General features: G+C 72.4%; 206 protein-coding genes, 2 pseudogenes and 1 riboswitch (2 of these 209 cut by a window edge). Of the genes and pseudogenes, 113 read left to right on the top strand and 95 right to left on the bottom strand.

What is annotated here, in order from left to right:
* On the bottom strand, positions 1-653 hold the 5' portion of the coding sequence (gmd, locus tag OG242_RS01850) for a GDP-mannose 4,6-dehydratase (RefSeq protein ID WP_405896449.1). 361 nt of this gene lie to the left of the window's left edge; only the first 653 of its 1014 coding nucleotides appear in the window; it begins with the start codon at positions 651-653; the stop codon falls past the left edge of the window.
* 112 nt (positions 654-765) lie between these two features.
* Here gmd and OG242_RS01845 point away from each other — a divergent pair, with 112 nt between their 5' ends.
* Entirely contained in the window at positions 766-1743 is a 978-nt protein-coding gene (locus tag OG242_RS01845) for a GDP-L-fucose synthase family protein (protein ID WP_405896448.1), read from the top strand.
* A 93-nt stretch (positions 1744-1836) separates the two neighbouring features.
* Here OG242_RS01845 and OG242_RS01840 read toward each other — a convergent pair whose 3' ends face one another.
* The gene (locus tag OG242_RS01840; RefSeq protein WP_405896447.1) at positions 1837-3333 is read right to left on the bottom strand and encodes a sugar transferase; all 1497 of its coding nucleotides are present in this window, start codon (positions 3331-3333) and stop codon (positions 1837-1839) included.
* Positions 3334-3756: 423 nt separating this feature from the next.
* On the opposite strand from OG242_RS01840, the gene OG242_RS01835 reads away from it, so the two are divergent.
* A complete protein-coding gene (locus OG242_RS01835) occupies positions 3757-5016 on the top strand; it encodes a D-arabinono-1,4-lactone oxidase (RefSeq protein ID WP_405896446.1) in 1260 nt (419 codons plus the stop codon).
* Positions 5017-5045: 29 nt separating this feature from the next.
* Here the strand turns inward: OG242_RS01835 and OG242_RS01830 are convergent, their stop codons facing one another.
* Together OG242_RS01830 and OG242_RS01825 are read right to left on the bottom strand one after the other, a co-directional pair.
* The gene (locus OG242_RS01830; RefSeq protein ID WP_405896445.1) at positions 5046-6041 is read right to left on the bottom strand and encodes an MASE1 domain-containing protein; all 996 of its coding nucleotides are present in this window, start codon (positions 6039-6041) and stop codon (positions 5046-5048) included.
* Positions 6042-6107: 66 nt separating this feature from the next.
* A complete protein-coding gene (locus OG242_RS01825; RefSeq protein WP_405896444.1) occupies positions 6108-6941 on the bottom strand; it encodes a PP2C family protein-serine/threonine phosphatase in 834 nt (277 codons plus the stop codon).
* Between the two features lie 229 nt (positions 6942-7170).
* Between OG242_RS01825 and OG242_RS01820 the strand changes: the two genes are divergently transcribed.
* From OG242_RS01820 to OG242_RS01810, 3 genes are all read left to right on the top strand, one after another.
* A complete protein-coding gene (locus OG242_RS01820) occupies positions 7171-7470 on the top strand; it encodes a DUF1876 domain-containing protein (protein WP_405896443.1) in 300 nt (99 codons plus the stop codon).
* A 31-nt stretch (positions 7471-7501) separates the two neighbouring features.
* Positions 7502-8158, top strand: a complete 657-nt coding sequence (locus OG242_RS01815) for a DUF6629 family protein (protein WP_405896442.1) — start codon at positions 7502-7504, stop codon at positions 8156-8158.
* Positions 8159-8500: 342 nt separating this feature from the next.
* A complete protein-coding gene (locus OG242_RS01810; protein ID WP_405896441.1) occupies positions 8501-8974 on the top strand; it encodes a lamin tail domain-containing protein in 474 nt (157 codons plus the stop codon).
* Positions 8975-9088: 114 nt separating this feature from the next.
* On the opposite strand, the gene OG242_RS01805 is transcribed toward OG242_RS01810, so the two are convergent.
* Positions 9089-11161 (bottom strand): SpoIIE family protein phosphatase, encoded by a 2073-nt coding sequence (locus OG242_RS01805; protein WP_405896440.1) that lies wholly within the window; start codon positions 11159-11161, stop codon positions 9089-9091.
* A gap of 195 nt (positions 11162-11356) precedes the next feature.
* Between OG242_RS01805 and OG242_RS01800 the strand changes: the two genes are divergently transcribed.
* Positions 11357-13246 (top strand): rhamnogalacturonan lyase, encoded by a 1890-nt coding sequence (locus OG242_RS01800; protein WP_405896439.1) that lies wholly within the window; start codon positions 11357-11359, stop codon positions 13244-13246.
* 52 nt (positions 13247-13298) lie between these two features.
* On the opposite strand, the gene pgm is transcribed toward OG242_RS01800, so the two are convergent.
* Entirely contained in the window at positions 13299-14939 is a 1641-nt protein-coding gene (gene pgm / locus OG242_RS01795) for a phosphoglucomutase (alpha-D-glucose-1,6-bisphosphate-dependent) (protein WP_405896438.1), read from the bottom strand.
* 46 nt (positions 14940-14985) lie between these two features.
* Positions 14986-15720 carry a 4'-phosphopantetheinyl transferase family protein gene (locus OG242_RS01790; protein WP_405896437.1) on the bottom strand — a complete coding sequence of 245 codons (735 nt, stop codon included), beginning with the start codon at positions 15718-15720 and terminating at the stop codon, positions 14986-14988.
* Positions 15721-15872: 152 nt separating this feature from the next.
* Here OG242_RS01790 and OG242_RS01785 point away from each other — a divergent pair, with 152 nt between their 5' ends.
* From OG242_RS01785 to OG242_RS01700, 18 genes are all read left to right on the top strand, one after another.
* A complete protein-coding gene (locus OG242_RS01785; RefSeq protein ID WP_405896436.1) occupies positions 15873-16352 on the top strand; it encodes a GNAT family N-acetyltransferase in 480 nt (159 codons plus the stop codon).
* 398 nt (positions 16353-16750) lie between these two features.
* On the top strand, positions 16751-21031 hold the full coding sequence (locus OG242_RS01780) for a discoidin domain-containing protein (protein WP_405896435.1): 4281 nt from the start codon (positions 16751-16753) through the stop codon (positions 21029-21031).
* A gap of 214 nt (positions 21032-21245) precedes the next feature.
* Positions 21246-22670: an extracellular solute-binding protein gene (locus tag OG242_RS01775; RefSeq protein ID WP_405896434.1), complete on the top strand. Its 1425-nt coding sequence runs from the start codon at positions 21246-21248 to the stop codon at positions 22668-22670.
* Between the two features lie 90 nt (positions 22671-22760).
* Complete coding sequence (locus OG242_RS01770; protein WP_405896433.1) at positions 22761-23720, top strand: carbohydrate ABC transporter permease; 960 nt, start codon at positions 22761-22763, stop codon at positions 23718-23720.
* Positions 23721-23736: 16 nt separating this feature from the next.
* On the top strand, positions 23737-24696 hold the full coding sequence (locus OG242_RS01765; protein ID WP_405896432.1) for a carbohydrate ABC transporter permease: 960 nt from the start codon (positions 23737-23739) through the stop codon (positions 24694-24696).
* A gap of 109 nt (positions 24697-24805) precedes the next feature.
* Positions 24806-26431, top strand: a complete 1626-nt coding sequence (locus OG242_RS01760; RefSeq protein ID WP_405896431.1) for a glycoside hydrolase family 13 protein — start codon at positions 24806-24808, stop codon at positions 26429-26431.
* Between the two features lie 108 nt (positions 26432-26539).
* Entirely contained in the window at positions 26540-26866 is a 327-nt protein-coding gene (locus tag OG242_RS01755) for a cupin (protein WP_020207421.1), read from the top strand.
* A gap of 41 nt (positions 26867-26907) precedes the next feature.
* On the top strand, positions 26908-27534 hold the full coding sequence (locus OG242_RS01750; RefSeq protein WP_405896430.1) for a GNAT family N-acetyltransferase: 627 nt from the start codon (positions 26908-26910) through the stop codon (positions 27532-27534).
* Positions 27535-27653: 119 nt separating this feature from the next.
* Positions 27654-28526 (top strand): ABC transporter substrate-binding protein, encoded by an 873-nt coding sequence (locus OG242_RS01745; protein ID WP_405896429.1) that lies wholly within the window; start codon positions 27654-27656, stop codon positions 28524-28526.
* Between the two features lie 131 nt (positions 28527-28657).
* Positions 28658-29590 (top strand): carbohydrate kinase, encoded by a 933-nt coding sequence (locus tag OG242_RS01740; RefSeq protein ID WP_405896428.1) that lies wholly within the window; start codon positions 28658-28660, stop codon positions 29588-29590.
* Positions 29591-29669: 79 nt separating this feature from the next.
* Positions 29670-30917: a beta-ketoacyl-[acyl-carrier-protein] synthase family protein gene (locus tag OG242_RS01735; RefSeq protein WP_405896427.1), complete on the top strand. Its 1248-nt coding sequence runs from the start codon at positions 29670-29672 to the stop codon at positions 30915-30917.
* Positions 30918-30968: 51 nt separating this feature from the next.
* Positions 30969-32834 carry an acyl-CoA dehydrogenase gene (locus tag OG242_RS01730; RefSeq protein ID WP_405896426.1) on the top strand — a complete coding sequence of 622 codons (1866 nt, stop codon included), beginning with the start codon at positions 30969-30971 and terminating at the stop codon, positions 32832-32834.
* A complete protein-coding gene (locus OG242_RS01725) occupies positions 32831-32986 on the top strand; it encodes a hypothetical protein (protein ID WP_405896425.1) in 156 nt (51 codons plus the stop codon). The genes OG242_RS01730 and OG242_RS01725 overlap by 4 nt, the downstream gene beginning before the upstream one ends.
* A gap of 90 nt (positions 32987-33076) precedes the next feature.
* Positions 33077-33319 carry an acyl carrier protein gene (locus tag OG242_RS01720; protein WP_405896424.1) on the top strand — a complete coding sequence of 81 codons (243 nt, stop codon included), beginning with the start codon at positions 33077-33079 and terminating at the stop codon, positions 33317-33319.
* The gene (locus tag OG242_RS01715) at positions 33316-34539 is read left to right on the top strand and encodes a beta-ketoacyl-[acyl-carrier-protein] synthase family protein (protein WP_405896423.1); all 1224 of its coding nucleotides are present in this window, start codon (positions 33316-33318) and stop codon (positions 34537-34539) included. The genes OG242_RS01720 and OG242_RS01715 overlap by 4 nt, the downstream gene beginning before the upstream one ends.
* Before the next feature lie 49 nt (positions 34540-34588).
* Positions 34589-34775: riboswitch (cobalamin riboswitch) on the top strand.
* A gap of 63 nt (positions 34776-34838) precedes the next feature.
* Complete coding sequence (locus tag OG242_RS01710; RefSeq protein ID WP_405896422.1) at positions 34839-35867, top strand: ABC transporter substrate-binding protein; 1029 nt, start codon at positions 34839-34841, stop codon at positions 35865-35867.
* On the top strand, positions 35864-36949 hold the full coding sequence (locus OG242_RS01705) for a FecCD family ABC transporter permease (protein WP_405896421.1): 1086 nt from the start codon (positions 35864-35866) through the stop codon (positions 36947-36949). The genes OG242_RS01710 and OG242_RS01705 overlap by 4 nt, the downstream gene beginning before the upstream one ends.
* On the top strand, positions 36946-37725 hold the full coding sequence (locus OG242_RS01700; RefSeq protein WP_405896420.1) for an ABC transporter ATP-binding protein: 780 nt from the start codon (positions 36946-36948) through the stop codon (positions 37723-37725). The genes OG242_RS01705 and OG242_RS01700 overlap by 4 nt, the downstream gene beginning before the upstream one ends.
* Positions 37726-37821: 96 nt before the next feature.
* Here the strand turns inward: OG242_RS01700 and OG242_RS01695 are convergent, their stop codons facing one another.
* The gene (locus tag OG242_RS01695; protein ID WP_405896419.1) at positions 37822-38817 is read right to left on the bottom strand and encodes a PRC and DUF2382 domain-containing protein; all 996 of its coding nucleotides are present in this window, start codon (positions 38815-38817) and stop codon (positions 37822-37824) included.
* 269 nt (positions 38818-39086) lie between these two features.
* On the opposite strand from OG242_RS01695, the gene OG242_RS01690 reads away from it, so the two are divergent.
* The 8 genes and pseudogenes from OG242_RS01690 (at position 39087) to OG242_RS01655 (ending at position 46684) form a co-directional block, all read left to right on the top strand.
* Positions 39087-39812, top strand: a complete 726-nt coding sequence (locus OG242_RS01690) for an adenosylcobinamide amidohydrolase (RefSeq protein WP_405896418.1) — start codon at positions 39087-39089, stop codon at positions 39810-39812.
* 54 nt (positions 39813-39866) lie between these two features.
* Positions 39867-40772, top strand: a complete 906-nt coding sequence (locus OG242_RS01685) for an NAD(P)-dependent oxidoreductase (protein ID WP_405896417.1) — start codon at positions 39867-39869, stop codon at positions 40770-40772.
* A 238-nt stretch (positions 40773-41010) separates the two neighbouring features.
* Positions 41011-41928, top strand: coding sequence for an NADP-dependent oxidoreductase (locus OG242_RS01680; protein ID WP_405896416.1), 918 nt, complete (start codon positions 41011-41013; stop codon positions 41926-41928).
* Positions 41925-42665, top strand: a complete 741-nt coding sequence (locus tag OG242_RS01675) for a GNAT family N-acetyltransferase (RefSeq protein WP_405896415.1) — start codon at positions 41925-41927, stop codon at positions 42663-42665. The genes OG242_RS01680 and OG242_RS01675 overlap by 4 nt, the downstream gene beginning before the upstream one ends.
* A 158-nt stretch (positions 42666-42823) precedes the next feature.
* Complete coding sequence (locus OG242_RS01670) at positions 42824-44035, top strand: PP2C family protein-serine/threonine phosphatase (RefSeq protein WP_405896414.1); 1212 nt, start codon at positions 42824-42826, stop codon at positions 44033-44035.
* 78 nt (positions 44036-44113) lie between these two features.
* Entirely contained in the window at positions 44114-44791 is a 678-nt protein-coding gene (locus OG242_RS01665) for a TetR family transcriptional regulator (protein WP_405896413.1), read from the top strand.
* Complete coding sequence (locus OG242_RS01660) at positions 44788-45558, top strand: SDR family NAD(P)-dependent oxidoreductase (RefSeq protein WP_405896412.1); 771 nt, start codon at positions 44788-44790, stop codon at positions 45556-45558. The genes OG242_RS01665 and OG242_RS01660 overlap by 4 nt, the downstream gene beginning before the upstream one ends.
* An 86-nt stretch (positions 45559-45644) precedes the next feature.
* Positions 45645-46684, top strand: a pseudogene (locus OG242_RS01655) (NAD(P)-dependent alcohol dehydrogenase).
* Positions 46685-46697: 13 nt separating this feature from the next.
* On the opposite strand, the gene OG242_RS01650 reads toward OG242_RS01655, so the two are convergent.
* From OG242_RS01650 to dhaK, 4 genes are read right to left on the bottom strand one after another with little or no spacing between them, the layout of a single operon-like run.
* Positions 46698-47216: an NUDIX domain-containing protein gene (locus tag OG242_RS01650; protein ID WP_405896411.1), complete on the bottom strand. Its 519-nt coding sequence runs from the start codon at positions 47214-47216 to the stop codon at positions 46698-46700.
* Between the two features lie 28 nt (positions 47217-47244).
* Positions 47245-47655 (bottom strand): PTS-dependent dihydroxyacetone kinase phosphotransferase subunit DhaM, encoded by a 411-nt coding sequence (locus tag OG242_RS01645; RefSeq protein ID WP_405896410.1) that lies wholly within the window; start codon positions 47653-47655, stop codon positions 47245-47247.
* Positions 47652-48266, bottom strand: coding sequence for a dihydroxyacetone kinase subunit DhaL (dhaL, locus tag OG242_RS01640; protein WP_405896409.1), 615 nt, complete (start codon positions 48264-48266; stop codon positions 47652-47654). Before dhaL (OG242_RS01640) ends, OG242_RS01645 begins: the two co-directional genes overlap by 4 nt.
* Before the next feature lie 32 nt (positions 48267-48298).
* Complete coding sequence (gene dhaK / locus OG242_RS01635; RefSeq protein ID WP_405896408.1) at positions 48299-49285, bottom strand: dihydroxyacetone kinase subunit DhaK; 987 nt, start codon at positions 49283-49285, stop codon at positions 48299-48301.
* 153 nt (positions 49286-49438) lie between these two features.
* On the opposite strand from dhaK, the gene OG242_RS01630 reads away from it, so the two are divergent.
* A complete protein-coding gene (locus OG242_RS01630) occupies positions 49439-49984 on the top strand; it encodes a DUF1697 domain-containing protein (RefSeq protein WP_405896407.1) in 546 nt (181 codons plus the stop codon).
* A 4-nt stretch (positions 49985-49988) separates the two neighbouring features.
* Here the strand turns inward: OG242_RS01630 and OG242_RS01625 are convergent, their stop codons facing one another.
* Entirely contained in the window at positions 49989-50384 is a 396-nt protein-coding gene (locus OG242_RS01625) for a molybdopterin-binding protein (RefSeq protein ID WP_143620207.1), read from the bottom strand.
* A 98-nt stretch (positions 50385-50482) separates the two neighbouring features.
* Between OG242_RS01625 and OG242_RS01620 the strand changes: the two genes are divergently transcribed.
* The 6 genes from OG242_RS01620 (at position 50483) to OG242_RS01595 (ending at position 59110) form a co-directional block, all read left to right on the top strand.
* Entirely contained in the window at positions 50483-51988 is a 1506-nt protein-coding gene (locus OG242_RS01620) for an MFS transporter (protein WP_405896406.1), read from the top strand.
* A 10-nt stretch (positions 51989-51998) separates the two neighbouring features.
* Entirely contained in the window at positions 51999-53024 is a 1026-nt protein-coding gene (locus OG242_RS01615) for a glutathione S-transferase family protein (protein WP_405896405.1), read from the top strand.
* 100 nt (positions 53025-53124) lie between these two features.
* Entirely contained in the window at positions 53125-55344 is a 2220-nt protein-coding gene (locus OG242_RS01610; protein WP_405896404.1) for an NADP-dependent isocitrate dehydrogenase, read from the top strand.
* Between the two features lie 175 nt (positions 55345-55519).
* Positions 55520-57250: a cytochrome c oxidase subunit I gene (gene ctaD, locus OG242_RS01605; RefSeq protein WP_405896403.1), complete on the top strand. Its 1731-nt coding sequence runs from the start codon at positions 55520-55522 to the stop codon at positions 57248-57250.
* Positions 57247-57615, top strand: coding sequence for a hypothetical protein (locus OG242_RS01600; protein WP_405896402.1), 369 nt, complete (start codon positions 57247-57249; stop codon positions 57613-57615). The genes ctaD and OG242_RS01600 overlap by 4 nt, the downstream gene beginning before the upstream one ends.
* Before the next feature lie 133 nt (positions 57616-57748).
* Positions 57749-59110, top strand: a complete 1362-nt coding sequence (locus tag OG242_RS01595; protein ID WP_405896401.1) for an NAD(P)/FAD-dependent oxidoreductase — start codon at positions 57749-57751, stop codon at positions 59108-59110.
* A gap of 19 nt (positions 59111-59129) precedes the next feature.
* On the opposite strand, the gene meaB is transcribed toward OG242_RS01595, so the two are convergent.
* From meaB to mutA, 3 genes are read right to left on the bottom strand one after another with little or no spacing between them, the layout of a single operon-like run.
* On the bottom strand, positions 59130-60143 hold the full coding sequence (meaB, locus tag OG242_RS01590) for a methylmalonyl Co-A mutase-associated GTPase MeaB (protein ID WP_405896400.1): 1014 nt from the start codon (positions 60141-60143) through the stop codon (positions 59130-59132).
* An 11-nt stretch (positions 60144-60154) separates the two neighbouring features.
* Positions 60155-62356, bottom strand: coding sequence for a methylmalonyl-CoA mutase (gene scpA, locus OG242_RS01585; RefSeq protein WP_405896399.1), 2202 nt, complete (start codon positions 62354-62356; stop codon positions 60155-60157).
* Entirely contained in the window at positions 62356-64212 is a 1857-nt protein-coding gene (gene mutA, locus OG242_RS01580; RefSeq protein ID WP_405896398.1) for a methylmalonyl-CoA mutase small subunit, read from the bottom strand. The genes scpA and mutA overlap by 1 nt, the downstream gene beginning before the upstream one ends.
* 194 nt (positions 64213-64406) lie before the next feature.
* Here mutA and OG242_RS01575 point away from each other — a divergent pair, with 194 nt between their 5' ends.
* The 3 genes from OG242_RS01575 to OG242_RS01565 all read left to right on the top strand — a co-directional run bounded on the left by OG242_RS01575 (position 64407) and on the right by OG242_RS01565 (position 66175).
* The gene (locus OG242_RS01575; RefSeq protein WP_256332913.1) at positions 64407-64835 is read left to right on the top strand and encodes a DUF1269 domain-containing protein; all 429 of its coding nucleotides are present in this window, start codon (positions 64407-64409) and stop codon (positions 64833-64835) included.
* A gap of 50 nt (positions 64836-64885) precedes the next feature.
* Positions 64886-65164, top strand: coding sequence for an SHOCT domain-containing protein (locus tag OG242_RS01570; RefSeq protein WP_405896397.1), 279 nt, complete (start codon positions 64886-64888; stop codon positions 65162-65164).
* A 207-nt stretch (positions 65165-65371) separates the two neighbouring features.
* Positions 65372-66175 carry a tyrosine-protein phosphatase gene (locus OG242_RS01565; RefSeq protein ID WP_405896396.1) on the top strand — a complete coding sequence of 268 codons (804 nt, stop codon included), beginning with the start codon at positions 65372-65374 and terminating at the stop codon, positions 66173-66175.
* A 96-nt stretch (positions 66176-66271) separates the two neighbouring features.
* On the opposite strand, the gene OG242_RS01560 is transcribed toward OG242_RS01565, so the two are convergent.
* Together OG242_RS01560 and OG242_RS01555 are read right to left on the bottom strand one after the other, a co-directional pair.
* Positions 66272-66919, bottom strand: a complete 648-nt coding sequence (locus OG242_RS01560) for a hypothetical protein (protein WP_405896395.1) — start codon at positions 66917-66919, stop codon at positions 66272-66274.
* Positions 66916-67500, bottom strand: a complete 585-nt coding sequence (locus OG242_RS01555; protein WP_405896394.1) for a hypothetical protein — start codon at positions 67498-67500, stop codon at positions 66916-66918. Before OG242_RS01555 ends, OG242_RS01560 begins: the two co-directional genes overlap by 4 nt.
* A gap of 216 nt (positions 67501-67716) precedes the next feature.
* On the opposite strand from OG242_RS01555, the gene OG242_RS01550 reads away from it, so the two are divergent.
* Both OG242_RS01550 and OG242_RS01545 read left to right on the top strand, forming a co-directional pair.
* Complete coding sequence (locus OG242_RS01550) at positions 67717-68121, top strand: DUF1992 domain-containing protein (protein ID WP_405896393.1); 405 nt, start codon at positions 67717-67719, stop codon at positions 68119-68121.
* Positions 68122-68166: 45 nt separating this feature from the next.
* Complete coding sequence (locus OG242_RS01545; protein ID WP_405896392.1) at positions 68167-68658, top strand: GNAT family N-acetyltransferase; 492 nt, start codon at positions 68167-68169, stop codon at positions 68656-68658.
* Positions 68659-68667: 9 nt separating this feature from the next.
* On the opposite strand, the gene OG242_RS01540 is transcribed toward OG242_RS01545, so the two are convergent.
* Positions 68668-69495, bottom strand: a complete 828-nt coding sequence (locus OG242_RS01540; protein WP_405896391.1) for a VOC family protein — start codon at positions 69493-69495, stop codon at positions 68668-68670.
* A 172-nt stretch (positions 69496-69667) separates the two neighbouring features.
* Positions 69668-70000 carry a DUF6479 family protein gene (locus tag OG242_RS01535; RefSeq protein WP_405896390.1) on the bottom strand — a complete coding sequence of 111 codons (333 nt, stop codon included), beginning with the start codon at positions 69998-70000 and terminating at the stop codon, positions 69668-69670.
* Between the two features lie 208 nt (positions 70001-70208).
* Between OG242_RS01535 and OG242_RS01530 the strand changes: the two genes are divergently transcribed.
* From OG242_RS01530 to OG242_RS01500, 7 genes are all read left to right on the top strand, one after another.
* Positions 70209-70601 carry a hypothetical protein gene (locus tag OG242_RS01530; protein ID WP_405896389.1) on the top strand — a complete coding sequence of 131 codons (393 nt, stop codon included), beginning with the start codon at positions 70209-70211 and terminating at the stop codon, positions 70599-70601.
* 94 nt (positions 70602-70695) lie between these two features.
* Positions 70696-71268, top strand: a complete 573-nt coding sequence (locus OG242_RS01525) for a 2Fe-2S iron-sulfur cluster-binding protein (protein WP_405896388.1) — start codon at positions 70696-70698, stop codon at positions 71266-71268.
* A complete protein-coding gene (locus tag OG242_RS01520; RefSeq protein WP_405896387.1) occupies positions 71265-72251 on the top strand; it encodes an FAD binding domain-containing protein in 987 nt (328 codons plus the stop codon). Before OG242_RS01525 ends, OG242_RS01520 begins: the two co-directional genes overlap by 4 nt.
* A 19-nt stretch (positions 72252-72270) precedes the next feature.
* Positions 72271-74370 carry a xanthine dehydrogenase family protein molybdopterin-binding subunit gene (locus tag OG242_RS01515; RefSeq protein WP_405896386.1) on the top strand — a complete coding sequence of 700 codons (2100 nt, stop codon included), beginning with the start codon at positions 72271-72273 and terminating at the stop codon, positions 74368-74370.
* A gap of 192 nt (positions 74371-74562) precedes the next feature.
* Positions 74563-75114, top strand: coding sequence for an ATP-binding protein (locus tag OG242_RS01510; protein WP_405896385.1), 552 nt, complete (start codon positions 74563-74565; stop codon positions 75112-75114).
* Positions 75115-75311: 197 nt separating this feature from the next.
* Positions 75312-76724 carry an NADP-dependent succinic semialdehyde dehydrogenase gene (locus OG242_RS01505; RefSeq protein ID WP_405896384.1) on the top strand — a complete coding sequence of 471 codons (1413 nt, stop codon included), beginning with the start codon at positions 75312-75314 and terminating at the stop codon, positions 76722-76724.
* A gap of 43 nt (positions 76725-76767) precedes the next feature.
* A complete protein-coding gene (locus OG242_RS01500) occupies positions 76768-79152 on the top strand; it encodes a phosphoketolase (protein ID WP_405896383.1) in 2385 nt (794 codons plus the stop codon).
* A 67-nt stretch (positions 79153-79219) separates the two neighbouring features.
* On the opposite strand, the gene OG242_RS01495 is transcribed toward OG242_RS01500, so the two are convergent.
* The gene (locus OG242_RS01495) at positions 79220-80335 is read right to left on the bottom strand and encodes a chemotaxis protein (RefSeq protein WP_405896382.1); all 1116 of its coding nucleotides are present in this window, start codon (positions 80333-80335) and stop codon (positions 79220-79222) included.
* A gap of 191 nt (positions 80336-80526) precedes the next feature.
* Here OG242_RS01495 and OG242_RS01490 point away from each other — a divergent pair, with 191 nt between their 5' ends.
* Positions 80527-81051 (top strand): hypothetical protein, encoded by a 525-nt coding sequence (locus OG242_RS01490; protein WP_405896381.1) that lies wholly within the window; start codon positions 80527-80529, stop codon positions 81049-81051.
* A 36-nt stretch (positions 81052-81087) separates the two neighbouring features.
* On the opposite strand, the gene OG242_RS01485 is transcribed toward OG242_RS01490, so the two are convergent.
* A complete protein-coding gene (locus OG242_RS01485; protein ID WP_405896380.1) occupies positions 81088-81909 on the bottom strand; it encodes an endonuclease I family protein in 822 nt (273 codons plus the stop codon).
* 247 nt (positions 81910-82156) lie between these two features.
* Between OG242_RS01485 and OG242_RS01480 the strand changes: the two genes are divergently transcribed.
* Complete coding sequence (locus tag OG242_RS01480; protein ID WP_093710215.1) at positions 82157-82357, top strand: hypothetical protein; 201 nt, start codon at positions 82157-82159, stop codon at positions 82355-82357.
* A gap of 84 nt (positions 82358-82441) precedes the next feature.
* Entirely contained in the window at positions 82442-83587 is a 1146-nt protein-coding gene (locus OG242_RS01475) for a methyltransferase (protein WP_405896379.1), read from the top strand.
* Between the two features lie 31 nt (positions 83588-83618).
* On the opposite strand, the gene OG242_RS01470 is transcribed toward OG242_RS01475, so the two are convergent.
* The 3 genes from OG242_RS01470 to OG242_RS01460 are packed head-to-tail and all read right to left on the bottom strand — an operon-like array spanning position 83619 to position 87275.
* Positions 83619-84545 (bottom strand): ADP-ribosylglycohydrolase family protein, encoded by a 927-nt coding sequence (locus OG242_RS01470; RefSeq protein WP_405896378.1) that lies wholly within the window; start codon positions 84543-84545, stop codon positions 83619-83621.
* 37 nt (positions 84546-84582) lie between these two features.
* Complete coding sequence (locus OG242_RS01465) at positions 84583-86034, bottom strand: MFS transporter (protein WP_405896377.1); 1452 nt, start codon at positions 86032-86034, stop codon at positions 84583-84585.
* Positions 86031-87275 carry a M20 family metallopeptidase gene (locus tag OG242_RS01460; protein ID WP_405896376.1) on the bottom strand — a complete coding sequence of 415 codons (1245 nt, stop codon included), beginning with the start codon at positions 87273-87275 and terminating at the stop codon, positions 86031-86033. Before OG242_RS01460 ends, OG242_RS01465 begins: the two co-directional genes overlap by 4 nt.
* 124 nt (positions 87276-87399) lie before the next feature.
* Here OG242_RS01460 and OG242_RS01455 point away from each other — a divergent pair, with 124 nt between their 5' ends.
* The 3 genes from OG242_RS01455 (at position 87400) to OG242_RS01445 (ending at position 91572) form a co-directional block, all read left to right on the top strand.
* Positions 87400-88464, top strand: a complete 1065-nt coding sequence (locus OG242_RS01455) for an Lrp/AsnC family transcriptional regulator (protein ID WP_405896375.1) — start codon at positions 87400-87402, stop codon at positions 88462-88464.
* A gap of 100 nt (positions 88465-88564) precedes the next feature.
* Entirely contained in the window at positions 88565-89452 is an 888-nt protein-coding gene (locus OG242_RS01450) for an oxygenase MpaB family protein (protein WP_405896374.1), read from the top strand.
* A gap of 29 nt (positions 89453-89481) precedes the next feature.
* The gene (locus tag OG242_RS01445) at positions 89482-91572 is read left to right on the top strand and encodes a protein kinase domain-containing protein (protein ID WP_405896373.1); all 2091 of its coding nucleotides are present in this window, start codon (positions 89482-89484) and stop codon (positions 91570-91572) included.
* Between the two features lie 4 nt (positions 91573-91576).
* On the opposite strand, the gene OG242_RS01440 is transcribed toward OG242_RS01445, so the two are convergent.
* A complete protein-coding gene (locus OG242_RS01440; protein WP_405896372.1) occupies positions 91577-93403 on the bottom strand; it encodes a serine hydrolase in 1827 nt (608 codons plus the stop codon).
* Between the two features lie 176 nt (positions 93404-93579).
* Here OG242_RS01440 and OG242_RS01435 point away from each other — a divergent pair, with 176 nt between their 5' ends.
* Positions 93580-95079 (top strand): acyl-CoA synthetase, encoded by a 1500-nt coding sequence (locus OG242_RS01435; protein ID WP_405896371.1) that lies wholly within the window; start codon positions 93580-93582, stop codon positions 95077-95079.
* A gap of 18 nt (positions 95080-95097) precedes the next feature.
* On the opposite strand, the gene OG242_RS01430 is transcribed toward OG242_RS01435, so the two are convergent.
* Positions 95098-95886, bottom strand: a complete 789-nt coding sequence (locus tag OG242_RS01430) for an SAM-dependent methyltransferase (protein WP_405896370.1) — start codon at positions 95884-95886, stop codon at positions 95098-95100.
* Between the two features lie 92 nt (positions 95887-95978).
* Entirely contained in the window at positions 95979-97262 is a 1284-nt protein-coding gene (gene paaK / locus OG242_RS01425; protein WP_405896369.1) for a phenylacetate--CoA ligase PaaK, read from the bottom strand.
* A gap of 182 nt (positions 97263-97444) precedes the next feature.
* Here paaK and OG242_RS01420 point away from each other — a divergent pair, with 182 nt between their 5' ends.
* Positions 97445-98965 carry an alpha/beta fold hydrolase gene (locus tag OG242_RS01420; protein WP_405896368.1) on the top strand — a complete coding sequence of 507 codons (1521 nt, stop codon included), beginning with the start codon at positions 97445-97447 and terminating at the stop codon, positions 98963-98965.
* 19 nt (positions 98966-98984) lie between these two features.
* On the opposite strand, the gene OG242_RS01415 is transcribed toward OG242_RS01420, so the two are convergent.
* Positions 98985-100613, bottom strand: coding sequence for an FAD-dependent oxidoreductase (locus OG242_RS01415; protein ID WP_405896367.1), 1629 nt, complete (start codon positions 100611-100613; stop codon positions 98985-98987).
* A gap of 196 nt (positions 100614-100809) precedes the next feature.
* Here OG242_RS01415 and OG242_RS01410 point away from each other — a divergent pair, with 196 nt between their 5' ends.
* The 7 genes from OG242_RS01410 (at position 100810) to OG242_RS01380 (ending at position 106114) form a co-directional block, all read left to right on the top strand.
* Positions 100810-101931 carry a SchA/CurD-like domain-containing protein gene (locus OG242_RS01410; RefSeq protein ID WP_405896366.1) on the top strand — a complete coding sequence of 374 codons (1122 nt, stop codon included), beginning with the start codon at positions 100810-100812 and terminating at the stop codon, positions 101929-101931.
* A 75-nt stretch (positions 101932-102006) separates the two neighbouring features.
* Positions 102007-102441: a cupin domain-containing protein gene (locus OG242_RS01405; RefSeq protein ID WP_405896365.1), complete on the top strand. Its 435-nt coding sequence runs from the start codon at positions 102007-102009 to the stop codon at positions 102439-102441.
* Positions 102438-103697, top strand: coding sequence for a beta-ketoacyl-[acyl-carrier-protein] synthase family protein (locus tag OG242_RS01400; RefSeq protein ID WP_405896364.1), 1260 nt, complete (start codon positions 102438-102440; stop codon positions 103695-103697). Before OG242_RS01405 ends, OG242_RS01400 begins: the two co-directional genes overlap by 4 nt.
* Positions 103697-104935 carry a beta-ketoacyl synthase N-terminal-like domain-containing protein gene (locus tag OG242_RS01395; protein WP_405896363.1) on the top strand — a complete coding sequence of 413 codons (1239 nt, stop codon included), beginning with the start codon at positions 103697-103699 and terminating at the stop codon, positions 104933-104935. Before OG242_RS01400 ends, OG242_RS01395 begins: the two co-directional genes overlap by 1 nt.
* A gap of 35 nt (positions 104936-104970) precedes the next feature.
* Entirely contained in the window at positions 104971-105228 is a 258-nt protein-coding gene (locus tag OG242_RS01390; RefSeq protein WP_018524505.1) for an acyl carrier protein, read from the top strand.
* Position 105229: 1 nt separating this feature from the next.
* A complete protein-coding gene (locus OG242_RS01385) occupies positions 105230-105709 on the top strand; it encodes an SRPBCC family protein (protein ID WP_405896362.1) in 480 nt (159 codons plus the stop codon).
* 72 nt (positions 105710-105781) lie between these two features.
* On the top strand, positions 105782-106114 hold the full coding sequence (locus OG242_RS01380; protein WP_405896361.1) for a TcmI family type II polyketide cyclase: 333 nt from the start codon (positions 105782-105784) through the stop codon (positions 106112-106114).
* A gap of 75 nt (positions 106115-106189) precedes the next feature.
* Here OG242_RS01380 and OG242_RS01375 read toward each other — a convergent pair whose 3' ends face one another.
* The gene (locus OG242_RS01375) at positions 106190-107251 is read right to left on the bottom strand and encodes a methyltransferase (RefSeq protein WP_405896360.1); all 1062 of its coding nucleotides are present in this window, start codon (positions 107249-107251) and stop codon (positions 106190-106192) included.
* A gap of 35 nt (positions 107252-107286) precedes the next feature.
* A complete protein-coding gene (locus OG242_RS01370; RefSeq protein ID WP_405896359.1) occupies positions 107287-108360 on the bottom strand; it encodes a nitrous oxide reductase family maturation protein NosD in 1074 nt (357 codons plus the stop codon).
* 117 nt (positions 108361-108477) lie between these two features.
* Between OG242_RS01370 and OG242_RS01365 the strand changes: the two genes are divergently transcribed.
* The gene (locus tag OG242_RS01365; protein ID WP_405896358.1) at positions 108478-108885 is read left to right on the top strand and encodes an ACT domain-containing protein; all 408 of its coding nucleotides are present in this window, start codon (positions 108478-108480) and stop codon (positions 108883-108885) included.
* A 111-nt stretch (positions 108886-108996) separates the two neighbouring features.
* Positions 108997-109497, top strand: coding sequence for a hypothetical protein (locus OG242_RS01360; protein WP_018524499.1), 501 nt, complete (start codon positions 108997-108999; stop codon positions 109495-109497).
* Positions 109498-109562: 65 nt separating this feature from the next.
* On the opposite strand, the gene OG242_RS01355 is transcribed toward OG242_RS01360, so the two are convergent.
* Positions 109563-111776, bottom strand: coding sequence for a germacradienol/geosmin synthase (locus tag OG242_RS01355; protein WP_405896357.1), 2214 nt, complete (start codon positions 111774-111776; stop codon positions 109563-109565).
* A gap of 347 nt (positions 111777-112123) precedes the next feature.
* Between OG242_RS01355 and OG242_RS01350 the strand changes: the two genes are divergently transcribed.
* The gene (locus OG242_RS01350) at positions 112124-113455 is read left to right on the top strand and encodes an N-acetylmuramoyl-L-alanine amidase (protein ID WP_405896356.1); all 1332 of its coding nucleotides are present in this window, start codon (positions 112124-112126) and stop codon (positions 113453-113455) included.
* Between the two features lie 85 nt (positions 113456-113540).
* Here the strand turns inward: OG242_RS01350 and OG242_RS01345 are convergent, their stop codons facing one another.
* Positions 113541-114677: an aminoglycoside phosphotransferase family protein gene (locus tag OG242_RS01345; protein WP_405896355.1), complete on the bottom strand. Its 1137-nt coding sequence runs from the start codon at positions 114675-114677 to the stop codon at positions 113541-113543.
* A 231-nt stretch (positions 114678-114908) separates the two neighbouring features.
* Between OG242_RS01345 and OG242_RS01340 the strand changes: the two genes are divergently transcribed.
* A complete protein-coding gene (locus OG242_RS01340; RefSeq protein ID WP_405896354.1) occupies positions 114909-116405 on the top strand; it encodes a hypothetical protein in 1497 nt (498 codons plus the stop codon).
* Positions 116406-116483: 78 nt separating this feature from the next.
* On the opposite strand, the gene OG242_RS01335 is transcribed toward OG242_RS01340, so the two are convergent.
* Positions 116484-117920: a PP2C family protein-serine/threonine phosphatase gene (locus tag OG242_RS01335; RefSeq protein WP_405896353.1), complete on the bottom strand. Its 1437-nt coding sequence runs from the start codon at positions 117918-117920 to the stop codon at positions 116484-116486.
* A gap of 310 nt (positions 117921-118230) precedes the next feature.
* Here OG242_RS01335 and rpmG point away from each other — a divergent pair, with 310 nt between their 5' ends.
* Both rpmG and OG242_RS01325 read left to right on the top strand, forming a co-directional pair.
* Complete coding sequence (gene rpmG, locus OG242_RS01330) at positions 118231-118395, top strand: 50S ribosomal protein L33 (protein WP_329022273.1); 165 nt, start codon at positions 118231-118233, stop codon at positions 118393-118395.
* A 41-nt stretch (positions 118396-118436) separates the two neighbouring features.
* Positions 118437-118700 (top strand): type B 50S ribosomal protein L31, encoded by a 264-nt coding sequence (locus tag OG242_RS01325; RefSeq protein WP_405896352.1) that lies wholly within the window; start codon positions 118437-118439, stop codon positions 118698-118700.
* A gap of 122 nt (positions 118701-118822) precedes the next feature.
* On the opposite strand, the gene OG242_RS01320 is transcribed toward OG242_RS01325, so the two are convergent.
* The 3 genes from OG242_RS01320 to OG242_RS01310 form a co-directional block, all read right to left on the bottom strand.
* Positions 118823-119482 carry a YoaK family protein gene (locus OG242_RS01320; RefSeq protein ID WP_405901480.1) on the bottom strand — a complete coding sequence of 220 codons (660 nt, stop codon included), beginning with the start codon at positions 119480-119482 and terminating at the stop codon, positions 118823-118825.
* 23 nt (positions 119483-119505) lie between these two features.
* Positions 119506-120879 carry a cryptochrome/photolyase family protein gene (locus OG242_RS01315; RefSeq protein ID WP_405896351.1) on the bottom strand — a complete coding sequence of 458 codons (1374 nt, stop codon included), beginning with the start codon at positions 120877-120879 and terminating at the stop codon, positions 119506-119508.
* A gap of 66 nt (positions 120880-120945) precedes the next feature.
* Complete coding sequence (locus tag OG242_RS01310) at positions 120946-122475, bottom strand: SDR family oxidoreductase (protein WP_405896350.1); 1530 nt, start codon at positions 122473-122475, stop codon at positions 120946-120948.
* Positions 122476-122604: 129 nt separating this feature from the next.
* Between OG242_RS01310 and OG242_RS01305 the strand changes: the two genes are divergently transcribed.
* The 6 genes from OG242_RS01305 to OG242_RS01280 all read left to right on the top strand — a co-directional run bounded on the left by OG242_RS01305 (position 122605) and on the right by OG242_RS01280 (position 126572).
* Complete coding sequence (locus tag OG242_RS01305) at positions 122605-123249, top strand: VanZ family protein (RefSeq protein ID WP_405896349.1); 645 nt, start codon at positions 122605-122607, stop codon at positions 123247-123249.
* A 154-nt stretch (positions 123250-123403) separates the two neighbouring features.
* Positions 123404-124186, top strand: a complete 783-nt coding sequence (locus tag OG242_RS01300; RefSeq protein WP_405896348.1) for a DUF4389 domain-containing protein — start codon at positions 123404-123406, stop codon at positions 124184-124186.
* A gap of 41 nt (positions 124187-124227) precedes the next feature.
* Positions 124228-124743: a DinB family protein gene (locus OG242_RS01295; protein WP_405896347.1), complete on the top strand. Its 516-nt coding sequence runs from the start codon at positions 124228-124230 to the stop codon at positions 124741-124743.
* 80 nt (positions 124744-124823) lie between these two features.
* On the top strand, positions 124824-125537 hold the full coding sequence (locus OG242_RS01290) for a DUF4230 domain-containing protein (protein WP_405896346.1): 714 nt from the start codon (positions 124824-124826) through the stop codon (positions 125535-125537).
* Positions 125538-125652: 115 nt separating this feature from the next.
* The gene (locus OG242_RS01285; RefSeq protein ID WP_405896345.1) at positions 125653-126099 is read left to right on the top strand and encodes a nitroreductase family deazaflavin-dependent oxidoreductase; all 447 of its coding nucleotides are present in this window, start codon (positions 125653-125655) and stop codon (positions 126097-126099) included.
* Positions 126100-126167: 68 nt separating this feature from the next.
* Positions 126168-126572 carry a DUF6221 family protein gene (locus OG242_RS01280; protein WP_405896344.1) on the top strand — a complete coding sequence of 135 codons (405 nt, stop codon included), beginning with the start codon at positions 126168-126170 and terminating at the stop codon, positions 126570-126572.
* 28 nt (positions 126573-126600) lie between these two features.
* On the opposite strand, the gene OG242_RS01275 is transcribed toward OG242_RS01280, so the two are convergent.
* On the bottom strand, positions 126601-126789 hold the full coding sequence (locus OG242_RS01275; protein WP_405896343.1) for a DUF6381 family protein: 189 nt from the start codon (positions 126787-126789) through the stop codon (positions 126601-126603).
* Between the two features lie 198 nt (positions 126790-126987).
* Between OG242_RS01275 and OG242_RS01270 the strand changes: the two genes are divergently transcribed.
* Together OG242_RS01270 and OG242_RS01265 are read left to right on the top strand one after the other, a co-directional pair.
* Positions 126988-127536: an isochorismatase family protein gene (locus tag OG242_RS01270; RefSeq protein ID WP_405896342.1), complete on the top strand. Its 549-nt coding sequence runs from the start codon at positions 126988-126990 to the stop codon at positions 127534-127536.
* Between the two features lie 214 nt (positions 127537-127750).
* The gene (locus OG242_RS01265) at positions 127751-128929 is read left to right on the top strand and encodes an acyltransferase family protein (protein ID WP_405896341.1); all 1179 of its coding nucleotides are present in this window, start codon (positions 127751-127753) and stop codon (positions 128927-128929) included.
* Between the two features lie 140 nt (positions 128930-129069).
* Here OG242_RS01265 and OG242_RS01260 read toward each other — a convergent pair whose 3' ends face one another.
* The 3 genes from OG242_RS01260 to OG242_RS01250 form a co-directional block, all read right to left on the bottom strand.
* Positions 129070-131241, bottom strand: a complete 2172-nt coding sequence (locus OG242_RS01260) for a hypothetical protein (protein WP_405896340.1) — start codon at positions 131239-131241, stop codon at positions 129070-129072.
* Between the two features lie 70 nt (positions 131242-131311).
* A complete protein-coding gene (locus OG242_RS01255; RefSeq protein WP_405896339.1) occupies positions 131312-132283 on the bottom strand; it encodes an aldo/keto reductase in 972 nt (323 codons plus the stop codon).
* A gap of 331 nt (positions 132284-132614) precedes the next feature.
* Entirely contained in the window at positions 132615-133340 is a 726-nt protein-coding gene (locus OG242_RS01250; RefSeq protein WP_405896338.1) for a DUF4232 domain-containing protein, read from the bottom strand.
* A 353-nt stretch (positions 133341-133693) separates the two neighbouring features.
* On the opposite strand from OG242_RS01250, the gene OG242_RS01245 reads away from it, so the two are divergent.
* Positions 133694-134467: a VOC family protein gene (locus tag OG242_RS01245; protein WP_405896337.1), complete on the top strand. Its 774-nt coding sequence runs from the start codon at positions 133694-133696 to the stop codon at positions 134465-134467.
* 18 nt (positions 134468-134485) lie between these two features.
* Here the strand turns inward: OG242_RS01245 and OG242_RS01240 are convergent, their stop codons facing one another.
* Positions 134486-135256, bottom strand: a complete 771-nt coding sequence (locus OG242_RS01240; RefSeq protein WP_405896336.1) for a uracil-DNA glycosylase — start codon at positions 135254-135256, stop codon at positions 134486-134488.
* Positions 135257-135403: 147 nt separating this feature from the next.
* On the opposite strand from OG242_RS01240, the gene OG242_RS01235 reads away from it, so the two are divergent.
* A complete protein-coding gene (locus tag OG242_RS01235) occupies positions 135404-135610 on the top strand; it encodes a DUF2945 domain-containing protein (RefSeq protein ID WP_405896335.1) in 207 nt (68 codons plus the stop codon).
* A 13-nt stretch (positions 135611-135623) separates the two neighbouring features.
* Positions 135624-136148, top strand: coding sequence for a DUF488 family protein (locus tag OG242_RS01230; RefSeq protein ID WP_405896334.1), 525 nt, complete (start codon positions 135624-135626; stop codon positions 136146-136148).
* On the opposite strand, the gene sigJ is transcribed toward OG242_RS01230, so the two are convergent.
* Positions 136130-137098, bottom strand: a complete 969-nt coding sequence (sigJ, locus tag OG242_RS01225; RefSeq protein WP_405896333.1) for an RNA polymerase sigma factor SigJ — start codon at positions 137096-137098, stop codon at positions 136130-136132. The genes OG242_RS01230 and sigJ overlap by 19 nt on opposite strands.
* Before the next feature lie 169 nt (positions 137099-137267).
* On the opposite strand from sigJ, the gene OG242_RS01220 reads away from it, so the two are divergent.
* Positions 137268-138581, top strand: a complete 1314-nt coding sequence (locus OG242_RS01220) for an acetyl-CoA carboxylase biotin carboxylase subunit family protein (RefSeq protein ID WP_405896332.1) — start codon at positions 137268-137270, stop codon at positions 138579-138581.
* A 35-nt stretch (positions 138582-138616) separates the two neighbouring features.
* Positions 138617-140650 (top strand): CocE/NonD family hydrolase, encoded by a 2034-nt coding sequence (locus tag OG242_RS01215; protein WP_405896331.1) that lies wholly within the window; start codon positions 138617-138619, stop codon positions 140648-140650.
* An 18-nt stretch (positions 140651-140668) separates the two neighbouring features.
* Here OG242_RS01215 and OG242_RS01210 read toward each other — a convergent pair whose 3' ends face one another.
* The 3 genes from OG242_RS01210 to OG242_RS01200 all read right to left on the bottom strand — a co-directional run bounded on the left by OG242_RS01210 (position 140669) and on the right by OG242_RS01200 (position 142620).
* Positions 140669-141862 carry a PP2C family protein-serine/threonine phosphatase gene (locus OG242_RS01210; protein ID WP_405896330.1) on the bottom strand — a complete coding sequence of 398 codons (1194 nt, stop codon included), beginning with the start codon at positions 141860-141862 and terminating at the stop codon, positions 140669-140671.
* Between the two features lie 186 nt (positions 141863-142048).
* The gene (locus tag OG242_RS01205) at positions 142049-142402 is read right to left on the bottom strand and encodes a PRC-barrel domain-containing protein (RefSeq protein WP_405896329.1); all 354 of its coding nucleotides are present in this window, start codon (positions 142400-142402) and stop codon (positions 142049-142051) included.
* 47 nt (positions 142403-142449) lie between these two features.
* Positions 142450-142620: a hypothetical protein gene (locus tag OG242_RS01200; protein WP_018550762.1), complete on the bottom strand. Its 171-nt coding sequence runs from the start codon at positions 142618-142620 to the stop codon at positions 142450-142452.
* A gap of 219 nt (positions 142621-142839) precedes the next feature.
* Between OG242_RS01200 and OG242_RS01195 the strand changes: the two genes are divergently transcribed.
* Together OG242_RS01195 and OG242_RS01190 are read left to right on the top strand one after the other, a co-directional pair.
* Complete coding sequence (locus OG242_RS01195) at positions 142840-143442, top strand: flavodoxin family protein (RefSeq protein ID WP_405896328.1); 603 nt, start codon at positions 142840-142842, stop codon at positions 143440-143442.
* A 144-nt stretch (positions 143443-143586) separates the two neighbouring features.
* Positions 143587-144468 (top strand): RNA polymerase sigma factor SigF, encoded by an 882-nt coding sequence (locus OG242_RS01190; RefSeq protein ID WP_405896327.1) that lies wholly within the window; start codon positions 143587-143589, stop codon positions 144466-144468.
* A 16-nt stretch (positions 144469-144484) separates the two neighbouring features.
* Here OG242_RS01190 and OG242_RS01185 read toward each other — a convergent pair whose 3' ends face one another.
* The 11 genes from OG242_RS01185 to OG242_RS01135 form a co-directional block, all read right to left on the bottom strand.
* Positions 144485-144937, bottom strand: a complete 453-nt coding sequence (locus tag OG242_RS01185; protein ID WP_405896326.1) for an Asp23/Gls24 family envelope stress response protein — start codon at positions 144935-144937, stop codon at positions 144485-144487.
* Positions 144938-145080: 143 nt separating this feature from the next.
* The gene (locus OG242_RS01180; protein ID WP_018524464.1) at positions 145081-145359 is read right to left on the bottom strand and encodes a gas vesicle protein K; all 279 of its coding nucleotides are present in this window, start codon (positions 145357-145359) and stop codon (positions 145081-145083) included.
* Positions 145356-145583 carry a gas vesicle protein gene (locus OG242_RS01175; protein WP_405896325.1) on the bottom strand — a complete coding sequence of 76 codons (228 nt, stop codon included), beginning with the start codon at positions 145581-145583 and terminating at the stop codon, positions 145356-145358. The genes OG242_RS01180 and OG242_RS01175 overlap by 4 nt, the downstream gene beginning before the upstream one ends.
* A gap of 2 nt (positions 145584-145585) precedes the next feature.
* Entirely contained in the window at positions 145586-146383 is a 798-nt protein-coding gene (locus OG242_RS01170; protein ID WP_405896324.1) for a GvpL/GvpF family gas vesicle protein, read from the bottom strand.
* Positions 146384-146402: 19 nt separating this feature from the next.
* Entirely contained in the window at positions 146403-146768 is a 366-nt protein-coding gene (locus OG242_RS01165) for a gas vesicle protein (RefSeq protein ID WP_405896323.1), read from the bottom strand.
* Positions 146761-147861: an SRPBCC family protein gene (locus OG242_RS01160; RefSeq protein ID WP_405896322.1), complete on the bottom strand. Its 1101-nt coding sequence runs from the start codon at positions 147859-147861 to the stop codon at positions 146761-146763. The genes OG242_RS01165 and OG242_RS01160 overlap by 8 nt, the downstream gene beginning before the upstream one ends.
* Positions 147862-147867: 6 nt before the next feature.
* Positions 147868-148743 carry a histone protein gene (locus OG242_RS01155; RefSeq protein WP_405896321.1) on the bottom strand — a complete coding sequence of 292 codons (876 nt, stop codon included), beginning with the start codon at positions 148741-148743 and terminating at the stop codon, positions 147868-147870.
* A gap of 7 nt (positions 148744-148750) precedes the next feature.
* Positions 148751-149005, bottom strand: coding sequence for a gas vesicle protein GvpG (locus tag OG242_RS01150; protein ID WP_405901479.1), 255 nt, complete (start codon positions 149003-149005; stop codon positions 148751-148753).
* A gap of 1 nt (position 149006) precedes the next feature.
* Positions 149007-149756 carry a GvpL/GvpF family gas vesicle protein gene (locus OG242_RS01145; protein WP_405896320.1) on the bottom strand — a complete coding sequence of 250 codons (750 nt, stop codon included), beginning with the start codon at positions 149754-149756 and terminating at the stop codon, positions 149007-149009.
* Between the two features lie 3 nt (positions 149757-149759).
* On the bottom strand, positions 149760-150197 hold the full coding sequence (locus OG242_RS01140) for a gas vesicle structural protein GvpA (protein ID WP_405896319.1): 438 nt from the start codon (positions 150195-150197) through the stop codon (positions 149760-149762).
* A 33-nt stretch (positions 150198-150230) separates the two neighbouring features.
* The gene (locus OG242_RS01135) at positions 150231-150551 is read right to left on the bottom strand and encodes a gas vesicle protein (RefSeq protein WP_405896318.1); all 321 of its coding nucleotides are present in this window, start codon (positions 150549-150551) and stop codon (positions 150231-150233) included.
* Between the two features lie 125 nt (positions 150552-150676).
* On the opposite strand from OG242_RS01135, the gene OG242_RS01130 reads away from it, so the two are divergent.
* From OG242_RS01130 to OG242_RS01120, 3 genes are all read left to right on the top strand, one after another.
* Entirely contained in the window at positions 150677-151354 is a 678-nt protein-coding gene (locus tag OG242_RS01130) for a TetR/AcrR family transcriptional regulator (RefSeq protein WP_405896317.1), read from the top strand.
* Complete coding sequence (locus OG242_RS01125; protein WP_405896316.1) at positions 151351-152721, top strand: MFS transporter; 1371 nt, start codon at positions 151351-151353, stop codon at positions 152719-152721. Before OG242_RS01130 ends, OG242_RS01125 begins: the two co-directional genes overlap by 4 nt.
* A gap of 105 nt (positions 152722-152826) precedes the next feature.
* Positions 152827-153948, top strand: a complete 1122-nt coding sequence (locus OG242_RS01120) for a lipid II:glycine glycyltransferase FemX (RefSeq protein ID WP_405896315.1) — start codon at positions 152827-152829, stop codon at positions 153946-153948.
* A 15-nt stretch (positions 153949-153963) separates the two neighbouring features.
* Here the strand turns inward: OG242_RS01120 and OG242_RS01115 are convergent, their stop codons facing one another.
* On the bottom strand, positions 153964-155511 hold the full coding sequence (locus OG242_RS01115) for an FAD-dependent oxidoreductase (RefSeq protein ID WP_405896314.1): 1548 nt from the start codon (positions 155509-155511) through the stop codon (positions 153964-153966).
* A gap of 172 nt (positions 155512-155683) precedes the next feature.
* Between OG242_RS01115 and OG242_RS01110 the strand changes: the two genes are divergently transcribed.
* Entirely contained in the window at positions 155684-156211 is a 528-nt protein-coding gene (locus OG242_RS01110; RefSeq protein ID WP_405896313.1) for a hypothetical protein, read from the top strand.
* Positions 156212-156233: 22 nt separating this feature from the next.
* Here OG242_RS01110 and OG242_RS01105 read toward each other — a convergent pair whose 3' ends face one another.
* Entirely contained in the window at positions 156234-156794 is a 561-nt protein-coding gene (locus tag OG242_RS01105) for a hemerythrin domain-containing protein (RefSeq protein ID WP_405896312.1), read from the bottom strand.
* Between the two features lie 186 nt (positions 156795-156980).
* Between OG242_RS01105 and OG242_RS01100 the strand changes: the two genes are divergently transcribed.
* Positions 156981-157781: an SDR family NAD(P)-dependent oxidoreductase gene (locus OG242_RS01100; protein WP_405896311.1), complete on the top strand. Its 801-nt coding sequence runs from the start codon at positions 156981-156983 to the stop codon at positions 157779-157781.
* On the opposite strand, the gene thpR is transcribed toward OG242_RS01100, so the two are convergent.
* The gene (thpR, locus tag OG242_RS01095) at positions 157778-158392 is read right to left on the bottom strand and encodes an RNA 2',3'-cyclic phosphodiesterase (RefSeq protein WP_405896310.1); all 615 of its coding nucleotides are present in this window, start codon (positions 158390-158392) and stop codon (positions 157778-157780) included. The two genes, OG242_RS01100 and thpR, sit on opposite strands and share 4 nt — an antisense overlap.
* Positions 158393-158950: 558 nt before the next feature.
* Between thpR and OG242_RS01090 the strand changes: the two genes are divergently transcribed.
* The 4 genes from OG242_RS01090 (at position 158951) to OG242_RS01075 (ending at position 182017) form a co-directional block, all read left to right on the top strand.
* The gene (locus OG242_RS01090) at positions 158951-159169 is read left to right on the top strand and encodes an MbtH family protein (protein WP_405896309.1); all 219 of its coding nucleotides are present in this window, start codon (positions 158951-158953) and stop codon (positions 159167-159169) included.
* 401 nt (positions 159170-159570) lie between these two features.
* Positions 159571-173934, top strand: coding sequence for an amino acid adenylation domain-containing protein (locus tag OG242_RS01085; RefSeq protein WP_405896308.1), 14364 nt, complete (start codon positions 159571-159573; stop codon positions 173932-173934).
* A complete protein-coding gene (locus OG242_RS01080; RefSeq protein ID WP_405896307.1) occupies positions 173931-181460 on the top strand; it encodes an amino acid adenylation domain-containing protein in 7530 nt (2509 codons plus the stop codon). Before OG242_RS01085 ends, OG242_RS01080 begins: the two co-directional genes overlap by 4 nt.
* Before the next feature lie 107 nt (positions 181461-181567).
* Complete coding sequence (locus OG242_RS01075; protein WP_405896306.1) at positions 181568-182017, top strand: spore-associated protein; 450 nt, start codon at positions 181568-181570, stop codon at positions 182015-182017.
* 85 nt (positions 182018-182102) lie between these two features.
* Here OG242_RS01075 and OG242_RS01070 read toward each other — a convergent pair whose 3' ends face one another.
* Positions 182103-185300, bottom strand: a complete 3198-nt coding sequence (locus tag OG242_RS01070) for a TIM-barrel domain-containing protein (protein ID WP_405901478.1) — start codon at positions 185298-185300, stop codon at positions 182103-182105.
* Positions 185301-185602: 302 nt separating this feature from the next.
* Between OG242_RS01070 and OG242_RS01065 the strand changes: the two genes are divergently transcribed.
* Positions 185603-186331 (top strand): esterase/lipase family protein, encoded by a 729-nt coding sequence (locus tag OG242_RS01065; RefSeq protein ID WP_405896305.1) that lies wholly within the window; start codon positions 185603-185605, stop codon positions 186329-186331.
* Between the two features lie 56 nt (positions 186332-186387).
* On the opposite strand, the gene OG242_RS01060 is transcribed toward OG242_RS01065, so the two are convergent.
* On the bottom strand, positions 186388-187263 hold the full coding sequence (locus OG242_RS01060) for an MFS transporter (RefSeq protein ID WP_405896304.1): 876 nt from the start codon (positions 187261-187263) through the stop codon (positions 186388-186390).
* A gap of 40 nt (positions 187264-187303) precedes the next feature.
* The gene (locus tag OG242_RS01055; RefSeq protein WP_405896303.1) at positions 187304-188104 is read right to left on the bottom strand and encodes a GNAT family N-acetyltransferase; all 801 of its coding nucleotides are present in this window, start codon (positions 188102-188104) and stop codon (positions 187304-187306) included.
* Between the two features lie 187 nt (positions 188105-188291).
* On the opposite strand from OG242_RS01055, the gene OG242_RS01050 reads away from it, so the two are divergent.
* Complete coding sequence (locus OG242_RS01050) at positions 188292-189230, top strand: aldo/keto reductase (RefSeq protein WP_405896302.1); 939 nt, start codon at positions 188292-188294, stop codon at positions 189228-189230.
* On the opposite strand, the gene OG242_RS01045 is transcribed toward OG242_RS01050, so the two are convergent.
* Positions 189227-190099 carry a helix-turn-helix transcriptional regulator gene (locus OG242_RS01045; protein ID WP_405896301.1) on the bottom strand — a complete coding sequence of 291 codons (873 nt, stop codon included), beginning with the start codon at positions 190097-190099 and terminating at the stop codon, positions 189227-189229. The two genes, OG242_RS01050 and OG242_RS01045, sit on opposite strands and share 4 nt — an antisense overlap.
* A 139-nt stretch (positions 190100-190238) precedes the next feature.
* On the opposite strand from OG242_RS01045, the gene OG242_RS01040 reads away from it, so the two are divergent.
* From OG242_RS01040 to OG242_RS01020, 5 genes are all read left to right on the top strand, one after another.
* Positions 190239-191018: an NAD(P)H-dependent oxidoreductase gene (locus OG242_RS01040; protein WP_405896300.1), complete on the top strand. Its 780-nt coding sequence runs from the start codon at positions 190239-190241 to the stop codon at positions 191016-191018.
* A gap of 23 nt (positions 191019-191041) precedes the next feature.
* Complete coding sequence (locus OG242_RS01035; protein ID WP_405896299.1) at positions 191042-191554, top strand: NUDIX hydrolase; 513 nt, start codon at positions 191042-191044, stop codon at positions 191552-191554.
* A 151-nt stretch (positions 191555-191705) separates the two neighbouring features.
* Positions 191706-192500, top strand: coding sequence for an SDR family NAD(P)-dependent oxidoreductase (locus OG242_RS01030; RefSeq protein ID WP_405896298.1), 795 nt, complete (start codon positions 191706-191708; stop codon positions 192498-192500).
* 332 nt (positions 192501-192832) lie between these two features.
* The gene (locus OG242_RS01025) at positions 192833-193090 is read left to right on the top strand and encodes a hypothetical protein (protein WP_405896297.1); all 258 of its coding nucleotides are present in this window, start codon (positions 192833-192835) and stop codon (positions 193088-193090) included.
* A 93-nt stretch (positions 193091-193183) separates the two neighbouring features.
* Positions 193184-193690: a GNAT family N-acetyltransferase gene (locus tag OG242_RS01020; RefSeq protein ID WP_405896296.1), complete on the top strand. Its 507-nt coding sequence runs from the start codon at positions 193184-193186 to the stop codon at positions 193688-193690.
* A 3-nt stretch (positions 193691-193693) separates the two neighbouring features.
* Here OG242_RS01020 and OG242_RS01015 read toward each other — a convergent pair whose 3' ends face one another.
* The 4 genes from OG242_RS01015 to OG242_RS01000 are packed head-to-tail and all read right to left on the bottom strand — an operon-like array spanning position 193694 to position 197893.
* Positions 193694-194611, bottom strand: coding sequence for a class I SAM-dependent methyltransferase (locus OG242_RS01015; RefSeq protein ID WP_405896295.1), 918 nt, complete (start codon positions 194609-194611; stop codon positions 193694-193696).
* Positions 194608-195720: an NAD(P)-dependent alcohol dehydrogenase gene (locus OG242_RS01010; protein WP_405896294.1), complete on the bottom strand. Its 1113-nt coding sequence runs from the start codon at positions 195718-195720 to the stop codon at positions 194608-194610. Before OG242_RS01010 ends, OG242_RS01015 begins: the two co-directional genes overlap by 4 nt.
* Positions 195717-197129, bottom strand: coding sequence for an aldehyde dehydrogenase family protein (locus tag OG242_RS01005; RefSeq protein WP_405896293.1), 1413 nt, complete (start codon positions 197127-197129; stop codon positions 195717-195719). Before OG242_RS01005 ends, OG242_RS01010 begins: the two co-directional genes overlap by 4 nt.
* Positions 197130-197137: 8 nt before the next feature.
* Positions 197138-197893 (bottom strand): (5-formylfuran-3-yl)methyl phosphate synthase, encoded by a 756-nt coding sequence (locus OG242_RS01000; protein ID WP_405901477.1) that lies wholly within the window; start codon positions 197891-197893, stop codon positions 197138-197140.
* A gap of 173 nt (positions 197894-198066) precedes the next feature.
* Here OG242_RS01000 and OG242_RS00995 point away from each other — a divergent pair, with 173 nt between their 5' ends.
* Positions 198067-198354: a hypothetical protein gene (locus OG242_RS00995; RefSeq protein WP_405896292.1), complete on the top strand. Its 288-nt coding sequence runs from the start codon at positions 198067-198069 to the stop codon at positions 198352-198354.
* 96 nt (positions 198355-198450) lie between these two features.
* Here the strand turns inward: OG242_RS00995 and OG242_RS00990 are convergent, their stop codons facing one another.
* Entirely contained in the window at positions 198451-200352 is a 1902-nt protein-coding gene (locus tag OG242_RS00990; RefSeq protein ID WP_405896291.1) for an RICIN domain-containing protein, read from the bottom strand.
* Positions 200353-200580: 228 nt separating this feature from the next.
* Here OG242_RS00990 and OG242_RS00985 point away from each other — a divergent pair, with 228 nt between their 5' ends.
* Positions 200581-201234 (top strand): TetR/AcrR family transcriptional regulator, encoded by a 654-nt coding sequence (locus tag OG242_RS00985; RefSeq protein ID WP_405896290.1) that lies wholly within the window; start codon positions 200581-200583, stop codon positions 201232-201234.
* A 13-nt stretch (positions 201235-201247) separates the two neighbouring features.
* On the opposite strand, the gene OG242_RS00980 is transcribed toward OG242_RS00985, so the two are convergent.
* A complete protein-coding gene (locus tag OG242_RS00980) occupies positions 201248-201697 on the bottom strand; it encodes a GNAT family N-acetyltransferase (RefSeq protein WP_405896289.1) in 450 nt (149 codons plus the stop codon).
* A gap of 147 nt (positions 201698-201844) precedes the next feature.
* Between OG242_RS00980 and OG242_RS00975 the strand changes: the two genes are divergently transcribed.
* Positions 201845-202351 (top strand): hypothetical protein, encoded by a 507-nt coding sequence (locus OG242_RS00975; RefSeq protein WP_405896288.1) that lies wholly within the window; start codon positions 201845-201847, stop codon positions 202349-202351.
* 59 nt (positions 202352-202410) lie between these two features.
* Here the strand turns inward: OG242_RS00975 and OG242_RS00970 are convergent, their stop codons facing one another.
* The 10 genes from OG242_RS00970 to OG242_RS00925 form a co-directional block, all read right to left on the bottom strand.
* Positions 202411-202806 (bottom strand): hypothetical protein, encoded by a 396-nt coding sequence (locus OG242_RS00970; protein ID WP_405896287.1) that lies wholly within the window; start codon positions 202804-202806, stop codon positions 202411-202413.
* 27 nt (positions 202807-202833) lie between these two features.
* Positions 202834-204225 (bottom strand): phosphomannomutase/phosphoglucomutase, encoded by a 1392-nt coding sequence (locus OG242_RS00965; RefSeq protein WP_405896286.1) that lies wholly within the window; start codon positions 204223-204225, stop codon positions 202834-202836.
* A complete protein-coding gene (locus tag OG242_RS00960; protein WP_405896285.1) occupies positions 204206-205813 on the bottom strand; it encodes a glycoside hydrolase family 13 protein in 1608 nt (535 codons plus the stop codon). The genes OG242_RS00965 and OG242_RS00960 overlap by 20 nt, the downstream gene beginning before the upstream one ends.
* The gene (locus OG242_RS00955; protein ID WP_405896284.1) at positions 205810-207051 is read right to left on the bottom strand and encodes a Gfo/Idh/MocA family protein; all 1242 of its coding nucleotides are present in this window, start codon (positions 207049-207051) and stop codon (positions 205810-205812) included. Before OG242_RS00955 ends, OG242_RS00960 begins: the two co-directional genes overlap by 4 nt.
* Entirely contained in the window at positions 207048-208127 is a 1080-nt protein-coding gene (locus OG242_RS00950; RefSeq protein WP_405896283.1) for a glycosidase, read from the bottom strand. The genes OG242_RS00955 and OG242_RS00950 overlap by 4 nt, the downstream gene beginning before the upstream one ends.
* 4 nt (positions 208128-208131) lie before the next feature.
* Positions 208132-208989 carry a carbohydrate ABC transporter permease gene (locus OG242_RS00945; RefSeq protein WP_405896282.1) on the bottom strand — a complete coding sequence of 286 codons (858 nt, stop codon included), beginning with the start codon at positions 208987-208989 and terminating at the stop codon, positions 208132-208134.
* Between the two features lies 1 nt (position 208990).
* Positions 208991-209929 (bottom strand): carbohydrate ABC transporter permease, encoded by a 939-nt coding sequence (locus OG242_RS00940; protein WP_405896281.1) that lies wholly within the window; start codon positions 209927-209929, stop codon positions 208991-208993.
* A complete protein-coding gene (locus OG242_RS00935) occupies positions 209926-211218 on the bottom strand; it encodes an extracellular solute-binding protein (protein ID WP_405901476.1) in 1293 nt (430 codons plus the stop codon). The genes OG242_RS00940 and OG242_RS00935 overlap by 4 nt, the downstream gene beginning before the upstream one ends.
* 90 nt (positions 211219-211308) lie before the next feature.
* Positions 211309-212328, bottom strand: a complete 1020-nt coding sequence (locus tag OG242_RS00930) for a LacI family DNA-binding transcriptional regulator (protein WP_405896280.1) — start codon at positions 212326-212328, stop codon at positions 211309-211311.
* A 125-nt stretch (positions 212329-212453) separates the two neighbouring features.
* On the bottom strand, positions 212454-213173 hold the full coding sequence (locus tag OG242_RS00925) for a ScbR family autoregulator-binding transcription factor (protein WP_405896279.1): 720 nt from the start codon (positions 213171-213173) through the stop codon (positions 212454-212456).
* A 376-nt stretch (positions 213174-213549) separates the two neighbouring features.
* On the opposite strand from OG242_RS00925, the gene OG242_RS00920 reads away from it, so the two are divergent.
* The gene (locus OG242_RS00920; RefSeq protein ID WP_405896278.1) at positions 213550-214230 is read left to right on the top strand and encodes an HAD family hydrolase; all 681 of its coding nucleotides are present in this window, start codon (positions 213550-213552) and stop codon (positions 214228-214230) included.
* Between the two features lie 20 nt (positions 214231-214250).
* On the opposite strand, the gene dhaL (OG242_RS00915) is transcribed toward OG242_RS00920, so the two are convergent.
* Together dhaL (OG242_RS00915) and OG242_RS00910 are read right to left on the bottom strand one after the other, a co-directional pair.
* On the bottom strand, positions 214251-214913 hold the full coding sequence (dhaL, locus tag OG242_RS00915; RefSeq protein WP_405896277.1) for a dihydroxyacetone kinase subunit DhaL: 663 nt from the start codon (positions 214911-214913) through the stop codon (positions 214251-214253).
* Positions 214914-214951: 38 nt separating this feature from the next.
* Positions 214952-215950, bottom strand: a complete 999-nt coding sequence (locus OG242_RS00910; RefSeq protein WP_405896276.1) for a dihydroxyacetone kinase subunit DhaK — start codon at positions 215948-215950, stop codon at positions 214952-214954.
* 209 nt (positions 215951-216159) lie between these two features.
* Between OG242_RS00910 and OG242_RS00905 the strand changes: the two genes are divergently transcribed.
* From OG242_RS00905 to OG242_RS00895, 3 genes are read left to right on the top strand one after another with little or no spacing between them, the layout of a single operon-like run.
* Complete coding sequence (locus OG242_RS00905) at positions 216160-216663, top strand: ArsR/SmtB family transcription factor (protein WP_405896275.1); 504 nt, start codon at positions 216160-216162, stop codon at positions 216661-216663.
* Between the two features lie 29 nt (positions 216664-216692).
* A complete protein-coding gene (locus OG242_RS00900) occupies positions 216693-217547 on the top strand; it encodes a M23 family metallopeptidase (RefSeq protein WP_405896274.1) in 855 nt (284 codons plus the stop codon).
* 19 nt (positions 217548-217566) lie between these two features.
* On the top strand, positions 217567-218109 hold the full coding sequence (locus OG242_RS00895) for a hypothetical protein (RefSeq protein WP_405896273.1): 543 nt from the start codon (positions 217567-217569) through the stop codon (positions 218107-218109).
* Here the strand turns inward: OG242_RS00895 and OG242_RS00890 are convergent.
* Positions 218040-218600, bottom strand: coding sequence for a hypothetical protein (locus OG242_RS00890; RefSeq protein ID WP_405896272.1), 561 nt, complete (start codon positions 218598-218600; stop codon positions 218040-218042). The two genes, OG242_RS00895 and OG242_RS00890, sit on opposite strands and share 70 nt — an antisense overlap.
* A 193-nt stretch (positions 218601-218793) precedes the next feature.
* Here OG242_RS00890 and OG242_RS00885 point away from each other — a divergent pair, with 193 nt between their 5' ends.
* A complete protein-coding gene (locus tag OG242_RS00885) occupies positions 218794-219342 on the top strand; it encodes a YciI family protein (RefSeq protein WP_405901475.1) in 549 nt (182 codons plus the stop codon).
* A 122-nt stretch (positions 219343-219464) separates the two neighbouring features.
* Here OG242_RS00885 and OG242_RS00880 read toward each other — a convergent pair whose 3' ends face one another.
* On the bottom strand, positions 219465-220934 hold the full coding sequence (locus OG242_RS00880) for an MFS transporter (RefSeq protein ID WP_405896271.1): 1470 nt from the start codon (positions 220932-220934) through the stop codon (positions 219465-219467).
* Positions 220935-221091: 157 nt separating this feature from the next.
* Between OG242_RS00880 and OG242_RS00875 the strand changes: the two genes are divergently transcribed.
* Positions 221092-221739 (top strand): TetR/AcrR family transcriptional regulator, encoded by a 648-nt coding sequence (locus tag OG242_RS00875; protein ID WP_405901474.1) that lies wholly within the window; start codon positions 221092-221094, stop codon positions 221737-221739.
* Positions 221740-221758: 19 nt separating this feature from the next.
* Here OG242_RS00875 and OG242_RS00870 read toward each other — a convergent pair whose 3' ends face one another.
* From OG242_RS00870 to OG242_RS00850, 5 genes and pseudogenes are all read right to left on the bottom strand, one after another.
* Positions 221759-222013: a DUF6332 family protein gene (locus OG242_RS00870; protein WP_405896270.1), complete on the bottom strand. Its 255-nt coding sequence runs from the start codon at positions 222011-222013 to the stop codon at positions 221759-221761.
* Positions 222014-222093: 80 nt separating this feature from the next.
* Positions 222094-222555 carry an iron chaperone gene (locus OG242_RS00865; RefSeq protein ID WP_405896269.1) on the bottom strand — a complete coding sequence of 154 codons (462 nt, stop codon included), beginning with the start codon at positions 222553-222555 and terminating at the stop codon, positions 222094-222096.
* Between the two features lie 53 nt (positions 222556-222608).
* Positions 222609-223277 (bottom strand): glyoxalase, encoded by a 669-nt coding sequence (locus OG242_RS00860; protein WP_405901473.1) that lies wholly within the window; start codon positions 223275-223277, stop codon positions 222609-222611.
* Positions 223277-223765 carry a helix-turn-helix transcriptional regulator gene (locus OG242_RS00855; protein WP_405896268.1) on the bottom strand — a complete coding sequence of 163 codons (489 nt, stop codon included), beginning with the start codon at positions 223763-223765 and terminating at the stop codon, positions 223277-223279. Before OG242_RS00855 ends, OG242_RS00860 begins: the two co-directional genes overlap by 1 nt.
* Before the next feature lie 76 nt (positions 223766-223841).
* Positions 223842-224395, bottom strand: a pseudogene (locus OG242_RS00850) (CGNR zinc finger domain-containing protein).
* Positions 224396-224397: 2 nt separating this feature from the next.
* Between OG242_RS00850 and OG242_RS00845 the strand changes: the two are divergent.
* Positions 224398-224520: a hypothetical protein gene (locus OG242_RS00845; RefSeq protein WP_405896267.1), complete on the top strand. Its 123-nt coding sequence runs from the start codon at positions 224398-224400 to the stop codon at positions 224518-224520.
* Positions 224521-224595: 75 nt separating this feature from the next.
* Here OG242_RS00845 and OG242_RS00840 read toward each other — a convergent pair whose 3' ends face one another.
* From OG242_RS00840 to OG242_RS00815, 6 genes are all read right to left on the bottom strand, one after another.
* Positions 224596-225429, bottom strand: coding sequence for a hypothetical protein (locus tag OG242_RS00840; protein WP_405896266.1), 834 nt, complete (start codon positions 225427-225429; stop codon positions 224596-224598).
* Complete coding sequence (locus OG242_RS00835; RefSeq protein ID WP_405896265.1) at positions 225426-226679, bottom strand: glycosyltransferase family 4 protein; 1254 nt, start codon at positions 226677-226679, stop codon at positions 225426-225428. The genes OG242_RS00840 and OG242_RS00835 overlap by 4 nt, the downstream gene beginning before the upstream one ends.
* Positions 226680-226870: 191 nt before the next feature.
* Positions 226871-227938 (bottom strand): glycoside hydrolase family 43 protein, encoded by a 1068-nt coding sequence (locus OG242_RS00830; RefSeq protein WP_405896264.1) that lies wholly within the window; start codon positions 227936-227938, stop codon positions 226871-226873.
* A 119-nt stretch (positions 227939-228057) separates the two neighbouring features.
* Positions 228058-228888 carry an ABC transporter ATP-binding protein gene (locus OG242_RS00825; RefSeq protein ID WP_405896263.1) on the bottom strand — a complete coding sequence of 277 codons (831 nt, stop codon included), beginning with the start codon at positions 228886-228888 and terminating at the stop codon, positions 228058-228060.
* The gene (locus tag OG242_RS00820) at positions 228885-229964 is read right to left on the bottom strand and encodes a FecCD family ABC transporter permease (protein WP_405896262.1); all 1080 of its coding nucleotides are present in this window, start codon (positions 229962-229964) and stop codon (positions 228885-228887) included. Before OG242_RS00820 ends, OG242_RS00825 begins: the two co-directional genes overlap by 4 nt.
* Positions 229961-230686 carry the 3' portion of a FecCD family ABC transporter permease gene (locus tag OG242_RS00815; protein WP_405896261.1) on the bottom strand. 285 nt of this gene lie beyond the right edge of the window, so only the last 726 of its 1011 coding nucleotides appear in the window; its start codon lies off the right edge, out of view; the stop codon is at positions 229961-229963. Before OG242_RS00815 ends, OG242_RS00820 begins: the two co-directional genes overlap by 4 nt.

Here is a 230686-nt window from a genome sequence, read left to right as displayed (position 1 = left end):
AGGTTGCCCAGGTGCAGCCGGGTCTGCAGCCCGGCCTTGATCCGGGCCACACCACGGGTGATCTTCCGGGTCACGAAGGTCTCCCCGCGCCGGGGCGACTCATGGTTGAACAGGATGCCGTTCACCGCGAACATGCCGTACGCCTCGCGGTAGTTGACCGTCGCCCAGTACGAGTAGACCTTGGCCACGCTGTACGGGCTGCGCGGGTGGAAGGGGGTCAGCTCGTTCTGCGGGGGCGGGCTGGCGCCGAACATCTCCGACGATGACGCCTGGTAGATCCGGGCGTCGATGCCGCTGGCCCGTACCGCTTCGAGCAGCCGGATCGTGCCGAGCCCCGTGACGTCACCCGTGTACAGCGGCGCGTCGAAGGAGACCCGTACATGCGACTGGGCGCCCAGGTTGTACACCTCGTCGGGCCGGATGTCCCGCAGCAGGTTCACCAGCGCGACCCCGTCGGCCAGGTCGGCGTGGTGTAACACGAACGACCGGTTCTCCTGCTCCGGGCCCTGGTAGATGTGGTCGATCCGCTCGGTGTTGAAGCTCGACGAACGGCGGATCAGACCGTGGACCCTGTATCCCTTCTGGAGCAGGAGCTCGGACAGATACGAACCGTCCTGTCCGGTCACCCCGGTGATGAGCGCGGTCTTCGCCACGTTTCCCCCTTCTGCGGTCGCCCGTGAGGCAGTTGGTCATGGAATCTCAAGGTCTGAGCGATCCGTGGCAAAACATCACCGTTTCACCCGGCTGCTGGCACAATCCGTCAGCATGACGACTGATCTCCCCGGCTCCTCCCGGGAACGAGTCCCGTCCCTGTTGCGCCCCGGCGCCCGCGTGTTCGTGGCAGGCCACCGGGGCCTGGTCGGGTCGGCGGTGGCACGCCGCCTCACCGCCGACGGCCACGAGGTGATCACGCGCGGCCGTGACCGCCTCGATCTGCGGGACGCCGGGGGGACCGCCGCCTTTCTGCGCGACATACGACCGGACGCCGTGGTGCTGGCGGCCGCCCGGGTCGGCGGGATCATGGCCAACAGCACGTACCCCGTGCAGTTCATCGAGGACAACCTGCGCATCCAGCTGAGCGTGATCGCCGGCGCGCACGCGGCGGGGACCGAGCGGCTGCTCTTCCTCGGCTCCTCGTGCATCTACCCGAAGCGCGCCCCGCAGCCGATCCCGGAGAGCGCCCTGCTCACCGGCACCCTGGAGCCCACCAACGAGGCGTACGCGCTGGCGAAGATCGCCGGCATCGTGCAGACGCAGTCCTACCGGCGCCAGTACGGCGCCTCCTACATCAGCGCCATGCCGACCAACCTGTACGGACCCGGCGACAGCTTCGACCTGGAGACCTCGCACGTCCTGCCCGCCCTGATCCGCCGCTTCCACGAGGCCAGGGAGTCCGGGGCACCGGCGGTCACGCTCTGGGGGTCCGGGAACCCCCGGCGTGAGTTCCTGCACGTCGACGACCTCGCCGCCGCCTGCGTGCTCCTGCTGGAGCTCTACGACGACGACGCGCCCGTCAACGTCGGCTGCGGCGAGGACCTCACCATCCGTGAACTCGCCGCGACCGTCGCCGAGGTGACGTCGTATCAGGGAGAGACCGTCTGGGACACCGGCAAACCCGACGGCACCCCGCGCAAGCTCCTGGACGTGTCCCGGCTGACCTCCCTCGGCTTCGCACCGCGCACCCCGCTCAAGGAGGGCATCGCGGAGACGTACACCTGGTGGCTCCGGCAGCAAGCCGCGTAGCCGCGGCCGCCCGGCCGGGTGGCCCGCTCCCGTCCACGACGGGCGGACGACCCGGCCCCGGCCCCTGCCCCTGGCGCGCATCCGCCCCCGCTCTCAGTACGCCCCGCGGCCGTCGGTGACGGCGCGCAGTGTACGGGCCATGAGCCCCATGTCCGTGGCCACCGACCAGTTGTCGACGTACCAGAGGTCGAGCGAGACCGCCTCCTGCCACGAGAGGTCGGACCGGCCGCTGACCTGCCACAGGCCGGTCAGCCCGGGTTTCACCGCCAGTCGCCGCAGCTCGTGCTCGTCGTAGCGGGACACCTCGTCCGGCAGCGGCGGACGTGGGCCTACCAGGGACATGTCACCCTTCAACACGTTGATGAGCTGGGGGAGTTCGTCCAGCGACGAGCGGCGCAGCAGACGGCCCAGCCGGGTGACCCGTGGGTCCCGGCGCATCTTGAACGTCGGGCCGTCGTTCTCGTTCGCCGCCGTGAGCCGGGCCCTGAGCCGCTCGGCGTCCACCACCATCGTGCGGAACTTCCACATGACGAACGGGTGGTTGTGCCGGCCCTGCCGGATCTGCCGGTGGAATACCGGCCCCTTGGAGGTGAGCCGGACCGCCGCGGCGACCAGCAGCAGCACCGGGGACAGTGCGATCAGCCCGCACGCGGCACCCGCCCGGTCCACCGCCGCCTTCAGGGCCGGCTGGAGCCCCCGGCGCAGCGGCGGCACGATGTGCAGCAGGGTGAGCCCGGCCGCCGACGAGGGGCGGATCCGGTCCGCCGCGGTCTCCGAGAGGTGCGAGACCACGGACAGTTCGAGGCCGCCGTCGTGCAGCCCCCAGGACAACCGCCGCAATCGCTCCTCGGTGAACCCCTGGCCCGGGACCACCAGCGCCAGGTCCGCGTCGTGGGCGAAGGCCGCCCCCAGCACCGTCGACGCGTCGTCGTCGGCGGGCGCCGGAGCCAGCCGCCCCGGCACCGCGACCTCGACGCTCAGCGCGGCCGGGCCGACGGGCAGGGCCGCCACGACGCGATAGCCGTGGTCCTCCCGCGACGTCAGCAGCCGCACCGCCCGGTCCACCCCAGTGGCCTCACCGACCACCAGCACCCGGCGCGCCGTCCGGCGCCGCCCGGACCGCGACAGCCGCCGCGCCCACGAGGTGCCCGCCGCCGTGAGGAGGCCGGGGATCAGCGCCACCACGGCCGCCGCCGGGTCGACGGGCGGTTCGACGACGGTCCACAGCACCGCCAGCACACCGATGAGCAGTAACCAGTCCGCGGGTGTGGTCAGCGCCCCCGGCGGGCGGTCCGGCACGCGTAACTCGTACCGCCCCCGCGTGGCCCGGACCCCGCACCACACCAGGGTGGCCGCGAGCGCACCGGCCAGCGCCTCGGGCTGACCGTCGGCGCGCAGCACGAGCCAGCCGGGCAACCCGAGGCCGGCGGATTCCACGCACACCACCAGGGGCAGCAGGCCGGGACCATTGCGCGGCGCGCCTGCACGGCGTTCGCGCCGTACGGTCGGGGCCTGCCGCGGGTGGCCGAAGTCCTGGCCCCGCGGAAGGCCGGACGAGGTCCGTGGTCGTGGCGCCCCCGCCAGTCCCACATGCCCCGGTATATCGGATTCGGGTAGCTCGACATGCCCCATGAACCCCCCAGTCACAGTTGCATCGCCACAAACGGGGCACATCCGCCGATCCCGTGGACTGACGGATGGGCCTTCGCCCGGTGCACGATATCCACACACATGGCATTTCGCTGGAGTTCCGGTGAAGTTCAGACAGTCTCGGTGATCCGTGACTCGTCCCGATCCGTACCGGATCTCAGGTTCTGTGCGCACCTGTCGGTATGTGGGACGCGCCCCAATCGGTTGGTGTGCGGATATGTACCTCGGTCGGTCAACTACGGTACGTGCTCACACGGTTGCGGGGGAGGTATTCGGACCGATCGCCTCCGGGACCTGCCGGGCGGTCTGGGAGAATGCGGCGTCGGGAGCACGTGCCCGGCCACGAGTGGAAGAGGACGTACGGTGACCCCCGCGGAGAAGAACTGGGCAGGCAACATCACTTTCGGCGCGAGGCGGCTGTGCGTGCCGCGATCGGTCCGCGAACTGCGGGACGCGGTGGCCGCCTCCGACGCGGTACGCCCGCTGGGCACCCGGCACTCCTTCAACACCGTCGCGGACACCACAGGCGACCACGTATCGCTCGCGGGGCTGCCGCGCGTCGTCGACATCGACGCCTCGGGGAAGGCGGTCGCCCTGACCGCGGGACTCCGCTTCGGGGAGTTCGCCGCCGAACTGCACGAGCACGGGTTCGCCCTGGCCAACCTGGGGTCGCTGCCGCACATCTCGGTCGCCGGCGCCGTCGCGACCGGCACACACGGCTCCGGGGTGGGCAACCGCTCACTGGCGGGCTCCGTGCGCGCACTCTCCCTGGTGACGGCCGACGGCGGGACGCGGACCCTGGCGCGCGCGGACGAGGACTTCGCCGGCGCGGTGGTGTCCCTGGGCGCGCTCGGCGTGGTGACCTCGCTGGAGCTGGACCTGGTACCCGCCTTCGACGTACAGCAGTGGGTGTACGAGGACCTCCCCGAGGCCACGCTGACCGCGCGCTTCGACGAGGTGATGTCCGCCGCGTACAGCGTCAGCGTCTTCACCGACTGGAGCCCCGGACCCGTCGGGCAGGTGTGGCTGAAGCAGCGGGTGGACGGCGAGGGGCCGGCCGGCATGCCCGCCGAGTGGCTGGGTGCCCGGCGCGCCGACGGCCCCCGGCACCCGATCCCCGGTGTGCCCGCGGTGAACTGCACGCAGCAGCAGGGCGTGCCCGGGCCCTGGTACCAGCGGCTGCCGCACTTCCGGATGGAGTTCACCCCGAGCAACGGCGACGAGCTCCAGTCGGAGTACTTCGTGGCCCGCGCGGACGCCGTGGCGGCGTACGAGGCCCTGGCCCGGCTGCGGGAACGGATCGCCCCGGTGCTCCAGATCTCCGAGATCCGCACCGTCGCGGCGGACGACCTGTGGCTGAGCCCCGCCCACGGCCGCGACTCGGTGGCCTTCCACTTCACCTGGGTGCCCGACGCGGCGGCCGTCGCGCCGGTGGCCGAGGCGATCGAGGAGGCCCTGGCCCCGTTCGGCGCCCGCCCGCACTGGGGCAAGGTCTTCTCGACGGACCCGGAGGTGCTGCGCACGCTGTACCCGCGGTACGCGGACTTCGAGGCACTGGTGTCCGGCTACGACCCGCAGGGCGTCTTCCGCAACCCGTTCCTGGACCGGTACTTCCGGCGCTGAGCCGGCCTGACCCAACGAAAGGCCCCAGGTCAGCGGCTGCCGCGCTCGTCGCGTGCCCGGGACGGCCAGGCGGCCGCCGACCTGCCCGGGGCGAGCTGGTCGACGACCTCGGCCAGCTCCTCGCAGGCGTGCTCGATGCGGTGCCGGATGTTCTGCTGCTCGGCGACGACGGCGGCGAGCAGCAGAGCGGTGAGCGCCACGGCGCCGTTCAGGACCGTGAGGTTGATCATCACCTCCACGATGGTGTGCCCCGCGAACGGGCCGGCCCCGTCCGTCCCCGCCACGATCGCCAGAACGGACACCAGCAGGGCGCAGGGCGCGCTGCCCGCCAGCTGGAAGCGCAGGGCGGCCCAGACGAGGATCGGGAACACCAGGTAGATCATCGACAGCGAGCTCTGGGTCGCCACCACCGTGCCGACGACCGCGACCACCAGCAGTGCCCCCGCCTCCGCCCACCGGTCCGTGAGCCGGGGCGTCCGCACCCGGCGCAGCACCAGCAGAACGGGGGTGACCATGAGCACCCCCATGACGTCACCGGCCCACCAGGCCGCCCAGACGGGCCAGAAGCCGGAGGCGGGCAGCTTGCCGTCCACCACGAGCATCCCGGTTCCCGCGGTCGCGCTGATCACCATGGCGGCCATCGCCCCGAGGAACACCAGGACGACGCCGTCACGCAGCCGGTCCAGTTCCCTGCGGAAGCCGGTCCGCCGCAGCAGCCCATACGCGCACAGGGGCGCGAGCGTGTTGCCTGCCGCGACGGCGAGCGTGGACAGCGTCACCGTACCGCCCAGCATGCCCACGACGACCAGCGAGCCGACCGCGATCCCGGGCCATACGCCCACCCCTAGATACAGCAGGCAGCCCAGCGCGATCCCGGTCGGCGGCCACAGCGGCGACACCACCGCGCCATGGACGGTCACCTCCCGCAGCAGTCCCAGGCGGGCCGCCCCGTAGTAGACGGCGGCGACGGCCACGACACGCAGGGCCGCCACCAGGTACCGGCGGGTCTTCTCGCTGCGGATCACGGTTCCCATCAGACACCGGCCCGCGGTGGACGGCGGTGTGACACGCACGGGCGGCCGGCGCCCGGCTCATCCCCCGTCGGCCGCGACGGCCCCGTGGCGCAGGACGAGCACCGCCGCGTCGTCCTCGTGCCCGGTGTGCTCGGTGGAGCCCAGGATCGCGTCGGCCAGCACCTCCGCGTCCTCGCCCGCCCGGGAGCGCGCCAGCCGCACCACCGCGTCGAGCCCGTCGTCCAGGGAGTACGAGGGGCCCTCGACGACCCCGTCGGTCAGCAGCACGAACACGCCCTCGCCGCTGAGCCGGCGGGTGGTGACCGGGTACGCCTCGCCGGACTGCACACCGAGCGGCAGCCCGCCCTCGTCGTCCGTGGTGCCCGCCCGTCCGTCGGTGGAGGCCCAGACCGCGGCCACATGACCGGCCCGGGCGCTTTGCAGCTCCCGGGTGGCGGGGTCGAGGCGGACGAAGGTGCAGGTGGCGAGCAGGTTGGAGTCCGCGGCGAGCAGCAGGTCGTTGGTGCGGCTCATGACCTCGCCCGGGTCTGCCGCCGCCACCGCGACCGCGCGCATCGCGATGCGGATCTGGCCCATGAACGCGGCCGCCTCGACGTCGTGGCCCTGTACGTCGCCGATGGCGAACGCCAGCGAGCCGTCGGGGAGCGCGAACCCGTCGAACCAGTCGCCGCCGATGTCCAGGCCGCCGCGCGCCGGGGTGTACCGGGCGGCAGGCTGCAGACCGGGCAGCGAGGGCAGGGTGGTGGGCAGCATCTCCCGCTGCAGCGCCTCGGCGAGCTCCACCCTCGCCTGATGCAGCTCCACCTCGCGCCGGGCCCGGGAAGTGAGGTCGTGGAGGGTGCTGAGCAGCTCGTCGGAGCTGGCCGACCGGGGAGGACGACGCCGGTTCATGGGCCGCTCCGCAGTGCAGGGGGTGCCGCTCCGGACACCCTTGGCCGGTCGGTCCGGCGGCCGTAGCCACACGGCTGCCGCGGTCGTCGCTGTGCCAGCATCCTATTTCGGCCGGGGAGCGCACGCAGCCGGGGCGGTGGACGGGCGGGTGCGGCCGGTCGGGTGGATGCTGGAAGCGGACCCGTGCGGCGGCCCGCGCCCGCCGGCCGGCGCGGGCGGGAGGTATGCGATGAACCGCACGCTGGAATGGACGGTGCGCGTCGAACTGTCGGAGGACGACGGGACGACCAAGGCGGAGGCCGTGCTGGACACGGGCACCGCGAAACTCACCGGCCAGGGAGTCGCCCGGTGCAGCCCCCAGGACCCCGACGTACCCACCATCGGCGACGAGGTCGCGGCGAGCCGCGCGATGCACGACGTCGCCGGGCAGCTGATGAGCGTGGCCGACCGTGCCATCGTGGAGTCGGGCGCGGCCCGGCCCGACAGTGCGGCTCGGCCGCCGTACGCCTGGTCGGACTCCACGGCCTGAGAACACGCCCGGCGGCCCGTAGCGTGGCCCCATGTGCTGGAGCCCGAGCGCCGACCTGGTCGCAGGCAGTGCGGTGGCGGCGATCGGCGTCGCCTGCGTCGTACGCACCCGACGTGCGAGGGACCTGCCGCTGGCGGCGCTGCCCCTGCTGCTCGGGGCCCACCAGATCATCGAGGCCGCGGTCTGGCGGGCGGACGGGGGCGGCGGCCCCGCCACGCTCGCCTGGGCGGTGATCGCCCTGCCGCTGCTGCCGTTGTGGGTTCCGCTGGGCGTGCTCTGCGCCGCGCCGGAACGAGCGCGGCGCCGTCTCGCCCTGCCGCTGGCGGCCGGTCTCGTGACGGGTGGCGTCCTCGCGTACTGCCTGGCGACCCGGCCGGTGACCGCGCACGTGCGCGGTCACACCCTCGGCTACGCGGTGGACCTTCCGTATCCGCTGCTGCTGGTCGCGGGCTACCTGGTGGCGACCATCGGCTCGCTCCTCCTGTCCGGCGACCGCCGGCTGGTGTGGCTCGGGGTGCTCGTCGCGGGCGGGGCGGCGGTATGCGCCGCGCTGTGGCGGTACGAGTTCATCTCCACGTGGTGCGCGTTCGCCGCCGTGTGCTCGGTGGTCCTGCTCGGCTGGGCCGGCCGGCCCGACGCGCCCGCAGAGGGAAAGCCGGGAACACCCGTGCGCCCGTTCCGTCGGTAACGGAACAGACGTTCAACAGGCATTGTGGTCTGTTTGTTACGACCCCCCGGCCCCGCGCGCCGGGTCCACGAACGGGGTACCGGCGGCCGTCGCCCGCGCGACGGACCCCGTCAATCCGGCGCCGTACGGCTGGTTGCTGCGGACGGGGATTGACAGGTACCCGCGGGTTTCCCTACATGCCGCCTACAGCCGTGTGTGACGGAAATGTCCGCACTTCGTAACACGCCCCGATGCGGTTCCCACGGGGCCGCCGCCGGGGCCAAGGTGTGGCTCCCGACATCACGCCGGGAACGAACAACCGCCCGGACCCCACCGGTCCGGGCCTGCACCTGAGGGGTCTTCATGTCCCGTAACGCACGGCGGATCACCGCCGCCGTCCTCGCTTCCGGCGCACTGGTCGCCGCCGCCGCCCTGCCGGCGGTCGCCGACGGCCACGGCCGAGGTCACCACGACCCGCGCCCGACCGTCGTCCTGGGCAAGATCCAGTACGACAGCCCCGGTCGCGACAACGGCTCCAACCGGAGCCTGAACGGTGAATGGGTCACCGTCACCAACACCGGCCGGCACACGGTGAACCTCCGCAACTGGACGCTCAGCGACGCGAGCCACCGCACCTACAAGTTCGACCTGCGCCTGCCCGGCCGCTCCTCGGTGCGCGTCCACACCGGCGTCGGCCGCGACACCCGCCACGACGTCTACCAGGACCGGCACAACTACGTCTGGGACAACAGCGACACGGCCACCCTGCGCGACGCGCGCGGCCACAAGGTCGACTCCAAGTCCTGGGGCCGCCACCACCACGGCCACCGGCGCTGACCCACCGGCGGCGGCCCGCTGAACCCGGGCCGCCGCCGATGGCCTCTCCCCGCGGCGCGTCCCGGCCCACCGGCCGGGGTGCGCCGCACCCGTATGCGCCGGAACGCAGGGACGTCAGAAGTCCTCGTCCGGGATCTCCTGCTCCGTCCACAGGGCCTTGCCCTCGGTGCTGTACCGGGTGCCCCAGTGGCTGGCGAGCTGCGAGACGATGAACAGGCCGCGCCCGCCCTCGTCGACCGTGCGTGCGTGGCGAAGGTGCGGGGCGACCGGGCTGGTGTCGTGGACCTCGCAGGTGAGCGTACGGTCCAGCAGCACCCGCAACTGGAGGGGCGGGGTGCCGTAGCGGACGGCGTTGGTGATCAGCTCGCTGACGATCAGTTCGGTCGCCTCGATGGTGTCCTCGTCGAGGTTCCAGCCCTCCAGCCGGTCCCGGACCAGGGTGCGCGCCACCGCCGGCGTCGTCCGCTCGTGGGCCAGTTCCCAGGTCGCCACCCGCTCCGGCGGCACCACCCCGGTCCGGGCGAGCAGCAGGGCCGCCCCGTCCGGATCAGCCTCATCCGGCAGGTTGTACACGATGGCGTCGCACAGATCCCGCAGCGGCCGCTCCGGATGGGCCAGGGCCTCCCGCACCCGCTCCACCGAGTGCTCCTCGGGCAGCAGCGACCCGGTCAGGAACGCCAGCACACTGCCCTCGTCCAGCTGGACCGAGCCGGTCGCGAAGGGCGCGTTGTCCTCCGAGAAGAGCGCGGGTCCCTCCGGCACGTCCAGGGCGAGCGGCCGGCCGTCCGGCCCGATGGCCACCGGTGCGGGATGCCCGGCCCGCGCCACCGTGCACACCTGGGTGAACGGGTCGTAGACCGCGTACAGGCAGGTCGCGGTCAGCGGCTGACGGTGCAGGGCGTCACCGGGCGGCAGCGATCTGCGCTCCTGCGACAGCCGGTCGGCCGTGTCGTTGAGCCGGGCCAGCACCTCGTCGGGCTCCAGGTCGAGCCCCGCCAGGGCGTGGATGACGGTGCGCAGCTGCCCCATCGTGATGGCGGTCTGCAGTCCGTGCCCGGCCACATTGCCGATGATCAGTGCGGTCCGGGCGCCGGAGAGCCCGATGGTGTCGAACCAGCAGCCGCTGTTGCGGCCGGGGAGCAGGACGTGCGCGGTCTCGATCGCCACCCGGGCGCCCTCGTGCTGGGGGAGCAGCCGGCGCTGGACGGTCGAGGCGATCACGTGCTCGCGGGCGTAGCGCAGCGCGTTCTCGATGCTCAGCGCCGTGTGGGCGGCAGCGGTCAGCGCGAGGGGGAGGTCGCGCTCGTTGTACGGATCGCCCCGGTGCCGGTACAGACTCACCAGGCCGAGGACGGAGCCGTGCAGCTTCAGCGGGGCCACGAGCAGGGAGTGGGCCCCGGTCGCCTCGATCATCCGCCGCGTCGCCGGGTCGGCGTCCAGCCAGGGCGTGTCCGGGCCCAGCTGGACGAGCCGGGGCCGCAGATCCGTGACCGCCAGGGCGTACGGGGTCGCCTCGGGCAGCCGGCGCAGCTCACCGACGAGGTTGTCCGACGCCGTCTCCGTCCCCCGTACCGCCGCCCGGCGCAACGGGACGTCCCGGGCCAGCGGGCCCAACGGCGGATCGGCGCCACGCAGCACCTCGTCCACCACCTCGACCACGGCCAGGTCGGCGAACTCGGGGACCAGCGCCGACACGAGGCCCTCGCAGGTCGCCGCCACGTCGAGGGAGTGGCCGGTCCCTCTGCGCACCGCCGTGAGCACGTCCGCCCGGACGTGCGCCTTCTCGCGTTCGTTGACGTCCACCACGGCCGCCAGCAGGCCGAGCGGGCGGCCTTCGCCGGCGTCCAGCCGGTGCAGGGTGACCGTCAGGCTGCGCGAAGGGCCCGGGGCGAGCGCGACGCGCCCCCGGGCCGGCTGGTTCAGCACCGGCGCACCGGTCTTCAGGACCTTGCGCAGCAGGCGCTCCGCCTCGTCGGGGTCGTCGAGCAGATACGCCTCGGTGAAGTGCAGACCGATGAGCTCCGCCGGGTCGACCTCCTCGGTGAGGGCGTTGACGCGTACCACCCGCAGATCCGTGTCCAGGACGTGCAGGCCCACCGCGGACTGGCTGAACAGGGTCTCGAGCAGGGCCCCGGCCATGTCGTCGCCCGTGTTCGCGCCAGGGGCCGTAGTACCGGTGTCCGACACGTCGCACCCCCAACGGGTCCCGCCACCCCTGTCGGTCGGCAGCTCTCCGGACAGCCTGCGCGCGCCGGGACCGGGCCCGCCACCGCGCGGCGCCGAACGGGTGAGCACCGGGAAATCGCGCGGGGCGGCAACCTTTCCGCGCGCGGCGGCCACTGAGGAGTGCCCCAACCACCCCCACTCCGGAAGGCACGTACCGTGGCTCTTGCGCATACCCGCACATCCCGCAGACGCCGTACCACCCGGACCCGCACCCTGATCGGCGCCGTCACCGCCGGAATCCTCGCCGCCGCCGGACTGGTCGTCACCGGCCAGACCTCGCACGCCGCGACCGCGCGCCAGGCCGAGGCGCTGGACCGGGGCGTCGTCAGCGTCCACACGGACGCCGGCAACCTCGTCAGCTGGCGCTGGCTCGCCACCGACGCCGACTCCGTGGCCTTCAACGTGTACCGCGCCGGTACGAAGGTGAACGCCTCGCCCGTCACCGGCTCGACCAACTACTTCCACGCCGGCGCCCCCAACTCGGCCGACTACACCGTGCGCGCCGTCGTCGACGGCGTCGAGCAGGGCGACTCCGTGCACGCGATCCAGTTCCGCGCCGGATACAAGGACGTGCCCATCAGCCCGCCCCCGGGCGGCACCACCCCCGACGGCGTCGCCTACACCTACGAGGCCAACGACGCCTCCGTCGGCGACCTCGACGGGGACGGCGCACTCGACTTCGTACTCAAGTGGCAGCCCACCAACGCCAAGGACAACTCCCAGTCCGGTTACACCGGCAACACCATCGTGGACGGCGTCAAGCTCGACGGCACCCGGCTGTGGCGGATCGACCTCGGCCGCAACATCCGCTCCGGCGCGCACTACACCCAGTTCCAGGTGTACGACTACGACGGCGACGGCCGGGCCGAGGTGGCGATGAAGACCGCCGACGGCAGCGTCGACGGCCGGGGCACCGTCATCGGCAGCGCGTCGGCCGACCACCGCAACTCCTCCGGCTACGTCCTGTCAGGCCCCGAGTACCTCACCATGTTCAACGGCCTGACGGGCGCCGCCATGGGCACCGTCGACTACGTCCCCGCGCGCGGCACCGTCTCCTCCTGGGGCGACAGCTACGGCAACCGCGTCGACCGCTTCCTCGCCGGCACCGCCTACCTGGACGGCGGCAGGCCCTCACTGATCATGGCGCGCGGCTACTACACGCGTACGGTGATCGCCGCCTGGGACTGGCGCGGCGGGGCCTTCACCCGGCGCTGGACCTTCGACACCAACAGCTCGACCAACACCGGCCGCGGCTACGACGGCCAGGGCAACCACCAGCTGTCGGTGGCCGATGTCGACGGCGACGGCAAGGACGAGATCGTCTACGGGTCCATGGCCGTCGACGACAACGGCAGGTCCCTGTGGACCACGAAGAACGGCCACGGCGACGCCATGCACGTCGGCGACCTGGACCCGTCGCGGCCGGGCCTGGAGGAGTTCAAGGTCGACGAGGACGGCTCGAAGCCCTCGTCCTGGATGGCCGACGCGAAGACCGGCCACATCATCTGGTCGACGCCTGCCGGAGGCGACAACGGACGCGGTGTCAGCGACGACATCTGGGCGGGCAGCGCGGGCGCCGAGTCCTGGTCGTCCGCGGCCTCCGGGATACGCGACCCGCACGGCACGGTGGTCGCGAGCCGCAAGCCCTCCAGCACCAACTTCCTTGCCTGGTGGGACGGTGACACCACCCGGGAACTGCTGGACGGCACCCACATCGACAAGTACGGGACCTCCGGCGACACCCGGCTGCTGACCGGCGCCTCGGTCCACTCCGACAACGGCACCAAGGCCACCCCGGTCATCTCCGGCGACCTGTTCGGCGACTGGCGCGAGGAGGTGGTCTGGGCGACCACGAACAACACCGCGCTACGCATCTACTCCACGCCGTACGAGACCACCACGAGGATCACCACGCTGCTCCACGACACCACCTACCGCACCGCGCTGGCCTGGCAGAACACCGCCTACAACCAGCCGCCGCACCCCGGCTTCTTCATCGGCGGCGGCATGGCGACCGCCCCGAGGCCCACGGTCCGGACCCCCTGAGCGGGGGCCCGGCCCTCCCCGCACCCGTGCGAGGAGGGCCGGGCCCGCCGGGTCAGGCCTTCAGCGCGTCCGAGACCACGGCCTTGGCCTCCTCCTGGACCTGGGTCAGGTGCTCGGCGCCCCGGAACGACTCCGCGTAGATCTTGTAGACGTCCTCCGTGCCGGAGGGGCGGGCCGCGAACCAGGCGTTCTCCGTGGTCACCTTGATCCCGCCGATCGCGGCGCCGTTGCCCGGCGCCGAGGTGAGCACGGCGGTCACCGGTTCGCCCGCGAGGGTGTCCGCGCCGACCTGCTCGGGGGAGAGGCGCGCCAGCACCGCCTTCTGCTCACGGTCCGCCGGCGCGTCGATCCGCGCGTACGCGGGCTCACCGAAGCGGGCGGTCAGCGCGGCGTAGTGCCGGGACGGCGACTCGCCGGTGACCGCCTGGATCTCGGAGGCGAGCAGGGCGAGCAGGATGCCGTCCTTGTCGGTCGTCCACACCGAGCCGTCGCGGCGCAGGAACGACGCCCCGGCCGACTCCTCGCCGCCGAAGCCCAGCGAGCCGTCGGCCAGCCCGTCCACGAACCACTTGAAGCCGACCGGCACCTCGACGAGCTCCCGGCCGAGGCCGGCGGCGACGCGGTCGATCATGCCGGAGGACACCAGGGTCTTGCCGACGCCTGCCCCGGACGGCCAGTTCTCCCGGTGCGCGTACAGGTAGTCGATGGCCACGGCGAGGTAGTGGTTCGGGTTCATCAGCCCGGCGTCCGGGGTGACGATCCCGTGCCGGTCGGCGTCGGCGTCGTTGCCGGTGGCGATCTGGTAGCGGTCGCGCTGCCCGATCAGCGAGGCCATCGCGTGCGGCGACGAGCAGTCCATCCGGATCTTCCCGTCCCAGTCCAGCGTCATGAACCGCCAGGTGGGGTCGGCCAGCGGGTTGACCACGGTCAGGTCGAGCCGGTGCTGCTCGGCGATCCGCCCCCAGTACGCGACCGACGCCCCGCCCAGCGGATCGGCGCCGATCCGTACGCCCGCCTCGCGCACCGCGTCCAGGTCCAGGACGGAGGGCAGGTCCGCCACGTAGGTGCCGAGGAAGTCGTACCTGCCGGTCGTCGGGGCGGCCAGCGCCCGGGTGTACGGCACCCGGCGGACCTCCTTGAGCCCGCCCGTGATGATCTCGTTGGCCCGGTCCTGGATCCAGCCGGTCGCGTCCGACCCGGCCGGACCACCGCTCGGCGGGTTGTACTTGAAGCCGCCGTCGCCCGGCGGGTTGTGCGACGGGGTGACCACGACCCCGTCCGCGAGGCCCGAGGTGCGCCCGCGGTTGTACGTGAGGATGGCGTGCGAGACCGCGGGCGTCGGGGTGTACCCGTCCTCGGTGTCGATGAGGACGCGCACGTCGTTGGCGGCGAACACCTCCAGGGCGGTGACCCGGGCCGGCTCCGACAGGGCGTGGGTGTCCGCCCCCAGGAACAGCGGCCCGTCCGTGCCCTGCTGGGCCCGGTACTCGCTGATGGCCTGGCTCGTCGCCGCGATGTGGTCCTCGTTGAACGCGGTGGCGGTCGACGAACCGCGGTGCCCGGAGGTGCCGAAGGCCACCCGCTGGCCGGGCTCCGCCGGATCGGGGTGCAGCGCGTAGTACGCCGTCACCAGCCGTGCCACATCGGTCAGGTCCTCGGGGCGCGCCTGCTGTCCGGCTCGTGCGTGCGGCATCTGCCACTCCTCCGTATCGGTCGGTCGGTGCGATGTGCCCGTGCGGTCATTTTCGCCGGTCGTGGCCCTCGGCGAGTGCCCGCCCCGCCGTTTCGACGGCCACCGCCGCCGCGTACCCGGCGGGGACGGCGACATCGGTGACGGTCCAGCCCGGCGGGCCGAGCGGGCGCGGGCCGGTGCCGACGTGCTCCCGGTTCAGACCGCCCGCGAGGCCGGTGCCCTCACCCTTCAGGTACGCCTCCTTGCGGGTCCACACCCGGGCGAAGGCGGCGGGCCGTTCCTCCTGCGGCAGCGCGGCCAGCTCGGCCGCCTCCGCCGGGTGCAGCTGTCCCGCGATCTCGGTCACGACCCGTGGCTCGGGGACGCGTTCCACGTCCACTCCCACGGGTACGTCCGCGAACGCCAGCAGCGCGACGCCCCGGGTGTGCGAGAGCGAGAAGTGCACCCCTCCACCGGTCGCCGGCCGCCCGTGCGGGCCGTCGCAGGACGGGCAGCGCTCCCGGGTCAGCCGTACGGCGTCCGGGGCGACGCCCTGGCGGACGCCGAGCAGCAGCCGCAGGGCCACGTGGGCGGCGGTGTAGCAGTCGCGGTCGGCCCGAAAGGCCAGCTTCTCCACGCGGGCGAGCTCCGAGACGTCGAGGATGCGGGGCGCCAGCGACCGGACGGTCCCGGCGACCTGCTCCGTATCCACCAGCCACACGGAGGGCGCACCGGCGGGCCAGGAGGGTGCGGGCCCCCGGTATCCGTCCGCGGTCAGTGTGAACACGTGGGGCTGGTACACCGTTACGTCGTTTCCTCGGCGGGACGGGTGCCACGGGCGGGCACCGGTGGGGCAGGGCGCTCTTATCCTATGGAGATCCGGACCGCGCCCGACGTATGTTCGATCATCGTGTGCCCCGCGCCCGGCGGCGGCCCCTCGGACAGGAGCGAACCTTGCCGTCGGACAGCACCCCCGCAGTGCTCCGTGAAGCCCGTGCGGACGACGCCGGTCCCCTCACCAGGCTCTTCCTCGACTCCCGCGCCGCCGCCATGCCGTACCTGGCCCGGGTGCACAGCGACGAGGCGACCCTCGCCTGGCTGACCCATGTGGTGCTCCCCGGCACCGATGTCCGGGTGGCCGAGACGAGCGAGGGCGGGGAAACGCGGATCGCCGGCTTCGTCTCGCTGGACGGTACCGAGCTGGAGCACCTCTACATCGCCGCCGGGCTGCGCCGCCGGGGCATCGGTTCGCTCCTGCTGGAGGCGGCCAAGGAGGCCGGCCCCGAGGGGCTCGCCCTGTACACCTTCCAGCGCAACACGGGGGCGCGGGCCTTCTACGAGCGTCATGGGTTCACCGCGGTCGCGTTCGACGACGGCAGCCGCAACGAGGAGAAGGAGCCGGACGTCCGGTACCGGTGGAGCCCCGCCGGGTGAGCCTTTCCGGCTGAGCAACGAAGAGAACGAAGGGCGGGTCCGCGGAGGCGGACCCGCCCTTCGCCGTGTCCGTGGCACTCCGGGGGCCACCCCTCTCAACTGGCAGCTTTCAGCGGCTTGCGTAGAGGCGCAAATTCCTTGCGCCACCGGGCGACTCCGGGTGGTCCCGTCGGTGCGGCATCAATCGCCCTTAATGTCACGCTAGTTGGCTCATGCGTGCCCGGCCTGCGGAGTTGCCGACTTCTGCCGGAACGGTGGACTCCATGTCAATTTTCTGCAACTCTCTGACCGCAAAACGCAAAAGGTCATCCTGTCGGTGCAGGAATTCATGTACGGGCAGGTTTCGCAGACTGAGCCGCGCCTCGGCCACCCGCGCCGAGGCAGCAGATCGGGGACAGATGAGAACGCGACGCTGGAGATGGCGGATCCTTTCCGCGACCGTCTCCACCAGCCTGATGATGGTCGCCTGGCCGGCGCTGAACGCCTCGGCCGCCGGCGGCCCGAACATCGCCGCCGGCCACCGCACGGCCGCGAGCAGCGGCAAGTCCGCCGGGAACATCGCCGACGGGCAGCAGTCGACGTACTGGGAGGGGTCGGGCAAGTCCCTGCCCCAGTGGGTGCAGAGCGACCTGGGCAAGGTCACCCGCATCGACCAGGTCACGCTGAAGCTCCCCGCCGACTGGTCGGCCCGCCGCCAGACGCTCTCCCTCCAGGGCAGCGTCGACGGCACCAGCTTCTCCACGCTGAAGACCTCGGCCTCCTACTCCTTCGCACCGGGCAGCTCCAACAAGGTCACCATCAGCTTCCCGGCCACCCAAGCCCGCTTCGTCCGGGCCGACATCACCGCGAACACCGCCTCCGCCAACGGCCAGCTCGCCGAGATGGAGGTCCGGGCCGCGGCGGAGTCCTCGGTCAACCTCGCCGCCGGGCGCCCCCTCACCGCCAGCAGCTACACCCAGACGTACATCGCGGCCAACGCCAACGACGGCAACCGCGCCAGCTACTGGGAGAGCCGCAACAACGAACTGCCGCAGTGGATCCAGGCCGACCTGGGCTCGTCCGTGCGGGTCGACCGCGTGGTGCTGCGGCTGCCCGACGGCTGGGAGACCCGCAGCCAGACCCTGAAGATCCAGGGCAGCGCCAACGGCTCGGACTTCAGCGACCTCACCCAGTCCAAGGCGTACACCTTCAGCCCCGGATCGGGCGAGACGGCGACGATCACCTTCGACGCCACCACCACCCGCTACCTCCGTGTCCTGGTCAGCGCCAACACCGTCCAGCCCGGCGCCCAGGTCTCCGAGCTGGAGATCTACGGCCCCGAGTCCGGTGACACGCAGGCCCCGAGCGTGCCGGCGCAACTGGCGTACACCGAACCGGCCACCGGGCAGATCAAGCTGACCTGGAAGCCGTCGACGGACGACACCGCCGTCACCGGCTACGACATCTACGCCGACAACACCCTGCTGACCAGCGTGGCCGGCGATGTCACCACGTACACCGACACCCGCCCGGCCGGCACCACCGTCGCGTACTACGTCCGGGCCAAGGACGCCGCGGGCAACGTCTCGGGCAACAGCAACACCGTCACCCGCAAGGGGGACTCCGGCGACACCCAGGCGCCCACCGCACCGGCGAACCTGAGCTTCACCGAGCCCGCCTCCGGACAGATCAAGCTGGCCTGGACGGCGTCCAGCGACAACAAGGGCGTCACCGGTTACGACATCTACGCCAACAACGTGCTGCGCGAGAGCGTGGCCGGCGATGTCACCACGTACACCGACACCCAGCCCGCCGGCACCACCGTCTCGTACTTCGTGCGGGCCAAGGACGCGGCGGGCAACGCCTCGGGCGACAGCAACACCGTCACCCGCAACGGCTCCACAGGCGCCGCCTCCAACCTGGCCGTCGGCAAGCCCGTCACCGCCTCCTCCGTGGTGCATACCTTCGTCGCGGAGAACGCCAACGACAACCAGCTCTCCACCTACTGGGAGGGCGCGGGCGGCAGCTACCCCAACACCCTCACGGTGAAGCTGGGCGCCAACGCCGACACCCGGAGCGTCGTCGTGAAGCTCAACCCGGACAGCAGCTGGGGAGCCAGGACCCAGAACATCCAGGTCCTCGGCCGTGAGCAGAGCGCCTCGTCCTACACGAGCCTGGTCGCCGCCAAGGACTACGCGTTCAGCCCGGGCAGCGGCAACACGGTGACCATCCCGGTCGACGCGCGGGTCGCCGACGTCCAGCTGAAGTTCACCTCCAACACGGGCGCGCCCGCCGGGCAGGTCGCGGAGTTCCAGGTCCTGGGCGCCCCGGCTCCCAACCCGAACCTCCAGGTCAGCGCGGTGACGGCGAGCCCGGCCGCACCCGTCGAGTCGGACCCGGTCACGCTCACCGCGACGGTGCGCAACACCGGCGCCGTCGCCGCTCCGGCCGGCAAGCTCGAATTCCGGCTCGGCGGCACCAAGGTCGCGACCGCGTCCGTGGGCGCCCTCGCCGCCGGGGCCTCCACGCAGGTCAGCGCGGACATCGGGGCGCGGGACGCGGGCACGTACACGCTGAGCGCGGTGGCTGACCCGGACAACCAGATCATCGAGCAGAACGAGACCGACAACACGTACACCAGCACCTCGGGCCTGGTCGTCAAGCCGGTCGCCAGCTCCGACCTGGTGCCCACCGCGGTCACCACCTCGCCGTCCGCCCCGGCCCAGGGCGACAACGTCACCTTCTCCGTCGCCATCAGGAACCAGGGCACGGTCGCCTCCGCCTCGGGCGGCCACGCCGTCACCGTGACCCTGCTGGACGCCAAGGGCGCCACGGTGAAGACCCTCACCGGCAGCTACAACGGCTCGATCGCCGCGGGTGCCACCAGCGCCCCGGTGAACCTGGGCTCCTGGACGGCGGCCAACGGCTCGTACACCGTGAAGACGGTGGTCGCGGACGACGCCGAGGAGCTGCCGGTCAAGCGTGAGAACAACACCGTCAGCAGTTCCTTCTTCGTCGGGCGCGGCGCCAACATGCCGTACGACACCTACGAGGCGGAGGACGGCGTCACCGGCGGCGGCGCGAAGGTCGTCGGGCCGAACAGGACCGTCGGCGACGTCGCGGGCGAGGCGTCGGGCCGCAAGGCGGTCACGCTGAACAACACCGGCAACTACGTCGAGTTCACCACCCGGGCCAGCACCAACACCCTGGTGACCCGCTACTCCATCCCGGACTCCGCGGGCGGCGGCGGCATCGACTCCAAGCTCAACATCTACGTGGACGGCACCTTCCTCAAGGCGATCGACCTCACCTCGAAGTACGCCTGGCTGTACGGCGCCGAAACCGGCCCCGGCAACTCCCCGGGCTCCGGTTCACCCCGGCACATCTACGACGAGGCCAACGTGATGCTGGGCAAGACCGTGCCGGCGGGCAGCAAGATCCGGCTCCAGAAGGACGCGGCCAACACCAGCACCTACGCGATCGACTTCATCAGCCTGGAACAGGCCACCCAGACCGCCAACCCGGACCCGGCCGCCTACGCTGTCCCGACCGGCTTCACCCACCAGGACGTCCAGAACGCCCTGGACAGGGTGCGGATGGACACCACGGGCAAGCTGGTGGGCGTCTACCTGCCGGCCGGTGACTACGCGACCGCCAGCAAGTTCCAGGTCTACGGCAAGGCCGTCAAGGTGATCGGTGCGGGGCCCTGGTACACCAGGTTCCACGCGCCCTCGACGCAGGAGAACACCGACATCGGCTTCCGGGCCGAGGCGAGCGCCAAGGGCTCGACGTTCGCGAACTTCGCGTACTTCGGGAACTACACCTCGCGCATCGACGGACCGGGCAAGGTGTTCGACTTCTCCAACGTCTCGGACATGGTGATCGACAACATCTGGAACGAGCACACGGTGTGCCTCTACTGGGGCGCCAACACCGACAGCATCACCATCAAGAACTCCCGCATCCGCGACACGTTCGCCGACGGCATCAACATGACCAACGGCTCGACCGACAACCACGTCGTCAACAACGAGTCGCGGGCCACCGGTGACGACAGCTTCGCGCTGTTCTCGGCGATCGACTCCGGCGGCGCGGACATGAAGAACAACGTCTACGAGAACCTCACCTCGCTCCTGACCTGGCGCGCGGCCGGTGTGGCCGTCTACGGCGGCTACGACAACACCTTCCGCAACATCCGCATCGCGGACACCCTGGTCTACTCCGGGATCACGGTCAGCTCGCTGGACTTCGGCTACCCGATGAACGGATTCGGGACCGGTCCGACGACCATCGAGAACGTCTCCGTGGTCCGCTCCGGCGGTCATTTCTGGGGCACGCAGACCTTCCCCGGCATCTGGCTGTTCTCCGCCTCCAAAGTCTTCCAGGGCATCCGGATCAACCACGTCGACATCGTCGACCCGACGTACAGCGGCATCATGTTCCAGACCAACTACGTGGGAGGCCAACCGCAGTTCCCGATCAAGGACACCATCCTGACCGACATCTCCATCTCCGGCGCCCGCAAGAGCGGGGACGCCTTCGACGCCAAGTCCGGCTTCGGGCTGTGGGCCAACGAGATGCCGGAGGCCGGCCAGGGGCCCGCCGTCGGTGAGGTCACCTTCAACGGGCTCAGGTTCAGCGACAACGCCCAGGACGTGAAGAACACGACGTCCACCATGAAGATCAACATCAACCCGTAGCAACTCCCGTACGCAGGGGCGCCGTCCGGTCCGCCGGGCGGCGCCCCGTGCTGTCCGCGCGCCGGATTCCGCATGCGGCGTACCTGAGGCTGTCAAACTTTTACGAAAACTGCGCGAGATATTGCGTTCACATGTCGACGCTGGTTGAGTGTGCCTCGCCCCGGCAGTCAGTCGGCCGAGGGCCATCCACGCTCATGCCCGAAGGGGACCATCGATGAGAAGTGCTGGGTTGCGCCGCACACGCCGTATCAGCCGTGCCTCCGCGGCTGCCCTTGTCACCGCACTTGCCCTGACCTCGCTCGCCTCCTGCGGCACGAGCAGCAGCAAGGACGACGACTCGAGCAGTTCGTCCAAGGGTTCGTCCGACCCTTCGGCTCCGCTGGACCCGAAGACCAAGGTGACGATCTCGATCGACTGCATGCCGCCGGCGGCCAAGGCGGCCGAGCTGCGGGAGTGGAAGGAGGACATCAAGACGTTCAACGAGAAGTACCCGAACGTCACGATCAACGGGAAGTCCACCCCGGGCCAGTGCAACGAGCCGCCCCGCTTCACCGCCATGCTGAAGGGGAAGTCGCAGCCCGACGTCTTCTACGCCTACTTCAGCGACCTCCAGCAGGTCCTGGACAACGACGGGGCCGAGGACATCTCCGCGTACGTCACCGACAAGACGGTCCCCGCCCTGAAGGACATCCAGCCCCAGGTCGTCGACGTGGCCCGCAAGGACGGCAAGCTCTACGGCCTGCCGACCAGTAACTACACCATGGGCCTGATGATCAACCGGAAGCTGTTCAAGCAGGCCGGCCTCGACCCGAACACCCCGCCGGCCACCTGGGACGAGGTCCGCGCCGCCGCCAAGAAGATCGCCGGCCTCGGCAAGGGCATCTCCGGCTACGGCGAGTACAGCGCCGGCAACAACGGCGGCTGGCACTTCGCCGCCACCCAGTACGGCCTCGGCGGTGAGGTGGTCGACGCCTCCGGCAAGAAGGCCGCCTTCAACAACGAGACCGGCAAGCAGGTCCTCCAGCAGCTGCACGACATGCGCTGGGAGGACGACAGCATGGGCAAGACCCAGCTGCTCAAGTGGGGCGACCTCCAGAAGCAGATAGCCAGCGACAAGCTCGGCATGTTCCTCGCCGCCCCCGACGACATCGCCTACATGGTGCAGCAGCTCGGCGCCTCGTACGAGACCTTCGGCCTGGGCCCGATCCCCGGCGCCAAGGGCACCCTCTTCGGCGGCAACAACTACCTGATCAAGAAGGGCAGCTCGCCCGACCAGATCAAGGCCGCCATCGCCTGGCTCAACTTCAAGAACCTCACCCCCGGCAAGGGCCAGTTCGACTGGGCCCGCACCAAGGCCGACAAGCTCCCCGTCGGCCTGCCGCAGCCGAACTTCTTCCTCGGCGAGAGCAAGACCAAGGACGACGCCGCGCGCGCCGCGAACGCGACGATGCCCGTCGAGAACTTCAAGGCCTTCATGGACAACCCCGTCCCCGGCAAGGCCGAGCCGCCGAAGGCCCAGGAGATCTACAAGATCCTCGACAACGCCATGTCGGGCGTCCTGACCAACGAGAACGCCGACGTCGACAAGCTGCTCTCCACCGCCGAGCAGCAGGTCAACCAGGTCCTGGCGAACCAGTAACGGACGCGCGGGGCCGGGTCCGCGGACCCGGCCCCGCATCCGCCCCCGTCCGCTGCCGCGCTCGCAGCACACCGGCACCGAGGAGACACCATGTCGGCCCCAACCCTGTCCCCCCGCAAGGCGACCAGGCCTCGCCCAGGACACCCAGGCCCCGCCCGCCGGGACTCCGCCCGCGAGGAGTTCCTGCGCGCCCTGCGCCGCAACATCTCAGCGCACGGCTTCCTGATCGGAGCGGTGCTCTGCTTCTCGCTCTTCTCCTGGTATCCGATGGTCCGGGAATTCGTCCTGGCCTTCCAGAAGAACGAGGACGGCACCACCACCTGGGCCGGCTGGTCCAACCTCACGTACGTCTTCAACGACCCGGCCTTCTGGCAGGCCTGGCGCAACACCCTCCTGTTCACCGTCCTCGCCCTGCTCCTCGGCTTCGTCGTCCCGTTCGCCATCGCCGTCGTGCTCAACGAGTTCCGGCACGGACAGGGCTACCTGAGGCTGCTCGTCTACCTCCCCGTGATGCTGCCGCCGGTCGCCTCCGTACTGCTCTTCAAGTACTTCTACGACCCCGGCTACGGCCTCTTCAACCGCATCCTGGGCATCTTCCACCTGCCTGAACAGCAATGGCTCCAGGACACCAGCACCTCCATGCTCTCCGTCGTCATCGCGGCGACCTGGATGAACATGGGCGGCGCCACCCTCATCTACCTCGCCGCGCTCCAGGGCATCCCCGGCGAGCTGTACGAGGCGGCCGAACTCGACGGCGCGGGACTGCTGCGCAAGATCTGGCACGTCACCATCCCGCAGACCCGCCTCATCCTTTCGCTCCTGCTGCTCATGCAGATCATCGCGACGATGCAGGTCTTCACCGAGCCGTTCCTGCTCACCAACGGCGCCGGGCCCGAGGGCTCCACCACCACCGTCGTCTACCTCATCTACCAGTACGCCTTCAACTTCAACAACTACGGCAGCGCGGCGGCACTCGGCCTCGTCCTGCTCGTCGTCCTCGCGGGATTCTCCGCGGTGTACGTACGACTGAGCCGCAGCAGCGAAGACTAGGACGGGAGCCAGGACCATGGCATCGAACACGCTTGTCTCCCGGCGCGGGAGCACCCCACGCAAGTCCGCACGGCGCAGGTCCGAGGGTGGCGCCGAACGCGCCCGCCAGCGCACCCTGATCTCGCCGGCCCAGCTCGGCAGGCCCCGCGGCAAGGCCGTCTACTGGATCGTCTTCGGCCTGGTGATGGTCCTGTTCACGGCGGTCTTCCTCGGCCCCCTGTACTGGATGGTCACCGGCGGCCTGAAGACCACCCAGGAAGTGGTGCAGAGCCCGCCCACGGCCTTCCCCAGCTCCATCCACACCGAGAACTACAGCCAGGCCTGGACCGTCATGGACCTGTCCAAGCTGCTGTTCAACACCCTGTACTACGCCTTCGGCGCGCTCGCCTTCCAGCTGGTCTTCGACGTCGCCGCCGCCTACTCGCTGTCCAAGCTGCGGCCGGTCTTCGGCAAGGTCATCCTCGGCATGATGCTGGCCACCCTGATGATCCCGGCCACCGTGCTCGTCGTCCCGCAGTACCTCACGGTGCTGGACGTGCCCCTGGTCCAGCGCAACCTCGTCAACTCGCCCTGGGCGATCTGGCTGCCGTCGGTCACCAACGCCTTCAACATCTTCCTGCTGAAGCGGTTCTTCGACTCCATCCCCGGCGAACTCCTCGACGCCGCGGCCATGGACGGCGCCTCGCCCCTGCGCACCCTGCGCTCGATCGTCCTGCCCATCTCCCGGCCGATCCTCGGAGTCGTCTCCATCTTCGCCGTCGTCGGCGTGTGGAAGGACTTCCTCTGGCCGATGCTCACCCTGCCCGACCCCGACAAGCAGACGCTCAACGTGGGCATCTACTCCCTGGCCAGCGGTGTCCCCGAGAACGTCCTCATCGCCGCACTCACCATCGCGTCGATCCCGACGCTGCTGATCTTCCTGCTCTTCCAGCGCAACATCATGAGCGGTCTCACCGCGGGCGGCCTCAAGGGCTGACACCCGCCCTCCCCAGCCGCCATCCCCTCAGCACTCCGCCGCCGGCTCACCCATCCTGCCCCGCCGGCCGGGCCGGCGGCGGAGTCCCACCTGCCCGAAAGGAACGTCAGTGGCAGCCAACCGTCCGTCCGAGGCCACCGCACACTGGTGGCGCGACGCCGCCATCTACCAGATCTACGTACGCAGCTTCGCCGATGGCGACGGCGACGGCACCGGCGACCTGGCAGGGGTACGGGCCAGGCTGCCCTACCTCGTCGAACTGGGTGTGGACGCCCTGTGGTTCACCCCCTGGTACCTCTCGCCGCTGGCCGACGGCGGCTACGACGTGGCCGACTACCGCGCCATCGACCCCGCCTTCGGCACCCTCGCCGAGGCCGAGAAACTCATCGCCGAAGCCCGCGAACTGGGCATCCGCACCATCGTCGACATCGTGCCCAACCACGTCTCCGATCAGCACGCCTGGTTCCGCGCCGCCCTCGAAGCCGGCTCCGGCAGCCCCGAGCGCGACCTCTTCCACTTCCGCAAGGGCCGCGGCGCCGACGGCGAGATCCCGCCCAACGACTGGGTCTCCGAATTCGGCGGCACCCCCTGGACCCGGCTGGACGACGGAGAGTGGTACCTCCACCTCTTCGCCACCCAGCAGCCCGACCTCAACTGGGCCCACCCCGCGGTCCGCCGCGAACACGAGGACGTACTGCGCTTCTGGTTCGAACGCGGCGTCGCCGGCGTACGCATCGACTCCGCCGCCCTCCTCGCCAAGGACCCCGCGCTGCCCGACTTCGCCCTCGGCAGCGACCCGCACCCCTTCGTCGACCGCGACGAACTCCACGACGTCTACCGCTCCTGGCGCGCCATCGCCGACGAGTACGGCGGCGTCTTCGTCGGCGAGGTGTGGCTCCCCGACACCGAGCGCTTCGCCCGCTACCTGCGCCCCGACGAGCTGCACACCGCCTTCAACTTCAACTTCCTCGCCTGCCCCTGGGAGGCGGAGAAGCTGCGCGGCGCCATCGACGACACCCTCGCCGAACACGCCTCCGTCGGCGCCCCCGCCACCTGGGTGCTCTGCAACCACGACGTGACCAGGACCGTCACCCGGTACGGGCGTGAGGAGACCGGCTTCGACTTCGCGGCCAAGGCCTTCGGCACCCCCACCGACCTGGCCCTCGGCACCCGCCGGGCCCGCGCCGCCGCCCTGCTCTCGCTGGCCCTGCCCGGCGCCGCCTACCTCTACCAGGGCGAGGAACTCGGGCTGCCCGAGGCCGACATCCCGCTGGACCGCATCCAGGACCCGATGCACTTCCGCAAGAACGGCACCGACCCGGGCCGGGACGGCTGCCGGGTGCCCATGCCCTGGGCGGCGGGCGAGCCGTACGCCGGATTCGGGGCCACCGCGGAGCCGTGGCTCCCGCAGCCGGAGGGCTGGCCGGGGTACGCCGCCGACATCCAGAACGGCGACCCGGAATCCATGCTCGGCCTCTACCGCGAGGCCCTGCGGCTGCGGCGCACCGAGCCGGGCTTCGGCACCGGGGGAGAACCCGGCATCCGGCGCCTGACCTGGCTGGACGCCGCGCCCGGGGTACTCGCATTCGCCAGGACCGACGGACTCCTCTGCCTCGTCAACCTGGCCGCCGAGGCCGCGGAGCTGCCCCCGCACAGCGCGGTGCTGCTCACCAGCGGACCCCTGGACGAAGCGGGCCGCCTCCCGCAGGACACGGCGGTGTGGCTGCGCGCCTGACGACGCCATGGCCGCACGCCGGCCGTACGGGGCCGGGGCCGCGTGGGAGCGCGTCCAGACCCGTACGGCAGGTTCGCGGGCGGGCCGGGGCTGCGGCACAGTGGGCATATGGACGCTCCGAACGATCTGAATGCCCTCGCCGCCGAGCACCTGGCCGCCGCCCGCGACGCGCCGCACGGCCGCAGCGCCCACCTCCTGCTCCACCAGGACCCGCTGCGGCAGACCGTCATCGCCCTGACGTCCGGTTCAGCGCTCGACGAGCACAACGCCCCGCCCGCCGCCTCGCTCCAGGTCCTGCGCGGCTCCGTCCGGCTCACCGCCGCCTCCGGCGACGTGGAACTGACACCCGGACGGCTGCACCCCATCCCGCAGGAGCGGCACGGGCTGCTCGCCCTGGAGGACGCCGTCGTCCTCCTCACCGCAGTCAACCCCTGACTCCCTTGTGGGAGCGCTCTCCGAGTCGGCAGGATGAGCCCGTGACGATCCTTCCCGGCCCACGGGCCTACCGACCCGATGACAGCGCCGCCCTCTCGGACATCTGCATACGCACCGCCGCCGGCGGCAGCGACGCCCGGGACATCTACCCGGACCACGGGCTGGTGCCGGCCATCTTCGCCACGCCCTACGCCCACCTCGAACCCGAGCTGACCTTCGTCCTCGACGACGGCACCGGCCGCCCGGTCGGCTACATCCTCGGCACCGCCGACACCCCGCGCTTCGTCAAGGAGTTCCGCGAGCGCTGGCTGCCGCAGGTCGCCGACCGCTACCCCCTCCCCGAGGGCCCGCCGCAGAGCCCCGGCGACGAGATGACCGCGCTGCTGCACAACCCGGAGCGCATGGTCCTGCCCGAACTCGCGGACCACCCCGCCCACCTGCACATCGACCTCCTGCCCGACTGGCAGCGCAAGGGGTACGGGAGGGTGCTGATGAACACCTTCCTCGCGGCCCTGAACGCCCGCGGGGTGCAGGGCGTCCACCTCTCCATGCTCACCTCCAACACCCCCGCCAGGGCCTTCTACGACCGGCTCGGCTTTACCGAGATCCACGTCCCGGACCCCGGCCCCGTCACCTATCTCGTACGCGGGACGCGGCCGGATCTCTAGCCCGCCTCCGGTCCGCCTCCAGCCGGTTTCCGCCCCGGCGGGTGCCGCGCGCATTTGCTGGGCAGGTACTCGTCGACCGCCGTCACCCCGGCGGCGGGTCCCGGTGGGAGGCGTGTGACGTGAGCGAGCAGACCGTGTGGCAATTCACCGACGACCGGGGGCAGTTGTCGGCAACCGGGGAGCGCCCGCAGCGGGTGCTCGCCTACATCCAGGCCGGGGCGAGCCTGTGGGACCACGGCATATGTCCGGCCGGGCTCTTCGGCTCCGGCCACGACGACCCGGCCGCCCCGGACCCCGCGAAGACCGGGTCCCTGCCCCTGGACGGCATCGCGTACGCCGGTGCCGGCACCACCCTGGACGTGGACGCCTTACTGAGCGGCGCGCCCGACCTCGTCGTCGCCGTCAGCTACGGCGGCGGCCAGGTCTACGGCCTCGACCCGGAGACGGCCAAGCACCTGGAGGGCCACGTCCCGGTTGTCGTCATCGACGTGGGCCAGGCGCGCACCCTCGCCGAGGTCGGCGACCGGTTCGCGGAGCTGGCCCGCTCGCTCGGCGCGCAGGAGCCCGCGGCGGCGACCGCGGAGCTGGACGCGGCGAGGGCACGGCTGCGGGCGCTCACCGCGGGCCCGGACCGTGCGAGGGTCCTCGCCCTGTCACCGGCCGGTCAGGAGCAGGCGCACCTCGCCCGCCCCCGCATGTGGCCCGAGCTGCGGGTCCTCGCCGACCTGGGCGTCGGCCTCCTCGAGCCCGCCGAAGGCCCCGGCGCCAACTGGTCCACGACCGGCTGGGCCGACGCCGCCGCACTGCGCCCCGACGTCGTCCTCGCCGACATCCGGTCCAACGCCACCCCGCTCGGCGAACTGCGCGACAACCCCGAGTGGGCGGCCGTCGCCGGAGCGGCCCGTGTGGTCCCCTGGAACCCGGAGCCGGTGTGCAGCGCGCACGCCCACGCGCGGTTCCTGGAGCAGGTGGCGGACGCGTTGGAGGGGTAGCCCGTGCAACGGGGCGCCCGCACGCGCGGACGTGGCCCGTCGCATGCGAGGGTGCCCGGGGGCCCGGGACGTCGTAGCGGCGGCCGGACGCCCCGTCATCCCGTCACCGCATCCAGGGAGATCACGCCCCCATGCCCGACCACCCCGACTTCCTGGTCATCGGCGAATGCGTCGCCGACATCGTCCGGCTCCCGGGTGCCCCGGACCGGGTCCACCCCGGGGGCAGTCCGGCCAACGTGGCCCACGGTCTGGCCAGGCTCGGGCACGACGCGACCCTGCTCACCCAGCTGGGCCCGGACGACAACGGGCGGCTGATCCGCGCGCACCTGGCCGGGGGAGGGGTGGAGGTGCGCACGGACGGCGCCCCGGGCCCCACCCCGTCGGCCGTCGTCACCCTGGACGGCGAGGGCCGCGCCTCGTACGCGTTCGACATCGCCTGGACGCTCGGCCGAACCGCCCTCGACCGGCGCCCCCGGCACGTGCACACCGGGTCGATCGCCGCGGTGACCGAGCCCGGGGCGGCCACGGTGCTCGCCGCCGTCGAGTCGTTGCGGGACGCCGCCACGGTCAGCTACGACCCCAATGTGCGGCCCGCGCTGATGGGGGACCGCGAGGACGCCGTGCGCCGGGTCGAGCGGTGCGTGGGCCTCAGCGACGTGGTCAAGGCCAGCGACGAGGACCTGGACTGGCTGTACCCGGGCCGGGACGCGACGGAGGCCGCCGAGCGGTGGCTCGACGCCGGACCGGCCCTGGTCCTCGTCACCCGGGGCGGTGACGGGGCCACGGCGCTGCTGCCCGGCGGGTGGGTGTACATCGGCGCGCCGCCCGTCGACGTCGTCGACACCGTGGGCGCGGGGGACGCGTTCATGTCCGGCACGCTGCACGCCCTCGCCGCCCACGGCCTGCTCGGGGAAGCGGGCCGGGAACGGCTGCGCACGGCGGACCGGGACACCGTCCGCGACGTGCTGCGCCACGCGGCGGCGTCGGCGGCCGTCACCGTCGCCCGGGCCGGGGCGAACCCGCCCGACGAGATGGAACTGCGCGGGGCGCTCGGTCCGGGGTGACGGGAACCCGCCCGCACCCTTGACGGCCCTTCACGCGTTGCCCCTCAGAGGGCCGGACGACACAGGGGAGGGCCACAGCATGGAGCGGGCCGCGAGGACGACGACCGTGGTGACGGGCCTGGGCCTGGTCACCCCCGTGGGCGACGACGAGCACGCCTTCTGGTCCGGGCTGTGCGCGGGCCGTTCGGCGGCCCGGCGCTGCGAGGAACTGGCCGGACTGCCCGCCGACTTCGCCTGCCGGGCCGACGGCACCGACCTGGACGAGGCCGTGGGCGGGCGGGCCGGCTGGCGGATGGCGCGGTTCGTGAAGATGGCCCTGGTCGCCGCGCGCCGGGCCGTCACCGACGCCGGACTGCGCCCGGAGAGCTGGGACGGCGGCCGGGTGGGCGTCGTGCTCGGCGTCGGCGTGGGCGGGGTGCCGGTCCTCGTGGAAAACGTCCGCCGGCTCGACGCGGACGGGCCGCAGGCCGTCTCACCGCTCCTCGCGCCGATGATGATGCCCAACGCGGCCGCCGGCGAGATCGCCATCGACCTGCGGGCGCACGGCCCCAGCCTCGCCCCGGCCACCGCCTGCGCCTCGGGCGCCACAGCCCTCGCCACCGCCCACGACCTCCTCGCCTCCGGCCGGTGCGACGTCGTCGTCGCGGGCGGCGCGGAATCCGTCCTGACGCCCCTCGTGGTCGCCGCCTTCGCCCAGCTGGGCGCGCTGTCGACGCGCACCGGCTACCCGGCCGGCGCCTCCCGCCCCTTCGCGCCCGACCGCGACGGCTTCGTCCTGGGCGAGGGCGCCGCCGTGCTGGTCCTGGAGCGCGCCGGGCACGCGGCGGCCCGGGGAGCCAGGGCGCGGGCCGTGCTCGCCGGGTCCGGTTCCGCCACCGACGCCCACCACCCCACCGCCCCCGACCCCGCGGGCCGGGGCGCCCGCCGCGCTGCCGAGGCCGCCCTGGAATCGGCGGGCTGGGACGCTCACCAGGTCGACCACGTCAACGCCCACGGCACCGCGACCCCGCTCAACGACGCGATGGAGGCCGCGCTGATCGCCGGCCTCTTCCCGCACCGCCCCTCGGTCACCGCCCCGAAGGGCGTCCTCGGACACACGCTCGCCGCCGGCGGCGCGATCGAGGCCGCCGCCACCGTGCTGACCCTGGAACACGGGCTGGTCCCGCCGGTCGCGAACCTGGACGCCCCGCCCGCCGAGTGGGACATCGACTGCGTGACCGAGCAGCCGCGCCGCCAGGAGGTCCGGCGGGCGGTCAGCCACTCCTTCGGCTTCGGCGGGCACAACGTCGTCCTCGCCTTCGAACGCGCCCGGCACGCCGGCAGGTGAACAACTGCGCGACCCCGGTGTCCTGACCGTGCGCCGGTCGTTCAGCTTTGTATGACCACCACGCTCGCCGGCGCCGGCGCCACGCGGACCGGCGCCGAGCCCTACGAAAGCCCCCTCACCTCCGTACTCCTGGGCGAGGACGCCCGCCGCGAGCACGGCTTCTGGCGGCGGCTCGTCGCCACCGAACCGTTCCGCCTGCCCCCCGGGCCGGACACCGGCGGCACCCCCGAGGAACGGCTCGCACGCGCGTACGCCCGGCTGCGCACCCTCAACGACGCCCTCGACAGCGCCGCCCGCCCGGCCTCCGACCCCCGGGCGCTGGCGGCGCTGCACGAATGGCTCGCCCCCGTCGACCCGGCCCTCGCGACCATCGCGGGCATCCACTACAACCTGTTCCTCGGCAGCCTCCTCGACCACGGGGCCGACAGCCCCCGCGACCTGTCCGACTTCCTCGGCCTCCGGCGCACCGGGACCTTCCTGTGTACGGAAGTAGCGCACGGGAACGACGCGGCCGCCGTCGAGACGACCGCCACCCACGATCCCGCGCGCGACGGGTTCGTGCTGCACACCCCGCACTGCGGCGCGCAGAAGTTCATGCCCAACACCGGCCTCGCCGGCGGCCCCAAGTCGGGGCTCGTCGCCGCCCGCCTGCTCGCCGACGGCACCGACCACGGGGTGTTCCTGCTGCTGGTGCCCCTCACCGATGCCACCGGGCCGCTGCCCGGCGTACGGGTGCGCAGGCTCCCGGCGCGCATGGGCAGCCCCGTCGACCACAGCCTGACCTCCTTCGACCACGTCTTCGTGGGCCGCGACGCACTGCTGACGGGCCCGCAGGGCCGGATCGACGACGACGGGGTGTTCCGCAGCGCCGTCGAGGGCCGCAGGCGCCGCTTCCTCGCCTCCATCGCCCGGGTCGTCACCGGCAGGATCTGCATGAGCGCCAGCGCCGTCGGCTCCGCGCGCGCCACACTGGCCGTCGCGGTGCGCTACGGCGGCCACCGCCACGTCTCCGCCGGGCGCGGGGCACGGCTGCCGGTGCTCGCGTACCGCACCCATCACGGGCCGCTCGCCGAGGCCATGGCCACCGTCTTCGCCATGAGCCTGCTGCACCGCCGCGTCCTGGCCCGTTGGGAGGCGGCGGGGGCGGGGCCCGAGCCGGAGCGCGAGGCCGCCGAACGGCTGGTCGACATCGCCAAGGGCTGGATCACCTGGCAGGCCCGTGCCGTGATCGTGGAGTCCCGGGAACGCTGCGGCGCCCAGGGGCTGCTGGAGAACAACGGCATGTCCGTGCTCGTCACCGGCGTCGAGGGCGCCATCACCGCCGAGGGCGACAACCTCGCCGTCCACGCCAGGGCCGCCGCCGCCCTGCTCGCGGCCGGCCCCGCGCACGAGCCGCCCGCCCCGGCCACCGGCGACCTCACCGATCCGCGGTTCCTGGCCGGACTCCTGGCACGGGCGGAGGAGCTGTGGTTCGCGCGCGCCGGCGCCCGCATGGCACCGGTCGCACACGGCAACCCCCTGGAGCGGTGGAACGCGGCATCGGGCCCCGCGCTGCGCGGGGTCGACGCGCACGCCTGCCGGGAGGCGGCCGAGGCGTACGCCGACGCGGTCGAGGCGCTGCCGGCGGGGGCCGACCGGGACCGGCTGGACGAGCTGGCCCGGTTGTTCGCCCTCGGCCGGGTCGCCCGTGTCAGCGGGGACCTCCTCGCGGCCGGCCACCTGAGCACCGGTCAGGTCGAGGCGCTGACGGACCACACCGAACAGCTCGTCGCCGCGGTGGCGACCCATCTCGCCGAGCTCGCCGACTCCTTCGCCTTCCCCGACGAGGTGCTCGCCGACTGGCCGATCACGGGCGCCCGCTACGCCGACGCCTACGACGATCCCGACGCCCACTGGCACAAGGAGGCACGGCGATGAGGGGCGCCCGGGCGCGCCGCGCCGCGGGGGCCGTACAGGGACTCGGGGCCGGGGCCGTGCTCCTCGCGTACTGGACCACCGTCGCCCTGCTCGCATGGTGGACCGGAGGCCCGCGGACGAGCGGTGGCGAATCGGTTCGCCGCAAGGCGTAACCGGATCGACGCTGCTCAGTTGTTCCGGCGGCGGGCCGTGCGCACCGGCGTCGGGCACCCGCACCGAATGGCCATGAGGAAAGGAAGACCATGAGCTCGATCGACCCCCGGATCACCGACGTACTCAGCCGTACCTTCAAGGTTCCGGTGGCCGAGATCGTCCCGGAATCCACCATGGACAGCTTGGACATGGACTCCCTGGCCGCCGCGGAGTTCGCCGTCGTCCTCCGGGAGGCCTCCGGGGTCGAGCTCGATACCGGCGTCCTGACCCGGGGGACCACCCTCGCCGAGCTCACGGCGCACCTCCACGCGGCGGCGGGCGTCGCCCGATGAGGACACCGGCCATCGCCATCACCGGGCTGGGCATGATCACCCCGGTCGGCAACGACACCGAGTCCACCTGGGACGGGGTGTGCGGCGCGGTGAGCCCGGCCCGCACCGTCCCCGCGCTCGAAGGGTGCGCGATCGACTTCGCCTGCGTCGTCGACGGCATCGATCTGGACGCCGCGATCGGCCGCCGTACGGCCTTCCGCATGGGCAGGTACGTCAAGTTCGCGGTCCTGGCCGCCCGGGAGGCCGTCGCCGACGCCGGGCTCGACCCGGCGGGCTGGGACGGCAGCCGGGTCGCGGTCGTCGTGGGCACCAGCAGCGGCGGCTCCGCGCACCTCACGGACCAGGCGCTGGTCCTGGAACGGCGGGGTCCTGAGGCCACCTCGCCGGCCGGTGTCCTGCTGACCATCCCCAACATGCCGGCCGCCGAGATCGCGATCGAGATGCGGGCCACCGGACCCAGCATGGCCCCCTGCACGGCCTGCTCGTCCGGTGTCACCGCGCTGTCCGTCGCCCGGGACCTGCTGGCCACCGGGCAGTGCGACGTGGCCATCGCGGGGGCCACCGAGTCGACGGTCTTCCCGATCGCCATGACCGGGTTCGCCCGGTCCGGGGCCGCCGCCCGCGCGGACGGCGACCTGTCCCGGCTCAGCCGGCCCTTCGCCGCGGACCGGGCCGGACTCGTCATGGGTGAGGGCGCGGCCGTCATGGTGCTGGAACGCGCCGCCGAAGCCGAGGCCAGGGGCGCCGAACCCCGGGCCCTGCTCGCCGGCACCGGCGCCACCACGGACGCCCACCACCCCACCAGCCCGCACCCCGACGGCCGGATCGCCCGGGCCGCCGTCGAGGCCGCCCTGCGCGACGCGGGCTGGCGGGCCGACGAGGTCGAGCACGTCAACGCGCACGGCACCGCGACCGTACGCAACGACGCCGCCGAGGCCGCGCTGATCAGCCGCGTGTACCCGCACCGGCCACCCGTCACCGCCCCCAAGGGCGTGCTCGGCCACTGCATGGGCGCGGCCGGGGCGATCGAGGCGGGGCTGACGATCCTCACCCTCCAGCGCGGGGTCGTCCCACCCGTCGCGAACCTGGACGCCCCCGCGCCGGGGTTCGACATCGACTGCGTCACCAAGCAGCCGCTGGTGCGGCCCGTCCGCCGCGCGGTCAGCCACTCCTTCGGCTTCGGCGGGCACAACGCGGTGGTGGCCCTCCAGCGTCCGTGAGCGGCCGCCCGTGACGACCACGGGCGCCGCTGAACTGGCCGGACGCCCGTGGTAGCGTGCCAAGGCCAGTCGAACTCCACGTGGGAGTCAGGGAATCCGGTGCGAATCCGGAACTGACGCGCAGCGGTGAGGGGGACGGGCGGGGCCACGGCCACTGGGAGACCATCGTCCCCCGGGAAGGCGTCCCGTCCGCGTGAACCCGAGTCCGAAGACCTGCTGGCGACCGCCGCCCGGGACCGGGCGGCGGGTTCCGTACAGCGGGCCCCGCGCATGGGCCCAGAGACGCCGAGGTATGTCCCGTGCCGCCCATACGTTCCGCCGCCCTGCTCGCCGCCGCCCTCCTGCTCCTGACGGCCTGCGGCGGGTCCCCCGCCGAGAAGGCCGACGCACCGGGCAAGGCGGACGGCTATCCGGTCACCCTCAACAACTGCGGGCGCACCGTCACCGTGGACGCCCCGCCCCGGCGCGCCGTCTCCGTCGACCAGGGCACGACGGAGATCCTGCTCTCGCTCGGCCTGCAGGACCGGATCGCCGCCACCGCCACCTGGACCGACCCGGTGATGAAGGGCCTGGAGAAGGCCAACGCGGGCGTGAAGCGGATCGCCGACAACCGGCCCTCGTCCGAGAAGGTCCTCGACCAGGAGCCCGACTTCGTCACCGCCGACTTCGAGTCGACCCTCGCCAAGGGCGGAGTCGCACCCCGCGAGCAGTTCGAGAAGCTGGGCGTCCCCACCTACGTCTCGCCCGCCGACTGCACGGCGAAGGACAACACCAAGGACGGCGACGGCGTCCGGACCGGCGCCCTGACCATGGACAGCGTCTACGGCGAAGTGCGCGACCTCGCCCGGGTCTTCGGCGTCCCCGAGCGCGGCGAGAAGCTCGTCGAGCGGCTCCGCACCCGTATCCGCAAGGCCACCGACGGCATCGACGCCTCCGGCACCTCCGTCATGTACTGGTTCGCCAACTCCGAGTCCCCTTACCTGGCGGGCTGCTGCGGGGCGCCGGGCATCATCACCCGGGAGCTCGGCGTGACGAACGTCTTCGACGACACCCACGACGAGTGGCCGCAGATCAACTGGGAGACCGTCGCCGACCGCAACCCGGACGTCCTGGTCATCGGCGACCTCACCCGCAAGTCACAGACCGCGGAGAGCGCATCCGGGAAGATCGCCTTCCTGGAGTCGAACCCCGTCACGAAGAAGATGGACGCCGTACGCCACGAGCGCTACGTCCTCCTCAGCGGTCAGGCCATGAACCCGACCATCCGCACCGTCGAGGGCCTGGAACAACTGGCCGCCGCACTCCGCGAGTTCGGGCTCGCGGGGTGACCGGCACCCAACGGACCGCGGCGCCGCGCGAACACCCGGCGCCGACGGCCGTCGCACGCCCCCGCCTGCGGGCCCTGAGCGGCGGGCTCCTGTGGACCGGCGGCGCCCTGCTGCTCGCCCTGTCCATCGCGGTCGCCGTCACCATCGGCCCGGCCCGGATCTCCGTCGGGGACGTCTGGTCCGCCGTCGCCGCCCACCTCGGCATAGGCGAACCACGGCTCAGCCCCATCCGCGACGGCATCGTCTGGAACCTGCGCATGCCGCGTACCCTGCTCGCCGCCGTCTGCGGTGCCGGGCTCGCGGTCTGCGGGACCGTCATGCAGTCCCTGCTGCGCAACCCGCTGGCCGACCCGTTCGTCCTCGGCGTCTCCTCCGGGGCGTCCACCGGCGCGGTCCTGGTCGTCGTGCTCGGCGTGGGCGGGGGAGCGGTGACGTTGCCGGCCGGGGCGTTCATCGGGGCGCTCTGCTCCTTCGCGCTGGTGATGCTGCTCAGCCACACCCTCGGCGGCTCCACCGACCGGGTCGTGCTCTCCGGAGTCGCCGCCATGCAGCTGTTCTCCGCGCTCACCTCCTTCGTCGTCATGACGGCCGCCGACGCCGAGCAGACGCGCGGTGTGCTGTTCTGGCTGCTCGGTTCGCTCGGCGGCGTCGGCTGGACCGATGTGTGGATCTGCGCCGCCGTCCTCGCCGTGAGCCTGCTGATCTGCCTCGGCCACGCCCGGACGCTCGACGCGTTCGCCTTCGGCCAGGACGCTGCCGCCGCCCTCGGCGTGAACGTCGCACGCACCCGTACCGTCCTGCTCTGCACGACCGCGCTGCTGACCGCCGCGCTCGTCAGCTCGGCCGGCGCCATCGGCTTCGTCGGCCTGGTCCTGCCGCACGCGGCCCGTGCGCTCACCGGCTCCGGACACCGCAGGCTGCTGCCGGTCACCGCACTGGCCGGGGCCGTCTTCCTGGTCTGGGTCGACACGCTCGCCCGGACCGTCCTCGATCCCCAGGAGGTCCCGGTGGGCGTCGTCACCGCCCTGATCGGCGTGCCCGCCTTCGTCCTCGTCCTCTACCGCACCAGGCGGGCCGCATGACCGGAACAGCGGCCGAGGGCCTGAGCGCCGCCCGCGTCAGCCGGGAAGCCGGCGGCCGGCTCCTCCTGGACGGCGTGACGCTCGCCCCCGAGCCGGGCACCACCGTGGGACTCATCGGCCCCAACGGCTCCGGCAAGTCGACTCTGCTGCGCATCCTGGCCGGCGTCCTCGCCCCGCACGCGGGCGTCGTCACCCTGGACGGCGAACCCCTGGCCGCCGTCGGCCGGCGCGCGGTGGCCCGGCGGGTCGCCGTCGTCGACCAGCACGCCGTCACCCAGGACGAACTGAGCGTCCTGGACGTCGTACGCCTGGGCCGCATCCCGCACCGCCGCGCCTGGGCCGCGCCCACGGGCGGGGACGCGGCGGCGGTGGACGAGGCGCTGGAGCGTACCGGCCTCACCGCCCGGCGCGACCAGTCCTGGCACACGCTCTCCGGCGGGGAGCGCCAGCGCGTCCAGATCGCCCGCGCACTGGCCCAGCGGCCGCGCGAACTCCTGCTGGACGAGCCGACCAACCACCTGGACATCCAGCACCAGCTGGAACTGCTCTCCCTGGTGGCCTCGCTGCCGCTGACCGCCGTCATCGCCCTGCACGACCTCAATCTGGCCGCCATGTTCTGCGACCGGATCGTGGTCCTGAGCGGGGGGCGGGCGGTCGCGGGCGGAACGCCCGGGCAGGTGATCACCGAGGAGCTGATCGAGGACGTCTACCGGGTGCGGGCCGTCGTGACAGCGGACGGGCCGCAGGACAGGCCCTCCGTACGCTTCCTGCCCTGACCGCCCCGGCACCGCCCGGGCACACGAGAGGGCGGACCCGTCGGCGGGCCCGCCCCTCGCTTGTGGTGCGGTGCGGCAGTCATGCCGGTGCGGGGGTCAGCGGTGGCGTCCTCGGCCCATGTCGCCGCCGGTGTCCTTGCCACCCATGTCCTTGCCGCCCTTGGTGGTGCCGTCCGCGTAGTCGATCTGCTCCTTGCGCAGTTCGGCGGAGACCTCCTTCTGCTCCGTCACCTTCTGGGTCTCCATCCGGACGCGTTCGACCGGGATGGTCTCCTTGCGCGTTGTGGCGCGTTCCGCGTGCAGGGTGACCTCCACGTCCTGCTCCGTCAGGTCGCCCGCGCGCGCGGCCGTCTTGTCGCCGGGCTGCAGGGGCTCACGGACCACGCGTACCTCTTCGTGCGAGACCGGCACGCTGCGCGTGACGTTCTCGGTGACGACGTACTTGTGCAGACGGGCCCTGCCGCTCTCGTACTCCTCGGTGCCGATGTGCAGCTGCTCCTCGGAGCGGATCATCTCCTCCTTGCCGCCCAGGTCGGCGCCCGACCGCTGGGCGCCGGCTCCGGCCAGCGGACGGCCCGCAGCCGTGCCCGCGGTGTCGGTGTCCCGGTGCCGGCCGGTGCCGGCCGCCTGGGTCCGGTCCGTGCCTGCCGCACCCATGGCCCCGGCCCCGGCCCCGGCTGCAGCGCCGGCGCCCGCCGCACCCATGGTCCCGGTGCCCGTGGTCGTCGGTGCGCCGGTCCCGGAACGGTCGCCGAGGTTGCTCTTGGTGTTCCGGGTCAGGCCGTAGTGGCGGTACAGCTCCTCCTCCTCGGACACGGACAGATGTGCGTCCGCGTCCACCCTCGGAGCTTCCTTGACCTGGTCCTTGCCGTGGGAGATGTGCAGGTCGGAGCCCACTCGACGGGCTCCGGCGAGAGGCACGAAACTCTCCTTCATGCCGAACAGGCCGGTCTTCACCGTGATCCAGTCCGGGCGGCCGGTGCTGTCGTCGACATACACGCGGCCCACGTTGCCGATCTTCTCGCCCTCGGTGTCGTACACCGTCAGGCCGTCGAGCTCTCCGGAATCCGTGAAACCGTCAGCGGCTCCCATATCCGATTCCTCCTCGCCCGGGCGCGTCCTGTGGGTGGGTCCAGCAGAGAAGGCGCGTCCGGATTCCATCGCGCCTCACCCGGATGGACGCTGCAACCGCCCGGCCACCGGGGCCGGGGCGCGGCATCCGCATCGGACCGGCGCAGCCCCCGTGTGACGCGGGTGCGGGGCTCTTGCGCCCGTTACGCCAATCGGGTGAACGGGCCGGGTGCCGGGCACCGGAGGCGGGGGAACGGGGGCGGCTCCCGGCAGCCCCGGACCCGGCACATATGATCAGCGGGTCCACGCCGACGTCCCGCCGTGCCACCCGGGGGTGCTCCATCCGTTCCGTACGCATCCGGCTCCCCGGGCAACGCGGGGAGCTGCTCGCCCGGCACGAGGACGGCGTGGACCTGCACCATCTCGTATGGCGGCTGGGGCCGGGCTGGCGGGTGTGCAGCAGCGCGGTCCTGGGCGGCGGCATCGGCCCGCGCGACTGGCTCCTCAACGCCCAGGTGCCCGGCGGCTATCCCCGCATGGACCCGGACCGCCACCTCGCCGAGATCGCCGCCGCCGCGCACCTCACCGGCCCCGGCGCCGGCCTGATGACCGCCGCCGACGTCAGCGCGTACACCACCGCCGCCGACGAGGGCGTGCACGCGACCGCCACCTGCGGCCTGGGCGTACGCGGCTGGGCCGCCGTCCCCGGCGAGGGCACCGGCGGACCGCCGCCTCCCGGCACCGTCAACATCGTGGTGACGTTCCCGGTGCCGCTGTCCGACGCCGCCCTGGTCAACGCCGTCGCCACCGCCACGGAGGCCAAGGTGCAGGCGCTCCTGGACGCCGGGCTCGACTGCTCCGGCACCCCCACCGACGCCGTCTGCGTCGCCGCGCCCGCGGCCTCGCCGGACACCGGCGCCGCCGAACCGTTCGCCGGGCCGCGCTCCCGCTGGGGCGCGCGGCTGGCCAGAGCCGTACACGCCGCCGTACTGGAGGGCGCGCTGCGGCAGTCCTGAGAAGCCGAATGCGCCGCGCACCCGGCCCGGTGCGCGGCCGACGAAGGGAACCCCATGACCTCAGCAGTCCCCGCAGCACCGCAGCGCCCGGTCGTCGCTGTACTCGGCACCGGGATCATGGGCGCGGCGATGGCCCGCAGCCTGCTCCGCGCCGGCCTTGAGGTCCGGGCCTGGAACCGCACGCAGGCCAAGGCCGCCCCGCTCGCCGCCGACGGCGCCACCGTCACGGAGACGGCGGAGGAGGCCGTGCGCGGCGCCCACGTCGTGCTCACCGCGCTCACCGACACGACCGCCGTCGCCGCCGCACTCACCGCCGCCTCCGAGGGGCTGCACCGGGGCCAGGTGCTGCTCCAGACCTCGACGGTGGGCCCGGACGGCGCCGTCGAACTGGCCCAGCGCGCGGCCGACCTCGGGCTGATCCACCTCGACGCTCCGGTCGCCGGCACCCGGCAGCCCGCCGAGCAGGGCATGCTCACCGTCCTCGTCTCCGGCCCCGCCGCCGCCCGCGCGGTGGTCGATCCGGTGCTGGACGCGATCGGGCAGCGCACGGTCTGGGCCGGTGAGGAGCCGGGAACGGCGTCCCGGCTGAAGCTCGTGATCAACGCCTGGGTCGTCAACATGGTCAGCGGCGTCGCGGAGTGCCTGAACCTCGCCGAAGGGCTCGGCGTCGACCCGCGTACGTTCCTCGACGTCGTGAAGGGCGGACCGCTCGACTCGGGCTACCTCCGGGTCAAGTCCGCCGCCGTCCTGGACGGTGACCTCACCCCGAGCTTCGCCCTCTCCACGGCCCTCAAGGACACCCGGCTCATCCTCGACGCGGCCGCACAGGCCGGCGTCCGGCTGGACCTGGCCGCGGCGTCGGCCGCCCGCTTCGAGCGCGCGGAGGCGGACGGACACGGCGACGAGGACATGATCGCCACCTACTACGCGGGCCGGGCCCCCGGGCGCGACGCCGGCTGACCGGCCCGGGGCAGCCACCGCCGTGCGGCGAGGACCGCCCCACCGGTACGGGGGAGCCCGGTGGGACGGCCGCGTCCAGCGTGCCACAGGACAGCGCACCGGAGGGCCGACCGGCTCATATGCGGCTGTAGTTGAGTCGAAATCGACGGTACGGGAATAGCCGCGCGCCACGCGTCCTTGCCGCAGCTGTGGCGCGGTGCGGCCGGGCGCCGAAGCACGGAACAGGGAGAAGGAGCTCATGCCGAAGGCGTACGTGTTCACCCGCAACGGCGGACCGGAGGTGGAGGAGACCACCGACCTGGAACGGCCGGAACCCGGCCCCGGCGAACTGCTCGTCGCCGTCCGCGCCGCGGGCGTCAACCCGGTGGACTGGAAACTGCGCACCGGCTACACCAGGCCCGGCAGCGAGCCGGAACCGTTCCCGACCGTCTTCGGCAGCGAAGCCGCGGGAGTCGTCGTCGCGACCGGCTCCGGCGTCGAGGGCTTCGCGCCCGGCGACGAGGTCTTCGGCAATCCCCTCACCGGCGGGTACGCCGAGTACACGCTGATGCCCGTCGCGGTCACCGCCCCCAAGCCGGCCGGCCTGTCGTTCACCGACGCGGCGGTCCTGCCCGTCGCCGCCGCCACCGCCTACGACGGGGTGCGCCAGCTCGACCCCGCCCCCGGGAGCACGCTCCTGGTCACCGGGGCCGGCGGTGGCGTCGGCAGCGCCGCCGTCCAGCTCGCGCGCCACGCGGGCGTCCGGGTCCTGGGGGTCGCGAGCGACGCCAAGAAGGACTTCGTCGAGTCCCTGGGCGCGGAGCACATCCCGTCCGGCCCCGGCCTCGCCGACCGGGTGCGGGCCGCCGCGCCCGAGGGGGTGGACGCCGTCTTCGACCTGGTCGGCGGCGACACCCTGCGCGAGGCGGCCGCCCTCGTCGACCCCGCCGCGCTCATCAGCGCCGGCGGCAAGTCCCTGGTGGCCGAACTGGGCGGCGAACCCGTCCGGAGGGCCCGCACCGCGGCGGTCCTCGACGAGGTGGCACGGCTGGTCGTCGAAGGGGTCCTGCGCACCCAGGTGACCCGGACCGTCCCGCTCGACCGGGCGGGCGAGGCGCTGCGCGCGGTGGAGGACGGCCACGCGCTCGGCAAGACCGTGATCGAGGTGACCGCGTGACCGCGCCCCTGGACCCCGGCCACCCGCTGGACGACCCGGTGGGCACCGCGCTGCGCGGCCCGCACGCCCACTTCGCCGAGCGCCGCGGCCGCGTGCTGCGCTATCCGGCGGAGGTCGCCCCCTGGGTGGCGCTCCCGCCGGACCCGGGCCCCGCCGACTGGGACGACGTGGCCGCGCTCAGCGGACCGGGCGGATCCGTCACCATCACCGCGTTCCGGGAGCCCCCGCCGGCGGACTGGGAGGTCACCTTCCACGCCGAGGGCGTCCAGCTCGTGGACGACGGCGTGGACGCGGCCCCGCTCCCGGAGGCCGTCCGGCTCGGCCCCGCCGACGTGCCCGAGATGCTCGACCTGGTCGCCCGCACCCGGCCGGGCCCCTTCGAGCCCCGGACCGTCGAGCTCGGCACCTACCTGGGGGTGCGCCGGGACGGCGTGCTCGTCGCCATGGCCGGTGAGCGCTTGCGCCCTTCGGGCTGGAGCGAGATCAGCGCCGTCTGCACCGACGAGTCGGTACGCGGCCAGGGCCTCGGCAGCGGGCTCGTGCGCGCCGTCGCCCACGAGATCCGGCAGCGCGGCGAGACGCCGTTCCTGCACGCGGCCGCCGCCAACACCGGGGCCGTCCGGCTCTACGCATCGCTCGGATTCGCGCTCCGCCGCCGGACCGCCTTCCTCGCCGCCCTCGTACCGGCGGCCGTGCCCGGCCGCCACCGCGCCGGTACGACGACGGCCGCGCGCTGAACAGGGCGGCGCCTCCCGGCCGGGAGGCACCGCCCCGGCGCGGCTCGGGACCTTCGGCCGGGCCCGCGAGGCCGTAAGCCTCGTGTGTTCCACCCCTTGGCCGGGTCGAATGGAAGGGAGCGCCGGCATCCGGCCGGCACATCCGGAAGGAGAGGGCCGTGACCTTCGGACTCCTGAGCCGGCCGACGCCACGTCTGGCGCCCCCCGGCACCGAAGGTGGAAAGACTGCCGAGCTCGCCCCCCGCATCGGGAACAGGACACTGTCCGGCGGACTGGCCCTGCTGACCGCAGTGATCGTCGGCCTCGACGTCCTCGCCGGCGACGACCTGCGGCTGGTCCCACTGCTCGTGGTCGCCCCCGCACTCGTCTCGGTCTTCGGAACGGTCGCCCAGACAGCGGTCGCCGGGGCGTGGGTGACCGGAGCCGCCGTCGTCACGCGCGCGGCAACCGGCGGAACCGCGTGGGACGTCGTCACCAGCATCGTCTTCACCACGTTCGCCTGCCTCCTCGGCATCGGCGCCTGCGCCCTGCGCGTCCGGCACGCCACCGAGGTCGCCAGGCTCCGTTCCGCCGCCGTCGCCCTCCAGCGCCAGATCCTGCGCCCGCTGCCGATTCCCACGGACCAGATCACCGCCCACGGCACCTATACGCCGATCACGGAGGACCACCTGGTCGGCGGGGACATCTACGAGGTCGTCCAGTCGCCCTACGGCACCCGCGTGATCATCGGTGACGTCCAGGGCAAGGGGCTCCCCGCCATCGGTGTGGGATTCGCCGTCCTCGGCGCGTTCCGCGAGGCGGCCATCCGTGAACCGTCCCTCGTCGGCGTCGTCGACCGCCTGGAGGACGCCGTCACCCGGCAGAACGCCTTCTCCGCCCAGACCGGCGAAACGGAACGCTTCGTCACCGCGCTCGTGCTCGGCTTCGACGGCGACGGCCGGGTGCGGGCCGTCAACTGCGGGCACCTGCCGCCCCGCCTGATGCACGACGGGACGGCCGTCCCCGTCCCGCTGCGCCGGACGTCGGTACCGTTGGGTATGGCGGAACTCAGCAACGAGGGCCGCACCGCGGAACGGCTCGACTTCCCGCCCGGCGCGACGCTTCTGATGTTCACCGACGGGGTGACCGAGGCCCGCGACGCCGACGGGCGCTTCTATCCGCTCGACGCCCGGCTGCGCCGCTGGGCGCACCGGGACCCGCAGGACCTGCTCGACGCGCTCGAACACGACCTGGAGGAGTTCTCCGGCGGTGTGCGCCGCGACGACATCGCCGTACTGGCCCTGCGCCGGGTCTCCGCTCCCGCCGCCGCCCCCTTCGAGCCGACGGGACACGAGATGAACCGGGCCGTCGAGGCGTTCAGCGGGCGATAACCGACGCACACCGCCGCATTTCATGTCCCGGCGAGACTTCTGTCGCGTCGGGACATTTGCGGGTGTACGGTGAAGGACATGAAAGCGGAACGGAAGCTTCCGGACAGGCGGAGCCGCAAGGCACGCCGGACCCGGGACGCACTGGCCGGGGCCGCGTTCGAGCTCGTGCTCGACCGGGGGCTCCGGGAGGTCACGGTCGAGGAGATCGCGGAACGCGCCGACGTCGACCGCCGCACCTTCAGCCGGTACTTCGCGAGCAAGGAGGACGCCGTCCTGGACTCGGTCCGGGGCGACGGCGACCGGATCAACGACGCCCTGCGCGCCCGGCCGGCCGACGAACCCCCGCTCACCGCCTACCGCCGGGCCGTCATGGACTGGCTCGCCGACCCCGGCGCGCCGGCCTGGCACCGCCGCCCGAGGATCTACGAGCTGCTCGTCCTCGCCGAACGGGAGCCGAGCCTCTACGCCGCGTTCCACCACATCCGGGTGGACGCCCAGGCGGATTCGGTCGCCATCGTCGCGGACCGGCTCGGCACCGACCCCCTCAGCGACCTGCGGCCCGCCGTCACGGTCGCCGCGGGAGCCGGCGCCCTCCTCGCCGCCCAGGCCGCCTGGGTCCGCGGCAACCGCCCCGACGAGCTGCCCCGGCTCGTCGAAAGCGCCTTCGACGCCCTGACCGGAGAGCTGCTCACCCGGCCCCCGGCCCCGGCGCCGCACAGCACCACCAGCACCACGGAAGGAAACGGCACACCATGAGCACCACCACACCCACCGACCAGGAGTTCGCCGGCCGCACCGCCCTCGTCACCGGAGGGGCCTCCGGCATCGGACTGGCCCTCGCCCACCGGCTCGCCGGCGCGGGCGCCTCGGTCGTCGTCGCCGACTACAACGAGGCGAGCGCCCGTGAGGCGGCCGCAGCGCTGGAGAGCGCCGGTGGCCGGGCCGCCGCCGTCGCCATGGACGTCACCGACCCCGCGTCCGTCGAGGCGGGCGTGCGGTTCGCCGTCGACACCTTCGGCGCCCTCCACCTCGCGGTGAACAACGCGGGCATCGGCGGCCCCAGCAACCCGACCGGCGACTACGCCGTCGAGGACTGGGACCGCGTCGTCGCCACCAACCTCAGCGGTGTCTTCTACTCGATGCGCTACGAACTGCCCGCCATCCTCGCCGCGGGCGGCGGCGCGATCGTCAACATGTCCTCGATCCTGGGCACCAACGGCTTCGCCGGTTCGCCGGCCTACGTCGCCGCCAAGCACGGCGTCGTCGGCCTCACCAAGACCGCCGCCCTGGAGTACGCCGCCCAGAACGTCCGGATCAACGCGGTGGGCCCCGGCTTCATCGACACCCCGCTGCTGCGCGACACGGAGGGCCCGGCCCGCGACCACCTGATCTCGCTGCACCCGGCGGGCCGCCTCGGCACGTCCGAGGAGGTGGCGGAGCTCGCCGCGTTCCTGCTCTCCGACCGCGCCTCGTTCATCCACGGCAGCTACCACCTGGTCGACGGCGGCTACTCCGCCTCCTGAATCCGGAGCAGCACGGGGGACGGGGGGCACGGGGACAACGGGGGGTTTCGGGGTCAGCAAGAGCCACAGAGGTCAAGGAGGACCCCATGAAGGCAGCCCAGTACCGCGAGATCGGCGCCGCACCCGAGGTCGTCACCGTCCCGACCCGGAACCGAACCCCGGACAGGTGCTGCTGAAGGTCACGGCGGCGGGCGTCTGCCACTCCGACATCGCCGTGATGAGCTGGCCCGCGGACCAGTTCCCGTACGCGCTGCCGCTCACCCTCGGCCACGAGGGCGTCGGCACCGTCGCCGCGCTCGGTGACGGCGTCAGCGGCCTGGAGACCGGGCAGTCCGTCGCCGTCTACGGCCCCTGGGGCTGCGGCACCTGCGTCAAGTGCGCCGAGGGCAAGGAGAACTACTGCCTGCGCGCCGCGGAGCTGGGCATCAACCCGCCCGGCCTCGGTTCGCCCGGCGCCATGGCCGAGTACATGATCGTCGACGACCCGCGCCACCTGGTGCCCATCGGCGGCCTCGACCCGGTACGGACCGTGCCGCTCACCGACGCCGGCCTCACCCCGTACCACGCCATCAAGCGCTCCCTGCCGAAGCTGGTGCCCGGGACCACCGTCGTCGTCATCGGCACCGGCGGCCTCGGCCACGTGGCCATCCAACTGCTGCGCGCCCTGACGTCCGCCCGCGTCATCGCCCTCGACGTCACCGAGGACAAGCTCGCCCTCGCCCGCACGGTCGGCGCACACGAGGCCGTCCTGTCGGACGAGCACGCGGCGGACCGCAACCGCGAACTGACGGGCGGCGTCGGCGCCCAGGTCGTCCTGGACTTCGCCGGGGCCCCGCCGACCGTCGCCACGGCGGGCGCGGCGGCCGCCATCGACTCGGACGTCACCATCGTCGGCGTCGGCGGGGGAGTGCTGCCCGTCGGCTTCGGCGTCCTGCCGTTCAACACGACGGTCACCGCCCCGTACTGGGGATCGGGCTCCGAACTGGCCGAGGTGCTCGACCTCGCCCACGCCGGCGCGGTGGACGTCCACGTCGAGACGTACACGCTGGACGAGGCACCGCTCGCCTACGAGCGCCTGCACGCCGGCAAGATCAACGGCCGGGCGGCCATCCTCCCGCAGAGCTGACCCGACGGCCGCCTCACGGCGAGGAGGGCGGGCGCCGGCCTCCGGCCCCGCCCTCCGCCAGGTGCTCGCGCAGCCGGTCCAGGAAGACCCGCTGTCCCTTGACCAGCCGCTCGGCCGCCGCTTCCGGTGTGCACCACGCGAACCGGTCCATCTCCGGGAACTCCCGCAGCGTCCCGGACTTGCGCGGCCACTCCATCGTGAACGTGCCGGGCACCGCGCCCGCCGGGTCGATATCGCCCTCCAGCGCCCACACGGTCACCGTCTTCCCACTGGGCTGCCGGGCCTCCCCTAGCTCCACCCACGCACCGTCCGGCGCCGGGTGCCCGAACTCCTCCTCGAACTCCCGGCGCGCCGCCGCCCCCGCCTCCTCGCCGGACTCGTACTCGCCCTTGGGCACCGACCACGCGGCCTCCTCGCGGCCCGTCCAGAACGGGCCGCCCATATGGCCGATGAGCACTTCCAGCCCGCCCCCGTCGCCCGTGCGGAACAGCAGGAGGCCGGCGCTGCGGCGGGCGTTCTTCTTGGCGGTCATACCGTCAAGTGTGCGCGGCGCCCGCCCCCTACGCCTTGCGGTAGTCGTACGCCTCCGAAGCCGCCGCCTCCACCGCGTCGAGGTCGCCGCCCGCGGACGCCGTGACCACCGCGGCCACCGCGCCCTCGACGAACGGGGCGTCCACCAGCCGCGTCCCGGCGGGGAGTTCGTCGCCCTCGGCGAGCATCGCCTTGACCGTGAGCACCGCGGAGCCGAGGTCGACGAGCACGGCCACCCCCGCCCCGGCGTCCACCCTTCCGGCGGCCTCGGCGATCAGCTCCGTACTCGTCCCGAGCCCGCCCGCCCGGCTGCCGCCCGCCGCGGCCACCGGCGCCGTCGCACCGCCCGCCGCCAGCCCCCGGGCCAGCTCCGCCACGGACTCGGCCACCGGCCCGCTGTGCGAGACCAGCACGATGCCCACCTGCGCGTCCCTGCTCATGCCTCGCCCCCGGCCGTCTCAGCGGTGTCCGCCAGCGCGGCGATCAGGAGCGCGGCCGACGTGGCCCCCGGGTCCTGGTGCCCGATGCTCCGCTCGCCCAGATAGCTCGCCCGGCCCTTGCGCGCCTGGAGCGGCACGGTCGCCTCCGCCCCGCCCCGCGCCGCGTCCCGGCCCGCCACGAAGGAGGTCCCGAGCGCGTCGACGGCGGGCAGCAGCGCGTCGAGCATCGTCTTGTCACCGGCCTGCGCCCCGCCCAGCTGCGCCACCGCCGCGACGCCCTCTCCGAGCGCCCGCGCCAGGTCGGCGGGGGTCACGGCGGGGGCATCGCCCAGCGCCTTGCCCGTACGCCGCAGCAGCGTCCCGTACAACGGTCCCGAGGCCCCGCCCACGGTCGAGATCAGCTGCCGTCCGGCCAGTGCCAGCACGGCCCCCGGGGTCCGCGGCGGCTCCTTCGTTAGGGCCACCGTGACCGCGGCGAACCCGCGCTGGAGGTTGCTGCCGTGATCGGCGTCCCCGATCGCGGAGTCCAGCTCGGTCAGGTGCGCCGCGTCACGGTCGACGAGACCGGCGGCCGCGGTCATCCAGCGGTGGAAGAAATCGGCGTCGAGCACATGATCTCCTTGGTCCGTCGCGTGCGTGCGGATCAGCGGCCCCAGCGCAGCGCCGGCGTCTCGACCGGTGCGTCCCAGAGCCGTACCAGCTCCTCGTCCACCTGGCACAGCGTCACCGAGCAGCCCGCCATGTCGAGCGAGGTCACATAATTGCCGACGAGCGTACGGGCGACCACCACACCCCGCTCACGCAGCACCCGGTGCACCTCGCCGCCGAACCCGTACAGCTCCAGCAGCGGGGTCGCCCCCATGCCGTTGACCAGGGCGAGCACCGGGCCGTCGGGCCGCAGGTCCTCCAGGACCGCGTTCACGGCGAAGTCCGCGATCTCCCCGGAGGTCATCATCGCCCGCCGCTCCCGGCCCGGTTCGCCGTGGATGCCGATGCCCAGTTCGAGCTCGCCGGCGGGCAGGTCGAAGGTGGGGGAGCCCTTCGCGGGCGTCGTGACGGAGCTGAGGGCCACCCCGAAGCTGCGCGAGGACTCGTTCACCCGGCGGGCGATCGCGGCCACCCGGTCCAGCGGGGCGCCCTCGTCGGCCGCCGCGCCCGCTATCTTCTCGACGAACAGCGTGGCACCGGTGCCCCGGCGCCCGGCGGTGTAGAGGCTGTCGGCCACCGCGACGTCGTCGTCGACGAGGACCTGGGCGATCCGCACCCCCTCCTCGTCGGCGAGCTCGGCGGCCATCTCGAAGTTGAGGACGTCACCGGTGTAGTTCTTGACGACGAACAGCACGCCCTCGCCGCTGTCCACGGCAGCCGCCGCCCGCACCATCTGGTCCGGCACCGGTGAGGTGAAGACCTCGCCCGGACACGCCGCCGACAGCATCCCGGGCCCGACGAACCCCGCGTGCAGCGGCTCGTGGCCGGACCCGCCGCCGGAGACCAGGGCCACCTTCCCGGCCACCGGCGCGTCCCGGCGTACGACGACCCGGTTCTCCACGTCCACGCTCAGCTCGGGATGGGACGCGGCCATCCCGCGCAACGCGTCGGCCACCACGGTTTCGGGGACGTTGATCAGCATGCGCAACGGAATCTCCCAGGAGAGCTGTCGGACCCGGACGGCGTGAACCGTTCCCACCGTAGGCCGTGATCGCGCCGCTGCGAAGACGGCGGGGCTACGCTGTCGCCGTCCGCCGCGCCCCGCGCTCGCTCCCGTATGAACAGGTGATCGGATTTGCTGTACATCGCGCTTCTCCGGGGGCTGAACGTGCCGGGGCGCTCCGTGAAGATGGAGCGGCTGCGCGCACTCTTCACGGAGCTGGGTCTCGCCTCGGTGCGCAGCTACATCCAGAGCGGCAACGTCTTCTTCGAGTCCGACGAGACCGACCGGACCGCGCTGGCCGCCCGCATCGGCGACCACCTCGCGCAGGCGCTGGGCTACGACGTCGCGGTGTGCCTGCGCACGGTTCCGGAACTGGAGGCGCTGATCGCGCTCGACCCGTTCAAGGACGTCACGGTCACCGACGACGTCCGCTGCTGCGTCGTGTTCACGACCGAGCGCATCGCCCCGGACCTGGCCCTGCCGATGCTCTCCCCGAAGAAGGACATGGAGATCATCGGCCACACCGATGACGACGCCTTCGTCGTGTGGCATCTGATCAACGGCAGGCCACCGGCCGCCAAGGGCTTCCAGGAAGGCGTCCTGGGCCGTGACGCGACCACCCGCTTCTTCCACACCGTCGTGAAGATCCTTGCCGCCGCCCGGAAGGGTGTGGGCTGACCGGTCAGGCGCGGTCGATGTGCACGCTGGTCGACTTCACGCGGGCGGTGGCCTGCACGCCGACCTCCAGGCCCAGTTCCTCGACGGCCTCCCGGGTCAGCAGGGAGACCAGCCGGTGCGGGCCGGCCTGGATCTCGACCTGCGCGGCCACATCACCCAGCTTCACGGCGGTGACGATGCCCGCGAACGCGTTGCGCGCGGAGGTGTACGACACCTCGTCGTCGCCCGCGCCGTTCTGCGCGACCTCCACGGAGAACGCCGCCAGGTCGCGGCCGTCGATGAGGCGGCGGCCGCCCTCGTCGCGGTGGGTCGCGACCCGTCCGGCGTCGGCCCAGCGCCGGGCGGTGTCGGGGCTGACACCCAGGAGACGGGCCGCCTGCCCGATCGTGTAGGACTGCATGCGCCGTACCCTAACCGGCCCCGCGCCGGCCCCGTCCCGCACGGCCGGGTGGACCAGCCGGGATGAGGAATCACAGCGCGCGTCCTAGGGTGCCAACCATGGCAGACAGCGCGGCGGACCGGGGCTCTGCGGGGCAGGACGCGAACCCGGGGTCCGGGCACGGCACGCCCGATCCGCGACGGTGGCAGGCGCTCGCCGTCTGCCTGGTCGCGGGCTTCATGACCCTCCTCGACGTCTCGATCGTCAACGTCGCACTGCCCTCCATCAAGGAGGGGCTGCACACCCCGGAATCCGACCTGCAATGGGTCCTGTCCGGCTACGCCCTGGCCTTCGGCCTCTTCCTCATCCCGGCCGGACGGCTCGGCGACGCGCGCGGCCGGCGCGCCGTGTTCATGGCGGGACTCACCCTCTTCACCCTGTCGTCCGCCGCCTGCGGAGCCGCCCAGTCCAGCCTCTGGCTGGTGATTGCCCGACTGGTCCAGGGGCTGGCCGGCGGCATGGTCTCCCCGCAGATCTCCGCCCTCATCCAGCAGATGTTCCAGGGCCGGGAACGCGGCCGGGCCTTCGGCATGTTCGGCACCGTGGTCGGCATCTCCACCGCCGTCGGCCCGCTGCTCGGCGGCCTGCTGATCCAGGCCGCCGGGGCGGACGAGGGCTGGCGCTGGGTCTTCTACGTCAATCTGCCGCTCGGTCTCGTCTGCCTCCTGCTGGCCCGCCGCCTGCTCCCCGACACCCCGTCGGCCGGCCCGGTCAGGCTGCGGGACCTCGACCCGCTGGGCGTGCTGCTGCTGGGCACCGGGGTCCTGACCCTGCTGCTGCCGTTCGTCCAGTCCCGCCAGTGGCCCGGCAACGACAAGTGGCTGCTGCTGATCCTGGCCGTGGCGCTGCTCGTCGCCTTCGCCGGCTGGGAGGCGCGCTGCGGCCGGCGCGGCCCCCAGCCCGTCGTCGACCTTCGGCTCTTCAAGGTGCGCTCGTACTGGCTGGGCTGCCTGCTGATCCTGCTGTACTTCGCGGGCTTCACCTCGATCTTCTTCATCACCACGCTCTACCTCCAGAGCGGCCTCCACTACACGGCCCTCCAGGCGGGCCTGGCGATCACGCCGTTCGCCCTGGGCTCCGCCGTCGCCGCCGGCCCCGGCGGCCGGCTCGTCGGCCGCTTCGGCCGCCCCCTCGTCGTCGTCGGACTGGCCGCCGTGGCCGTGGGCCTCGGAGCCACCGCGCTCGCCGTCCACCTCGTGCCGGGCCGGGGCGCCGGCTGGGCGATGGCGGCCCCGCTGCTGTTCGCGGGACTCGGCAGCGGCCTGGTCATCGCGCCCAACCAGACCCTGACCCTCTCCGAGGTGCCGGTGGCCACCGCGGGCAGCGCAGGCGGCACCCTGCAGACCGGACAGCGCGTCGGCTCCGCCATCGGGATCGCCGCCGTCGGTGCGGTGTTCTTCGCCCAGGTCGGCGGCGAGGACTGGTCCGACGCGTACGACCACGGGCTCGTCGTGTCCGTCGCCTTCGTCGTCGGCGCCCTGCTCGTCGCACTCGCCGACGTGGGCGGCGGCCGACGGGGCAGACGCCGTACACAGCACTCCTCACCTCCCGCAGCCGCCTCGTAAGGAGAACGCGATGAACGACTCCGCCGGCACCGACGGCAACAGCTCGTACGGGCACAAGCCCTTCAAGCGCTCCCGCAGCCACTTCGCGGACCGCGTCACCGCCGACGGCCGCGACGGCTGGCCCGTGGAGGCGGACCGCTACCGGCTCGTCGTCAGCCGCGCCTGCCCCTGGGCCAGCCGCGCCCTGGTCTCCCGCAGGCTGCTCGGCCTGGAGGACGCGCTCTCGCTCGCCGTCGCCGACCCGCTGCAGGACGACCGCAGCTGGCGCTTCACGCTCGACCCGGACGGCCGCGACCCGGTGCTCGGCATCCGCTACCTGAGCGAGGCGTACGACGCCAGGGAACACGGCTACCCGGGCGGTGTCAGCGTCCCGGCGATCGTCGACGTACCCAGCGGCAAACTGGTCACCAACGACTACCAGCGGATCACCCTGGACCTCGCCACCGAGTGGACCGCCCTGCACCGCCCCGGGGCCCCCGACCTCTACCCCGAGCCGCTGCGCGCGGAGATCGACGAGGTCACGGAGGGCATCTACCGGGACGTCAACAACGGCGTCTACCGGGCCGGATTCGCGGACGGCCAGGACACCTACGAGGAGGCGTACGGGACGCTCTTCCGCCGCCTGGAGCAGATGTCCGAGCGGCTCGCCGACCGGCGCTACCTCGTCGGGGACACGATCACCGAGGCCGACATCCGGTTCTTCACCACCCTGGTGCGCTTCGACGTCGTCTACCACGGCCACTTCAAGTGCAACCGCCGGAAGCTGTCCGAGGACCCGGTGCTGTGGGCGTACGTCAGGGACCTCTACCAGACCCCCGGATTCGGGGACACGGTCGACTTCCACCACATCAAGCAGCACTACTACCGGGTGCACACCGGCATCAACCCCACCGGCATCGTGCCCGCCGGCCCGGACCTGTCCGGCTGGCTGACCCCGCATCACCGCGAACAGCTCGGCGGCCGCCCCTTCGGCGACGGCACCCCGCCCGGACCGGTGCCGGCAGGGGAGGAGATCCCGCCGGAGGGCCGCCCGTAGGACGGGTTCCGGCCGGTGTGGGCAGGGCCCTGTCGAGACGGCGCCGCTCACGAGATATCTTGATGTCAAGCAATGTTGCAGACGTGGAGCGGAGCACAGGGTGACTGACTCGACCATCATCTATACACACACCGACGAGGCCCCGGCCCTGGCGACGTATTCGTTCCTGCCTGTGGTCGAGGCGTACGCCTCCAAGGCCGGGGTCACCGTCGAGAGCCGGGACATCTCCCTGGCGGGCCGGATCATCGCCGGCTTCCCCGAGCGCCTCCGGGAGGACCAGCGCATCGACGACGCTCTCGCCGAGCTCGGTGAGCTGGCCACCACTCCGGGCGCCAACATCATCAAGCTTCCGAACATCTCGGCCTCGATCCCGCAGCTGAAGGCCGCGATCGCCGAGCTCCAGGCCCAGGGCTACGCCCTCCCGGACTACCCGGACGACCCGAAGACCGACGAGGACAAGGACGTCCGCGCCCGTTACGACAAGGTCAAGGGCAGCGCCGTCAACCCGGTCCTGCGCGAGGGCAACTCCGACCGCCGCGCCCCCGCGTCGGTCAAGAACTACGCCAAGACCCACCCGCACCGCATGGGTGCCTGGACCGGCGACTCGAAGACCAACGTCGCCACCATGGGCGTCGACGACTTCCGGTCCACCGAGAAGTCCGCGGTCATCGCCGAGGCCGGCAGCCTGCGCATCGAGCTCGCCGGGGACGACGGCACCACCACCGTCCTGCGCGAGTCCGTACCCGTCCTCGCGGGCGAGGTCGTCGACGCCTCCGTCATGCGCGTTGCCGCCCTGCGCGAGTTCATCACCGCGCAGATCGCCCGTGCCAAGGCCGAGGGCGTGCTCTTCTCCGTGCACCTCAAGGCCACGATGATGAAGGTCTCCGACCCGATCATCTTCGGCCACGTCGTGCGCGCCTTCTTCCCGAAGACCTTCGCCGAGTACGGTGAGGCGCTCGCCGCCGCCGGGCTGACCCCGAACGACGGTCTCGGCGGCATCCTCAAGGGCCTGGAGGCCCTGCCCGAGGGTGCGAAGATCAAGGAGTCCTTCGAGGCCGAGCTCGCCGAGGGCCCCGCCCTCGCCATGGTCGACTCCGACAAGGGCATCACCAACCTGCACGTCCCGAGCGACGTCATCGTCGACGCCTCCATGCCGGCCATGATCCGCACCTCCGGCCACATGTGGGGCCCGGACGGCAACGAGGCCGACACCATCGCCGTCCTCCCGGACAGCAGCTACGCCGGTGTCTACCAGGTCGTCATCGACGACTGCCGCGCCAACGGCGCCTTCGACCCGGCCACGATGGGCTCGGTGCCCAACGTCGGCCTCATGGCGCAGAAGGCCGAGGAGTACGGCAGCCACGACAAGACCTTCGAGATCCCGTCCACCGGCACCGTCCGCGTCGTCGACGCCGCCGGCAACGCCGTGCTGGAGCAGGCCGTCGGCGCCGGTGACATCTTCCGGATGTGCCAGACCAAGGACCTGCCGATCCAGGACTGGGTCAAGCTCGCCGTCACCCGCGCCCGCGCGACCGGCAACCCGGCCGTCTTCTGGCTCGACGAGGACCGCGCGCACGACGCGAAGCTCATCGAGAAGGTCAAGACGTACCTCGCCGAGCACGACACAGCGGGTCTGCAGATCGAGATCATGACCCCCGAGAAGGCCACCGCCTTCTCCCTGGAGCGCATCCGCCGCGGCGAGGACACCATCTCCGTCACCGGCAACGTGCTCCGCGACTATCTGACGGACCTCTTCCCGATCCTGGAGCTCGGCACCAGCGCGAAGATGCTCTCCGTCGTCCCGCTGATGAACGGCGGCGGCCTCTTCGAGACGGGCGCCGGCGGCTCCGCGCCCAAGCACGTGCAGCAGCTCGTCAAGGAGGACTACCTGCGCTGGGACAGCCTGGGTGAGTTCCTCGCCCTCGCCGTCAGCTTCGAGCACCTCGCGCAGACCACGGGCAACGCCCGCGCCCAGGTCCTCGCCGACACGCTGGACCGCGCCACGGCCACGTTCCTCAACGAGGACAAGTCGCCCAGCCGCCGCCTCGGTGGCATCGACAACCGCGGCAGCCACTTCTACCTGTCCCTGTACTGGGCCCAGGAGCTGGCGCAGCAGACCGCCGACGCCGACCTCGCCGCCGCGTTCGCCCCGCTCGCCAAGACGCTGGCCGAGCAGGAGCAGACCATCGTCGAAGAGCTGATCGCGGTCCAGGGCAAGCCGGCCGACATCGGCGGCTACTACCAGCCCGACCCGGCCAAGGCCGCGGCCGTCATGCGTCCGTCCGCGACGTTCAACCAGGCGATCGCGAGCCTCGTCTGACCCGACGCGCACCCGACGCCCCGGCCGGCCTCCGCCGCGCCCGGGGCGTCGGCGTGTCCATAACCCCCCTGACGGGTGAATGTCGCGCCCCGGCGGGTGCCGGGCCGCGCCCCGGGACCGCTTCGCTGGTTTGCTGCATCCGGTAACACGGATGCACAAGCGAAGGAGCGGCCCCGTGACGACGACGGGCACAGCAGGTACGGCGGAGGACGAGGAGTCGTACTCCAACGAACTACCGGTGCGCAGAAGGGAGCCCGGCAACGTCGTCATCAAGTGGGCGACCACCACCGATCACAAGACGATCGGCACGCTCTACCTGGTCACCTCGTTCGCGTTCTTCCTCGGCGGTGGTCTGCTGGCGCTCTTCATGCGCGCCGAACTGGCCAGGCCCGGCATGCAGATCATGTCGAACGAGCAGTTCAACCAGGCGTTCACGATGCACGGCACGATCATGCTGCTGATGTTCGCGACGCCGCTGTTCGCCGGATTCACCAACTGGATCATGCCGCTGCAGATCGGCGCGCCCGACGTGGCCTTCCCCCGGCTGAACATGTTCGCGTACTGGCTGTACCTCTTCGGCTCACTCATCGCGGTGGCCGGCTTCCTCACCCCGAACGGTGCCGCCGACTTCGGCTGGTTCGCCTACTCCCCGCTGACCGACGTGGTCCGCTCGCCCGGAGTCGGCGGTGACCTGTGGATCATGGGCCTGGCCTTCTCCGGCTTCGGCACGATTCTCGGTTCGGTCAACTTCGTCACCACGATCATCTGCATGCGCGCCCCCGGCATGACGATGTTCCGCATGCCGATCTTCGTCTGGAACGTCCTGCTGACCGCTGTGCTGGTGCTGCTGGCGTTCCCGGTGCTCGCCGGGGCACTCCTGGCGCTGGAGGCGGACCGCAAGTTCGGCGCCCACGTCTTCGACGCGGCCAACGGCGGCGCGTTGCTCTGGCAGCACCTCTTCTGGTTCTTCGGGCATCCAGAGGTGTACATCATCGCCCTGCCGTTCTTCGGCATCGTCTCCGAGATCATCCCGGTCTTCAGCCGCAAGCCGATCTTCGGCTACATCGGCCTGGTGGCCGCGACGACCGCCATCGCCGGACTCTCGATCACGGTGTGGGCCCACCACATGTACGTCACCGGCGGGGTGCTGCTGCCGTTCTTCTCGTTCATGACGTTCCTCATCGCGGTGCCCACCGGGGTGAAGTTCTTCAACTGGATCGGCACGATGTGGAAGGGCTCGCTCTCCTTCGAGACCCCGATGCTCTGGTCCGTCGGCTTCCTCGTCACCTTCCTCTTCGGCGGTCTGACCGGGGTGATCCTGGCTTCCCCGCCGCTCGACTTCCACGTCTCCGACTCGTACTTCGTGGTCGCGCACTTCCACTACGTCGTCTTCGGCACGGTGGTGTTCGCGATGTTCGCCGGGTTCCACTTCTGGTGGCCGAAGTTCACCGGGAAGATGCTGGACGAGCGGCTCGGCAAGATGACCTTCTGGACGCTGTTCACGGGCTTCCACGGCACGTTCCTGGTACAGCACTGGCTGGGCGCCGAGGGCATGCCGCGCAGGTACGCGGACTACCTCGCGTCGGACGGCTTCACCGCGCTGAACACCATCTCGTCGATCTCCTCGTTCCTGCTGGGCCTGTCGATGCTGCCCTTCCTGTACAACGTGTGGAAGACCGCCAAGTACGGCAAGCAGATCGAGGTCGACGACCCGTGGGGCTACGGCCGTTCGCTGGAGTGGGCGACCTCCTGCCCGCCGCCCCGGCACAACTTCGTCACCCTGCCCCGTATCCGTTCCGAATCCCCGGCGTTCGACCTCCACCACCCCGCCGTGCGTGAGCTGGAGGAGTCCGCCACCCGGCCCGACACCTCGGTCACCGTGGCGCCCGGGGACAAGCAGGCGTGAGCGGCGAGGAGAGGCGGGCGCCGGCCGACCCGGACGCCGAGAGCGCCCGGGGGCTGGCCCAGATGGAGGGCTACCTGCTGTGGAACGCCGAGGTCGAGCAGGCACGCGGGCTCGCCCGCCGCTTCACCGACCAGCTGCCCTGGCTCACGACCGCCCAGCGCGAGGACGTGGAACGCGTCTACACCGCGGAGCGGACCGCCGAATCACGGGTGGTGCTGGCGCGGATCTCCGCCCGCGCCCTGCAGTTGCGCGGCGAGTACACCGCGCACTACCGCAGGCTCCGCGTCCGCTGCGTCGCCACCGCCCTGCTCTGCGCGGGAGCGGCGGGCGGCGCCTGCGGCGTGGTCGGCTACCTGGCCCGATGAGCCGGTCCGGTCGTCCGTTCTGCCGTCCCAGCAGGCGCACTCGCCGCCCGGTCGTGAAGATGAGAGGTGACGGGCGCGTGTGACGGGGCAGGCGAACGGACGACCGTGCAGACCCCCAGAAGGGACGATCACTGTGGCACGACCCAGGATTCTCGTAGTCGGAGCCGGTTTCGCCGGGGTCGAGTGCGTACGCCGTCTGGAGCGGGGGCTGCGGCCCGGTGAAGCGGACATCGCGCTCGTCGCCCCGTTCTCGTACCAGCTCTACCTGCCCCTGCTGCCCCAGGTGGCCTCCGGGGTGCTCACCCCGCAGTCCGTCGCCGTGTCACTGCGCCGGAGCAGCCGCCACCGCACCCGCATCATCCCCGGCGGGGCCATCGGCGTGGACCCCAAGGCTAAGGTGTGCGTGGTCCGCAAGATCACCGACGAGATCGTCGACGAACCGTACGACCACCTCGTCCTCAGCCCCGGCAGCGTCACCCGCACCTTCGACATCCCCGGGCTCCTCGACCACGCCCGCGGTATGAAGACGCTGGCCGAGGCCGCCTACGTACGCGACCACGTGATCGCGCAGCTCGACCTCGCGGACGCCAGCCACGACGAGGAGGAGCGCGCCTCGCGGCTCCAGTTCGTCGTGGTCGGCGGCGGCTACGCCGGCACCGAGACCGCGGCCTGTCTCCAGCGCCTGACCACCAACGCGCTGCGGCACTACCCCCGCCTCGACCCGAAGCTCATCAAGTGGCACCTGATCGACATCGCCCCGAAGCTCATGCCCGAGCTCGGCGACAAGCTCGGTGCCAGCGCCCTCAAGGTGCTGCGCGACCGGGGGATCGAGGTCTCGCTCGGCGTGTCGATCGCCGAGGCGGGGCCCGACACCGTGAAGTTCACCGACGGCCGGGTGCTGCCCTGCCGGACGCTGATCTGGACCGCCGGGGTCGCCGCCAGCCCCCTGGTCGGCACCTTCGACGCGGAGACCGTCAAGGGCCGGCTCGCCGTCACGCCCGAGATGACGCTGCCCGGCCACGAGGGCATCTTCGCGCTCGGCGACGTGGCCGCCGTGCCCGACCTGGCCAAGGGCGACGGCGCGGTCTGCCCGCCCACCGCCCAGCACGCGCTGCGCCAGGGCCGCAAGCTCGCCGACAACCTCCTGGCGAAGCTCCGCAACCAGCCGTTGCAGCCCTACGTCCACAAGGACCTCGGGCTCGTAGTGGACCTCGGCGGCAAGGACGCCGTGTCCAAGCCCCTGGGCATCGAGATGCACGGCATCGGCGCCCAGGCCGTGGCCCGCGGCTACCACTGGACGGCGCTGCGCACCAACGTGGCCAAGGCCCGCGTCATGGCGAACTGGCTCATCAACGCCACGGCGGGCGACGACTTCGTGCGCACCGGCTTCCAGATGCGCAAGCCGGCGACGTTGCGGGACTTCGAGTACACCGACAGCTATATGACCCCGGAACAGGTCCACAAGCACACCGAAGCCCTGCACGCCCGGATGTGACCCGGGCGCGGGGCCCGGGTCACCGCCCGGCGGCTCGGTCCGCCGGGCCGGGGCCCCGGAACGCGGCGAGGATCTCCTCGGCGGCGAGCGTCGCCGGCAGCGTCCCCTCGCGTACGCGCCGCTCCAGGTCCGGCGCCAGCGCACGCACCCCGGCATGGGCGCGCAGGCTCTCCAACAGCTCGTCGCGCACCATCGTCCAGGTCCAGTCGACCTGCTGCCCGGCGCGCTTGGCGGCGAGCCTGCCCGTCGACTCCAGGAGCGCCCGGTGCTGTTCCAGCCGCTCCCACAGCGTGTCGAGACCGGTCGACTCACGTGCGCTGCACGTCAGCACCGGCGGGGTCCACGCCGCGTCCACCGGGTGCATCAGCCGCAGCGCGCCCGCCAGTTCACGGGCGGCGGCGCGCGCGTCGCGTTCGTGCGGGCCGTCCGCCTTGTTGACGGCGATGGCGTCCGCGAGCTCCAGGACGCCCTTCTTGATGCCCTGCAACTGGTCACCGGTGCGTGCCAGGGTCAGCAGCAGGAACGTGTCGACCATGTTGGCGACCGCGGTCTCCGACTGGCCGACACCGACGGTCTCCACCAGCACCACGTCGTAGCCCGCCGCCTCCATCACCACGACGGACTCGCGGGTCGCCTTCGCCACCCCGCCCAGCGTGCCGGCGGTGGGGGAGGGGCGCACGAAGGCCGCCGGGTCCACCGCGAGGCGCTCCATCCGGGTCTTGTCGCCCAGGATGGAACCGCCCGTACGGCTGGACGACGGGTCGACCGCCAGCACGGCGACCCGGTGCCCGAGCCCGGTGAGCATGGTGCCGAGCGCGTCGATGAACGTCGACTTGCCGACCCCCGGCACCCCGCTGATGCCGACGCGCCGGGCGTGGCCCGAGTGCGGCAGCAGCCGGCGCAGCAGCTCCTGCGCCAGCGCACGGTGATCGGGGCGGGTCGACTCGACGAGGGTGATGGCGCGCGCGATGTGCGCGCGCCTCCCGTCGAGGACGCCCTTCACATAACTGTCGAGATCGATCCTCGGGGCCATGGTTCAGCGGCTCACAGCTCGTGGCCGAGAGCGGAACCGAGCCGCGTCACCAGGTCGTGGGCCGCCTCCGGGATCACCGTCCCGGGCGGGAACACGGCCGCGGCACCCGCCTCCAGGAGCGCGTCGACGTCCTGGGGCGGAATCACCCCGCCCACCACGATCATGATGTCCTCGCGCCCCTCGGCGGCCAGCTCCTCGCGGAGCGCCGGGACGAGCGTGAGGTGACCGGCGGCCAGCGACGAGACGCCCACGATGTGCACGTCCGCCTCGACCGCCTGCCGGGCGACCTCGCCCGGGGTCTGGAAGAGCGGGCCGACGTCCACGTCGAAGCCCAGGTCGGCGAAGGCGGTCGCGATCACCTTCTGGCCCCGGTCGTGCCCGTCCTGGCCCATCTTGGCGACCAGGATGCGCGGACGCCGCCCCTCCGCCTCCTCGAACGCGTCGACCAGTGCGCGGGTGCGGTCCACGGACGGCGACTCCCCTGCCTCGTTGCGGTACACACCGGAGATCGTACGGATCTGGCCCGCGTGCCGGCCGTAGACCTTCTCCAGGGCGTCCGAGATCTCGCCCACGGTCGCCATCGCGCGGGCCGCGTCCACGGCCAGCGCCAGCAGATTGCCCTCCAGGCCGGGGCCGGGGTCCCGCTCGGCGGCCGCGGTCAGCGCACGCAGCGCTTCCTGGCACGCCTGCTCGTCGCGCTCCTCGCGCAGCCGGCGCAGCTTCTCGATCTGCTGGGCGCGCACCGAGGAGTTGTCGACCTTGAGCACGTCGATCTGCTCGTCGGTCTCGACCCGGTACTTGTTGACCCCGATCACCGGCTGGCGGCCGGAGTCGATGCGGGCCTGGGTGCGGGCGGCGGCCTCCTCGATGCGCAGCTTCGGGATGCCCGCGTCGATGGCCTTCGCCATGCCGCCGGCCGCCTCGACCTCCTCGATGTGTTTCCAGGCCCGCCGCGCCAGGTCGTACGTCAGCTTCTCCACGTACGCGCTGCCGCCCCACGGGTCGATGACCCGGCCGGTGCCGGACTCCTGCTGGAGCAGCAGCTGGGTGTTGCGGGCGATGCGCGCGGAGAAGTCCGTGGGCAGGGCCAGCGCCTCGTCGAGGGCGTTGGTGTGCAGCGACTGGGTGTGGCCCTGGGTGGCGGCCATCGCCTCCACGCAGGTGCGGGTGACGTTGTTGAACACGTCCTGCGCGGTCAGCGACCAGCCGGAGGTCTGCGAGTGCGTGCGCAGCGACAGCGATTTGGCGTTCTTCGGCTCGAACTGCTGCACGAGCTTGGCCCAGAGGAGCCGGGCGGCGCGCAGCTTCGCGATCTCCATGAAGAAGTTCATGCCGATCGCCCAGAAGAATGACAGCCGCGGCGCGAACGCGTCGACGTCGAGCCCGGCGTCCTGTCCGGCGCGCAGGTACTCCACCCCGTCGGCCAGGGTGTACGCGAGCTCCAGATCGGCCGTCGCCCCGGCCTCCTGGATGTGGTAGCCGGAGATGGAGATCGAGTTGTAGCGCGGCATCTTCCTTGAGGTGTAGGAGAAGATGTCGGAGATGATCCGCATCGAGGGCTTCGGCGGATAGATGTAGGTGTTGCGGACCATGAACTCCTTCAAAATGTCGTTCTGAATGGTCCCGGCCAGCTTTTCCGGCGGTACGCCCTGCTCCTCGGCGGCCACGATGTACAGCGCGAGGACCGGCAGCACCGCGCCGTTCATCGTCATCGACACCGACATCCGGTCCAGCGGGATGCCGTCGAAGAGCTGACGCATGTCGTAGATCGAGTCGATCGCCACACCCGCCATGCCGACGTCACCGGTCACCCGGGGGTGGTCGCTGTCGTAGCCCCGGTGCGTCGGCAGGTCGAAGGCGACCGACAGGCCCTTCTGCCCGGCCGCCAGATTGCGCCGGTAGAAGGCGTTGGACTCCTCGGCGGTGGAGAAACCCGCGTACTGCCGGATCGTCCAGGGCTGGTTGACGTACATCGTCGGGTACGGACCGCGCAGATACGGCGCGATGCCGGGGTACGTCCCGAGGAAGTCGAGGCCCTCCAGATCCCGGCCGGTGTACAGCGGCTTGACCGTGATGCCCTCGGGGGTCTCCCACAGCAGGTCGCCGTCGGAGCTGCCGGAGGACTCCTTGACCGCGGCGCGCCACTGGTCCTCGGTGACCTCGGGGGAGCCGTCCGGCCCGAGCCCGATGTCGGAGAAGTCGGGGATACGCATTACGCCACACCCATCCGGTCGAGAAGGGAAGAGAGCACGTCCACCGCGTCGCAGCCGGCGAAGACGTATGCGTCGACACCGTCGTACGCGGCGGGCCGCCCCGCCAGGTACACGCGCCGCGCGCCCGCCGCTGCCAGCGCCTCGGCGACCTCCGCCGCCTGTTCGGCGTAGAGCGCGTCGTTGGAGCACAGGCACGCCACGTCCGTCCCCGAGGCGGCGAACGCCTCGGCCACCGTCGACGCGTCCACCAGCGTCGGCTCGTGCACGGCCTCGATCCCGCCCGCCCGGAACAGGTTCGCGGCGAAGGAGGCCCGCGCGGTGTGGGCCGCTGCCGGGCCGAGCGCGGCGATGAACACCTTCGGCCGGGCGCCGGTCGCCGCCAGATGGGCGTCCGAGCGGACCCGCAGCGCCTCGAACGCCTCGTCGCGCCGCACGACCGGAAGCCCGCCGCCCACGGGGGCCGACGGCAGCGGCTCACGCTCCACCGGACGCTCGTCCAGCAGCGGGAACTCGCTCACCCCGGTCACCGGCTCCTTGCGTCGCGCCAGGTCCTTCTTGCGCGCCTCCCAGGTCGCCGCGATCCGCTCCGCGACCAGGCCCGAGTCCAGCGCGGCGGCCTGGCCGCCCGCCCGCTCGATCTCCTGGAAGAACGACCAGGCCGCCTCCGCGAGTTCGTCGGTGAGCCGCTCCACGTACCAGGAACCGCCCGCCGGGTCGATGACCCGGGCCAGGTGCGACTCCTCGAGAAGGATCGTGGAGGTGTTACGGGCGATGCGCCGGGCGAACGCGTCGGGCAGGCCCAGCGAGTGATCGAACGGCAGCACCGTCACCGCGTCCGCCCCGCCGACGCCCGCGCCCAGACTCGCCAGCGTCGTCCGCAGCATGTTCACCCACGGATCGCGCCGCGTCATCATCACCGGCGAGGTCACCGCGTGCTGCCGCTGCGCCCCGGCACCTGGAGCCCCGCAGACCTCGGCGACCCGCGCCCACAGCCGGCGCGCCGCCCGCGTCCTGGCGATCGTCAGGAACTGGTCGGCGGTCGCCGCGTACCGGAACTCCAGCTGCCCGCACGCCTCTTCGACGCCGAGCCCGGCATCCGTCAGCGCCCGCAGGTAGGCGACGCCCGTGGCCAGCGAGGCGCCCAGCTCCTGGGCCGCCGAACCGCCGGCCTCGTGGTAGGGCATCGCGTCCACGACGATCGCCCGCAGCCCCGGGAACTCCTCGGCGCACCGCCGCGCCCAGCGCACGGCCTGCGTCAGGTCCGGCTCGCCGCCCTCGCGCGCGGCCCGTCCCAGCGGATCGGCGCCGAGGCTGCCCCGTACCTCTCCGGCCGGGACACCGCGCTCCGCGCACAGTCGCAGCAACTCCGTGGCCGCCGCGTCCAGTTCCGCGCCCGCGTCCAGGACGATCGGCGCCAGGTCGAGCAGGACGCCGTCGAGTGCCCGATCCAGACCGGACACCGGTACGCCGGAGGCGCCACCGACGGCCAGCCACAACGAGGTGACGCCGTTCTCCAGGTCCGCGAGCACGGCCTCGTTGAACCGGGCCGGGTCGGTGAACGCGTGCCGCTGCCTTACGCCCCAGCCGCTCGCCGTACCACCCTCCGGCCTGCTGCCGCGGGTGAAGGGGGCGAAGCCCGGGAGACCGGCATCGGGCGCGTCGTCGCGCGAGGTGTAGAGGGGGCGGGTGATGAGCCCGTCCTCCACCGTGGTGGACAGTGCTTTCTCGGCGGCCGGTCCCGACACGTCCTTGCCCGATTTGCGCAGCACGCCCTCGACGAGGGTCTGCCACTGCTCATGGGCGGGGTCGGGGAATCCGGCGGCCAGCGAAAGCCCGTCAGCAGGCTGGACCGTCATGGCCCAGATGCTAGGACAGCTCCCGGGGGAGCAGCAGTGCGTCGGCCTGTGACCTTGCCCTCCCCCAGCGCACTTGATCCTTTACTTACTGTCGCGTAGCCACAACTGCCGTTATGTGATGATTCGCCACAGTGCGCCCATGAATGCCCAAAGTTATGCTGCTGGCAATCCATTCATGCGGAGAGGACGCGCCCGTGACCGTGGGACCAGTGGAGTACCTCGTCGTCGCCTTTCCCGGCAGCCGGTTCACCGGCGCCATCGCGCCGGCCCTGGCCGACGCGGTCGCCTCGAAGGCGGTGCGCATCCTGGACCTGACCTTCGTGCAACGGGCCGAGGACGGCACCATCCAGGCCGTCGAGCTGGACGATCTCGACCCCGACGACCTCGTCTCCTTCGAGCCGGTCGAGGGTGAGGTCAGCGGCATGCTCAGCAGCGAGGACATCCGGATGCTCGGCGAGCGCGTGCCGCCGGGGAGTTCCGCCGCGCTGATCGTGTGGGAGGACCTGTGGGCTGTCCCGCTGGCCGAGGCCGTCCGCGCGTCGGGCGGTCAGGTCATCGCCCACGAACGGATTCCCGCCGAGGTCGCGGAGGCCGCCGCCTCCGCCGCCGGCCACGAGAGCTGACGCCCGCACCGGAAGGGGAACACACCATGCCGATCTTCCGAGGACCCGGAATGAACCGCCGCGGACCCGGCCTCATCGGGGCAGCGGCGCGCACCGCCGTCGTCGCGGGCACCGCGTCCGCGGTCTCCGGGCGCGTCCAGCAGCGCCAGCAGGCCAGGTTCGCCGAGCAGGAGGCCGACCGGCAGCCGATGCCGCCCGCCTCGCAGCCCGCCGCCTCGCCGGGCGAGGACATCATCGGGCAGCTGGAGCGGCTGGCCGCGCTGAAGGAGCAGGGCGTCCTGACCGAAGCCGAATTCGACGCCCAGAAGGCACGGCTGCTGGCAGGGTGAGACCGGGGCCGCCCCGCAGCCCTTTGCGCCTCTCCGAACCCCCGCGACCGCCCGGCCGACGGCCCGCTGTTGCGAGGCCACGGCCCGCCCGCGCCCGATCGGTGATCCCCGGCGTTTTACTTTGTCGATGTGACGACATCATGCGACTTTTGATCCGGCCAGGCCGAAACGAATTCGGACGCGTGCCGGGAAAAGAGGAAATCCATCGTGCAAACCGTCAGGGCCGTCCCGACCGTTTCCGCCCTCAATCTGCGCGATCTGGGAGGCATCACCCTGGGCCCCGGCCGACAGGTCCGGCAGGGTGTGGTGCTGCGCTCCGGCCGGCTCGGCGGCCTGGACCCGGTGGACGCCGCGGCCGTGGCCGCGCTCGGCATCCGTACGGTCGTCGACCTGCGGACCGCCGACGAGCGCGCCTCGGCGCCCGACGCCCTGCCGCCCGGCTCCCGGCTCTTCGTGGCCGACGTGCTCGGGGACAACCCCGGCATCACCCCCGCCCGCTTCCGCGCGCTGCTCGCCGACCCGGTCGAGGCGGAACGCCTCCTGGGCAACGGCAAGGCCGAGGAAGCGGTCGCGCAGTCGTACCGCCAGATGGTGCTGTCACCGGGGGCCGCGGCTGCGTACCGAGCCTTCATCGACACGGCCGCCGACCCCGCCGCGCGGCCGGTGCTCTTCCACTGCGCGACCGGCAAGGACCGCGCCGGCTGGGCCGCGGCCCTGTTGCTCCTCGTCCTCGGTGCCTCGCGGGACGTCGTGCGGCGGGAGTTCCTGGCGGTCAACCCGGTGCTCCGGATCGTCGGCCGGCCGTACGTGCAGGGCTTCCTCGACGCGGGCGGCGACCCGGAGACCGCCTCCGCGATCATCGAGGTCCGCCCCCGCTACCTCGACACGGCCCTGGCCGCCATGGACGAACGCTGGGGCGGTCTGGACGGATACGTGCGCGACGGCCTGCGCGTCCCCGGTCCGACGCTGCGGAGGCTGCGGAGCGAACTGGTCGTCTACGCCGGCGCGTAGCGGCTGCCGTCACGCCCACAGCCCTCTGCCCCCGGCCGCACGCGCGCCGGGGGCAGAGGGCGAAGGGGACGAGCCGGGTCTCCGGCCAGGGACCACTCAGACCTTCAGCAGCCGTTCGGTGAGGTCGCGGTAGTGCTGGAGCGTGATCCGCAGCTCCTCGGTCCGCGTTCCCGGGTCGCCGCCGTCGCGGTCGTCGACGTGCAGGGTGTTGCGGCGCTCCTTGAGCGCGTCCGTGAGACCGGCGACGACCGCGTCGAACGTGGACTCCGCCTCCTCCACCGCGCGGTGCGGGCTCTCGACGAAGTCGGCCACCGCCTGGTGGAGACGGTGGGCCAGCTTGTCCTGGTCGCCCGTCGGCAGGAGGGCTTCGGCGCCGTCGTGCGCGGCGTGCGTCCGGCTGTCGCGGTCCGGCTCGTGCTTGGCCACCGGCGTACGGAAGGTGCGGGTGTCGGTGTCGGTTCCGCCGGTGTCCGTGTGACGGGGCGGGGTGTCCGGCGCGGTGCGCCCGGTGTCGGTGCGCTCGGTGTCCGTGCGGCCTGTGTCCGTGCGCCCGGCGTTCTTCTCGGCCAGGGGCACCGGGGCGGCGGCCGGGGGAGTGGAGGGCGCCGTGCGCGGGGAGCGGGTCCGGTTGTCGTCCGAGGAGTACGGGGACGGGGACCCGGTGCCGGCGGACCGGTCATCCGCGGCCGGCCGGCCCATGGGCGCGGCCGGGGACTGCGGTGTGCGATCGGTGTCCTTGTTCATGCCGTGCCACTTCCTTCCGCGTGGTGCTCGTCCCGGCGGACCGGTCGGTCCGTGCCGTTGGATACGAGGACGTCGAAGAGACCCCGGGCCTCCACGAGAGCCGTCCGCAGCTGTTCCGTGCCGCCCTCGCCGTGCTTGGCGTCGTGCACCCGGCGGTAGCCGTGGACGTGCTCGGCGTGGTGGACGGAGAGCGCGTCGGTCTGCTCGCCGAAGTCCTTGCCGTCGGGGAAGCCCAGGTCACGGGCCAGCTCCGCGAGGAGCGCGTCGGCCTCGGCCACCGCCTGCTGCGGCGAGTCGACGAACCGGTCCTGGACCCGCGCCCAGCGGGCCAGGTACTCCTCCCGTGCCTCCGGCGTCAGCGGGCGCTCGTCCAGCGAGCCGTGCCGCTTCAGCCGTTCGTTCAGTTCCTGTTCGGCGGCCTTGGTGTCGCCCTTGTGCCGCGCCACGGTACGTTCGTACTCGGGTCCGAAACGCCGCCGCAGCCCGTGGCCGCCGTTCTTCCGGCCGAAGACGAGGAACGCTCCGGCGGCCACCACCACGACGACCGCGAGGATGATCACGAGGGTCGTCATCGTCACCACCCCCGGCGGTAGTCGGTCCGCAGGTCGCTGAGTTCCACTCCCACCATCCCTTTCGGTTCGTTGCCCGGCTCCGTTCCGACCGGGCGTGACGCTCATGTACCCCCGCGAACGCGTTCGAGACGCGGCGCGTACACGTCTGCCCCCAACAGGCGTCCCGGGGCGCGTCGGTAGGGTGGGAAGGACCGCAGCAGGAGTACTCCGAGAGGGCGGATCACGGTGACCGAGCGCAAACCCGCGGGCGTCAGCTTCGAATCATGGGTGGACCAGCAGATCCGGGAGTCCGAACAGCGGGGTGACGTCTCCCGGCTGCCAGGGTTCGGCAAGCCGATCGAGGCGCTGAGCGCCCCGTACGACGAGACGTGGTGGATCAAGTCGAAGATGCAGCGCGAAGGGGTCTCGGTGCTGCCGCCGGCGCTGGCGTTGCGCAAGGAGGCGGAGGACGTCGTCGCCGGCCTGCCGGAGATCCGGACGGAGGCCGAGGTGCGCCGGGTGCTGGCCGAGGTCAACGACAAGATCCGGGAGGCCGTCCGCCGTCCGCCGCCGGGACCGCTGCTCAATCTGCGGCCGTTCGACGTGGACGCCCTGGTCGAGAAGTGGCGCGAGGCCCGCGCCGCCTCCTGAGGAGCCCGGGGCCGGTCACCGGCTCGTATGCGTAATACTCACTTCATGAGATCAAGCGTTACGACGACGGGTCGCCGGGCATCCGGCGGCCCGGTCCGCGTCAGGCGGGCGACCGCGCGGGACGCCAAGCGCCTCACCCGTCTGGTCCGGTCCTCGCGCGCGTACGAAGGCCCCTACGCGCCGATGGTCGCCGGATACCGGGTGGGGCCGGACTACATCGAGGCCCACGAGGTCTTCGCCGCCGTGCAGGAGGCGACGGACCGGGTGCTCGGCTTCTATGCGCTGATCCTGGACCCGCCCGAGCTGGACCTGCTCTTCGTCGCCGACGACGCGCAGGGCACCGGCACCGGGCGGCTGCTCATCGGCCACCTGCGCGGGGAGGCGGAGGCCCGGGGGCTGCCCGGCGTACGCGTCGTCTCGCACCCTCCGGCCGAGGGGTTCTACCTGAGCATGGGCGCGGAGCGGACCGGCACCGTACGGGCCGCGCCTCCCGCGGTGATGTGGGACCGGCCCGAACTCGTCCTGCCGGTCGCCTGAGGCACGCCCTCAGGACGGTTCGCCCTCCGAGGCGCGGTGGACGTCCGTGACGGTGAAGAGTCCGCCGTCCGGGTCGAGCAGAGTCGCCTCCCGGCCCCCCGGGTGGGTCAGCTCCTCCACGAGCGAGCCCCCGTGCTCGCGCGCCCGCTCGACGGCGAGCCTCACGTCGTCCACGGGGAAGTTGACCTGCCAGTGCGGGCGGACCAGCGGGTCGGGGGCGGCCTCGACCGCGCCGGAGCTGATCCGGGCCAGCTGGCGGCCCCCGCACTGGACGATCACCTCGTCCTTCGCGTACGACACCTCGCAGGCGCCGGGCAGCCCGCTCGCCCAGTCCAGCACCTCGCCGTAGAAGATCGCGGCGTCGAAGGCGCTCCGGGTCCGCAGCCTCAGCCAGGCGTGCGCATGGCCGTCCGGCGCGGGCGGTGACGTCGCCGGCTCGGTCCGTTCCCAGATACCGAAGCCGGCCCCGTCCCGGTCGGCGGCCAGCGCGCCGCGCCCCTTGCCGAGCGTCAGCGGCCCCACCGCCACCGTGCCGCTGCGCTCCCGGATGCGGGAGGCGGCCACATCCGCGTCCTTGACGGCGAAGTAGGGCGTCCAGGCGACCGCGACCCGGAAGGCGGTGGCCACGGCGCCGATGCCGGCGACCGGCACATCGCCGCGGCGGGCCACCGAGAAGTCCTGCCCGAGCCGGCCCGGGCGGAAGGTCCAGCCCATCACCGGGCCGTAGAACTCCTGGGCGGACTCCAGGTCCAGGGTCATCAGATTGACCCAGCAAGGAGCCGCGGACCCGGTCAGGGCCGCGCGCGCGGGCGCCGTGCCGGAGGTGCTTGGGGTCATGGTGCAACTGCCTTCATCGGGGGTGCGGCGCGGATGCCGGCGGCCATCGGGGCCGTCACCAGCCTCACCGGGGGCTGCCGCTCCCGCAACACGCGGAGCGCCCGCCCGCCGCGACCGGAGAGGGCCCGGACGGGCATGCCGTCCGGGCCCCGGGCCCGGAGCGGGGGAGTGGTCAGTCGCGCTTGTCGTCGTCCTCGTGGCGGATCGGCTCGTTGCCGTGCTCGCCGAGCTCGTACGGCGACAGGGCGTGGCCGTCCGCAGGGAAGTGGTCGTCGCCGTGGACGTCCCGCTTCTCCTCGTGACTGCGGTGGCCGGGGCCGGCCGGCTGCTCGTCCGGCCGGGGCGGGGGCAGCTCCTGGTCCTGCCGTCGCTTGCCCAGCACGAAAGCACCGATCAGCAAGAGCACCAGGAGCACGCCGATCACGCCCATCACGACTCCCGTCGCGCCGCGTCCGTCCGCGAGAGTGACCGCCAGGGAATTCAGGGCTCCATCCGAAACGTCCATGCTTGCCGGATACCCCGGGACAGGCCCGTCACTCGGGGTGGCGATCGAATTCATGTTTTAAGTGGATATAGGTGTAAAAAATGTTTCGATCCGTGTGAACCCCGGCCTCCCCGGGCACGCGAGGAATTCCGGGCCGCTCCTGTCGCAGCCGACTGCCGGTGGGGTCAGCCTGGAGATGACGGCATTGCCCCCTTCGTAAGGAGCAGCGGTGAACAGCGCACAGGACAAGCGGCAGGCCACGGAGGACCACCACGACCAGGAGGTGTCGGTCGTCCTCGGCGGCTGCCCCGAGGAGGACGCGCGCACGGTCTTCGACGTGCTGCGGGCCGCCTTCACCACCGACCGCTCATCGGCCGACGTACCCCATGAGGCCGAGGGCAAGCGTCCCACCGCCTGGGCCGCGACCGTCGACGTGTCCGAGGCCCGGGTGATCTCGGGATCCGTGACGCTCGGCGCCCCCGTCACGGTCGATGTGCAGGGCGGCTACCGGGCGGTCGACCGGCTCCGGGAGGGCCTGGCGGACGCCTTCGCCGTCCGGGTTGTCGGCACGGTTTCGGGGGACCAGGAGGAGGAAGTGCGACTGCGGCTCGAGAACAAGTAGGCCGAACGCCCGGGCAGGGTCCCCGACGGGACACGGGACGACAGTCGCATCTGGTAGAAATCGGACAAAGTGACTTCGTCGAAAGGTGCCGTACGTGGACCCGACCAGTTCGTGGGAGGGCGGCGCCGGAGAACCGCAGGCGCCCGGCGACCTTCCCTCCGCCACCCTGACCCTGCACATCAACGGCACCGAGCACACCCTCACCCTCGACCACCGCACCACCCTCCTGGACGCCCTGCGCCACCACCTGGACCTGACCGGGGCGAAGAAGGGCTGCGACCACGGCCAGTGCGGCGCCTGCACCGTCCTGGTGGACGGCCGCCGCGCCAACAGCTGCCTCCTGCTGGCCGTCGCCCACGACGGCTCCCGCATCACCACGGTCGAGGGCCTGGCGGACGGGGACCGGCTGCACCCGCTCCAGGAGGCGTTCCTGGAGCGGGACGCGTTCCAGTGCGGCTACTGCACGCCGGGACAGCTCTGCTCCGCCGCCGGCGTCCTCGCGGAGGCCGACTACGGCCACCCCTCGCACGTCACCCCGCACGACGCTCCCGTGGGCGTCCCGGCCCGGCTCGGCCCCGAGGAGATCCGCGAGCGGATGAGCGGCAACCTCTGCCGCTGCGGCGCCTACCCCCGGATCGTCGAGGCTATCGAGGACGTGGCGTCGTGAAGCCCTTCGCCTACCTGCGCGCCGAGACCGTCACCGACGCGGTCCGCGCCTGCGCCGCCCACCCGGACGCCAAGTTCCTCGGCGGCGGCACCAATCTGGTCGACCTGATGAAGCTCGGCGTGGAGACCCCCGGCATGCTGGTCGACGTCAGCCGGCTGCCGCTGGACCAGGTCACGGACACCGCCGACGGCGGCCTGCGCGTCGGCGCCACCGTACGCAACAGCGACCTGGCCGCCCACCCCGCCGTACGCACCCGCTACCCCGCCCTCTCGCAGGCCCTGCTGGCCGGCGCGTCCGGGCAGCTCCGCAACATCGCGACCACCGGCGGCAACCTCCTCCAGCGCACCCGCTGCCCCTACTTCCAGGACACCTCCAAGCCCTGCAACAAGCGCGAACCCGGCACCGGCTGCCCCGCCATCGAGGGCAACCACCGCGACCTCGCCGTCATCGGGCACTCCGAGGAGTGCGTCGCCACCCACCCCTCCGACATGGCCGTCGCGCTCGCCGCGCTCGACGCGGACGTCGTCCTGCACGGGCCGGAGGGCGAACGGACCGTCGCGGTGACCGACTTCCACCGGCTGCCCGGGGACAACCCCGACGCCGACACGGTCGTCCGGCCCGGCGAACTCGTCACCGAGGTGCTGCTGCCCCCGCTGCCCGACGGCACCGTCTGCCTCTACCGCAAGGCCCGCGACCGCGCCTCGTACGCCTTCGCACTGGCCTCCGTGGCCGCCGTGCTGCGCGTACGCGACGGGCGGATCGAGCACGCCGCGCTGGCGTTCGGCGGCCTCGCCCACCGGCCCTGGCGGGCCCGTGCCGCCGAGGAGATCCTGCACGGCGCGCCCGCCACCGACGCCACCTTCCTCCGGGCGGCCGACGCCGAGCTCGCCGCGGCCCGCCCGCTGCGCGACAACGCGTTCAAGGTCCGCCTCGCCCGGCACCTGGCCGTCGACGCCCTCGCCGAACTCACCGCCCGCACCTGAAGAGCCGAGGACTCCCGCCATGAGCCACGCCCCCCAGTCCCTGGGCGCGCCCGCCGTCCGCCGCGAGGGCCGAGCCAAGGTGACCGGCGCCGCGCGCTACGCCGCCGAGCGCGGCCTGCCCGGCTGCCTGTACGCCTGGGCCGTGCCCGCAACCGTGCCGGCCGGCCGGGTCACCGCCGTCCGCACTGTCGACGCCCTGGCCCACCCCGGCGTCCACAGCGTCCTCACCCACGACAACGCGCCGCGGCTCCACGAGCCGGACGACCCGATCCTCGCCGTGCTCCAGGACGACCGGGTGCCCCACCGCGGCTGGCCGGTCGCACTCGTCGTCGCCGACAGCCTGGCGAGCGCCCGGGCCGGGGCCGACGCCCTGCACATCACGTACGAGACGGCCCCGCACGACGTCGTACTGACCGAGGACCACGCCGGCCTCTACACCCCTGAGCAGGCCAACGGCGGTTACCCGGCCGTCCGCGAACGCGGCGACTTCGACCGGGCCTTCGAGGAGTCGCCCGTACGCGTCGACGTGACGTACACCCTGGAGCCGCTGCACAACCACCCGATGGAGCCGCACGCCTCCACCGCCCACTGGTCGCCCGAGGGGCACCTCACCGTGTGGGACTCCAGCCAGGGCGCCACCAAGGTGCGCGACAGCCTCGCCACCGCCTTCGGTATCGGGACCGGCCAGGTCACCGCCGTCTCCGAACACGTCGGTGGCGGCTTCGGCTCCAAGGGCACCCCGCGCCCGCAGGCCGTGCTCGCGGCGATGGCCGCGCTGCACACCGGCCACCCGGTCGAACTCGCCCTGGCGCGGCGCCAGATGCCGGCACTCGTCGGGCACCGGGCGCCCACCGTGCAGCGCGTCAGGCTCGGCGCGGAGTCCGACGGCACGCTCACCTCGGTCGCCCAGGAGGTCATCACCCACACCTCCAAGGTCAAGGAGTTCGTGGAGCAGGCCGCCGTGCCCGCCCGCGTTATGTACGGCTCCCCGCACAGCCGGACCAGCCACCGGGTCGCCGCCCTGAACGTGCCGAGCCCCTCGTGGATGCGCGCCCCGGGCGAGGCCCCCGGGATGTACGCCCTCGAATCCGCCATGGACGAACTCGCGGCGGAACTCTCCCTCGACCCCGTCGAGCTGCGGCTGCGCAACGACCCGGCGGACGAACCCGACTCCGGCAAACCCTTCAGCAGCCGCGGCCTGGCCGCCTGCCTGCGCGAGGGCGCCGAACGCTTCGGCTGGCAGGAACGCGATCCCGCCCCAGGTCTCCGCCGCGAGGGCGCCCTGCTGCTCGGCACGGGCGTCGCCTCGGCCACGTACCCGGTCTACGCCAGCGCGAGCCACGCCTCCGCGCACGCCGCCCCCGACGGCACGTACCGGATCGCCGTCAACGCGACGGACATCGGGACCGGGGCCCGCACCGTCCTCGCGCAGATCGCCGCGGAGGTGCTGGGCACACCGCTGGACGACGTGACCATCGACATCGGGGACAGCGACCTGCCGGACGCCCCGCTGGCCGGCGGCTCCTCCGGGACCGCCTCCTGGGGCTGGGCCGTGCACAAGGCCGCCTCCGGTCTCGCGGAACGGCTCGCCGCGCGCACCGGGCCGCTGCCCGACGAGGGAGTGACCGTCACCGCGGACACCGGCGAGGAGACCGCCGAGGAATCCCCGTACGCCCGCCACGCCTTCGGGGCGCACTTCGCCGAGGTCGCCGTCGACACCCGTACGGGCGAGGTCGGGGTGCGCCGTATGCTCGGCGTCTTCGCGGCCGGCCGCATCCTCAACTCCCGCACCGCGCGCTCCCAGTTCATCGGCGGCATGACCATGGGCATCGGCATGGCCCTCATGGAGGGCAGCACCCTGGACCCGGTCTTCGGCGACTTCACCGAGTCCGACCTCGCCTCGTACCACGTCCCCGTCTGCGCCGACGTGGCCGCCATCGACGCACACTGGATCGACGAGGACGATCCCCACCTCAACCCCATGGGCAGCAAGGGCATCGGTGAGATCGGCATCGTCGGCGCCGCCGCGGCCGTCGGGAACGCCTTCCGGCACGCCACCGGCGTACGGCTGCGCACCCTGCCCCTCACACCCGACCGGGTGCTCACCCACCTGGCGTGACCTCCGGGCCGCGCACCCCGATCGGGCGAAACCGCCGATCACCGGGGTGCGCGGTCCGATATGTTGCGCGACCGGCCCAGCCGGGTCACCCTGTGGAGTGACCCAGAAGAGACATCTGCTCACTCTTCGTATTCGGGGGTCGTTGGTTCAACGGGGCGAAGAACGTGGGCCTCGATGTGAGGAGCCTCGACGATGACCGTTCCACTCGACCGGCACTATCTGGTCGAACTCCAGGTTTCCGCAGACCGTGTGGACCAGCTGCGACGGATAGTCGCCGCACATCTGCGCCACTGGAGTCTCGAACTCCACGTGCGGCCCGTGTGCCGCGCCGTGGAGGAGCTGCTGACCAATGTCCACCGGCACGTCGGTGACGACAACCGCTGCGTCGTCGAACTCCGCTGGTCCGGACGGCACCTCACGGTCTCCGTCGCCGACAACGGCTCCGAGATGCCGCGGCTGCTCCACGAGGGCGGCGGCCTGAGCCGGGTCATGGCCCTCAGTGACAGCTGGGGCACCTGCCGGACCGCCGAGGGCAAGGTCGTCTGGTTCACCCGGTACGCCCAGGAGCCGCAGCACATCGAGCTGGTGCCGCTGCCGCCGCTGCCCGGCGTCCGCGAGTTCCGCCGCCCGCCGGCCGTGGTCGCGGAGATCCCCGACCCCGTCCCGGCCGGAGCCGACGAGACCGTGCCCGTCGCGGCCGGCATCGAGGAGACCGTCCCCGACGCCGCTCCCGCCCTCGTCTGAGGCGTACGGCCCACGGCGACAAGGCAACAACCGCCCCCGCCACCGCACCGCCCGTCGGCGCGGATCGCATGCTCCAGGCATGCATGATCCGCGCCGGCCGGGTATCCGGTGGCGGGGGCCGGCCGTGCCCCGGCCCGCGTTGCGGCCGGGCCCGGCGCGCGGCACGGTCGAGGTACCGAGGCAAGGAGGCCACAGGCATGCCCATCGCGACGGTCAACCCCGCGAACGGCGAGACGCTCAGGACGTTCGACGCGCTGGAGGACGACGAGATCGAGAAGCGGATCGCCGCGGCCGACGCCGCCTTCCGCGACTACCGCACCACCTCGTTCGGCGAACGGGCCCGGCTGCTCAACCGCGCCGCCGACCTCCTGGACGAGGACCAGCAGGACATCGCGCGCACCATGGTCCTGGAGATGGGCAAACCGATCACGGCCGCCCGCGCCGAGGCCGCGAAGTGCGCCAAGGCGATGCGCTGGTACGCCGCCCGCGCCGAGGAACTGCTCGCCGACGAGCACCCCCCACCCGACGACGTCGAAGACTCCGGCGCCGTACGCGCGTACGTCCGCTACCGGCCGCTCGGCCCCGTGCTCGCCGTGATGCCGTGGAACTTCCCGCTCTGGCAGGTCGTGCGCTTCGCCGCCCCCGCCCTGATGGCCGGCAACACCGGGCTGCTGAAGCACGCATCGAACGTGCCGCAGACCGCGCTGTACTTGGGAGACCTCTTCCACCGCGCCGGTTTCCCGGCCGGCTGCTTCCAGACCCTGCTCGTCGGATCCAAGGCCGTCGAGGGCATCCTGCGCGACCGCAGGGTCGTCGCGGCCACCCTGACCGGCAGCGAACCGGCCGGACGCTCCGTCGCCGCGATCGCCGGTGACGAGATCAAGCACACCGTCCTGGAACTCGGCGGCAGCGACCCCTACCTCGTCCTGCCCTCCGCGGACGTCGCCAAGGCCGCCCGTACCGCCGTCACCGCCCGCGCCCAGAACAACGGCCAGTCGTGCATCGCCGCCAAGCGGTTCATCGTGCACACCCAGGTCTACGAGGAGTTCGCCGAGCGCTTCACCGTCGGCATGCGCGAGCTGACCGTCGGGGACCCGCTGGAGGAGTCCACCGACGTCGGACCGCTCTCCAGCGAACAGGGCCGCGCCGACCTGGAGGAGCTCGTCGACGACGCGGTGGACCGGGGCGCCGAGGCCCTGTGCGGCGGCGGCCGGCCCGACGGCCTGGGCGGCGGCCTGCAGAACGGCTGGTTCTACGCCCCCACCGTCCTCGCCGGCATCACGCCGGAGATGCGAATCCACCGCGAGGAGACCTTCGGCCCCGTCGCCACCCTCTACCGCGTGGACAGCCTCGACGAGGCCGTGGCGACCGCCAACGACACCTCCTTCGGACTCAGCTCCAACGTGTGGACCCGCGACGCCGGCGACGCCGAGCGCTGCGTCCGGGACATCCAGGCCGGCGGCGTGTTCTTCAACGGCATGACGGCCTCCCACCCCGCGCTGCCCTTCGGCGGGGTCAAACGCTCGGGTTACGGGCGTGAGCTCGCCGGACACGGCATCCGCGAGTTCTGCAACGCCACCACCGTCTGGTACGGCTCCGAGCCCCGGTGACCGTACGCGCGACGACCCCGAACCCGCCCGCAGAGAGGTCACCATGAGCGACGCCCCACCGCCCGCGCCGGCCGGCCCTTCCGACGAGGAGCTCGACGCGCTGGACGCGCACTGGCGGGCCGCCAACTACCTGGCCGTCGGGCAGATCTACCTGATGGACAACCCGCTGCTGACCCGGCCGCTCGCACCCGAGCACATCAAGCCCCGGCTGCTCGGCCACTGGGGCACCTCACCGGGGCTCAACCTCGTGTACACCCACCTCAACCGCCTCATCGGGGCGCGCGGCACCCACGCGCTGTGCATCTGGGGCCCGGGCCACGGCGGCCCCGCCGTCCTCGCCGGTTCCTGGCTGGAGGGCAGCTACTCCGAGACGTACCCGGACATCGGCCGGGACGCGGAGGGCATGGGGCTGCTGTTCAAGCAGTTCTCCTTCCCCGGCGGCGTCCCCAGCCACGTCGCGCCCGAAACCCCGGGCTCCATCCACGAGGGCGGCGAACTCGGCTACTCCCTCGCCCATGCCTACGGCGCCGCCCTCGACCACCCGGAGCTGCTGGTCACCTGCGTCATCGGCGACGGCGAGGCGGAGACCGGACCGCTCGCCGGGTCCTGGCACGCCAACAAGTTCCTCGACCCGGTCCACGACGGGGCCGTCCTGCCCGTGCTCCACCTCAACGGCTACAAGATCGCCAACCCGACGGTGCTCGCCCGCCTCCCGCACACCGAACTCGACGCCCTGCTGCGCGGCTACGGACACGACCCCCTCTACGTGGAGGGCGACGACCCGCGCTCCGTGCACCGGGCGATGGCCCTCGCGATGGACCGCGCCGTCGACCGCATCGAGGAGATCCAGACCGCCGCCCGCACCGGCGGTGACACGGAGCGGCCGCGCTGGCCGGTGATCGTGCTGCGCACCCCCAAGGGCTGGACCGGCCCCGCCGAGGTCGACGGACTCCCCGTCGAAGGCACCTGGCGCGCCCACCAGGTCCCGCTGCCCGGCGTCCGCGACAACCCCGACCACCTGCGCCAGCTGGAGGCGTGGATGCGGTCCTACCGGCCGGACGAACTCTTCGACGCCGAGGGCCGCCCCACCGCACAGGTCCTGGCCTGCGTCCCCGAGGGCGCCGCCCGCCTCGGCGCCTCCCCGTACGCCAACGGCGGCCTGCTCCTGCGCGACCTGCCCATCCCGGAGCTGGACGCGTTCGCCGCCCCCGTGGACCGGCCCGGCACCACGCTTCGGGAGCCGACCCGGGTGCTCGGCGGGCTGCTGGAAGCCGTCATGGCGGCGACGGCCGACCGCAGGGACTTCCGTCTCGTGGGCCCCGACGAGACCGCCTCCAACCGGCTCGACGCGGTCTACGAGGCCAGCGGCAAGGCGTGGCAGGCCCGCACGCTGCCGACGGACGAGCACCTCGCGCGCGACGGCCGGGTCATGGAGGTGCTGTCCGAGCACCTGTGCCAGGGCTGGCTGGAGGGCTATCTGCTGACCGGCCGGCACGGGCTGTTCTCCTGCTACGAGGCCTTCGCGCACATCGTGGACTCGATGGTCAACCAGCACATCAAGTGGCTGCGCACCTCGCGCCGCCTCGCCTGGCGCCGCCCCATCGCCTCCCTCAACTACCTGCTCACCTCGCACGTCTGGCGCCAGGACCACAACGGCTTCTCGCACCAGGACCCGGGCTTCGTCGACCACATCCTCAACAAGAGCCCGGAAGTCGTACGCGTCTACCTGCCGCCGGACGCCAACACCCTGCTCTCCGTGGCGGACCACGCCCTGCGCAGCCGGGACTACGTCAACGTCGTCGTGGCCGGGAAGCAGCCGAGCTTCGACTGGCTCACCCTCGACCAGGCCCGGGTGCACTGCGCGCGCGGCGCCGGGGTCTGGGACTGGGCCGGAACGGAGGACGGCAGCCGCGAGCCCGACGTCGTCCTCGCCTGCGCCGGGGACGTACCCACGCTGGAGACCCTGGCGGCCGCCCAGCTGCTGCGGCGCCACCTGCCGGAGCTGGCCGTGCGGGTGGTCAACGTCGTCGACATGGCCCGGCTCATGCCGCACTCGGAGCACCCGCACGGCATGCCGGACTCCGAGTACGACGCCCTGTTCACCCGGGGCAGGCCGGTCATCTTCGCGTACCACGGCTACCCCTGGCTGATCCACCGGCTGGCCTACCGCCGCGCCGGCCACAGCGACCTGCACGTGCGGGGCTACAAGGAGGAGGGCACGACCACCACGCCCTTCGACATGGTCGTCCGCAACGACCTGGACCGCTACCGACTGGTCATGGACGTCATCGACCGGGTGCCCGGCCTCGGCGTCCGGGCCGTGGCGGTGCGTCAGGAGATGGCGGACACCCGCACCCGCCACCACGCCTGGACCCGCGAGCACGGCACCGACCTGCCCGAGGTGGCCAACTGGTCCTGGGAGGGCTGAGCCCCGGCACGCGGCGAGGGCCCGGACGGGGATGTCCGTCCGGGCCCCCGCCGTACAACGGGCAGGTTCAGAAACGCAGTTCGGCCGCGATCCGCCCGTGACCCTTGAGCAAGTCGTCCGCGACGAAGTAGACCTCCGCGCCGCCGTCCAGCGCCGCCTCGACCAGCTCGTCGACGATGTCCTCGCGGGCGCTCTCGTCGGCCGGGTCCACCACGTCGCCGGCCACGGGCTTCAGGTGTTCCTGGTCGACCCGGACCGTCTGCTGGTAGTGCTCCTCCACCGCCAACAGGCCCACCCGGCCCTCACGCGCCGCCGCCCACACCTCGTCGAGCCCGCCGGCGAACGCCTTCCGGCTGCGCGCCGCGTCGAGCCGGCCGTCGATCTCCTTCGCGAAGTGCGCGCGCCGTGCCTCCAGGGCCGGGCGCAGCTCGGTGAGCAGGTCGCGGGGCGCGTTGTCGGCCGGCGCGCCCTTGGTGACCCGGCCCACCGCGTCCTTCGCGCACTGGCCTGCCTCGTCGAACAGGGCGAGCGCCGGGGCGATGCCCACCAGGTACAGCGGACGCGGGTCGGTGGCCAGGACGGCGCGCAGCTTCTCGTCCACCGTGCGCAGGAAGAGCTTGGTGTCCTCGTTGGCGAAGTTGCTCGGGGTGTCGCCGGTCCGCTCCATGCGCTGCGGGTTGAACTCCTCGCGCGGGGCCGTCAGCGGGAAGCCGCCGACGTGTGCCTCCTGCGCGGATTCGGTCGTCCCGCTGAAGAGGGCGGCGTGGTCGGCGGCCACGGTCAGCGCCCAGAAGGGCCGGGCCTGAGCCTTCGCGGCGACCAGGTTGCGGGTGAGGTAGCTGTCGCTCAGCACCACCCGTTCGGGTGCGGTACGCGGCAGTCGCCAGATCTGGAACTCGTCGGCCGTCGCGAGCAGCACCAGCGAGTCCAGCGCCCGGCGCGCATCGAGCTCGTCGACCGCGCGTTCGAGCTGCCGTTTGATCGCGGCGCAGGTGTCGCGGCTGACCGCCGGATCGGCCTCCAGCCTGTTGTGCGCCTCGGACAGCAGGTTGCGCAGCCGTACGGCGTCCTGGGCGTTGTCCGGGGCGTGCCGGTGGGTCGGCATGGTCAGGGACAGGGCCGGATAGGGCTTGGCCGCGCGCAGCTCCTGCAGCAGGCCGGCGGTCAGGGCGTCCGTGTCCATCAGTTCCCTCCCGGGGAATCGCGCACTGCGTGCGGAGCGGGTGATTCAACGAGTCAATTCATACCTTTTGATCCTAATATGGGCGAGTTGGTCATTCCGGGTGCGAGAAGCCCTGCTTCCCCGTGCCCGCTTCAGTGGACGGAGCGTTTGTGAACCGGACCTGCCCCGTGCGGCGCCCCCTCCGAGGCCGCGTGCCCCGCGGCCTGGCCCCCGCCGCACTCGTCGCGGTGCTCGTCGCCGGCGCGGCCGCCTGCGGTGGCTCCGACACCTCGTCCGCAGGTACGGCCCGCAGCACCCGTACGGTGTCCGCCGCACCGACGGCGAGCCCGAGCCCGACCAGCAGCGGGCGTACCCAGGACGAGTTCGCGGCCTCGGTCTCCGCCGACGCCGAGCGCAACCGGCAGAAGGCGGTGTCGACCCTCAAGGGTGTCGACGGCAAGGGCGACGCGGTCGACGACGTCTCCGTCAGCAGCGTCGCGGTCCGGCCCGGGGAGCAGTTCCGCAGCGCCCTGGTGCGGGTGACCAACGGGGGCGACAAGCCGGCGTTCTTCGCCGTGCGCGTGGAGTTCGTGGACGCGTCGGGCAAGGTGCTGGACTCCGTGGTGCTCGGCTTCCCGGACGTGCCGACCGACCGGACCGTCAGCCAGCACGCCAACAGCCGCAAGGCCGCCGGCGTCAAGTCGGTCCCCCGGATCGCCCAGGCGCAACGGAGCTGACGGGCTGCGGCCTCGCGGTGGTTCGGCGCGGGGCCGTCACCAGATGGCCTCCACCCACTCGGGGTGGTCCACGAACGGGTTCCGGTTGTGCTGGTAGTCCTCGTATATGACGTCGTTGCGCCGTTTCTCGAAGGTGTCCGGCGGGTCCTGCTCGCTCCACGCCTTCAGTACGGAGAGCCGGCCGATGTGCGGTGAGGAGCCGTTCGACACGCTGTCGTTGGGCTCCAGGTCGGGGAACGCGTCGTCGCCCTCGTAGCGCACCGCCATGTAGAGGATCATCCGGGCCACGTCGCCCTTGACGGCGTCGCGCGGTTCGAAGGAGTCGCCGTCGGTGTAGTTGCCGGGCGCGGCGCTCAGCTCCGTACCGCCGTTGTCGAAGTCCTTGTTGCCCCGGGTGGAGTTGACCTGGACGTCGGACGGGCGCAGGTGGTGGATGTCGGTGCCGGGGCCGGTGGCCGTGCCGAAGTCGCCGTGGGACTTGGCCCAGACGTGCTCCCGGTTCCACTGGCCGGGGTTGCCGCCGTTGTCGCTCTTGGGTTCGGAGCGGCCGGTGTAGAGCTCGATGACGTTCGAGGAGTTGGCCGGGTCCTCGTCGGTGTCCTTGAGGGCGTCCCACACCTGGCTGTAGGTGAGCTTGCTCTGGTCGCTGATGATCGTGTGCAGGGCGCTCTTGAGCGCGGCGCCGGTCTTGCCGGTCGCGTCCTGGTAGTACGTGTCGTCGAGTGCGGTGACCGAGGGGGAGGCGGCGGTGGCCGGTGGCGTCGGGGCGGGTGCGGCGGCCGCCGTGCCGGTGAGCACCGCGAGGACGGCGAGCGCGGCGGGCAGTGCGCGGCGTGGGGGAAGGTGACGACGGGACATGTGGGGTGTCCTCTCCTGGAATACGCGCACCGCGGGGCCGTCACGAGGTGGGGGACGGCGCCGCGGTGGTCGTGTCCGCTATGTGTACGCGGGAGCCTCCCATGCGGAACGTCACGATGTGTGAACACCGCGCAGTTATCATGTGCAGGTCAAGTGGGGGTTCGTGGCCGCCTTCGTGACCGCGCTCGGCCTCGGATGCGGGAGCGCCGGTGGCGGGCGAGAATGACGGGAAGGACAAGGAGGCGGCATGAGCGACGAGTCCGATTCCGTATCCAGCACCCGGGGCGTGACTCCGGACGACCTCTTGCACACCGGCGCCACCGACAACCCGTCGCCGGAGGACCTGGTACTCGCATCGGGGAAGGACCTCACCCCGGAGAACCTCGAGTGGGCGGAGCGCACCCTGGCCAGGGAGGGCCGGGCGGCCATCGACAAGCGACTGCCGTAGACAGCGGTACGGCGCGGCGGCCCCGGCCGTCGCGCCCCCGGCAGGTACGGGCGACGGGCGCCGCTCGGTTAGCCTGAACGCACAATGAACCGTTTGACGACGTCAGAGGCCGGTTACGACCTCGCCCGCTTCCCCGAGGACCCCCGCGACCCGTTCCGTGCCTGGGACGCGGCCGACGCCTATCTGCTCCAGCACCTGGAGGAGGAGGCGGCCGGCCTCTCGGGGAACGTCGTCGTGGCCGGGGACCGCTGGGGCGCCCTGAGCACCGTGCTCGCCGCGCACCACCCCGTGCAGATCAGCGACTCCTACCTCGGACAGCGGGCGACCGTCGCGAACCTGGAGAGGAACGGGCTCCCCGCCGACGCGGTGCGCCTGCTCTCCCCGCGCGAGACCCCGCCGGACCGCATCGACGTGCTGCTCGTCCGCGTACCGAAGAGCCTCGCGTTCCTGGAGGACCAGCTGCACCGCCTCGCGCCCGCGGTGCACGCCGGGACCGTCGTCGTCGGCACCGGCATGGTCAAGGAGATCCACACCTCCACGCTCGACCTCTTCGAGCGGATCATCGGCCCGACCCGGACCTCCCTCGCCGTCCGCAAGGCCCGGCTCATCCACTGCACGCCGGACCCGGCCCTGCCCCGCACCCCCAGCCCCTGGCCGCTGCGCTACGAACTGCCCCCGGACGCCGGACCGGCCGCCGGGCACACCGTCACCAACCACGCCGGGATCTTCTGCGCCGACCGGCTCGACATCGGCACCCGCTTCTTCCTCAAGCACCTGCCGGACCGCACCGGACCGGACCGGGTCGTGGACCTCGGCTGCGGCAACGGCGTCGTCGGCCTCGCCGCCGCCCTCGCCAACCCCGGCGCCACCCTCACCTTCGTCGACGAGTCCCACCAGGCCGTCGCCTCCGCCGAGGAGACCTTCCGGAGCAACACCGGACCCGGCGCCCCGGCCCGCTTCGTCGTCGGGGACGGCCTGGCCGGCGCCGAGCCCGGCAGCGCGGACCTCGTCCTCAACAACCCGCCGTTCCACTCCCACCAGGCCACCACGGACGCCACCGCCCGGACCATGTTCCACGGGGCACGGAGCGCGCTGCGCCAGGGCGGCGAGCTGTGGGTGGTCGCCAACCGCCACCTCGGCCACCACACCACCCTGCGCCGCGTCTTCGGCAACTGCACCACGGTGGCGGGCGACCCGAAGTTCGTGGTGCTGCGGGCGGTCAAGCGCTGAACCGTACTCCACCGGGGCGCGGCGGCGCCGCTCAGATGCCGGATCCGGGCTCCGGGAGGAGACGGGGGAGCGGTTCGCGGGACGTGTGCCAGGCCGGCGGCAGGGCCGTGACGCCCGTGCGGGCCGCGATGACGCCGCCCGCCATCGCGCACGTGGTGTCGATGTCGCCGCGGCCCTCGACCGTGCGCCACAGGCCCTCCTCCAGATCGTCCAGGTGGCCCGCCGCGCACCAGAGCGCGAAGGGCACGGTGTCCGGCCCGGACATCCGGTAGCCCGAGCCCAGGACCTCCGCGGCGTGGCGGAGGGAGGTGTGGGCCGGCATCCGGGACGCGATGCGCAGGCCCGAGCGGACGTCGCTGTCGGGGAGGAGGGCGGCGACCTCCTGGAGGAACTCCGCGCGCTCCGGAGCCGGGCCGCCCCGGCTGCGGGTGGCCAGGGCCGCCGCGAGGGCGACCGCCACCGCACCGGCGGTCGCCTCGGGGTGGCTGTGCGAGACCATGCTCTGGCGGGCGGCCTGTTCGGCGGCCGTGTCCAGGTCGTCGGCGTGCCAGGCGCCGAGCGGGGCGACGCGCATCGCCGCGCCGTTGCCCCAGGAGCCCATGCCCTCGAACTGCGCGGTCACCACCGGTTCCCAGGGCTCGCCCGCGCCGATCCGGCGGAGCACGTCGTGCATGGAGGCACCATAGCCGCGGTGCGTGTCGGCGGCGTACTCCTCGGCCAGGCGCACGGCGAACCGGTCCTGGTCCACGATGCCGCCGCCCTCGGCGAGTTCGCGGACGAGGACCAGGGCCTGGGCCGTGTCGTCGCTCCACCGCCACACCGGCTCCGGCGGCAGGGCGCGCGCTTCCAGGGCCTCCGTGCCCTCGCGGCGCAGGATGCCGAACCAGCGGTCACCGAAGGCATCACCGAAGGCGAGGCCGGACAGCGAATCCAGTACGGGGGCGGGGAGATCACTCATCGCAGCAGTATGACAAGGCGGCGGTCCGCCCCGCCGGTCAGTCCGCCGTCCCGCGCCGCGCGAAGGCCGCCGCCGCGGCCGCGCCCAGGGACAGCAGCGCGCACAGCAGCCAGACCGTGACGTACCCCGACTCGCTCGCCGCCTCCTCGGCTTCGGCGACGGCGCTCCCCGTCTCCGTCGCCGGGGTCGCCAGGATGACGGCGATGACGGCTCCGGCGATCGCGCCGCCCAGGGTCTTCACGTTGTTGTACAGGGCCGTCGTGATCCCCGTACGGGAAGGAGCGCCGGCCTCGGCGATCACCGTGGGCAGCGCGCCCAGCGCCACGCCGATGCCCGCCCCGGCCAGCACCTTGGCCGCCACCAGCTGCCAGATCGCCGTGTGGAACGCGGCGGTGGCCAGGAAGCTCGCACCGATCAGGGCGAACGAGGCGATCAGCGCGGAGCGGTAGCCGAGGCGTCCCGCGATGCGGGCGGTCAGCGAGGAGCCGATGACGGCCGCGACGCCGGCGGGCAGGATGATCAGCGAGATGGCGAGGGCGGAGAGCCCGAAGCCGTAACCGGTCACCTCCGGGTCCGCCGCCAGGAAGGTGGAGTCCGGGGCCATGCTGCCGAAGTAGACGACACCGAAGGCCGCCGCGCACAGGAAGTACGGGGCGACGCTGCGGTCGGCCAGCGCCCGCAGGTCCACCAGCGGATCGGGCACCCGCAGCTCGCGTACGGCCCACACGGCGCCCGTCAGCAGCGCGAGCGGTATCGGGACGAGCACCGCGCCGGACAGCAGCGGACCGCTCTTCGCCGCCGAGATCCCCGCGAGCAGAAGGATCATGGCCAGGCTCAGCAGGCCCACGCCCGGCCAGTCGAGCCGCGCGCCGGGCGTCCGCGTGGACTCCGGGATCGAGAGGAACGAGACCGGCACGCACAGCACCGCCAGCACGGCCGGCAGGAGCAGGGTGATCCGTACGTCGCCCGTCGCCTTGTGCGCCAGGCCCATGACCACCCCGCCGAGCAGCGTCCCGAGGGTGAGCGCCCCGACGAGGCGTGCGATGGCGCCGCGGGCGCGTTCCACGGAGAGCCGGTCGCGTACGAGAGCGATCTCCAGGGGCAGCAGGGCGGCGAGCGGGCCGAGCAGCACCCGGCCGGCCAGCAGCACGGGCAGCGACGGGGCGAACGCCACCAGCAGCGAGCCGACGGCGACACAGATCAGCGAGACCCGCAGCATGAGGCGGTGTCCGTACACATCGCCGAGCCGGCCGAACGCGGGCACGGACACCGCGGCGGCGAGCAGTTGGGCGGCGACGACCCAGTTGAGGTCGGCGTCGGCCATCCCCAGCTCCGTGCCGATGTCCGGCAGCAGCGGGGCGATGCCGCCCTGGAGGAATCCGCTGGTCATCTCGAAGAGGACCAGGAGCCCCACGACCGCGCCGACGGACGCGGACGGCGGGGGAGCGGCCCCGGCGGAGGCGGGCCGCGCGGACTCGGTTGTGCTCATGAAGCCTCCTCAGTGGTCACGCCGGCGGCTCGGACGGCCGACTGGTCCGCAGCCTGCCGGAGGCGGCTCGCGGCAAGCCCGGCCAGCAGCAGAGCGGCGTCCGCCACCGACCGGTCGTCGTAGACCGCCTGCGCGGAGTGGTTCATCGGCGCGGCCGCCGGATCGCGGCCGGGCGGGCACGCGCCGAGGCCCAGAAACGCCCCCGGCACCTCGCGCAGCACGTACGAGAAGTCCTCGGAGCCGGCCATCGGGCGCGGCGCCTCGAAGACCTGCGTGGCACCCAGGAGCTCCCGCGCGGTGCGCAGGGCGAACGCGGCCTCGGTGGCGTCGTTCACGGTGACCGGGTAGCCGTCCCGGTAATCGACGCCGACGCCCAGGCCGTGCGCGGCGGCGATCCCGCGCACGGTCCGCTCGACCCCGGCCCGGACGCGGGCCCGGGTCTCCTCGGAGAACGAACGGATGGTGGCGGTGAATTCGGCGGTCCCGGGAATGACGTTGCCGGCCGAACCGGCGTGCAGCGAACCGACCGTGATGACGGCCGGGTCGAAGATGTCCACGGTGCGCGTGACCATCGTCTGGAGCGCCGTCACCATCTCGCAGACCGCCGGCACCGGGTCCTGGGCCAGGTGCGGCGACGAGCCGTGGCCGCCGGCCCCCGTCACGCGGACGGTCACGTCGTCGGAGGCGGCGAGCACCGGGCCCGGCCGTACGGCGGCCGTGCCGGCGGGCAGCACCGCCGAGGTGACGTGCAGCGCGTACGCGGCGACGGCCCGGGAACCCGCGGCGTCGAGCACGCCCTCGTCGATCATCAGCCGGGCACCGTCCATGCCCTCCTCGCCGGGCTGGAACATGAACACCACGTCGCCCGCCAGCTCCTCGCGCCGCGCGGCCAGCAGCCGGGCGGCCCCCACCAGACCGGCGGTGTGCACGTCGTGGCCGCAGGCGTGCATCCGGCCGGGCACGTCGGATGCGTACGGCACACCGCTGTCCTCCTGTACGGGCAGCGCGTCCATGTCGCCGCGCAGCAGCACGGCGGGGCCGGGCAGGCCGCCGCGCAGCACGGCGGTGACCGAGGTGAGCTTCTCGCCCGTCGTGATCTCCAGAGGCAGCCCGGCCAGGGCGTCCAGGACGGTCTGCTGAGTACGGGGGAGGTCGAGGCCGAGTTCCGGCTGCCGGTGCAGCGCGTGGCGCAGCCGGACCAGGGAGTCTTCGATGGCGAGGGCGTCAGTGCGTTCGAACATGCCTGGTATGGTGCCGATCCGGCCGATCGGACCGGCCGCCGTGCAGGTATCCTCCGAATGAGCCAGATCGATTGCCGACAACCACCGGTCCGGCCGACGCCACAACCACCCTGGAGGGCGGCCCGTGCTCGACGAACTCGACCTGCTGCTCGTCACCGCGCTCCAGATCGCGCCGCGCGCGGACTGGCGGACCATCGGAGACGTCCTGGACATCGACGCCTCGACGGTCGCCCGGCGCTGGGCCCGGCTCACCCAGGCCGGCCACGCCTGGATCGGCGTGCACCCGGCCGTCGCGGCGATCAGCCCGGAATCCCCGGCCCTGGTGGCGTTCATCGAGGTCGACTGCGTCTCCGGGCGGCTGCACGAGGTGGCCGGCCACATCGCGGACGACCCGCACGTCTTCAACCTGGAGCACGTCAGCGGCAGCCGGGACCTCCTGGTCACGGCGGTCTTCACGGACAACGCCCAACTGGCCCGGTACGTCGGTTTCCGCCTCGGCGCCCTCGACGGCGTCGCGTCCTCCCGCACCCAGGTCGCCACCACCCTGCACACCGAGGGCAGCCGCTGGCGGCTCGACCGCCTCACCGAGGAGCAGCGCCGCAAGCTCGCCCCGCTGGCCCCGAACCGGCAGCCCACCCGCACCGTTCCCGAACGCGACCTCGAACTGGTCCGCGTCCTGGGCGAGGACCCGCGCCGGTCCGTCGCCCACCTCGCGGAGTGCACCGGGCTGAGCCCCACGACCGTCCGCCGCCGCCTCGACCGCCTGGACGCCGACCGGGCGCTCGCCTACCGCTGCGAGGTGGCGCGGTCGCTCTCCGGCTGGCCGGTCTCGGTCTCGTACTGGGCGGCGGTGCCGCAGAGCCGGGCGCCCCAGCTCGCCAAGAGCATCAGCCAGGTCCGCGAGATCCGGCTCTGCGCATCCCTGACCGGCCCGCACAATCTGCTCCTGGCCGCCTGGCTGCGCTCGGTCGACGACATCGGCGCCTTCGAGGCCCGGCTCACCGCCCGCCACCCCGAACTGACTGTCGCCGACCGGGCACTCACGCTCTGGCCGATGAAGCTCGCCGGCCACCTCCTCGACCCCCACGGCCGCCATCTGCGGGCCGTGCCCCTGACCAGCTGGGAGGACACGCGATCCGACACCGCGGAGGCGGCCCTCCTGGACCGCCTCCGGACGCCTCCCGGGTGACGGCTCCCGTCGTGGGGTCCCCACCGAGCCCGCGCCCGGCCAGACTGGAAGCGTCCGGGCGGCCCGGAGCAGGGCCGCCGCCCAGCGGAGGGACACGCACATGACGGACGCCGACCCCGGGCTCTTCGGACCCGCATCGGTCACCTGGCAGCTGCACGGCGACCCGATGATGTGGATCGCCGGGGTGCGCGCCCTCTACCTCCAGGCGCTCCACCCGCTCGCCGTGCGCGGCGTGATGCAGAACTCCGACTTCCGCGAGGACGCCTGGGGCCGGCTCATGCGCACGGCGGGGTTCGTCGGCACCATCACGTACGGCACCACCGAGGCCGCCGAGAAGGCGGGCGCCCGGGTCCGCAAGATCCACCGGCACCTGAAGGTCACCGACCCGGCGACCGGCCGCATCCACGGCGTGGACGAGCCCGAGCTGCTGCTGTGGGTCCACTGCGCCGAGGCCGACTCCTACCTCCAGGTCCTGCGCCGCTCCGGCTACCCGCTCACCGCCCGGCAGGCGGACCAGTACATCGACGAACACCGGCACAGCGCCCGCCTCGTCGGCCTCGACCCGGACGACGTGCCCGCCACGGCCGCCGAGATGGCCGGCTACTTCGCCCGCGTACGGCCGCGGCTCGCCCGGACCCCGGAGGCGCAGGACGTCGACGGTTTCCTGCGCCGGCCACCCGTACCGCCCCTCCTCGTACCGGCGCGGGCCCTGCTGTGGCGGCGCGTGGCCACCCTCGCCTACCAGTCGCTGCCGCCGTTCGCCCATGAGCTGTACGGCAGGACGGCACCGCCGCCCGCCGCCGTCGACCGCCGGCTGCGGGCCACCGGGGCCCTCCTGCGCGCAGTGCCCGCCCGGCTGCGATGGCGCCTTCCGCCAGGTCACATCATGAACGCGATGGCCCGGCTCGGACCCGCCGTCCGCCCCACCCCGTACACACTGAAGAAGCAGGCAGCCATACTGGACGGGCCGGGGAGGGCACGGCGGTAGCAGGCGGAACGACGGGGGCGGCAAGAGGGATGGCGGAAACCAGGCTGATCCAGAGCCGGTACCGGCTGCTCGACCTGATCGGGCGCGGCGGCATGGGCGAGGTCTGGCGCGCCCGCGACGAGGCGCTGGGCCGCCAGGTCGCCGTCAAGTGCCTCAAGCCCATGAGCGCCCAGCACGACGAGGACCACACCCGCATCGTCCGCGAACGCTTCCGCCGCGAGGCCCGGGTCGCCGCCGCCCTCCAGCACCGGGGCGTCACCGTCGTCCACGACTTCGGCGAGTACGAGGGCGTGCTCTACCTCGTGATGGAGCTGCTCGACGGCCGCAACCTCAGCCAGCTCCTGGAGGACAACGAGCAGCACCCGCTGCCGGTCGACGACATCGTGGACATCGCCGAACAGGTCGCCGACGCGCTCGGCTACACCCACCAGCAGGGCATCGTCCACCGCGACCTCAAGCCCGCCAACATCATGCGGCTGTCCGACGGGACGGTGAAGATCTGCGACTTCGGCATCGCCAGGCCCGGCCACGGCATCCCCGTCACCTCCCGGCTCACCGGCGTCGGCGTCGCCATGGGCACCCCGCACTACATGTCGCCGGAGCAGATCAGCGGCGGCCAGGTCGACCACCGCAGCGACCTCTACTCGCTGGGCTGCGTGCTGTACGAGATCGCCACAGGCGCCCCGCCCTTCGACCTTGAGGACTCCTGGGGCATTCTCGTCGGCCACCGCGACACCCCGCCCGAGCCGCCACGCTCCCACCGCGCCGAACTGCCCGGGTTCTTCGACCGGGTGGTCCTGGACCTGCTCGCCAAGACCCCGGAGGAGCGCCCGGCCGACGCCCACGACCTGCGCCGCCGCATCGCCGTCGGCCGCACCGGCGAGCATCCCTTCATCGAGCCGACCGGCCAGGTGCCGCTCGCCCCGCCCGCCCCCGTCGCCCTGCCCGGCCGGCCCACCACCCGGCCGCTGCCCGCCTGGGCGCACACGATGACCGGCGGCCACAAGGCGACGGGCGCGGTGGCCCCCTTGGCGCCGCCCGACCACTCGGCGGGCCTGACCCTCAGCTGGACCACCGGCGCCGGACCGGGCCCCGCCCCTGTCACCGGCAGTCAGGCCGTGGGCGCCGGCCCCGGCCGCAGGGGCCGCGCGGAGAGCGCACTGCGCGAGTTCGGCCGCCTCGCCGAGGACCGCGCCCACACCCTCGGCTCCGACCACCGCGAGACCCTCGCCGCGCGGCAGCAGGTGGCGTACGCGCTCGGCCGTCTCGGCCGGCACACCGAGGCCCACGAGCTCCACGCCGCCGTGCTCGTGTCGCAGGAGCGCGCGACGGGCCCCGATCACCCCGACACCCTGCGCTGCCGCCACAACCTGGCCTTCAGCCTCAGCAGACTGGGACGCCTGGAGGACTCGTACCGCATGGCCCGCGACGTGGCCGCGGCCCGCGCCCGGGTCCTGGGGGCCGACCACCCCGACACCCTGGTCACGCTCTACGAGGTCGGCTACGCGCTGGGGCGGCTCGGCCGGTGGACCGAGGCGCTGCACACGTACCGGCAGGTCGCCGGGGCACGGACCGGGCTGCTGGGGCCGGACCACCCCGACACCCTCGCCACCCGCTACGAGATCGGGATCAGCCTGGGGCGCCTCGGTCACAGCGTCGACGCGCTGGAGCTGTACCGCGCGCTCGTCGCCGACCGCACCCGGGTCAACGGCCCCCACGACCCGGAGACCCTGCGCGCCCGCCACGGACTGGGCGTCAACCTCGGCCGGCTCGCCCGCTGGGACGAGGCCCTGGCGGAGGCGCAGGCGGTGTGCGCCGCCCGGGAAGGCGTCCTCGGCCCGGACCACCCCGACACCCTCGTCAGCCGCCGCGAGGTCGCCGTCGCCCTCGGCTGGCTGGGCCGCTGGACCGACGCGCTCACCGTCTACCGGCAGGTCGCCGACGCCCGGACCCGGCTGCTGGGCGCCGCCCACCCCGACAGCCTCGCCGGCCGCGACGACGAGGCGCACTGCCTCGAACAGCTCGGCCGCACCCGCGAGGCGGCCGACCTCTACCGCGAGGTGGCCGCGCTCCGGCAGCGGGGCGGACGGCCGGGCCCGCCCGCCCCGCGGTCGTGGTGAGCCGTCAGCCGGCCGACGCGGCCCAGCCGTCGGCCTCGATGCGGCGGGCGTCCGAGGGCCGGTTCTCGTCGAAGACCGTACGCCTGCCGTCCTCGACCTTGATCGCGTCCACGTACACCCCCCGGCCCACGTACAGCTGGTCCGTGGTGTAGCGCCACCTGAGGCGGACCTCGGTGCCGCGCCCGCCGGTGAGAGCGGCTTCGAGGCGGTGCCAGACCCGGCCCGACCAGCCGGAGAGCGAGCCGTCCGGGTGCGACTCGGTCTCGGGGCGGCGTCCCTCCGCCGGGGTGGTGGTGAACGGGACCGGCTGCCAGGTGGCGCCGGCGTCCGTCGACGCCTCCAGGTGCAGGAAGTCGGAGGCCGGTTCGGTGTCCCACCACAGCGCACAGCTCAGCCGGGCGCGCGACGAGGCGAGCGGCAGCGGCGGCAGTGCCAGGGTGGCCGTGGCGGCGCTCGCCATGCCGGAGAACCAGGCCGTACGCCCCCGGGCCGGGCGCACCGCGACCGCCCGCGCCATCTGGTTGGCGGTGGCGACACGCGGCGCGCTGCCGGACCGCCAGGAGCGCACCGGGTGCACCGAGTTGCCCAGCACGATCAGGAACGAGTCCGTGGTCGGGTCCAGCACCAGACTGGTCCCGGTGAAGCCGGTGTGCCCCGCCGTCCGGGGCGTGGCCATGGCGCCCATGTACCAGTGCTGGTAGAGCTCGAAGCCCAGACCGTGCTCGTCCCCGGGGAACGCCGTGTTGAAGTCGGTGAACAGCAGGTCGACCGAGCCCTCCGAGAGGATGCGGGCCCGGCCGTAGACCCCGCCGTTGAGCAGGGTGCGCGCGAGGACGGCGAGGTCCCAGGCGCAGGAGAACACCCCGGCGTGCCCGGCGACGCCGTCCAGGCTGTACGCGTTCTCGTCGTGCACCTCGCCCCAGACCAGGCCGCGGTCGAGACCGGACCAGGGGAGCCGGGCGTCCTCGGTCGCGGCGATCTTCGGCTTCCAGGAGGCCGGCGGGTTGTACCGGGTGCGGTGCATCCCGAGGGGAGCGGTGATCCGCTCGCGCAGCAGGACGTCCAGGGTGCGGCCGGTCAGCTTCTCCAGGACCAGCTGGAGCGAGATCAGGTTGAGGTCGGAGTAGAGGTAGACCGTGCCCGGCGGGTTGGCCGGCACCTCCTCCCACAGCAGCTCCAGCTTCCCTTCCCGGGTGGGCGCGCTGTAGAGCGGGATCCACGCGGTGAACCCCGACGTGTGCGTGAGCAGCTGACGGATCGTGATGTCCTGCTTGCCACCGCCCGCGAACTCCGGGAGGTAGGAGGCGACCGTCGCCTCCAGCTCCAGCGTGCCGCGTTCGATCTGCTGCACGGCCAGGATCGAGGTGAACAGCTTGGAGACCGACGCCAGGTCGAAGACCGTGTCCTCGGCCATCGCGATCTGCTGGTCCGCGGGGAACTCCACACCGGTGTCGGTGGTCTCGTCGTACGCCGAGTAGCGCACGGCCTTGCCGATCGGACGGTGCAGTGCCACCGTCCCGCCCCGGCCCGCGAGCAGCACCGCGCCCGCGTACCACGGGTGTTTCGGCGATGCGGCCAGGTAGCGTTCCGCCTCGGTGACCAGCTGGTCGAGCGGCCCCTGCGACAGCCCGGCGCGGGAGGCCGAACCGTGCCGCAGCGTCGGCTTCGAGCCCCGGCCCGCGTGCATCCCCGGCGACTCCGTCCCCGACTCCGTGGCAGACGCCGTGCCCGCGAACGGGATGGGCGCCAGGGCGAGTGCCCCGCCCAGGGCCAGCATCCCACCACCGAGCCTCCGCCGGCTGATGTCCCCGGCCGCCGTGTCCTTCGTCATGCACAACCCCTTCTCGCTGCCTGAAAGTAACTTTCGAAATATCTTCCGAGTGTGAAACTTCCTGCCGAGCAGAGAGTACTGTCAGGTTCCGCCGCTCCGAAGGGGTGGGAGCCGGAAAGAATCTGATGCCACGTCAGGCCCTTGACCGCAGGGCCCCGGCCGCACAGGATCACGCCATGACCGGTGTACGCAGCAGCACAGTCGACGGCGTCGTGACCCGCAGCGCACGGCGCACCCCCGAACGCACCGCCCTGCGGTACGCCGGCCGGGCCTGGACCTACCGTGAGCTCGACGAGGCGGTCACCACCGCGGCCGCCGTGCTCACCGAGGGCCACGCGCTGCACCCGGGGGACCGGGTCGCCGCCTACGCGCACAACTCCGACGCGTACCTCATCGCCTTCCTCGCCTGCGCCCGCGCCGGGCTCGTCCATGTGCCCGTCAACCAGAACCTCACCGGCGACGACCTGGCGTACGTCCTGCGGCAGTCCGGCAGCTCCCTGGTCCTCACCGACCCGGCCCTCGCGGACCGTCTCCCCGAGGGCTTCGCCGTACGGGCGCTGCGCGACGACGAGGGCTCACTCCTGGCCGAGCTGGGCACGCCGCGCCCCTTCGCCCCCGCACGCGAACCGGCCGCCGACGACCTGGTCCAGCTGCTGTACACCTCCGGGACCACCGCGCTGCCCAAGGGCGCGATGATGACGAACGGCGCCCTCGTCCACGAGTACGTCAGCGCCATCACCGCGCTCGACCTGCGCGCCGGCGACCGGCCCGTCCACGCGCTGCCGCTCTACCACTCGGCGCAGATGCACGTGTTCCTGCTGCCCTACCTCGCAGTGGGCGCCGAGAACACGGTGCTCGACGCGCCGGACGCGGCCCGGATCTTCGACCTGGTCGAGTCGGGGCGGGCGGACAGCCTCTTCGCCCCGCCCACCGTCTGGATCGGCCTCGCCAACCACCCCGAGTTCGCCACCCGCGACCTCGGCGGACTGCGCAAGGCGTACTACGGCGCGTCGATCATGCCCGTCCCCGTCCTGGAACGCCTCCGCGACCGGCTGCCCGGACTGGCCTTCTACAACTGCTTCGGGCAGAGCGAGATCGGCCCGCTGGCCACCGTGCTCGGACCGGACGAGCACGAGGGCCGGATGGACTCCTGCGGCAGACCCGTCCTCTTCGTCGAGGCGAAGGTGGTCGACGAGAGCGGCAAGGACGTCCCCGACGGCACCGCCGGCGAGGTGGTCTACCGCTCGCCCCAGCTGTGCGGCGGCTACTGGGACAAGCCGGAGGAGAGCGCGGAGGCGTTCCGGGACGGCTGGTTCCACTCCGGCGACCTGGCCGTCCGGGACGCGGAGGGCTACTTCACGGTCGTCGACCGGGTCAAGGACGTGATCAACTCCGGCGGGGTCCTCGTCGCCTCCCGGCAGGTCGAGGACGCCCTCTACACCCACCCCGCGGTCGCCGAGACGGCCGTCGTCGGGCTGCCCGACGAGCGCTGGATCGAGGCGGTCACCGCCGTCGTCGTCCTGAAGGGCGAGGCCGGCGAGGAGGAGCTGATCGCACACACCCGCGAACGGCTCGCCCACTTCAAGGCGCCCAAGCGGGTGGTGTTCATGGACGCCCTCCCGCGCAACGCCAGCGGCAAGATCCTCAAGCGCGAGCTGCGCGACCGCCTCGCCTGACGGCCGCCCGGCCGCGTCTCACCGGACGCGCCCGACCCCCGTGTAGATGGTGTCGGTGGCGTCCTGGGGCTCCGGCGCGGGCGTGCCGTGGTACCACTGCTGCGCGGGCACCAGACCCGGGTCGACCATGTCGAGCCCGTCGAAGAAGCGGGCCACCTCCGCACGGTCGCGGGGCTGCAGCGTGATGCCGCTCGACCGGTAGCGTGCGAGCGCCTCCTGGTCGACGACGAGGAAGTCCACAGTGAAGTGGGAGAGCGCCAGGCAGCTGCCCGCGGGCAGCGCGTCCACCAGGGTGCGGGTGATGCCGTACGGATCGTCCTCCTCGGCCAGGAAGTGCATCAGGGCGATCATCGAGAGCGCCACGGGCCGCTCGAAGTCCAGCACCGTACGGGCGTGGGCGAGGATCTTCTCCGGGTCGCGCACATCGGCTTCCAGGTAATCGGTGGCGCCCTCGGGGGTGCTGACGAGCAGCGCCTCCGCGTGCCGCAGGACGATCGGATCGTTGTCCGTGTAGACGATCCGGGCCGCCGGGTCGACCTCCTGGACGATCTGGTGGAGGTTCGGCCGGGTCGGGATGCCGGTCCCGATGTCGAGGAACTGGCCGATGCCCGCCCGCGCCGCCCAGCCGGCCGCCCGGTGCATGAACGCCCGGTTCTGCGCGACCCCCACCTTCGCCAGCTCCGGCATCTGCTCGCCGAGTGCCTGGTCGACGGGATAGTGGTCCTTGCCGCCCAGCAGATAGTCGTAGACGCGCGCCGGATGCGGCCTGCTGGTGTCGACCGGTGCGCCGGCCGGGCCTGCCGTCATGGTGTGCTCCCCTGTCCCTCGGTCGTTCCGGCTCATCCTGCCACAGCAACCCCATTGGACAGCAGGGGAATTGGGGCCTGTCCGCCGAGGGCCTAGGCGCGCTCGTCCACGATCCGCCGGAACTTCCCCACCGAACGCTCCAGCGTCTCCGGGTCCAGGATCTCGACGCCGACCGACACCCCGATACCGTCCTTGACCGCCGCCGCGACAGACGCGGCGGCCGCCGCCCGCTGCTCCGGCGTGGCCCCGGGCCGGGCCTCCGCCCGCACCGTCAGCACGTCGAGCCGGCCCTCGCGGGTCAGCCGCAGCTGGAAGTGCGGTGACACCCCCGGCGTACGGAGCACGATCTCCTCGATCTGCGTCGGGAAGAGGTTCACCCCGCGCAGGATGACCAGGTCGTCGCTGCGCCCGGTGACCTTCTCCATGCGCCGGAAGACGCGGGCCGTGCCGGGCAGCAGCCGGGTGAGGTCCCGCGTCCGGTACCGGACGACCGGCATGGCCTCCTTGGTCAGCGAGGTGAACACCAGCTCGCCCTGCTCCCCGTCGGGCAGCACCTCACCGGTGAACGGGTCGACCACCTCCGGATAGAAGTGGTCCTCCCAGATGTGCAGCCCGTCCTTCGTCTCCACGCACTCCTGCGCCACACCCGGGCCCATCACCTCGGACAGGCCGTAGATGTCGACCGCGTCGATCGCGAACCGCTCCTCGATCTCGCGCCGCATCTCCTGCGTCCACGGCTCGGCCCCGAAGATCCCCGCCCTCAGCGAGGTGGTCCGAGGATCGACACCCTGCCGCTCGAACTCGTCGAGGATGGTGAGCATGTACGAGGGCGTCACCATGATGATCTCGGGCCGGAAGTCCTGGATCAGCCGGACCTGGCGGGCCGTCATGCCGCCCGACGCGGGGATCACCGTACAGCCGAGCCGCTCCGCCCCGTAATGCGCACCGAGACCGCCGGTGAAAAGCCCGTATCCGTACGCCACATGGATCTTCTGTCCCGGCCGGCCGCCCGCCGCGCGGATGGAGCGGGCCACCACATCGGCCCATGTCTCCAGGTCCTTCTCCGTGTAGCCGACGACGGTCGGCCGGCCCGTCGTCCCGCTGGAGGCGTGGATGCGGCGGACCTCCTCCTCCGGCACCGCGAACATCCCGAACGGGTAGTTGTCCCGCAGATCCGCCTTCGTGGTGAAGGGGAACCGGGCCAGATCGGCGAGGGAACGGCAGTCCTCGGGGCGCAGCCCCGCGCCGTCGAATGCGGCCCGGTAGTGAGGCACATTCGCGTAGGCGTGGTGCAGCGTGGCCCGCAGCCGTTCCAGCTGGAGTGCCTCCAGCTCGTCGCGGCTCATCCGTTCCGCCGCATCCAGCAGAGCCGTCATGCGGGCCTCCCTCGCTCCGTACGCGCCGTGCGGACGACCGATCATTCGGTCGACTCCTTCCGGAGCAGTAATTCAGGATCTTGCACCGCCTGGCAAGGGCGTGACGCACATCGCTCTCCGACCCGGATACGCCCGTACCGAACACGGCTGCGTCACCCGGACGGCCCTGTTTGGATGGGGTCATGCCGACCTTCCATACGTTCGACGGAACCGAGCTCGCCTATCACCTCGTGGGGGAGGGGACACCGCTGATCTGCCTGCCGGGCGGTGCCATGCGGGCGAGCGCCTACCTCGGCACCCTCGGCGGACTGTCCGCCCACCGGCAGCTGGTCCTCCTCGATCTGCGCGGCACCGGCGACTCCGCCGTCCCCGACGACCCGGCCACCTACCGCTGCGACCGGCAGGCCGATGACGTCGAGGCCCTGCGCGCCCACCTCGGCCTGGAACGCGTCGATCTCCTCGCCCACTCCGCGGCCGGCGACCTCGCCGCCCTCTACGCCGCCCGGTATCCGGACCGGCTGCGCAACCTGGTCCTCGTCACCCCCACCACGCAGGCCGCCGGCCTCCCCGCGTCGGTGCGCGAGTCCCGCGAGGCGGCCGCCCTGCGCGCGTCGGAACCGTGGTACGAGGACGCGCTCGCCGCCCTGGAGGAGATCTGGGCCGGCCGGATGACCGGCGAACTCCGTGCCACGACAAGGCCGTTCCTCTACGGGCGCTGGGACGCCGCCGCGCAGGAGCACGCCGCCGGATCGCCCGCGCAGATCAATGCCGAGGCCGCCTCCCGGTACGCCGGGGAAGGCGCCTTCGACCCGGCCACGACGGTCCCCGCCCTGCGCACGCTGGAGGCACCGGTCCTCGTGCTGGCCGGCGAGTACGACACCATCCTGACGCCCGACCGGGCCGCCGAGCTGGCCGCACTCTTCCCGCACGCGGAGTTCGCCGTGCAGCGAGGCGCCGCGCACTTCCCGTGGATCGACGACGCGGGCGCCTTCGCCCGTACGGTCGAGGCGTTCCTCGACCCGGAGGTGCACAGCGTCCGGGCCGGCGGGATACGGCTCGCCTACCGGGTCTGGGGCGACCCGGCCGCGCCGCCGGTCGTCCTGGCCCACGGCCGGTGCGGCAACAGCGGCGACTGGGCCCACATCGCCGCCAGCCTCGCCGATGCACACCGGGTGTACGCCTTCGACTTCCGGGGCCACGGGCTCAGCGACTGGCCCGGCCGCTACTCCCTCGAGCTGTTCCGCGACGACCTGCACGGCTTCCTGGAGGCCCGCAACCTCGCCGGCGCCACCGTCGTCGGGCACTCCATGGGCGGCGCCGCGGCCTACCTGCTCGCCGGGCGTCACCCCGGACTGATCGGCCGCCTCGTCATCGAGGAGGCGCCGCCGCCGTTCCCCCTCGACCCGCCCCGCCCGGTCCCCGAACACCCCGGCGGAGAGCTGGACTTCGACTGGCCGGTCGTGCCTTCCATCGACGCCCAGCTCAACGCCCCGGACCCGGCGGGCCGCGAACTCCTCGGTGAGATCGGCGTACCCACCCTCGTCATCGGCGGCGGCCCGGGCAGCCGGATCGCGCAGGAGGACCTGGCCTGGATGGCCGGCCGCGTTCCCGGCGCCGAACTCGTCACCATCGACGCGGGTCATCTCGTACACACCGAACGACCGGAGGAATTCCTGACCGCCCTCCGGTCGTTCGGTTTGTGATCCGTCTCCTGAGGCCGCGTCAGTTCCGCTGCAACAGCGCCGCCAGGACGTCGTGCAGCGTCGCCTCGGCCTCCTCGGCGGCCGACTCCGCGCGCCAGGCGACGAAGCCGTCGGGGCGCACCAGGACCGCACCGTCCCGGCGCGTCCCGTGCGCCTCGGCCCAGTCCGCCCCGTCCTCCGGCTCCAGCTCGCCGCCCGCGCCGATGCCGAACGCGTCGAGCCGCACCCCGAGCCGGTCGGCGGCCCGGGCCGCAGCCGGCCGCCACACCGTGTCCGCGCCGTCCGCGAGCAGCACGAACGACCGCTCGTACAGGTCCAGGGTGGAGATCCGCTCCCCGGCCCGGCGCACCCACAGGTGGGGCGCCCTGCTGCCCGGTTCACCCGTCAGCCGCATCCCCTCCGGGACCACCGGCGCGTCCGGGGCCACTCCCAGCACCGCGCCCGCCGTGTAGCGGTACCCCAGCGCCACGTTCAGCATCCCGCCCCGCTTCCCGCCGCCCACCGAGGGCGGGGGAGCGTATCCGGGGTGGCTGTGCTCCTCGGACCGCGCCGACGCGCGCTCACTGGTCGCCCGGGCCACCGGCAGCCGCTCCTGCCCGTACGTCTCCAGCAGTCCACGGCCCGCCTCCCCCCGCAGCACCGCCGCCAGCTTCCACGCCAGGTTGTGCGCGTCCTGGATGCCGGTGTTGGAGCCGAACGCACCGGTGGGCGACATCTCGTGCGCCGAGTCACCGGCCAGGAACACCCGGCCGCGTGAGTACCGGTCGGCCACCCGCTCCGCCGCGTGCCACGGCGCCTTGCCCGTGATCTCCACGTCGATGTCCGGCGCGCCGACGGCGTCACGGATGTGGCGGGCGCACCGCTCGTCCGTGAAGTCCTCCAGCGTCTCGCCGCGGTCCGGCTGCCACGGGGCGTGGAACACCCACTCCCGCTCGTTGTCCACCGGCAGCAGAGCGCCCTCCGCCTCCGGGTTCGTCAGGTAGCACACGATGAATCGCCGCTCGCCCAGCACCTCGGCCAGCCCGCGCGACCTGAAGGTGACGCTCACGTTGTGGAACAGGTCGCCCGCACCCGAACGGCCGATGGCCAGCTGCTCGCGGACCGGGCTGCGCGGCCCGTCCGCCGCGATCAGGTAGTCCGCCCGCACCGTCGTGTGCTCACCGGTCTCCCGGTTCTTCAACGTTGCCGTGACACCCGAGGCGTCCGGGTCGAACGACATCATCTCCGTGGAGAACCGCAGATCACCGCCCTGCTCCCGGGCCCGCTCCAGCAGGACCGGCTCCAGGTCGTTCTGGCTGCACAGGCACCAGCCCGTCGGGCTGAACCGCGCGAGCGCCCCGCCCGGGTCGATCTCCTTGAACAGCCACTCCTGGTCCTCGCCGGTCAGCGAGCCGGCCTGGAGGATGCCGTGGTTCTCCGCCAGCACCGAAGCCGCAGCCCGGATCTCCTGCTCGACACCCGCACGGCGGAACACCTCCATCGTGCGGACGTTGTTGCCGCGGCCGCGCGGATGCGTCGAGGTGGCCGCGTGCTTCTCGACCAGCAGGTGCTCGACGCCGAGCCGACCGAGGAAAAGGGACGCGGACAGGCCCACCAGCGAGCCGCCCACGATGAGGACCGGTACATGGAGGTCGACGTTCTCGTTCATCAGTTGCTCCAGCTCCGACGCCGTACAGATGCACTGTCCATGCCCGGGCGGCGGCCGGGTCGGAGCGCTTCGGGCGGCCGCTCACCTGAACGGTGCATAAATCTCGCGTCGGGCGGACCAGCGTTTCACGATCGGTCACGGAGACGGCCGGGTCTGCCGGCATTCCTGCCTCGCCACCGTCGAAGGAGTTCACCAGATGACCACCACCCTCTCGGAACGGATCTCACAGTCCGCCTTCGACGGATCCCGGCTGCGCGTCGTGCTGCTGCTGGACCTGCACGACGGCGCCCAGAAGCAGTTCCTGGAGGCGTACGAGCACATGCGCAACCAGGTCGCCTCCACCCCCGGCCACATCAGCGACCAGCTGTGCCAGTCCATCGAGAACCCCTCGCAGTGGCTGATCACCAGCGAGTGGGAGAGCGCCCCGCCCTTCCTCGCCTGGGTGAACAGCGAGGAACACGTCGCGACCGTGCAGCCCCTGCACAGCTGCGTACGCGACACCCGGTCGCTGCGCTTCAGCGTCCTGCGCGAGACCGGCAAGGGCTTCGAGACCGTCCCCGACCCGGTCAGGGGCAGCCTCCAGACCTCCCCGCGCCTCGGCGACGGCGTCGTACGCCACGCGCTCACCTTCACGGTGAAGCCCGGCACCGAGGACATCGTGGCCAAGCTCCTCGCCGACTACGAGTCGCCCCGCTCCCGCGTCGACGACCACACCCGGCTGCGCCGCACCTCGCTCTTCATGCACGGCAACCGGGTCGTGCGCGCCGTCGAGGTCGAGGGCGATCTCATGGCCGCGCTGCGCCACGTCTCCCGCCAGCCCGAGATCCGCGCCGTCGAGGAGGCCATCAACCCCTACCTCGAACAGGACCGGGACCTCTCCGACCCCGACTCCGCCCGGATGTTCTTCACCCGCGCCGCCCTGCCGACCGTGCACCACGTCTCGGCCGGCCGCCTCGACCCCGGCAGCCTGAAGCGGCACGCCGTGGTCTACCAGGCCAAGGAGGGCTGCGGCATGGCCCTGGCCCGCCTCCTGGCCGGACACGACGAGGAGGCCGCCGACGACACCGGCAGCCCCATCGACAGCAGCACCATCTTCCAGCGCGACGACGTCGTCGTCCGCCTCCTGGAGGCGAGCGGCCCGCTCGACGCCCAGCCCGCCCAGGCGCTCGGCATCCACGGCCCCGGCAAGGCGGCCCGCCTGGCACGTCTCCTGGACGGCGAGGCCAACGCCGTGCCCGCCACCGACCAGGACGCCGCACGCTTCCTCGCCCGGTCCGAGATGCGGCTCATCACCGACCGGCGCGCCACCGATTCCTGAACCGCGCTCCGGCACCCGGGGCCCTCGCCCGACCCGACACCACAACGCGCCCTGCGCCCAGGAGGAAAAGCAGAGATGACCACCCACCGGCCACGCATCGTGGACCTCAGTGAGACCCAGCCCAACCGCAGGCGCGGAGGCGATCTGCGCGCCCTGCTCACCCCGACCGCGGTGGGCGCCACCAGCGGTTTCATGGGCCTGGCCATCGTCGAGCCCGGCGACCGCATCGGCGAGCACTACCACCCGTACTCGGAGGAGTTCGTGTACGTCGTGCAGGGGCTCCTGGAGGTCGACCTCGACGGGGAGACGCACAAGATGCGCCCCGACCAGGGCCTGCTGATCCCTCCGCACGTGCGCCACCGCTTCCGCAACGTGGGCGACACCGAGGCCCGCATGGTCTTCCACCTCGGCCCGCTCGCCCCCCGTCCCGAACTCGGCCACGTCGACACCGAGGTGACCGAGACCGCCGAGCGGGGCGCGCCGCCAGAACGAACCGAGGCCGCCTCATGACCCGGCGCGTGGCGGTCACCGGAGTCGGCGTCGTGGCCCCGGGCGGCATCGGCGCCCGGGCCTTCTGGGACCTCCTCTCCAACGGCCGCACCGCGACCCGGGGCATCACCCTCTTCGACCCGGCGGGCTTCCGCTCCCGGATCGCCGCCGAGTGCGACTTCGACCCGGCGGCCCACGGACTGGACGACGAGGACACCGCTCGCGCGGACCGGTACGTCCAGTTCGCGATGGTCGCCGCCCGCGAGGCGCTCGCCGACGCCGGTCTGGACGCCGAGCGCATCGACCCCTGGCGGATGGGCGTCTCCCTCGGCACCGCGGTCGGCGGAACCACCCGGCTGGAGCACGACTACGTCGCCGTCAGCGAGAGCGGCGCGCGCTGGGACGTCGACCACCGCCGGGCCGGCTCCCACCTGGAGCGCGCCTTCTCGCCCAGCTCGCTGGCCTCGGCCGTCGCCGAGCAGGTCGGCGCCCACGGCCCCGTGCAGACCGTCTCCACCGGCTGCACCTCGGGGCTGGACGCCATCGGCTACGCCTTCCACTCCATCGAGGAGGGCCGGGTCGACGTCTGCGTCGCGGGCGCGTCCGACTCGCCGATCACTCCGATCACCGTCGCCTGCTTCGACGCGATCAAGGCGACCTCCCCCAACAACGACGACCCGGAGCACGCCTCCCGGCCCTTCGACGCGCGCCGCGACGGCTTCGTCATGGGCGAGGGCGGCGCCGTACTCGTCCTGGAGGAGCTGGAGCACGCCCGGGCCCGCGGGGCGACGGTGTACTGCGAGATCGCGGGCTACGCGACCTTCGGCAACGCGTACCACATGACCGGGCTCACCCCCGAGGGTCTGGAGATGGCCGAGGCCATCGAACGGGCGCTCGGCCACGGCCGGATCTCCCCGCAGGACATCGACTACGTCAACGCGCACGGCTCGGGCACCAAGCAGAACGACCGGCACGAGACCGCCGCGGTGAAGCGGGCGCTCGGCGCGCACGCCCACAAGGTGCCGATGAGCTCCATCAAGTCGATGGTGGGCCACTCCCTCGGCGCCATCGGGGCGATAGAGATCGCCGCCTGCGTCCTGGCCCTGGTCAACCAGACGGTCCCGCCGACAGCGAACTACGAGACCCCGGACCCCGAGTGCGACCTCGACTACGTGCCGCGCACCGCCCGCCCCCTGAAGCTGCGCAGCGTCCTGTCGGTCGGCAGCGGCTTCGGAGGCTTCCAGTCCGCGGTGGCCCTGACCCGTGGGAGGACATGATGAGCACCCGAAAGGCCCGGCGCACCGTCGTCACCGGCATCGGCGTCGTCGCGCCCAACGGCACGAGCACCGAAGCCTTCTGGAAGCGGACCCAGGAGGGCATGAGCGTCCTGGACCGGGTCACCCGCGAAGGGTGCGAGGACCTGCCGCTGCACATCGCCGGCGAGGTCCGCGGCTTCGACCCGGTCGCGCTCATCGAGGAGCGCTACCTCGTCCAGACCGACCGGTTCACGCACTTCGCGATGGCCGCGGCCGACATGGCCCTGGACGACGCCCGGCTCGGCCGCGCCGACTACGAGGACCGGCCGTTCAACGTGGGCGTGGTCACCGCGGCGGGCTCCGGCGGCGGCGAGTTCGGCCAGCGCGAGCTGCAACGGCTGTGGGGCCAGGGCTCCACGTACGTCGGCCCCTACCAGTCGATCGCCTGGTTCTACGCGGCGAGCACCGGCCAGATCTCGATCCGCGGCGGCTTCAAAGGGCCGTGCGCGGTGGTGGCCAGCGACGAGGCGGGCGGCCTCGACGCGATCGCGCACGCCGACCGCTCCGTGCGGCGCGGCACCGACGCGGTCGTGGTCGGCGCCGCGGAGGCCCCGCTCGCGCCCTACTCCGTGGTCTGCCAGCTCGGCTACCGCGACCTGAGCGCAGCTGAGGAACCGACGCGCGCCTACCGCCCGTTCACCTCGGACGCCTGCGGATTCGTACCCGCCGAGGGCGGCGCGATGTTCGTGGTCGAGGAGGAGGAGTCGGCCCGCGAGCGCGGTGCCCGGGTCCGGGCCGAGATCGCGGGCCATGCCGCCACCTTCACCACCGCCGCGCACTGGGAGGAGTCCCGCGAGGGCCTCGCCCACGCGATCGAGGGCGCGCTGCGGGAAGCCGGCTGCGCCCCGGAGGAGGTCGACGTCGTCTTCGCGGACGCGCTCGGCTCACCGGCCGCCGACCGGGCCGAGGCGCTGGCGCTGGCCGACGCGCTCGGCCCGCACAGCCGGCGCGTCCCCGTGACCGCTCCCAAGACCGGAATCGGCCGCGCCTACTGCGGGGGCCCGGTCCTGGACGCGGCCGCCGCCGTCCTGTCCATGGAGAACGGCCTCGTGCCGCCCACGCCCAACGTCTTCGAGATCTGCCACGACCTCGACGTCGTCACCGAGCGGGCCCGCCCCGCCGAGCTGCGCACCGCGCTCGTGCTCAGCCGCGGCCTCATGGGCTCGAACGCGGCCCTGGTGCTGCGGCGCACCGCGTGAGCCCGTCCACCCCTCGTGAGAAGGAGAAGCCCCTCATGACCGAACGACTGACGTACGAAGAGCTCGCCGCCCTGATGAAGAAGGGCGCCGGACTCTCCGTCGACCCGCGCGAGATGGAGAACCGCTCCGACACCGCCTTCGACGAGTTCGGCCTCGACTCGCTCGGCCTGCTCGGCATCGTCGGCGTACTGGAGAACCGGCACGGGCAGCCGCTGCCGGCCGACGCGGACCGGTGCAAGACGCCCCGCGAGTTCCTCGACCTCGTCAACAACAGCCTCATGACAGGAGCCTGACGTGTCCGGACACACCGAGAACGAGATCGTCATCGCCGCCCCCATGGACCTCGTCTGGGAGATGACGAACGACCTGGAGAACTGGCCGCAGCTCTTCAGCGAGTACGCGGCCGTCGACGTCCTGGAACGGGACGGCGAGCGCACCACCTTCCGCCTGACCATGCACCCCGACGAGAACGGCAAGGTGTGGAGCTGGGTCTCCGAGCGCACCACCGACCGCCAGGGCCGCACCGTCCGCGCCCGCCGCGTCGAGCCCGGGCCGTTCCAGCACATGGACATCAGGTGGCAGTACTCCGAGGTGCCCGGCGGCACCCGGATGCACTGGCAGCAGGACTTCGCGATGCGCCCCGACGCACCGGTCGACGACGCCTGGATGACCGACAACATCAACCGGAACTCCAAGGTCCAGATGGAGCTGATCCGGGACAGGATCGAGCAGCGCGACCGTGAGCGCCGCTCCGCCGCCGTCCCGGCCAACTGACCCGTCGTCGCAGGCCGGCGCACCCGGCCACCCGGCCGGGACCCGGCCCGGGGCAGCAGAAAGGCACCACCGATGCACCACGCTCTGATCGTCGCCCGGATGGCTGCGGGATCGGCCCCGGACATCGCGGAACTGTTCGCCGCGTCCGACCACAGCGAACTGCCGCACCTGGTCGGCGTCACCCGCCGCAAGCTCTTCCAGTTCGGCGACGTCTACCTGCACATGATCGAGTCCGAGCGCCCGCCGGGCCCGGAGATCGCCAAGGTGACCGAGCACCCGGAGTTCCGGGCCATCAGCGAACGGCTCACCGCCTTCGTCAGCCCCTACGACCCCGAGACCTGGCGCGGGCCGAAGGACGCGATGGCCCAGGAGTTCTACCGCTGGGAGCGCGACGCCACGGCGTGAGCGCCCGCACGACGAGGACCGCCCCGGTCCCGGCCGCAGAGCCGGAACCGGGGCGGTCCCCGTACGGACCCGGGATCAGCCGGGCACCACGCACTCGAACGCGTGCAGATACGGGTTGACCGGCCGGACCGCGTCGATCCGCAGCCCCGCCTCGGTCAGCCGGTCCACCAGGCTCTGCCGGGTGTGCTTGGCCCCGCCCACGTTCAGGAGCAGCAGCAGGTCCATGGCGGTCGTGAACCGCATCGACGGGGTGTCGTCGACCAGGTTCTCGATGACGACGACCCGGGCGCCCGGGCGGGCCGCCGCGACGACGGAGCGCAGCGCCCGGCGGGTGCTGTCGTCGTCCCACTCCAGGATGTTCTTGATGATGTAGAGGTCGGCGGCGACCGGGATGCCCTCACGGCAGTCCCCTGACACGATGCCCGCCCGCTCGGCCAGCGCACCGCCCTCGCGCAGCCGCTCGTCGGCCCGGGCGATCACCCCCGGCAGGTCCATCAGGGTGCCCCGGACCGACGGATGCCTCTCCAGCAGGCTCGCCAGCACATGTCCCTGGCCGCCTCCGATGTCGGCGACGACCGAGACCCCGGTGAGGTCGAGCAGGGCGGCGACATCCAGCGCCGACTGCACGCTCGAGGTGGTCATCGCCGCGTTGAACACCTGCGCCGACTCGTGGGCGTCCTGGTGGAGGTAGTCGAAGAACTCCTTGCCGAACACGTCCTCGAAGACGTTCCCGCCGGAGCGCACCGCGTCCTCGAGCCGGGGCCAGACCTCCCAGGTCCAGGGCTCCGTGCACCACAGCGAGATCGCCCGCAGGCTGTTCGGGTCGTCCTCCCGCAGCAGCCGGGACATGTCGGTGTGCGCGAAGGTGCCGTCGGCGTTCTCCGTGAAGACGCCGTAGCAGGCCAGCGCCCGCAGCAGCCGCCGCAGCGGACCGGCTTCGGTCTTCACCGCCGCCGCCAGCCGCTCGGCGGTCTCGGGCGTCTCGCCCAGCGCGTCGGCGACGCCCAGCCGGGCGGCCGCGCGCACGGCGGCGGAGCGGGCCGCGCCGAACACGATCTCGCGCAGCCGCATCGCCGGCTGCGGGGTGGGAAGGGGCTGGACGGGAGTGGTGCCGGGGGTCGTGCTCACGGTGGTCATGCCGTCTCGCTTCTCCTCGTACGGGGGGTCACCGGTCAGCACATCCCGGCCGGTGCGGAGGTCGTGCAGACATTGCCGGTGAACCGGTTGCCCGTGCCGGTGTCCCGGTTCGCCAGGTCCGCGGGCTGGTTGCCGAGGACCACGTTGCCGCTGACGGTGTTGTCGGTGTTCTTCGCGCCCACGAAGCTCTTGAACAGCACGACGCCGCCCGACAGCGGGGTCGAACCCACGTTGTCGCGGATCTCGTTGGACCGCACCTCGGTGGACGCGGCGCCGGTCAGGACGATTCCGGAACCCTGGATCGCGGGCAGCCGGTCGGTGGCGGCGCAGAACTTGTTGTTGCCGGTGATCCGGTTGGAGCGCACGGACATGGCGCCGGCCTGCGGGGTGCCCTCGTCGCCCACGACGAACACTCCGCTGCAGTTGGCGGTGAAGGTGTTGTCGCGCACCGACAGGTTGCGCACCCGGCGCGCCGTGAAGCCGATGCGGTTGTCGGTCAGCGTGTTGCGGCGGACCCGGGTGCCGCCGGTGTCGGTGGCGCCGCCCTCCTCGTCGACGCTGTTGGCGACGAAGATGCCCGCGTCACCGTTGGAGCGGGCGGTGCTGTCCCGGATGTCGGAGCGGGTGGAGCGCTGCTGGGCGATGCCCCAGACCGCGTTGGCGTCGGCGGTCACCGAGCGCACGGTCAGCCGGTCGGTCCAGGAGGCCCAGAGGCCGCTGCGGGTGAACCCGGTGACGCGCAGGGACCTGACGGTGACCCCGTCCACGGTGCGGTCCGCCGTCCCGAGGACACAGATCCCATTGCCCGCACCGGCGCAGTCGTCGCCGGACGCGGCCCGGCCGGCGGCGGGCATGATGACGGTGCGGTCCCCGGAGCCGCGCAGGGTCAGTCCGGGCGTGCTGATCCGCACGCTCTCGCGGTACGTCCCGGGCCGGATCACGATGGTGTCGCCGGGCCGTGCGGCGTCCACCGCCGCCTGGATGGACTGCCCGGGCGACACCACGTGTGCGCCGGCTGCGGCGGCCGGTACGGACGGCACCGCCGCGGCCAGTCCGGCGGCCGATGCGGCTGCGATGCCAACGAATCGTGTGATGTGTCGTTTCCTCATGAGCCGAAGCTATGGGCGATCCCCCTCCGTCGCCACGTACGGTGAGCGGTTGGGCACGGGACGTGCCCGAATGGCTCACGTCCGCGCCCCCACGGCACCCGTGGGTAGCGTGGTGGTGTGACAGCCGAGAGCGATCTTCGAGTCCTGCTGAGCAACCTGCGCCCCGAGCCGCACCCGGGCCGCTACGTCTACGCCACCGCGCCCGACGGTGCCCTCCCCGACGCCGTCACCCCCGTCGTCACCGTCCGCGAGACCGAGGGACTCACGCTGGTGCTCCCGGAGGCGGAGGCCGCCGCGGCCGGGCTGCCGTACACCTATGTGGCGGGCTGGATCACCCTGCGGGTCCACTCGGCGCTGGAGGCGGTGGGGCTGACCGCCGCGGTTTCGCTCGCCCTGACCGACGCGGGGATCAGCTGCAACGTGGTGGCGGGGTTCCACCACGACCACCTCTTCGTGCCGTACGAGCGCACCGGTGAGGCCGTCGCCGTGCTGGAGCGGCTGGCGGGGGAGTCGCGCGCCGCGTGAAGGTGTGCGGTTTGCGGAGGTATGCGGGGTGCGTGAGTGTGCCGTGTGCCTGCGCATATGCCGGTCAGGGCCCGGCTCGGCGAGGTGAGCCAGGACACGTAACATGTGTGCATGTCCTTCCTCCGCCGCCGTAGCGCCGCCACACCCGCGGGCCCCGACTTCGACGTCCTGGCCATGGACCCCGGTGACTGGCCCGGAAACCTCGGCGCCGGTCTGCTGCCGGCCCCCGACGGCAGTTGCCAGGGTGTGTTCCTGCGGTACGACCTGTTCGGCGGGCGCGGCCCCGCGATGATCATCGGCAACCTCCCGGAGGGCTCGCCCGCGCGCGAGACCGAGGAGGGGCAGGTCCCGTTCGAGGTGGCCCAGCTGCTGCTCGCGCTGGAGAACGACGAGCCGGTGGAGGTCACCGCCACCGAGGACATGCCCGTCATGCAGGGCGACAACCTGCTGATCGTGCGCCGGGTGAAGCTCTCCGAGAGCCGTATCTCCTGCGTGCAGTTCGACCGCAGCGACGGTGTCCTCGTCACCATCGCCAGCTGGGACCGGCCCATCACCGACGACCTGTACACCCTCCTGAAGCCGCTGCCGGCCGAACTCTTCCAGCAGGGCTGAGCGCGCACCACGGTCACCGGGCGCGGCAGCCAGGTGACCGTGGTGCACCGCAACACCGGCCGCCGCTACACGTTCACCGCCGAGAGCCGGCCGAACAGCGCCGCCACCTGCGCCGCCGAAGTGCCGAACCCCGTGGGACCGTGCAGGTGCCACGGGGCGCCGGTGCCCCGCCGCAGATCCTCCTCGCGGTAGCGCCGGCAGCCCCGGTGCCAGATCAGGATCCCGGCCAGCCAGTGCTTCAGCTCCTGCACATAGCCCGCCAGCGTCTCCCGTGCCTCGGCGTCCAGCCCGAAGTCCTCGTACAGCACCGGCAGTTCGTTCTCGGCGACATGGAGGAACTGCCGCAGCCGCGACTTCATCAGGTCGTACAGGATCGCCATCCCCGTCGGGTAGTCCACCCCGAAGAAGTTCTGCACCACCAGGACACCGTTGTGCACCTCACCCTCGTACTCGATCTCCTTCTGGTACGAGAACAGGTCGTTCAGCAGCGCCGCGTAGTCGGCGGCCGCGTTCTCCAGGGAGCGCAGCGGGCCGCTCTCGTAGATCTCCTGCGGCACCTTCCTGCCGTGCCCGATCCGGCACAGGCTCATCGTCAGGTCCGAGCCGAACGTCATGCGCCGCATCTCGACGTAGTCCACCGGGTCCGGGATCCGGTGCTGCGCCTGGTTCGCCAGCTCCCAGAGCCAGCTCGCCGTCATGTCCTCGACGGACTTGCGGAAGGCGCGCCGCCCGGCGTCGTCCATCGGCCCCGCCGTACGCTCCCAGAGGTCGCCGAGGCCGCGTTCCAGCGCGTTGACCGGCTCCGGGGCCGGGCTCCCGTCCAGCGGCATGAACAGCGACAGGCGCTCGTTGGCCAGCCGGGCACCGGTCAGATCGCGGGACCGGCCGTGCACCACCGGGAACCAGTCGTCGCCGTACGTCCCCCAGGCCAGCCACCCCGAGGACAGGTCGAGCCCGTCCGGTGCCGCGTCCGGGTGGATGCCGGCGGCGCACAGCGGCAGGTCGATCGCCCGCAGCCGCTCCTCGTCCCAGATGTGCGAACCAGGCACCCCCGGCTGCGGCCCCAGGATGCCCATCCGGCCGGCCCAGACCACCAGCCGCTCCCGGGCGCCCTCCAGGTGCGGGCTGAGCGTCGTGCCGAACGGCAGGTCGAAGTCGGGCAGCAGCGACGGGCCCACGTGCTGGAAGAGCGTATGGCTGTGACTGCGCAGCCGGGCCGACTCGGAGCGCCGGGTGAACCGGATCGACGCGGCGGACATCCCGAAGCCGGGCTCGGCCTCGCCGGCGCCGCCGTCGTTCATGTAGCGGCTGGAGCGCATGTGCCACTCGTGGCCGCCGGACTGCCAGTCCTGCAACCCCTTCACATACGCCCCGACCGCGGCCGTCTGCGCAGCGTCCAGCCCCTTGGCCGCGCAGAGCGGGCCCACCTCGGTCAGCGCGGTGTTCTCGAACTGCTGGAGCCTGGAGGTCAGCAGGTCGTTCACCGCCTCGGCCGCCTCCTGCGTCGAGCAGTCGAGGAAGCGCTCCAGGACCAGCACGCCGTTGCTGTTCTCGCCCTCGTCCTCCACCTCGCGCTGGTACGAGAAGAGGTCGTTGCGCAGATGGACCCCGTCCGAGAACGCGTCGCGCAGCACCCGCAGCGCCCGTTCACCGGCCACCGCCTCCGGCACCTCGGCCCCGGCCGCGTACTCCACCAGACCCGCCGACCACGGGGCCCCGCCCACCTTGCGGCGCATCTCGATGTACTCGACGGGGTTCGCGATGCGGCCCTCGTTGATGTTGGCGAGCTCCCACAGCGACTCGTTGAGGAGGTTCCTCGTCGACTCCGCGAACCGCACCCGCCACGCGTCCGACATCGCGGGCACCGTACGCGCCCACAGATCCGCGAGACCCGCCTCCACCGGGTTCTCCGGCTCGGGCACCGGCGCACCCCGCTCCATCGGCATGAACGCCGGCAGCCGGTCCAGATACCGCTTGCCGCCCTCCCGGTCCGGGGTCCGTTTGAAGAGCTCCAAAAAGTGGTCGTCGAAGAAGAAGACCCACACGTACCAGTCGGTGACGAGCGACAGCGCCTCGGCCGAGCAGTCGGGATGGGTGTACGCGCACAGCAGCGCGTAGTCGTGGGCGTCGAGGTCCTTCTCCTCCCAGATACCGGACCCCTCCAGCATCCCCAAGGCCCGCGCCCATGTCTTCGTGTGCTGCCGGGCCTCCTCCACATGAGGGTTGAGACGCGCCGGATACGGAACATAGAAATCCGGCAGGGTGAACGGCTGAGCCATGTGCGTCCGGCCTTTCCGAGAGCCACCGCGTGAATGCCACGCGCAACGGTCCTGTCGGCGCGAGCACTACCCTTGGTCCGTTCGGGGCACGCACCTCCGCGATTAGTCACACCGCAGAGCGCCCGTTCGAGGGACACCGGGCCGGTCCACGCGCGTAAAACCCTGGTAACGCGTCATCGCCAGAGCCCCGCCGCCCCCCGCCCTTCGCAGGTCACACCCCCTGTCAGTGGTCTGGTCCAGTGGCTCAACGCGCAGCCTTCCCAGCACTCTTGACGCCCCTTCACCTCAGGTCACAGAGTGTGCGCGCACTTCCGCAACGGCTCCACCCGGCTCTACGAAGGGTTGTCATGACGTCCAAGCAGAGGACCAGACTCGCACTCGCCTTCACCACCGCCGGAGCGCTGAGCCTCGCGCTGCTCAGCCCGGCCGCCCAGGCGGGGGCCGACGGGGTCCGGCCCGAGTGCCCGCGCGGTCTCGCCTGCGACTGGGTCCCGGCGGCCTACCAGCAGACCGGCGACCCGGCGGACAAGGAGACGTACGGCAACTACGACACCGCCGACCGGCCGCACACCAACAAGATCCGCTTCATCGTGCTGCACGACACCGAGGAGGACTTCGACACCACGCTGAAGATCTTCCAGAACCCGCTGAAGCAGACCTCGGCCCACTACGTCGTACGGTCCGCCGACGGGCACGTCACGCAGATGGTCAAGAACAAGGACGTCGCCTGGCAGGCGGGCAACTGGTACGTCAACAGCCACTCCATCGGCATCGAGCAGGAAGGCGTCGCCGTCGACGGCGCCAAGTGGTACACCCCCGAGATGTACCGCTCGACCGCCGCCCTGGTGCGCTACCTCGCCGCCAAGTACGACATCCCGCTCGACCGCCAGCACATCATCGGCCACGACGGCGTCCCGCCCACCAGCGCCGCCGGCACCAAGAACATGCACTGGGACCCGGGCACCTACTGGGACTGGAACCGCTTCATGGCGCTCCTCGGCAAGCCCACCGTGCCGACCGCCCTCCCGGGCAGCCGACTGGTCACGGTCAGCCCCAGGTTCAAGGACAACAAGCAGGCGTTCCGCGACTGCGAGAAGAACGTCGACCTTCCCGTCCAGGGCTCCAGCGCCGTCCCGCTGCACACCGCGCCCTCCGACGACGCGCCCCTCTTCTCCGACCCCGGCATCCACACCGACGGCTCGCCCGGCACCAACTGCGCCGCCGACTGGGGCAGCAAGATCAGCGCCACCCAGCAGGCCGTCGTGGCCGGCCGCGCCCCCGGCTGGACGGCGATCTGGTGGTACGGAGAGAAGGCGTGGTTCCGCACACCCGCCCACACCCGGACCACCGTCCCCACCTCCGGCTACGTCGTCCGCCCGAAGGCGGGCAGGACCGAGGTCCCGGTGTACGGGGTGGCGTACCCGGAGAAGTCCGAATACCCGGCGGACTTCGCGGACCAGCGGGTCGGCACACCCCTCCAGTACACGATCAAGGCCGGCCAGTCCTACCCCGGCGGCGGCGAGGCGCCCACCGGCTTCTTCTACGCGCCGACAATCGACGCCTCCTACCCCCTGGACCACGCGTACTTCAAGGGCGAGGAGAAGTACGTGACCGTCCAGATCGGCCACCGCGTCGCCTTCGTCAAGGCATCCGACGTGGACATCGTGCGCGCCCGCTGATCCGGGGGAGCGGGTACGCACAACAGCGCGCCGCGGGACCGGTGTGTCGGCACCGGTCCCGCGGCGCGCCCCGTGGAACAGCCGGTCAGCGCGTGCCGACCGCCGCCCGCACGGCGTTCCGGGCCATCGCGCAGTCGTCGTGCAGCCGGCGCAGCAGCAGCCGCTGCTCCTCGCCGGGGGCGAGCGCACCCGGGCGGTCCTGCCCGGTACGGGCGGGCCCGGCGTCCCGCATGGCCCGCTGCACGGCCGTCTCGTACCTGCGGATCTCCCGCGTGAGGACGAGCATCAGGTTCACCAGGAACGCGTCCCGCGCGGCCGGTCCGGCGACCTGCGCCAGCTTGCTGATCTCGCGCCGCGCCACCGGGGCGTCACCCAGCACGGTCCACAGCGTCGCCAGGTCGTACCCCGGCAGATACCAGCCCGCGTGCTCCCAGTCCACCAGCACCGGCCCGGTGGGTGACAGCAGGATGTTGGACAGCAGCGCGTCCCCGTGGCAGAACTGGCCCATGCTCTGCCGCCCGCCCGCGTGGGCCAGACCGTGCAGCAGCTTCTGCAGGTCGCCCAGATCCCGGTCGGTGAAGAGACCCAGCTCGTGGTAGCGGGAGATCCTCGCCGCGTAGTCCAGCGGCGCCTCGAACAGGCCCGCCGGCGGACGCCAGGCGTTCACCCGGGCGACCGCCCCGAGCACAGCACGCAGGTCCGCACGGGGCGGGGCCTCGGACGGATGCCTCGTCAGGGCGGCGACCCGGCCGGGCATCCGCTCGATGACCAGCGTGCAGTTCTCCGGATCGGCGGCGATGAGCCGGGGTACCCGGACCGGCGGACGGTGCCGGACGAACGCCCGGTATGCCGCTATTTCGTGCCGGAACCGCTCCGACCACGCGGGGGAGTGGTCCAGTAAACACTTCGCGACCGCCGTCGCACGCCCCGTGGAACCGACGAGCAGCACGGAACGCCCGCTGCGCCGCAGTACCTGCACCGGATTGAACTCCGGGCAGATCCGGTGCACGGACGCGATCACCATCCTCAGCTGGGCGCCCTGCGGGCCCGACAGGTCCAGCCGCCCACTGAGGGAGGGGGCCCCGGGCCCTGCCGGCCGCCGGGGCCGGCCCATGCCGGGGGCCGGGACGGTGGCGCGCGGGTCGAGGTACGGTCCGCCGCCCGCCTGGAGCGGACGCAGCGGCCGGGGCGGGGCGGACACGGAGGACGATGCTGTGTACATGGGCGAACCAGATCCCTTCGTGCGCCGACAAGTTGCGTGCGCCACCCCGGCCGGCGGCCCTTCGGCACCCTGGGGAGTACCTAGGGCTGCCGGGCGGGGTTGCGCTTTCCTACCTGACAACAGCGCGAGGGTGTCTCTCGACATAGCGCACCCTGGCGAACCCTGGCGAATAGTCGCAAGGCATCTGACACGGGGTTACTGTCAACGCAGCCGAGAACCTGGGGGCTTGACGTGACCGGAGAACCCAACACCCGCCTGTCGGACCTGTTCGGCCTTGCCGGCTGGTCCAAGGGCGAACTCGCGAGAATGGTGAACCGGAAGGCGGCGGCGATGGGCCACCCCCAACTGGCCACCGACACCTCGCGCGTGAGGCGCTGGATCGACATGGGGGAGTCCCCCCGCGATCCCGTGCCCAAGGTGCTGGCTGCTCTGTTCACCGAGCGGCTCGGCCGTGTCGTGACCATCGAGGACCTCGGGTTCGGCCGACGCGGGCGTGTGGGGAAGCGGCGAGAGGCCGGGACGCAGGACAATCCCGATCAACTCCCGTGGGCGCCCGAGCGGACGGCAGCGGTCCTCACCGAATTCACGGGAATGGACCTCATGCTCAACCGACGCGGCTTGGTGAGCGCGGGCGCCGCGCTCGCCGCCGGCTCCACCATCGCCGGCCCCATGCACGACTGGCTGCACACCGACCCCGTACTGGCGGCCGACGCCCCGCGCGCCGGCGACCCGGTACACGCGGACTCCGCCGGCTTCGACCGGTACGAGGCCGCTCCCATCGGCTCCGAGGAGATCGAGGCGCTGGAGCGGTCCGTGGAGGTGTTCCGCGCCTGGGACGCCTCCCGGGGCGGCGGCCTCCAGCGCAAGGCCGTGGTGGGCCAGCTCAACGAGGTGGGCGGCATGCTCTCCTACCACCACCCCGCCCACCTCCAGAAGCGCCTGTGGGGCGTCGCCGCCAACCTCGCCGTCCTGGCGGGATGGATGTCGCACGACGTCGGCCTCGAACCCACGGCCCAGAAGTACTTCGTCATCGCCGCGCACGCGGCCCGCGAGGGCGGCGACCGCCCGCGCGCCGGCGAGGCCCTGTCCCGCGCGGCCCGCCAGATGGTCCACCTGGGCCGCCCCGACGACGCCCTGGACCTGATGAAGCTCGCCAAGTCCGGCTCGGGCGACAACGTCCTGCCGCGCACCCAGGCGATGCTCTGCACCATCGAGGCGTGGGCGCAGGCGTCCATGGGCCGGGGGCAGGCCATGCGGCGCACCCTCGGCCGGGCCGAGGATCTCTTCGTCTCGGACAGGAGCGACGTGCCGCCGCCCAGCTGGATGCAGATGTTCGACGAGGCCGACATGCACGGCATGCAGGCCCTGGCCTTCCGGACGCTCGCCGAGCACGACCCGTCGGCGGCCGTCATCGCCCAGCGGCACGCGAAGCAGGCCCTGGAACTGCGCGTCAACGGGCGCCAGCGGTCCAAGATCTTCGACTACATCTCGCTCGCCTCGGCCTGCTTCATCGCCGACGACCCCGAACAGGCCGACCGCTACGCCCGGCTCGCCCTGGTCTCGATGGGGGAGACCTCCTCCCACCGGACCTGGGACCGGTTGCGCGAGATGTACCGGCTGACCGGGCAGTTCGCCGGCTACGCGAAGATCGAGGACCTGCGCGAGGAGATCCAGCTCTCACTGCCTCCGAGCCAGCGCGTCAAGAAGCCGAGGAGCGCGGAGATCTGAGGAGCCCCGGGACGCGACACGACCCGGGCTCCGCCGAGCAGTCGAACCGACGCCCCGACGAGGGCCGCCGTCGCTGCCCTACGCACCGACACGGGCGATCAGCACACACGCGTCGTCCAGCCGCTCGGCCGCCCCGAACTCCTCGACGACTGCCCGTACGCACTCCTGTGCCGATCGGGCCTCGGAGAAGCGGGGGGCCAGACCGAGCAGCGCCTCCGTTCCCGGTCGCGCACCCCCGCGCCCGGAGGTGTCGTCCCTGGCCAGTCCGTCGGTGTGCAGCACCAGCACGTCGCCGGGCAGCAGACGTGCCTCGTCCTGTTCGTAGGCGACCCCGGAGGCCGCTCCGAGCAGCACCCCGTCAGGCAGGGGCAGCGGGCGTCCGGTCCCGTCGCGGAAGAGCAGCGGCGCCGGGTGTCCGGCCTGCGCCCAGTCCAGGGTGCGCGTCGCCGGGTCGAACCGGCAGCACACGGCGCTGCCCAGGGCCGGCTGAATGGAGGTTTCCAGTAACTGGTTGAGATGGCCGAGCAGGGCACCGGGCTCGGTGCCGGCTACCGCCATGCCGCGCACCGCGCCCATGACCACCGCCATGGCTGAGGTGGCCTGAATGCCGTGGCCGGTCAGGTCGCCGACGGTGAGCAGAGTCCTGCCGTCCGGCAGCTCCATGGCGTCGTACCAGCCACCGCCGACCAGGGCGCTCGTCTCCGACGGGAGGTAGTGGGCGGCGATGTCCAGGGTGCCCGGGCCGTGGTCCGGGAGCCGCAGCGAGCTCTGCCACGGGGGGAGCACGGCCTCCTTCAGCTCCACGGCGACCCGGTGTTCGGCACGGGCGATGTGCTGCTCGCGGCGCAGGGACTCATGGGTGCGGTGCACCACCTGCTGGCTGCGCCGCAGCGCGCTGACATCGCGCAGGACGGCCCACATGGAGGCCGTGCGGCCGTCCGTGTCGAGCACGGGCTCGCCCATCATGTGCAGGGTCCGGATGCGCCCGTCGGTGTGCCTGATGCGGAACTCGCCGTCTATCGGCTTGCCGTCCACCAGACAGTCCGTGACGAGCGCGGTGAGTAAGGGCTGGTCCTCGGGGAGCAGCGTGGAGGGCAGGTCGTCGAGCGACAGCCCGCCCGCCTCCGGCGCCCGGCCGAAGATGCGGAACAGCTCGTCGGACCAGCTGACCTCGTCGGTCAGCAGATTCCACTCGGCGCTGCCCACCCGGCCGATGAGGGAGCCCTGGGGCTCGTCGGCGGCGGCTTCTTCGCGCGTGTGCCGCTCGGGCTCCTCGGGCAGGCCCTCCCGGAGCTGTCCGAGGTGGGTGCCGAGATCGTCGAGATGGTGCACCGCCAGCTCGCAGAGCGCGCGCTGCCAGCGCGTCCGAGGATCGTCCTCGTCGACGCGCACGGCGTCGCGCCGCACCGCGTCCACGTCGCCGCGCAGCCGGCGCGTCCGGTCGATCAACGCGTCGACGGCATCGCGCTCCGGCGGCTGTGGGGCGGAGCGGTCCGCAGAGAGGGGGGACGGCATGTCGTACTCCGATACAGGGCGGTACAACCAGTGACGAAGGGTGGACCGCATACGACTTTCGCACAGCCGGAAGGGGCCCGTAAGGGGTTTGGCAACACTCGATGCGTTCTTGCATCCGGCATATGCCAGCGGCTGACTGTAGCCCATACTCTTCGAACAGCCTTGCTGTTCAAGGCGGTTGGTGCAAGTCGCGACGGGTTGCCCTGCGCGGGAATGGGCCCGGGGTGTGCTGTGTTGTACGGGCAGAACGAAAACGAATCCCGTTCCCATAAGGGTGCGGGGCTCGTGACCGACGATCCCGGAGGTGCTCATGGCCCGCAGTGAGGTCCGTCCCGTAGTCACGCTCCGCTCGACCGCGGGGACGGGGCAGAGCTATGTGACGCGCAAGAGCCGTCGCAACAACCCCGACCGCTTGGTCCTGCGCAAGTACGACCCCGCCGCCGGCCGGCACGTGCTGTTCCGCGAGGAACGCTGACCGTACGGCCCGCCCCCGTCCGCACCAAGGAAGGAATGTCCATGAAGCCCCGTATCCACCCCGTCTCCCGTCCGGTGGTCTTCCGCGACCGCGCCGCCGGGACCGCCTTCCTCACCCGCTCCACCGCCGCCTCCGAGCAGCGCGTGACGTGGGAGGACGGCCGCAGCTACCCCGTCATCGACGTGGAGACCTCGTCGGCGAGCCACCCGTTCTATACGGGGACCAAGCAGGTGCTGGACACGGCGGGCCGGATCGAACAGTTCCACCGCCGCTACGGCACCGAGGCACCCGCCACCGGCGAGTAAGCGCCCGCCGCCGTCGCCCGGCGCCCGTGCCCTGGATCACAGTTAGGGGTGGGGATTGCCGGGAATGCGGTGCAGTGGTTTATCGTTCATCTATATGTGGATGACGCACTGAGCGCCCACATTCAAGCCGCCCCGGCTGGATTCCCCCGATCCGGCCGGGGCTTCCCCTTCTCCGGTCCGGCCTCCGCCCGCCCCGGCTGGGCCCAGGCCTCCGCCAGCAGGGCGGCCACCGCGAGCGCAGCGGCGACCACCGCACCGGCCGCGGTCCACAGCCGTACGGTCAGCGCCGCGAGCGCGGCCCCCGCCACCACCGCGGCCAGCCGCCCGGCGACCCAGCCGTCGCCGCCGCGCCACGCTCCGACCGCCAGCCGCCCGACGAGCGACGTCAGGGTCCCGGTGAAGTAGTTCGTGGGCGTGGCCCGCACCCGCCCCTGGATGCCCATCGCGAGGCCCATCAGCACCAGCAGCCCCAGCCGGTCCGCGTCCGACCTCACCAGCCCGGCCGCCCACAGCCCCGCCCCCGCCGCGAGCAGCACCACCTCGGCCAGCAGCATCACCGGCACCCGCCGCCACACCCGCTCGCCGACCACCGCGGCACCGGCCACCCCGCAGCCGTACGAGAGGAGCGCGGTGACCACCCGCAGCGCGACGCCCTCCTCACCCGCCCCGACGGCCGAAGCGCCCATCAGCACCAGGTTTCCGGTCATCACCCCGGCGAAGACCTGGCCCACACAGATGAAGACGAACGCGTCCGCGGCCCCGGACGCCGCCGACAGCAGCAACAGCGCGCCGCGCTCCCGCGCCCTCACTCCAGCCCACGCGCCTGCCGGAACCGGGTCAGCCCCTCGGACAGGTCCACCACCGGCTCCGGATAGTCCAGCCGGTCGCGCTCCTCACCGCGCAGCTTCCACGGCTCGTGCACGGCGGCCCCGGAAAGCGAAGCCAGCTCCGGCACCCAGCGCCGGACGTACGCGCCGTCCGGGTCGAGCCGCTTGGCCTGCACCACCGGATTGAGCACCCGGTTGGGCCGGCTGTCGGTCCCCGTACCGGCCATCCACTGCCAGTTCATCTGGTTGTTGGCGATGTCGCCGTCCACCAGGAGATCCAGGAAGTGCCGTGCCCCGACACGCCAGTCCACGTACAGCGTCTTGGCCAGGAAGGAGGCGGTGAGCAGCCGGCCCCGGTTGTGCATCCAGCCCTCGTGGCGCAGCTGGCGCATCGCGGCGTCGACGACCGGATAGCCGGTGCGCCCCTGCCGCCACGCCTCGACCTCGTCGGCCGCGTCCTCCTCGGACCGCCACCGGTCGTGCTTGTCGCGGTAGTTCTCCCAGGACGCGGCGGGCCGGGCCGCGAGGACCTGGTAGTGGAACTCGCGCCAGCACAACTGCCGTACGAACGCCTCGGCCCCGGCACCGCCGGCCTCCCGCGACCGGTGCACCAGCTCGACGGGGGACAGGGTGCCGAAGTGCAGGTGCGGCGAGAGGCGCGAAGTGCCGTCTCCCGCCAGGTCGTCGTGCTGCTCCTCGTACGCGGCGAGCCCGCGCCGCCGCCAGGCCGTGAACGCCTTGCGCGCCGCCTGCTCCCCGCCCTCCGGGAGCCCGTCCGACACGCCGGACACACCGCTTCGGCCCGGCACCTTCTCCGACCGGGGCCCCGTGGGCACCCGTACCGCACGCGGCGCACCGAACACATCGCGCAGACGCTCCCCCGACCAGCGCCTGAAGTACGGGGTGAACACGGCGAAGTGGTCCGAGGAGGCGGGCGTCACCGCGCCCGCCGCCACCGCCGTGACCACTCCGTCATGGACGCGAAGCCGGCGCCCGCCGGACTCCAGCGCCTCGCGCAGCCGCTCCTCGCGGCGCCGGGCGTACGCGCTGACCCCCGCCGCCACATGGACCTCGTCCGCACCGGTCTCCGAGGCGATCGCGCACACCTCCTCGGCCACATCCCCGGTCCGGACGACCAGCCGGCCGCCCCGGTCGCGCAGCCCGGCGTCGAGGTCGCGCAGGCAGTCGGCGAGGAAGGCGCGCCGGTTCGGGGCGTCGAAACCGGCCGCCTCGATGGCGTTGTCCCGGACGAACAGAGGCACGATCTCGTCCGCCGACGCGAGCGCGGCCCGCAGCGGCGGATGGTCGTGCAGGCGGAGATCGGCGGTGAACAGGACGACCGCAACGGTCATGAGGCAACTCCGGAAGAGGCGGGGACAGCCATGCTGCCGCTAACCCGCCGCCCCGGGACGCACCGTTCAGGGCGACACCGCGCCTACCGCCCGTCCGGGTGACGTACGGGTCTCCGCAGCCCGCGCGATGTTGCGCGCCATCCCCCCGAACACCAGGGCGTGGAAGGGCGAGACGCTCCACCAGTACGCGTGGCCGAACAGCCCGCGCGGATGGAACAGGGCCCGCTGCCGGTAGCGCGACCGGCCCTCTCCGTCCGGCTCCACGTACATCTCCAGCCAGGCCGGGCCCGGCAGCCGCATCTCCGCGCGCAGCCGCAGCAGACGCCCCGGTTCGATCTCCTCGACGCGCCAGAAGTCCAGCGAGTCGCCCACCCGCAGCCGGTCCGTGTCGCGCCGGCCCCGCCGCAGGCCCACCCCGCCCACCAGCCGGTCGAGCCAGCCGCGCACCGCCCAGGCCAGCGGGAACGAATACCAGCCGTGTTCGCCGCCGATGCCCTCGACCACCCGCCACAGGGCCTCGGGCGACGCGTCGACGGCGCGCTCCCGTACGTCCCTGTACAGGCTGCCGCCCGCCCAGTCAGGGTCGGTGGGCAGCGGGTCGCTGGGCACGCCCGGCACCGAGGCGGACGACCACCGGGTGGTGACCCGGGCCTCCCGGATCCGTCGCAGGGCCAGCCGCAGCGCCGTCTCGAAGCTGAACGGCTGCCCCGCCCCGTCGGGGACGTGGCCCGCGATGTCGTGCTCCCGGCACACCACCTCGTACCGCAGGGACTCCGCGAGCGGCCGGGCGATCCGCGCGGGCACGGGCGTGATGAGCCCGACCCAGTGGCTGGACAGCCCCGGCGACAGCATCGGCACGGGCAGGATCAGCCGGTGCGGCAGCTCCGCCACCTCCGCGTACCGCTGCATCATGCCGCGGTACGTGAGCACGTCGGGGCCGCCGATGTCGAACGTGCGGTTCACGTCCCGCGGCATGCGGGCGCTGCCCACGAGGTAACGCAGGACATCGCGTACGGCGATGGGCTGGATGCGCGTCGAGACCCAGCTCGGCGTCACCATCACCGGCAGCCGCTCGGTGAGATAGCGCAGCATCTCGAAGGAGGCGGAGCCCGATCCGATGATGACGGCGGCGCGCAGCGCGGTGGTCGGCACGCCGGACTCCAGCAGGATGCGACCGACTTCGGCGCGTGAGCGCAGATGCGGCGACAGCTCGTGCTCGGGCACGCCTTCGGGGGTGAGGCCGCCGAGATAGACGATACGGCCGACCCCCGCGGCCCGTGCCTGTTCGGCGAAGGCGGCGGCGGCCCGCCGGTCGGTCTCCTCGAAGCCGGACCCGGTCGTCAGCGCGTGCACCAGGTAGTACGCCACGTCGACGCCGTCCATCGCCGGGGCGAGCGACGCCGCGTCCGTGACGTCGCCCCGGACGATCCCGACCTCCCCGGCCCACGGATGGTCGCGCAGTTTCTCCGGGGTGCGGGCCAGGCACCGCACCCGGTGTCCCGCGGCCAGCAGCTCCGGGACCAGCCGGCCACCGATGTAGCCGGTGGCGCCGGTGACCAGGCAGTTCAGGGGTGCGTTCGCGTGGTCGCCCGTCATGAGATCTCCGCATCGGTCCGGATGCGCGGGGCCCGGAAGACCCGCCGGTCGCGACCAGTCTGACCCCGGGACCGCCGCCCCGCACGGCGCGGCGGGTGTGTTCCCGGGCTTGCGGGGCATCCGTCGCCCATGGACGCAGCGGCCGCAAGACCCAGGCGGGACGGAACCCGGAGAAGGGGATGGGGGCGGCTCCTGCTGCGCGTCACCATCCTGGTGCTGGCCTTCGTGGCCATGGTCGGATTCTCGGTGGTGCTGGCGAAGGTGACGCTCACTCCGTCGCCCGCCTCCGAGGATCTCGTGAAGTCGAACCTGCACCCGGGCCGCTCGCTGCGGCAGTACGCCGAGGACTACACCTTCCTCGCGGCGTGCAAGCAGGCCGGGGGCAACCTGCTGCTCGGCATGCCCTTCGGCGTCCTGCTGCCCATCCTCGTCCCCCGACGCCTCCGGATGCTCCGCATGTTCGTGCTGACCGTGCTGGTCATCGTCGTCGTGGAGCTGGTGCAGGGAGCGGTCGTCGCGGGCCGCGCCTTCGACGTGGACGACGTTATCCTCAACACCGCGGGCGCCCTCCTGGCCTACGTGCTGGTGGGGCGGCGGCTGAGCCACCGCTACCACGTCCTCGCGGAGGAGCCGGAGCGCACACAGGCACGGCCGGCGACCCGGCGGCCGAAGGCTCCCACCCGCCGGACCGGGCGTCGGCCCGCCTCCGCCTGGGTGCGGATGCGCCACGGTGTCCGCCGCAGGGCCGCGCGCGGCCGTCCCCGCAAACGCTGACCGGGATACCCGATCGGACCGCCGCCGATTGCGGGGCTGAGCGGCCGGTTCGACGGTGGGACGACACCGGACGTCCCGCTGGACGACGCCCGGCCGCCGAGGTCGCGGGCGGGCGCGGGCCCGGCCGCGCGGGTCACCGCCGAAGAGGAGCGACATGACGGACGCCCAGTGGAGCCCGGGGCCACGAGCGGGGGACACGGGCGAGTTCCGGCCCGAGCTGGACGTCGTCGAACCCGCGCGCCAACGGCGGCTCACCGTCTTCTTCCGGCTGCTCCTGCTGATCCCGCACGCCGTCGTGCTGTTCTTCCTGGAGATCGCGGCGTTCTTCACCCTCGTGTTCGGCTGGTTCGCCGCGCTCGCGCTCGGCCGGCTGCCCGGGCCCGTCTACCGCTTCCTCGCCCAGGTCCTGGCCTACCGGACCCGGGTGGCCGCGAGCGCCATGCTGCTCGCCGACAGCTACCCGCCGTTCACGCTGTCCCAGCCGCCGCACTACCCGGTGCGCATCGACGTCCGGCCGACCCGGCTGAACCGGCTCGCCGTCTTCTTCCGGCTGATCCTGGTCATCCCCGCCGCGATCGTGCAGGGCCTCGTCACGTGCGGCTGGTCGGCCCTGGCGATCCTGTGGTGGCTGATCACCCTGATCCTCGGCCGCGTGCCCCGGCCCCTGTTCGAGGCCACGGCGGCCACCCTGCGCTACGAGACGCGGGTCTCCGCCTACTTCTCGCTGCTCAGCCCCGCCTACCCCAAGGGCCTCTTCGGCGAGGATGCCCTCTCCGTACCGCAAGGACAGCCGCGCTCCGCCACCAGGCCGCTGGTCATGAGCACGGGGGGCAAGGCCCTGGTGGTCCTCTTCCTGGTCCTCGGGCTCATCGGCAGCGTCACCACGTCCGTGACCCGTTCGTCCTCGGACGACACCGAGTACGGCGCGGGGCGGTAAAAGGCTCGTGCGAACGGCTGTTCAGCGGGCATCATCACCGGATGACCTGGACAGCCCCCGAAGTCACACGCACGCCCGGCTCGCTCGTCGCCGAAGAGCGGGAGATGCTCACCGGATACCTGAACTGGTTCCGCTCCACCCTGCTGCAGAAGTGCGCCGGTCTCACGGGTGAACAGCTCGCCGAGCGGACCGTACCCCCGTCGAACCTCGCCCTCCTCGGCCTCGTGCGCCACATGGCCAAGGTCGAACGCACCTGGTTCCGGGAGCGGTTCGCCGGGCAGGACCTCGACCCCATGTATGACCCCGCGAAGGGCAAGGACGCCGACTTCGAGGACCTCGACCCGGCCACGGCCGCCGAGGACTACGCCCGGCTCAACGAGGAGTGCCGGCTCGCCGACGAGATCGTCGCCGGTGCCTCGCTCGACGACACCTTCACCCACAACGGCGACGTCTACTCCCTGCGCCTCGTCCACGTCCACATGATCGGCGAGTACGCGCGCCACATCGGCCACGCCGATCTGGTACGCGAGCGGCTGGACGGGCTCACCGGGGCCTGAGGGAGACGCGTGAGGGCGAAAGGCAGGCCCGGCGCCCGCCCGCCCGGCGTGAACCCGGCCGGCCGGGTCATACGAGCATTATGACTTCCAGCGACTCGGCGACAGAACCGTCCACGAAGCCCGAACCGGCCGACGACGGCGTCCGCCGCCGTCGCAACCACCGCTGGGGCCGCGCCGCCGCCTTCTGCGCGGCCGCGCTGGCCCTGCTGTTCATCGGCACGCGCCTCAGCCTGCTGCCCGGACTGGGCGACTTACTGGGCGAGGAGACCCACGACCGCTCGGGGCCCGCGGTGCTCAAATCGATCCAGGACATGGACCGGTACGAGGCGGCGGCGGGCAACTTCCAGGTCGTCGTCGACCTGGAGAAGGACACCAAGTTCGTCCCCGACGTGATCCGCGGCAAGCGCACGCTGTACGTCGGCGCCGGCACCGTGTCCGCATACGTCGACCTCGGCCGGGTGACGAGCGGGGGAGTGGTCGTCGACAAGGACCGCACCACCGCCGAGATCCGGCTCCCGCACGCGGTCCTCGGCAAGCCGGCGCTCGACCCCGACCGCTCCTACGCGGTGTCCAAGCAGCGCGGCATCCTCGACCGGCTCGGCGACTTCTTCTCCGACAACCCCGGCAGCGAGCAGGCGGTCAACCAGCTGGCCGCACGCCACATCGGCGACGCGGCCAAGGAGAGCGGGCTGACGCAGCGCGCCGAGAAGAACACCACCGCGATGCTCAAGGGCCTGCTGGGTTCCCTCGGCTTCGAGAAGGTCACGGTTCTCTACGGCACCGCCCGCCGCTGACCGCGACACGACGGCCGCACGGATTTTCCCGGCGCTGGAAGTCGTTGAAGCCATGATGAGGTGCCCCGGCCGACGACATGCCGCGGCCGGACCGAACGACGATGGGAATGAACACATGCCTCTCCAGGGCGAGTACGAGCCGAGCCCCTCCCAGTGGGTTCGCGACCAGGTCGAGCAGTACGAGAGCTCGGGCGGCACGGAAGGCACGACGATGCGCGACATGCCGGTCATCGTCCTGACGACCCTGGGCGCCAAGTCCGGGAAGATCCGCAAGACCCCCCTGATGCGTGTCGAGCACGACGGCCTGTACGCGGTGGTCGCCTCCCAGGGCGGCGCCCCGACGCACCCCGTCTGGTACCACAACCTCAAGTCCGACCCGCGCGCCGAGCTCCAGGACGGGCCGGTGCGCCGGGACATGACGGCCCGTGAGGTCACCGGTGAGGAGAAGGCCCGGTGGTGGGAGCGCGCGGTCGAGGCGTTCCCCGACTACGCCGACTACCAGAAGAAGACCGACCGGCAGATTCCGGTCTTCGTACTGGAGCCTGTCGACGGGAGCCACTGAGCCGCGGCGGGATAGTGTCCAGCTCGGTCCCCAGGGGGTGGGGCCGAGCTGGAAGGATGCGAAACCAGATGACAGACAACTCCGACCTCGTCGCGTTCGTCCGGGCACGCCTCGACGAGGAAGAGGACCTCGCGCGGGCGGCCGGCGGCGAGGCATGGCGGTGCCCGGCCGAGACGCCCGGCGAGATCCACGACCGGGGCGGCGCGATCGCCTTCACCCTGCGCACACACGGCCACGACTACGACCGGCACATCGTCCGCCAGGACCCGGCCAGGACGCTCCAGCGCATCGAGACCAACCGGGTCCTCCTGGACGAGTACGCCGAGGTCGCCGCGCTCGACGTCGACCGCCCGCAGCGCGACTTCGCGTCCGGCCGGGCCTTCGGTCTGGGCTTCGTGGTCCGGCAGCTGGCCGCGGAGAGCGCCGGCCACCCCGACTACCAGGTGAAGTGGCTGCCCCGGTTCACCCAGTAGTTCCGCGGGACCGCCGGCTCCGGGCGGGTCAGAGCGCGTTCGTCCCGTGGTCGCCCTTGGTGGTCACCTGGTCGCTCCGCTCCTGGAGCCGGCGCGCCTTGTCCTGGAGGCGCTGCCGCTCCCGCGGGTCCGCCGCGCGGTCGGCGGCCTCCTGCATCTCCTGCGCCTTGGCCCGGATGCGCTGGGCCCGGCCGCCGGTCTCGTCCGCAACGCTCATGATCACTCCCGGTGCTCGGTGGAGAGCCGATCACTCCAGCGAATCAGTGCGCGCCCGGCCCCGCATCTCGAACCGCGCCGGTGCCTCCGCCGTGCGGACCTCCCGACGGCCACCCGCCCGCCCGTCGGCCGGTCCGGTGTCCGAATGTGACAGAGAACCGTCATTGCGGCCAACCCCGCGGTTGACGACGATGGAGCCATGTCCACCGCACACCGCGTCGTCATCGCGGTCTTCCCCGGCGTCGGCCTCCTCGACGTCTCCGGCCCCGCCGAGGTCTTCGCCCTGGCCAACAGGGTCTCCGGGGGCCGCGCCGGCTACGAGGTCCGGCTCGCCGGGCCCGATGGGGGCGAGGTGCGGACCTCGGCGGGGGTACGGCTGCTGACCGACCTGACCTTCGACGAGGTGGCACCCCGGGACGGCGAGACGGTGGTCGTCAAGCAGCTCCCCAACTCCTTCCACCGCACGGAACTGGAGAAGACCCTGACCGCCCTCGGCGCGGAGCCCGGCAGCGGCAAGGAGCTGGTGCTCGCCGGATTCATGACCCACATGTGCGTCACCCACACCGCACAGGGCGCCTTCAACCTCGGCTACCGCCCCGCAGTCGTCGCCGAGGCCACCGCCACCCGCAGCCTCCCCGCCCCCGACGGCACGGTCGTACCGGCCGCCGCTCTCAAGACCGCCGCCCTGACCGCCGTCGCCGACCTCTTCGCACCCGTCGCCCCCACGGTCGACGACATCCCCGCCTGATCCGGGCCCGGCCGCACCCCGCGCGAGGGGTGCGGCCGGTGGCGTCGCACTCCATAACACGGGGGCCGGGCCTTCCCCCGTGGCTGCGAGCCACCTCATAGACGGTCTCAAGCGGTCCCCGAGCGAGGGCACTTACAAAGAGCGGTGAGCCCTCCCGGACCGCCCCCCAGCTCCCCGTGTCCCTCGCAGGACCATCCCCGAGATCGGAAAGCCCATGGCCACGGACCAAATACTGACCCGCTCGGCACCATCCGTCACCGTTCCCCGGGCCGTAGACCCGAAGCCGGCGGCCGTCTCCCGGCTGCCCTCGCTGACCGGTCTTCGCTTCCCCGCCGCCCTGGCCGTCTTCGTCCACCACGCGTTCCTGCCGATCGTCCCGCTCCGGCTGCTCGCCGACGACGGCACCGCGGACCGGCTGGCCGGCTGGTTCACCCAGGCCGGCGGGCTCGGCGTGACGTTCTTCTTCGTGCTCAGCGGCTTCGTCCTGACCTGGTCCGCCCGGGACAACGACACCACCAGGGGCTTCTGGCGGCGCAGGTTCGTCAAGATCTACCCGATGTACGTGGTCACCTGGGCGCTGGCGGTCTCGCTGTTCGCGATGTACTACACCTCGGTCCGGCTGGCCGTCGCGAACCTGTTCATGCTCCATGTGTGGGTGCCCCAGTACATGACCAACTTCAGCGTGAACGCGCCCAGTTGGTCGCTCGCCGTCGAAGCGGTCTTCTACCTGGCCTTCCCGTTCCTGCTGAGGGCCTTCCGCCGCATCGACCCCCGCAATCTCAAGTACTGGATCACCGGGGCCATTGCCGTGATCGCGGCCACCCCGGCGCTGGCCTACGCCCTCTTCCCGGACTCCCCGCGCATCACCAGCGGCCACGAGAGCTCCGTCTCGCAGTACTGGTTCAGCTACGTCCTGCCGCCGGTCCGCATGGCCGACTTCGCCCTCGGCATCCTGGTCGCGCTCGCCGTCAAGCACGGGCGCTGGCGCAACATCGGCATGGCCTGGTCGGCCCTGCTGCTCGCCGCCTCGTACGCCGCGACCGCCTACGTGCCCTACCTCTACGGGCAGCGCGCCGTCATGATCGTGCCGATCGTGCTGCTCATCGCCGCCACCGCCACGGCCGACATCGAGGGCCGCGCCACCTGGTTCCGCAGCCGCGCCATGATCTGGCTGGGCGAGGTGTCGTTCGCCTTCTACCTGGTCCACTACATCGTGCTGTGCTCGCTGCGCTGGGCGCTGGGGGAGGACCGGATGTTCTCCACCCCGGCCACCGTCGCCATGATGGCGGGCGCCGCCGTCACCTCGCTCCTGATGTCCTGGGCGCTCTACGCGTGGATCGAGAAGCCCTTCGTACGCAAGTACAGCCGCCCCCGGAAGGCGGCGCGTGCCTGAGGGACACACGACACGACGACGCCGGGATGCCCTCGGGGCATCCCGGCGTGATGTCGGCGGCGAGGAAAGCGGAAGGACTATTTCGATGGAGGAATGAGAAGGAAGCCCCTCCATGGCCTCGCCACGGGCAACGTTAGCAGTCAGGCCGGGATCAGGTCGCGCAGATTTTCCGGCGTGACGACCACGGAGTCCGGGTGCAGCCCGTCGGGCCGTTCCAGACCGATGTACGTGACCGGCCCGTCCGGGACCGACTTGCCGTCCCACAGTGCGGCCGTCGCCCCGCGCTCCTCCATCAGGCCGGTGAGGTACCCGACCGTCAGGTAGTCGCGCTCGACGATCCCGCGCAGCAGCGCCGCCACGGACACCTGGTTCCCCTCGACCCGGTTGGAGTGCGGCGCGCCCGTCAGGTACAGGTGCAGCCACTTGGCCCGCCAGCGGCCGTCGTCCCCGCGCAGGAACGCCAGCGGAAGCGCGACCGCCCCCCGCCCGCGCAGTTCGGACTTCATCCGGACCGTACGCGGCTCGAACGGGCGGCCCGCCTGCGCGGCGTCACGCGTCATGAACCCGAAGAACGACTCCTCGACGCCCTCGAAGCTCTCCCCGGCGAAGATGTTGACCTGCGGCACGATGAAGTCGCCCCGTACGGCGCCCAGTCGCAGGTTGATGAACTCCGAGGCCCCGTCGGGTGCTTCCGTGATGTCGCCGGAGTGCTCGCCCTCGATCTCGGTGAGCGCGGTGTACGACAGCCAGCACACCGTTTCGTAGCGGGCGTCGAGCATCAGCGCCGACAGGTCGAAGTCGGTGTCGTGCTTCGCCTGCTTCCAGTACACGAAGAAGCGCAGCAGCTCGCCGTCCACGGGGGACAGGGAGCCACGGGGCAGCACGCCGAGGCCGCCCGTCATCGACTTGCCGCTGAGCGGGAGCGCCACATCGAGGATGTCCGGGTCGACCAGCAGCCGGCCGCCCTCCGGAAGGCGGCGGGCCGCCTCGGTGTCCAGCGCGGTGACCAGGCGGTCCCGCGCGGACTCCGGCACCGGGGGACGCCTGTCCTCGGTGACCCAGGCGCGGGCGCGCTGGTTGACGAAGAAGCGGCGCCCGGCCGGCTCCGCCCCCCGGTTGTGCAGGTGCTCGCGGACGGACAGCAGCACCCGGCCGGAGACCTGAGGGGCCACCTGTTCGGCGGCGGCCACGACCGCGTCGCGTTCCGCGTCGGTGCGGCAGTCGCGCAGCAGCCGGTCCAGGGCGCGGAACAGCTTGCCGGGGGCCGCCGCCAGGAGGCGTGCCGCGTCCGCGACGTCGCCGGCGCCCAGCAGTTCCTCGACGCGGCTGTCGAAGGACCGGGCCTCCTTCTCGCCCCGGGCGACGGTGAACACATCGGCGGCGTGCGGCCGGTCCGGGTACTCGTGCGGGTGCAGCCGCTCGCCGAGGCGCTTGAACGCCTCGCGGTGCGCGGAGACGTCGGCCAGCTTCGCCGGGGCCGCCGCGACCACGGCGTCCAGCCCGGCGATCAGCACCCGGCGCACCGGCCGCGACAGGGACCGGAAACGGGTCGGCCGCACCAGGCTCACGTCGCCGTCGCTCAGCGCGCAGGCCAGCCGCAGCACATCGGTGACCGTGTCCAGCAGGAGGTCCCGGCCGGCGGCGAGGCGAGCCCTGTTGACGACGGCCCGGTTCTCCCGCACGGGTATGGACTCCGGCTGCGGCCCGTCCACGCAGTGCGCGGCGAGCACTCCGAGGTCGCGCAGGTGCTCCTCGTTCAGCGGGGTGGTGCTGCCCGCGAGGGCGAGGTAGAGCGCGGTGGCCTCCTCGTCCGGCGAACCGCCCAGGTGCAGCACCGTCACGCGGTCGCCCGCAGCGGCGGTCAGCTCGTCGTGGACGGCGAGCATCTCCTCGTACCTGTGCGGGTAGCGGCCGTACAACGGCAGGGTCAGCAGGTCGAGCGCCCCCGCGCTCAGCTGCTCGATGACGGCCGGGCGCAGGGTCTCGTCGAGCAGCGCGTCGGCGACGCACCCCCACCAGAAGTCGAACGTGTCCGGCACGCCCGCCGGGAAGTCGATGAAGTAGCTGTTGTGCCGCACGTGGTCGCCCACCATGTCGCGCACGACGTCCAGCGTGCGCCGGGCGGTCTCCGCCACCGCCTCCCCGGACAGCGACGACAGGTGCTCCAGCACCGGGCCCGAGAGCTTGAAGCCCACGGACATCAGCGCGGAGTCGAACTGCCTTGCGGCCACCCCGCCTTGGCCGGCGGGCCCGGAGGGGGCGGGCAGGCGGTGGGTGTGCCGGATGACCAGAGGGCCGGAAACGTGCGACATCCCGGCATGGTCGCAGAACGCGCCGGGGCGGGGCACGCGAGTTTCCACGCCCCGCCCCGGCGGCGCGACGTCACTCCCTGATGAGGAGCCTCGCGATGTCCTCGTCCGTGCGGTTGCCGTGGATCTCGATCCCGGCGAGCTCCGTCTCGATGCGCGCGAACTCCTCGGCGGTCAGCTCGACATCGGCCGCGCCCAGGTTCTCCTCGACGCGCTCGATCCTGCGGGAGCCGGGGATCGGGACGACGAATTCCTTCTTGTGCAGCATCCAGGCCATCGAGACCTGCGCGGGCGTGGCCCTCTTCTCGCGCCCGACCTCGGTGAGCAGGTCCAGTAGGGGCTGGTTGGCGCGGATGTTGTCCTTCTCGAAGCGGGTGATGACCCGGCGGACGTCCGCTCCCGTGTACGTGTCCTCCGCGGTGATCCGGCCGCTGAGGAAGCCCGTGGCGAGCGGTGAGAAGGCGACGAAGCCGATGCCCAGCTCCTCGCAGGCGGGGATCACGTCCCGCTCGAACATCCGCTCCATCAGGGAGTACTCGCTCTGGACGGCGGTCAGCGGCGTCACGGCGTGCGCGCTGCGGATCTGCTGCTCGGTCGCCTGCGACTGGCCCCAGCCGAGGATCTTTCCCTCGGAGATCAGCTCGCCCATGACACCGGCGACGTCCTCGACGGGGATCGAGTCCGGCACCCGGTGCTGGTAGTACAGCTCCACATGGTCGGTACGCAGACGGGTCAGGGACGCGTCGAGCTTCTCCCGGATCTGCTTGCCGAGTTCGGCGGGGGTGAGCGGGCCGCCGAGGTAGAACTTGGTGGCCAGGACGACCTGGTCGCGAATCGGGGCCAGGGCGGGCCCGACCAACTCCTCGTTGGCGCCGGCCGCGTAACCCTCCGCGGTGTCGAAGAACGTGCACCCCAGGTCGAACGCCTTGCGGATGAGCCCGGTGGCCTCCCCGGCGCTCACGCCGGACCCGTAACCCTGGCTGAGGCCCATGGCCCCCAGGCCGACTGCGGAGACGTCGAGGTGTCCGATGGCCCTGGTCCTCATGTGCGGTGGTCCTCTCTGACGGCACCGGGACGACCCCACGCGGGGGGAGGATCGCGTGGGGTGGTTCCGTCCGCCGCGGTCTGGGTCGGCCGGGGTGGCGGCGACGAGGCGGAGCCGCCTTCGTACGCCGATTAGACGGTGACCCCGCGCACCGGAGCCCCGGTCGAGCACCGGTCGCGAAGCCCCGCCGACGTGCGCGTCAGCCGGCGGAGCCCCCCGACGCGCACCATCCGCACATTGGGCAGCCGCCCGCGCCACAACTCCCGCTCACTCGTCGCCCGGAAACCGTTGCGATCACAGGTGTCATGCCCGCGTTCTCCGTGCGGAGGGGTCAGCCTTCCACGGAGGTGGTCGTGAACCGGTCACCGCAGACACGGACCTGGGGGTCGCGCAGGGTGAGCGCCTCCTTGGAGCCCGGCGGGTAGACCCGCAGATAGGCGGCCTGCTTCCAGCAGCCGCCGTCCGCGATGCCCTGGTTGAGCGTGTGCAGGACGACGTGGGCCGTCTTGCCCGGGCCGATCACCGTCGACCCGTGCGACGCGCCGTCCCGCTTGGCCGGTTTGCCGATGACGCTGCCGTCCCGCTGGATCAGGGACACGCCGGGGAAGCCGTTCAGGGCGCAGGAGCGGGAGGACTTGTTGACGAAGGTCAGCTCGTAGTAGACCTGCCCGGCGCCTCCGTCGCCCCGCTTCACGCTCATCCCGAGACCGTCCGCCGTGCACCGTCCGGGGCCGGCCGCGTCGGCGTCGGAGCCGCTGCTCGCGCGGGGCGACGAGGCCGACGGCGCGGGGTCCGACGGCGCGGGATCGGAGGGCGGCTGCGACGAGGCCGGCGAGGGAGCCGTGGACCCGGCGTGGGCCGCGGGCGAGGCCGAGGCGTCCGACGCGGAGCCGTCGTCGTTGCAGCCCGCCGCGACGACCGCGAAGGACATCATCGCGACGGGCACGAGGAGGCGTCGGCGGAGCCTGCGCGCTCTCCCGGCCGTCTCGCGGCCTCGCGGACGAGGCGCGCGCTCGAACGGGGCGGGGGTGGCGTTGGCGCGAGAAAGTGAGCCCATAACGGACGCCTGCTCGATTTTCGGCAGTCCCAACCTGATGATTTCGCAAAATCGCCGTCATCCCGGGCCACCTCGCCCCCGGCCGTCGGCGCACTCCCGCGCCACCGCCCCGGCGAACCCGTCGTGGACGCGCCGGCCACGGCCCGGAGTTCCCTCCCCGCTCCAGGACCGCTCCATCCGCACACCACCGGTACCGCGCACCGTGCCCTCTACCGGCCGTCGGCCTCCCTGGGCGCCGTGGCGGGAGGGGCCGTCCCTGCCCACCGCAAGCTCACCCGCGCACACGGGCCGCTGTCCGGGCTCACGTCGCCGGGCGGGGCGCGGTGCGGAACAGTGGCTGTGGAGGAGAGCTGATGTCTGCGTCTGCCGCGGAACATGTGGTGCCCGCGCCGGGTGTTCCGTGCTGGGTCAACCTGATGGTCGGCGACCTGCCGGCCGCCACCGCCTTCTACACGGCCGTGCTCGGCTGGGAGTTCCACCCCAGTCTGCTGGGTGGCCAGTTCCTCGTCGCCTCGCAGGACGGCTCCCCGGTGGCCGGGATCGGGGCCCGGCGGCCGGGTCTCGCACCCGCCTCGGTGTGGACGCCGTACTTCGCCGTACGGGACGCCGACGTGACGGCGGCCCGCATCAAGGAGCGCGGCGCCACCCTCGCCGTGGGCCCGATCGCGCTGGGGGACGGGCGCGCGGGTCTGGCCGCCGACCGGGACGGAGCGACCTTCGGCTTCTGGCAGGGCCCCACGCTCGCCTGGGTGTACGGGCAGGCGGGCGCCGCCCCCTCCCGGCTCGACCTGCGGACCCGGGACGCGGCCGAGGCGGCGGCGTTCTACGCGCAGGTCTTCGGCTGGGCCGCGGAACCGGAGATCGCCGTCGCGCACCACCCCGACCGGATCCTGGTCGAGCGGGCCGGGCGCGAGGCCGTGTCGCTGCGCGGGGGAGCGGCCCACACCTCACCGGAGCCCCATCTGCGCCCGCGCTGGCTGGTGAACTTCGCCGTGGACGACGTGGAGCGCGCCGTCGCCGTCGCCCTCGCGGCCGGCGGAAGCAGCCCGGGCCCGGAGGAGGGGCCCTCGCGGGCCGTGCGCGACCCGGACGGCGGGCTGTTCACCCTGACTCCCCGGACATCCTGACTTCCCTCACCGGCCGGCTCATTCCGGGTCCGGGCGTACGACGGGCAGCCCCGCCGTCTCGGCAGCCTCGGCCAGCACCTCGCGGAGCATCGCCGGAGTGAGCCGGCCGGTGAAGACGTTGCGCTGGCTGACGTGGTAGCAGCCGAACACGGTCAGCGGGTCGTCCGCCCCGTCGGCCGGAGCCAGCACCGTACGGACCCCGTGGCCGAACACCGGCCTGGGCCGCGGTACTCGCCGCCCGGCCCGCTCCAGGGCCGCCAGGGTCGCCTGCCAGCCGAAGCCGCCGAGCACGACGACCGACCGCACCGTGGGCCGCAGCAGCTGGAGCTCCCGGGCCAGCCAGGGGCGGCAGGTGTCCCGCTCGCCGGGCGTGGGGCGGTTGGCGGGCGGCGCGCAGTGCACGGGGGACGTCACCCTGACCCCGTACAGCTCCAGGCCGTCGTCCAGGTCCGTCACCGTGGACCGGGAAGCCAGCCCCAGCTCGTACAGCGTGGCGTACAGGAGGTCGCCGGCCCGGTCGCCGGTGAACATCCGGCCCGTCCGGTTCCCGCCGTGCGCGGCGGGTGCCAGGCCCGTGATCGCCAGGGAGGCGTCGGAGGGCCCGAAACCGGGTACGGGACGTGCCCAGTACTCCCAGTCGCGGAACGCGGGGCGCTTGACGCGGGCGGTCTCCTCCCGCCACTCCACGAGGCGGGGGCAGGCACGGCACCCGACCAGTCGCTCGTCGAGGGCGGCCAGCGTACGGGAGCGGGCAGCCGCCCGTACGGGGTAGTCCTCGGCGGTGCACATGATCGACCCGCTTCCACGTCCTGCCGACGCGTTTCCGGCGGCCCGCCCCCGGTGGCGTCCCGCTCGAAATGAGCGTACCCACGGCGGATGGGACCATGGCGGGTGAAACGGACCCGCTCAGCACGAGAAGAGAAGGGAAGCCGGACCATGAAGGATTTCGCCGTCGGGGACCATGTGCGATGGAACTCCGAAGCCGGACACGTCGAAGGCGTCATCACCGAGAAGCACACGAGCGACGTCGAATTCAAGGGGCGCACCCGGCACTGCAGCAAGGAGGAGCCGCAGTACGAGATCAAGAGCGACAAGACCGGTCACCTCGCCATGCACAAGGGCAGCGCGCTCAAGAAGGCGTGAGGGGGGCGGCGCGGTGAACCGGATCTGCACGGTCGGCCATTCGACACGGGAGTTCGGCGAACTGGTGGACCTGCTGCGCCGCAACGACGTCACCCTGCTGGCCGACGTGCGTTCGTATCCGTCCTCCCGGAAGCTTCCGCAATGGAATCAGCAGAACATCATCGACTCCCTTCCGCCCGAGATCGGGTACCGGTGGCTGCCGAAGCTCGGGGGGAGGCGCCACACGCCGAAAGGCGTGGAGAGCGCGAACGGTGCCTGGCGGGTCAAGGCCTTTCGTGATTACGCCGACTACATGGCGACGGACACCTTCGGGGAAGGGCTGGACGAATTGCTGGCACTCGCCGAGCACGAGCGGCCGGCGATCATGTGCAGCGAGGCCGTGCCGTGGCGCTGCCACCGCCGACTGGTCACCGACGCACTGATCGTCGCGGGCGCCGAGGTCGTCGACATCATGTCCCCCACATCGACGCGGCCCGCGGCCCTGAACAAGGACGCGCGGGTCCGCGACGGCCTGCTGACCTACCCGCCCCACGACTGAGGGCCGCCGCGCCCGGGCCACGGCCGCAGCTTCTCCGGGTTGCGCACCGCCCAGATGCGGTGGACGCGGTCCCCGGCGAGACCGAAAGCGGCCACGGTGACGGTGACCCCGGCGTGCTGGGCGACCAGTCCCGGCCTACCGTTCACCGTCCGCTCCAGCAGCACGAGGCCGGGCACCTTGTCCGCGAAGTGGCAGAGGTACTGGGCGACGCGCTCGCCGCCCTCCACCGGACGCAGCGCCGCACCGGCCAGCCCGCCGCCGTCCGTGATCATCGTCGCCTCGGGGTCCAGGAGGCCGATCAGCGCTTCGATGTCCTTCGCCTCCCAGGCCTCCTTGAACTCCCGGACGAGGACCGCCTGCCCGGCCGCCGGACCCGTTACGGCCCGGGCGTCCCGCAGGCGTCGCCGGGCCGACGCGGCGAGCTGCCGGCAGGCCGGGGCGCTGCGGCCGACGATCTCGGCGATCTCCGCGAAGGGGTACCGGAAGACGTCGTGCAGGATGAACGTCACCCGCTCGGCCGGTGTCATGGACTCGAGTACGACCAGGAAGGCCATGTTCACCGACTCGTCCAGGGTGACCTGGTCCGCCGGGTCCGCCGGTTCGTCCCGCCCGTCGTCGGTGCGGCCGCCGACCCACTCGGAGCGGTCGGGCAGCGGCTCCGGTATCCACTCGCCGACGTAACGCTCCCGCCTGACCCGCGCCGAGCCCAGCACATCGAGGCAGACCCGGCCGGCCACCGTCGTCAGCCACGCGCCGGGCGACGCGACGGCCTCCTGCCGCGCCGGTGACATCGCGTACCAGCGGGCGTACGTCTCCTGTACGGCGTCCTCCGCCTCGGCGACCGAACCGAGCATCCGGTAGGCGAGGTTCATCAGCCGCCGGCGCTCGCCGACGACCGCGCTCAGCTCCGGTTCGGGCCGCTCGTTCCCCGCCTCGGAAGGTGTGCTCATGTGCGTGACCGTCCCTGGTTCTCGCCGTCCGTGTCCCCTGCCGACGGTACCGAGCCCGAGCAGACCCGTGGCCGGCACGGCGGCGGCACGGGCAGGCAGGGGATGGCCGGGCGGCCATTGATCCGGCCGATGCCGGGTACGCGCTGTGGACCCCACGAAAGGACGACGCGTGTCCCCACAGCGCAAGAACATCTTCGTCATCGGCCTCGACGAGGCGAACCTGCCGACCCTGAACGCCGTCCCCGACGCGGACGCCTACCGCTTCCACCCCCTGCTGACCGTCGAGGAGTTGCAGGGGGGCGAGGTGTCGGTCGACGACCTGATGGACCGGGCGCGCGCGGTCCTCGACGCGCACGAGGGCAGCATCGACGCGATCGTAGGCTACTGGGACTTCCCCGTGAGCACCCTCGTCCCGATGCTCGGCCGCGAGTACGGCACCCGCACCACCAGCCTCGAGTCCGTCGTGAAGTGCGAGCACAAGTACTGGAGCCGGCTGGAGCAGCGGAAGGCCGTCGACGCCCTGCCCCACTTCGGCCGGGTCGACCTCGACAGTGACGACCCGCAGCCGCCCGAGGGCGTGAGCTTCCCCATGTGGCTCAAGCCCGCCCTCGCCTACTCCTCGGAACTCGCCTACGGCGTCAAGGACATGGACGAGTTCCGAGCCGCCGTCGAGATCATACGCAAGGGCATCGGCCGGGTCGGCAAGCCCTTCGACGCGGTGCTCGGACTCCTCGATCTGCCCGGGGAGATGGAGGGCGTCGGCGGACAGGTCTGTCTCGCCGAGGAGGCCATGACCGGCATCCAGGTCGCCGTCGAGGGCTACGCGAACAACGGCGAGGTGACCGTCTACGGGGTGCTCGACTCCATCAACTACCCCGACTCGTCCTGCTTCCTGCGCCACCAGTACCCGAGCACCCTTCCTCCGGCGGTGATCCACCAGCTGCACGACGTGAGCGAGCGGACCATCCGGCAGATCGGCATGGACGCGGCGACCTTCAGCATCGAGTACTTCTACGACCCGAAGACCGGCGACGTCAGCCTGCTGGAGATCAACCCGCGGCACTCCCAGTCCCACGCGGAACTCTTCCAGTACGTCGACGGCGTCCCCAACCATCACCGGATGATCCGCCTCGCCCTCGACGAGGACCCCGTGGTGCCCGGCGGCGACGGCCCGTACCGCATGGCCGCCAAGTGGTACTACCGCTGGTTCGGCGAAGGCACCGTACGCGAGGTGCCCACCCCCGAGGAGATCGCCGCCATCGAGCGGGACATACCCGGCGTCCGCATAGATATGGTCCCGTCGGAGGGGCAGAAGCTGTCCAGCGTGCCCGGGCAGGACAGCTACAGCTACGAGATCGCCCACATCTTCACCGGCGCGGACGACGAGGAGGGCCTGCGGCGCAAGTTCGACCAGTGCGTCGCCGCGCTCGGCCTCAGCTTCGACGACACCGAACCGGGCGGCCGCGACGTCAAGGCGTCGTGAACAGGGCCGCGAAGAGGAAGGAACAGAGCACAGGTATGCGACACGTCGACCGGCTGCCGTACGAGGTAAGCCAAGAGGACCCCGTCACCATCACCATGTCGGACGGGGTCCGGCTGTCGGCGAGGATCTGGCGCCCCACGACCTCCGACCGCCAACCGGTCCCGGCGATCCTGGAGGCCGTCCCGTACCGGAAGAACGACCTGACCTCCACCCGCGACGCCATCCACCACCCCTACATCGCGGGCCACGGCTACGCCTGCGTACGCGTGGACCTGCGGGGAACCGGCGAATCCGAGGGCGTCCTGCTCGACGAGTACCTGGAACGGGAACAGCGCGACGCCGAAGAGGTCCTCGCCTGGCTCGCGGCACAGCCCTGGTGTGACGGCAGCACCGGCATGATGGGCATCTCCTGGGGCGGGTTCGCCGCACTCCAGGTCGCCGCCCGCCGCCCGCCGAGCCTGGGCGCCATCGTCATCGCGTCCTTCACGGACGACCGGTACGCGGACGACATGCACTACGTCGGCGGCGCGATGCTCTCCGACAACCTGGCCGAGGCGGGCACCATGTTCGCCTACTCCACCTGCCCGCCCGACCCCGCCGCCGTCGGCGACCGCTGGCGGGACATGTGGCACGAACGGCTGGACTCCGCCCGCCCCTGGGTCCTCGAATGGCTGAGCCACCAGGAACGCGACGACTACTGGCGGCACGCCTCGCTCAGTGAGGACTACCGGGCGCTGCGCTGCCCCGTACTCGCCTCCAGCGGCTGGGCCGACGGCTACTCCAACGCCGTCACGCGTCTCCTGAGCCGCGTCGACGTCCCCCGTAAGGGGCTCATCGGGCCCTGGTCGCACAAGCTGCCCCACCTCGGCGAGCCCGGGCCGGCCATCGGGTACCTCCAGGAGGTCGTCCGGTGGTGGGACCACTGGCTCAAGGGCGTCGAGAACGGCGTCATGGACGGGCCCATGATCCGCGCCTGGATGCAGGAGAGCGTGCCCCCGTCCACCTCCTACCAGGAGCGGCCCGGCCGGTGGGTGGGGGAGCCGAGCTGGCCCTCCCCGCACATAGAGGAGGTGCCCCACCCACTCCGGGACCACCGCATCGTCCGCGGCGACGAGGGGCCGGCCGGGGCGGAGGAACGCGTCCACACCGTTCAATCACCCCTGTCCGTAGGACAGTTCGCCGGCAAGTGGGCCTCGTACAACGCCCCGCCGGATCTGCCCTATGACCAGCGCGAGGAGGACGGCGGCTCGCTGGTCTTCGAGACCGAGCCGCTGGAGGAACGCGTCGAGATCCTCGGCGCCCCCTCGGTGGACCTGCTGGTCTCCTCCTCCCGGGAGACCGGGCAGGTGGCGGTGCGGCTGTCCGACGTGGCACCCGACGGCCGGGCCACCCGGGTCACCTACGGGGTGCTCAACCTCGCCCACCGCTCCGGCGCAGACCGGCCCGAACCCCTGGAGCCCGGCGAGACGTACCCCGTACGGGTTCCCCTCAACGGTGTCGCCCAGGTCTTTCCGGCGGGTCACCGCATCCGGCTCTCGCTCTCCACCTCGTACTGGCCGCTGGTCTGGCCGGCCGCCGCGCCCGCCTGCCTGAGCGTCTACGAGAGCGGCAGCCGCCTCACGCTGCCCGTCCGGCCGGCCGAGGCGCCCGACGGGATGCCCCAGGTGCCGTTCGGCGAGCCGGAGGGGTGCGCGCCCCCCGAGGTCACCCAGCTCACCGAACCCGAACAGGCGTGGACGGTGACGAGGAACCTGGTCGACTACCACTCCGCGCTCGACATCGTGAAGGACCGGGGGCTCCAGCGGTTCGAGGACAACGGCATCGAGGTCGGCCTGCGGGCCTGCGAGAGGTACACCTCCGTCGCGGACGACTTCGACTCGGTCGGCGGCGAGTCCGCCTGGACCATGCGGTTCCGGCGCCCCGGCTGGGACGTACGCGTGGAGACCCGCACCATGCTGACCTCCGACGACACCGCGTTCCACGTGGACGCCACCCTCGACGGCTACGAGGACGGCCGCCGGGTCTTCTCCCGCACCTGGAACGAGAGCGTGCCGCGGGCGAGCCTCTGAGCTCCGGTCCGCCGGGTCCTAGGCTGACGGCGGGCTGGGGCGCCACTCCAGCATCATGATCGTGGCGTCGTCGCTCAGCCGGTCGTGCTGGTAGTCCCGGATGGAGTGGATGAGCTGCCGGAGAGCCTCCGAAGTGGGTTCTCCGGCAGCGGTGGCGCGGATGATCGAGGTCGTGAACCGGTGCAGACCGAACTGGGTGCCGTCCGCCATCCGGGCCTCGGTCACCCCGTCGGTGTACAGCAGAACGCGGTCCCCCGGCTGCAAGGGCACCTCGTGGCGCAATCGCTCCGCTTCGCCGATCACTCCGGGAGTACCCATGGGCGGTTCGCTGGGGCGGTCGAGCGCGTTGTCCAGGACGCGGTCCTCCCGGATGAGCAGCGGCGGTGGGTGGCCGCAGTTGATCCAGCTCAGGATTCCGCTGGACATGTCCAGCTGCAGGGCGATGCCGGTGCAGAACTGGTCGGGCAGCCACTCGGCCAGGACGTCGTCGACCGTCTTGACGAGTTCCCGCAGCCCCGATCCCTTGCGGCGGGCGCTGCGGCAGCCGGCCATGGCGATGGCACTGGTCATCCCGGACGCGAGGTTGTGGCCCATCGCGTCGAGGATCACGGCGTGCAGGGTCGACTCCGTGAGCGAGTGGTCGAAGGCATCGCCGCCGAGCTCGTACGCCGGCTCCAGCACCGCGGTGGACAACGCGCGGCTCTCACCGATCGCGCGCGGTGGCAGCAGGGCACGCACCATCTCGGCGGGCAGCGACATGGTCTCGGTCCTGGTCCGCTGCACGAACCGGTCACTGAACGCGCGCTTCGAGGTGATGGCCATCGCCAGGACGGATGCCAGGCTCTGGCATCGCTCCAGCGTGGTCCTGTCCAGTGCGTCGACCTGGACGCCGATGACCCCCAGCCGCTCCGCCCCGTCCACCAGCGGCAGCCAGACGACCAGCGTCTCGGTGTCCGTCGTCTCGATGCGCAACTCCAGGGAGCGGAAGGCGGAACCTGCCGGGGACGTGTTCACCTGGAGTTGGGCCTCCCCCGAGAGTGGGGAGAGGCACTGCTGCTGAAGGTCGACGATGTAGATCTCGATCCGGCGCAGACCCAGCAGCCCCGCGTACCGGTTGACGAGAGCGGGGATATCGGTCGGTGCCGTGGCGTGCACCTCGGCCATGAACCCGTGCAGCAACCGCTCGCCGTCACTGGTGGGGGAGTAGTTCATGGGGTATCACCCGTCCGGCAGATGTGTGTGCGCACGGGAAAAGCCAACCGCCCGGCCGCCCCCGCCCGCCAGTCGGGGACGCCATTCGGCTGATAGGCCGACCCGGTTCGACAGGACGCACAATAAAAAAAGGAAAGGAGGGCCGACCGGGAATTCCCGGTCGGCCCTCCTTTCACGCCAGGCGTTTCAGGGGCGACGGTGGCCGTGGTAGTAGCCGCCGATCTGCTCGTGATATCCCGGGTCGTCCGTGTGCTTCTCCTTGTCGAACTCGGGAGAGTTCTTGATCTGGTCCTTGGTCAGGCCGACGAAGATCTTGCGCTCGTCCGGGTCGACGCTGCGCACGGTGCCGGCCGGCAGCAGGACGTGCTTGCCGAAAATCCAGACACCGGTATCCACCACGAGGTACGAGGAGTCGACTTCGTCCGAGTGCTTGTCGACCTTGCCGATGCTTCCGTCGGCGGCCTCGACCTTGAAGCCGATCAGGTCGGTACCGGCGGTGTGGCCGGCGGTCGGCTGGTAGCCCCAGATGTTGTCACTCATAAAACGCTCTCCTTCGTCGGATCGGGTTGTCGGATCGGGTGAATCAACTACCAGCGGTACCAGCGGCCACGCTTTCCACCGCCACCCGCCGGGCGTACGACGAAGCCGAGCAGCCACACCACGAGTACGGCGATGGCTATCCACCACAGGGCCTTCAGGGCGAAACCCGCCCCGAAGAGAATGAGTGCAAGCAGAAGAACCAGAATGATCGGAACCATGGGTATCAACCTCCGAAGCATCGGATGCCCCGGCCTCCGCCCTGTATTCCTGCGGAGTTCACGACTTTCTCGGGGGAGGGAGGGAAGGCGATTCCGCACCCCGCTGTGCCGGGCGCACTCCACAGGCAACACCCATAGTGGAAAGGGCGCCGGACCGGGCGTCCGAGGAGCGCCGCTGCCGCGCTTCGCAAAACGACCGCAACACCAGGAGGAGCCCTCATGACCCGAGCACTCGCGCTCGTCTGCACCCTCTCCCCGTCGCCGAAGCCGTCGAGCAGCCAGCTCCTCGCCGACCAGATCATGGCCGAACTCTCGGACCTGAACGTTCGGGGGGAGACAGTGCGGATCGCGGACCACGACGTACGGCCCGGGATCGCCCAGGACATGGGCGACGGGGACGAGTGGCCCGGGCTCCGCGAGAAGGTGATGGCGGCGGACATCCTTCTGCTGGCCACCCCCATCTGGCTCGGGCACCCGTCCAGCCTCTGCCAGCGGGTGCTGGAGCGGCTGAACGCAGACATCTCCGAAACCGACGACGGGGGACGGCAGTTGACCTACGGCAAGGTCGCCATGGTGGCCGTCGTCGGCAACGAGGACGGCGCCCACAAGGTGAGCGCCGACGCCTTCCAGGGCCTCAACGACCTGGGCTTCACCCTGGCGCCCGGGGCGGTGAGCTACTGGGTCGGCGAGGCCCAGCACGGGACCGATTACCAGGACCTGGAGGAGACGCCCGAGGCCGTCAGGTCCACCACCCACTCGATGGCCGTCAACGCCGCGCACCTCGCCCGGGTGCTGGCCGACGCGCCCTACCCTCCGCGCTGACCGCGACCCCCTTCCCACCGTTGCCGCTGCCGCGTCAAGGCGCGGCAGCGGCAGGACCTTTGTCGCACGCGTGTGTGGAACGCATGGCTCCGGGTAGTCGCAGCTTCGCGCATGCGTAAGCAGTCGCTGTCCGACGGAAGGGGAATGATCGCGATGCCGATAACCGAGTCTGTGCAGGTCGCCGAGACCGCAACAGGTGTGCCGGCGGCACTCCCGGAGATCGCCGATCCGCTGAAGGTCGCGCCCAAGGACGCGCGGGCGCTCAGCAAACTGTTCTTCGACCGGTTGCAGACCCTCGAAGAAGGCACGGCGGAGTACCAGTACGCCCGCAACACGCTCATCGAAATGAATCTCACCCTGGTGCACTTCGCGGCCGCCCGCTACCGCAACCGCGGCAACGGCCAGATGGAAGACATCATCCAGGTGGGAACCATCGGGCTGATCAAAGCCATCGACCGCTTCGAACTCAGCCGGGAAGTCGAGTTCACCTCATTCGCGATTCCCTACATCGTCGGTGAGATCAAACGCTTCTTCCGGGACACCACCTGGTCCGTCCACGTGCCGAGGCGGCTCCAGGAACTGCGGGTCACCCTCGCCAAGGCCAAGGAGGAACTGGCCACCACGCTCGGCCGGGAGGCCACGGTCGCCGAACTGGCCGAACGCCTCGGCATCAGCGAGGAAGACGTCATCGAGGGCCTGGTCGCCTCCAACGGCTACACCGCGCACTCGCTCGACGTACCCCTCGACGGTGCGGAGTCCGACAGCCCCAGCGGGGTGAGCCGCACCCACGCGGACATCACCGGCGAGTGCGACCCCGGGATCGAACTGGTCGAGAACCTGCACGCCCTGGCGCCCCTGCTGGAGACGCTGGACGAACGCGAACGCGCCATCGTGCAGATGCGCTTCGGGGAGGAGATGACGCAGTCCCAGATAGGTGAGCGTCTCGGCCTGTCCCAGATGCACGTCTCGCGGCTGATCGCCCGCATACTCGGCAAGCTCCGCGAAGGCATCCTCACCGAAAACTGAGACCCGCCCCAGGAGTTCAGCGGACGCGCGAGTTGCCGGACGTCTCGTCCTCGTCCTCGTCGTCGTCCGAACCCGGCACGTGGACGTCCGTGACATTGATGTTGATCTCGACCACTTCGAGGCCGGTCATCGTCTGGACGGCGTCCGTGACGTTCGTACGGATGTTGCGTGCGGTCTCCACGATGGTGGCGCCGTACTCGACGACGATATCGAGGTCGATGGCGGTCTGCTTCTCGCCGACCTCCACCTTGACTCCCCGCCCCGGGTCGCTGGAGCGGGAGACCCTGTCCTTGACGGCACCGAGTGCTCGCGACGCGCCCTTGCCCACGGAGTAGACGCCGTCGGTCTCGCGTACCGCGATGCCGGCGATCGTCGAGACCACGTTGTCCGCGATGGTCGTCGTCCCTCGCGTGCCGCCCGTCGCGCCGCCTTCGAGCCGGGTGCCGCTGACGCTTTCGTTGGTCGCCATGAGTTCCTCACACGGAAGCTTGTCGGGGAGGGGGCTGGGCGGGCGGAAACCGTTCCGTCGCGTTCCGCCCCCTCTCCACTCTCCTCCGGCTCCCGCGCACCCGCCATTCGGGTGGCCGCCCGCCGGCGGCACATCCCCGTTGCTCAGTCGCGGGGCAGCAGCGTTCCGAGCGGCCCGAGGTCCAGGTTCAGGTCCTCGGGCCGTACGCCGTGCTGCTCGCAGAGCTCCGTCATCCGCTGCTCCAGGAGCATCAGCGTCGTACCGATCTCCTCGGTCTGCTCGTCCGTGAGATCCCCCTCGTCGATGCGCCGGATGGCCTGCCGTTCCATCAGCTGGCGGAGAAGCTCCACCACGGTGAGCACCAGCGTGACGAGGTCCTTGCCCACCTTGTCGCTGTCCAGATCCACCCGCGCGTCCGTCACAACGGCCCCCCGTCCGCCCAGGGCGCGGGCACACGCTCGCTGACCGATGACAGCAGCGCGTGCAGCGACAGCCGCACGAGAGGCACGTCGGCGATCGCGATCACCAGGTCCCCGCTGATCACGACCCCGGTTGCCAGTACCCGGTCCAGCAGATCGACCAGCGGCACCCCGATGGGCCCGCTCAGCGGCTCGGGCTCCTCCCACGGCACGACGGCGCGCTCCACCCCTACACCTCGCCGACGAAGGAGTACGGAACCCACGGCCCCGAAAGCTCGACCTGCGCGCCGGTCCGTTTCCGCAGGTTCTGCGCCAGCCGCGCCAGCTCCGCGGCGCGCTCCTCGGCCACCAGATAGGTGGCGTTGAGCACCTGCGTGCCCCGCTCGTCCGGGACGCCCGCCCGGTGCGGCGGCAGCCTGCGCGAGGCGGTGGCCAGGGCGCCGACGTCCGCGTCCACGGCGTCGGCGACCCGCAGCGCGTCCGTCCGGTGCCGTTCGCGCCGGTCCCGCAGACTCCGCTTCCGGTCCAGGTAGGCCCGGCCAACCCCGGCAGCGGGACCCTGCGAGGTGGCCTCGGCGGACTGCCGGGCCGGTGCGTCGGTCACGTACACCTTCACGCCCCACTCGGAGTGGTTCGCCGTACGCTCCAGCGCGGCGCGGAACCGCTGCGACTCCCGCCCCAGCGCGGCCCGGGCCCGCTGCTCGTCGTGGTACAGCGTGGCCAGTGGCAGGGGCACCGTCGGCCGGCGGGCGGCCACCGCGCACACGACCTCGTGATGCGCCCGGGCGTACCGTTCGAGCTCCGGTTCGTCGGCGAGCCGGGCCTGCCACGCCTCGTCGGTGAAGTCCGCCGCCCTCACCGTCTGCACCACCGCCGCGAGCGCCGGGCCCACGGCCAGCGCGCGCAGCGGACTCTCGCATGTGAGACCCGCCGGGCCGGTGAGGTCCGGCGGTTCGTCGGCGCGGCACACCGCATAGACGTAGACGGCCTCGGCGCCGTCGGCGGGTGCGGGGATGTCCTCGGTCATGTACTCGGTTCTCCTCGGGTCATCTCCGGGACGACGGCTTCGTTTCGGACTCCTGCTGCTCCTGCGCGTCGGACGACCGCGACTCCAAAGCTTCCAGACGGGCGCGCAACTCCCGGTTCTCGTCCTGCAGGGCGTTGCGCGCCGCGTGCGAACTGAGCGCGGGATCGGTCTCCCACCAGTCGATGCCGGCCTTCTTCGCCGTGTCGACGGAGGCGACGAAGAGGCGCAGCCGGATGGTGAGCAGCTCGATGTCCAGCAGGTCGATCTTGATGTCACCGGCGATGACGATGCCCTTGTCCAGGACGCGTTCGAGGATGTCGGCGAGGTTGGTGGTGTGCGGACCGGACGGCGCGTACGCGTCCTGCCGGAAGTCGAGATCAGTCACGCCGGGACCTCCGCCTGCGCCGCCCGGTGGGAGCGGGTTCTTCCTCTTCTTCCTCGTCCTCGTCGTCCTCCTCGGGTTCTTCCTCTTCTTCCTCTTCTTCCTCCGGTTCCTCGTCGTCCGCGTCCTCTTCGTCCCCCTCGTCCTCTTCGTCTCCCTCGTAACCCGCGTCCTCGTCCTCTTCGTCCCCCTCGTAACCCGCGTCCTCGTCGTCCTCCGGCTCCTCCTCGTCGCCCTCGGACTCCTCCTCCTCGGCCACGGCGTCCTCGTGGGAGACGACGACCTCGCCGTCGCGGATCTCGCCGCGCCAGCCGTCGGGCTCCTCGTCGGTGAGCGTGACGTACCGCTGGAAGTGCTTGAAGTCGAGGCGGATGCGGCGTCCCTGGGCGCGCCAGAGGTTGCCCGTCTTCTCAAAGAACCCGGACGGGTAGTACTCGACGACCAGCACGATGCGGGTCAGGTTCGGTGTCAGCTCATGGAAGCTGACGGCGCCTCGCGTGGTGCCCTTGGAGCCCTCCGACGTCCAGACGATGCGTTCGTCGGGGACCTGCTCCTGGACGGTCGCCTTGAAGCTCCGCGAGGACGGACCGATCTTGACCTTCCAGTCGCTCGTGGCCTCGTCCTCCGTCGACACGTCCTGGACGCCCTTGGCGAAGCTGCTGAATCGGTCGTACTGGGTCCAGTAGTCGTACGCGGTACGCAGGGGCACCCCGACGTCGAGCACCTCGACGATGTTCATCGACTTGCCGCCCCCGCTCGACTTGCTCTTGCCCTTGCCGCCACCGAACGCCTCCTTGGCCTTCTCCGTGACGTTGTCCTTCACGCCCTTGGCCTTCTCGGAGACGAACGACTTCAGCGGGGACTCGCCCTGGAGTACGCGGGAGGCCACGGCCGGCAGGGAACCGCCGTTCTCCGCGGAGTCGGTGAGCTGCTGTGCGACGTCCGTCAGCTTGCCGCTCGCCTTGCCCGCGAGGTCCTCCATCTTGGCGCTGAGGAAGCCCGACAGTTCCTCGCGGAGTCTGTCGAGGCCGCCCGGCTCCTGCGTCCCGGACTCGTCCGGCGCGTCGTCGCGCTCGTCCTGATCTGTCCTGGCCATGACTCGCTACCTCCGACGATCGGTGCGCTTGGAAGCCGTCCGCTTGGAAGCGGTCCGCTTGGACGAGGACGACGTCTTCTTGGAGGCGGTCTTCTTCGCCGGAGCGGTCTTCTTGGCCGCGCCCTTCTTCGCGGGCGCCGTCTTCTTGGCCCGGGCCGTCTTCTTCGCGGGCGCGGACTTCTTGGCCGCCGTCTTCTTCGCGGCGGTCTTCTTGGCGGGGGCGGTCTTCTTCGCCGGAGCGGCCTTCTTGGCGGGGGCGGTCTTCTTCGCCGCCTTCTTGGCGGACTTCTTGGCCGGTGCCTTGCCGGCCCCGCCCCTTCCGCCCGACCGCCGACTGGGTGGGGACTCCGGTTCCGGTTCCGGTTCCGGTTCGGGCCCCGGTTCCTCTTCGTCCTCGTCCTCCTCTTCGTCCTCTTCCTCGTCTTCGTCTTCGTCCTCGTCCCAGGGCTCCTCCTCGTCCTCGTACTGGGCGTCTTCGCCCTGAGGCTCCTCTTCGTCCTCGCCGTCCTCGCCGTCCTCGTCCTCGTAGTCGGAGTCCTCGTCCTCGTACGTGTCGTCGTCGCGCGGACCCTCGACGAGACGGGCGGTGCGGTCGCCGATCGCGTCGGCCAGCGACGCCATGCCGCGGTTGGCCGCCGCCGTCACGGCCTTGCGGCCCGCGTCCATGACCTCACCCCGCAGCTGCTCCTGGAGCTCTGCGACCTGAGGGACCCCGCCGAGGCGGCGCATCCCCTCGGTGGCGAGCTGGCGGGGTTCGAGCCCGAACCGCCTGCCCGCCAGGTACGTCGCGACGGTCAGGGCCATCCGGCCCTTCTTGGTCCTGCCCAGCACGTAGCCGCCGACCACCGCGGCTGCGAGCGCTACCTTGGCCTCGTCATCCATGAGCACGTCACCTTCGATCGCTTGCCACTCGGTCCGCCCGAACGGCGTGCAGCCGGTCGAGCAGTCGCTCCTCTTCCCGTTCGAATTCCTCGATCGTGATGTCTCCCGCCTCCAACTCCTGGTTGATTACGGCCAGTTGCGTGCGCAGCACGTGAGGGTCGTGCAGCTCGCGCTCGGCGGCGTCCTGGAGCTTCTCCGCCACCCAGACCACCCCCCGGACGGGTGCGACGGGCAGGGTGAGCAGGCCCGTGATCAGGCCCATCTCAGCCACCGCCAACGGGCACCGGGCGGGCCTCGGCGGCGACGAAGCTGTAGCACGGCAGGGGCCCGGCGAGCCGGAGCTCCACATGGCTGCGGTTGTCGCTCGCGAACCGGTGCGCCTCGGCCAGGAACGCGTCACCGGCATCGCGCTCGACCAGGAACGACACGTTGAGGGCGCACCCCTGGACCTCCGGGCCCGCCGCCACCGCCCGCGCCCTCGGCGTCAGCTCCCGCAGGACCCGCCGCCCGGCGTCGGAGGCCCGGCGCGCGAGGGCGGCGGCCACCGCCTCGCCCAGCCGCAGACTGGCCTCGTAACCCGGACGCCGGCGCGCGGCATCCCGCAGCTTGCGCACGGTGCCTTCCTCGGCGACTACATCGGCGAGCGCGTCCTCGGCCGCCAGCGCCTTGAGGTTGATCTCGTGGCAGCCCGCGAGCCGCTTCAGGGCCGCCGCGTGCCCGGTCTCGCCGGTGGCCAGCTGCCGCAGCACGACGTCCTCGCCGGGCGCGACCATTCCGAACCGCATCGGCAGCACGGGGCCCTCGTCCATGAGGCGCATCAGCAGGTCCTGGTGGGCGAGCAGATCGCGGCGGCGCGCCCGGAGATCCGGGGGAGCGTCGCTGACCACGGCCGCCAGCCGGCCCTGCCGGACGGACCGCAGACGGGCGGGCGGGCTGCCCACACCGCCCTGCCCCTCAGGGAGGGCGGTGCCAGCCCGGGTGATCGCGTAGACGTATACACCCTCGGCCGTCACGGCTCAGGCCTCCACGCGGCGGCGCCGGCTCTCGCTGCTGCGTGCCGGGGCGCGCCGCTTCTTCGGCCGCTCCTCCGGCTCCTCGTCGTCACCGCCGACCGCCTTGCGTACGGTGTCGCCCACCGACTCCGCCGCCCTGCGCACCTTCCGCTTGCCGATCGACTTGGCGGCACCGCCGCCGATCAGTTCCGGAACCGTGGTGCTGCCGGAGTCCCGCTCCAGGTCGAGCCGGTTGCACGCCTCGGCGAACCGCAGATACGTATCCACGCTCGCCACGACGATGCGCGCGTCTATCTTGAGGATCTCGATGCCGACCAGGGAGACCCTGATGAACACATCGATCACCATGCCCCGGTCGAGGATCAGCTCCAGGACGTCGTACAGGGTGCCGGCGCGCGGCGGGCAGGCGACGACTTCGTCGGAGTAGGTGGTCGCGGTCATGGAATGTCCTTCCGGCAGGGGAGTGGGCGCCGCTCACTCGTCGGCGGCGCCCCGGCGGTACCGGCGGACCCTGCGGTATTCCAGGAGCTCACCGGACCGGTCCAGCTGCACCTCGTAGGAGGCGAGGAGGCTCGTGGTGTCCGGGATCCGGGGCACTTCGAGAACGTCCACGACGACGCACCAGCCGTCGTCGGTGCGCCGGACCGCCGACACGCCCTCCGCGTGGTGGTCGATGAGACCCTCCAGGCTCTTGCAGGCAGCGCGGGCCGCGTGCTCGGGGCCCCGTGCGGACGGGGCGCGACGAGTGGTCGCCGTTTTCGTGGTTCCGGCCTGGGAGCGCCGCTGATCTGCCATGGCACCCAGTCTGCTCACTCTCACCGGCCCCGCATCTTGGGCGAGGGCATTGGGGCGTGTGCCGCGCGGTGCCGTGGAGACCGACTCGGTAGACAGTGTCTACTGTCTCCTGGTAGACACTGTCTATGGATCACTCGAACTCCTTGCGGGAGCGCCTGATCGACGCAGGCGTCGACCTCGTCATGACCGAGGGCTCGGGCTCGCTCGGCCTCCGCGAGATCGCCCGGCGCGCCGGGGTGTCCCACGGGGCCCCGCGCCGCTATTTCCCGACGCACCAGTCCCTGCTCTCCGCCATCGCCCGGCGGGGCTTCGCCGGCCTCTCGGCCCGGCTGACGGCGGCGACGGCCGGCGCGCAGACCCCGCGCGCCCGGCTGCGGGCCCTCGCCGACGCGTTCCTGGAGTACGCGGGGGAGCACGGCGGCATGTTCGAGCTGATGTTCCGCCACGACCTGCTCGACAGTGAGGCCCATGCGGGTGACGCGGAGCCGGGCGCGGGCCTCGGGGCGCCGGCCCCGCCACGTCTGCGCGACTCGACGCTCCCCCTGTTCGCGCAGCTCGTAGAGCTCGTCGCCAGGGACCGGGCCCACCACAGGGCACGGGGCGCAGGCCCCTCGTACGAGTCCGCCCCGCCGCCGGCCGTGACCGCGGCGGCCCTGTGGACCAACCTGCACGGCATCGCCGTACTCCGGGCGAGCGGCGCCCTCCCTCTGGCCCTGCACACCACGCTGCCCGAGCGCACCGACGAGCCGGACCCGCTGGTCACGGCGGTGCTCGACGCCCACCTCGGGCGGGTGCACCCGTGACGACCACCGCTGTGCGGCCCCGCGCCGCCCTTGCGGCCTCCGTGGCGGGCGCGATGATCGTCGCCCTGGACGGCACGGTGCTGCTCGTCGCACAGCCGGATCTGCGACGCGATCTCGGGGCGGGCGTCACCCAGGTCCAGTGGACGAGCACCGGCTACCTGCTCGCGGTCGCCGCCCTCCTCGTCGTCGCCGGGCGGCTGGGGGACCGGTACGGGCACCGGCGGCTGCTGTGCGTCGGCGCGCTCGGCTTCGGCGCCGCGTCGGCGGGCATCGGGCTCGCCCAGGGCATCGGCTGGGTCATCGCTCTGCGCGCCGCCCAGGGCGTGTTCGGCGCGCTCCTGCAACCGGCGACACTCGCCCTGCTCAGACTGGTGTACCCGGCCGACCGGCTCGGCGCGGCCGTCGCCCTGCGTACCAGCGCGATCGGGGTGCCCGCCGCGGCGGGCCCGGTGCTGGGGGGACTGCTCGTCACGCACTGGGGGTGGCGCGCCGTGTTCCTGATCAACATCCCGGCCGCCCTCGCCATCGCCGCCCTCACCCTCGCCGTACGCGTCCCCGACGTGCCGCGCGCCGCGTTCCGCCGGTTCGACCTCGCCGCCGGTGCCCTGCTGGCCGCCGCGCTCGCCGTCCTCGTCCACACCCTGGCCGGCATCCCGGACGAGGGGTGGACCGGTGCCCGGACCGGGCTCGGGCTGCTGCTGAGCCTGCTGCTCGGGGCGGCGCTCATCGCGTACGAACGCCGCAGCGCCCAGCCGGTCGTGCCCCCGGCGGTGACGCGCTCGGTGCCCGTGAAGGCCTCGATGGCGTTGCTGCTCACCACCTCCGGCGGGTTGTTCGGCGCGCTGTTCGTCGTCACCTTCTTCCTGCAGCAAGGGCTCGGCCTCGACCCACTCGCCTGCGGGCTGCGGTGCCTGCCCCTGACCCTGCTCATGATCGCCGGAGCGCCGGCGGCCTCGGCCGCCCTCGCCCGCTACGGGCCGCGCCGCACCGCGATCACGGGCCAGATATGCGTCGTCGTCGCCGTCCTCGGCCTCTCCCGGCTGTCCCCGGCGGCCTCCTGGGCCGAGACCAGCACGGTCTTCGCCGTACTGGGCGCGGGCTTCACCGCCGTCATGGTCACCGCCACCGGCACGGTCGTCGGGGACGCGCCGCCCGGATACGCGGGGGTGGTCGGGGGCCTCAAGCAGACCGCCGTGAACGTGGGCCCGACGCTCGGCATCGCCGTGGCCGCCGGGCTGATGCCTCTCACCGCACCGGCGCAATCACCCCTCGCCGTTTCGGGGCCCGTCATGGGCCAGGCGCTGCCGGCGGTGGCGGCCCTCGCCGCGCTCGGCCTGATACCGGCGTCACTGCTGCCCCGGCGCTGACGCGGCAGTACCTCGCCCGAACACCGTGGCCCGCTCGCGTCGTGGGCGGCGACGAGCGCCCTTACGCTGCCAGAGGATCACGACCCGTGGACGAGGAGCAGACCGATGGACCTCCGCCTGAGGACGATCAGCCGGGACGAGCACACGGCGTTCGTCGAGAGCCTGCCGTCGGCGAGCCACATGCAGGTCCCGTCCTGGGGCGAGGTGAAACCCGACTGGCGGGCCGAGAGCCTCGGCTGGTTCGACGAGACCGGCCGCATCACCGGAACCGCCCTGGTCCTCCACCGGCCGCTGCCCAAGCTGAAGCGCTCCCTCGCCTACCTGCCCGAGGGCCCGGTCATCGACTGGTACGACGACGACCTCGGCCGGTGGCTCACTCCGCTCCTCGAACACCTCAAGGGCCAGGGCGCGTTCAGCGTGAAGATGGGCCCGCCCGTCGTGGCCCGCCGCTGGGACGCGGCCACCGTGAAGGAAGCCGTCGCCGACCCTGACGCGCACCGGCTCGGCGAGGTCGAGCCGACGGAGCAGGACCCCCGCGCCTTCGCGCTGATGGACCGGCTGCGGACGATGGGCTGGCAGCAGTCCGGCGGCGACAGCGAAGAGGGATTCGCCGCCGGCCAGCCGCGTTACGTCTTCCAGCTCCCTCTCGCGGACCGCTCACCGGACGAGATCCTCAGCGGCTTCAACCAGCTGTGGCGCCGCAACATCAAGAAGGCGGACAAGGCCGGCGTCAAGGTCGTCCAGGGCGACTACGCCGACCTCGACACCTTCTACGCCCTCTACACCGAGACCGCCGAGCGCGACCAATTCATCCCCCGCCCCCTGGCGTACTTCCAGCGCATGTGGAAGGCGCTCACCGCCGAACACCCCGACCGGATGCGGCTCTACCTCGCGGCGCACGACGGGGAGGTGCTGGCCGCGGCCACCATGCTCACCGTCGGCGGCCACGTCTGGTACTCGTACGGTGCCTCCACCAGCCGCAGGCGCGAGGTCCAGCCCAACAACGCCATCCAGTGGCAGATGATCCGCGACGCCCACGCCCGGGGCGCGCACGTCTACGACTTCCGGGGCACCACCGACACGCTCGACGAGAGCAACCACCTGCTCGGCCTGCTCCGCTTCAAGGTCGGCACCGGCGGGCAGGCCGCGGAGTACGTCGGCGAGTGGGACTACCCCCTCAACAAGATCCTGCACAAGGCGTTCCACCTGTACATGGCCCGGCGGTAGCGCTTCCCGCGGGCGTCACCCCTCGCCCGGGTCCAGCACCTCCAGCGGCCGGACCGCCGGCCCCTGGAGCACCGTGCCGTCGACGGCGAACCGCGAACCGTGGCACGGGCACTCCCACGCCGTCTCCGCCTCGTTGAACGCCACCAGGCACCCCAGATGCGTACACCGCGCCGACACCGCACGCACAGTGCCGTCCTGCTCCCGGTACACCGCGCAGCGACGGCCCCTCACCCGGACCACCGCCCCCTGGCCCGGCGGAACCTGGCTCACCGAGTCCAGGTGGCTCACGCCCAGCCGGTCGCCGACGAAGTGCTTCGCCACCTCCGCCTGAGCGCCCAGCAGCGACCCCGCCTCGCGCACCGCGCTCCCCAGCCGCCGGGGGTCGTACAGCTCCGCCCACGGCAGCGCCGGGGTCCCCTCGGAGATGAGCGAGGTCAGCAGACGGCCGGCGAGCACCCCACCGGTCATGCCCCAGCCGCCGAAACCGGTCGCCACATAGGTGTGCCGGGCCCCGATGTGGAAGGGCCCGATGAGCGGCACCGTATCGCTGGGATCGTTGTCCTGCGCCGCCCACCGGTACGCCGTCGGACCCACCGCGAACCGCTGGTGCATCCAGTCGTCCAGCCGCCGGAACCCCTCCGCGGGATCCCCGGTGCCCGGCGTGAAACTCTCCCCGGTCACGATCAGCAGGCGCCGCTCCTCGTCGAGCGGGGTGGAGCGCACCGAGCGCTTCCCCTCGTCCTCGGTGATGTACATGCCCTTCGGCGCACGGTCCGCCGCGATGGGCGCCGCGACGACCAGCTCCCGCCGGGGCGACAGCCGGGCGAACAGCATCGCGCGGTCGAAGACCGGGTAGTGCGTGGCCACGACCACGTCCCGGGCCGTCACGGTTTGCCCCGACTCGCTGGTCACCCGGCACGGTGTGCCCTCCGAGAGACCGGTGACCCGGCTGCGTTCGAAGATGCGGCCACCGCGCGCCACCAGGTCCTCCGCCAGCGCCAGCAGGTACTTGCGCGGATGGAACTGGGCCTGCCCCTCGGCCCGGACCGCACCGGCGACCTCGAACGGCAGCTCTGTCCCGGAGACGTACGCGACATCGAGACCCGCCTCGGCGGCGGCGCGCGCCTCCGCCTCGATCAACGGGCGGGACGCCGGCACGGCCGCATAGCTGTACGCGCTCACCCGCTCCAGGTCGCACGCGATCCGCAGCTCCTCGACGATGTCGGCCACCCGGTCCACCGCGTCCTGCTGCGACGCCGCGTACAGCCGGGTGGCGTCCGTGCCCCTGGTCCTCCGCAGCCGGTCGTACACCAGGGACTGCAGCGCGGAGACCTTGGCCGTGGTGTAGCCGGTGACCCCGGAGGCGATGCGGTCCGCCTCCAGCACCACGACGTTCCGCCCCGTCCGGCTGAGCTCCCACGCCGTGCTGAGGCCCGCGATGCCGCCGCCGATCACGACGACGTCCGCATCCGTGTCCGAGGCCAGTCGTGGGTGGTCCGGCGCCTCGGTGGTGTCCATCCAGAAGGACTCGTCCAGCCCCGGAAGGGGGCGGGGGTGGGTCATGGTGTGCTCTCCCAATCGTTCCGGGCCGACGGGCCCGCTGCTTCCTGGTCCTGACTTCGGCGGGTGCGGGCCCATGACGCACACCACGGCCGGAACGTGCCCTGCGTCATACGGGGCGCGCGGGACGGCGCAGTAGTCTGCACGGCGATCCAGCTCCCGAGGGGACGCCCCGATGCCCGCAGACCTTTCCCCGCTCATCGCCGCCACCACCCAGTGGCTGACGCGCGCGTTCCCCGCCGGCGGAGGCCCGCTCACCGCCGCCCTGGCCGAGGCGCAGGCCCGCCAGGCCGTCACCGTCGCCGCCTGGCTGCGCTACCCCACGGACGTGGACGCCGCGCTGGTGCTCCTGACCGGCCCCGGCGGATCGGCCCGTCTCGACGCGGTCACCGGCGCCCACGCACACATGGCGGCCGGCCCGCAGGACACGACCTGGCGCAGCTGGGTGGACGAGGTCGTCGCCAGCTGGGCGGCCCACCTGCTCACCGCACCCGACGCGGCGCGGGACGCGGTGCAGGCGCTCGAACACAGCGAGCACACCGCGGCCGGCCCCGCCGAGTTCCGCCGCCTGACCGAACCGAACGCGCACGACCTGGCGGCCACCGCGCTGCTGCGCCACCCCGATCTGCTGGAGCCGATAGCCCGCCTGCACCACGCGGACCTGCTCGACCGCCTGCGCCTCGGCCCGGCCCGCGCCTGCTGAGCAACCGGGCGCCGAAGACCGCTCAGCCCTTGCCGCGGCCCGTCAGCAGGTCGCGGGCCCGGTCGACCAGCCCGGCACCGGGGCCAAGGACCTTGTTGCCGGGCGGGGTGTCCGGGGCGGAGGGGTGCGGACGGGTCGGGGCGGTCTTCTTCGCCGTACGGATCTTCTCGCCCAGCTCGTCCAGGGTCTCGGGGGAGACGGCCGCCGCGAGCAGGGGGAACAGCCGGTTCTCCTCGTCGCGGACGTGCTCGCTGACCTCCAGCTTCAGCTTCGCCACCAGGTGGTCGAACTGCGGGTCGTCCGCCGGCCGCCCCTCCAGGTCCTTGAGGTGCTGCTCCACCTTCGCGTGGTCCTCCAGCTCCTTGTCGGCCATGTCGTCGCCGTCGTCCACGTACCGCCGCACCGCCGGGTACAGGTGCATCTCCTCCGCCACGGAATGACGGACCAGCTCGATCGTCAGCTCGTCGGCCAGCTTCCTGCGCTGCTCGTCGCCGACCGGCTGGGCCTCGATCTTCGCGAACAGTTCGTCGACCTCGCGGTGGTCCGTGGTGAGCTCCGCGATCACATTTCCGCCGTGTCCCATCAGTGAAATCCCTCTCCGGTTGTCCGGTGTCCGCCTGTGTGGTGCGAGCCGAAGTCAGCTCACCGTTCCACAGGGGTACCCCCGAACCCCACCAACACACGGAGCCACGCCCCACGCTGCGCAGGCTGGCGTAACCGCGTCCTCCGCGCCCGTGAGAAAACCGGAGCAACGGGTACACAGCACCGCATGGCTCCCATCAAACCCCTGGCCGTGATCACCGGTGCGTCGAGCGGAATCGGCTTCGAACTGGCACGGCAACTGGCCGAGCGCGGCTTCGATCTCGTCATCGACGCCGAGGACCACGACCGCCTGCACACGGCGGCGCAGCAACTGCGCGAGGCCGGCGCCGAGGTCGAGACCGTCCAGGCGGACCTGCGCCGTTACGAGGAGGCTGAGCGCTTCTGCGCGGCGGTCGCCGCGACCCGGCGGCCGGTGGCCGTGGCGGCACTGAACGCGGGCGTCGGGCGGGGCGGCGCGTTCCTCGACACCGACCTGGCCGACGAACTGGAGATCATCGACCTCAACGTGCGGGCCACCGTGCACCTGGCCAAACGCCTGCTGCGCGACATGGCCTCGCTGGACGCCGGCTACATGCTCATCACCTCGTCCATCGCCTCCACGATGCCCGGCTCCTTCCAGGCCGTGCACAACGCGTCCAAGTCCTTCCTGCAGTCCTTCGCGCAGGCGGTGCAGAACGAACTCAAGGACACCGGGGTCTCGGTCACCGCCCTGATGCCCGGACCCACCGAGACGGACTTCTTCCACCGCGCCGACATGGACGACACGAAGATCGGCCGGCAGCCCAAGGACGATCCCGGGGACGTGGCCCGGCAGGGCCTGGACGCGCTCTTCGCGGGCAAGGACAAGGTCGTCGCCGGCTCGGTGAAGACGAAGCTCCAGGAACTGGCCGGCAAGGTGCTCCCCGACACCGGCAAGACCGAGGCCCACCGCAGGATGGCGGAACCGGGCTCGGGGGACGAGAGCTAGGGCTCGTCCCGGGTTTCCGTGGCGAGCGGCCACGCCTCGATGTCGCGGTAGCGGATCTGCCCGGGGCTGCGCCCCGCGTTGCTGCCGACCAGGTGAAGGCGCTCGGCGGGCCACGGCCGGCCACGGAAACGCGTGAGGCGCGCCGCGATCTCCCCGGCCGACGTGTGGTCGCCGCGGCGGACCCGGGCGAGGGTCAGATGGGGGTGCAGCGGCCGGCTCTCCAGGGCGATACCGCAGTCCTCCACCGCGGTCCGTACGCCGGCGGCGAGCAGATGCAGTCCGTCGAGGTCCCCGGCGATCCCGCTCCACGCCACGCGATCGTCGAACGTGCCGCTGCCGTGCAACGCCAGGCGGGGAGCGGGGTGGGACGCGGCGAGAGCGGCGAGCGGCGGACGCAGCAGCGGAACCGTCTCCACCGGGAGCTCGCCCAGGAACGCAAGGGTGATGTGCCAGTCCTCCACGCGGTTCCACCGCACCTGCGGATGCGTGTCGTACACCGGGCGCAGCTCCCGGGTCAGCTCGTCCTTCGCCGTGTCGGGTGGGGCGAGGGCGATGAACACGCGAACGGTCGCGGGCGGCTTCTCTTCGGTCACACGGCATTCGTACCGCATGCGAAAGGAGCCGTTCCCGCCGGGTGGGCGGCCCCCACGCGTCGGATTTCACGCTGCGTGACAAAGGAGGCCATTGCTTGGGTGTGGGGCGCGCACCCGGCGCACGGGAGCGCGGCCCGATCGGTGCGTGCCCGGCGATGAGGGGGCGTACGCCGGTGCTTATCCGGATTTGCGCGGGTCGTATTCAGCGAAACATGCACAATCGGGACATCGGGTGGCTGGATATTTCCGGGGCAGCGGCGTTGGCATATGTCCCGGGCCGACCTTCGCGCACGTCGCGGCCGTGCGCCTCCATAAGTAATGGGCCGAATTCGTCTCTTCGGCTGTCGGAGGTCATCTATGGTGATTGACGTGAACGGGCGAAGCCGGAAGACCGGTCGGCCATCGGCGTCACGTCGGTATCCCGAGGCGTAACGTATCTCCGTCCGTGTGGCAGCGGTCGCGCGGAAGGGGTGGGGCGGTTCGGTGGTGGGGGTGCGGTGAATCCGTGCGATGGGCCCGCATATATCTATCTGAAGAACATGCGGTGGCATGTGGGAAAACAAGTGGGGGACGGTCGTGACCAATCCTTTCGATGACGAGTCGGGGCGGTTCGTGACGCTGGTGAACAGCGAGGGGCAGTACTCGTTGTGGCCCGCGCACATCGAGGTTCCGAGCGGGTGGAGCGTCGGCGGCCCGGAGGGTTCGCGACAGGAATGTCTCGACACGATCGAGGCGGAGTGGACGGATATGCGGCCCGCCGGCCTGGTACGGGCCATGGAGGCGGACGCCGGATAGGGCGGTACGGAGACCGTCGAGTCCTGCGGGCCGCCCGGTCCGGGCGGCCCGCCACTCCTGTCTGAATCGATCGAAATTGCTCCAACCCGAGCAAAATCGATCAGCGCGGAGTGGTGATCGATCGAGCGCCGACTGAAAGTGTTCAGGCCGCCGTCACGCGGCTTTACCGCCCCATTGCTGGACTGCGCAGGAGCACGTCCGTAATACGCGAAGAAAACGAGTGCGCTCCCGGTTTTCCGAACGGGTGGCCACTGAGCCGGCGTCCGATGCCGTGGGGCCGGTGGTGTCCCTCTCCGCTTTTACCCGCCCGTTGTCGGCCATGGACGCCGCACCGGCATGACCGGTTTCGTCCTGCCCACTTCGTCCCCCCCCGAAAACTCTCCCCGAAGGTGTGTCCCGGCATGCGCGAAAACGGCTCTGTCCCCACGGAATCCGTTCCCGAAAAGTTCTTCGGGACGACCGCAGCCCAACAGGGCGTCTGGTACGGGCAACTCGTCGACCCGGACAGCCCGAAATACAACATCGGGGAATGCTTCGAGATCCGGGGCGGCCTCGACGGGACGTTATTCGCCGCAGCGGTCGACCGGGCCCTCCAGATGTGCGACAGCCTCAACCTCGAGTTCGTCACGGAGGGCGACGAAGTCCTTCAGCGCATCGTCCGCCACCCCGCCGACGCCCCGGGCCGGCTCCGTACCGTGGACATGTCCCATGCCCAGGACCCGGCGGCCGAGATCGAACGCTATATGGCCGAGGACATGGCCACGGCCGACACCCTCCGCCACCCTCAGCACCACTTCGCCCTGCTCCGCGCCGGGAGCAGGTTGCACTACTGGTACGTCCGCTTCCACCACATAGCCGTCGACGGGCTCGGCGGCGCCGTCTTCACCCGCGTCGTGGCAGACCTCTACGGACGCGCGGTACGGGGCGAGAACCTCGCCGACGTCGAGCTGCCCGCCGCACCCCTGCGCGCACTCGTCGCCGACGAGACCGCCTACCGGAACTCCGGCCGTTACGAGGGCGACCGCGCCTACTGGACCGGCAGGTTCGCCGACCTGGCAGCCGACGCCTCCGACGACTCCGGCTCCTCCGACGACTCCGGCTCCTCCGACGGTGAAGCGCGCAGCGGCAGGACGCTCATCCGCCGCCGCACCGATCTCCCCGCACCCGGGTCCGAAGGGCCGGGCATCCGGCTGCACACCGGCGAGTCGCTGTCCGCGAGCGTCTTCGAGGACCTGCGCCGGCTCGGCTCCGCCCACCGCACCACCTGGAGCGCGGTCCTGGTCGCCGCCGTCGCCGCCTACACCGCCAGGGTCACCGGAACATCCGCTATCACGGTGGGCCTCGCCTCCAACGGCCGGCACGGCGGGCTGCGGCACATCGTCGGCATGACCGCCAACATCCTGCCGCTGCGCCTGACGCTCACCGCGGACATGACCGTCGGCGCCCTCGTCCGTGACGTCGCGGACGAGATGCGCGCCGCCCTGCGCCACCGCCGCTTCTCGCGGGAACAACTCGCCCGCGAACTGAACATGGGCGACGACGCGGCCCGCCTCACCGGCGTCGTCGTCAACATCATGGGCTACGACTACGACCGCGACTTCGGCGGCATCCAGGCACCTTCGCGGGTGCTGTCGGTCGGCCCGGTCGACGACGTGTCCCTCTTCGTCTCCGAACGGGCCGAGGGCAAGGGGCCGTTGATCGGGTTCGATGCCCGGTCCGATCTCTACCGCCCCGAGGACGTACGGCTGCACGAGCAGGCCGTCGTGTCCTTCGTGTCCGCCCTCGCCGCTGCCGACCCCGGTCTGCCCCTGCGCGACCTTCCGCTCGTGGACGAGACCGCCGCCCCCGCCCTGCACGCCCACGGACAAGGCACCGCACTGCCCGAACAGGCCGTCGCCACCACGCTCCCGGAGGCGTTCCGGGCCCAGGTACGCCGGACACCGCACGCCCCGGCCGTCGTTGACGGGGACCAGACCCTCTCGTACCGGCAACTGGACCGCGCGGCCGATGATTTGGCGAGCGCGCTGACCGGCTGGGGGACCGGTGCCGAGGACGGCGTCGGAGTGCTCCTGGGGCGGTCGGCCGCCGTGCCGGCCGCCACCCTCGCGGCGGTCGCCGCAGGGGCCGCGTACGTACCGATGGACGCGGCCTGGCCCGCCGAACGGCTCGACCGCGTCGCCGAGGCCGCCCGCGTCCGCGCACTGATCGCCGACGAGACGACCGCCCGCGAACCCTGGGTCCGCGAGGCCGCCGCCGGCCTGCCGCTGCTCGTCGTCGACGCGCGCGGCCGGTTGCTCCACGGCGCCCCGGCGCGGCCCGGACCGCTGCCGCGGACCACCAGACCCGACCGGCTCGCGTACGTCATGTTCACCTCCGGCTCCACCGGCCTGCCCAAGGGCGTCGGCGTCACCCACGCCGACGTACTCGCCCTCGCGGCCGACAGCAGCTGGGACGACGGCGTGTCCGACGCCGTGCTCATGCACTCCGCATACGTCTTCGACGCCTCCACCTTCGAGATCTGGGTTCCGCTGCTGAACGGCGGCCGGGTGGTCGTCGCCCCCGGCGGCGTCCTGGAGGCCCACGTCGTCCGCGAGGCGGTGGAACGCCACGGGGTCACCGCGCTGTTCCTGACGACGGCCCTGTTCAACGTGATGGCCGAGGCGGACCCGGCGGTGTTCTCCGGCCTCCGCGTGGTCGCAGCCGGCGGTGAGGCCGCCACCCCCGAACTCATGCAGCGGGCAGCAGCCGCCTCGCCCCGCACCCTCGTCCTGCACGTGTACGGCCCCACCGAGACCACCACCTTCGCCGCCCGCCACCCCGTCACCGCCGACGGCACCGGCGTGCCGCCCATCGGCCGCGCGCTGGACGGGATGAACCTGTACGTCCTCGACGACACCCTCGGTCTGGTGCCGCCGGGCGTGGTGGGGGAGCTGTACGTGAGCGGGCACGGCGTCGCCCGCGGCTACCAGGGCCGCGCCGCGCTGACCGCCGGCCGCTTCGTCGCCGACCCGTACGGTGCGCCGGGCACCCGCATGTACCGCACCGGTGACCTCGTGCGCTGGAACGCCGGCGGCGACATCGAGTACGTGGGCAGGGCGGACGGACAGGTCAAGCTCCGCGGCTTCCGCATCGAACCGGCGGAGACCGAACACGTCCTGCTCACCGACCCCGATGTGCGCGGCGCCTGCGTCGTCGTACGCGAGGACACGCCCGGCGACCGCAGACTCGTCGCCTACGTCGTGCCCGCCCCCGGCGCCCGCCCGGACACCGCCGCGCTCACCCGCCGCACCGGGCGCACGCTGCCCGCGTACATGGTGCCGTCCGCCTTCGTCGTCCTCGACGCGCTGCCCCTCAACCCGAACGGCAAGGTCGACCGCCGCGCCCTGCCCGCACCCCGTGCCCACACCGGTGCCGGGCGCGCCCCGCGCACCGCGTACGAAGAGGTGCTGGCCGGACTGTTCGCCGACGTCCTCGGTGTGAGCGCGGTCGGTATCGACGACAGCTTTTTCGCCCTGGGCGGCCACTCGCTGCTCGCCACCCGCCTGACCGGCCGGGTCAGGGCGGCCCTCGGCGTCGAACTCGCCCTGTCCGCCCTCTTCGACCACCCCACGGTCGCCTCCCTGGCCGCCGCACTCGACACGGCGGGGGCCGCCCGGCCCGTCCTCGTACCGCAGACCCGGCCCGACGTGCTGCCGCTGTCCTTCGCGCAGCAGCGCCTCTGGTTCCTCAACCGGGCCGAGGGCCTCGGGGACACGTACAACGTGCCGCTCGTCCTGGAGCTCGACGGCCCCCTGGACACCGAGGCGCTGAGTGGCGCCCTGGCCGACGTGGTCGCCCGGCACGAGAGCCTGCGCACCCTCTTCGCCGAGCACGACGGCGTCGCCCACCAGCGGATCGTCGACGCGCACGAAGCCGCGTCGCTCGTCCCGCTCACCGTCGAACACCCGCCCGCGGACGGGGCCGCCGAAGCCTGGGAGCGGGAAACGGTACGCCGCCTCAGCACCGCCCCCTTCGACCTGAGCCGGGACGCGGCCATCCGCGCCCACCTGCTCCGCCAGGGGCCCACCCGGCACACCCTGGTGCTCGTCCTGCACCACATCGTCGCCGACGGCTGGTCCCTCGCCCCGCTCGGCCGCGACCTCTCCGCCGCCTACCTGGCCAGGACCGACGGCACGGGCACACCGGGCTGGGCGCCGCTGAGGGTGCAGTACGCCGACTACACGCTCTGGCAGCACCGACTCCTCGGCGACGACGGCGATCCGGACAGCCTGGCCGCCCGGCAGACCGCCTTCTGGCAGGAGGCGCTGCGCGGCGCCCCCGGCCTGCTCGACCTGCCCCTGGACCGGCCCCGCCCGGCCGTGCCCAGCCACCGGGGCGCGTCCGTCCCCTTCGAGCTGCCCGCCCCTGCGCATGCAGCGCTCGTCCGGCTCGCCCGTGAGGCCGGCTGCACGCCGTTCATGGTGCTCCAGGCCGCCCTGGCCGTGACACTCGGCGCCCATGGCGCGGGCACCGACATCCCCCTCGGCACAGCGCTCGCCGGGCGCACCGACGAGGTGCTCGACGATCTGGTCGGCTTCTTCGTCAACACCGTCGTCCTGCGCACGGACCTGGCCGGCGAGCCGACGTTCCGCGAACTCCTGGACCGGGTGAAGCAGTTCGACATCGCGGCCTTCGGCAACAGCGATCTGCCCTTCGAGCGGATCGTGGAGGCCCTCAACCCGGAGCGGTCCGGCGACCACCACCCGCTCTTCCAGACGATGCTGGTCCTCCAGAACCAGGACCGGGCCGAGCCGGAACTGCCCGGCCTCACCGTCCGCGACCGGTCGGGGCATCCCGGGGGCAGCAAGTTCGACCTGACGTTCTCCCTGGCCGAAACCGCCCGGGGCCCGGAGGCGCAGGAAGCAGCCGGTGGCATCGGTGGCTACCTGGAGTACGCCACCGACCTCTTCGACGCCGCCACCGCCCGCGCCCTCTGCGACCGCTTCGCCCACATCCTCACCCTGGCCGTGACGGATCCCGGCCGCCCCATCGGCGACCTGGACCCCCTCGGCCCCGACGAGCGGGACGCGCTCCTCGCCCAGGGACGCGGCGCCGTGCGCCCCTTGCCGCAGCTGACCGTCCCCGAAGCGGTCCGGGAACAGGCCCTGCGTACGCCCGACGCCGTCGCCGTACGCGACGCGCACACCCACCTCACGTACGCCGAACTCGACGCCCGGGCGGACACCCTCGCCCACGCGCTGCGCGAGCACGGTGCGGGCCGGGAGACGCGGGTCGCCATCGCCGCGCCGCCCTCCGTGCACACCGTCGTCGCCATGCTGGCCGTGCTGCGCTCCGGCGCCGCGTACCTGCCCGTCGACCCGGGGTACCCGCACGCCCGCATCCGCCACATGCTGGACGACGCCCTGCCCGTCCTCGTCCTCACCGCCGGGGACGTGCGGGCGGACCTGCCCACCGGCGACATCCCGCGCCTCGCCCTCGACGCTGTGCCGCCGACGCCCGTACACCCCGGTACGCCGCTGCCGTACACACCCCACCCGGCGGATCCCGCGTACGTCATCTACACCTCAGGGTCCACCGGCCGCCCCAAGGGCGTGGTCGTCACCCACGCGTCCCTGGCCAACCACATGGCCTGGATGGCCCGGCATCTGACGGCCGGTCCGCAGGACCGGGTTCTCGCCAGGACCTCCACCAGCTTCGACGCCTCCGTGTGGGAGGTGTGGCTGCCCCTGATGACCGGGGCCGAGGTGTGCGTACTGCCGCCCGGAGCCAACACGGAACCGGGCACACTGGTCTCCTGGATGAGCCGGTTCGGCGTCACCGTCGCCCAGTTCGTGCCCTCCCACCTCGCTCTCGTCCTGTCGGAGGCGGCCCACGCCGCGCCCCTGCCCGGACTGCGCGCCGTCCTCTGCGGCGGGGAGCCCCTGCCGCGCGCCCTCGCCGAGGAGACGGCCGCGCTGTGGGGCACGGAGGTGCACAACCTGTACGGCCCGACCGAGGCCACCATCGACGTGACCGCCCACCGCGTCCCGGCCACCCCGGACGCCTCGCACGAGACCGTGCCGATCGGCCGGCCCGTCGACACCATGCGCGCCTACGTCCTGGACGACCGGCTGCGGCCCGTGCCGCCCGGCGTCACCGGCGAGCTGTACCTCGCGGGCCCGAACCTCGCCCGCGGCTACCTGAACCGTCCCGGCCCGACCGCCGCCCGGTTCGTCGCCGACCCCTTCGACTTCGACGGCACCGGCGCCCGCATGTACCGGACCGGCGACCTCGTCCGGTGGAACGCGGCCGGGCTGCTGGACTACGTCTCCCGCGCCGACGACCAGGTCAAGCTGCGGGGCTTCCGCATCGAACCCGGCGAGATCGAGGCCGCCCTGCTCACGCGGCCCGGGGTCACCGCCGCCTGCGCCGTGATCCGGGAGGACGCACCGGGCGACCGCCGCCTCGTCGCCTACGCCGTCACCACGGACCCGGGCGCGCGCCCGGCCGACCTGCGCGAAGCCCTCGCGGAGGCGCTGCCGCACTACATGGTGCCCGCCGCCGTCGTGGTCCTGGACGACCTGCCGCTCCTGCCCAACGGCAAGGCGGACCGGCGTGCCCTGCCCCGGCCGGACGACGAGGCCGAGCACAACGGCGACGGCGCCGGTGCGCTCAGCCCGCGCGAGGACCTGCTTGCCGGGATATTCGCCGATGTGCTGGGCCGCCCGGGCGTCGGACCGCACGACAGCTTCTTCGACCTCGGCGGGCACTCGCTCCTCGCCATGCGCGTGGCCAGCCGTGTCCGCACGGTCCTCGGTGCCGACATCGCCGTACGCGCACTGTTCGAGCACCCGACCGTCGCCGGGCTCGCCCGGGCCCTGGACACCCGGGAGCGGTCCCGCCCGCCGGTGCTGCCCGCCCCCGAACGGCCCGATCCGCTGCCGCTGTCCTACGCACAGCAGCGGCTCTGGTTCCTGAACCGGCTCGAAGGACCCAGCTCCTCCTACAACATCCCGCTCGTCCTCGACATCGAAGGACCGCTGGACACCGACGCCCTGCGCGCCGCCCTGCGGGACGTCGTGGAGCGGCACGAGGCGCTGCGCACCGTGTTCCCCGAACGGGACGGCGTGCCGCACCAGTTGATTCTGCCCGCCGAATCCGTCGCGCCCCGCCTGACCATGGAGAGCACGGCCCCCACCGCGCTGGAGGCGGCCGTCCTGGACGCCGTGAGCGAGCCGTTCGACGTGCTCACCGATCCCCCACTGCGCGGCAGGCTCCTGCGCACCGCGCCCGGCCGCCACGTCCTCGTGCTGGTCCTGCACCACATCGCGGGTGACGGCTGGTCCCTCGCCCCGCTCGCCCGCCACCTCGGCGACGCCTACCGGGCCCGCCTCGCCGGGCGGGAGCCGGAGGCCGGCGGCGGACTCCAGTACGCGGACTACACCCTGTGGCAGCACACCGTCCTGGGCGACGCGGACGCCCCCGGAAGCGTGCTGCGGGAACAGCTCGACCACTGGCACACCGCGCTCGCCGGACTGCCCGGACTCATCGATCTCCCGCTCGACCGCCCGCGCCCCGTCACCACCGACCCCTCGGGCGACGTCCACGTCTTCGACGTACCGCCCGAGCTGCACGCCCAACTCCTGCGCGTGGCACGCGAGTCGGGCACCACGCTGTTCATGGTGCTCCAGGCGGCCGTGGCGACGCTGCTGCACCGGCACGGCGCGGGCGACGACATCCCGCTCGGCACACCCGTCGCCGGCCGCACGGACGAGGCGCTGGAGAACCTGGTCGGGTTCTTCGTCAACACCCTCGTCCTGCGCGCCGACCTTTCCGGCGCACCCACCTTCGGTGAACTCCTGGCACGGATACGTGAGTTCGACCTCGCCGCCTACGCGCACCAGGACGTGCCGTTCGAGCGGCTGGTCGAGAGCGTCAACCCGGTCAGGGCCCGCAACCACCACCCGCTCTTCCAGACCATGCTGGTCCTGCAGAACCAGGAGGCCGTCCGCCCCGACCTGCCGGGACTCACCGTCGAGGACCGGCTCGTCCACAACGGCCTGAGCAAGTTCGACCTCACCTTCGCGTTCGGTGAGGAGCGCGGCGCGGGCGGACTCACCGCCGGTGTCGAGTACGCCACCGCCCTCTTCGACCGGGGCACCGTCGAGGACCTCGCGGCGCGCCTGCTCCGGCTCCTCGGACAGGTGGCTGCCGATCCGGCCCGGCCCCTCGCGGACTACGACCTGCTCACACCCGACGAGCGGACCCGCACCACCCGCTGGGGCACCGGCCGCGAACTGCCCGCCCCCGCACCGGACACCACCCTGCCGGCCCTCTTCGCCGCACAGGCCGACCGCACCCCTGACGCGGTGGCGGTGGCGGGCGACGGCATCACCTTCACGTACGCCGCACTCGACACCGTCTCCGCCGAGCTGGCCCGTGCCCTCGCCGGCCTGGGAGCGGGCCCGGAGTCGGGCGTCGGTGTCCTGCTCTCCCGGTCACCGGCCGTCGTGTCCGTCTCCCTCGGCGCGGTCCGCGCCGCCGCCGCGTACGTCCCGATGGACGAGCGCTGGCCCCGCGAACGGCTCGACCAGGTCGCCGAAGTGGCCGACGTGCGGGTCCTCGTCGTCGACGAGACGGCCGCGGCCGCCGACTGGGTGACCGAGACCGCCCGCCGCGTCCCGGTCCTGGTCGTGGACCGCACCGGCCGCATCCTGCGCGGCGCGCCCCCGGCCCCCGGCACGCCCTCCGCCGTACCGGGCCCGAGCTCTCTCGCGTACGTCATGTTCACCTCCGGCTCGACCGGCCTGCCCAAGGGCGTCGGCGTCACCCACGCAGACGTGGCGGCGCTGACCGAGGACTCCGCCTGGCAGGGCGGCGCGGCCGACGCGGTCCTGATGCACTCGGCGTACGTCTTCGACGCGTCCACGTTCGAGATCTGGGCACCGCTCCTGCACGGCGGCACGGTCGTCGTCGCACCCGAGGGCGTCCTGGAGGCACGCACCCTGCGCGACGCGGTCCGCGAACAGGGCGTCAGCGCCGTGTTCCTGACGACCGCTCTGCTCAACGTGATCGCGGACACCGATCCCGGCGCCTTCGCCGGACTCCGCCTCGTCTGCGCCGGCGGTGAACTCGCCTCGCCGGACGCCATGCAGCGGGTCGCCGGCGCCGCGCCCGGCGTACGCGTCCTGCATGTGTACGGCCCGACCGAGACGGCCACCTTCGCGACCCGCTACGACGTGGCCGCCGACCTGCCGCCGGGCCCGCCGCCCATCGGCCGGCCCCTGGACGGCATGCGGCTGTACGTGCTCGACGACGCGCTGGGCCCGGTCCCGGCGGGCGTGACGGGGGAGCTGTATCTCGCGGGGCGCGGCGTCGCCCGGGGATACACCAGCCTGCCCGGCCTCACCGCCACCCGGTTCGTCGCCGACCCGTTCGACCCGGACGGCGGACGCATGTACCGCACCGGCGACCTGGTGAAGTGGACGCCGGACGGGCAGATCGCCTATGTCTCGCGCGCCGACAGCCAGGTGAAGCTGCGCGGCTACCGCATCGAACCCGGCGAGATCGAGTCCGTCCTCGCCTGCTGCGAGGGCGTCGCCGACTCCTTCACCGTCGTACGCGAGGACGTGCCCGGGGACCGGCGGCTCGTCGCGTACGTCGTGCCCGCCGGGGTGGTCCGCCCGGACCCCGCCGACCTCGCCGAAGCCGTCGGCCGGTCCCTGCCCGCCTACATGGTGCCCTCCGCGTTCGTCCTGGTGGACGCGCTGCCGCTGACCGTCAACGGCAAGGTGGACCGGCGCGCCCTGCCCGCGCCCGAACAGCACGCCGCGCCACGCGGGCGCGCCGCCCGCACCGCGCGCGAGGAGATCGTCTGCGGCCTCGTCGCCGATGTCCTCGGGCTCCCGGCCGTGGGCGCCGACGACGACTTCTTCGCCCTCGGCGGGCACTCCCTGCTCGCCACCCGCCTCGTCGCCCGCATCCGCACCGCGCTCGCCGTCGAGGTCCAGGTCAAGGCGGTCTTCGAACACCCCACGCCCGCCGCCCTCGCCGCCTCCCTCGACGGCGCCGAAACGGCCGCCCCGCCGCTGGAACGCGCCCCGCACCGGCCCGACCCGCTGCCGCTGTCCTTCGCACAGCAGCGCCTGTGGTTCCTCAACCGGTTCGAGGGCCCCAGCCCCACGTACAACGTGCCGCTGGTGCTGCGCCTCGAAGGACCGCTCGACGCGCCGGCCCTGGAACAGGCCCTCGTGGACGTCGTGGAACGGCACGAGAGCCTGCGCACCGTCTTCCCCGAGACCGGCGGTGTGCCGCGCCAGCTCGTCCTGGGCGCCGGCCACGCCGACCTGGACCTGACGCCCCGGGACACCCGCCCGGACGGTCTGGACGCGGCGCTGGCCGCCGAGGTGGCGCACGCCTTCGACGTCACCGGCGACCTGCCGGTGCGGGCCCGGCTGCTCAGGACCGGCGCCGACTCCCACGTCCTGGTGCTCCTGGTCCACCACATCGCGGGCGACGGCTGGTCGCTCACCCCGCTGGCCCGCGACCTCGGCGACGCCTACCACCGCCGCAGCCTCGGCGAGGCGCCCGACCGGCCCGGACTGCGCGTCCAGTACGCCGACTACACCCTCTGGCAGCGCGCCCTCCTCGGCGACGAGAACGACGCCGGCAGCCGGGCCGCCCGCCAGCTGGACTTCTGGCGCACCGCGCTGGCCGGCAGCCCCGGCCTGCTCGCCCTGCCCCTGGACCGGCCGCGCCCCGCCGTCATGACGTACCGGGGCGACGCCTTCGCGTTCCCCGTCGACGCCGACACCCACCGGGCGCTCGCCGAGCTGGCCCGCGCCCAGGGATGCAGCCTGTTCATGGTGCTCCAGGCCGGCCTGTCCGTCCTGCTCTCCCGGCACGGGGCCGGCGAGGACATCCCCCTCGGCACCGCCGTCGCAGGGCGCACCGACGAAGCGCTGGACGATCTGGTGGGCTTCTTCGTCAACACCCTCGTCCTGCGCGCCGACCTGACGGGCGACCCCACCTTCACCGAAGTCCTCGACCGCGTCCGCGCGTTCGACCTGGCCGCCTACGCCCACCAGGACCTGCCGTTCGAACGACTGGTGGACGCTCTCGCGCCGACCCGGGCGCAGGACCACCACCCGCTCTTCCAGACCATGATCGTCCTCCAGAACCAGGCGGACACCGCTCTCGGCCTGGACGGTCTCACCGTGACCGAACAGCCCGTGCGGACCGGCATCAGCAAGTTCGACCTCACGTTCACCTTCACCGAGACCCGCGACGACGCGGGCCGGCCCGCCGGGCTCGACGGGAACCTGGAGTTCTCCACCGACCTGTTCGACCCGGCCACCGCGCACGCCCTGGCCGCGCGCCTGACCCGACTGCTCGCCTCGCTCGCCGCCGACCCCGACGGGCGCGTCCGCACCGCCGCGTTCCTGGACGCGGCCGAGCGCGCCGGGCTGGACCGTGCCGCCCCGGGCCCCGTCCGGCCGGTGCACACCCGCACGGCCCCCGAGGCGTTCCGCGCCCAGGCCGCCCGTACCCCCGAACGGACCGCCGTCCGGGCCGGCGCCCAGCGGCTCACCTTCGCCGAACTGGACGCCCGCTCCGACGACCTGGCCCACCACCTCCACGACCGGGGCATCGGCCGCGGCGACCTCGTCGCCCTCGCCGCCGACGGCACCGCCGACCGGGTCGTCGCGATGCTCGCGGTGGCCAAGGCGGGGGCGGCCTGCCTGCCCGTCGACCTGGACTACCCCCAGGCGCGCGTCACCCACATGCTCGACGACGCCCGCCCGGCGCTCTTCCTGGTCCACGACCCGGCGGCCGCCGCCCGGTTCGCGGCCGTGCCGCTTCTCGCGCTCGGGGACCGGAGCGCCTGGCCGGCCGGACGCGCCGTGCCACCGGCCGCCGCGCCCGGCCCGGACGACGCCGCGTACGTCATCTACACCTCCGGCTCCACCGGGCGGCCCAAGGGCGTCGTCGTCACCCACGGCTCGCTCACCAACCACATGGCCTGGATGGCCCGCCACTTCGGCCTCACCGACGACGACCGGGTCCTCGCCCGCACCTCGCCGAGCTTCGACGCCTCGGTGTGGGAGACCTGGCTGCCCCTGCTGCACGGGGGCGCCACCTGCCCCGTACCGCTCGCCCTCAACCACGACCCGGCGGGTCTGCTGGCCCGGATGCGCGACGAGGGCGTGACCATCGCCCAGTTCGTGCCCTCCCACCTCGCGCTCCTGCTCACCGAGACCGGGCCCGACGCGGCGCCACCGGCCCTGTGCGCCGTCGCGTGCGGCGGGGAGCCGCTGACCGGGGCCCTGGCGGCACGGGCCGGCCGGGCCTGGTCGGCCGAGGTGCACAACCTGTACGGACCGACCGAGACCACCATCGACGCCGCCGCCCACCACGTCACCGCCGAGGGAGCCGGGGGAGTGGAGGGAGGCGTCCCGCTCGGCCGCCCCGTCGACAACACCCGCGCCTATGTTCTGGACGCCGCGCTCCAGCCCGTACCGGCGGGTGTGACCGGCGAGCTCCACATCGCCGGTGACGGCCTCGCCCGGGGCTACCTCGGCCGCCCCGGCCTCACCGCCACCCGTTTCGTCGCCGACCCCTTCGGCCCGGCCGGCAGCCGCATGTACCGCACGGGCGACCTCGTCCGCCGGGACACCGACGGGCTGCTGCACTACGTCTCCCGCGCCGACGACCAGGTCAAGCTGAACGGCTTCCGCATCGAACTGGGCGAGATCGAGGCCGCCCTCACCGCGCTGGACGGCGTCACCGCCGCCTGCGCCCTCGTCCGCGAGGACCGGCCCGGCGAACGGCGCCTGGTCGCGTACACCGTGGGCGCCTCACCCCTGACCGACGGCGAACTGCGCACCCGGCTCACCAACGCCCTGCCGCCGTACATGGTGCCCGCCGCCTACGTGGCCCTGGACGCGTTGCCGCTGCTGCCCAACGGCAAGACGGACCGGGCCGCCCTCCCGGAGCCGGAGCGCCCCGCCACCGACCGGCCGGGCGGGGAGCCGCGCACCGCGTCCGAGCGGGTCCTGTGCGAGGCGTTCGCCTCGGTGCTGCGCACCCCCGCCGCCCGTACCGACGACGACTTCTTCGCGCTCGGCGGCGACAGCATCCTCTCCATCCAGCTCGTCAGCCGCGTCCGGGAAGCGGGACTCGGCGTCACACCCCGCGACGTCTTCGTCCACCGCACCCCCGAGGCCATCGCGGCCGCCGCCGCACCGCTCGACGACAGCACCGGCGAACCGGCCGGCCACGGCACCGGCACCATGCCGCCCACGCCCATCGCAGCCTGGCTCCTCGAACGCCCCGGCACCACCGACGGCTACAACCAGTCCGGTGTGCTGAGCACCCCCGCCGGGGCCACCGAGGACACCCTCGTCGCCGCCCTCCAGCTCCTCACCGATCACCACGACATGCTCCGCCTGCGGGTCACCCGCACCGCCGGTGGCGACCCCGTACTCGAAGCGCTGCCGCCCGGCGCCGTCACGGCCGGGAACCGCTTCACCCGTGTCGACCTCACCGGACTCGACGCCGACGCCGCCCGCGCCGCCCTCACCGAAGCGGGCGAACGCGCCCGCAGGCGCCTGCGGCCGTCCGCCGGAGCCGTCTTCGAGGCCGTCTGGGGCGACGCGGGGCCCCACGCACGCGGGCGGCTGCTCCTGGTCGTGCACCACCTGTCCGTCGACGCGGTCTCCTGGCGCATCCTCGCCGACGACCTCGCCCACGCCTGGCGGGCGGTCACCGGGGCGGCCGGCACGGCACCCGCACTGCCCGCCGCGACCACCTCGTACCGGCGCTGGTCCCAGCTCCTCACCGAACAGGCCCACGCACCCGCACGCACGAGCGAACTTCCCCTGTGGGAGGAGGTGCTGAGGGCCCCGGACCCGCAGCTCGGCTACCGGCCGCTCGACCCGTTCCTGGACACCGCCGACGGCACCCGCACCCTCACCACCCACCTGCCCGCCACCTGGACGAAGCCGCTGCTCACCACCGTCCCGGGCGCCTTCCACGCCGGGGTCGACGACATCCTGCTCACCGCACTCGCGCTGGCCGTCAACGCCCGGCGCGGCAGGCACGCCGCCGGAATCCGGCCCGACACCGCCGTCCTGCTCGACCTGGAGAGCCACGGCCGCGAACAGATCGCCGACCACATCGACCTCTCCCGCACGGTCGGCTGGTTCACCAGCCTCCACCCGGTCCGGCTCGACCCGGGCCCCCTCGACGCCCGCGACCCGGCACGCTTGGACGCCACGCTCGTTGAACGTGCAGTGAAGCGCGTCAAGGAACAGCTGCGCACGGTCCCCGACCACGGCGTCGGACACGGCATGCTGCGCCACCTCAACCCCGCGACCGGCCCCCGGCTGACCGGCCCCGCACCCCAGATCGGCTTCAACTACCTGGGCCGGTACGCCGCCCCCGATCAGGCGGCGGGCGGCGACTGGGAGGTCCTGCTCGATGCCGGCGGGCCGCGAAGCCAGGACCCCGACATGCCGGTGCACCACGTGATCGACATCAACGCGCACACCGAGGACCTGCCGGAAGGCCCGCGCCTGGTGGCCCGCTGGACCTGGCCCAGCGACCTGCTGAAGGAGGAGGACGTGGGCGCGCTGGCCGAGGCGTTCAACCGCGCCCTGCGCACCATCGCGGAACACGCCGAACAGCCCGGAACAGGCGGCTACACGCCGTCCGACCTTCCCCTGGTGTCGCTCAACCAGGCCCAGATCGACCGACTGCAGAACAAGTGGGGTGGACGCAAGTGAACGGGTTCCAACTGGAGGACGTACTCCCGCTGACGCCTCTGCAGGCCGGGATGTACTTCCACGCCCTCTACGACTCCCACGCCGTGGACGTCTACACCGCGCAGTTCGTCTTCGACCTCGAAGGCCCCGTCGACGTCCCCACCCTGCGCGCCGCCATCGCCGGCCTGCTGCGCCGCCACGCCAACCTGCGCGTCGGATTCCTCCACGAGGACCTCGACGAACCCGTGCAGGCGGTCGCGGCCGAGGTCCCCGTCCCCCTGGAGGAACTCGACCTGACCGGCACGGACGAGGTGCCGGACCGTCTCACCGCCTTCCTCGCCGCCGACCGCACCCGCCGCTTCGACCTCGCCACCCCGCCCCTGATGCGGTTCACGCTCGTCCGGACCGCGCAGGACCGGCACCGACTGGTCATGACGAGCCACCACATCCTGTTCGACGGCTGGTCGCTGCCCCTGCTCGTACGGGAGCTGTTCGAGCTGTACGCGGCCGGCGGCGACGACGGCGGACTGCCGCGCGTCACCCCTTACCGGGCCTATCTGGTCTGGCTCTCCCAGCAGGACCGGACCGCCGCCCTCGACGCGTGGTCCGCCGCCCTGGCCGGCATCGAGACGCCCACGCTCCTCGCCGAAGGCGGCTCGGACGGCGCCGACGAGCTCCCCGAGACGCTCGTCCTCGACCTGGACGCGGCCACGACGGAGCGGCTGCGCGAGACGGCCCGCGCCCACCGCCTCACCCTGAACACCCTGGTCCAGGGCGCCTGGGGTCTGCTGCTCGGCCACCTCACCGGGCGGTCCGACGTGGTGTTCGGCACCACCGTGTCCGGGCGGCCGCCGGAGATTCCCGGCGTCGAGTCCATGGTCGGCCTGTTCATCAACACCGTCCCCGTACGGACCGGCCCCGCGGCCGGCGAGACCCTGGCCGAGTTCCTGACCCGGCTCCAGGCCGAGCAGGGCCGGCTCCTCGGCAGCCAGCACGTGGGCCTCAGCGACATCCGGGGCGTCACCGGCCTCGACGAACTCTTCGACACACTCGTCGTGTTCGAGAACTACCCGATGGACGCCGAGGCCCTGCGCACCGCCCAGCGCGGACTGCCCGGCCTCGCCGTCACCGGCTTCAGCGGTACCGACGCCGCCCACTACCCGCTCACCCTCACCGTCGCCCCCGGCGACACCCTGAGGATCACCTTCGGCTACCGGGCCGCCGTCCTCGACCGGCAGCAGGTCGCCGAGACCGTCTCCCGCATGCGGCAGCTGCTGACCTCACTGGCGCAGGACCTCGGCCGGCGCGCCGACACCGCGCCCTTCCTCCTCGACGGCGAACGCGAGGAACTGATCGCCCGGGGGACCGGCGCGCCCCTCCCCGAGGGCGCCACCACCCTGAGCATCCCGGAGGCCGTCGCCGAGCGGGCCGCCCGCCACCCGGACGCGGTGGCCGTCTCGGGGGCCGGTGAGCCGCTGACGTACCAGGGGCTCACCGGACTCGCGGACCGCCTCGCCGCCGCTCTGACCGGCCTCGGGACCGGCCTGGAGGAGGGTGTGGGCATCCTCGTCGCCCGCTCGGCCGCCACCGTCACCGCCTCGCTGGCCGCCCTGCGCGCAGGCGGGGCCTACGTCCCGCTCGACCCGCGCTGGCCCACCGAACGCCTCAACCGGGTCACCGAGGTCGTCCCGCTGCGCGTCCTCGTCGTCGACGAGACGACCGCCGACCTCCCATGGGTCCGCCAGCTCGGAGCCGAGACGGCCGTGCTGACCGTCGACGCGGCCGGCCGGATCCTCGCCGGGGGACCCGTCGAGCCGGGCACGCTCCCCGAGACGGCGGGCGGCAGCCGGCTCGCGTACGTCATGTTCACCTCCGGGTCCACCGGACTGCCCAAGGGCGTCGGCGTCACCCACGCGGACATCGCCGCCCTCGCGGCCCACCGGGGCTGGGACGGCGGCGCCGCCGACGCCGTCCTGCTGCACTCCGCGTACGTTTTCGACGCCTCCACCTTCGAGATCTGGACGCCGCTCCTGCGCGGCGGACGCGTCGTCGTGGCCCCCGAAGGGCCGCTCCAGCCCGACGTCCTGCGCAACGTGGTCGCGCGGCACGGTGTGACCGCCGCCTTCCTGACGACGGCCCTGTTCAACGTCCTGGCCGAGACCGACCCCGGCTCCCTCGGGCAGTTGCGCCTGGTCGCCGCCGGCGGCGAGGCCGCCGCCCCCGGTGTCATGCAGCGCGTCGCAGCCGCCCACCCCTCGACCACCGTCCTGCACGTCTACGGGCCCACCGAGACCACCACCTTCGCCACCGCCCACCACGTCCGCCCCGATCACGACCCCCAGGGCGCCCCGCCCATCGGCCACCCGCTCGACGGCATGCGCGCCCACGTCCTGGACGCGGCACTGGGCCCCGTGCCGCCCGGCGCGGAAGGCGAGCTGTACCTCGCTGGCGCCGGCGTCGCGCGCGGCTACCTGGGCCGGGCCGCCCTCACCGCCACCCGCTTCGTCGCCGACCCCTTCGCGGGCGACGGGTCCCGCATGTACCGCACCGGCGACCTGGTCCGCCGGGACGCCGACGGCACCCTGCGCTACGTGGCCCGGGCCGACCAGCAGATCAAACTGCGCGGCCACCGCATCGAACCCGCCGAGATCGAGACGGTCCTGCGCGACCACCCGACCGTGCGCGCCGCCTGCGTCCTCGTACGCGAGGACCTGCCCGGCGACCGCACCCTCACCGCCTACGTCGTCCTCGCACCCGGCGAGCACCCCGACCCCGGGCTGCTCGCCGCCCACGTCGGCCGCCTGCTGCCGGCCTACATGGTGCCCGCCGTCATCCAGCCGCTGGACGCCCTGCCGCTGACCCCCAACGGCAAGATCGACCGGGCGGCACTGCCCGCACCCACCGGCCCCCGCACGGCGGCCGGCCGGGCGCCGCGCAGTGCCATGGAGGAGATCCTGGCCGGACTGTTCGCCGACGTGCTCGGCGTGGACCGCGTCGGCACCGACGACAGCTTCTTCGCCCTGGGCGGACACTCCCTGCTCGCCACCCGCCTCGTCGGCCGCATCCGCACCGCTCTGCACACCGAGACCGACATCCGCACCCTCTTCGAACACCCCACCGTCGCCGCGCTCGCCACCGCGCTGGAGGGCGCCGAGGGCGGCACCCGGCCCGCCCTGGTCCCGCAGCCGCGCCCCGCCGAGCTCCCGCTGTCGTACGCGCAGCAGCGGCTGTGGTTCCTCCACCGGCTCGACGGCCCCTCCGCCACGTACAACATCCCGCTCGCCGTACGCATCGACGGACCGCTCGACACCGACGCCCTGTGTACCGCCGTGGCCGACCTCATCGCCCGGCACACCGCCCTGCGCACCGTCTTCCCCGAGGGCGAGGACGGGCCGCACCAGCACATCACCGCGCCCGACGACGTCGTCATCCCCTTCGCCATGGAAAGCGTCGAGGAGGCGAAGCTGCGCCACCGCGTCGCGGCCGCCACCGCCGAGACCATCGACATCGAGCGCAGCCTGCCGCTCCGGGCGACCCTGCTCCGCCTGGCCCCCGACGCCCACGTCCTGGTGCTCGTCGTCCACCACATCGCCGCGGACGGCACATCCCTGGCCCCCCTCGCCCACGACCTGGGCACCGCCTACCGGGCCCGCGTACGGGGCGAGGAACCCAACTGGGCGCCGCTGCCCGTCGACTACGCGGACCACACCCTGTGGCAGCGCGACCTGCTCGGCGACGAACAGGACCCCGACAGCCTCGTCTGCCGGCAGCTCTCCCACTGGCGACGCGCGCTGGACGGGCTTCCCGAGGCGGTCGAGCTGCCCTGGGACCGGCCGCGCCCCGCCACCTCCCGGCACACCGGCGCCACCCTCGGCTTCTCCGTCGACCGGGACACCGCCCGCCACGTCACGGAGCTCGCCCGCACCTGCGGCTCCAGCGTCTTCATGGTCCTCCAGGCCGCCCTGGCGACCGTCCTGTGCCGGCACGGCGCGGGCGACGACATCCCCCTGGGCACGGCCGTCGCCGGACGCACCGACGAGGCCGCGAACGGTCTGGTCGGCTTCTTCGTCAACACCCTCGTCCTGCGCACCGACCTCTCCGGCGACCCCACGTTCCGCGAACTCCTCGGCCGGGTACGGGAATTCGACCTCGCCGCCTACGCCCACCAGGACGTGCCCTTCGAGCGGCTGGTCGAACTCCTCAACCCCGCGCGCGCCCAGAGCCACCACCCGCTCTTCCAGACCATGCTGATCCTCCAGAACCAGGCGCAGGCCGCCGTCGACCTGCCCGGCCTCACCGTCTCCGGAGTGCCCGCCGAGGCGGAGGTCAGCAAGTTCGACCTGTCCTTCGCCTTCACCGAGGCGTACGACGACACCGGCGCCCTCGACGGCCTGCGGGCCACCGTCGACTACGCCACCGAACTCTTCGACGAGTCCACCGTCCAGGCGCTCGCCGACCGGCTCGTCCTGCTCCTCGGCGCCGTCATCACCGACCCCGACCGCCCGCTGCACACATACGACCTGCTCACCCCGGCCGAGCACAGCCGCCTCGCCGCGCTCGGCACCGGGCCCGCCGACACCCTGCCCGCCACGACGGTCCCCGCGCTCTTCGAGGAGTGGGCCCGGCGCACCCCCGCCGCCCCGGCCGTCCGCGACGCGCACACCACCCTCACCTACGGCGAACTCGACGCCCGGGCCGACGCGTTGGCCCGGCACCTCACCGAGCGGGGCGTGGGCCCCGAGGACCGGGTGGCCGTCGCCCTGCCCCGGACCCACGAGCTCGTCGTGGCCCTGCTCGCCGTCCTCAAGGCGGGCGCCGCCTACCTTCCGCTGGACCCGGACTACCCCGCCCAGCGCCTGGCGTACATGCTCGACGACGCGCGGCCCAGGCTGCTCCTCACCACCCCGGCCCTCCACCGCCGCCTGCCCGAGCACACGGTGCCGCACCTCCACACCGACGACCTCGGCACGGGCGACGGCACCCCCGCCGCCCCGCGAGCCCGTGTTCACCCGGCCAACCCCGCGTACGTCATCTACACCTCCGGGTCCACCGGTCGCCCCAAGGGCGTCGTCGTCACCCACCGGGGCGTGCGCGCCATGGCCAGGACGCAGAGCGAGCGGCTGCGCGTCGGACCGGGCAGCCGGGTGCTGCACATGGCCTCGGTCAGCTTCGACGCCGCGTTCTGGGAGCTGTGCATGGGGCTGCTCACCGGTGCCTGCCTGGAGATCGACGAACGCGACGCCCTGCTGCCCGGACCCGCCCTGGCCGGCCTCGTCCGCGACCGGGGCGTCACCCACCTCACCATCCCGCCCGCCGCCCTCGCCGTGATGCCGCCGGGCTCCCTGCCCACCGGCCTCACCATGGTCCTCGCGGGGGAGGCGTGCCCGCCCGCCCTGGTCCACGCCTGGGCCCGGGGCCGTTTCCTCGTCAACGCGTACGGCCCGACGGAGACCACCGTCTGCGCCACCATGAGCACCTTCCAGCACGCGGAGGGCCCGCTCGCCCCCGACCGCAGCGTCCCCATCGGCGGACCCGTCGACGGCACCCGCATTCATGTCCTCGACGAGCGGCTGGCACCCGTGCCGCCCGGTGTCACCGGTGAGCTGTACGTGTCCGGCGAGGGCGTCGCCCGCGGCTACCACGGCCGGGCCGCCCTCACCGCGTCCCGCTTCGTCGCCGACCCGTTCGACCGCGCGGGCGGCCGCATGTACCGCACCGGCGACCTGGTGCGGTGGACGCCCGACGGGCGCCTGCTCTACGTCTCCCGCGTCGACGACCAGGTCAAGCTGCGCGGCTTCCGCATCGAACTCGGCGAGATCGAGGCGGCGCTCACCTCGCACCCCGGCGTCGCAGCGGCCTGCGTCACCGTGCGCGAGGACCGCCCCGGAGACCGGCGCCTCGTCGCCTACACCGTCCCGGCAGACGGCGCCCCCGCCCCCGGCTGGGCCGAGCTGCGCGCCCACCTCGCCGACACGCTGCCCGACCACATGGTTCCCGCCGCGCACGTCCGGCTCGACGCCTTCCCGGTGACACCCAACGGCAAGACCGACAAGCGCGCCCTGCCCGCGCCCGACCACGCGGTGGCGGCCGGCGGGCGGGCCCCGCGCACCGCCCGGGAGCGCGAGCTGTGCGAGGTGTTCGCCCAGACCCTCGGAGTGCCCGAAGTCGGCGTCACCGACGACTTCTTCGCGCTGGGCGGCCACTCCCTGCTCGCCGTCACCCTCGCCCGCCGGATCGGGGAGCGCTGCGGCCTGCGCCCCTCCCTGCGCGCCCTGTTCGCGACGCCCACCGTCGAGGGCGTCGACCGCCTGCTCGGCCGGGCACCGGGGGAGGGCGAGCACGAGGAGGCGGCCGCCCCGGACTTCGCCGCCGAGGCACGGCTCGCCTCCGACATCACCGGTGAGCGCCGCGACCACGTGGAACGACGGCCCGCACGCCCCTCCGCGCGGCCCCTGCTCACCGGTGCCTCGGGCTTCCTCGGCGCGTTCCTCCTGCGTGACCTCATCGAGGCCACGGACGGCCCGGTCGACTGCCTCGTCCGGGCCGCGAGCCCCGACAGCGCGGCCCAGCGCATCCGGGCCAACCTGGAGCACTACGGCCTGTGGCAGTCCCGGTACGCCGACCTGATCCACCCCGTCCCCGGTGACCTCGCCGCCCCCGGCCTCGGCCTCGCACCGGACGAACGCACCGCCCTCGCCCGTCGCCTCGGCCCCGTCCTGCACAACGGGGCACGCGTCAACTTCGCCGCCCCGTACGGCGATCTGCGCGCGCCCAACGTGGCCGGCACCGAGGAACTCCTGCGCCTCCTCGCGGACTCCGGCTCGCCCGGCCTGCACTACGTCTCCACCACCGGCGTGTACGCCCCGACGCGCGGCACGGACCCCGAACCGCTCACCGAACCGTCGCCGACCGGCCCGGCGGCCGACCTGCCCGACGGATACGCCCAGAGCAAATGGGTGGCCGAACAGCTCGTCGGCCTGGCCCGCGGGCGCGGACTGCCGGTGACGGTCCACCGCCCCGGCCGCATCAGCGGCGACACCGCCACCGGGGCCTGCCAGGACCGCGACCTGCTCTGGCAGCTCATCAAGGGCTGCCTCCAGGCCGGAGCGCTCCCCGACCTGGCGCACGGGACGACCGACTGGGTGCCCGTCGACTACGTCAGCGCCGCCGTGGTGGCGCTCAGCACCGCCGACCGGGCCGGGGAACAGGCGTACCACTACACCAACCCGGACGCGCCGGGCCTGGACCGCGTCTTCGAGGCGGCCGGCCGCCTCGGGTACGAGCTGCGCCCGGTGACCCCCGAGGAATGGCGGGCCTGCGTGGCCGAACATCCGGACAACGCCGCACAGTTGTTCCTCGGTGACGACGGCGGGACCGGGGAGGACGAGACGGACCACCGCCGCTTCGACTCCGGCCGCACGGCCCGGGCGGCGGCGGAGGCGGGCGTCCACCAACCGCCCCTCACCGACGAGGTCCTGACGCGCTATCTGACGTACTTCCGGGTCACCGGCTTCCTGCCCGCCCCCGGAGCGCACCCAGGGGCGTAAACGATCACCAATCGGCAGGTCCCCGGCAATCCGCATACAACCATCCGTGTTCCTCGGAGGTCCCAGCAAGTGGGAGCAAAACACTCCTGGAGCTACAAGGGGGAAATATGAGAAACATCCGTACTCTCGCGGCCGCCGGGGCCCTGACCACCCTGATGGCCGGTGCGACGGCCGCCTTCGGCCCGACCGCCTCCGCCGCACCCAACACCACCCCGCAGAAGGTCTGCGGGAGCGCCTACAAGACCGTGAACTCCGCCGCCGTGGGCTCCCTCGGCACGGTCTACCTGACGTACAACGCGTCGAACGGCAGGAACTGTGTGGTGACCATCCGGTCCACTCCGGGCGCGGCGAAGGACATGTCCACGTACATCTACGTCACCGACACGGACGAGTCGGCGGGGGACTACGGGAAGTACACGTCGTACGCCGGTCCGTCCTACGTCTACGGCAAGGGCCACTGCGTCAGCTGGGGCGGCCAGATCGCCAACGTGTACGTGTCCGTGGAGAACTCCAACTGCGCCTCGTTCAAGGAGCAGCGGACCCTCGAAGTCCGCTGATCCGCGCCGCTCACAGGGCCCGCCCCCGACTCCCACCGGGGGCGGGCCACCCAACTCCCTTCTCCGTCCGCCCGCCGGGCCGCTCCTACCAGTACGTGACAGTCAACGGCGCATGGGCGTTGCGCTTCGGCAGGGTGACGGTCAGGGTCTTGGAACCGGCGTCCCACTTGTACGCGTGCGCGGACAGGTGCGCGCCGGTCGCCTCCACCCGCTCGGGCGCGTGGTCGGCCTTGACCGACAGGGTCCACGTACGACTCTTCGCCTGACCCCGGAAGGACCCCTTCGCCCCTCCGACCGACACCGTGTGGCGCCCGCCCGCCTCCTTGTACGAGACCTTCGTCGTAGCGCTCCGGGCCTGGCCCGCGGCACCTCCGTCGTCCTCGTACAGGCGGAACGAACCCGAGCCGCCCGGGGCGATCGTGAGGGTGAGGTCGTCCGCGCCGGCCGCCCCGTCGTGCGCGACGTCCTGCGTGCGGCTCGGCACGATCGCGCCGGCCCGGACGAACACCGGCATGGTGTCCAGCGTGGTCGTCACGTCCTGCGTGGTGCCGCCCTCGTACGTCTTACCGGTGAAGTAGTCGGTCCACCGCCCCGGCGGGAACCACACCGACGTCTTCGTGGACGTACCGGGCGTGGTGACCGGGGCGACCAGCATGTCGGAGCCGTAGAAGTACTCGCTCCCGGCGGTCGCGTACGCCTGCTGTTCCTCCGGGTACTCCAGATACATGGGCCGGACGATCGGCACGCCGGTCCGGTTCGCCTCCTCGGCGAGCGTGTAGGTGTAGGGCAGCAGCTTTTCCCGCAGGTTGAGGAACTTCTTCGCGGACGCCGACGCCTCGGCGCCGTACTGCCAGGGCAGCCGGTCGCTGTGGTTGCTGTGCAGCCGGTCGACGGGCTGGAAGGTGCCGAACTGCACCCAGCGCGCGTACAGGTCGTCGGGCAGCTTCGTCGTGGTGTGCGTGCCGCCGCCGTCGGTGTACGTCTCCGAGCCCTTGAGGCCCGTCGTGTCGTTGTGGCCGCCGATGTCATGGGTGACGTTGGCCATCCCCGTCGCCGCCGACTCGGCCGGTGTGTACCCCACCTCGAACTCCAGGGTGCCCCAGGTGGAGGAGGTGTCGCCGGTGAAGTGGACCGTGGTGCGCTTGTCCGCCCAGGGACCGGTGGGCACGGCCTGCTGGCCGCTGTAACCGGCCGCCTGGAGCGAACCGAAGGCGCGCGAGAGGACGAACGGCCGGTCGAGGTGCTTGCCGGTGGCGTCGGCGTACTGCTGGTTGATCCACGCGTCCGGTGTCACACCCGGCAGCGACGACTGCGCCGCGTCGCAGCACCAGTCCAGCCACCAGAAGTCGTTGCCCTGCTCGTCCATGGTCCGGTGCAGATCCATGTACGCCTTCAGCTGATCGGGGTCGCCGAAGTCGAAGGTGTAGCAGTCCTCACCCGCACCGCCCGCGCAACCACCCTTCCTCAGCTTGCCCTTGGCGGTCTTCTGCGCCTGGGCGAACTGCGGGTCGGCGGCCAGGATGCTCGGGTGCACATTGAGGGTGTTGTGCAGACCCTGCGCCTCCGACCAGTCGAAGAACCCCTTCGGATCGGGGAACTTGGCCGTGTCGATCTCCCAGCCGCTCCAGGCGTTCACGGCCTTGTAGTCGGTGTCCGTCACGAGCACGTCCAGCGGCACGCCCTCGGACCGGAACTTCGGCAGGATCGTGTTCCGGTAGTCCGCGTCGGTGCGGTCGATGTACTCCGAGTACCAGACGCCGTACGCCCAGGAGGGCAGCAGCGCGGGCGGTCCGGTGAGGGTCGCAAGGTCGCCGAGGCCCTGCTTGTAGTCGTGCCCGTAGCCGAAGAGGTAGCCGTCCTGGTACGGGGCGCCGCCGTGCCCGGAGCGCTGGGTCACCTTCCGGGCCGCGGAGTCGTAGAGCGCGGACGGGGTGTCGTCCAGGAGGTACCAGCCGTCCTGGTTGAGGAGGCCGGGCGTGGTGACGGGGGCCGCGCCCTCGCCGGTGACGCCGTCGAGGCCGCGCCGGTAGCCGCCGAGGGCCAGGTGCGGCTGCGGGGCCGGGGCGCCGGTCGCGGCGACGGACACGGTGTCCGCGTTCACATGGCAGCTCTCCGGTTCCGGGCAGGCGAGGGTGACGTCGTTGGCGCCCGCCTTCAGGTGGACGGGCAGGGTGGCCGTGGACCACGTGTCCCAGTCGTCCGTCGCGGGGAACGACAGCGTGCCGGTGGCGCCGCCCGCCGACACGGTCGCGGTGCGCGTGTCGTGCCGGCCGTCGCCGCCCGGGCCGTTGGCGTAACGGACGCGCAGGGTGTACGTGCCGGCCGAGGGGACCTGCACCACACGCGTGGTCAGCGACGAACCCTGGTTGAGCTCCGCGACGAAGCCGTTCCCGGCGAAGCCCTGGTGATCGGTGGCGGCGGCCGCCGTACCGAGGACGCGCCCGGCCTCCGCCTCACAGCTCACCCCGAAACGGCAGTCGGCGATCGCCGTGCTGGACGCGGGCGGGAACGCCTCGCCCTCGCCCAGCAGCGCGACGCTGTCCACGTTGACGCTGCCGGAGTCCGCGGCGCCCCGGGTCAGGCTGACCGTGTGGTGCCCGGCGTCCAGCCGGACCCCGGCGGAGACGGTGTCCCAGGTGTCCCAGTCCGCCGTCGGCGGCAGTGTCACCCGCTGCTCGTTGCCGCCGTCCACCGACAGGGTGAGGGTGCGCGGCTCGCTCTTGCCGTCGCCGCCGCGCGCATTGGCGTACCGCACGGCGAACCGGTAGGCGCCCGCCGCCTTGACATCGATGTCAGAGGACAGGGAGGCGCCGGTGCTCTCGAAACCCGCGGCGAACCCGGCCCCGGTGTAGCCGTCGTGGTCGGACGCCACGGAGACCCCGCCGGCCCGCAGGTTCTCCGCCTCGCAGAGCGCGCCGGGCGCGCAGGGGACGCGGTGCCAGGGGGTGGCGGTCACGGGGGAGCCGCCGGCGTTGAGCCGGACCGACAGGTTGCTCGCGTCGAACGGCCCGGAGCCGACCTTGTACCGCAGCGTCACCGCGCTCGTGGTGAGGGTGAGCCAGCCGCCCGCCGTCTTCGCGGTGTACGCCGCCGGCGCGAAGGAGCCGCGGCCGATGGCGTTGAACGTCGCCTCGTCGGTGAACGCGCCGTCACCGGCGTACTCGGTCCGGATCAGCGTGGGGGACAGGACCTGGAACCGGGCGTCGCCCGAGGTGACCGTCGGAATCCGGTGGCTGTGCGGACCGCCCGCCGACGCAGGACCCGCAGTGCCCGTCACCGTCATGGCCGCGGCGGTCCCGAGGACGGCTGCGGCACCGATCCACCGCCGCAGCCCTCTTTGCCGCCTCGCGGATGGAGGTTTCATGTGCGACTCCGTTCTCACGCCGACCGGCCGGCCCGTCCGCACCGCTCGTTGTGCATCGTTGGAAATGTGCAAGTGGCATGAGAGCACGCCCATGGCGCGGTGTCCATAAGGCCGGCAACGAAGACAAGGCCGGTGAATTAGCCGATGGCGCGGGCGCCCCGGGCCCGGAACCTTGTGCGGGCAGGCAACCCCATCCCCGCGTCCCCCCTCAGGAGTGCCCCATGCGTCGTCGTTCACCGCGCCGGCTCCTCGGCGTCCTCGCGGCCGTCACGGTCGCGTTCACCCTCTTCTCCTCGGCATCCACGGCCGGTGCCGCCGAAACGTCCGCCCCGGTCCGTGCGGCCGCCGTGCAGCCGCTGTCGACCGGCACCCCGGTCGTCTTCGTCCACGGCTACACCGGCAGCGCCTCCAACTGGGTCACCGCCATGAGCGTCTTCCGCCTCAACGGCTGGTCGAGCTCCAACCTGTTCGCGTACGAGTACGACTCGTACGGCGACAACATCACCAACGCGCAGGGCCTCGCCGCCTTCGTCAACGACGTGAAGTCCCGGACCGGCGCGAGCAAGGTCGCGATCGTCAACCACTCCATGGGCGGCCTGGTCAGCCAGTACTACCTGAAGGTCCTCGGCGGCAACACCAGCGTCAGCCACCTCGCCTCCATCGCCGGCGCCAACCACGGCACCACGGCCGCGGGCGCCTGCCTGATCTACACGACCTGCCGGCAGATGTACCCGGGCTCCTCGTTCATCTCACGGATCACCTCAGGTGACGAGACCCCGGGCGACACCCGGTACGCCACCTGGTACTCCGCGTGCGACGGCGTCATCCTCCCGTACACCAGCACCCGCCTGAGCGGGGCGACCAACAACAACGTGCTCTGCCAGAACCACATCGGGTACCTGGCGGACACCGTCGTGCTCGGCCAGGTCGCGCGGTTCATCGCCTCCTGACCCCGCGCGACCCGGCGGGTCCGGTCCCCGGCGCCTCGCCGTCGGGGGCCGGACCCTCACGTGCGCCGACGGGCCCCGCGCAACCGGCCCGAGGCGAGCACCGCCATCGCCGAGGTGGCCGCCGCGGCGACCGCGAAGCCGCCGTGCGCGCCGTACGCGTCCACCACGCTCCCCGCGAGCGCAGCCGCACCGGCCGAACCGGCGGCGCTCGCCGAGTTCAGCCAGGTGAACGCCCGGGTGAGCGCGGCGGGGTGCACCGACGCGGAGGTGAGCACCGCGGAGAGGACCAGGACCGGCGGGACCGCGAGGCCGGTCACGGTGAGCGCGAGCCCCATCCCGGCGAGGGTGCCGACGGTCAGGAGCGGCGCACACGCCACCGCCAAGCACGCGGTGATGCACGCGAGTTGGCGCTCCGGCGTGCCGCGCCACCGGCGCAGACCGTAGAGCCACCCGGCCAGCAGACCGGCACAGTTCGACGCCGCGTACAGCGGTGCGGCCGCACCCGCCGCCCTGTGCTCCACCGCGAAGGCCGTCACCGAGACCTGCATGGCACCGAAGTACAGCCCGAGGGCGAGGTTCACCCCGAACTGCGCCGCGAAGCCCGCCCGCAGCAACGAGCGCCCAGCGTCACGGCGTTCGGCGGCGGCAGCCGGTGCGGGCGCCGTGCGGTGCTGCGCGGCGAGGGCCAGCCCGCCGCCCGCGACCAGGGCCGTGGCCAGCAGCATGCCGTACGCCGGATCGACTTCCGCCCCGACCACGGCGACGAGTGCGGGACCGGCCAGGTAGCACACCCCGTTGGCCAGCGACTCCAGCGCGAAGGCGGTGGGCAGGGCCTCCCGCTCGTCCCGGAGCAGCGCGGACCAGCGCGAGGCGGACAACGCGCCGAGCTGCGGGATGGTGCCGCCCGCCAGCGCCCCGGCCGCCGCGAGCACGCGGTGCGGGGCGCCGGCCGAGGGCCCGGCGCCCTGCCGCTCACCCCTGCAACCCGTAGAAACGCATCGCCGAATTCGGCTTGAACCCGATCCGCGGATACACCGGCGCCCCCGCCGCCGTCGCGTGCAGGGTGGCGCGTGTGAGGCCGGTCGCGCTGGCCCCCTCGTACAGCGCCTTGCGCGTCACCGCCTCCCCGTACCCCCGGCGCTCCCACCGCGGATCGGTCGCGACCAGTACGACGAAGAGCCGGCCGGCCGCCTCCACGGTCGCCGCACAGGTCACCGGCTCGCCCTGCCGAAGCCCGAGGTAGGCGTGCACCCCGCCCCTCCACAGCGAGGACCCCGCGAGCCCGTCGCGGCCGGCCTCCAGGGGGAAGCCGTACGCACGCGAGTTGAGGTCCGCGTAGGCGAGCAGCTGCCCCTCGTCGCTCACGCGTACGAACTCCAGCTCAGGGTGCGCCGGTTCGGGAAGCGGGAACAGGTCGCCCGCCATGCCCGTACCGGGAAAGGCGTACGCCAGTCCGGCCCGCTCGGCCGCCGCGTCCAGGGAGGCGCGGGCTCCCTCGTCGAGGAGCTCTTCGAAGAGCCAGAGGAAGCCGGGCTGCCGCTTCGCCCGCATGATCTCCGCCGCCTCGCCCAGACGGCGTTCGGCGAGCCGGGCGTCCGCGCCGACGTCGGTCAGCGTGACGCAGTTCCAGAACGCGAAACCGCAGTCGGCCCAGCGCACGGCGATCCCCGGCAGGTCCCGTACGTCCGCGCCGGCGTCCCGGTCGAGCACCAGGGCCCGCCAGGCGACGGCGAGTTGTTCCATCGACTCCACCGATTCGGCGAGATCCGCCATCTCAACTCCCCAGGTATCGAGCGCGCAAGGGAACCGTTCGGGTGAACAGCCCTTCGCCCGGCGTCATCCGGAGCATAGGTCCGGCCGCCGAGGCCATGGGGTGATTCACGGACCCGTGCACCTTTCGAGGCGGCCCCGGAAGAACGGGCTTGACCTGGAGCGCGCTTCAACGCAGAGCATGAGGGACATGAACAACACGAACCCCCGGATCGTCCTGGGCACCATGGGCTTCGGCACGCAGGTCGACTCAGACACGTCCTTCGCGATCCTCGACTCCTTCGTCGCCGGCGGCGGCGACTGGCTCGACACCGCCAACTGCTACTCCTTCTGGGCCGACCCGAGCGGCGTCGGCGGCGCCAGCGAGCGTGTGATCGGCGCCTGGCTCCGGACCCGGCCCGGTGCGCGCGACTCCGTGCGCATCGCGACCAAGGTCCGGCAGAACCCGCTCGTCCCGCACTCCTGGCCACAGAGCGCCGAAGGTCTTTCCGCCCGCGCCGTCCACGCGGGCATGGAGGAGAGCCTGGAACGGCTCGGCGTCGACCACGTCGACATGCTGTGGGCGCACGCCGAGGACCGCACCGCGCCCCTGGAGGAGACGGTCGGGGCCTTCGGCGAACTCGTCGCCAAGGGGGTGGCCCTGCGGGTCGGCGCGGCCAACCACACGGCCTGGCGCGTCGAGCGCGCCCGCTCGCTCGCCCGGGAGCAGGGCGCGGAGCCGTGGACGGCCCTGCAGCTGCGCCACTCACTCGTCCAGCCGCGCCCGCTGACCCCGCTCGCCGAGGGCGGCCACCGCCACCTCACCCCCGAGGACCTGGACCTCGCCGCGTCCGAAGGGCTCGACGTATGGGCGTACAGCTCCCTGCTGTGGGGCTCCTACACCCGCCCGGACAAGCCGTTCCCGGACACGTACAACCACCCCGGGACCTCACGGGTGCTCGCGGTCCTGGGCGACATCGCCGATGAGGTCTCCGCGACGAAGAACCAGGTCGTCCTGGCCTGGCTGCTCCGCCAGGGCATCGCCCCCATCGTCGGCGTGAGCCGCGTGCATCACGCAGAGGAAGCGCTCGCCGCGCGGGACGTCCGGCTCACCGACGAACACCTGGCGCGGTTCGGGGCGGCGCGCTAGCGGGGGCGTTCCTCGCGGACCCGGGGCCGTTCCGAGGGCTGGGGAGGCACCTCGCCGCTCCCCGGCTCCGCACCCAGCCCGGCCAGCAGCCGCAGCCCGTCCTCGGCGGCGCTGCCGGGCGCGGCGGAGAGCACGACCATCTCCCGGCCCGGCGCGTCCGCGAGGGCGAAGTTCTCCTGGTGCAGCTCCAACAGCCCGACGAGCGGATGCCGGTACATCTTGCGCCCGTGTGTACGGGCGCGCACGTCCGCGCGGGCCCACAGCCGGCGGAAGCGGCCGCTGCCCATCGACAGCTCCCCGATGAGCGAGGCCAGCCGCGCGTCGTCCGGGTACTTGCCGGCGGCCAGCCGCAGGTGACCGACCGCGTCCAGGGTGCACTGCTCCCACTCCGCGTACAGACCCCGCTCGGTCTCCTCCAGGAACAGGTGCCGCGCGGTGTTCAGCCCCGGCAGGGGCCGGCCGTAGAGCAGCCGGGCGAGGCGGTTGCCCGCGAGGATGTCCATGCGGTGGTCCATGAGCACCGCGGGGGCGTCCACGACCAGATCGAGGACCCGCAGCACCTCCGGCCGGACCCGCCCGCCCGGCGCCTTCGAGCGCCGACGGCGCTGCCGGGCCAGCCGGTCGAGGTGCTCGCGCTCCGTGTCGTCCAGGCCGAGGACGCGGGCGAGCGCGTCGAGTACCTGCTCGGAAGGCTGGGTGGCGCGCCCCTGCTCCAGGCGTACGTAGTAGTCGACGCTGACCCCGGACAGGTGCGCGACCTCCTCGCGGCGCAGCCCGTCGACCCGACGGCGGCTGTCGGCGGAGATACCGGCCGAGGCCGGTTCGACCCGGGCGCGCCGGGTCCGCAGGAATCCGGCGAGATCGTCCATGCCCCCAGTATGGCCGCGCCCGCCCCGCGCGAGGGTGGCCCTGGCGGTACCAGGAAGTCCGGTCCGACGGAAGCGGCGTCCCTGAACACGGGGCGACGGGGCGGCCAGGATCGAGCCATCCGATCCGAAGGAGCCCGCCATGAAGACGCTCATCGTCCACGCCCATCCCGAGCCGCAGTCCCTCAACAGCTCCCTCAAGGACCTCGCGGTCTCGACGCTGGAGGCCGCCGGGCACGAGGTGCGGGTGAGCGACCTGTACGCGATGGGCTGGAAGGCCGTCGTCGACGCCGCGGACTACGGTCCCGAGGCCTCGAACCCCCTGAAGGTGGCGCGCGACTCCGGCCGCGCCTTCGACGCCGGGACGCTGACCCGTGACGTGCGCGCCGAGCAGGAGAAGCTGCTGTGGGCGGACACCGTCATCTTCCAGTTCCCGCTGTGGTGGTACTCGATGCCCGCGGTCCTCAAGGGCTGGGTGGACCGCGTGTTCACCTTCCACTTCGCGTACGGCGTCGGCGAGCACAACGACACCAAGTACGGCGAGCGCTACGGCGAAGGCACCCTCGTCGGCCGCCGGGCCCTGCTCTCGGTGACGGTGGGCGGCCTGGAGCCCCACTACTCGTCCCGGGGCGTCAACGGCCCCATCGACGACCTGCTCTTCCCGATCCAGCACGGCATCCTCTACTACCCCGGCCTGGAGGTACTGCCCCCCTTCGTCCTCTACGGGACGGACCGGATGACCGACGCGGACTACCCGGAGGTGGCCAAGGCCTGGGAACAGCGCCTGCTCACCTTGGAATCGACCGCCCCGGTCCCGTTCCGCCGCCAGAACTCCGGCGACTACGAGATCCCCTCCCTCCACCTCAAGGAGGGCCTGGAACCGGCCGGTCGCACGGGCTTCGGCCTCCACGTGAAGCGCTGACGGTTCCGCTACCCTCAACGCCCATGGTGCGGAGGAAGCGGTCGACGTCCCGGGTCCTGCTGGTCGACGAGGAGGACCGGCTGCTCCTGCTGTGCGGTCGCGATCCCCGCAGACCGGGCGCCAGGTGGTGGTTCACCGTCGGCGGAGGCGTCGAACCGGGGGAGAGCCACATAGAGGCCGCCGTCCGCGAGACCTGGGAGGAGACGGCCCTGAGGCTCCCGGGCGAGCGGCTGAGCCCGCTCGTATGGACGCGGCAGACCCTCTACAGCGTCGACGGCCGGTTCTACGACCAGCACGAGGAGTACCGCCTGGCCCGCGTCACGGCGGGCGAGGTCCGCTCCATGAACATCGAGACGGAGGAGGCCCGTTACGGGCACGGCTGGTGGACCGTGCCCGAGCTGGCCACCACCGGCGAGACCGTCCGGCCGAAGGGGATGGCCGCCCTCCTGCCCGGCCTGCTGACCGCGCCGGCCGCGGACGCCGGCCGGGCACCGGTGCATCTGGGCGACTTCAACGAGGACGCCGATCCGGAGTGAGCGCCGGCTGCTGAGCCGTCCCGCCGGCCGAGCGCGCACGGGCCCGGACCCCGACACCCTCAACTGACGCAGTGCGGCGCCCGCCCGGCCGGGCGCCGCCGACGACCACCCGCCCGCGCGGGCAGCGCCCCGGGCACGAGGAGGACCCGCCATGCACATCGATCTCTCCGGCCGCACCGCCCTGGTGACCGGCTCCACCCAGGGCATCGGCGAGGCCATCGCCGTCGGGCTGGCCCGCGCCGGGGCGCACGTCGTCGTGAACGGCCGCGGCCAGGAACGGGTCGCCGAGGCCGTCCACGCCGTACGGACCGCCTCCGGCAGCGATGAGGTCACCGGCGCGGCGGGCGACCTCGGGACCGAGGACGGCACCGCTGCCGTGCTGGAGGCCGCGCCCGCGGTCGACATCCTGGTCAACAGCCTCGGCATCTTCGGGTCCGCCGCCCCACTGGAGATCGACGACGCGGAGTGGCGGCGCTACTTCGAGGTCAACGTCCTCTCCGCCGTCCGGCTCATCCGCGCCTACCTGCCCGCCATGAAGGAGAAGGGCTGGGGCCGCGTCCTCAACATCGCCAGCGACTCGGCCGTGGTCATCCCCGCCGAGATGATCCACTACGGCATGACGAAGACCTCGCTGCTCGCCGTGTCCCGGGGCTTCGCCAAGGACGCCGCCGGCACCGGAGTCACGGTCAACTCCGTCATCGCGGGCCCCACCCACACCGGCGGCGTCGAGGACTTCGTCCGCGAACTCGTCGGCGACGACCTCCCCTGGGACGAGGCCCAGCACGAGTTCATGGTCAAGCACCGCCCCCAGTCGCTGCTGCAACGCCTGATCGAACCGGAGGAGATCGCGAACATGGTCGTCTACCTCGCGTCGCCGCTCGCCTCCGCGACCACGGGCGGCGCCCTCCGCGTGGACGGCGGATACGTCGACTCGATCCTGCCCTGAGCCCGCCCCCGTCACCGCTCGTCCACGCCGGCGTCCTGAGCCGCCGCACTCCGCCCCCGCCGCCACCGGCCGACCACCCAGGGCGCCCGGTACGCGAAATGCCGGGCGCCGTCGGCCGTGAAGGCACAGGTGGCTGAGTACGATCCCCTGATGAACGATGCGCATGCGGCCGGAGTGATCCGCGTGGTCGGCGCGGCGACGAACAACCTCAAGGACGTCACCCTCGATGTGCCCAAGAAGGCGCTCACGGTCGTCACCGGGGTGTCCGGCTCGGGCAAGTCGTCGCAGGCGGGGAGAAGCAGCGGCTCCTCCTGGCGCGCCACCTCAGCCACGTGGACGACATGGCCGGCGAACGGATCGTCCTGGACGAACCGACGACCGGCCTGCACCCCAGCGACGTCGACCGGATCAACGTGCTCTTCGACGACCTCCTCGACGCCGGTGCCACGCTCGTCGTCGTCGAGCACAACCTCCGCGTCGTCGCCCGCGCCGATCACGTCATCGACATCGGCCCCGGCGCCGGCACCGACGGCGGGCGGATCGTCTTCACCGGGACCCCGCCGCGCTGCTCGACGACGCCACCTCGCTGACCGGCCGCGCGCTCCGCCTCGCGTCCTCACCGGAGGCCTGAGCCGACGGAACCCTCCGGCGGCAGGCGCGCGCCCGTACGGCAGAGTGGGGCCATGACCGGTTACGAGACGATGTCCTACCACCTGGAGACCGAGCGGCTGATCCTGCGGCCCTGGGCCGAATCCGACGCCGCAGACTTCAGCGAGCTCCTGTCCGAACGCGGCGAGGAGACCTCCTACACGGTGGAGCGCTGCCGCAAGGCCATCGCCGCACTGCTCGTCGGAACCGAGAACAGCGGCATCGCCCTGCTCCCCATCCAGCGCCGCGACGAGGGCGATTTCATCGGCTACTGCGGACTGATCACCGGCCGCTCCACCCTGCAGGAGCCCGAGATCGCCTACGAACTCTTCCGCCGCGCGCACAACCGGGGTTACGCCACCGAGGCCGCCCGTGCCGTGGTCGCGGCCGCCGCCGCGACCGGGCGGCGACGGCTCTGGTCGACCGTCGGCACATGGAACGCGCCCTCGCTCCGCGTCCTGGAGAAGCTCGACTTCGTGCGGGATCACCTCTCCATGGAGGAGAACGGCGAAGTCCTCTGGCTCACCCGGGAGTTGCCGTAACCCCTACGGCTGGCGCCGGTATGCGAACACCCAGCGGTTCCCCTCCAGCGCGTCGTTCGCCTCCGGCAGCGGACCGCGTCCGTGCCGCCGGGTGAACTCGAACGGTGTGTGCGTCGAGGCCGACCAGCCCCTGGCCTCCAGCCGGCCCGCGGAGTCGGGCCGGGGACCCTTGTCGAAGAGGTCGAGCAGGTCGATCCCGATCTGCTCCCGCGTCGCCGTGTAGATCGCACTGTCGCGGTACGCCACGAGGTCCGCCTCCAGCTTCGCCTCGAAGGCCAGGGCGCTGCCCTCGGTGGCCAGCAGGTCCACGGTGTCGACGAGGTACGTCTCGGCGGGGCCCGGAAGATAGAAGAGCAGGCCCTCCGCCAGCCAGATGCTCGGCGCGGCCGGGTCGAAGCCCGAACCGGTCAGCGCGGTCACCCAGTCGTCGCGCAGATCGACCGGGACCGGCACACGTTTCGCCCTCGGGGCGGCCGACAACTCCGTGAGCACCTCGTGCTTGAAGGCCAGCACACCCGCCCGGTCCACCTCGAAGAACACACAGTCCGACGGCCAGTCCAGCCGGAACGCCCGCGTGTCCAGCCCGGCGCCCAGCAGCACCACTTGCCGGGCACCGGCGAGCACCGACCGTACGACGAAGTCGTCGAGGACCCGGGTGCGCAGCCCGAAGTAGCGGGCGAAACGCCCCCACAACGCGTTGTCGTTCCCGTCCGGGACCTGCTCGATGCGCACCGGCCACTCGGCGCAGGCCGGTGCCGCCCGCACGAAGTGCTCCGCGTAGACGTCCTGGGCCAGGCTGTCGCCGCGGTGGCTCTCGATCGCCCGGGCGGCGGCGACCAGGAGAGCGGTCAGGCCCACGCCACCGTCCACCCCCTCCGTCTCCGGGTGCGGTGATTCCGTGGTGCCGATTGCCTCGTTCATCGGGTCCTTCCCTCCGGGAGCAGGACGGGTTTGACCACCCGGCCCGCCTCGCAGTCGCGTTCGGCCTCGTTGATGTCGGCCAGGGGGTACGTACGGATGAGCTGGTCGAAGGGGAAGCGTCCGGCGCGCCACAGCCCCGTCAGTACGGGGACCAGCAGCCCCGGGACCGCGTCCCCCTCGCAGATGTGGCGGACGCTCCGGCCCCGGTCGAGCGTCCCCGGTCCCAGCGGCAGCGGGGTGTGCAGGCGGGCCACCAGGCCGAGGGTGCCGGTCGGGCGCAGCGCCCGGAGCGCGTCGTTGATGAGCGTGGGCGACGCCGTGGTGTCCAGCGCGTACTGCGCGCCGCCGTCGGTGAGCCGGCGGACGCGCTCAGGAAGCCCGGCCGCGTCGGCGGGCAGCGGGACCGCGCCGAACCGTTCGGCGAGCTCAAGCCGCTGCCGATGCCGGTCCACGGCGACGACCGGCACACCGGCCGCCCCCGCCGCCATGACGGCGGCCAGCCCCACCGCCCCGGCGCCCAGCACCACCAGCGTGTCGCCGGGCCCGGCGCGGAAGGTGTTCAGTACGGCCCCGGCCCCGGTGAGGAAGCCGCAGCCGAGCGGCCCGAGCAGTTCCACGGGCAGCGCGGGGTCCACCCGGACGGCGTTGCGGGCGGACACGATCGCGTACTCGGCGAACGACGACTGCCCGAACCACCGGGGAGCCAGCGCCTTGCCGTCCGCGTCGGTGAGCCGGGGCGGCTCGTCGGCCCGCCCTCCGAAGAGGTTGAGGGCGGCGAAGGAGTCGCAGTACGCGGGAGCCGCACCCCGGCAGTTCCGGCAGTGCCCGCAGGAGTCGAAGCTCAGCACGACGTGGTCGCCGACACCGATCTCCGTGTCCGGGCCACCGCCCGCCCGGACGACGACCCCGGCCCCCTCGTGGCCGAGGACCGCCGGCAACGGGCTGCGTCCGGCCGACCGCCGTACCGCGAGATCCGTACGGCACATCCCGGCGCCCGCGATCTCGACCAGGATCTCGCCCGGGCCGGGTTCCGTGTCCAGGACGACGTCCTCGACCGCGAACGGCTCCTCGTACGCGCGCAGCACCGCCGCCTGGAGTCTCGTCGTCATGCGTCCTCCGGGCGGTGGACGACGAACGGCCGCAGGTTGCCGTACAGCCCCCACGGCCCGCCGGCGACGCCGACGCCGCTGTCCTTGATCCCGGCGAAGGGCTGGGCGAGGGACAGTTCGGCGTGGTGGTTGATCCACGCCGTTCCGCACTCCAGCCGGTCCGCGACCGCCTCGGCCCGGTCCAGGTCGGTGCCCCAGACGGAGCCGCCGAGCCCGAAGCCGGTGCCGTTGGCCGCGTCGACGGCCTCGTCGAGGCTCCCGTACGGCAGCACCGGCAGGACCGGCCCGAACTGCTCTTCCGTCACCACCGCACTGTCGGGCGGGACCTCGGTGAGGACAGTCGGGGCGAAGAAGTACCCGGGCCGGTCCAGCCGGTGGCCGCCCGCCGCGGCCCGGGCGCCGTCCGCCAGCGCCCGTTCGGTGACCTCCCGCACCCGGGCCAGCTGTGGCGCGTTGTTGACGGGCCCCAGCCGGGTGTCCGGGTCCAGGCCGCTGCCGACGGCGACGGACTTCGCCCGCTGGGCGAGCGCCTCGACCACCTCCGCGTGCAGCCGGGCGGGGGCGTACACGCGCTTGACCGCCATGCACACCTGCCCGCAGTTGCGGAACGCGGCCCAGAACAACCGGTCCGCGATCCGCCCCACATCGACGTCGTCCAGCAGGACCGCCGCGTCGTTGCCGCCCAGCTCCAGCGTGACCCGGGCGAGGGAGGCCGCCGCCCCCGCGGCGACCGCCCGGCCGGTGGGCACCGAACCGGTGAACGTGACGTGCCGGATGCCCGGATGGGAGGCCAGCCGCGCCCCGAGTGGTTCGCGTCCCGTGACGACGGTCAGCACGCCCTCGGGCAGGGCGGTGGCGAGTACGGACCCCAGCAGCCTCGTGGCGAGCGGGGTGAAGGGGGACGGTTTGAGGACCATGGTGTTGCCCGCCGCCAGCGCGGGCGCGAACTTCGCCGCAGCCAGTTGCAGCGGGAAGTTCCACGGCACGATCGCGGCGACGGGCCCCAGCGAACGCCAGCGGACCTCGCTGCGCACGGGCCGGCCGTCGCTGATCCGCCGCGTCCGAGGGGCCAGCTCCGCGAAGTACCGCAGCCGGGCCGCCGTGCGTGCGGTCTCCGCGTACGACTCGGCCAGCGGCTTGCCCTGCTCCCGGGTGAGCAACCGGGCGAGGTCGTCGCCGGCCGCCTCCACGGCCTCGGCCGCGCGGAGCAGCGCGTGGGTCCGGGCGGCGGCGTCGGCCCGCCAGCCGGGCCAGGCCCGGTGCGCCCGGCCGACCACCGCGTCCAGTTCGTCCGGCCGCATGTCGGGGGCCTCGTCGAAGGTCTCCCCGGTGGCCGGGTCGACGACCGCGAACCGCGCGGCCCGGCCACCGGGCGCGCGGTCCTCACCTACCGCGTCGAGGGTCGGCATCCGCGCGGTCAGCCCGCGACCGTGACGCCGGCCGCGTGCTCCCGGGCGTGCCGGTCCATCTCCGCCCGGAACGCGGCCACCATGTGCGGCTGAATCCTTCCTGCATTGCGGTCGCCGCCCTCGCAGACCGCCCCGCGCACCCCCACGATGTCCGTCCCGATACGGGTCAGCGTGGGGAGGTCGGCCTGTTTGACGCTGCCCGCGAGCGCCGCGAGCAGACCGGCGGCATGGGTACGCCCGACGAACTCGGCGCAGACCTCAGGCGGTACGTGGTCGAAGAGCCGCGTCCCGTCCTTGATCGCGGTGTCGAGCATGGCCGCGTCGGCGCCGGACCGGGCCGCGATGTCGGGCAGCGCGAGCGGATTGACGCACCCGATGCGGTGGGCGTCGGCATACCCGGACGCGACGACCAGAGCCTCGGGACGGTAGTCCTTCACCGCCCGTACGACCGCCCGCATGACGTCGATGCCCTGGTCGGGCGTCGTGCACCCGTAGAGACCGACCTTGATGTACGTGGCCCCGGAGACGACGGCCCCGAGCGCCGCCTGCGCCACCGTGCCGGGCTTGTAGGGGACGTCTCCCACGGTCGCGGACACCGGCTTGCCGGCCGGGACCGCCTCCCGGATCTCCCTGATGACCCAGGGGAAGTTGGCGCCGAGCGACCCCTCGTCGGGCTTCTTCACGTCGACGATGTCCAGGTACTCCGCCGCCTTCGCACAGTCGACGGCTTCCTCGACGCTGTCCGGAGAGATGAGAAGCAACACCATGGGCTCCTTCCACCGCCGAGGTGCGGATCACCTCGTTGACCTGCGGCGTGCTCATCATTTCCGTCGCCCACGGGTCCCGGTAGAGCGCGCGGGACCCCCTGGAAGCGCGGCCCCCACCCGTAATGCGCCGCACGCCCCGGCGCACAGGAGCACTGTGGGATCATGCGGGGATGAGCAGCGATCTGGAAGTGAGCGCGTTGGCGATCAACGTCACGGTCCCGCCGGAGCTCCGTTGGACCGACACCCGGCGCGACGCGGAATTTCTCCTCAGCACCCTCAACGTCCGTCTCCTGCCCGACGGCCACCTCGCCGTGAAGGCGTACGGGCGGCCGGTGGCAGGCGGCCGTGGCGCCTACGTGTCGTTCCCGGTGCCGGACCGGCCGGAACTGGCGGCCCTGGTGGCCGAGGCGGCAAGTCGCGCCGGCACCCTGTGGGCCGCGCACCGCGGTCTCGGCTGAGCCCCCCCGCCCCGCACGCGCGACGCCCCCGCGAGCGGACCGCTCGCGGGGGCGTCACACAGTCCGGCCCCCGGTCGGGCGAGGGGCGGACGCGACTCAGCGGTCCAGCGCGAACCTCTGAGCCGCCGATCCGTCGCACTGCTGCTGCGACAGGTGCGCGCCGTTCGCCGTGGAAGCCCCGTCCACGGCCAGGCACTTGCCGCTGTTGCGGGCGACGAAACGGTACTGGCCGGCCGCGCCGGAGGACTCGGCACGCCACTGCTGGTTGGTGCCGCCCACGTACGACCACAGGTGCACCTTGGTACCGGCGGCGGTGGCTCCTGGGCCGCCGTCGACGTCCCACACCTTCGTGTTGTGCCGGTTCACGACCTGGTAGGTGCCGTCACCGGTGCTCCGGAACTGCCAGCTCTGGTTGGCCCCGGTGGTGCAGCTCCACTGCTGCAGGGCGGTCCCGTCGGCGGTGCCCCAGTCGGCGGCGTCCAGGCAGGCCCCGCTATTGACGTTCCTGACCCGGTACCAGGCGGACGAGTCGATGGAGTCCGCGGGCGGCTCGGTCGTGCCGCCGTCCGTCCCGTTCCACACGAAGGTGGCGACCGCGCCGGCGGGCAGTGTGTAGACGAGCGACCTGCCGTTGTCGGTCAGCGAGAACTGCCGCGCGCTCGCCGCCGAGTTGACGACGTACGCGGCACGGGTGCCGTCCGGGTTCTGGAAGGCGACGTTCTCCACCCCGCCGCTGCCCTGGCTGGTGGAACCGATACGGGTGGCGCCGGGCTTCACGAACTTGGCGACGTGACCGAGCACGTAGTACTCGGCGTTGCGCGTCACATTGCCGTTCGCGATCTCCACGACCCCGTTGCAGCGGTCGGAGCAACCGCCCTGGTGGGGTCCGCCGTTCTGGTCGAGGGCCAGGTTCCAGTCGATGACGGTCTCGCCGCCGTTGCGCATGTTCTGTACGACGAGGTTCTCGGCATGCCACTTGAGGGTGTCCGCGAACGTGGTGGACCGGTCGGCGCTCTCGGTGCCGGAGCACTCGGTGAAGAAGACGCGCTTCCCGGCGTTGACGACCTGCTGCTGGGCGGAGGGGTTACCGCCGTAGCAGTGGAACGCCGCACCGATGACCCGGCTCATGCCCGGGGTCCCGTTGAACACCTCCAACGGGTAGTCGGGATGGTCCCAGTTGTGGTCGAAGGCCAGCAGGTTGGTGGGCAGACCCGCTGCGGTGAGCGTACGGTCGAGCACCTCGAAGAAGTCCGCCTGCTGCGAGGACGTCATGGTCATGGACGGGTAACCCGCCGCGAATTCGGGCTCGTTCTGCACGGTGAGGTCCGTCAGCGTGATGCCCTGCTGCCCGTACGCCTTGATCGCCTCGACCAGGTAGTCGGCGTACGCCTGGTAGCTCTCCGGCTTGAGGCTGCCGCCGTTGAGCGCGTTGTTGGTCTTCATCCAGGCGGGCGGTGACCAGGGGGTGCCCATGAAGCGGATGTCCGGGTTGACGGAGGTGGCCTGCTTCAGGACCGGGATGATCTCGGCCTTGTCCCGGTCGATGGAGAAGGACCCGGGGGTGTCCTCGTACGTGTAGAGGCTGCTGTCCGCGTTGAAGTCGCTGCTGCCGAGCGGCTGGCGCAGATAGCTGAGCCCGATGCCGTCGCCGCCGGACGAGAACAGCGAGGTCATCAGCGCGTTGCGCCTGTCCTGCGGCAGGCCCTGGATCAGGTGGGCCGAGGCCCCGGTGACCGAGGCGCCCGCCCCGGTGAACCGCTGGCCCTTGCTGTCGGCGTCGACGCGGATGTCGACGCTCTGCGGCGAGCCGGTGAAGGCGAGGGTGCCCTCGGCGGACAGCTTCTTCGCACCGTCGGGGGTGGTGACCCATACCTGCGCCGTGGGGTCGGCGGCCTGGGCGGGCGTGCCGCTGCCTGCCAGGCCGATGGCCGCGACGGCCATCGCCAGGGCGGCGGCTGCGGCGCGCGCCCGGGGGCGCGGGGGACTGTCGTGGGACATGTGCGGCTCTCCTTCGGTCATGCCTGGGGGAGGACATGGCGCGTCCGGCGGGGCCGTGGCGGGGCGTGGCTCCCTTGGACGACGGCGATATGAAAGCACACCCACTAAGTGGTTAGTAAGTAGCGGGTGAGGCTTTGCTGCACGGCGCTTCCCACGCCCCCGAACGCCCCCAGGTCAGGGCCCGTAGGCCCCGGCCGCCCCGCGTTGCGGCCGGTCTAAGCTGTGCCGGTGAGCAACCAGTCAGCAGGCAGGCCCGGCCGGTCGGCCAAGCCCCGCACCCCCCGCAGCCCGGAAGCACAGCAGCGCCAGCGGGACATCCTGCACATCGCGATGGACACCTTCGCCGCCCGCGGCTACAACAACGCCTCGCTCGCCGAGATCGCCGACCGGGCCGGCCTGACCCAGGCCGGCGTCCTGCACTACTTCCGGTCCAAGGCGCTCCTGCTCACCAGCGTCCTCGAACTCCGCGACCAGTCGGACATCGAACAGCTGGGCCCGGACCGCCCGCACGGCCTCGCCTTCCTGCGCCACCTCGTCGACACGGCGACCCGCAACGCCGAACGCGAGGGCATCGTCCGCCTCTACGCCGTCCTGTCGGCGGAGTCCGTCACGGACGACCACCCGGCGCAGGAGTACTTCCGGGACCGCTACGACGGACTGCGGACGTTCGTCGCCGACGCCCTCCGCGAGGTGTGCGACTTCCCCGACGAGGAGCCGGAGAAGGTCGGGAACGCGGCCAACGCCGTCATCGCCGTGATGGACGGCTTGCAAGTGCAATGGCTCCTGGCGCCCGGTTCCGTGGACATGGCCGCCTCGACGGACCTCGTACTCACCGCCCTGCTGAGGTCGCTGGCCCCTCACCGGTTCGGCGAGGCGGGCTGAGCACCGCTGCGGGTCACGCCTCCCGGCCGATGTAGCGCCGGAAGCCCTGGGCCAGCGGCTTGAAGCCGCAGGCCTCGTAGAACGTGTGCACGTACGCGTCGTCGGCCGCGAGCAACTGCACCTTGTAGCACCCGGCCTCCTCGCCCAGCCGCGCAGCCGCCTCCAACAGCTGGCGCCCGACGCCCCGGCGGCGGCCGGCATCGGCGACGACGACGTTCTCGACGAAGAGGATGGCCCGCCCGCCCCGGGTCAGGTTCGGCATGACCAGGCAGTCGGCCGTCCCGGCCACCGCACCCCCCGCCTCGGCAACGAGAACGGTCCGCCCCTGCTGGTTCGCGATGCGCTCCCACACGTCGGCGGCGGCTTCCCGGGGCAGGTGCGGGTCGTCCGGGTTCAGGTCGTGGTAGAGGGCGAGCAGCGCGGGAAGGTCCTGCTCGGCAGCGGTCCGTACGGTGATCTCCATAGGCGCAACCCTGGCATGCGCGCACCCCCGGCGGCTCCTGCGTTCCGGTGATCTTCCGGCCGAGAGCGCTCCGTTCCGCACCCTGGCGCGGTTACCCGTGGGGTGTGACCGCGCACCTCACGCACACGACGAGCAAAGGTGGCCCATATGGACCGCAGGAGCATGCTGCAGCTGACCTCGGCGGCGACGATCGCCGGGGGACTGGTGGCCGGAGCGGCCGGAACCGCCGGCGCGACGCGCAGGGCCGACCGGCTGATCACCCTGAAGGGCAGGCGCACGGGCGCGAACATCCCGGACATCCTGACGACCGGAGTCCCGTACTTCGTGCGCTACGACCTGACGGACACCGAGGGCCGGAGCGTGGGCACCGAGAACGCGCACTGTCTGCCCGTGAGCGTGGGACCCGACGGCTCCTACGTCATGGCGACGCTGGTCCTGAGCCTCGACGACGGCATGATCACAGCCTCCACCGCCTTCCAGCGCCCGCTCCCCGCCGTGACCGAGCTGCCCGTCAACTCACGCCAGTGGACCCACGAGTTCGCGATCACCGGCGGCACCGGAAGCTACAACGGCGCGGAGGGCTCGATCAGCATCGAACACCCCACCCGCGACGAGGACACGCTCACCCTCACCCTGACGGACGGCGCCGAGTAGGCCGGCCGTACGGAACCGCGGCCTGCCACGCGGGCAGGTGGCCCGGGCGCCGAGGGTCCTCAGGGTTCCAGCGGGCCGTAGGCGCCGTCCCGGAACGTGAAGAGGGCCGGCCTGCTCTCGTACTCCTCGCGGAAGTAGCCGCCGAAGCCGGGGCTCGCGATGTGAGGTGCCAACAGGTCCAGGACGGTGACCAGTTCGCCCATGTCGTCGTCGAGCCAGTAGTTGCGGCTGTAAAGACCCCACCCCTCGTCCTGGAGCCGCAGCGAGGCGAAGTCCCCGCCGGGCAGGCGGCTGTGCGGATCGGGGCTGAGCAGCGGATACGCGTACTCCTCCTCACCGTGCCCCCGCGGTGGCACCTCGGTCATGCCGAGGTGCCACCGCAGGGCGTCCAGCACCGGGGCAGGGGTGTCCTCGCGTAGGAAGCAGGTGAAGACGACTTCGTAGTGCAGGCTCATGGGCCGCATTGTGCCCGGCGCCGCTCGTCAGGCTGCGCGTACCGTCGCCAGCACCTCGTCGCGGACCTGGCGCATCAGCTTCTCGGTGCGCGCCTCCACGTTGAGCCGCAGCAGCGGTTCCGTGTTGGACGGGCGGAGGTTGAACCACCAGTCCGTGCCGCTGACTGTGAGGCCGTCCAGGGTATCGGCCGCGGCGTCGGGGCGGGACTCCCACGCCGCGCGTACGGCGGCCGTGCGGGCGGCCTGGTCGGTGACCGTGGAGTTGATCTCGCCCGACGCGGCGTACCGCTCGAAGCGACGGGTCAGCGCGGACAGCGGACCGCCCTGGGTGCCGAGGGCGGCGAGGACGTGCAGGGCGGCCAGCATGCCGGTGTCCGCGTTCCAGAAGTCGCGGAAGTAGTAGTGCGCGGAGTGCTCGCCGCCGAACACCGCCCCGGTACGGGCCATTTCCGCCTTGATGAAGGAGTGGCCGACCCGCGTGCGGACCGGGGTGCCGCCCGCCTCACGGATCACCTCCGGCACCGCGCGGGAGGTGATGAGGTTGTGGATGACGGCGGCGCCGGGGTGGAGCGCCAGCTCGCGCGAGGCGACCAGCGCCGTGATGGCCGACGGCGAGACCGGGTCGCCGTTCTCGCCGACGACGAAGCAGCGGTCCGCGTCGCCGTCGAAGGCGAGCCCGAGATCGGCGCCCTCGGCGCGCACCCGGGCCTGGAGGTCGACGATGTTCGCCGGATCCAGCGGGTTGGCCTCGTGGTTGGGGAACGTACCGTCGAGCTCGAAGTACATCGGCACCACCGTCAGCGGCAACCCCGCGAGCACCGTCGGGACCGTGTGGCCGCCCATGCCGTTGCCCGCGTCCACCACCACCTTCAGCGGACGGATCGACGACAGGTCCACCAGGGAGCGGAGATACGCGGCGTACCCGGCCAGGGTGTCCTGCCCGGTGACGGTGCCCGCGCGGGCGGCAGGCTCCGGCGCGCCCTCGTCCGTCCACCGCTCGACGAGTGCCCGGATCTCGGCGAGCCCGGTGTCCTGGCCCACCGGCTCCGCACCGGCCCGGCACAGCTTGATGCCGTTGTACCGGGCCGGGTTGTGCGAGGCGGTGAACATCGCACCGGCGAGCCCGAGCGAGCCGGACGCGTAGTACAGCTGGTCCGTCGAGCACAGGCCGATTGCCGTGACATCGGCCCCCTGCGCGGTGGCGCCACGGGCGAAGGCCCGGGCCAGCCCGGGGGAGGAGGGCCGCATGTCGTGGCCCGTCACGATCGCCGCCGCCCCGCTGACCCGCACGAACGCGGCACCGAACAGCTCCGCCGTCGACTCGTCCCACTGGTCCGGCACCACACCGCGCACGTCGTACGCCTTGACGAGCCCGGACAGGTCGGTCCGGGGCGTCGGGTCAGTCGCGGGCGTCGTCATCGGTGTCTCCTTGGGCGGATCGGGAGGAAGGCGGGGCGAGGAACCACACGGCCGTGTCGGGCGGCAGCGCGTCCCCGTCGAGCGGTCCGCTGCTGAGCAGCGGCCGGCCGGGCGTACGTACGGGCTCGGCGCCCAGATTGACGGCACACGTCAACTCCCCGCGCCGGAAGGCCAGTACGGACGCGCCCGGCTCCGAGAGCCAGACGGGCGGGGCCGCCGGGTCCGGTGCCGGATGGGCGCGGCGCAGCCGCAGCGCCGCCCGGTACAGGGCGAGCGTGGACCCGGGGTCCGCCTCCTGGGCGGCGACGGTGAGACCGGCCCAGTCCCCGGGCTGCGGCAGCCAGGTGACCCCGGCGTCCGCCGTGGTGAAGCCGTACGGCGCCCGCGCACCGGACCACGGCAGCGGCACCCTCGCCCCGTCGCGCCCGCGCTCGGTGCGGCCGGAACGCTCCCACAGCGGGTCGCGGATGCGGTCGACGGGCACCTCGGCCTGGGGCAGGCCCAGCTCCTCGCCCTGGTAGAGGTACGCGGACCCCGGCAGCGCCAGCATCAGCAGCGCGGCGGCACGGGCCCGTGCCGGGGAGCCGTACCGGGTGACGGGACGGACCGCGTCATGGCTGGACAGCAGCCACGTCACGGCCGCGCCCGGCACACCGAACGAGTCGTCGATGACGCGGCGCAGCTCCGCGGGTTCCCAGGCAGCCTCCAGGAACGCGAAGTTGAAGGCCTGGTGCATCTCGTCGGGCCGGATGTAGCGGGCCAGCCGCTCCGGGGCGAAGACGGCCGACTCCGCGACCATCACCCGGTCGTGCGGTGCCACCGCGCCCGGCGGCGCCGGATGGGTGTCGAGCAGTCCCCGCCACTCGCGGTAGAGCGGGTGCAGCTCCTCCTGGTCGTAATACGGCATCAGGTGGTTGCGCAGCGGGTCGGTGTGCTGCCCGGGCCCCGCGTCCGGCAGACCCTCCGCCTTGAACAGGGCGTGTGCCACGTCCACCCGGAAGCCGTCCACACCCCGGTCGAGCCAGTACCGGAGGACATCCGTGAAGGCGTCGCGCACCTTCGGGTCGCGCCAGTTCAGGTCGGGCTGTTCGGGGGCGTGCAGATGGCAGTACCACTCACCGTCCGCGACCCGCGTCCAGGCGGGGCCGCCGAACGCCGACTGCCAGTCGTTGGGCGGCAGTTCGCCCGCCGCGCCCCGGCCGGCCCGGAACAGGTACATCTCCCGCTCCACCGATCCGGGCCCGGCCGCGAGGGCGTCCAGGAACCACGGGTGGCGGTCCGACGTGTGGTTCGGGACGAGGTCGACGATCAGCTTGAGGCCCAGCTCGTGGGCGCGGGCCGTCAGCCGGCCGGCGTCCGCGTCGGTCCCCAGGTCCGGGGCCACCCCGGTGTAGTCGGAGATGTCGTAGCCGCCGTCGGCCAGCGGGGACGGGTAGAACGGCGTGCACCACACGGCGTCCGCGCCCAGGTCCCTGATGTGTTCCAGGCGCGCCGTCAGGCCCGCCAGGTCTCCGGTCCCGTCCCCGTCCGAGTCGGCGAAGGCCCGCGGATGGACCTCGTAACACACCATGTCCTGCCACCAGTTCACGCGGACGCTCCTTCGGACCGGGCGGGGCCGGTGACGGACAGGGCGTGGCCGGGGGACAGGACGCTCTGCTCGGCGCCCCTCGCGGCGGCGACCGTGGCCGCCTCGGCGACCGCGACCGCGGCGAACCCGCTGACCGGGCCGGCCACCGGGGCCGTGCCCTCCCGGGCCGACCGCACCAGGTCGGCCATCGCCGCGCGCACGCTCTGCGCGTACACGTACGGCTTGCGCGCCTCGCCGCCGAGGTCGAGGACGGCGGTGACGCGGTGCGGCACGGTCCGCTCCTCGCCCCGGCCCCGGGCCGGCGCGGTGGACCCGGCGTGGCGGTCGACGTGGACGGTGATCCGCTCGCCGCCGCCGAGCCGGAACCCCTCGACGGCCAGCAACTCGTCCCGCAGCCGGGGAAGCTCCTCCCAGGCACGGGCACCGTCCTCGTCCACCCACGCCGTGATCCGCGCGTGCACGGGGATCCACCCGGTGATCCGAGTCTCCGCGAACCCGTGGTCCAGGCGCATCAGCTGCCGCTCGGCGCGATGGGCATGGGTGAAGGAGTGCAGGTGCGAGGCGAGCACGCCCCCGGGGTGCACCACATCGGCGCTGACCATGTCGACCGGGCCGCCGGGACGGCTGACCGCGGTGGCCCGCACACTGACCGGGTCGGTCCCGAGCAGCGCGCGGGCGGCGTCGAAGAAGTGGACGCCGTGCTCGACGAAGATGCCGCCGCTGTGCGCGGGGTCCCAGAACCAGTGACCGGCCCCCAAATCCTCGTCGGACGCGTCGTTCTCGAACAGGAACCGGCGCGGCGGCGCGAGCAGCCCCCGCCCGGCCAGCCGCTCCACGGCCCGCAGCAGCGGGTTGTAGCGCAGCACATGGTCCACGACCAGGGCGCGCCCGGCGAGCCGCGCCTCGTGGACGACCGCCGAGGCGTCCTCGGTCGTGGTGGCGAGAGGCTTCTCGCAGAAGACGTGGCGCCCCGCGCGCAGCGCGGCCGTGGCCATCGCGGCATGGGTCGCGGGCGGTGTGGCTATCAGCACGGCCGCCACGTCGTCCCGCTCAAGGAGGTCGCCCAGCGAACCCAGTGCCGGAACACCGTGCCGCTCACCGAGCAGCCGGGCCCGCTCCCGCGACGGGTCGGCGACCGCCGCGAGCCGCAGACCGGGCAGGCCGGCCACGGCGTCCAGGACGAACTCCGCGAAGCCGCCGCAGCCGGCCAGGCCGATGCCGAGGGCGCCGTCCGTCATGCCGTGCGCTCCAGAAGGGCCACGCCGATGTGCGCGTCCGCCATGCCGTAGAACACGTACAGCTCGCCGCCGATCTCCTCGACGGCCGTCGGGAAGACGACGTTCGGGACGGTCCCCGAGCGCTCCTCCTCGGTCTCGGGCGCCATCAGGGGCTGGTCGGAGCGCGCGATGACACGGGACGGGTCGGCCGGGTCGAGGATCATCGCACCGGCCGCGTACGACACGTCCTGGTTCTGCGCCCACGGGTCCTCGATGGAGCCGGACACGCCGTGGTGGATGAGCAGCCAGCCCTCGGGCACCCGGATCGGGGCCGGGCCGCCGCCGATCTTCAGGGACTCCCACGGGTACTCCGACAGGGCCAGCAGCTTGTGGCTACGCGGCCGGGTCAGGGCGGTGATGTCGGCGTCCACCTCGGCGGCCGGCACATAGCTGATCCAGATACCGGGGCGCTCGTCGGTGACACCCGCCGGCAGGTGCACACCCTCGCCCGGGCGGAACCAGCCCAGGTCCCACATCGGGCGGTGCAGCATCGCGTACGCCATCTCGCCGTCCGGGCCCGGGACCGGCTCGGGGAAGTGGACGACGTCCTTGTTCGGGAAGAGGTTGAGGTCGGTGTCCAGGTCCTGCTGGTAGGCGAACTGGATCGGGCCGAGACGCGTCCAGTCGGTGAGGTTCTCCGACACGGCGAGCGCCGGCTTCGGCCCGAGCGGGCCGTAGGCCACGTAGCTCATGACGTGCTTGCCGAGCGACGGGACCCAGGTGACGCGCGGATCCTCGACACCGGCGTTGTTCTTGCCGCGCTCCCAGCCCTCGTCGGGGGAGAGGACGGTGCCGCGGCGCTCGACGCCGTTCGGCACGCCCGCCTCGTCGAAGGTCACCTCGGCGAGGCCGACACGGGAGACGTTGCCCTCGGAGACCAGGCGCGGCAGCAGGTGCAGCGTGCCGTCCGGGGTGCGGCCGGAGGCGGGGTTCAGGACGCCCTCGACCTCGTTCGCCTCACCGGCCAGGGGGGACATGACCACACCCTTGCGGACCATGCGGTACGGGATGCGGGTGGCGGTGGTGGTGTTGCTCATGGCGTTAGCCCTTTACTCCGGAATCGATGTCGGTAGAGGTGAAGTGGCGCTGGAACAGGAGGAACAGGACCACCGCGGGGAAGGCCAGCACACACGCGCCGGCCAGCAGGGCACCGGCCGGGTTGGCCACCGTGCCCTGAAGGTTGGAGAGGAAGCTCGCGAGCGACACGGCCAGCGGCTGCATGTCGGCGTTCTTGGTGACGAGGAACGGCCACAGGAACTCGTTCCACGGCCCGATGAACGTCAGCAGGAGCGCAGTCAGCACGGCCGGCCGGGCCATCGGCAGCGCGATCCTCCACAGGATGCGCAGCTCGCTCGCGCCGTCGATGCGGGCCGCCTCGAAGAGGGACTGCGGCATCTGCGCGAAGAACTGGCGGAACAGGAACACGGCCGTCGAGTTGATAGCGAACGGCAGGATCATGCCCAGGTAGTTGTCGCCGAGCCCGTAGTCACGGACGACGAGCACGTACAGCGGCAGCGTGAGCAGCTGGAACGGGATCATCTGTACGAGCAGGAGCGCCGCGAAGACCGCCCCCTTGCCCCGGAACCGCAGCTGCGCCAGCGCGTACCCGGCGAGCACCCCGAACACGAGCGTGCAGACCAGTACCCCGATGGTCATGATCCCCGAGTTGAGCAGGGACCGGCCCAGCGAGATGGCGCTGTTGACCGCCGCGTAGTTGTCACCGGTCAGCCCCGAGGGGACCGCCGCGGACAGGTCACCGACAGTCTGCCCGCGCAGCGAGCCGACGATCATGTAGTAGAAGGGGAACAGGAAGGCGACGGCGCCGAGCGACAGCAGCACGTAACGGACGGCGCTGCCCGCGGAGAAGCGGCGGTTGGGCCTCGGTGTGGCGGCGCTCATGTCAGTCGCCCCTCTCGGTCAGCTTGCGGGCGGCGATCGACACGACCATCACGAAGGCGACGAGAACGACGCCCAGGGCGGCCGCGAAGTCGGGATGGCCCTGCTCGATGCCCTTCTGGTACATCAGCAGGACGGGCGAGGTCGACGAGTGGTCGGGGCCACCGCCGCCGGTCAGCAGGTACGGCTCGCTGAACAGGTTGGCGCCGGTGATGATCGCGTAGATCACGACGAGCGTCGTCGCCGGCCGTACGCCCGGCACCGTCACCGAGAAGAACTGCCGCACCTTCCCCGCGCCGTCCATCGCGGACGCCTCGTACAGCTCCTTGCCGACGTTCTGCAGCGACGCCAGGTACAGCATCACGAAGAAGCCGAGCTGCTTCCAGGTCACGAACACGGCGATCATCGGCATTGCGAGGTGCGAATTGACCAGCCACGACGGGTCCGGGGCGTGCGAGCCCAGCAGGTGGTTGACGAACCCGTCCGACCCGAAGAGGAACTGCCACACCGCGACCAGCGCCACGCTCGCCGTCACGTACGGCACGTAGAACGCGGCACGGAAGAAGCCACGCCCCCGGATCTTCGAGTTCAGCGCCGCCGCCAGGACCAGCGAGAGGCCCACCGTCAACGGCACGTTGATGACGAGGAAGATCAGGATGTTGAGGAAGGCCTGCCCGACGACCGGGTCCGTGAACACGTCCCGGTAGTTCGACAGCCCCACCCACGGCGAGTCGATGTCCGTGCCCGGCGCGGTGAAGTAGAAGCGGTGGAAGGAGATCCACACCGTGTAGACCAGCGGTACCGCGAAGACCACCACGATGAACAGCACGTACGGCGACACGAACAGCGCGCCGGCCCGCGACAGACCACGTCGCGCCCTGCCGCGCGGGGCGGGGCCGCTCGGGCGTACGGCGCCGGGCACCGCGTCCAGGTTCACGCTCATGACGGGTCCCCGTACTCGTTCAGCAGGCGGGTGATCTCGGACGACGCGTTGCGCAGCCCCGCGTCCGTGGACTCGCGGCCGAACACCACCGACTTCGTCCACTCGTCGCGGAAGGCCTGCCAGATGTCGATGGAGCCCGGCACATTCGGCACCTCGACGACGCGCTCCGCCTGGTCGGCGAAGGCCTTGTACGTCGGGTTCTTCGCGAAGTAGCCGGGGTACTTCGACGTCAGGTCCTCACGCATCGGCATCTGCCCGGTCGCCTCCAGGAACTTCCCGTCCTGCGCGGCGGAGGTCGCGAACTTCAGCACGTCCCAGGCGGTGGCCCGGTTCTCGCAGGAGCTGAACATCGCCGCGGACTTCTCGTCGCTGAAGGAGTGCTTGCCGCTCCCGCCGTCGGCGGTCGGCACCGGAGCCACACCGATGTCGACACTGTCCTTGTACGCGGCCACGGCCCACGGGCCCACGGTCGCCATGGCGGCCTTGCCGTCGTTGAGCGAGTCGCCCGGGTACTGCTCCTGGGGCGCCAGCTTCTCCGCGTACAGCGTGCGCCAGAACGCCGCGACCTGCCGGCCCGCCGCCGAGTCGAACTGCGGCCTGCCGTCCTCGATCAGCTGCTTGCCGCCGCTCTGCGCGGCGAACGCCGGGTAGAAGTCGTACCAGGGCTGGAAGAAGTCACTGCTCGGCGAGGGCCAGATCGCCGCCTTCGCGGCCCCGCTGCGCACGAGCGTGCGGGAGGTCGCGAGGAAGTCCTCGTACGTGGCGAGCTTCGGGTGCTCGGGATCGAGACCGGCCTTCGCGAACAGCTTCTTGTTGTAGAGGATCATGACCGGGTTGCTCTTCCACGGCAGCTGGTAGAACGCGCCGTCGGAGGAGCGGTACTGGTCGGTGAGGGAGCCGCCGCGCCCGGCGATGTACTTCTCGCCGTCCGGGAAGTCACTGAGGGAGACGAGGCCGTTCTGCTTCTGGAACGTCGGCACCGCCGCCGGCGAGGTGTTGAAGGCGAGACAGGCCGTCGTCCCCGCGATGATCGAGGCGCTGATGGCCTCCTCGGAGGTCTTGCCCGCCGGGATCTGCTGCGCGGTGACGTGCTGGTCGGGATGGGCCTTGTTCCACGCGGCGACCATCGCCCTGCCCCACTGCACCTCCTGCGCGTTGTTGGAAAGCCAGACCGTGATCGGGCCGCGCGCCGTGGCGGCGGCGGCCGGATCGGGAGCCGACCGGCCGCAGGCCGTCGCGGTGCCCGCGAGAGCGAGCACGAGCAGCGCGTACGCCGTTCTCCTCAGAATGATTGATCTCCGAACTGTTCACGCGCGGCCTCGTCGCCGCACGGAATTCCCGGTCGGCGCGAGCACGACCGGTCGATTGCCCCCGTTACGTCACCGGCGGGGCGCGGGCCCCATCGACGCGCGGGGCACGAACCGCGCCGGCTGCAGCCGCACATGGTCGGCGGCGCCCTCGGCGATGACCGCGTCGAGGGCGCGGGCCGCCGCCTCGCCCCAGCCCCGGGCATCGGCACGGGCGGAGGCGAGCGGCGGGAAGCTGTACCGCGTCAGGGGAGCGTCGTCGTAGCCGACCAGCGACAACTGGTCGGGGACGCGGACACCCAGCTCCTGGGCGACCGAGAGCCCGGCCATGGCGGCGAGGTCGTTGCCGTAGACAATCGCGGTCGGCGGCTCGGCCGAGGCCAGCAGCTGCCTGGTGGCCAGGGCGCCGCCCTCGGGCGTGAACCCGCCGGGCAGCACGGGCCCTTCGGGCAGACCGAGCGCGCGCAGGGTCTGCTCCCACGCGGTCCGGCGCCGGTGGGCGTGCAGCAGTTCCTGCGGCCCCTCGACGTGGGCGATGCGCCGGTGACCCAGCTCCGCGAGGTGCCGGACGGCCGCCGTGTAGGCCGGCTCGTCGTCCAGGCTCACCGCGGTCAGGCCGTCGCCCCACTCGGGCTGGCCGACCACGACGGCCGGCAGACCGAGCTCCCGCAGCAGCGCGGGACGCGGATCGTCGCGGCGCAGGTCGGTCAGGAGGACCCCGTCCACCTGCTGCTCCGAGGCGAGACGCCGGTAGACGCCCTGCTCGTTGTCCGGGGCGGTGATGTGGATCATCAGTCCGTCGCCGCGCTGCCCGATCACCGCCTCGACCCCGGCGATGAACGCCGGGAAGAACGGGTCGGCCCCGACCTGCTCCGTGTCGCGGGCCAGGACGAGCCCGAAGGCACCGGCCTTGCCGAGCGAGAGGGCCCGGGCCTGACGGCTGGGGGTCCAGCCGAGCTCCCGGCTCGCCGCGAGGATGCGCAGTTTCGTCTCCTCGGCGACGCCGGGCCGGTCGTTCAGAGCGAAGGAGACCGTGGCACGGGAAACACCGGCCCGCCGGGCGACATCCGCGATGGTGGGCTTGCGTGCCATGTGCCTGGACTTCCTTGCCGGCGGCCCGAAGACGAAGCGTCTTCAAACCGGTTTGACTGCTCGAACGAGGACAACCAAACCGGTTTGGGAGGAGGCCGTCAAGAGGCGGAAGCGTGTGATGCGCATCACCGGCCCTTGGTCATCCCGTGGCCAACGGCGGGCCTGCGTTCAGCCGCTGCCTGCCGGGAGAGGGCGTCGGCGCTCGACGCGTCGGTCTGTGCGGGGATCCGTGCCCGCGCCCGGGCGAGCAGCCCCGCGGGATCGGGTTCCGCCTGAAGGGATGCGAGGACCAGTCGCCACCACTGCTCCAGCCGCTCCGTCCAGCCCCTCCTGCCCGGCATCTCGTCGGTCAGCGTGCAGTGCCCGAAGAACCCGCACACCAGCGCCACGGCCGTCGCCGACGGCTCGACGCCCTCCGCGAGTTCGCCCCGCGTCCGGGCCTGGGCGAGGAGCCGGGCGCAGGCCAGCGCCCAGGCGCCGAACGGAGTGGGTACGGGCGCCTCGATGGCGCGTCGCTCCGCCCACAGCCGTGCGCCGGCGCGCGCCAGGACGTCCTCGCTGAGGGACTGGGCGACGCGGAAGCTGAGCACGACCAGCTTCTCCAGCGGCGGGACGCCGGGTGCGGCGTACACGGCGGCGAGCTGCGGCCAGGTGGCGAACTGCTCGCGGACGACGGCCAGTGCGAGCTTCTCCTTGCTGGAGTAATGGAAATAGATGGCCCCGCTGGTCTTTCCCGAGTGGTCGCTTATGTCATTGACGCTCGTTCCCGCATATCCCCGTTCGACAAATAGGTGTGCTGCCGATTCCAGCAGCACTTTGCGGGTTACGCGCGCTCTGTCCTGCACCTGTTCCACCTTCGCTCATACGTGCGGGCGCTGCGACGTGAAAATCCATTCCGCTCATCGGCGGAAGGTGTTGTCGCATCGCGCGAAGATCTTATTATCCATCGCCCGGGCCGGTGTCTTCTCGGGCTTTTCGATGCACTCGAATTGGTGATTGCGGAAATTGAAGAGGTCGAATTAACGTAATGACCATGATGTTTCGGACGGCCTGATCCTGAGGGTCCGAGTCCGCGCGGTGCACTCAGCGATACCGGCCTGGCCGCAGTGGCCACGGAGCAACGCCCGCGTCCGATACCTCCCTTCCTTCTGTGTGCCTCCTGGCACGTGTCTGCGCCCTGGTGACCAACCGGCCGACGCAGCCTCCGAGAATGGCGGTTACATGACAGCTCATCGAATCCTTTCCTGGTCCCCGTTGGCCATCGTCTTCGACTGCGACGGCACCCTGATGGATACGGAAAGGCACTGGCAGGAGGCCCGCAACATCACCTTCCGGCTCTTCGGGCTCACGCCGCCCGCCGGGTTCGCCGACCGCGCGAAGGGCGTCCACTACACCGAGTGCGGGGCCCTGATGGCGCAGGAGACCGGGAAACCGGACCTCGTCGACGAACTCGCCGGCGCGCTGCTCAGCACCTTCACCACCCTGGTCGAGGAGGACCCGGTCACCATGCCGGGCGCCGCCGCACTGGTCCGGCTGGCCGCCCGCCACCGGCCGCTCGCGGTGGCGAGCAACTGCCCCCGGGCCACGGTCGAATCGTGCCTCGACCGCGCCGGACTCCTCAGCTGCTTCGAACACGTCGTGGTCCCGGACGGGGAGGTACGGCCAAAACCGGCCCCGGACGTGTACAGAGCGGCCGCCCGCCTCTGCGGCGTACCGCCCGAGGACGCCCTGGCCGTGGAGGACTCGCTGACCGGGATGGAGTCCGCCCGTCGGGCCGGCCTCCGCGTCATCGGCATCGGGGTACGCCCCGCGGGCCCGGACGCGGAACAGGCCGACCTGTGGGTCACCACCCTCGCCGACCCCGACCTGCTCAGCTGGGCCCGGAGCCGCCTCGGTGCGTAACGGCGGCCCCGGACCCGCGGTCAGTCGCCGGCGAGGTGGGGTGCCAGCGACCGGACCGTACCGACGGCGGAGGAGAAGAACAGCGCGACGCCCACGGCACCCGGGTCCGGGACGCCGGTCGCGCGCTCGCCCAGGTAGCTGGCCCGCCCCATGCGCGCCGCCTGGGACGCCGTCTCGCGCACGCCCCGCCACGCCTTTTCCGCAGCCGCGGCGAGGGCATCGGCGGGCGGTGCCTCCCCGGCCGCCTTGAGCGCGTCGGCCGCCGGCGCCAGTGCGTCGACCAGCGTCTTGTCACCGGGCGAGGCGTCACCCACCCGGCGGATCGCGGCCAGGCCCTCGGCGGCACCTTCGCCGAGCGCGTCCGTCGTCAGCTCCGGTCCCGGCCCGGCGGCCCGCCCCATCGCCTGGAACAGCAGGCCGAACAGCGGGCCGCTGGTCCCGCCGACCTCGTCGAGGAAGGCGGTGGCCATGGCGCCGAGGTACTCCGCCGGACCGGCCGGCGCCTCCACCCGGTCGAGCAGCAGACCGGCGGCCCGGACTCCGGCCGCGAGATTGGCGCCGAAGTCGCCGTCCCCCGCCTGCTGGTCGAGCGCGGTCAGCTCCGCCTCGGTGGCGTACACCGACTCCGCGAAGCGCCCCGCCCAGTCGCGGGTCCGTGCGCCGTCGAGTGCGCTGCTGGTCATGGGCCCTCCTCGTACGTCCGTCGCGCGGAGCGGACCGGTCACCATCGCAGTGCCGGGGTGTGCACCGGTGCGTCGTAGAAATCCAGGGTGGCCCGGTCGGCGACCATGAGCGTGAGGGAGAACCCCCGCATGTCCAGTGCCGTGACGTAGGCACCCACCAAATGCCGCGCGAGCCGCAACCCCCGGGCATCGAGCACCCGGCCCAGCTCGCCGAAGACGCCGTACAGCTCGAGCGAGGTGACCGAACCGAGCCCATTGACGAGAGCCACGACGGAGTCCTCGGCCCCGGGCCGCAGCGCGTCCAGCAGGGAGCCCGTCATCTCCTCCACGAGCTCGCCCACCGTCGCCTGTTCCCGGGTCCGGGCGGCGCGCTCGCCATGGATCCCGACGCCGTACTCCAGCTCACCGGGCGGCAGCACGAACGCGGGCTCACCCGTGGCCGGTGCGTGATGGGCGGCCGAGGCGACGGCGAGCGTACGGCACCGGCCCGCCAGGACCGTTCCGAGCTCCACCAGCTCTCCGAGCCCCATACCGGTGTCCGCGGCGGCGCCCAGCACCTTCTCCAGCAGCACCGTGGCGCCGGTACCGCGGCGCCCGGCGGCGATGTCCTCCGAGTCGGTGGCGAGGTCGTCGTCGACGAGGACCCGCGCACAGGCGATCCCCGCGTCCGCGAGGCGCTCGGCCGCGATACCGAAGTTGATCCGGTCACCGGTGTAGTTCTTGACGACGTGCAGCACGCCCTCGGGCCGCGCCACCGCGCGCGAGGCCCGGAAGATCTGCCGGTTGTGCGGCGAGGCGAAGATCCTGCCGGGACAGGCGCCATCCAGCATGCCCGCACCGACATACCCGGCGTGCAGTGGCTCGTGCCCGGATCCGCCCCCGGACAACAGCCCCACCCGGCGCGCGGACGCGGTGTGCCGGGCGGTGACGAAACCGTCCGCCGAGTCGTAGCGCACGAGATCCGCATGCGCACGGGCGAAGCCGGACAACGCGTCGGCCACGAGTTCCCCGGCGCCGTTCTCGAAGTACCTGGCCATACGCCGCACCCATCCCGTCATGGCGGTGAGGCCGGACGAGCCGGCCCGGACGACAGTCCCATGGTGCGGGTAACGGTCCGCATGCGGCAACTCGCACAGCGTGCGACCTGCGGCCGGGACCCGCCCTCCCCGGCGCGCCGGCGGCCCTCTGCGGGTGCGGCGGTGAACCCATGGTTGCGCGTATTTCCGTAATTACGTAATCTCGTCCCATGGACTTGGAAGAGCGCGTCGCCGCACTCGAGCGACGCATGGCGGAGCTGGAGGCGGCCCCGCCCGCGCCACCCGTGGCCGAGGGTGACTTCTGGGCGCTCGACGCACTGAAGGCGCGGCATCCGGTGACACAAGAGGCGGACGGCGGCGTGCTGTTCACCGGAGCGGTGCGCGTACCGACCGGGCACCATTACGAATGGCAGTACGGCCTGCTGACCGAGACGCTGTTCGACGACAACTGGTCCGAGGCGGCCGCGTCGTTCGCCGCGCTCGGCAACCCCGTACGCCTCACGCTGCTGCGCGCGATCCTGGACGGCCTGCGCACCGCGGCCGAACTGGCCGCGCTCGACGACGTCGGGACCACCGGCCAGATCTACCACCACCTGCGCCAACTGACGGGCGCGGGCTGGCTGCACTCCCCGCAGCGCGGCCGCTTCGAGATCCCGGCGGGGCGAGTCGTGCCGCTCCTCGTGGTGCTCACCGCCGCGCGCCCCGTGACCTGACCGCCTTCCGCAAGGGGGAGAACATGTCCATGGACCGAAGGAAGATCGCCGTCAAGGCCCAGTACGCGCTGTGGGTGGTCTTCTTCGCCCAGGTCGCCGTCGGGTTCTTCGTGAAACTCCCGTACAACTACTGGCTGAGCTGGCTCCCGGCGCTCGGTGCGATGGTGATCGGCCTGGTCGGCGCACGCTCCGCCCGTCAGCGGATCGAGACCCGGCCCCCGGCCCCCGTCGCCGTGGTACCCCCGGTCACCGGCCGCTGGTCCGCGGTCAACAGCCCCGCCGACAAGGTGCCGAGCCACGGGACGCACAGCCTGGCCCAGACGTACGCCATCGACATCGTGGCCGAACCGGAGTCGGGGCCGACCCGTCCAGCCCCTGTCTGGTTCTGGCCCGTCGCCCGGCGCAACCGGGACTATCCCGCCTTCGGCGCGCCCCTGTACGCGGTCGCCGGCGGGACCGTCATCCACGCGGAGGACGGCCAGCGCGACCACCTGAGCCGCAGCTCGCTGGCCGGAGTCCTGTACTTCTGGCTCATCGAGGGGGCCTGCCGAATCGTGGGCGGAAGCCGTCGCATCGTGGGCAACCACATCGTCCTCGATCTGGGCGACGGGACGTACGCCCTGTACGGGCACGTCCAGCGGGGCTCCCTGCGCGTCCGGCCGGGCGACGAGGTCGAGACCGGCCAACTCCTCGGCCTCTGCGGCAACTCGGGCAACTCGACCGAACCCCATGTGCACTTCCAGCTGATGGACGGGCCCGACCTGGAGACGGCGCGCGGAATTCCGTTCAGCTGGCACGGGGTCGGCGTGCCCGCCGCCGGTGAGGGGTTCACCGTCGGCGCGGACACGGCCGCTCCGGCACGGTCTCACCACCGGTGTCAGTGACCGTTTGTACGATCACGCCATGTCTGATGCCTTCACGGTCCTGTGGACCCATGACGTGTGCCGTGCGCTGCGCAAGGCGGGCCGGGCGGGCGAACGGCCGCCGGTCGCCTTCAGCGGTGCGCATTCCTCCTTGCCCAGGTGGGCGGGCGCGAGCACCGGGGACACGGTGTACGCATTGCACGTCAACCAGCGTCAGGTGTACGTGGTGAGCCAACTGCGCGTGGTCGACCGGGAGCGAGGTGCCTGCTGCGGCACACCTCCCGCCACCTGGGAGGACCCCGCCCATCCGGGCCACGACGACTGGTCGATGCTCGGCGCCGACGGCTGCGGGGCCGAGCCGGTGCACGTGGCCGCGACGCCCGTACGCTTCGACGTGCCGGTCCCCGGCGACCTGCTCGCGCAGCTGACCTGGCAGAACCGTCGAGGCCGGACGCGCGTGCTGAAGTACGTGGTGGACGGCCGCCTTGAGAACTCGATCAGCCTGCAGGGCTTCTACCGGCTGACGCCGGAGTCGGCTGCCGCGCTGACCGGAGTGGTGGCCGGTGCGGTTGGTGCGGGCTGAGACGCTGCTCTCGTCGGCTGCCAACGGTGCGGCCGCCGGACGGCCACGAGGAGCGCGGCGACCACCGTCACCATGCCCACGGCGATCGCGAAGTGGGCTGCCCAGGCTCCTGCCGCGGTGGGGCCGCCCCAGGCGTTCGAGACGTCTTCGCCCGCCGTCGCCAGCGGGTAGAGCACGCCTCGGGTGATGAGAAGGACCACGGAAGGGGCGGCCAGTGCAAAGGCGAGGGCATTCGCCGGGAGGCCGCGGAGGGCCTGGCCGGCCACGGTCCGGAAGCGGTCCGGCGCCGTGTCCGCCGGGGAAGCGGTCGGTCCGCCGAGTGACGCCAGGCGCCGCTGCAGGCGGCCGGCGGTGGACGCGTTGCCGGACACGGCCAGCAGCAGCGCGACGACGGTGACGGGCAGGGCCAGCAGTGCGTGCGCCACGAGCAGCGCCGCCCGCTGCGGCAGCGGGCGAGAGTGTGTGGCGGTGACGTTGGGCGTGAGCGTCATGGGGGAGCCTCTCCTCGGGATCGGTGCGGTGACCGGAGGGTAGGGGCGTGGGCGGGCCGACGACGTCATACCGTGGAGCCAACCCGGTCGTCAGACCTCAGTAGCACTGCCGGTCTCCTCGGACGCCCTGCCGTCGGCACCGCGGCCCAAAACCGGTTGAGCGCGCGCCGTCGACGAGGAAGGCTCTGTGCCCATGGAGTACTTCTGCTACCACCGGGACCGGCCGGGCTCCCGCGGCCTGCGCGAAGAGCTGCTGGAGCAGCACTGGTCCTACATGGACCGGTACGAGCAGGAGCTGATCGCCCGGGGGCCGACCTTCGCCGCCGACGGTGAGACGCCCACCGGAAGCGTGCACATCGTCGGCCTTCCCGATGCGGCCGCCGTCCGCGCGTTCGCCTTCGACGAGCCCAACTACCAGGCCGGCGCCTATCGGGACGTGCTGGTGCGCCGTTGGCGCAACGTGCTGGGCCGCACCATGTGGGAATACCCCGGAGACCCGCAGGACGGCAACCGCTACCTCGTGCTCGGCCTCGGCGAAGGCCCCGCCGCCGACCTCGGTCTGCCGGCCGACCGGGACGAGTTGATCGCGTACGGGCCGCTGCTTTCCGACGACGGCGGGAGCTGGCTCGGCACGGCCGTCCTGCTCAGGGCCGCGAGCCCGGACGCGGCACGGGCTGTGCTCACGGCGGACCGGTACGCGGACATCGAGGTCCACGACTGGGACTTCGGCGGCCGCCGATGAATCAGGGTTCGCCCGGCCGTTGACGTGGCCGGGCGAACTCCCGCTCCCTGAAAGCGCGTTCCGCCTGCTGCGCCCCCCGGCGACCGAGCCCGGGACCGACGGGCCCGTTGCCGGGGCGCGAGTCAGGCGGGTTCCTCGACGGGGTGTTCCTCCACGGAGTGGGAATCGGTGAGGCTCAGCGCGCCGCCGGCCGCGATCAGCCCGACGACGACGGCGAGCAGCGCGTAGGTGATCCGCTCGCCGTGGAAGAACGACGACACGAGGTCGCTGCTCCAGATGCCGGCGGGGAGCTGGGTGGTGACCAGCGCGGCGATCAGCGTGCCGACCACCGCGGTGCCGACGCTGGTGCCGACCTCCTGAGCGGTGTCGTTCAGAGCGGCAGCGATCGAGGTGCGGTTGCTCGGCATCGCGTCGACCAGGGCGACCGCGCAGATCGTCATCACGGTGCGCAGGCCCACGGTCATGAGCACCATGCACGCCGCGATGACCGCGTACCCGTGCTCGACGCCCCAGGAGAGGCCGGCCAGCGACCCCGCCAGACAGGCCGCGCCCACCAGGCAGGCGATGCGGTGACCGAACCGGCGGGCCAGCCACTCGGACAGGGGCGTGGCCATCAGCATCGTCACGATGATCGGCAGGTTGGCCAGACCGGCCCGTACCGGGCTCCACCCGTACGCGTACTGGAAGTGCAGGATCAGGCCGAACATCACACTGGCCATCGCGATGGACGTCCCGATCTGCGCGAGGGTGGCGCCGCGGACGGTGCCGTTGGAGAAGACACGCAGGTCGAGCATGGGCGCCGCGGTGCGCCGCTCGTGCCGGACGAACGCGAACCCGGCCGCGAGGGCGCCCACGATCGACGCCAGGGTGATCCCGGAGAGCCAGCCGTGCTCGACACCGCTGGTCAGCGAGTAGCAGGCGAGGCCGATGGCGGCGACGCTCAGGACGGCGCCCGGCACGTCGAGCCTGTCCTTGGTCAGGTCCTCCGGCCGGTCGGCCGGTACGCCGAGCCGGACGCCGATGCACGCGATCAGCGCGATCGGGGCGTTGACGAGCAGCAGCCACTCCCACCGCACGTGCGCCAGCGCCGTACCGCCCAGCAGCGGGCCCAGGACGAAGCCGGACATACCGACGATGATCATGACGGTCATCGCGCGCATCCGCAGCGCCTTGTCGTCGAACAGGCGGAAGACCAGCGAGTTCGTGATCGGCGCCATCGCCGCGGCGGCCACGCCGAGCGCGGCCCGCAGGGCGATGAGCTCGCCCGCCGTGCTGACGAGGGCGACGCACAGGCTGAGCGCACCGAACACGCCGAGCCCGATCAGCAGCACCCGGCGGCGCCCGAGCCGGTCCGCCATGGACCCGGCGGTGAGCAGAAGGCCACCGAACGTCAGCGAGTACGCCCCCGTGACCCACTGCAGCGCGGTCGTCCCGCTGCCGAGGTCGCGGCCGATGGTGGGCAGGGCGATCGACAGCAGCGTGTTGTCGACCATCTCGACGAAGAAGGCCAGGCACAGGGCGGCCAGGGGTATCCAGGCGGCTCGCAGGGAGGGATAGGCGCGAGGCCCGGTTCGGGGCGGGGCGGTGGTCATGGCGCGGTCCTTTCGATCGAACATCGTTCGGCTATCGAACGCCGTACGATGCGCTACGATAGAACAGCGTTCGATGAGATGCAAAGAGCGAGAGGAAGAGGCCATGGCACAGCAGCGGAGCCGCACCGACGGAGGGCGCCGACGGGCTTCGCACTCGATGGAGTCCGTGCTCACCGAGGCGGTGGCCCTGCTCGACGAGGCCGGCGCGTCCGCGCTGACGTTCCGCGCACTCGCCCAGCGGCTGGGCGGTGGTGTCGCCAGCATCTACTGGTACGTCGCGAGCAAGGACGAGCTGCTGGACCGCGCCACCGACCACGTGATGGGCGCGGTGTTTGCCGACATCGAGAAGTTCCCGCCCGGCGACGACCCCATCGACGACCTCCGCGCGATGGCGGTCACCCTGTTCGACGCAGTCGTGGAGCGGCCCTGGCTCGGCGCGTACTTCATGCGCAACACCGACGTCCAGAGCAATTCGCTGCGCCTGTACGAGAAGCTCGGCCAGCAGACGCTGCGCCTGAAGCTCGACGCGCGCCAGCGGTTCCACGCCGTGTCCGCGATCGTCGGCGTCGTCGTCGGCTCCGCCGTCGACATGGGCCAGGAACCGCCGCAGGAGATCCTCGCCGGTACCGTGGACCGCGACGAGTACCTGGGCCGCTTCGCACGCACCTGGCGCGAGCTCGACCCGGCGGACTTCCCCTTCGTGAACGAGATCGTCGACGAGTTCGACGGCCACGACGACGTCGACCAGTTCCGCTCCGCACTGGAGCTGACACTGACCGGGCTGCGGCTGCAGGCGGAGGCGTAACCCTCGGGGCTGTGCGCGGTCAGTGTCCCTTACGGCGCTGCGCGTCGAACCGGCGCAGCACCCGCACCACGCGCCACACGCCTGCCGCTGCTCCGAGCGCCGCACCGCAGGTCAGCGTGGTGTGCCGGGCCGGGCCGGAGACGCCGAGAGCGAGGACCAGGGCGGCGGCCACGGCGAACACCGCGGCGGCCAGCAGGCAGGCGGTGACGAGGGCGAACACGATCTCCACCGTCATCGCATCCTTCTCCCACCGCGACTCCCGCCCCATGTCCATGCGGCAAGTCTCCCATCGCGGCAAAGGCCCTAGCCCCGGCGCCGGTCCGGTGCTGGGCTGTGGCCGATGGCCGGCCCGGTTCAGCCCGCGGCCTTCTTGATCAGGGCGGTGATCCGCTCCTCGACGGCCGCGGTCATGCCCGTCAGGGCGTAGGCCGCCGGCCACATCGCGCCGTCGTCGAGCGCCGCCTGGTCGCTGAAGCCCAGCGTGGCGTACCGCGACTTGAACTTCTCCGCGCTCTGGAAGTGGCAGACGACCTTGCCGTCCCTGGCGTACGCCGGCATGCCGTACCAGAGCTTGGGCGCGAGCTGGGGAGCGGTTTCCTTGATGATCTTGTGGATGCGTTCGGCGAGGGCGCGGTCGCCGTCCTGCATCTCGGCGATCTTAGCGAGGACGTCCTGCTCCGCGGCGGCCTCCTTCTCCGCGCGGGAGGCGCCGCGCCGGGAGGCCGCCTTCTTCTCCTCGCTCGCGTGCTCCTTCATCGCGGCCCGCTCCTCGGCGCTGAATCCGCTGTAGTTCTCGGTGGACTTCGTGGATGCCATGACTGGGGTTCCTCTCGTACGGAAAAGGGCTGGGGCGGGGGAGCGGGGCCGGGTCAGGACGGGTCGGCGTCGGTGGCGGCCGTGGGCTCCCAGGCGAAACCGTCCGGGTCGGTGAACGGGTGGCCGGTGCTGCCGAGGACGATGTGGTGGGCGCGGCTGTCGTCGTCGTTGACGCCGAGGTCCTTGGCGAGGCCGCGGCGCTTGTACAGGGCGAGCTTGACGGTGTCCAAGTCGCCGGGAACGAACTCGGCGTACTTCCCGCCGAAGCTCTTGCCGACGGTGAGCCCCCGGTCGGCGTAGAACTGCTTGGTCGCCTTCACGTCCTGGACGCCGATCAGCAGGACGACCTCGTCGATCTCGCGGGTGGCGGGACCGGTGTCCTTCTTGGCCGAGGTCGCGATCTTCCAGATCGTCCCGTCCGGGGCCTGTACGACGCCGCCGTAGCCCCACAGCGACTTGACGGCCGGCTTCAGGGCGGTCGCGCCGGCGTCCACCGCACGGGCGAGGAACCCGTCGACGGTCGCGGGGCCGGACACGGTCAGCGCCAGCGTGAAGCCGCGGAATCCGGTGCCGTACGCCTCCTCGGAGCCCCGCAGGCGTACGTACGTGTCCACGCCGAAGGCGCTGTAGAAGCGGCGGGCCGCCTCGATGTCGGCCACCTGGAGGGTGACGGAGGAGAGGGAGGTCGTGGCCTTGGTGGCGGTGTTGGTTTCCATGAACATCACGCTAGAGGCCGTCCTGGTGCCGGGGCTTCTTGATTCCTGACCGCTCTCGCCACCCGCTGCGCCACGCAGGCCGGCATGCCCTCGATTCCGGTCCCCGCCGCGTCCGACGCGAGGCCGCGGAAGCTCTCGGGCGTCAGGCCCGCCAGCTCGGCGAAACGGGTGACGAAGATCCCCGGCGTCGCACAGCCGACCGCGGAGCAGACGGCGTCGACGCCGAGATCGCCGCGCAGCAGCAGCGTCGCACGGTCCATACGTCGTGCGGTCAGATAGGCGTACGGAGACTGCCCGTAGGTGGCCCGGAAGGCCCGGCTGAGCAGGCCGGCGGGCATGTTCGCCCCGCGTGCGAGCGCCGCCACGTCCAGCGGCTCGGCGTACTCCCGGTCGATACGGTCGCGTATGCGGCGCAGCCGCTTCACGTCGGTCAGGCGTTGGGGCTCGACGGGCGTGGGCCCCGGCACGGCACTTCGTGTGCGTGAGATGTCCATGTCGAGCAGGCTAGGTACGCCCTGGTGGCCCGTGCTTCTCGATTCCTGACGGACCAGGCCGTGCCCGCCGCCCTTGTCAGGCGGTCTGCCGCTTCCGGGAGGCATAGGTGCGGGACTTGTTGCGGTTGCCGCAGACCCTCATGGAGCACCAGCGGCGGCTGCGGTTCTTCGAGACGTCCCAGAACGCCCATGCGCAGGTGTGTTCCGCGCAGCGCTTGAGCCGGGTCGCGTCGCAGGTGGTGGTCAGCTCGTTCCAGGCGATCGCCAGCACGGTCAGGGGCCGGCGCTCCGGAGCCGGTCCCGGGGCGGTGGCGAGCGGGCCGCGTGCCGTGATCAGTACGGGATGCGCGGCGAGCACCCGGTCCGCAGCAGCGAGCAGCGAGCAGCGAGCAGCGCGGGGTCGGGGGTGTCGCCCACATGCGTGCCCAGCTCCTCCCGGAGCCCCGCACGAAGGTCGAGGTAGTCCGCGTGGACGTCCGCGGCGATCTCGGCCGGCTCGTCGAACAGGCCGCGGCCCACGAGCCAGGCGGACAGTCCGGCGGGGGTGGCGATCTCGTCGCTCGCTTCTTCCACGTCGACCGTGTTGACGAAGGCTTCGACCAGGACGGCCGAGGCCGGCGGCTCCAGCATGCGTGTCGCCCGTCATAGGCATCTCGTACGCCGTTGCCGCCCTCGCCCTGCTCCTCCTCGTGGGCCGATTCCGCCCGGCCGCCCCGGCCCCGGACGCGGTCATCTGGCCGGCCACCGGTCTGTGACCCTCTCGTACTCGGCTTCGCCCTGTGCGGGCCCGGCGACGTCAGTCGTTATGGCGCCGCCGGGGCGCTGCGCGGTCAGCGCGGGTGCTGCGGTGTGACCTGCACGGAGAGGTCGTTGTCCAGGGTGTAGTACGGGCGTGCCGCCACGCCGGCGAGCGTGGTGGACGGGTAGACGAAGACCTGTTTGCGGTCCGCGATGTCGTCCAGCAGGCGGGCGACCCGGACGCGCGGCGCCTCGGTGAACGGGCGGACGTACACGTCCCAGACCACCGGCGTCTCACCGACTGCCGCAACGAGGGGTTTGTAGTCGACGGTGAACGAGAAGTCCTCGTCCCCCTCGGCCCGGAGCGGGACCTGCGCCTCCGCAGCGCCCCGTCCGCGCCGGTTCAGCGACACCGTCGCGCCTTCACCCAGCCGGGCGCCGAACAGCCGAGCCGTCACGGTGACCGAGTCACCCGCGACGACGATCCGGCCGGCCTCCGCGTGTGCGGTGCGGCACCAGGCCCGTACGGCCAGCCGGCCGTCCTTCGTGGCGTACGGGATCCGGACCGCCAACGGCATGCGTACGTCGTCCCCGCCGCCGGACACCAGGGTGCGCACATCGCGCAGGCCCGGCAGCAGCGGCACGCGATCCTCCCCCGGCGCGCCCACGACGTACGCGTCCCAGCGGCCCTCCTCCAGCGGCGGGGCCGCCTCCAGTACGGCCTGCCACCGATCCTGTCCCGCCGGCTCCAGCGCGAGGCTGCGGCTGATCTCTTCCGGCTTCCCCTTCTTCGGGCGCAGTTGGAGCAGCAGGTGCGGCCGTGCCGAGGCGGGCAGGGGCGAGCGAACGCGTATGAGCAGACGCCCGTCCTCCCGCACCGTCACCGCTCCGTACGACTTCTCGTCGTCGCTGCCCGTGCCGCTCATCGTCGCGCCTTCCGTGCGGCCCTCACGACACTGCCCGCCGCGATGAGCATGGTGTCCCTGGCCGCGTACCCGCTGCTCACCAGGGCGCGGTCCCTCCCGGCCACCGCTCTGCCGTCCCTCCGGGCCGCCAGCAGCTCCTCGAACAGCAGCTCGGCCTGAGCCACGATGCGGGTGGGGTCGTAACGCCTGGCGTTCTCCAGCGCGTTGTGTGCCATGCGCCGGCGCAACTCGTCATCGCCGACGATCTCCAGCAGGGCGCCGGACAGCGTCTCCCGGTTGCCGACGGGGACCAGCCGGCCGTCCTCGCCGTCGGTGATGATCTCGCCGGGACCGTACGCACAATCAGTGCTCACGACCGGCAGCCCGCAGCGCATCGCCTCGACGATGGTCATGCCGAAAGGCTCGTAGTCGGAGGTGACGGCCCCGATCGAACCCTTCACCCACTCGGCCTCCATCGGGGTCACCGCGCCCATGAGGAAGACGTTGTTGTACAGCCCGAGCCGGTCGATGAGCGCGCGCAGCCGCTCCCGCTCCTCGCCCCTGCCGTAAATGCGCAACGTCCAGTCGGGATACGCCGCGGCGACCGCGGCGAACGCCTCGATCAGCACGTCGAACCGCTTCATCCGCGCCAATCGGCCGGCGGCGACCACGATGCGCCCGCGGCCGTCCGCCGGCGCGAGGGCAGGGGCGGGGACGCTGTTGGGCAGTGCCTGCAGACGTACGCCCGGCAGTCGCATCTTGCGCCGGTAGACGGCGGTGTCGGCCTCTGTGACGGGGGTGATCGCGTCGAGGCGCGGATACGCCCTGCGCAGCGCTTTACGCAGCCGCGGGGGGTGGTGGTCGAGCGTCAGATGTTCCTGGCCGACGCGCACCGTCCGCGCGGGAGCCTGGAGCGCCAAGTGGACATTGAGACCGGGGCGCGTGCCCACGACGACATCGGCGTCGAGGGACGCCAGCGCTTCGCCGATACGCTCATCGGTGAGCGCGCTGTACTCCCCGTATCGGTACTCGGACGAGGGAAAGATCCTCGCCGGTATCAGGTGCCGCGGGTCGTCCTTCTCGTGCCGCAGATCCACCAAGTGGCGCAGTCGCACGCGCGGATCGAGTGCCATGCTCGGCCGCTCCCGGCTCCGTAGCACGGAAATGATCTCCACATCGTGCCGATCGGCCAGGGCTCCGGCCAAGTTGAACGTGGTGGTGATGGTCCCTCCGATCCCGTATGCGTTGTGGATGAGGAATGAGATTCTCATGCACTACAGGACGGTTGACACCTAGGGGAGGTTGCCCGCCGGGCCTTGCGATCGGCCGACGCGCTGATCCGCGAGGAGGCAGCCGTCGGTATCGGCGAGAGCGGGATCATGGTGCCGGTCACGGCCGTGGCCTGACACCTGCCTCGACGCAGCACATCTCGACGCGGTTGCAAAGCCGGAGTGACACCGTGTCACTCGAAGAACTTCAGGCTCCACCCCGTATCGGTGTTCGCGCCGGGGACGTTGGCGCGGCTGTAGGTGGTGTTGCCCCACCAGCAGAAGGAGCCGGTGTACCAGGAGCGGTTCTCCCAGCTGTACGGGGTTCCCTTGGGGACCCCGTGGTACATCAGGGGGAACGTGGGCCCGGCCGGCGGGCTGGTGGCGATGTCACCGTCGAGCAGTACGAAGGTGTGGTGTCCGGGGCCGTTCACGTACAGGGTGGGGTCCCAACCAGCCATCATCGTCGCGCGGTTGGAGCCGAACAGGCAGCCGTTGGACTTGTACCAGTCCCATACGTAGGTCGGGTCACCGCCCGCCCTCAGCCGCAGTTCCGCGACGCAGTACTGATCGCTCCAGCTGCCGTTGGCGGAGTACGTGATGTGCAGCTGTCCGTTCGGGTCCTTGATCGCTTCGGGGCCCTCGTTGATGAAGGGGTTGCCGACGACGCGCTCCCAGCTCTCCCTCGGCTGGGAGATGACGTGCCGCCCGCCGGTGGGGGTGGTCGGGTCGCTCATCCGGGCGATGTAGAGGTTCTGCTCCACGTTGGTGGTGCCGGCCCAGCCCGACCAGACGAACCAGCGTTGGCCGTTGAAGGTGAACAGGGTGCCGTCGATCGCCCACTTGTCGTCGGGCAGGGCGAGCTTCGTCGCCGCGCCGTACCCGCCGTCCGGGGTGGCGGAGCTGATCACGTACATTCGGTGCGCCGCCCCGCGGCCGGCCGAGAAGTAGATGTAGTAGCGGCCCCCGTCCCGCACGATCTCCGGAGCCCAGACCTCGCCCAGGTTCCCCGTGTCCGACCACACCTGCCGGGCCGCGGCCGACGCCAGGCCGCCGGTGGAGGACGCCTGCCGGACGTTGATGCCGGCGCCGCTCGACTGGACCGAGATATACGTCCCGCCGACGCGCAGCACGCTGGGGTCGGCGCCGCGGATGCCCGTCTGCCCGGCCTGCGCCGACGGGGCCGTCATCAGCGACATCGTGAGGGCCAGCAGTGCGGACAGCGCGAAGGCCGTGATGCCGGACGTACGAGGAAGTCTCATGGTTCCTCTTTCCCGTGTGGGGTCGGGGTCGGGCTGACATTCCTGACCCTATCCAGAAAACGGCGTGGGCATGTCAATTCGACGTGCCCTTCCTGGGTGCCCCCCACGAACGCCCCCAGTCAGTGCGCGGCAGTCTTCTCCGCCGCAGACGGCTGCCGGCTGTACCCCGGCACGACGAGCCGGCCACCCGTGATGGGATCCGGGATGATGACGGACGACAGCCCGAACACCTCCTGGACCAGCTCCGTGGTGACGACCTCGTCCGGCGCCCCCTGCGCGACGATGCGCCCGTCCTTCATCGCGACGAGGTGATCGGCGTACCGGACGGCCTGGTTGAGGTCGTGGAGCACCGCGACGACGGTGCGGCCGCGCTCCAGGTTGAGACGGCGTACAAGGTCGAGCACCTCCACCTGATGGGCGACGTCCAAGTACGTCGTGGGCTCGTCGAGCAGCAGGAGTTCGGTGTCCTGCGCGAGGGCCATGGCGATCCACACGCGCTGGCGCTGCCCGCCGGAGAGCTCGTCCACCAGGCGGTCGGCGAGGGCGGCCGTGTTCGTACGTTCCAGGGCCTCGCCCACGGCCTGCTCGTCGGCCTCCGACCACTGCTGCCACCACTTCTGGTGCGGCTGGCGGCCGCGGGCGACGAGATCGGCGACGGTGATGCCGTCCGGCGGCGTGGGGGACTGCGGCAGCACACCGACGATCCGCGCGATCTCCTTGGCGGGGAGACCGGCCAGTTCGGCGCCGTCCAGCAGCACCGCACCGCGCCGCGGCTTGAGGAGGCGGCCGAGCGCCCGCAGGAGCGTCGACTTTCCGCAGGCGTTGGGCCCGACGACGATGGTCACCTTGTCGTCGGGTATCTCCAGGTCCAGGCCCGCGACGACGGTGCGGTCCTCGTAGGCGAGGGTGAGATCGTGCGCCGAGAGTCGGCTGGCGGACGGACGGCTCATGACGGGATGCCTCCGGAACGGCTGCGGGTACGGACGATGAGCCACATCAGGTACGGCGCGCCCACCACGGCGGTGAGGACACCGGTCGGCAGCTCGATCGGGGAGAACAGGCGGCGGGCCAGCAGGTCCGCGACCACGACGATCAGCGCCCCGGCCAGCGCCGACGACAGCAGCGGGGTCTGGGCCGTGCGGGTGAGCCGGCGCGCGATCTGCGGGGCGAGCAGCGCGACGAAGTCGACCGGCCCCACCGCGCCGGTGGCCACCGACGCCAGGACGACCCCGAGAGCGGTCAGCCCGAGCCGGACCCGGCCCAGCCGGACGCCGAGCGCGGTCGCGGTGTCGTCGTCGAATGAGGCCCCGCGCTGTGCACGCGCCGCCCACAGGGCCGCCGGCAGGCCGATCAGGAGTACGAGGGCGAGGGGGCCCGCCTCCTCGTAACCGCGGCTGTTGAGCGAGCCGGTCAGCCAGACCTTGGCCTGCTGGGCCACCAGATAGTCGCCCTTGGTCAGCAGCAGCTGGGTCAGCGAGCCGAGCGCGACCGACACACCGATGCCGACCAGCACGAAGCGGGAGGAGTGCAGCCCGCCCCGCCACGCGAACACGTACACGAGCAGGGCCGCCGCCAGGCCACCGGCGACAGAGACATACGGCAGCGCGTCGGCGGCCACGGCGTTGAAACTCAGCGCGGCCACCGTGGCCGCACCCGCCCCGTGCGTGACGCCGATGACGTCGGGGCTGGCCAGCGGGTTACGGGCGACGGTCTGCACCAGCGCCCCCGCGACACCGAATGCGGCCCCCGCGAGGAGCCCCACGACCAGACGCGGCAACCGCAGCGTGCCCACGACGAGTTCGTCGGGGCTGGGGCGGCCGAGCAGGACGCGTACGACCTCCGACGGCGCCACGAACGACTCACCGACGCACAGGTACGCCACGACCGCGCACACCAGCAGCACCGCGAGCACCAGGGCGACGACGGCCGCCCGGCGGTGTACGAGGAAACTCGCGCGTCCGCGCCGCAGCACGGCATGCCCGCCGGGGCGCGGACGGGGGGCGACGGTGGCTTCCAGGTTGCTCACGCGGCCACCACCTTCCGGCGCCGGACCAGCGCGATCAGGAACGGCACACCGATCAGCGCGGTCATGACGGCCACCGGCACCTCCGAAGGCGGAAAGAGAACGCGCCCCAGTACATCCGAGCCGAGGATCATCACCGGACCCAGCATGGCCGCCAGTGGCAGCACCCAGCGGTGTGCCGTGCCCACCAGCGCACGCGCGATGTGCGGGACGGCGAGACCGGTGAACGCGATCGGCCCCACCGAGGCCACGGCCGCCCCGGTGAGCACGGTCGCACCGAGCGCACCGAGGGCCCGCAGCCGTCCGACGTTGTTGCCGAGATTGCGCGCGGCGTCGTCGCCCAGCGCGAGCGCGTCCAGTCCCCGGGCGATCACCGCGACCAGGATCATCCCGACGACCACGAACGGCCATACCTGGCCGATCACTTCGCCGTCGCGCCCACTGATCGAGCCGACCTGCCAGAACCGGAACTCGTCGAGAGCACGCGCGTCGGTCGTGGCGATCCCGGATACGAGCGAGGCGAGGAACGCGTTCATCGCGGCCCCCGCCAGGGCGAGTTTGACCGGCGAAGCACCACCGCGTCCGCCGCTGGCGACCGCGTACACACCCACCCCGGCCAGTGCGGCACCGGCGAACGCGAACCACACGTAGCCGTTCAGCGAGTGCACCCCGAAGAACGCGATCGCGGTCACCACGCCGACCGAGGCGCCCTGGCTCACGCCGAG

The sequence above is a fragment of the Streptomyces sp. NBC_00727 genome, assembly GCF_045161745.1.
Classification (GTDB): Bacteria; Actinomycetota; Actinomycetes; order Streptomycetales; family Streptomycetaceae; genus Streptomyces.
The sequence above is the reverse complement of the archived record's forward strand: the minus strand, read 5'-3'. Positions and strand labels throughout refer to the sequence as shown.

Excerpts from the sequence above, each read along its gene's own strand:
- OG242_RS01435 (WP_405896371.1), top strand. The coding sequence starts at position 93,580 with ATGACCGGTGTACGCAGCAGCACAGTCGACGGCGTCGTGACCCGCAGC.
- OG242_RS01360 (WP_018524499.1), top strand. The coding sequence starts at position 108,997 with ATGTCCTTCCTCCGCCGCCGTAGCGCCGCCACACCCGCGGGCCCCGAC.
- OG242_RS01735 (WP_405896427.1), top strand. The coding sequence starts at position 29,670 with ATGGAGCGGGCCGCGAGGACGACGACCGTGGTGACGGGCCTGGGCCTG.
- OG242_RS01135 (WP_405896318.1), bottom strand. The coding sequence starts at position 150,551 with ATGGCAGATCAGCGGCGCTCCCAGGCCGGAACCACGAAAACGGCGACC.
- OG242_RS01115 (WP_405896314.1), bottom strand. The coding sequence starts at position 155,511 with ATGACCCACCCCCGCCCCCTTCCGGGGCTGGACGAGTCCTTCTGGATG.
- OG242_RS01235 (WP_405896335.1), top strand. The coding sequence starts at position 135,404 with ATGAAGGATTTCGCCGTCGGGGACCATGTGCGATGGAACTCCGAAGCC.
- OG242_RS01400 (WP_405896364.1), top strand. The coding sequence starts at position 102,438 with ATGACCCGGCGCGTGGCGGTCACCGGAGTCGGCGTCGTGGCCCCGGGC.
- OG242_RS01770 (WP_405896433.1), top strand. The coding sequence starts at position 22,761 with ATGTCGGCCCCAACCCTGTCCCCCCGCAAGGCGACCAGGCCTCGCCCA.
- sigJ (WP_405896333.1), bottom strand. The coding sequence starts at position 137,098 with ATGAGCACACCTTCCGAGGCGGGGAACGAGCGGCCCGAACCGGAGCTG.
- OG242_RS01010 (WP_405896294.1), bottom strand. The coding sequence starts at position 195,720 with ATGACGACGAGACTCCAGGCGGCGGTGCTGCGCGCGTACGAGGAGCCG.
- OG242_RS01035 (WP_405896299.1), top strand. The coding sequence starts at position 191,042 with ATGGTGCGGAGGAAGCGGTCGACGTCCCGGGTCCTGCTGGTCGACGAG.
- OG242_RS01275 (WP_405896343.1), bottom strand. The coding sequence starts at position 126,789 with ATGAGCGTTGCGGACGAGACCGGCGGCCGGGCCCAGCGCATCCGGGCC.
- OG242_RS01825 (WP_405896444.1), bottom strand. The coding sequence starts at position 6,941 with ATGAACCGGCGTCGTCCTCCCCGGTCGGCCAGCTCCGACGAGCTGCTC.
- OG242_RS00940 (WP_405896281.1), bottom strand. The coding sequence starts at position 209,929 with ATGAGCGTGAACCTGGACGCGGTGCCCGGCGCCGTACGCCCGAGCGGC.
- OG242_RS01140 (WP_405896319.1), bottom strand. The coding sequence starts at position 150,197 with ATGACCGCGACCACCTACTCCGACGAAGTCGTCGCCTGCCCGCCGCGC.
- OG242_RS00995 (WP_405896292.1), top strand. The coding sequence starts at position 198,067 with ATGAGCAGCGATCTGGAAGTGAGCGCGTTGGCGATCAACGTCACGGTC.
- OG242_RS00880 (WP_405896271.1), bottom strand. The coding sequence starts at position 220,934 with ATGACCACCGCCCCGCCCCGAACCGGGCCTCGCGCCTATCCCTCCCTG.
- OG242_RS01470 (WP_405896378.1), bottom strand. The coding sequence starts at position 84,545 with ATGAGTGATCTCCCCGCCCCCGTACTGGATTCGCTGTCCGGCCTCGCC.
- OG242_RS01150 (WP_405901479.1), bottom strand. The coding sequence starts at position 149,005 with ATGGGCCTGATCACGGGCCTGCTCACCCTGCCCGTCGCACCCGTCCGG.
- OG242_RS01420 (WP_405896368.1), top strand. The coding sequence starts at position 97,445 with ATGCCGACCTTCCATACGTTCGACGGAACCGAGCTCGCCTATCACCTC.
- OG242_RS01335 (WP_405896353.1), bottom strand. The coding sequence starts at position 117,920 with ATGCCGTCCCCCCTCTCTGCGGACCGCTCCGCCCCACAGCCGCCGGAG.
- OG242_RS01120 (WP_405896315.1), top strand. The coding sequence starts at position 152,827 with ATGGACCTCCGCCTGAGGACGATCAGCCGGGACGAGCACACGGCGTTC.
- OG242_RS01245 (WP_405896337.1), top strand. The coding sequence starts at position 133,694 with ATGTCTGCGTCTGCCGCGGAACATGTGGTGCCCGCGCCGGGTGTTCCG.
- OG242_RS01665 (WP_405896413.1), top strand. The coding sequence starts at position 44,114 with ATGAAAGCGGAACGGAAGCTTCCGGACAGGCGGAGCCGCAAGGCACGC.
- OG242_RS01620 (WP_405896406.1), top strand. The coding sequence starts at position 50,483 with ATGGCAGACAGCGCGGCGGACCGGGGCTCTGCGGGGCAGGACGCGAAC.
- OG242_RS01775 (WP_405896434.1), top strand. The coding sequence starts at position 21,246 with ATGAGAAGTGCTGGGTTGCGCCGCACACGCCGTATCAGCCGTGCCTCC.
- OG242_RS01110 (WP_405896313.1), top strand. The coding sequence starts at position 155,684 with ATGCCCGCAGACCTTTCCCCGCTCATCGCCGCCACCACCCAGTGGCTG.
- OG242_RS00900 (WP_405896274.1), top strand. The coding sequence starts at position 216,693 with ATGGACCGAAGGAAGATCGCCGTCAAGGCCCAGTACGCGCTGTGGGTG.
- OG242_RS01645 (WP_405896410.1), bottom strand. The coding sequence starts at position 47,655 with ATGAGCAGGGACGCGCAGGTGGGCATCGTGCTGGTCTCGCACAGCGGG.
- OG242_RS00865 (WP_405896269.1), bottom strand. The coding sequence starts at position 222,555 with ATGGCATCCACGAAGTCCACCGAGAACTACAGCGGATTCAGCGCCGAG.
- OG242_RS01160 (WP_405896322.1), bottom strand. The coding sequence starts at position 147,861 with ATGGCCAGGACAGATCAGGACGAGCGCGACGACGCGCCGGACGAGTCC.
- OG242_RS00860 (WP_405901473.1), bottom strand. The coding sequence starts at position 223,277 with ATGTTCATGGAAACCAACACCGCCACCAAGGCCACGACCTCCCTCTCC.
- OG242_RS01130 (WP_405896317.1), top strand. The coding sequence starts at position 150,677 with ATGGATCACTCGAACTCCTTGCGGGAGCGCCTGATCGACGCAGGCGTC.
- OG242_RS01045 (WP_405896301.1), bottom strand. The coding sequence starts at position 190,099 with ATGGACGATCTCGCCGGATTCCTGCGGACCCGGCGCGCCCGGGTCGAA.
- OG242_RS00895 (WP_405896273.1), top strand. The coding sequence starts at position 217,567 with ATGTCTGATGCCTTCACGGTCCTGTGGACCCATGACGTGTGCCGTGCG.
- OG242_RS00825 (WP_405896263.1), bottom strand. The coding sequence starts at position 228,888 with ATGAGCCGTCCGTCCGCCAGCCGACTCTCGGCGCACGATCTCACCCTC.
- OG242_RS01170 (WP_405896324.1), bottom strand. The coding sequence starts at position 146,383 with ATGACCGAGGACATCCCCGCACCCGCCGACGGCGCCGAGGCCGTCTAC.
- OG242_RS01240 (WP_405896336.1), bottom strand. The coding sequence starts at position 135,256 with ATGTGCACCGCCGAGGACTACCCCGTACGGGCGGCTGCCCGCTCCCGT.
- OG242_RS01015 (WP_405896295.1), bottom strand. The coding sequence starts at position 194,611 with ATGAACGAGGCAATCGGCACCACGGAATCACCGCACCCGGAGACGGAG.
- OG242_RS00955 (WP_405896284.1), bottom strand. The coding sequence starts at position 207,051 with ATGACGGACGGCGCCCTCGGCATCGGCCTGGCCGGCTGCGGCGGCTTC.
- OG242_RS00830 (WP_405896264.1), bottom strand. The coding sequence starts at position 227,938 with ATGAGACTTCCTCGTACGTCCGGCATCACGGCCTTCGCGCTGTCCGCA.
- OG242_RS01430 (WP_405896370.1), bottom strand. The coding sequence starts at position 95,886 with ATGACGGCAGGCCCGGCCGGCGCACCGGTCGACACCAGCAGGCCGCAT.
- OG242_RS01515 (WP_405896386.1), top strand. The coding sequence starts at position 72,271 with ATGAGCCACGCCCCCCAGTCCCTGGGCGCGCCCGCCGTCCGCCGCGAG.
- OG242_RS01265 (WP_405896341.1), top strand. The coding sequence starts at position 127,751 with ATGGCCACGGACCAAATACTGACCCGCTCGGCACCATCCGTCACCGTT.
- OG242_RS00945 (WP_405896282.1), bottom strand. The coding sequence starts at position 208,989 with ATGAGCGCCGCCACACCGAGGCCCAACCGCCGCTTCTCCGCGGGCAGC.
- OG242_RS01195 (WP_405896328.1), top strand. The coding sequence starts at position 142,840 with ATGACCCGAGCACTCGCGCTCGTCTGCACCCTCTCCCCGTCGCCGAAG.
- OG242_RS01570 (WP_405896397.1), top strand. The coding sequence starts at position 64,886 with ATGAACCGCCGCGGACCCGGCCTCATCGGGGCAGCGGCGCGCACCGCC.
- OG242_RS01065 (WP_405896305.1), top strand. The coding sequence starts at position 185,603 with ATGCGTCGTCGTTCACCGCGCCGGCTCCTCGGCGTCCTCGCGGCCGTC.
- OG242_RS01485 (WP_405896380.1), bottom strand. The coding sequence starts at position 81,909 with ATGTCCCGTCGTCACCTTCCCCCACGCCGCGCACTGCCCGCCGCGCTC.
- OG242_RS01685 (WP_405896417.1), top strand. The coding sequence starts at position 39,867 with ATGACCTCAGCAGTCCCCGCAGCACCGCAGCGCCCGGTCGTCGCTGTA.
- OG242_RS01380 (WP_405896361.1), top strand. The coding sequence starts at position 105,782 with ATGCACCACGCTCTGATCGTCGCCCGGATGGCTGCGGGATCGGCCCCG.
- OG242_RS01740 (WP_405896428.1), top strand. The coding sequence starts at position 28,658 with ATGCCCGACCACCCCGACTTCCTGGTCATCGGCGAATGCGTCGCCGAC.
- OG242_RS00905 (WP_405896275.1), top strand. The coding sequence starts at position 216,160 with ATGGACTTGGAAGAGCGCGTCGCCGCACTCGAGCGACGCATGGCGGAG.
- OG242_RS01105 (WP_405896312.1), bottom strand. The coding sequence starts at position 156,794 with ATGGGACACGGCGGAAATGTGATCGCGGAGCTCACCACGGACCACCGC.
- OG242_RS01445 (WP_405896373.1), top strand. The coding sequence starts at position 89,482 with ATGGCGGAAACCAGGCTGATCCAGAGCCGGTACCGGCTGCTCGACCTG.
- OG242_RS01005 (WP_405896293.1), bottom strand. The coding sequence starts at position 197,129 with ATGCCGACCCTCGACGCGGTAGGTGAGGACCGCGCGCCCGGTGGCCGG.
- OG242_RS01680 (WP_405896416.1), top strand. The coding sequence starts at position 41,011 with ATGCCGAAGGCGTACGTGTTCACCCGCAACGGCGGACCGGAGGTGGAG.
- OG242_RS01660 (WP_405896412.1), top strand. The coding sequence starts at position 44,788 with ATGAGCACCACCACACCCACCGACCAGGAGTTCGCCGGCCGCACCGCC.
- OG242_RS01535 (WP_405896390.1), bottom strand. The coding sequence starts at position 70,000 with ATGGACGTTTCGGATGGAGCCCTGAATTCCCTGGCGGTCACTCTCGCG.
- OG242_RS00990 (WP_405896291.1), bottom strand. The coding sequence starts at position 200,352 with ATGTCCCACGACAGTCCCCCGCGCCCCCGGGCGCGCGCCGCAGCCGCC.
- OG242_RS01355 (WP_405896357.1), bottom strand. The coding sequence starts at position 111,776 with ATGGCTCAGCCGTTCACCCTGCCGGATTTCTATGTTCCGTATCCGGCG.
- dhaL (WP_405896277.1), bottom strand. The coding sequence starts at position 214,913 with ATGACCAGCAGCGCACTCGACGGCGCACGGACCCGCGACTGGGCGGGG.
- OG242_RS00855 (WP_405896268.1), bottom strand. The coding sequence starts at position 223,765 with ATGGACATCTCACGCACACGAAGTGCCGTGCCGGGGCCCACGCCCGTC.
- OG242_RS01390 (WP_018524505.1), top strand. The coding sequence starts at position 104,971 with ATGACCGAACGACTGACGTACGAAGAGCTCGCCGCCCTGATGAAGAAG.
- rpmG (WP_329022273.1), top strand. The coding sequence starts at position 118,231 with ATGGCCCGCAGTGAGGTCCGTCCCGTAGTCACGCTCCGCTCGACCGCG.
- OG242_RS01460 (WP_405896376.1), bottom strand. The coding sequence starts at position 87,275 with ATGTTCGAACGCACTGACGCCCTCGCCATCGAAGACTCCCTGGTCCGG.
- OG242_RS01085 (WP_405896308.1), top strand. The coding sequence starts at position 159,571 with ATGCGCGAAAACGGCTCTGTCCCCACGGAATCCGTTCCCGAAAAGTTC.
- OG242_RS01205 (WP_405896329.1), bottom strand. The coding sequence starts at position 142,402 with ATGAGTGACAACATCTGGGGCTACCAGCCGACCGCCGGCCACACCGCC.
- OG242_RS01310 (WP_405896350.1), bottom strand. The coding sequence starts at position 122,475 with ATGACGGGCGACCACGCGAACGCACCCCTGAACTGCCTGGTCACCGGC.
- OG242_RS01820 (WP_405896443.1), top strand. The coding sequence starts at position 7,171 with ATGAACCGCACGCTGGAATGGACGGTGCGCGTCGAACTGTCGGAGGAC.
- OG242_RS01725 (WP_405896425.1), top strand. The coding sequence starts at position 32,831 with ATGAGGGGCGCCCGGGCGCGCCGCGCCGCGGGGGCCGTACAGGGACTC.
- OG242_RS00975 (WP_405896288.1), top strand. The coding sequence starts at position 201,845 with ATGGACCGCAGGAGCATGCTGCAGCTGACCTCGGCGGCGACGATCGCC.
- OG242_RS01185 (WP_405896326.1), bottom strand. The coding sequence starts at position 144,937 with ATGGCGACCAACGAAAGCGTCAGCGGCACCCGGCTCGAAGGCGGCGCG.
- OG242_RS01300 (WP_405896348.1), top strand. The coding sequence starts at position 123,404 with ATGACGGACGCCCAGTGGAGCCCGGGGCCACGAGCGGGGGACACGGGC.
- OG242_RS01495 (WP_405896382.1), bottom strand. The coding sequence starts at position 80,335 with ATGGACACGGACGCCCTGACCGCCGGCCTGCTGCAGGAGCTGCGCGCG.
- OG242_RS01410 (WP_405896366.1), top strand. The coding sequence starts at position 100,810 with ATGACCACCACCCTCTCGGAACGGATCTCACAGTCCGCCTTCGACGGA.
- OG242_RS01200 (WP_018550762.1), bottom strand. The coding sequence starts at position 142,620 with ATGGTTCCGATCATTCTGGTTCTTCTGCTTGCACTCATTCTCTTCGGG.
- OG242_RS01500 (WP_405896383.1), top strand. The coding sequence starts at position 76,768 with ATGAGCGACGCCCCACCGCCCGCGCCGGCCGGCCCTTCCGACGAGGAG.
- dhaK (WP_405896408.1), bottom strand. The coding sequence starts at position 49,285 with ATGCTGATCAACGTCCCCGAAACCGTGGTGGCCGACGCGTTGCGCGGG.
- OG242_RS01475 (WP_405896379.1), top strand. The coding sequence starts at position 82,442 with ATGAACCGTTTGACGACGTCAGAGGCCGGTTACGACCTCGCCCGCTTC.
- OG242_RS01100 (WP_405896311.1), top strand. The coding sequence starts at position 156,981 with ATGGCTCCCATCAAACCCCTGGCCGTGATCACCGGTGCGTCGAGCGGA.
- OG242_RS01020 (WP_405896296.1), top strand. The coding sequence starts at position 193,184 with ATGACCGGTTACGAGACGATGTCCTACCACCTGGAGACCGAGCGGCTG.
- OG242_RS01190 (WP_405896327.1), top strand. The coding sequence starts at position 143,587 with ATGATCGCGATGCCGATAACCGAGTCTGTGCAGGTCGCCGAGACCGCA.
- OG242_RS01050 (WP_405896302.1), top strand. The coding sequence starts at position 188,292 with ATGAACAACACGAACCCCCGGATCGTCCTGGGCACCATGGGCTTCGGC.
- OG242_RS00980 (WP_405896289.1), bottom strand. The coding sequence starts at position 201,697 with ATGGAGATCACCGTACGGACCGCTGCCGAGCAGGACCTTCCCGCGCTG.
- OG242_RS00885 (WP_405901475.1), top strand. The coding sequence starts at position 218,794 with ATGGAGTACTTCTGCTACCACCGGGACCGGCCGGGCTCCCGCGGCCTG.
- scpA (WP_405896399.1), bottom strand. The coding sequence starts at position 62,356 with ATGCGTATCCCCGACTTCTCCGACATCGGGCTCGGGCCGGACGGCTCC.
- OG242_RS01325 (WP_405896352.1), top strand. The coding sequence starts at position 118,437 with ATGAAGCCCCGTATCCACCCCGTCTCCCGTCCGGTGGTCTTCCGCGAC.
- OG242_RS01250 (WP_405896338.1), bottom strand. The coding sequence starts at position 133,340 with ATGGGCTCACTTTCTCGCGCCAACGCCACCCCCGCCCCGTTCGAGCGC.
- OG242_RS00930 (WP_405896280.1), bottom strand. The coding sequence starts at position 212,328 with ATGGCACGCAAGCCCACCATCGCGGATGTCGCCCGGCGGGCCGGTGTT.
- OG242_RS00920 (WP_405896278.1), top strand. The coding sequence starts at position 213,550 with ATGACAGCTCATCGAATCCTTTCCTGGTCCCCGTTGGCCATCGTCTTC.
- OG242_RS00970 (WP_405896287.1), bottom strand. The coding sequence starts at position 202,806 with ATGAGCCTGCACTACGAAGTCGTCTTCACCTGCTTCCTACGCGAGGAC.
- OG242_RS01345 (WP_405896355.1), bottom strand. The coding sequence starts at position 114,677 with ATGTACACAGCATCGTCCTCCGTGTCCGCCCCGCCCCGGCCGCTGCGT.
- OG242_RS01280 (WP_405896344.1), top strand. The coding sequence starts at position 126,168 with ATGACAGACAACTCCGACCTCGTCGCGTTCGTCCGGGCACGCCTCGAC.
- OG242_RS01270 (WP_405896342.1), top strand. The coding sequence starts at position 126,988 with ATGTCCACCGCACACCGCGTCGTCATCGCGGTCTTCCCCGGCGTCGGC.
- OG242_RS01465 (WP_405896377.1), bottom strand. The coding sequence starts at position 86,034 with ATGAGCACAACCGAGTCCGCGCGGCCCGCCTCCGCCGGGGCCGCTCCC.
- OG242_RS01450 (WP_405896374.1), top strand. The coding sequence starts at position 88,565 with ATGACGGACGCCGACCCCGGGCTCTTCGGACCCGCATCGGTCACCTGG.
- OG242_RS01720 (WP_405896424.1), top strand. The coding sequence starts at position 33,077 with ATGAGCTCGATCGACCCCCGGATCACCGACGTACTCAGCCGTACCTTC.
- paaK (WP_405896369.1), bottom strand. The coding sequence starts at position 97,262 with ATGACGGCTCTGCTGGATGCGGCGGAACGGATGAGCCGCGACGAGCTG.
- thpR (WP_405896310.1), bottom strand. The coding sequence starts at position 158,392 with ATGCGGTACGAATGCCGTGTGACCGAAGAGAAGCCGCCCGCGACCGTT.
- OG242_RS01210 (WP_405896330.1), bottom strand. The coding sequence starts at position 141,862 with ATGAACTACTCCCCCACCAGTGACGGCGAGCGGTTGCTGCACGGGTTC.
- OG242_RS01780 (WP_405896435.1), top strand. The coding sequence starts at position 16,751 with ATGAGAACGCGACGCTGGAGATGGCGGATCCTTTCCGCGACCGTCTCC.
- OG242_RS01315 (WP_405896351.1), bottom strand. The coding sequence starts at position 120,879 with ATGACCGTTGCGGTCGTCCTGTTCACCGCCGATCTCCGCCTGCACGAC.
- OG242_RS01055 (WP_405896303.1), bottom strand. The coding sequence starts at position 188,104 with ATGGCGGATCTCGCCGAATCGGTGGAGTCGATGGAACAACTCGCCGTC.
- OG242_RS01540 (WP_405896391.1), bottom strand. The coding sequence starts at position 69,495 with ATGACCCCAAGCACCTCCGGCACGGCGCCCGCGCGCGCGGCCCTGACC.
- mutA (WP_405896398.1), bottom strand. The coding sequence starts at position 64,212 with ATGACGGTCCAGCCTGCTGACGGGCTTTCGCTGGCCGCCGGATTCCCC.
- OG242_RS01070 (WP_405901478.1), bottom strand. The coding sequence starts at position 185,300 with ATGACGGTGACGGGCACTGCGGGTCCTGCGTCGGCGGGCGGTCCGCAC.
- OG242_RS01415 (WP_405896367.1), bottom strand. The coding sequence starts at position 100,613 with ATGAACGAGAACGTCGACCTCCATGTACCGGTCCTCATCGTGGGCGGC.
- OG242_RS01290 (WP_405896346.1), top strand. The coding sequence starts at position 124,824 with ATGACTTCCAGCGACTCGGCGACAGAACCGTCCACGAAGCCCGAACCG.
- OG242_RS01155 (WP_405896321.1), bottom strand. The coding sequence starts at position 148,743 with ATGGATGACGAGGCCAAGGTAGCGCTCGCAGCCGCGGTGGTCGGCGGC.
- OG242_RS01440 (WP_405896372.1), bottom strand. The coding sequence starts at position 93,403 with ATGACGAAGGACACGGCGGCCGGGGACATCAGCCGGCGGAGGCTCGGT.
- OG242_RS01405 (WP_405896365.1), top strand. The coding sequence starts at position 102,007 with ATGACCACCCACCGGCCACGCATCGTGGACCTCAGTGAGACCCAGCCC.
- OG242_RS01505 (WP_405896384.1), top strand. The coding sequence starts at position 75,312 with ATGCCCATCGCGACGGTCAACCCCGCGAACGGCGAGACGCTCAGGACG.
- OG242_RS01040 (WP_405896300.1), top strand. The coding sequence starts at position 190,239 with ATGAAGACGCTCATCGTCCACGCCCATCCCGAGCCGCAGTCCCTCAAC.
- OG242_RS01715 (WP_405896423.1), top strand. The coding sequence starts at position 33,316 with ATGAGGACACCGGCCATCGCCATCACCGGGCTGGGCATGATCACCCCG.
- OG242_RS01215 (WP_405896331.1), top strand. The coding sequence starts at position 138,617 with ATGCGACACGTCGACCGGCTGCCGTACGAGGTAAGCCAAGAGGACCCC.
- OG242_RS01650 (WP_405896411.1), bottom strand. The coding sequence starts at position 47,216 with ATGACCGCCAAGAAGAACGCCCGCCGCAGCGCCGGCCTCCTGCTGTTC.
- OG242_RS01815 (WP_405896442.1), top strand. The coding sequence starts at position 7,502 with ATGTGCTGGAGCCCGAGCGCCGACCTGGTCGCAGGCAGTGCGGTGGCG.
- OG242_RS01255 (WP_405896339.1), bottom strand. The coding sequence starts at position 132,283 with ATGAGGACCAGGGCCATCGGACACCTCGACGTCTCCGCAGTCGGCCTG.
- OG242_RS01625 (WP_143620207.1), bottom strand. The coding sequence starts at position 50,384 with ATGCAGTCCTACACGATCGGGCAGGCGGCCCGTCTCCTGGGTGTCAGC.
- OG242_RS01615 (WP_405896405.1), top strand. The coding sequence starts at position 51,999 with ATGAACGACTCCGCCGGCACCGACGGCAACAGCTCGTACGGGCACAAG.
- OG242_RS01075 (WP_405896306.1), top strand. The coding sequence starts at position 181,568 with ATGAGAAACATCCGTACTCTCGCGGCCGCCGGGGCCCTGACCACCCTG.
- OG242_RS01765 (WP_405896432.1), top strand. The coding sequence starts at position 23,737 with ATGGCATCGAACACGCTTGTCTCCCGGCGCGGGAGCACCCCACGCAAG.
- OG242_RS01730 (WP_405896426.1), top strand. The coding sequence starts at position 30,969 with ATGACCACCACGCTCGCCGGCGCCGGCGCCACGCGGACCGGCGCCGAG.
- OG242_RS01700 (WP_405896420.1), top strand. The coding sequence starts at position 36,946 with ATGACCGGAACAGCGGCCGAGGGCCTGAGCGCCGCCCGCGTCAGCCGG.
- OG242_RS01695 (WP_405896419.1), bottom strand. The coding sequence starts at position 38,817 with ATGGGAGCCGCTGACGGTTTCACGGATTCCGGAGAGCTCGACGGCCTG.
- OG242_RS01260 (WP_405896340.1), bottom strand. The coding sequence starts at position 131,241 with ATGTCGCACGTTTCCGGCCCTCTGGTCATCCGGCACACCCACCGCCTG.
- OG242_RS01510 (WP_405896385.1), top strand. The coding sequence starts at position 74,563 with ATGACCGTTCCACTCGACCGGCACTATCTGGTCGAACTCCAGGTTTCC.
- OG242_RS01690 (WP_405896418.1), top strand. The coding sequence starts at position 39,087 with ATGATCAGCGGGTCCACGCCGACGTCCCGCCGTGCCACCCGGGGGTGC.
- OG242_RS01305 (WP_405896349.1), top strand. The coding sequence starts at position 122,605 with ATGGACGCAGCGGCCGCAAGACCCAGGCGGGACGGAACCCGGAGAAGG.
- OG242_RS00965 (WP_405896286.1), bottom strand. The coding sequence starts at position 204,225 with ATGACGACGCCCGCGACTGACCCGACGCCCCGGACCGACCTGTCCGGG.
- OG242_RS01295 (WP_405896347.1), top strand. The coding sequence starts at position 124,228 with ATGACCTGGACAGCCCCCGAAGTCACACGCACGCCCGGCTCGCTCGTC.
- OG242_RS01375 (WP_405896360.1), bottom strand. The coding sequence starts at position 107,251 with ATGACCACCGTGAGCACGACCCCCGGCACCACTCCCGTCCAGCCCCTT.
- OG242_RS01395 (WP_405896363.1), top strand. The coding sequence starts at position 103,697 with ATGAGCACCCGAAAGGCCCGGCGCACCGTCGTCACCGGCATCGGCGTC.
- OG242_RS01755 (WP_020207421.1), top strand. The coding sequence starts at position 26,540 with ATGGACGCTCCGAACGATCTGAATGCCCTCGCCGCCGAGCACCTGGCC.
- OG242_RS01350 (WP_405896356.1), top strand. The coding sequence starts at position 112,124 with ATGACGTCCAAGCAGAGGACCAGACTCGCACTCGCCTTCACCACCGCC.
- OG242_RS01810 (WP_405896441.1), top strand. The coding sequence starts at position 8,501 with ATGTCCCGTAACGCACGGCGGATCACCGCCGCCGTCCTCGCTTCCGGC.
- OG242_RS00835 (WP_405896265.1), bottom strand. The coding sequence starts at position 226,679 with ATGAGAATCTCATTCCTCATCCACAACGCATACGGGATCGGAGGGACC.
- OG242_RS00840 (WP_405896266.1), bottom strand. The coding sequence starts at position 225,429 with ATGAGCGGCACGGGCAGCGACGACGAGAAGTCGTACGGAGCGGTGACG.
- OG242_RS00950 (WP_405896283.1), bottom strand. The coding sequence starts at position 208,127 with ATGAGCAACACCACCACCGCCACCCGCATCCCGTACCGCATGGTCCGC.
- pgm (WP_405896438.1), bottom strand. The coding sequence starts at position 14,939 with ATGCCGCACGCACGAGCCGGACAGCAGGCGCGCCCCGAGGACCTGACC.
- OG242_RS01030 (WP_405896298.1), top strand. The coding sequence starts at position 191,706 with ATGCACATCGATCTCTCCGGCCGCACCGCCCTGGTGACCGGCTCCACC.
- OG242_RS01545 (WP_405896392.1), top strand. The coding sequence starts at position 68,167 with ATGAGATCAAGCGTTACGACGACGGGTCGCCGGGCATCCGGCGGCCCG.
- OG242_RS01560 (WP_405896395.1), bottom strand. The coding sequence starts at position 66,919 with ATGAACAAGGACACCGATCGCACACCGCAGTCCCCGGCCGCGCCCATG.
- OG242_RS00870 (WP_405896270.1), bottom strand. The coding sequence starts at position 222,013 with ATGGACATGGGGCGGGAGTCGCGGTGGGAGAAGGATGCGATGACGGTG.
- OG242_RS00875 (WP_405901474.1), top strand. The coding sequence starts at position 221,092 with ATGGAGTCCGTGCTCACCGAGGCGGTGGCCCTGCTCGACGAGGCCGGC.
- OG242_RS01370 (WP_405896359.1), bottom strand. The coding sequence starts at position 108,360 with ATGAGGAAACGACACATCACACGATTCGTTGGCATCGCAGCCGCATCG.
- OG242_RS00890 (WP_405896272.1), bottom strand. The coding sequence starts at position 218,600 with ATGACGCTCACGCCCAACGTCACCGCCACACACTCTCGCCCGCTGCCG.
- OG242_RS00910 (WP_405896276.1), bottom strand. The coding sequence starts at position 215,950 with ATGGCCAGGTACTTCGAGAACGGCGCCGGGGAACTCGTGGCCGACGCG.
- OG242_RS01480 (WP_093710215.1), top strand. The coding sequence starts at position 82,157 with ATGAGCGACGAGTCCGATTCCGTATCCAGCACCCGGGGCGTGACTCCG.
- meaB (WP_405896400.1), bottom strand. The coding sequence starts at position 60,143 with ATGGCCCCGAGGATCGATCTCGACAGTTATGTGAAGGGCGTCCTCGAC.
- OG242_RS01285 (WP_405896345.1), top strand. The coding sequence starts at position 125,653 with ATGCCTCTCCAGGGCGAGTACGAGCCGAGCCCCTCCCAGTGGGTTCGC.
- OG242_RS01845 (WP_405896448.1), top strand. The coding sequence starts at position 766 with ATGACGACTGATCTCCCCGGCTCCTCCCGGGAACGAGTCCCGTCCCTG.